Source organism: Pseudomonas sp. GGS8 (assembly GCF_024168645.1).
Classification (GTDB): domain Bacteria; phylum Pseudomonadota; class Gammaproteobacteria; order Pseudomonadales; family Pseudomonadaceae; genus Aquipseudomonas.
Genome location: NZ_JALJWF010000001.1, coordinates 2681825 through 2911374 on the forward strand (window position 1 = coordinate 2681825; position 229550 = coordinate 2911374).

210 protein-coding genes, 4 tRNA genes and 2 pseudogenes (2 of these 216 running past the window's edge) are annotated in these 229550 nt (G+C 59.3%); 111 read left to right on the plus strand and 105 right to left on the minus strand.

The window, feature by feature from the left end; genetic code table 11:
- The 6 genes from J3D54_RS11975 to J3D54_RS12000 all read left to right on the plus strand — a co-directional run.
- On the plus strand, window positions 1–1935 hold the 3' portion of the coding sequence (locus J3D54_RS11975) for a hemagglutinin repeat-containing protein (protein ID WP_253418254.1). The gene continues 6438 nt to the left of window position 1, outside the view; only the last 1935 of its 8373 coding nucleotides appear in the window; the start codon falls outside the window, past its left edge; its stop codon occupies window positions 1933–1935.
- Window positions 1936–2337, plus strand: a complete 402-nt coding sequence (locus tag J3D54_RS11980) for a hypothetical protein (RefSeq protein ID WP_253418257.1) — start codon at window positions 1936–1938, stop codon at window positions 2335–2337.
- A 381-nt stretch (window positions 2338–2718) separates the two neighbouring features.
- Entirely contained in the window at window positions 2719–3072 is a 354-nt protein-coding gene (gene imm2, locus J3D54_RS11985; protein ID WP_253418260.1) for an Imm2 family immunity protein, read from the plus strand.
- Window positions 3073–3295: 223 nt separating this feature from the next.
- The gene (locus J3D54_RS11990; RefSeq protein WP_253418263.1) at window positions 3296–3856 is read left to right on the plus strand and encodes a hypothetical protein; all 561 of its coding nucleotides are present in this window, start codon (window positions 3296–3298) and stop codon (window positions 3854–3856) included.
- Between the two features lie 174 nt (window positions 3857–4030).
- Complete coding sequence (locus J3D54_RS11995; RefSeq protein ID WP_253418266.1) at window positions 4031–4570, plus strand: hypothetical protein; 540 nt, start codon at window positions 4031–4033, stop codon at window positions 4568–4570.
- A gap of 90 nt (window positions 4571–4660) precedes the next feature.
- Entirely contained in the window at window positions 4661–5062 is a 402-nt protein-coding gene (locus tag J3D54_RS12000; protein ID WP_253418269.1) for a M48 family metallopeptidase, read from the plus strand.
- A 224-nt stretch (window positions 5063–5286) separates the two neighbouring features.
- On the opposite strand, the pseudogene J3D54_RS12005 reads toward J3D54_RS12000, so the two are convergent.
- The 10 genes and pseudogenes from J3D54_RS12005 to J3D54_RS12050 all read right to left on the minus strand — a co-directional run.
- A pseudogene (locus J3D54_RS12005) lies at window positions 5287–5532 on the minus strand (Arm DNA-binding domain-containing protein); the annotation flags it as partial.
- Between the two features lie 576 nt (window positions 5533–6108).
- Window positions 6109–6855: a S24 family peptidase gene (locus J3D54_RS12010; RefSeq protein WP_253418272.1), complete on the minus strand. Its 747-nt coding sequence runs from the start codon at window positions 6853–6855 to the stop codon at window positions 6109–6111.
- Between the two features lie 228 nt (window positions 6856–7083).
- Window positions 7084–7611 carry an inorganic diphosphatase gene (gene ppa / locus J3D54_RS12015; protein WP_008052339.1) on the minus strand — a complete coding sequence of 176 codons (528 nt, stop codon included), beginning with the start codon at window positions 7609–7611 and terminating at the stop codon, window positions 7084–7086.
- A 113-nt stretch (window positions 7612–7724) separates the two neighbouring features.
- Window positions 7725–8537, minus strand: a complete 813-nt coding sequence (locus J3D54_RS12020) for a zinc-dependent peptidase (protein ID WP_253418275.1) — start codon at window positions 8535–8537, stop codon at window positions 7725–7727.
- Between the two features lie 6 nt (window positions 8538–8543).
- Window positions 8544–9200, minus strand: a complete 657-nt coding sequence (locus J3D54_RS12025; protein ID WP_253418278.1) for a DedA family protein — start codon at window positions 9198–9200, stop codon at window positions 8544–8546.
- Between the two features lie 268 nt (window positions 9201–9468).
- The gene (locus tag J3D54_RS12030) at window positions 9469–9930 is read right to left on the minus strand and encodes an N-acetyltransferase (RefSeq protein ID WP_253418281.1); all 462 of its coding nucleotides are present in this window, start codon (window positions 9928–9930) and stop codon (window positions 9469–9471) included.
- A 113-nt stretch (window positions 9931–10043) separates the two neighbouring features.
- Window positions 10044–10868 (minus strand): ethanolamine ammonia-lyase subunit EutC, encoded by an 825-nt coding sequence (gene eutC / locus J3D54_RS12035; protein ID WP_253418284.1) that lies wholly within the window; start codon window positions 10866–10868, stop codon window positions 10044–10046.
- An 8-nt stretch (window positions 10869–10876) separates the two neighbouring features.
- Window positions 10877–12271, minus strand: a complete 1395-nt coding sequence (locus J3D54_RS12040; protein WP_253418285.1) for an ethanolamine ammonia-lyase subunit EutB — start codon at window positions 12269–12271, stop codon at window positions 10877–10879.
- 206 nt (window positions 12272–12477) lie between these two features.
- A complete protein-coding gene (gene eat, locus J3D54_RS12045; protein ID WP_253418287.1) occupies window positions 12478–13848 on the minus strand; it encodes an ethanolamine permease in 1371 nt (456 codons plus the stop codon).
- A 266-nt stretch (window positions 13849–14114) separates the two neighbouring features.
- Entirely contained in the window at window positions 14115–15635 is a 1521-nt protein-coding gene (locus J3D54_RS12050; protein WP_253418289.1) for an aldehyde dehydrogenase family protein, read from the minus strand.
- 479 nt (window positions 15636–16114) lie between these two features.
- Here J3D54_RS12050 and J3D54_RS12055 point away from each other — a divergent pair, with 479 nt between their 5' ends.
- The 4 genes from J3D54_RS12055 to J3D54_RS12070 all read left to right on the plus strand — a co-directional run bounded on the left by J3D54_RS12055 (window position 16115) and on the right by J3D54_RS12070 (window position 20452).
- The gene (locus J3D54_RS12055; RefSeq protein ID WP_253418291.1) at window positions 16115–18028 is read left to right on the plus strand and encodes a sigma-54-dependent Fis family transcriptional regulator; all 1914 of its coding nucleotides are present in this window, start codon (window positions 16115–16117) and stop codon (window positions 18026–18028) included.
- 168 nt (window positions 18029–18196) lie between these two features.
- A complete protein-coding gene (mpl, locus tag J3D54_RS12060; RefSeq protein ID WP_086945943.1) occupies window positions 18197–19546 on the plus strand; it encodes a UDP-N-acetylmuramate:L-alanyl-gamma-D-glutamyl-meso-diaminopimelate ligase in 1350 nt (449 codons plus the stop codon).
- Complete coding sequence (gene ubiX / locus J3D54_RS12065; RefSeq protein WP_253418293.1) at window positions 19543–20175, plus strand: flavin prenyltransferase UbiX; 633 nt, start codon at window positions 19543–19545, stop codon at window positions 20173–20175. Before mpl ends, ubiX begins: the two co-directional genes overlap by 4 nt.
- Window positions 20168–20452: a YceK/YidQ family lipoprotein gene (locus J3D54_RS12070; RefSeq protein WP_253418295.1), complete on the plus strand. Its 285-nt coding sequence runs from the start codon at window positions 20168–20170 to the stop codon at window positions 20450–20452. Before ubiX ends, J3D54_RS12070 begins: the two co-directional genes overlap by 8 nt.
- A 171-nt stretch (window positions 20453–20623) precedes the next feature.
- Here the strand turns inward: J3D54_RS12070 and J3D54_RS12075 are convergent, their stop codons facing one another.
- The 3 genes from J3D54_RS12075 to J3D54_RS12085 all read right to left on the minus strand — a co-directional run bounded on the left by J3D54_RS12075 (window position 20624) and on the right by J3D54_RS12085 (window position 23578).
- Window positions 20624–21265: an oxidoreductase gene (locus tag J3D54_RS12075; RefSeq protein WP_253418297.1), complete on the minus strand. Its 642-nt coding sequence runs from the start codon at window positions 21263–21265 to the stop codon at window positions 20624–20626.
- A gap of 27 nt (window positions 21266–21292) precedes the next feature.
- Window positions 21293–23008, minus strand: coding sequence for a C13 family peptidase (locus J3D54_RS12080; RefSeq protein ID WP_253418300.1), 1716 nt, complete (start codon window positions 23006–23008; stop codon window positions 21293–21295).
- A gap of 114 nt (window positions 23009–23122) precedes the next feature.
- Window positions 23123–23578: a MaoC family dehydratase gene (locus tag J3D54_RS12085; RefSeq protein ID WP_007937463.1), complete on the minus strand. Its 456-nt coding sequence runs from the start codon at window positions 23576–23578 to the stop codon at window positions 23123–23125.
- Window positions 23579–23767: 189 nt separating this feature from the next.
- Here J3D54_RS12085 and J3D54_RS12090 point away from each other — a divergent pair, with 189 nt between their 5' ends.
- The 3 genes from J3D54_RS12090 to J3D54_RS12100 are packed head-to-tail and all read left to right on the plus strand — an operon-like array spanning window position 23768 to window position 25444.
- Window positions 23768–24130 (plus strand): CidA/LrgA family protein, encoded by a 363-nt coding sequence (locus J3D54_RS12090; RefSeq protein ID WP_253418301.1) that lies wholly within the window; start codon window positions 23768–23770, stop codon window positions 24128–24130.
- On the plus strand, window positions 24127–24843 hold the full coding sequence (locus J3D54_RS12095; RefSeq protein WP_253418303.1) for an LrgB family protein: 717 nt from the start codon (window positions 24127–24129) through the stop codon (window positions 24841–24843). The genes J3D54_RS12090 and J3D54_RS12095 overlap by 4 nt, the downstream gene beginning before the upstream one ends.
- Before the next feature lie 10 nt (window positions 24844–24853).
- On the plus strand, window positions 24854–25444 hold the full coding sequence (locus J3D54_RS12100; protein ID WP_253418305.1) for an LON peptidase substrate-binding domain-containing protein: 591 nt from the start codon (window positions 24854–24856) through the stop codon (window positions 25442–25444).
- A gap of 39 nt (window positions 25445–25483) precedes the next feature.
- Here J3D54_RS12100 and J3D54_RS12105 read toward each other — a convergent pair whose 3' ends face one another.
- The 5 genes from J3D54_RS12105 to J3D54_RS12125 form a co-directional block, all read right to left on the minus strand.
- On the minus strand, window positions 25484–26995 hold the full coding sequence (locus tag J3D54_RS12105) for a hypothetical protein (protein ID WP_253418307.1): 1512 nt from the start codon (window positions 26993–26995) through the stop codon (window positions 25484–25486).
- A 382-nt stretch (window positions 26996–27377) separates the two neighbouring features.
- Window positions 27378–29201: a hypothetical protein gene (locus J3D54_RS12110; protein ID WP_253418309.1), complete on the minus strand. Its 1824-nt coding sequence runs from the start codon at window positions 29199–29201 to the stop codon at window positions 27378–27380.
- 73 nt (window positions 29202–29274) lie between these two features.
- Complete coding sequence (locus J3D54_RS12115; RefSeq protein WP_253418312.1) at window positions 29275–32745, minus strand: calcium-binding protein; 3471 nt, start codon at window positions 32743–32745, stop codon at window positions 29275–29277.
- A gap of 279 nt (window positions 32746–33024) precedes the next feature.
- On the minus strand, window positions 33025–34341 hold the full coding sequence (locus tag J3D54_RS12120; protein ID WP_253418315.1) for a bifunctional DedA family/phosphatase PAP2 family protein: 1317 nt from the start codon (window positions 34339–34341) through the stop codon (window positions 33025–33027).
- Window positions 34342–34533: 192 nt separating this feature from the next.
- On the minus strand, window positions 34534–35232 hold the full coding sequence (locus tag J3D54_RS12125; RefSeq protein WP_253418318.1) for a DNA-3-methyladenine glycosylase: 699 nt from the start codon (window positions 35230–35232) through the stop codon (window positions 34534–34536).
- A gap of 177 nt (window positions 35233–35409) precedes the next feature.
- Between J3D54_RS12125 and J3D54_RS12130 the strand changes: the two genes are divergently transcribed.
- From J3D54_RS12130 to J3D54_RS12190, 13 genes are all read left to right on the plus strand, one after another.
- Window positions 35410–36681, plus strand: coding sequence for a glutamate-5-semialdehyde dehydrogenase (locus J3D54_RS12130; protein WP_253418321.1), 1272 nt, complete (start codon window positions 35410–35412; stop codon window positions 36679–36681).
- A 1-nt stretch (window position 36682) separates the two neighbouring features.
- The gene (nadD, locus tag J3D54_RS12135) at window positions 36683–37372 is read left to right on the plus strand and encodes a nicotinate-nucleotide adenylyltransferase (RefSeq protein ID WP_253418324.1); all 690 of its coding nucleotides are present in this window, start codon (window positions 36683–36685) and stop codon (window positions 37370–37372) included.
- A 72-nt stretch (window positions 37373–37444) separates the two neighbouring features.
- On the plus strand, window positions 37445–37939 hold the full coding sequence (gene rsfS, locus J3D54_RS12140) for a ribosome silencing factor (protein WP_019581345.1): 495 nt from the start codon (window positions 37445–37447) through the stop codon (window positions 37937–37939).
- A gap of 9 nt (window positions 37940–37948) precedes the next feature.
- On the plus strand, window positions 37949–38416 hold the full coding sequence (gene rlmH, locus J3D54_RS12145; RefSeq protein ID WP_007937439.1) for a 23S rRNA (pseudouridine(1915)-N(3))-methyltransferase RlmH: 468 nt from the start codon (window positions 37949–37951) through the stop codon (window positions 38414–38416).
- A 10-nt stretch (window positions 38417–38426) separates the two neighbouring features.
- A complete protein-coding gene (mrdA, locus tag J3D54_RS12150; RefSeq protein WP_253418326.1) occupies window positions 38427–40322 on the plus strand; it encodes a penicillin-binding protein 2 in 1896 nt (631 codons plus the stop codon).
- Between the two features lie 31 nt (window positions 40323–40353).
- On the plus strand, window positions 40354–41457 hold the full coding sequence (gene rodA / locus J3D54_RS12155) for a rod shape-determining protein RodA (RefSeq protein ID WP_253426592.1): 1104 nt from the start codon (window positions 40354–40356) through the stop codon (window positions 41455–41457).
- A 17-nt stretch (window positions 41458–41474) separates the two neighbouring features.
- Window positions 41475–42485, plus strand: coding sequence for a lytic murein transglycosylase B (mltB, locus tag J3D54_RS12160; protein ID WP_253418329.1), 1011 nt, complete (start codon window positions 41475–41477; stop codon window positions 42483–42485).
- The gene (locus tag J3D54_RS12165; RefSeq protein WP_253418332.1) at window positions 42485–43495 is read left to right on the plus strand and encodes a septal ring lytic transglycosylase RlpA family protein; all 1011 of its coding nucleotides are present in this window, start codon (window positions 42485–42487) and stop codon (window positions 43493–43495) included. Before mltB ends, J3D54_RS12165 begins: the two co-directional genes overlap by 1 nt.
- A gap of 182 nt (window positions 43496–43677) precedes the next feature.
- Window positions 43678–44835, plus strand: a complete 1158-nt coding sequence (locus J3D54_RS12170; RefSeq protein ID WP_253418336.1) for a D-alanyl-D-alanine carboxypeptidase family protein — start codon at window positions 43678–43680, stop codon at window positions 44833–44835.
- Window positions 44836–44918: 83 nt separating this feature from the next.
- Complete coding sequence (locus J3D54_RS12175; protein ID WP_247254612.1) at window positions 44919–45194, plus strand: DUF493 domain-containing protein; 276 nt, start codon at window positions 44919–44921, stop codon at window positions 45192–45194.
- Window positions 45194–45841 carry a lipoyl(octanoyl) transferase LipB gene (gene lipB / locus J3D54_RS12180; RefSeq protein ID WP_253418338.1) on the plus strand — a complete coding sequence of 216 codons (648 nt, stop codon included), beginning with the start codon at window positions 45194–45196 and terminating at the stop codon, window positions 45839–45841. Before J3D54_RS12175 ends, lipB begins: the two co-directional genes overlap by 1 nt.
- A gap of 25 nt (window positions 45842–45866) precedes the next feature.
- Window positions 45867–46865: a lipoyl synthase gene (lipA, locus tag J3D54_RS12185; RefSeq protein WP_162130334.1), complete on the plus strand. Its 999-nt coding sequence runs from the start codon at window positions 45867–45869 to the stop codon at window positions 46863–46865.
- A gap of 174 nt (window positions 46866–47039) precedes the next feature.
- Window positions 47040–47990: an LD-carboxypeptidase gene (locus J3D54_RS12190; protein WP_253418341.1), complete on the plus strand. Its 951-nt coding sequence runs from the start codon at window positions 47040–47042 to the stop codon at window positions 47988–47990.
- 48 nt (window positions 47991–48038) lie between these two features.
- On the opposite strand, the gene J3D54_RS12195 is transcribed toward J3D54_RS12190, so the two are convergent.
- The 5 genes from J3D54_RS12195 to leuS all read right to left on the minus strand — a co-directional run bounded on the left by J3D54_RS12195 (window position 48039) and on the right by leuS (window position 54222).
- Entirely contained in the window at window positions 48039–49361 is a 1323-nt protein-coding gene (locus J3D54_RS12195; protein ID WP_253418344.1) for a lytic murein transglycosylase, read from the minus strand.
- Window positions 49362–49423: 62 nt separating this feature from the next.
- Window positions 49424–49588, minus strand: a complete 165-nt coding sequence (arfA, locus tag J3D54_RS12200) for an alternative ribosome rescue factor ArfA (RefSeq protein WP_003176285.1) — start codon at window positions 49586–49588, stop codon at window positions 49424–49426.
- 254 nt (window positions 49589–49842) lie between these two features.
- Window positions 49843–50880, minus strand: coding sequence for a DNA polymerase III subunit delta (gene holA / locus J3D54_RS12205; protein ID WP_253418348.1), 1038 nt, complete (start codon window positions 50878–50880; stop codon window positions 49843–49845).
- Between the two features lie 39 nt (window positions 50881–50919).
- Entirely contained in the window at window positions 50920–51525 is a 606-nt protein-coding gene (gene lptE / locus J3D54_RS12210) for an LPS assembly lipoprotein LptE (protein WP_253418351.1), read from the minus strand.
- 90 nt (window positions 51526–51615) lie between these two features.
- A complete protein-coding gene (gene leuS / locus J3D54_RS12215; RefSeq protein WP_253418354.1) occupies window positions 51616–54222 on the minus strand; it encodes a leucine--tRNA ligase in 2607 nt (868 codons plus the stop codon).
- Between the two features lie 280 nt (window positions 54223–54502).
- Between leuS and J3D54_RS12220 the strand changes: the two genes are divergently transcribed.
- Together J3D54_RS12220 and J3D54_RS12225 are read left to right on the plus strand one after the other, a co-directional pair.
- Window positions 54503–54823, plus strand: coding sequence for a hypothetical protein (locus tag J3D54_RS12220; RefSeq protein WP_253418357.1), 321 nt, complete (start codon window positions 54503–54505; stop codon window positions 54821–54823).
- Window positions 54824–54929: 106 nt separating this feature from the next.
- Window positions 54930–55709: a YdcF family protein gene (locus tag J3D54_RS12225; protein ID WP_253418360.1), complete on the plus strand. Its 780-nt coding sequence runs from the start codon at window positions 54930–54932 to the stop codon at window positions 55707–55709.
- Between the two features lie 34 nt (window positions 55710–55743).
- Here J3D54_RS12225 and lnt read toward each other — a convergent pair whose 3' ends face one another.
- From lnt to miaB, 5 genes are all read right to left on the minus strand, one after another.
- On the minus strand, window positions 55744–57267 hold the full coding sequence (gene lnt, locus J3D54_RS12230; RefSeq protein ID WP_253418362.1) for an apolipoprotein N-acyltransferase: 1524 nt from the start codon (window positions 57265–57267) through the stop codon (window positions 55744–55746).
- A gap of 15 nt (window positions 57268–57282) precedes the next feature.
- Entirely contained in the window at window positions 57283–58122 is an 840-nt protein-coding gene (locus tag J3D54_RS12235; protein WP_007909641.1) for an HlyC/CorC family transporter, read from the minus strand.
- A gap of 5 nt (window positions 58123–58127) precedes the next feature.
- Entirely contained in the window at window positions 58128–58622 is a 495-nt protein-coding gene (ybeY, locus tag J3D54_RS12240; RefSeq protein WP_253418364.1) for an rRNA maturation RNase YbeY, read from the minus strand.
- On the minus strand, window positions 58615–59619 hold the full coding sequence (locus J3D54_RS12245; protein ID WP_253418366.1) for a PhoH family protein: 1005 nt from the start codon (window positions 59617–59619) through the stop codon (window positions 58615–58617). Before J3D54_RS12245 ends, ybeY begins: the two co-directional genes overlap by 8 nt.
- Window positions 59620–59860: 241 nt before the next feature.
- The gene (miaB, locus tag J3D54_RS12250; protein ID WP_253418368.1) at window positions 59861–61189 is read right to left on the minus strand and encodes a tRNA (N6-isopentenyl adenosine(37)-C2)-methylthiotransferase MiaB; all 1329 of its coding nucleotides are present in this window, start codon (window positions 61187–61189) and stop codon (window positions 59861–59863) included.
- Window positions 61190–61323: 134 nt separating this feature from the next.
- Here miaB and J3D54_RS12255 point away from each other — a divergent pair, with 134 nt between their 5' ends.
- A complete protein-coding gene (locus J3D54_RS12255) occupies window positions 61324–61653 on the plus strand; it encodes a DUF1820 family protein (protein WP_003185742.1) in 330 nt (109 codons plus the stop codon).
- 179 nt (window positions 61654–61832) lie between these two features.
- Here the strand turns inward: J3D54_RS12255 and J3D54_RS12260 are convergent, their stop codons facing one another.
- From J3D54_RS12260 to J3D54_RS12275, 4 genes are all read right to left on the minus strand, one after another.
- Window positions 61833–62387, minus strand: coding sequence for a tetratricopeptide repeat protein (locus J3D54_RS12260; protein ID WP_007937389.1), 555 nt, complete (start codon window positions 62385–62387; stop codon window positions 61833–61835).
- 224 nt (window positions 62388–62611) lie between these two features.
- Complete coding sequence (gene hemL / locus J3D54_RS12265; RefSeq protein WP_253418370.1) at window positions 62612–63895, minus strand: glutamate-1-semialdehyde 2,1-aminomutase; 1284 nt, start codon at window positions 63893–63895, stop codon at window positions 62612–62614.
- Between the two features lie 16 nt (window positions 63896–63911).
- Window positions 63912–64535, minus strand: coding sequence for a thiamine phosphate synthase (gene thiE, locus J3D54_RS12270; RefSeq protein WP_253418372.1), 624 nt, complete (start codon window positions 64533–64535; stop codon window positions 63912–63914).
- 32 nt (window positions 64536–64567) lie between these two features.
- Window positions 64568–65365: a hydroxymethylpyrimidine/phosphomethylpyrimidine kinase gene (locus J3D54_RS12275; RefSeq protein WP_253418374.1), complete on the minus strand. Its 798-nt coding sequence runs from the start codon at window positions 65363–65365 to the stop codon at window positions 64568–64570.
- Window positions 65366–65645: 280 nt separating this feature from the next.
- On the opposite strand from J3D54_RS12275, the gene J3D54_RS12280 reads away from it, so the two are divergent.
- The 4 genes from J3D54_RS12280 (at window position 65646) to J3D54_RS12295 (ending at window position 72102) form a co-directional block, all read left to right on the plus strand.
- The gene (locus tag J3D54_RS12280; RefSeq protein ID WP_253418377.1) at window positions 65646–68003 is read left to right on the plus strand and encodes a hybrid sensor histidine kinase/response regulator; all 2358 of its coding nucleotides are present in this window, start codon (window positions 65646–65648) and stop codon (window positions 68001–68003) included.
- A 96-nt stretch (window positions 68004–68099) separates the two neighbouring features.
- The gene (locus tag J3D54_RS12285) at window positions 68100–69755 is read left to right on the plus strand and encodes an acyl-CoA dehydrogenase family protein (protein WP_253418380.1); all 1656 of its coding nucleotides are present in this window, start codon (window positions 68100–68102) and stop codon (window positions 69753–69755) included.
- Window positions 69756–69892: 137 nt separating this feature from the next.
- Window positions 69893–71392 carry an AMP nucleosidase gene (amn, locus tag J3D54_RS12290; RefSeq protein WP_253418383.1) on the plus strand — a complete coding sequence of 500 codons (1500 nt, stop codon included), beginning with the start codon at window positions 69893–69895 and terminating at the stop codon, window positions 71390–71392.
- A 68-nt stretch (window positions 71393–71460) separates the two neighbouring features.
- On the plus strand, window positions 71461–72102 hold the full coding sequence (locus J3D54_RS12295; RefSeq protein WP_253418386.1) for a pseudouridine synthase: 642 nt from the start codon (window positions 71461–71463) through the stop codon (window positions 72100–72102).
- Here J3D54_RS12295 and J3D54_RS12300 read toward each other — a convergent pair.
- The gene (locus J3D54_RS12300; RefSeq protein ID WP_007937369.1) at window positions 72097–72306 is read right to left on the minus strand and encodes a DUF2788 domain-containing protein; all 210 of its coding nucleotides are present in this window, start codon (window positions 72304–72306) and stop codon (window positions 72097–72099) included. The genes J3D54_RS12295 and J3D54_RS12300 overlap by 6 nt on opposite strands.
- Before the next feature lie 214 nt (window positions 72307–72520).
- Entirely contained in the window at window positions 72521–73000 is a 480-nt protein-coding gene (locus J3D54_RS12305) for an Lrp/AsnC family transcriptional regulator (RefSeq protein WP_007937367.1), read from the minus strand.
- A gap of 435 nt (window positions 73001–73435) precedes the next feature.
- On the opposite strand from J3D54_RS12305, the gene J3D54_RS12310 reads away from it, so the two are divergent.
- Window positions 73436–74527, plus strand: coding sequence for a DUF6515 family protein (locus tag J3D54_RS12310; protein WP_253418389.1), 1092 nt, complete (start codon window positions 73436–73438; stop codon window positions 74525–74527).
- On the opposite strand, the gene J3D54_RS12315 is transcribed toward J3D54_RS12310, so the two are convergent.
- On the minus strand, window positions 74521–75417 hold the full coding sequence (locus tag J3D54_RS12315; RefSeq protein ID WP_253418391.1) for a cation diffusion facilitator family transporter: 897 nt from the start codon (window positions 75415–75417) through the stop codon (window positions 74521–74523). The two genes, J3D54_RS12310 and J3D54_RS12315, sit on opposite strands and share 7 nt — an antisense overlap.
- Before the next feature lie 29 nt (window positions 75418–75446).
- Complete coding sequence (locus tag J3D54_RS12320; RefSeq protein WP_253418394.1) at window positions 75447–75866, minus strand: polyribonucleotide nucleotidyltransferase; 420 nt, start codon at window positions 75864–75866, stop codon at window positions 75447–75449.
- A 109-nt stretch (window positions 75867–75975) separates the two neighbouring features.
- On the opposite strand from J3D54_RS12320, the gene hrpB reads away from it, so the two are divergent.
- A complete protein-coding gene (gene hrpB, locus J3D54_RS12325) occupies window positions 75976–78492 on the plus strand; it encodes an ATP-dependent helicase HrpB (RefSeq protein WP_253418395.1) in 2517 nt (838 codons plus the stop codon).
- 188 nt (window positions 78493–78680) lie between these two features.
- Here the strand turns inward: hrpB and J3D54_RS12330 are convergent, their stop codons facing one another.
- Window positions 78681–79760: an endonuclease/exonuclease/phosphatase family protein gene (locus J3D54_RS12330; protein WP_253418397.1), complete on the minus strand. Its 1080-nt coding sequence runs from the start codon at window positions 79758–79760 to the stop codon at window positions 78681–78683.
- Between the two features lie 74 nt (window positions 79761–79834).
- Window positions 79835–80509, minus strand: a complete 675-nt coding sequence (locus J3D54_RS12335) for a YciC family protein (protein ID WP_253418399.1) — start codon at window positions 80507–80509, stop codon at window positions 79835–79837.
- A 177-nt stretch (window positions 80510–80686) separates the two neighbouring features.
- On the opposite strand from J3D54_RS12335, the gene J3D54_RS12340 reads away from it, so the two are divergent.
- The 3 genes from J3D54_RS12340 (at window position 80687) to J3D54_RS12350 (ending at window position 82736) form a co-directional block, all read left to right on the plus strand.
- Window positions 80687–81463 (plus strand): DUF2076 domain-containing protein, encoded by a 777-nt coding sequence (locus tag J3D54_RS12340; RefSeq protein WP_253418400.1) that lies wholly within the window; start codon window positions 80687–80689, stop codon window positions 81461–81463.
- Between the two features lie 159 nt (window positions 81464–81622).
- On the plus strand, window positions 81623–82102 hold the full coding sequence (locus J3D54_RS12345) for an NYN domain-containing protein (protein ID WP_253418402.1): 480 nt from the start codon (window positions 81623–81625) through the stop codon (window positions 82100–82102).
- A gap of 22 nt (window positions 82103–82124) precedes the next feature.
- Window positions 82125–82736, plus strand: a complete 612-nt coding sequence (locus tag J3D54_RS12350; protein ID WP_253418404.1) for a PolC-type DNA polymerase III — start codon at window positions 82125–82127, stop codon at window positions 82734–82736.
- Between the two features lie 32 nt (window positions 82737–82768).
- Here the strand turns inward: J3D54_RS12350 and J3D54_RS12355 are convergent, their stop codons facing one another.
- Window positions 82769–83224 (minus strand): Lrp/AsnC family transcriptional regulator, encoded by a 456-nt coding sequence (locus tag J3D54_RS12355; RefSeq protein WP_253418407.1) that lies wholly within the window; start codon window positions 83222–83224, stop codon window positions 82769–82771.
- Window positions 83225–83387: 163 nt separating this feature from the next.
- On the opposite strand from J3D54_RS12355, the gene yedA reads away from it, so the two are divergent.
- Both yedA and J3D54_RS12365 read left to right on the plus strand, forming a co-directional pair.
- Entirely contained in the window at window positions 83388–84314 is a 927-nt protein-coding gene (gene yedA / locus J3D54_RS12360; protein ID WP_253418409.1) for a drug/metabolite exporter YedA, read from the plus strand.
- Window positions 84315–84379: 65 nt separating this feature from the next.
- Window positions 84380–85714, plus strand: a complete 1335-nt coding sequence (locus tag J3D54_RS12365) for a DEAD/DEAH box helicase (RefSeq protein ID WP_253418411.1) — start codon at window positions 84380–84382, stop codon at window positions 85712–85714.
- 123 nt (window positions 85715–85837) lie between these two features.
- On the opposite strand, the gene J3D54_RS12370 is transcribed toward J3D54_RS12365, so the two are convergent.
- Window positions 85838–87079: a TIGR03862 family flavoprotein gene (locus J3D54_RS12370; RefSeq protein WP_253418413.1), complete on the minus strand. Its 1242-nt coding sequence runs from the start codon at window positions 87077–87079 to the stop codon at window positions 85838–85840.
- A gap of 295 nt (window positions 87080–87374) precedes the next feature.
- Window positions 87375–88295, minus strand: coding sequence for a histone deacetylase (locus J3D54_RS12375; RefSeq protein WP_253418415.1), 921 nt, complete (start codon window positions 88293–88295; stop codon window positions 87375–87377).
- A 91-nt stretch (window positions 88296–88386) separates the two neighbouring features.
- Here J3D54_RS12375 and J3D54_RS12380 point away from each other — a divergent pair, with 91 nt between their 5' ends.
- From J3D54_RS12380 to J3D54_RS12390, 3 genes are all read left to right on the plus strand, one after another.
- Window positions 88387–88956, plus strand: a complete 570-nt coding sequence (locus J3D54_RS12380) for a GNAT family N-acetyltransferase (RefSeq protein WP_253418417.1) — start codon at window positions 88387–88389, stop codon at window positions 88954–88956.
- 106 nt (window positions 88957–89062) lie between these two features.
- Window positions 89063–89932 (plus strand): acyl-CoA thioesterase II, encoded by an 870-nt coding sequence (gene tesB, locus J3D54_RS12385; RefSeq protein WP_253418419.1) that lies wholly within the window; start codon window positions 89063–89065, stop codon window positions 89930–89932.
- Complete coding sequence (locus J3D54_RS12390) at window positions 89929–90522, plus strand: HAD family hydrolase (protein WP_253418421.1); 594 nt, start codon at window positions 89929–89931, stop codon at window positions 90520–90522. Before tesB ends, J3D54_RS12390 begins: the two co-directional genes overlap by 4 nt.
- Window positions 90523–90638: 116 nt before the next feature.
- Here J3D54_RS12390 and J3D54_RS12395 read toward each other — a convergent pair whose 3' ends face one another.
- From J3D54_RS12395 to J3D54_RS12405, 3 genes are all read right to left on the minus strand, one after another.
- Window positions 90639–91601, minus strand: coding sequence for an alpha/beta fold hydrolase (locus J3D54_RS12395; protein ID WP_253418424.1), 963 nt, complete (start codon window positions 91599–91601; stop codon window positions 90639–90641).
- The gene (locus J3D54_RS12400) at window positions 91601–92494 is read right to left on the minus strand and encodes a neutral zinc metallopeptidase (RefSeq protein ID WP_253418427.1); all 894 of its coding nucleotides are present in this window, start codon (window positions 92492–92494) and stop codon (window positions 91601–91603) included. Before J3D54_RS12400 ends, J3D54_RS12395 begins: the two co-directional genes overlap by 1 nt.
- Before the next feature lie 194 nt (window positions 92495–92688).
- Window positions 92689–94401, minus strand: a complete 1713-nt coding sequence (locus J3D54_RS12405; protein WP_253418429.1) for an FAD-dependent oxidoreductase — start codon at window positions 94399–94401, stop codon at window positions 92689–92691.
- Window positions 94402–94575: 174 nt separating this feature from the next.
- On the opposite strand from J3D54_RS12405, the gene J3D54_RS12410 reads away from it, so the two are divergent.
- From J3D54_RS12410 to J3D54_RS12425, 4 genes are all read left to right on the plus strand, one after another.
- Window positions 94576–95352 carry an IclR family transcriptional regulator gene (locus J3D54_RS12410; protein WP_019650918.1) on the plus strand — a complete coding sequence of 259 codons (777 nt, stop codon included), beginning with the start codon at window positions 94576–94578 and terminating at the stop codon, window positions 95350–95352.
- Between the two features lie 122 nt (window positions 95353–95474).
- A complete protein-coding gene (locus J3D54_RS12415) occupies window positions 95475–96530 on the plus strand; it encodes a Gfo/Idh/MocA family protein (RefSeq protein WP_253418432.1) in 1056 nt (351 codons plus the stop codon).
- Between the two features lie 2 nt (window positions 96531–96532).
- Window positions 96533–97348 carry a sugar phosphate isomerase/epimerase gene (locus tag J3D54_RS12420; RefSeq protein WP_253418435.1) on the plus strand — a complete coding sequence of 272 codons (816 nt, stop codon included), beginning with the start codon at window positions 96533–96535 and terminating at the stop codon, window positions 97346–97348.
- A gap of 105 nt (window positions 97349–97453) precedes the next feature.
- Window positions 97454–98332 carry a DMT family transporter gene (locus J3D54_RS12425; protein WP_253418439.1) on the plus strand — a complete coding sequence of 293 codons (879 nt, stop codon included), beginning with the start codon at window positions 97454–97456 and terminating at the stop codon, window positions 98330–98332.
- Window positions 98333–98338: 6 nt separating this feature from the next.
- Here the strand turns inward: J3D54_RS12425 and J3D54_RS12430 are convergent, their stop codons facing one another.
- Both J3D54_RS12430 and J3D54_RS12435 read right to left on the minus strand, forming a co-directional pair.
- Window positions 98339–99961: a methyl-accepting chemotaxis protein gene (locus J3D54_RS12430; protein ID WP_253418441.1), complete on the minus strand. Its 1623-nt coding sequence runs from the start codon at window positions 99959–99961 to the stop codon at window positions 98339–98341.
- A gap of 96 nt (window positions 99962–100057) precedes the next feature.
- Window positions 100058–101410: an MFS transporter gene (locus J3D54_RS12435; protein WP_253418444.1), complete on the minus strand. Its 1353-nt coding sequence runs from the start codon at window positions 101408–101410 to the stop codon at window positions 100058–100060.
- A gap of 490 nt (window positions 101411–101900) precedes the next feature.
- Here J3D54_RS12435 and quiC point away from each other — a divergent pair, with 490 nt between their 5' ends.
- Window positions 101901–103802, plus strand: a complete 1902-nt coding sequence (gene quiC, locus J3D54_RS12440) for a 3-dehydroshikimate dehydratase QuiC (RefSeq protein ID WP_253418448.1) — start codon at window positions 101901–101903, stop codon at window positions 103800–103802.
- 103 nt (window positions 103803–103905) lie between these two features.
- The gene (locus J3D54_RS12445; protein WP_253418450.1) at window positions 103906–104583 is read left to right on the plus strand and encodes a TetR/AcrR family transcriptional regulator; all 678 of its coding nucleotides are present in this window, start codon (window positions 103906–103908) and stop codon (window positions 104581–104583) included.
- A gap of 45 nt (window positions 104584–104628) precedes the next feature.
- Here the strand turns inward: J3D54_RS12445 and J3D54_RS12450 are convergent, their stop codons facing one another.
- The 5 genes from J3D54_RS12450 to J3D54_RS12470 form a co-directional block, all read right to left on the minus strand.
- Entirely contained in the window at window positions 104629–105483 is an 855-nt protein-coding gene (locus tag J3D54_RS12450; protein ID WP_253418453.1) for a shikimate dehydrogenase, read from the minus strand.
- Window positions 105484–105488: 5 nt separating this feature from the next.
- Window positions 105489–105929: a type II 3-dehydroquinate dehydratase gene (gene aroQ / locus J3D54_RS12455; protein WP_007937291.1), complete on the minus strand. Its 441-nt coding sequence runs from the start codon at window positions 105927–105929 to the stop codon at window positions 105489–105491.
- Between the two features lie 130 nt (window positions 105930–106059).
- A complete protein-coding gene (locus J3D54_RS12460) occupies window positions 106060–106971 on the minus strand; it encodes a LysR family transcriptional regulator (RefSeq protein WP_253418455.1) in 912 nt (303 codons plus the stop codon).
- A gap of 132 nt (window positions 106972–107103) precedes the next feature.
- Entirely contained in the window at window positions 107104–108183 is a 1080-nt protein-coding gene (trmA, locus tag J3D54_RS12465) for a tRNA (uridine(54)-C5)-methyltransferase TrmA (protein ID WP_253418457.1), read from the minus strand.
- Window positions 108180–109475, minus strand: coding sequence for an NCS2 family permease (locus J3D54_RS12470; RefSeq protein ID WP_105343705.1), 1296 nt, complete (start codon window positions 109473–109475; stop codon window positions 108180–108182). The genes trmA and J3D54_RS12470 overlap by 4 nt, the downstream gene beginning before the upstream one ends.
- A 229-nt stretch (window positions 109476–109704) precedes the next feature.
- Here J3D54_RS12470 and J3D54_RS12475 point away from each other — a divergent pair, with 229 nt between their 5' ends.
- Window positions 109705–110160 (plus strand): DUF4879 domain-containing protein, encoded by a 456-nt coding sequence (locus tag J3D54_RS12475; protein WP_253418459.1) that lies wholly within the window; start codon window positions 109705–109707, stop codon window positions 110158–110160.
- A gap of 67 nt (window positions 110161–110227) precedes the next feature.
- Window positions 110228–110779, plus strand: coding sequence for a DJ-1 family glyoxalase III (locus J3D54_RS12480; RefSeq protein WP_253418461.1), 552 nt, complete (start codon window positions 110228–110230; stop codon window positions 110777–110779).
- A 9-nt stretch (window positions 110780–110788) separates the two neighbouring features.
- On the opposite strand, the gene J3D54_RS12485 is transcribed toward J3D54_RS12480, so the two are convergent.
- Window positions 110789–112027: an MFS transporter gene (locus J3D54_RS12485; RefSeq protein ID WP_253418464.1), complete on the minus strand. Its 1239-nt coding sequence runs from the start codon at window positions 112025–112027 to the stop codon at window positions 110789–110791.
- A 561-nt stretch (window positions 112028–112588) separates the two neighbouring features.
- On the opposite strand from J3D54_RS12485, the gene J3D54_RS12490 reads away from it, so the two are divergent.
- The 3 genes from J3D54_RS12490 to J3D54_RS12500 are packed head-to-tail and all read left to right on the plus strand — an operon-like array spanning window position 112589 to window position 115228.
- Window positions 112589–114028, plus strand: a complete 1440-nt coding sequence (locus tag J3D54_RS12490) for a cytochrome ubiquinol oxidase subunit I (RefSeq protein ID WP_253418467.1) — start codon at window positions 112589–112591, stop codon at window positions 114026–114028.
- Window positions 114029–114031: 3 nt separating this feature from the next.
- On the plus strand, window positions 114032–115039 hold the full coding sequence (gene cydB, locus J3D54_RS12495; protein ID WP_253418470.1) for a cytochrome d ubiquinol oxidase subunit II: 1008 nt from the start codon (window positions 114032–114034) through the stop codon (window positions 115037–115039).
- A gap of 21 nt (window positions 115040–115060) precedes the next feature.
- Entirely contained in the window at window positions 115061–115228 is a 168-nt protein-coding gene (locus J3D54_RS12500) for a DUF2474 domain-containing protein (RefSeq protein ID WP_177318282.1), read from the plus strand.
- Between the two features lie 72 nt (window positions 115229–115300).
- On the opposite strand, the gene J3D54_RS12505 is transcribed toward J3D54_RS12500, so the two are convergent.
- Window positions 115301–116425, minus strand: a complete 1125-nt coding sequence (locus J3D54_RS12505) for a class I SAM-dependent methyltransferase (RefSeq protein WP_253418473.1) — start codon at window positions 116423–116425, stop codon at window positions 115301–115303.
- Between the two features lie 189 nt (window positions 116426–116614).
- Window positions 116615–117322 (minus strand): autoinducer binding domain-containing protein, encoded by a 708-nt coding sequence (locus tag J3D54_RS12510; protein ID WP_253418476.1) that lies wholly within the window; start codon window positions 117320–117322, stop codon window positions 116615–116617.
- A gap of 290 nt (window positions 117323–117612) precedes the next feature.
- Here J3D54_RS12510 and J3D54_RS12515 point away from each other — a divergent pair, with 290 nt between their 5' ends.
- A complete protein-coding gene (locus J3D54_RS12515; protein ID WP_253418478.1) occupies window positions 117613–118389 on the plus strand; it encodes a ferredoxin--NADP reductase in 777 nt (258 codons plus the stop codon).
- A 43-nt stretch (window positions 118390–118432) separates the two neighbouring features.
- Here the strand turns inward: J3D54_RS12515 and mscL are convergent, their stop codons facing one another.
- Window positions 118433–118846, minus strand: a complete 414-nt coding sequence (gene mscL, locus J3D54_RS12520) for a large-conductance mechanosensitive channel protein MscL (protein ID WP_253418481.1) — start codon at window positions 118844–118846, stop codon at window positions 118433–118435.
- A gap of 285 nt (window positions 118847–119131) precedes the next feature.
- Between mscL and katB the strand changes: the two genes are divergently transcribed.
- From katB to radA, 3 genes are read left to right on the plus strand one after another with little or no spacing between them, the layout of a single operon-like run.
- Window positions 119132–120673, plus strand: a complete 1542-nt coding sequence (katB, locus tag J3D54_RS12525; RefSeq protein ID WP_253418485.1) for a catalase KatB — start codon at window positions 119132–119134, stop codon at window positions 120671–120673.
- Between the two features lie 57 nt (window positions 120674–120730).
- A complete protein-coding gene (locus tag J3D54_RS12530) occupies window positions 120731–121285 on the plus strand; it encodes an ankyrin repeat domain-containing protein (protein ID WP_253418489.1) in 555 nt (184 codons plus the stop codon).
- 45 nt (window positions 121286–121330) lie between these two features.
- Entirely contained in the window at window positions 121331–122698 is a 1368-nt protein-coding gene (gene radA, locus J3D54_RS12535; RefSeq protein ID WP_007937264.1) for a DNA repair protein RadA, read from the plus strand.
- A gap of 130 nt (window positions 122699–122828) precedes the next feature.
- Here radA and J3D54_RS12540 read toward each other — a convergent pair whose 3' ends face one another.
- Window positions 122829–123197, minus strand: a complete 369-nt coding sequence (locus J3D54_RS12540; protein ID WP_253418492.1) for a PilZ domain-containing protein — start codon at window positions 123195–123197, stop codon at window positions 122829–122831.
- Window positions 123198–123360: 163 nt separating this feature from the next.
- On the opposite strand from J3D54_RS12540, the gene J3D54_RS12545 reads away from it, so the two are divergent.
- The 3 genes from J3D54_RS12545 (at window position 123361) to yjiA (ending at window position 126748) form a co-directional block, all read left to right on the plus strand.
- A complete protein-coding gene (locus J3D54_RS12545; protein ID WP_253418496.1) occupies window positions 123361–125427 on the plus strand; it encodes a carbon starvation CstA family protein in 2067 nt (688 codons plus the stop codon).
- Window positions 125428–125442: 15 nt separating this feature from the next.
- Window positions 125443–125640: a YbdD/YjiX family protein gene (locus tag J3D54_RS12550; protein WP_047273565.1), complete on the plus strand. Its 198-nt coding sequence runs from the start codon at window positions 125443–125445 to the stop codon at window positions 125638–125640.
- 136 nt (window positions 125641–125776) lie between these two features.
- Window positions 125777–126748, plus strand: a complete 972-nt coding sequence (gene yjiA, locus J3D54_RS12555; RefSeq protein ID WP_253418499.1) for a GTPase — start codon at window positions 125777–125779, stop codon at window positions 126746–126748.
- Window positions 126749–126845: 97 nt separating this feature from the next.
- On the opposite strand, the gene J3D54_RS12560 is transcribed toward yjiA, so the two are convergent.
- From J3D54_RS12560 to J3D54_RS12580, 5 genes are all read right to left on the minus strand, one after another.
- A complete protein-coding gene (locus J3D54_RS12560; protein ID WP_253418502.1) occupies window positions 126846–127535 on the minus strand; it encodes a GntR family transcriptional regulator in 690 nt (229 codons plus the stop codon).
- A 27-nt stretch (window positions 127536–127562) separates the two neighbouring features.
- Window positions 127563–128267: a FadR/GntR family transcriptional regulator gene (locus J3D54_RS12565; protein WP_105343738.1), complete on the minus strand. Its 705-nt coding sequence runs from the start codon at window positions 128265–128267 to the stop codon at window positions 127563–127565.
- Window positions 128268–128320: 53 nt separating this feature from the next.
- Window positions 128321–129634, minus strand: coding sequence for a C4-dicarboxylate transporter DctA (locus J3D54_RS12570; protein ID WP_253418505.1), 1314 nt, complete (start codon window positions 129632–129634; stop codon window positions 128321–128323).
- A gap of 254 nt (window positions 129635–129888) precedes the next feature.
- Window positions 129889–131142 (minus strand): serine hydroxymethyltransferase, encoded by a 1254-nt coding sequence (gene glyA / locus J3D54_RS12575; RefSeq protein ID WP_253418508.1) that lies wholly within the window; start codon window positions 131140–131142, stop codon window positions 129889–129891.
- Window positions 131143–131389: 247 nt separating this feature from the next.
- Window positions 131390–135238 (minus strand): bifunctional diguanylate cyclase/phosphodiesterase, encoded by a 3849-nt coding sequence (locus J3D54_RS12580; protein WP_253418511.1) that lies wholly within the window; start codon window positions 135236–135238, stop codon window positions 131390–131392.
- A gap of 278 nt (window positions 135239–135516) precedes the next feature.
- Here J3D54_RS12580 and ettA point away from each other — a divergent pair, with 278 nt between their 5' ends.
- Window positions 135517–137181 carry an energy-dependent translational throttle protein EttA gene (gene ettA / locus J3D54_RS12585; RefSeq protein WP_253418514.1) on the plus strand — a complete coding sequence of 555 codons (1665 nt, stop codon included), beginning with the start codon at window positions 135517–135519 and terminating at the stop codon, window positions 137179–137181.
- Between the two features lie 184 nt (window positions 137182–137365).
- On the opposite strand, the gene J3D54_RS12590 is transcribed toward ettA, so the two are convergent.
- The 4 genes from J3D54_RS12590 to J3D54_RS12605 form a co-directional block, all read right to left on the minus strand.
- Window positions 137366–137860: a GreA/GreB family elongation factor gene (locus J3D54_RS12590; RefSeq protein ID WP_253418517.1), complete on the minus strand. Its 495-nt coding sequence runs from the start codon at window positions 137858–137860 to the stop codon at window positions 137366–137368.
- 70 nt (window positions 137861–137930) lie between these two features.
- Window positions 137931–138287 (minus strand): hypothetical protein, encoded by a 357-nt coding sequence (locus tag J3D54_RS12595; RefSeq protein ID WP_253418520.1) that lies wholly within the window; start codon window positions 138285–138287, stop codon window positions 137931–137933.
- 198 nt (window positions 138288–138485) lie between these two features.
- Window positions 138486–140339: a DUF4105 domain-containing protein gene (locus J3D54_RS12600; RefSeq protein WP_253418522.1), complete on the minus strand. Its 1854-nt coding sequence runs from the start codon at window positions 140337–140339 to the stop codon at window positions 138486–138488.
- A 108-nt stretch (window positions 140340–140447) separates the two neighbouring features.
- Complete coding sequence (locus tag J3D54_RS12605) at window positions 140448–140936, minus strand: DUF3015 domain-containing protein (protein ID WP_018925873.1); 489 nt, start codon at window positions 140934–140936, stop codon at window positions 140448–140450.
- Window positions 140937–141221: 285 nt separating this feature from the next.
- On the opposite strand from J3D54_RS12605, the gene J3D54_RS12610 reads away from it, so the two are divergent.
- Entirely contained in the window at window positions 141222–143660 is a 2439-nt protein-coding gene (locus J3D54_RS12610; RefSeq protein ID WP_253418525.1) for a Lon protease family protein, read from the plus strand.
- A 353-nt stretch (window positions 143661–144013) separates the two neighbouring features.
- Window positions 144014–144355 carry a hypothetical protein gene (locus tag J3D54_RS12615; RefSeq protein ID WP_007938439.1) on the plus strand — a complete coding sequence of 114 codons (342 nt, stop codon included), beginning with the start codon at window positions 144014–144016 and terminating at the stop codon, window positions 144353–144355.
- 6 nt (window positions 144356–144361) lie between these two features.
- Here the strand turns inward: J3D54_RS12615 and J3D54_RS12620 are convergent, their stop codons facing one another.
- On the minus strand, window positions 144362–146191 hold the full coding sequence (locus J3D54_RS12620; protein WP_253418527.1) for a hypothetical protein: 1830 nt from the start codon (window positions 146189–146191) through the stop codon (window positions 144362–144364).
- 160 nt (window positions 146192–146351) lie between these two features.
- On the opposite strand from J3D54_RS12620, the gene J3D54_RS12625 reads away from it, so the two are divergent.
- The 3 genes from J3D54_RS12625 (at window position 146352) to J3D54_RS12635 (ending at window position 148002) form a co-directional block, all read left to right on the plus strand.
- Complete coding sequence (locus J3D54_RS12625) at window positions 146352–146840, plus strand: TIGR00645 family protein (RefSeq protein ID WP_128605940.1); 489 nt, start codon at window positions 146352–146354, stop codon at window positions 146838–146840.
- Window positions 146841–146962: 122 nt separating this feature from the next.
- Window positions 146963–147256 carry a DUF6482 family protein gene (locus J3D54_RS12630; protein ID WP_253418529.1) on the plus strand — a complete coding sequence of 98 codons (294 nt, stop codon included), beginning with the start codon at window positions 146963–146965 and terminating at the stop codon, window positions 147254–147256.
- 128 nt (window positions 147257–147384) lie between these two features.
- On the plus strand, window positions 147385–148002 hold the full coding sequence (locus tag J3D54_RS12635) for an FKBP-type peptidyl-prolyl cis-trans isomerase (protein WP_007938433.1): 618 nt from the start codon (window positions 147385–147387) through the stop codon (window positions 148000–148002).
- Between the two features lie 109 nt (window positions 148003–148111).
- On the opposite strand, the gene J3D54_RS12640 is transcribed toward J3D54_RS12635, so the two are convergent.
- From J3D54_RS12640 to J3D54_RS12650, 3 genes are all read right to left on the minus strand, one after another.
- Window positions 148112–148369, minus strand: a complete 258-nt coding sequence (locus J3D54_RS12640; RefSeq protein ID WP_253418531.1) for a hypothetical protein — start codon at window positions 148367–148369, stop codon at window positions 148112–148114.
- 205 nt (window positions 148370–148574) lie between these two features.
- Window positions 148575–148916 (minus strand): zinc ribbon domain-containing protein YjdM, encoded by a 342-nt coding sequence (locus tag J3D54_RS12645; protein WP_007938431.1) that lies wholly within the window; start codon window positions 148914–148916, stop codon window positions 148575–148577.
- Window positions 148917–149054: 138 nt separating this feature from the next.
- On the minus strand, window positions 149055–150023 hold the full coding sequence (locus J3D54_RS12650) for a polyprenyl synthetase family protein (protein ID WP_253418533.1): 969 nt from the start codon (window positions 150021–150023) through the stop codon (window positions 149055–149057).
- A gap of 240 nt (window positions 150024–150263) precedes the next feature.
- Between J3D54_RS12650 and rplU the strand changes: the two genes are divergently transcribed.
- The 5 genes from rplU to J3D54_RS12675 all read left to right on the plus strand — a co-directional run bounded on the left by rplU (window position 150264) and on the right by J3D54_RS12675 (window position 154007).
- Window positions 150264–150578 carry a 50S ribosomal protein L21 gene (gene rplU, locus J3D54_RS12655; protein ID WP_007901869.1) on the plus strand — a complete coding sequence of 105 codons (315 nt, stop codon included), beginning with the start codon at window positions 150264–150266 and terminating at the stop codon, window positions 150576–150578.
- A gap of 33 nt (window positions 150579–150611) precedes the next feature.
- Window positions 150612–150869: a 50S ribosomal protein L27 gene (gene rpmA / locus J3D54_RS12660; RefSeq protein WP_003228360.1), complete on the plus strand. Its 258-nt coding sequence runs from the start codon at window positions 150612–150614 to the stop codon at window positions 150867–150869.
- A gap of 195 nt (window positions 150870–151064) precedes the next feature.
- On the plus strand, window positions 151065–152288 hold the full coding sequence (gene cgtA, locus J3D54_RS12665) for an Obg family GTPase CgtA (RefSeq protein ID WP_253418535.1): 1224 nt from the start codon (window positions 151065–151067) through the stop codon (window positions 152286–152288).
- A 123-nt stretch (window positions 152289–152411) separates the two neighbouring features.
- Window positions 152412–153530, plus strand: coding sequence for a glutamate 5-kinase (gene proB / locus J3D54_RS12670; RefSeq protein WP_253426595.1), 1119 nt, complete (start codon window positions 152412–152414; stop codon window positions 153528–153530).
- Window positions 153531–153542: 12 nt separating this feature from the next.
- Window positions 153543–154007: a CreA family protein gene (locus J3D54_RS12675; RefSeq protein ID WP_253418537.1), complete on the plus strand. Its 465-nt coding sequence runs from the start codon at window positions 153543–153545 to the stop codon at window positions 154005–154007.
- Window positions 154008–154190: 183 nt separating this feature from the next.
- On the opposite strand, the gene rpsT is transcribed toward J3D54_RS12675, so the two are convergent.
- Complete coding sequence (gene rpsT, locus J3D54_RS12680; protein WP_007901883.1) at window positions 154191–154469, minus strand: 30S ribosomal protein S20; 279 nt, start codon at window positions 154467–154469, stop codon at window positions 154191–154193.
- A gap of 252 nt (window positions 154470–154721) precedes the next feature.
- On the opposite strand from rpsT, the gene murJ reads away from it, so the two are divergent.
- The 6 genes from murJ (at window position 154722) to ispH (ending at window position 162305) form a co-directional block, all read left to right on the plus strand.
- Window positions 154722–156260 (plus strand): murein biosynthesis integral membrane protein MurJ, encoded by a 1539-nt coding sequence (gene murJ, locus J3D54_RS12685; protein ID WP_253418539.1) that lies wholly within the window; start codon window positions 154722–154724, stop codon window positions 156258–156260.
- 129 nt (window positions 156261–156389) lie between these two features.
- Window positions 156390–157340, plus strand: coding sequence for a bifunctional riboflavin kinase/FAD synthetase (gene ribF / locus J3D54_RS12690; protein WP_018925885.1), 951 nt, complete (start codon window positions 156390–156392; stop codon window positions 157338–157340).
- Complete coding sequence (ileS, locus tag J3D54_RS12695; protein ID WP_253418541.1) at window positions 157341–160172, plus strand: isoleucine--tRNA ligase; 2832 nt, start codon at window positions 157341–157343, stop codon at window positions 160170–160172.
- Entirely contained in the window at window positions 160165–160677 is a 513-nt protein-coding gene (gene lspA, locus J3D54_RS12700; protein ID WP_253418544.1) for a signal peptidase II, read from the plus strand. Before ileS ends, lspA begins: the two co-directional genes overlap by 8 nt.
- Window positions 160678–160684: 7 nt before the next feature.
- Window positions 160685–161122: an FKBP-type peptidyl-prolyl cis-trans isomerase gene (gene fkpB / locus J3D54_RS12705; RefSeq protein WP_253426597.1), complete on the plus strand. Its 438-nt coding sequence runs from the start codon at window positions 160685–160687 to the stop codon at window positions 161120–161122.
- Window positions 161123–161357: 235 nt separating this feature from the next.
- Window positions 161358–162305 carry a 4-hydroxy-3-methylbut-2-enyl diphosphate reductase gene (gene ispH / locus J3D54_RS12710; RefSeq protein ID WP_253418546.1) on the plus strand — a complete coding sequence of 316 codons (948 nt, stop codon included), beginning with the start codon at window positions 161358–161360 and terminating at the stop codon, window positions 162303–162305.
- Here ispH and J3D54_RS12715 read toward each other — a convergent pair.
- A complete protein-coding gene (locus tag J3D54_RS12715) occupies window positions 162274–162831 on the minus strand; it encodes a GspH/FimT family protein (protein ID WP_253418549.1) in 558 nt (185 codons plus the stop codon). The genes ispH and J3D54_RS12715 overlap by 32 nt on opposite strands.
- Before the next feature lie 131 nt (window positions 162832–162962).
- On the opposite strand from J3D54_RS12715, the gene J3D54_RS12720 reads away from it, so the two are divergent.
- The 7 genes from J3D54_RS12720 to thiO are packed head-to-tail and all read left to right on the plus strand — an operon-like array spanning window position 162963 to window position 169764.
- Complete coding sequence (locus J3D54_RS12720; protein WP_253418552.1) at window positions 162963–163436, plus strand: GspH/FimT family pseudopilin; 474 nt, start codon at window positions 162963–162965, stop codon at window positions 163434–163436.
- Window positions 163433–163882 (plus strand): type IV pilus modification protein PilV, encoded by a 450-nt coding sequence (pilV, locus tag J3D54_RS12725; protein WP_253418555.1) that lies wholly within the window; start codon window positions 163433–163435, stop codon window positions 163880–163882. Before J3D54_RS12720 ends, pilV begins: the two co-directional genes overlap by 4 nt.
- A complete protein-coding gene (locus J3D54_RS12730; protein ID WP_253418559.1) occupies window positions 163879–164592 on the plus strand; it encodes a PilW family protein in 714 nt (237 codons plus the stop codon). The genes pilV and J3D54_RS12730 overlap by 4 nt, the downstream gene beginning before the upstream one ends.
- 11 nt (window positions 164593–164603) lie before the next feature.
- The gene (locus J3D54_RS12735) at window positions 164604–165083 is read left to right on the plus strand and encodes a PilX N-terminal domain-containing pilus assembly protein (RefSeq protein WP_253418561.1); all 480 of its coding nucleotides are present in this window, start codon (window positions 164604–164606) and stop codon (window positions 165081–165083) included.
- On the plus strand, window positions 165070–168192 hold the full coding sequence (locus J3D54_RS12740) for a pilus assembly protein (RefSeq protein WP_253418564.1): 3123 nt from the start codon (window positions 165070–165072) through the stop codon (window positions 168190–168192). Before J3D54_RS12735 ends, J3D54_RS12740 begins: the two co-directional genes overlap by 14 nt.
- A 13-nt stretch (window positions 168193–168205) precedes the next feature.
- Window positions 168206–168607 carry a type IV pilin protein gene (locus tag J3D54_RS12745; RefSeq protein ID WP_253418565.1) on the plus strand — a complete coding sequence of 134 codons (402 nt, stop codon included), beginning with the start codon at window positions 168206–168208 and terminating at the stop codon, window positions 168605–168607.
- 56 nt (window positions 168608–168663) lie between these two features.
- Entirely contained in the window at window positions 168664–169764 is a 1101-nt protein-coding gene (gene thiO / locus J3D54_RS12750) for a glycine oxidase ThiO (RefSeq protein WP_253418567.1), read from the plus strand.
- A 46-nt stretch (window positions 169765–169810) separates the two neighbouring features.
- On the opposite strand, the gene J3D54_RS12755 is transcribed toward thiO, so the two are convergent.
- The 4 genes from J3D54_RS12755 to J3D54_RS12770 all read right to left on the minus strand — a co-directional run bounded on the left by J3D54_RS12755 (window position 169811) and on the right by J3D54_RS12770 (window position 174119).
- Complete coding sequence (locus J3D54_RS12755; protein ID WP_253418569.1) at window positions 169811–171157, minus strand: sigma-54 dependent transcriptional regulator; 1347 nt, start codon at window positions 171155–171157, stop codon at window positions 169811–169813.
- Window positions 171154–172743, minus strand: a complete 1590-nt coding sequence (locus tag J3D54_RS12760; protein ID WP_253418571.1) for an ATP-binding protein — start codon at window positions 172741–172743, stop codon at window positions 171154–171156. The genes J3D54_RS12755 and J3D54_RS12760 overlap by 4 nt, the downstream gene beginning before the upstream one ends.
- Window positions 172733–172966 (minus strand): PP0621 family protein, encoded by a 234-nt coding sequence (locus J3D54_RS12765; protein WP_007938406.1) that lies wholly within the window; start codon window positions 172964–172966, stop codon window positions 172733–172735. Before J3D54_RS12765 ends, J3D54_RS12760 begins: the two co-directional genes overlap by 11 nt.
- 136 nt (window positions 172967–173102) lie before the next feature.
- Window positions 173103–174119 (minus strand): outer membrane protein assembly factor BamD, encoded by a 1017-nt coding sequence (locus J3D54_RS12770; protein WP_253418574.1) that lies wholly within the window; start codon window positions 174117–174119, stop codon window positions 173103–173105.
- A gap of 151 nt (window positions 174120–174270) precedes the next feature.
- Here J3D54_RS12770 and rluD point away from each other — a divergent pair, with 151 nt between their 5' ends.
- From rluD to J3D54_RS12810, 8 genes are all read left to right on the plus strand, one after another.
- Window positions 174271–175233: a 23S rRNA pseudouridine(1911/1915/1917) synthase RluD gene (rluD, locus tag J3D54_RS12775; protein ID WP_007901932.1), complete on the plus strand. Its 963-nt coding sequence runs from the start codon at window positions 174271–174273 to the stop codon at window positions 175231–175233.
- Window positions 175230–175952 (plus strand): peptidoglycan editing factor PgeF, encoded by a 723-nt coding sequence (pgeF, locus tag J3D54_RS12780; RefSeq protein WP_253418577.1) that lies wholly within the window; start codon window positions 175230–175232, stop codon window positions 175950–175952. The genes rluD and pgeF overlap by 4 nt, the downstream gene beginning before the upstream one ends.
- Before the next feature lie 142 nt (window positions 175953–176094).
- Complete coding sequence (clpB, locus tag J3D54_RS12785; RefSeq protein ID WP_253418580.1) at window positions 176095–178659, plus strand: ATP-dependent chaperone ClpB; 2565 nt, start codon at window positions 176095–176097, stop codon at window positions 178657–178659.
- Between the two features lie 317 nt (window positions 178660–178976).
- Window positions 178977–179052 (plus strand) — tRNA-Asn (locus J3D54_RS12790).
- A 9-nt stretch (window positions 179053–179061) separates the two neighbouring features.
- Window positions 179062–179138: transfer RNA gene (locus J3D54_RS12795), tRNA-Pro, on the plus strand.
- A gap of 5 nt (window positions 179139–179143) precedes the next feature.
- A tRNA-Lys gene (locus J3D54_RS12800) sits at window positions 179144–179219 on the plus strand.
- A 95-nt stretch (window positions 179220–179314) separates the two neighbouring features.
- Window positions 179315–179391, plus strand: a tRNA-Pro gene (locus J3D54_RS12805).
- Between the two features lie 153 nt (window positions 179392–179544).
- Window positions 179545–181170 carry a methyl-accepting chemotaxis protein gene (locus tag J3D54_RS12810; RefSeq protein WP_253418583.1) on the plus strand — a complete coding sequence of 542 codons (1626 nt, stop codon included), beginning with the start codon at window positions 179545–179547 and terminating at the stop codon, window positions 181168–181170.
- A gap of 62 nt (window positions 181171–181232) precedes the next feature.
- Here J3D54_RS12810 and J3D54_RS12815 read toward each other — a convergent pair whose 3' ends face one another.
- The 4 genes from J3D54_RS12815 to J3D54_RS12830 form a co-directional block, all read right to left on the minus strand.
- A complete protein-coding gene (locus J3D54_RS12815; protein WP_253418588.1) occupies window positions 181233–181634 on the minus strand; it encodes an EF-hand domain-containing protein in 402 nt (133 codons plus the stop codon).
- A 339-nt stretch (window positions 181635–181973) separates the two neighbouring features.
- A complete protein-coding gene (locus J3D54_RS12820; RefSeq protein ID WP_253418591.1) occupies window positions 181974–183272 on the minus strand; it encodes an NAD(P)/FAD-dependent oxidoreductase in 1299 nt (432 codons plus the stop codon).
- A gap of 60 nt (window positions 183273–183332) precedes the next feature.
- Window positions 183333–183506, minus strand: a complete 174-nt coding sequence (locus J3D54_RS12825; protein WP_003185543.1) for a DUF3094 domain-containing protein — start codon at window positions 183504–183506, stop codon at window positions 183333–183335.
- 161 nt (window positions 183507–183667) lie between these two features.
- A complete protein-coding gene (locus tag J3D54_RS12830; protein ID WP_007938395.1) occupies window positions 183668–184294 on the minus strand; it encodes a DUF1780 domain-containing protein in 627 nt (208 codons plus the stop codon).
- Window positions 184295–184422: 128 nt separating this feature from the next.
- Here J3D54_RS12830 and J3D54_RS12835 point away from each other — a divergent pair, with 128 nt between their 5' ends.
- The 3 genes from J3D54_RS12835 to J3D54_RS12845 all read left to right on the plus strand — a co-directional run bounded on the left by J3D54_RS12835 (window position 184423) and on the right by J3D54_RS12845 (window position 185855).
- Entirely contained in the window at window positions 184423–184890 is a 468-nt protein-coding gene (locus tag J3D54_RS12835; RefSeq protein WP_253418599.1) for an FAD/FMN-containing dehydrogenase, read from the plus strand.
- Window positions 184887–185576, plus strand: coding sequence for an energy-coupling factor ABC transporter permease (locus J3D54_RS12840; protein ID WP_253418602.1), 690 nt, complete (start codon window positions 184887–184889; stop codon window positions 185574–185576). The genes J3D54_RS12835 and J3D54_RS12840 overlap by 4 nt, the downstream gene beginning before the upstream one ends.
- A 63-nt stretch (window positions 185577–185639) precedes the next feature.
- Window positions 185640–185855: a hypothetical protein gene (locus J3D54_RS12845; protein ID WP_253418605.1), complete on the plus strand. Its 216-nt coding sequence runs from the start codon at window positions 185640–185642 to the stop codon at window positions 185853–185855.
- 9 nt (window positions 185856–185864) lie between these two features.
- Here the strand turns inward: J3D54_RS12845 and yacG are convergent, their stop codons facing one another.
- The 5 genes from yacG to pilB are packed head-to-tail and all read right to left on the minus strand — an operon-like array spanning window position 185865 to window position 190476.
- Window positions 185865–186065, minus strand: coding sequence for a DNA gyrase inhibitor YacG (gene yacG / locus J3D54_RS12850; RefSeq protein ID WP_253418608.1), 201 nt, complete (start codon window positions 186063–186065; stop codon window positions 185865–185867).
- Window positions 186062–186685, minus strand: coding sequence for a dephospho-CoA kinase (gene coaE / locus J3D54_RS12855; protein WP_253418611.1), 624 nt, complete (start codon window positions 186683–186685; stop codon window positions 186062–186064). The genes yacG and coaE overlap by 4 nt, the downstream gene beginning before the upstream one ends.
- Window positions 186682–187554, minus strand: coding sequence for an A24 family peptidase (locus J3D54_RS12860; protein ID WP_253418614.1), 873 nt, complete (start codon window positions 187552–187554; stop codon window positions 186682–186684). Before J3D54_RS12860 ends, coaE begins: the two co-directional genes overlap by 4 nt.
- Window position 187555: 1 nt before the next feature.
- Window positions 187556–188773 (minus strand): type II secretion system F family protein, encoded by a 1218-nt coding sequence (locus J3D54_RS12865; RefSeq protein WP_253418617.1) that lies wholly within the window; start codon window positions 188771–188773, stop codon window positions 187556–187558.
- Window positions 188774–188775: 2 nt separating this feature from the next.
- On the minus strand, window positions 188776–190476 hold the full coding sequence (gene pilB, locus J3D54_RS12870) for a type IV-A pilus assembly ATPase PilB (protein ID WP_253418620.1): 1701 nt from the start codon (window positions 190474–190476) through the stop codon (window positions 188776–188778).
- 226 nt (window positions 190477–190702) lie between these two features.
- Here pilB and J3D54_RS12875 point away from each other — a divergent pair, with 226 nt between their 5' ends.
- Window positions 190703–191113: a pilin gene (locus J3D54_RS12875; protein WP_253418623.1), complete on the plus strand. Its 411-nt coding sequence runs from the start codon at window positions 190703–190705 to the stop codon at window positions 191111–191113.
- Between the two features lie 323 nt (window positions 191114–191436).
- A complete protein-coding gene (locus tag J3D54_RS12880; RefSeq protein WP_253418625.1) occupies window positions 191437–191793 on the plus strand; it encodes a BON domain-containing protein in 357 nt (118 codons plus the stop codon).
- 172 nt (window positions 191794–191965) lie between these two features.
- Here J3D54_RS12880 and J3D54_RS12885 read toward each other — a convergent pair whose 3' ends face one another.
- The 16 genes and pseudogenes from J3D54_RS12885 to dksA all read right to left on the minus strand — a co-directional run bounded on the left by J3D54_RS12885 (window position 191966) and on the right by dksA (window position 212199).
- Window positions 191966–192262 carry a DUF2845 domain-containing protein gene (locus J3D54_RS12885; protein WP_253426600.1) on the minus strand — a complete coding sequence of 99 codons (297 nt, stop codon included), beginning with the start codon at window positions 192260–192262 and terminating at the stop codon, window positions 191966–191968.
- Window positions 192262–195255 carry a DUF748 domain-containing protein gene (locus J3D54_RS12890; protein WP_253418628.1) on the minus strand — a complete coding sequence of 998 codons (2994 nt, stop codon included), beginning with the start codon at window positions 195253–195255 and terminating at the stop codon, window positions 192262–192264. Before J3D54_RS12890 ends, J3D54_RS12885 begins: the two co-directional genes overlap by 1 nt.
- A gap of 61 nt (window positions 195256–195316) precedes the next feature.
- Window positions 195317–196333 (minus strand): class I SAM-dependent rRNA methyltransferase, encoded by a 1017-nt coding sequence (locus J3D54_RS12895; protein ID WP_253418631.1) that lies wholly within the window; start codon window positions 196331–196333, stop codon window positions 195317–195319.
- 207 nt (window positions 196334–196540) lie between these two features.
- Window positions 196541–196768, minus strand: a pseudogene (locus J3D54_RS12900) (acetyl-CoA C-acetyltransferase); the annotation flags it as partial.
- Window positions 196767–198704, minus strand: coding sequence for an acetate--CoA ligase (acs, locus tag J3D54_RS12905; protein WP_253418633.1), 1938 nt, complete (start codon window positions 198702–198704; stop codon window positions 196767–196769). The pseudogene J3D54_RS12900 and the gene acs, both read right to left, overlap by 2 nt.
- Before the next feature lie 234 nt (window positions 198705–198938).
- Window positions 198939–200603 carry a glucose-6-phosphate isomerase gene (pgi, locus tag J3D54_RS12910; RefSeq protein ID WP_253418636.1) on the minus strand — a complete coding sequence of 555 codons (1665 nt, stop codon included), beginning with the start codon at window positions 200601–200603 and terminating at the stop codon, window positions 198939–198941.
- A gap of 228 nt (window positions 200604–200831) precedes the next feature.
- A complete protein-coding gene (gene panD / locus J3D54_RS12915) occupies window positions 200832–201212 on the minus strand; it encodes an aspartate 1-decarboxylase (protein ID WP_008153310.1) in 381 nt (126 codons plus the stop codon).
- A gap of 134 nt (window positions 201213–201346) precedes the next feature.
- Window positions 201347–202207, minus strand: a complete 861-nt coding sequence (panC, locus tag J3D54_RS12920) for a pantoate--beta-alanine ligase (RefSeq protein WP_253418638.1) — start codon at window positions 202205–202207, stop codon at window positions 201347–201349.
- The gene (gene panB / locus J3D54_RS12925; protein ID WP_253418640.1) at window positions 202204–203004 is read right to left on the minus strand and encodes a 3-methyl-2-oxobutanoate hydroxymethyltransferase; all 801 of its coding nucleotides are present in this window, start codon (window positions 203002–203004) and stop codon (window positions 202204–202206) included. The genes panC and panB overlap by 4 nt, the downstream gene beginning before the upstream one ends.
- A gap of 376 nt (window positions 203005–203380) precedes the next feature.
- On the minus strand, window positions 203381–203866 hold the full coding sequence (gene folK, locus J3D54_RS12930; RefSeq protein ID WP_253418642.1) for a 2-amino-4-hydroxy-6-hydroxymethyldihydropteridine diphosphokinase: 486 nt from the start codon (window positions 203864–203866) through the stop codon (window positions 203381–203383).
- 3 nt (window positions 203867–203869) lie between these two features.
- Entirely contained in the window at window positions 203870–205270 is a 1401-nt protein-coding gene (locus J3D54_RS12935; protein ID WP_018930200.1) for a polynucleotide adenylyltransferase PcnB, read from the minus strand.
- A gap of 731 nt (window positions 205271–206001) precedes the next feature.
- On the minus strand, window positions 206002–207441 hold the full coding sequence (locus J3D54_RS12940; RefSeq protein ID WP_253418644.1) for a sigma-54 dependent transcriptional regulator: 1440 nt from the start codon (window positions 207439–207441) through the stop codon (window positions 206002–206004).
- 22 nt (window positions 207442–207463) lie between these two features.
- Window positions 207464–210418: a sensor histidine kinase gene (locus tag J3D54_RS12945; protein ID WP_253418646.1), complete on the minus strand. Its 2955-nt coding sequence runs from the start codon at window positions 210416–210418 to the stop codon at window positions 207464–207466.
- Window positions 210402–210578: a hypothetical protein gene (locus J3D54_RS12950; protein ID WP_003176118.1), complete on the minus strand. Its 177-nt coding sequence runs from the start codon at window positions 210576–210578 to the stop codon at window positions 210402–210404. Before J3D54_RS12950 ends, J3D54_RS12945 begins: the two co-directional genes overlap by 17 nt.
- A 77-nt stretch (window positions 210579–210655) precedes the next feature.
- Window positions 210656–211552, minus strand: coding sequence for a tRNA glutamyl-Q(34) synthetase GluQRS (gene gluQRS, locus J3D54_RS12955; protein WP_253418648.1), 897 nt, complete (start codon window positions 211550–211552; stop codon window positions 210656–210658).
- A gap of 206 nt (window positions 211553–211758) precedes the next feature.
- Window positions 211759–212199 (minus strand): RNA polymerase-binding protein DksA, encoded by a 441-nt coding sequence (gene dksA / locus J3D54_RS12960; protein ID WP_007902025.1) that lies wholly within the window; start codon window positions 212197–212199, stop codon window positions 211759–211761.
- A 334-nt stretch (window positions 212200–212533) separates the two neighbouring features.
- Between dksA and J3D54_RS12965 the strand changes: the two genes are divergently transcribed.
- Together J3D54_RS12965 and sfsA are read left to right on the plus strand one after the other, a co-directional pair.
- On the plus strand, window positions 212534–213706 hold the full coding sequence (locus J3D54_RS12965) for a pyridoxal phosphate-dependent aminotransferase (RefSeq protein WP_253418650.1): 1173 nt from the start codon (window positions 212534–212536) through the stop codon (window positions 213704–213706).
- Window positions 213706–214419 carry a DNA/RNA nuclease SfsA gene (sfsA, locus tag J3D54_RS12970; RefSeq protein ID WP_253418653.1) on the plus strand — a complete coding sequence of 238 codons (714 nt, stop codon included), beginning with the start codon at window positions 213706–213708 and terminating at the stop codon, window positions 214417–214419. Before J3D54_RS12965 ends, sfsA begins: the two co-directional genes overlap by 1 nt.
- On the opposite strand, the gene J3D54_RS12975 is transcribed toward sfsA, so the two are convergent.
- Window positions 214416–214733 (minus strand): Rieske (2Fe-2S) protein, encoded by a 318-nt coding sequence (locus J3D54_RS12975; RefSeq protein WP_253418656.1) that lies wholly within the window; start codon window positions 214731–214733, stop codon window positions 214416–214418. The genes sfsA and J3D54_RS12975 overlap by 4 nt on opposite strands.
- A 248-nt stretch (window positions 214734–214981) precedes the next feature.
- Between J3D54_RS12975 and J3D54_RS12980 the strand changes: the two genes are divergently transcribed.
- From J3D54_RS12980 to J3D54_RS12990, 3 genes are read left to right on the plus strand one after another with little or no spacing between them, the layout of a single operon-like run.
- Window positions 214982–215965 carry an iron ABC transporter permease gene (locus J3D54_RS12980; RefSeq protein WP_253426603.1) on the plus strand — a complete coding sequence of 328 codons (984 nt, stop codon included), beginning with the start codon at window positions 214982–214984 and terminating at the stop codon, window positions 215963–215965.
- Window positions 215965–216732 carry a heme ABC transporter ATP-binding protein gene (locus J3D54_RS12985; protein ID WP_253418659.1) on the plus strand — a complete coding sequence of 256 codons (768 nt, stop codon included), beginning with the start codon at window positions 215965–215967 and terminating at the stop codon, window positions 216730–216732. Before J3D54_RS12980 ends, J3D54_RS12985 begins: the two co-directional genes overlap by 1 nt.
- Window positions 216733–216744: 12 nt before the next feature.
- Window positions 216745–217608, plus strand: a complete 864-nt coding sequence (locus tag J3D54_RS12990) for a ChaN family lipoprotein (protein ID WP_253418662.1) — start codon at window positions 216745–216747, stop codon at window positions 217606–217608.
- 271 nt (window positions 217609–217879) lie between these two features.
- On the opposite strand, the gene J3D54_RS12995 is transcribed toward J3D54_RS12990, so the two are convergent.
- The 3 genes from J3D54_RS12995 to J3D54_RS13005 form a co-directional block, all read right to left on the minus strand.
- A complete protein-coding gene (locus tag J3D54_RS12995) occupies window positions 217880–218152 on the minus strand; it encodes a TfoX/Sxy family protein (RefSeq protein WP_009050884.1) in 273 nt (90 codons plus the stop codon).
- A gap of 243 nt (window positions 218153–218395) precedes the next feature.
- Window positions 218396–218740: a pentapeptide repeat-containing protein gene (locus J3D54_RS13000; protein ID WP_253418665.1), complete on the minus strand. Its 345-nt coding sequence runs from the start codon at window positions 218738–218740 to the stop codon at window positions 218396–218398.
- A 91-nt stretch (window positions 218741–218831) separates the two neighbouring features.
- A complete protein-coding gene (locus J3D54_RS13005; protein WP_253418667.1) occupies window positions 218832–220388 on the minus strand; it encodes a bifunctional aminoglycoside phosphotransferase/ATP-binding protein in 1557 nt (518 codons plus the stop codon).
- Window positions 220389–220506: 118 nt separating this feature from the next.
- Between J3D54_RS13005 and mrcB the strand changes: the two genes are divergently transcribed.
- From mrcB to J3D54_RS13020, 3 genes are read left to right on the plus strand one after another with little or no spacing between them, the layout of a single operon-like run.
- Window positions 220507–222825, plus strand: a complete 2319-nt coding sequence (mrcB, locus tag J3D54_RS13010; RefSeq protein WP_253418669.1) for a penicillin-binding protein 1B — start codon at window positions 220507–220509, stop codon at window positions 222823–222825.
- A gap of 16 nt (window positions 222826–222841) precedes the next feature.
- Window positions 222842–223576: a tetratricopeptide repeat protein gene (locus J3D54_RS13015; RefSeq protein ID WP_018930214.1), complete on the plus strand. Its 735-nt coding sequence runs from the start codon at window positions 222842–222844 to the stop codon at window positions 223574–223576.
- Window positions 223576–223911: a YqcC family protein gene (locus tag J3D54_RS13020; RefSeq protein WP_253418670.1), complete on the plus strand. Its 336-nt coding sequence runs from the start codon at window positions 223576–223578 to the stop codon at window positions 223909–223911. The genes J3D54_RS13015 and J3D54_RS13020 overlap by 1 nt, the downstream gene beginning before the upstream one ends.
- An 18-nt stretch (window positions 223912–223929) precedes the next feature.
- Here J3D54_RS13020 and J3D54_RS13025 read toward each other — a convergent pair whose 3' ends face one another.
- On the minus strand, window positions 223930–224352 hold the full coding sequence (locus tag J3D54_RS13025; protein WP_253418673.1) for a DUF4124 domain-containing protein: 423 nt from the start codon (window positions 224350–224352) through the stop codon (window positions 223930–223932).
- Window positions 224353–224753: 401 nt separating this feature from the next.
- Here J3D54_RS13025 and J3D54_RS13030 point away from each other — a divergent pair, with 401 nt between their 5' ends.
- The 5 genes from J3D54_RS13030 to msrP all read left to right on the plus strand — a co-directional run.
- Entirely contained in the window at window positions 224754–226478 is a 1725-nt protein-coding gene (locus tag J3D54_RS13030) for an acetolactate synthase 3 large subunit (RefSeq protein WP_253418676.1), read from the plus strand.
- Window positions 226479–226480: 2 nt separating this feature from the next.
- On the plus strand, window positions 226481–226972 hold the full coding sequence (gene ilvN, locus J3D54_RS13035; RefSeq protein ID WP_003205610.1) for an acetolactate synthase small subunit: 492 nt from the start codon (window positions 226481–226483) through the stop codon (window positions 226970–226972).
- Window positions 226973–227019: 47 nt separating this feature from the next.
- Window positions 227020–228036, plus strand: coding sequence for a ketol-acid reductoisomerase (gene ilvC, locus J3D54_RS13040; protein ID WP_003228216.1), 1017 nt, complete (start codon window positions 227020–227022; stop codon window positions 228034–228036).
- A gap of 145 nt (window positions 228037–228181) precedes the next feature.
- Window positions 228182–229039 (plus strand): CDP-diacylglycerol--serine O-phosphatidyltransferase, encoded by an 858-nt coding sequence (gene pssA / locus J3D54_RS13045; RefSeq protein ID WP_253418679.1) that lies wholly within the window; start codon window positions 228182–228184, stop codon window positions 229037–229039.
- A 63-nt stretch (window positions 229040–229102) separates the two neighbouring features.
- Window positions 229103–229550: the 5' end (the start) of a protein-methionine-sulfoxide reductase catalytic subunit MsrP gene (gene msrP / locus J3D54_RS13050; RefSeq protein ID WP_253418682.1), read on the plus strand. 566 nt of this gene lie beyond the right edge of the window; 448 of the gene's 1014 nt are visible here — the first part of the coding sequence; its start codon is at window positions 229103–229105; its stop codon lies beyond the right edge, outside the window.

The following is a 229550-nucleotide window of genomic DNA, read 5'->3' on the forward strand; positions in this document are numbered from 1 at the left end:
GCGGACAAGAACCTGCTGGACACGAATCGGTTGATTGTCAGTGACATCAAAAATACCAGTGACATCAAGAGTCAGTCGGCTGGTTTGAGCGTGTCCGGAAGCTCAAGTGGTGGTGGAAGACCAACGGCCTCTCTGGGTGGTTTGTTTGGTATAGCGCTGACTGACTCGGATCACAGCAAAACTCGCAGCGCGGTCAGCGAGGGCACGATAGTCGTGCGTAGCGCCGAGGGCGCGAATGATTTGGTTGGGCTCAACCGCGATACCGCAAATGCCAATCAGAAGCTGGACAAGCCTGATGAAAAGGCCATGCAAGAGCGCATGGAGCTTGTAAGGAGTTCGGTAGAACTGGCCAATGGTCTTGCGGATGCCATCGCTACGGCAAAAATGAAGGCGGCTCAAGAGTCCAATAGCGAAGAATCGAAGGCTGCTCGACAGGCGCTGTTGGACAAGGGCAATCCTGACCCGACCAATGAGCAAATCGCCGATCAGATCAGTCGGGAATACGGAGTGGGCAGCAGCTTCAGAAAAGCAGCCCAAGCCGTCACCGCGATTGTTGGAGGGGTGGCTGGTGGAAATATTGGTGGTGCTGTAGCCGGAGCAGCGGCACCTTATCTTGCTCAGACTGTAAAGCAAATGACGGAGGGCGACGATACCGCGAATCTGATGGCTCACGCTGTTCTAGGGGCGGTGTTAGCTAGATCGGGAGGAAATTCAGCGTTGGCGGGTGCGGCTGGCGCAGTGGCGGCCGAAGAAACTGCACGTCTGATCAGGAAAGAGCTCTACGGTGACATCAGCGATGACAATCTGACCCAAGAGCAGAAACAGACGATTTCCAGCTTGTCCACATTGACAGCAGGGATCGCGGGGGCGGCAGCTGGCAATAACTCGTTGAATGCGGTAGCGGCGGCGCAGGTTGGGAAAAATGCGGTAGAGAATAATTATCTGAGCGTATCAGAAGCAAAAACAAAAAAAGGGCTTGAGTACAAACAGTTACACGAGCCGCTTACGCCTGAAGAGACTCAGAAGTTAGCCGACATCAATAAGGTTGATAAAGATAGAAATGCTGCTATTCAGGCTGTCTGCACTGCTGGGAACAAGTCGGGGGGCGCTTGTGGCACCCTGGTGGCGACTGCGCAAGATGCGCTTAATGAATATGGTAAGAACGTAACTTATAACCTGCTGTATAAAGATTTATACCCGAATGATGCAAAAAATGTTGAGACTGTTTTGCTGGGGTTGGATCATGAAAGTGTGACGCGAGATGCAGCCATTACTGCAATGGCAAAAGAGTCAAAGCTAAGCTGGGATGAGCAGGCAAGTCGTTATGATACGGCCATGACCCTGCAAGCGTTGACAGCTACGATCGCGGGATATTCTGGTTTCAAGGCTACGTCACCTGAGGCTCCGGTCACAAAAGGGGCTGCGTCTAAGAATGCGAATGCAACAGGCATGCTTACGGATTCGGAGACTGCGGTATTAACCGAAAGAAATGTTATCGAAGGAACGGCTAAGGGCGCTGCACCAAAAGTGGCGGCAGAGGGAAAGGTAGGAGGTCAGACCTTCCAAGACGTCAATCAAACCGCTCGTCCACTCAACGAGGCGGACCCGAAAATACCTTCGTTGATCACGGATAGGATTGCAGATAAAGCCGCTACGAATCCTGGCAAACGTTATCCAAACGGAAATATGAAAGATGCCCACGCTGAAATCGGTGTGATCCAGCAAGCATATAGCTCTGGTAAAACTGCCGGAGCGGACATGTCTATGACAGTCGCAGGGAAAGATGTATGCGGATTCTGCAAAGGTGACATAGCCGCTGCCGCAGAAAAGGCTGAGTTGAAATCTTTGACCGTAAGAGCTATAGATGATAAAACAGGACTTCCGAAAAACTATTACTGGGAGTCAGGTATGAAGTCTATTAAGGAGAAAAAATAGATGATCATCGGAGGGTATACCCTTAGTCCTGAGCATGGCAGATCGCAAATCCCTCTCATTGATCAGCCGACCATGGAAGATGTAAGGTCCATTATATGTGAATATAGTAAAGTCGACGGCGTCGCTTCGTTGTCTATTTCCCCGGCACCTGAAGCCGGACCTTACGAAATCAATCTTTATGCTGATTCTGGAAATTATATTCTGATGCTGAACCAATACCTTGATGATGGTGAGCATGTTGTGCGTACTCTTAATAATACGTCGACTGGAGCAAAATTGGTTGATGTTCTGGGCGATTACTATCCGGCGAGTTTTGTCACAAGAGATATAGATATCGTTATTTCTTGTTTTCAAGAATTTTTGAGGTCCGGTGATGTAAGCTTTACAGTGTTGAATGCTTAAAGTAAAAAAGTATGTAGGGTGCAAAAGCAACTGGTGGCGCTGCCGGAAAGGTAGACGAGTTTATTCCTCCAGGAATGGATCCCCCATTCCGTCCTGTTAACCCAGAGTTTCCGCCGAGCAAGTCTGTTGTTGATGCAATGGAGAGCCCGCAAATTAAAAAAAACATGGTGGGTTGTTCAAGAACAGACTGTTCAGATATTGCAAGCAAGTTATTTGATGCTTCTGGTGGTAAAGGGAAGGTTATTAGAGAAAAGGGGACGGATTTATTTGTTAGGGGCGAGTCTCGTCATTGGAAGCTAATAAATAAATCTGTCACCTTTTTGCAGTTAATATTCTTGATAATCAGGGTGTCATGCTACGCCCACCGAGGAAGACGCCGTAATGGAAGAGAGAGTTACCTATGGTGAAATCCGGGCTTGGTTTCTGGGGAGTTATTATAGCTATTGCAGAGTTAAGCTCAGCCACCAAAGCCCATGGGCTGAAGGTGAAAGTGAAGCAGGATATGCCTATAGTGAACTTGAGAACTCCTTTGATTTGCCTATTGAAAAATTAATGCTGGAGGTCTTAGCACTTATTCTTTCGGCAGGCCGGTCTTCGGAGAAAATCCAGAAGTATCATCTGGATGTTATTTCTGGATTGCTAAAGCAGATTGAACTTCCTTCTGTTTTGGAGGAGCTGCCTTCTGATGAGGCGGCAGAACTAATAGAAGATCTTAGATTGTTAGATTTGTATTAATAAAATAGCCCTAGTCGGGGCTATTTTATGGTGCAAAAGGGCTTGGAAGTAAGGTCGATGACTTACTGCCAAACCTCAATACTCGGGTACTTGTCGGACCTAAAGGGGACGGATTTATTTTTTATACTTGAGTAAGGTGATAGTCCTGTCAGGCACATCGAAAATAAATCCGTCCACTTTTAAATTGACGGCAAGTAATTTTAATAATGTACATGGAGTGTTCATGAAAAAAACGTCACTGCTAATGTTGAGCCTGATTCTGACGTTGCCAGGGTGTAAATCCAACGTCAGAGACTCTTCCCCCAGTTTGCTCAATAACGGCATCCAACTGCACCAGGACAAAGTGACCGTCGATACGCAACACGCCAAGGTCATCATGAAAGCGTCGGGTGCCACCTACCCAGTAGAGTTTTCGATCAGGCGCGCAACGGATCCTGACCAGCGAATGGATGTGCAGGGAACTGTTGCGGATACCGGCCGGGGCAAGGTGTTCGGCTGGATTGCCACGCTCAACGAAACGGTTAACAGCGCAACGTTGAAGCACTTCCCACAGTTGGAAGTACAGGCCGACGCCGATCAACCGTTCGAGGTATCGGGTTACGCCAGTGGCGAGAGCATTGGCAGTCGCTACCGATGTGGCCCGGTCAGAAGCACTTTCACACCGGAACGAAGCAAGGTTTATCTGGTGGAGTTTCAGTTTGTGGATGACCGCTGTGAACAGCATGTCTACGATGTCACTCAGTCAGAAGCGCGTATTCCTGTCGCGAGTGTAGCGGGTCGTTGAGTCCAAAGGTACGGGTAAAATCTAAAAGGGAAGACGGATTTATTTTCATGCGCGGCTGACCAGCAGCGCATGCATAAAATAAACTCGTCCCCCTTTAGCCATAGATCGGCTTAATGTTATTAAGCCTCTTTTGCCGGGTGTACGACGCGGCGTTTTAATCACTGGAAAATAGTGATGAGAAAAATTATGTTCACTGCGTGTCTGCTGTCGATAGCTGGTTGCGCCACCCCACATACCTCCGATTTCACTCACGCTGTCCCAGGCTGTCAGTCGGCTACTGCCAGTGTTAATAATCGAGCGGTTACGACTCTATTTTGCATCAAATCCATTGCCAACCAGCCATCGCAGTATCAGGTCAGAGTCAACGATCAAGCTGTTTTCACTGGCACCGATTACGAGCGCGTCAAGTTCGAAAAGGCAGTGAAGGAGGGCATAGTTAACGGTGGCTGCAATGAGCTGATTGAGGCTAAGGAAGGCAGCACCCAAAAACCTATGATGCTAAAAGACCTGCCACTCGAACTGGTTGTCAGTTGCCACATTGCCGCCGACGCTGCGGGCAACTCTCAACCCTTCAGCAAGGATGCGGCCTGCGACAAGGTATTCTACAAGGCCATAATGCCGCTGCTAGGCAAGGTGATACCGGTCGAAGTTGCACGTCAATGCACCGTCAAGATGGGGCCGCAAACCATTTTTGATGAGCGATTCAACTTCTGACTTATAGTGTCATTAAAATTCGTCCCCTTTTCGATTCGGCCAATGGACGTTCCTTTTGGTCCTCATTAGAAATATCAAATCAACGGGTCAATGATTTTGGATGTTTCTAAGGTGGGTGCGATAAGAGATGCCCTGACGGTGTATCTCTCAAATGGAAAAATTGAAGAATGCGCGACATTTTTTAGACAAAAGTCCGATGACGTTCCTGAGCTATTTCGTCTGGAGCTTTTAGGAAATATTAGTTTCTATCAGGGGGATATTGTCGAGGCAATCAAGTTTTATGAGGCGGCTACGTTGCTGTCACCTAAACATCTGATTCCTCGATATTTTTACCTGGCTGGCGTGAAGAATGAGCGGAAAGGAAATTTTGTTGACGCGTTCAAATATTACCAAACTGCAATTGAAGCAGAACCTTCATTTGTTGATTCCTATGTGGAGCTTGGAGCGTTGTTAGTGAAGGTTGGTGATTTCGCTTCTGTCCGGCGTCTTTAAATCCCCATCCAGCGCGATACATCATCCACAGAAAAGAAGGTTTAATCCAGGTCATGCGTTCCATCTTGAAAGGCGGGGAAACGAATGTTTCCTGTGCCAATGCGCGTCTGTGATGGCGTCCGAATAGGCTTGATAGACGCGAATGGTTGTCGCATCGTAGACCGCCCTGATTTGAGGATGAGGTATTTCAGAAAATTGCTTGTTCATATTCCAGGGCGTCCTCCTGATGCCTGGGGTCGGGCACCATCGCTCAACTGGCTGCGTTTGGCGCTGGCTTCAAGCCTGGCTTTTTTGAGAATCACCTCAGGGAATGAGCCCAGGCCCATCTCCCTACGACGGCCTGCCAGTTGAAAGCGAAGTAGCCAGGATTTACGCCCGGTAGGTTTGACGACCAAGCGAAGCCCATCACCATCTTCGTAGGTGCCGGGCTCGGTCAGGTTTTCGACTTGTTTCGGATTCAGCTTATCCATTGGATTTCCCCTCTCGTCCCTTTTGTCCCCCCACCTGTCCCGACACTTCATCGTCGGATGAGGTCAAATGGCGTCAAACACCATTGGACAAGGAAGAGCCAAGAGCGCCCGTGATAGCTAGGCTATCAGCAGGATTCTCAGATGGAATAGGATTATTTCGGACAATTAAAAAGCCGGCTTGTGGCCGGCTTCTCGGGGACGGGCTTGGTTTATTTTTGGTAAACCGCGCCAGCCTTCAAAACGTACACCCGGATCTTGCGTCCGGCTGTGGGACTTGGCGAGAAAGTGATCTGCCTTGTCGGTGCGATCTGAGCCTTGGAAAGGTCGATGCGCAAATGTGGGGCGCAGCATACTGATTTTTTTGAGGAATTCCCAGCTTGGCGTGCGGAAGTAGAGCTTTGCGGGGATGATTTGGTGTGGCCGCGTGGACGCTGTGGCGAGAGGATTGCCCCTGTTGCGGCGCGGAGAGTGTTCTGAAGCGGGTTATCCAGAAGCACCGCAGCGACTGCTGCGCAGTCGAACGGGGCGGTGTGGCGTTACGACAAGCCCCCTCGCCACATTGGATCACTGGGGGATTTACAGAAACGGCACTACTGGCCTGCGTTTGTTGAGCGTGGACCACCAGAACACCCACCCCAGTACCCTGATGTTCTGCTTGTCGATCTGTTCGGCACTGAAGATCTCATCCGGATACTCAGTACGGTTGTGGCTGCGCAGCCGAAGCGCATTCCCCGGCATCCGGTGCAGGTACTTGATTCGCAACATCCCGTCATGTTCGATCGCATAGATCTCGCCGTCGATAATCTGCGTAAGCCCGCGATCAATGGCGAGGGTAGAGCCGTCTTCAATCTTTTCGGCCATGCTGTTACCGATCATGTGGGTGCAGATGGCATTGGCATGTTTGATTTCCAGGGAGTCGAGGTGGCTGTGGGGCAGGCGGATGGATTGGCCTGGGTCTTCGACAACGTGGGTTTTGTTGGAGCCTGGGGCGGTGGTGGTTTCTTTAAAGAAGGGCAGCTCGACATCGATGGGCTCTATCACCGTGTAGATGCCCCGGATGGCCTGGGCGTCGAAGGTGTTGCCAGACTCGTCGAGCACACGCAGGCGCGAGGACTCTTTCGGGCCTTCGCCGGTTTTCAGCCAGTCACTGTTTACAGGCAGAAGTCGGGAGACTTCTTCCATGCGATAAGCAGGCACACCACGGGTGTACCAGTTATGGATGTTTTGCGCTTCCGTGTCGAAGAAAGCGGCAAATCCTGTCGTTGTGATGTTGGCTGCTTCGAGGAGCGCTCTAAACCGTGGGCCGCTAGTGTTCTTTTTCATAAACACGAGTTTACGGGCGCAGGGTGGGGGTTTGAATAAACGACCCGTTCAAATTTCTAGGGAAATTTAAGACCGGATGTAAGACGCTTTTCGTAAAAAATAAACAGGCAAACACCTAGGCTGAAATGCTGAAAACTCATTGTTAAAGGCGTTCCAGGCGCCCACAAAAAACCCCGGATCAACCGGGGTTTTTCTTGAAGCGTGAGGCTAGAAGCCAGCCGTTGCTTCTCAGCCTTTGTAGGCAGCAACCGACTTGGTGATCGCGTCGCGGGCGGCGTCTGCACCGGCCCAGCCTTCGATCTTCACCCATTTGCCTTTTTCGAGGTCTTTGTAGTTCGCGAAGAAGTGCTCGATCTGCTGGATCAGCAGAGGTGGCAGATCGGTGTATTCCTTCACGTCCACGTACAGCTGGGACAGCTTGTCGTGTGGGACTGCGATGACTTTGGCATCGCCGCCGCCGTCGTCGGTCATGTTCAGGATGCCGACTGGACGCGCGCGGATCACCGAACCTGGAGCAACCGGGTAAGGGGTCACGACCAGCACGTCGAGGGGATCACCGTCGTCGGCCAGGGTGTTCGGGATGTAACCGTAGTTGGCCGGGTAGAACATCGGGGTGGCCATGAAACGGTCAACGAACAGGCAATCGCTGTCTTTGTCGATTTCGTATTTGATCGGCGCGTGGTTGGCCGGGATCTCGATCGCGACGTAGATGTCGTTCGGCAGGTCTTTGCCAGCCGGAATCTTGCTATAGCTCATTGGGCGGTGCCCCCGTTAGTTGACCAAAAACACTTGGCCGGATTGACCAAAAAGTGGCGGCGATTATAGGCATATTCCGCCACCGTTGCTATGTGCCAGAGGTCGTGTAGACCTTAGTCGTGAGCCTGATAGACCGGATCATTGGCCTGAAGTTGCCTAAGTCTTGCCAAGGGATCCTGCCGGTAAAACAGCCTCAACTGTTCGTAGACCTGTGGATAAGCCTCGTGCAGCAGATCCGGGGCGCTGAAGAAGTATTCGCTGGTGACCGCGAAAAACTCGGCGGGGTTTTCCGCCGCGTACGGGTCGATGGCCGTTTCAGCGTCCGGGTTGCGCTCCAGTTGCCGGTCGAGGTCGTTATAAGCTTCCTGCATGACCTTGGCCCAATCGCTGACGCGCATGTCGGCGTGCAGCGGTGGCAGGCCATTGGCGCTGCCGTTGAGCATGTCGAGTTTGTGCGCGAGTTCGTGGATCACCAGGTTGTAGCCTTCCCAGCTACCGCTGGCCATTACGCCGGGCCAGGCGAGGATGATCGGGCCTTGCTGCCAGGCTTCGCCACTGTGCTCGCCGTCCCATTCGTGTTCGACGCCGCTGGCATCGCGATGACGCTGAGGGCTGAGGAAGTCGTCGGGGTAAAGGATGATTTCGTGAAAACCCTGATACCAGTTCAGATCGCCCAAATGCATAAGCGGTAATTGGGCCTGGGCGGCGAGCAGCAGGCATTGCTCCTGGTGGAGTTCGACGCCGGGCAGGGTGGTCAGGTGTTTGTCTTGCAGGAACAGCACGCTGGCTTCGCGCAGCCAGCGGTCTTCGGCCGCGCTGATGCCATCGAGGAAACTCAGGTGTTGGCGCACCCGTTGCCACATGTCGTCGGCAATCGGATGCCTGGCCAGGGTGCGCCGGCGTCGCCAGGCGCTAAGGGACCACATTGTCAGTCAGCGGGGTTCAGCTTTGGAGGCAGCATTAGCGAGGCGGCTGCGGATCACGCCGATGATCATCGGTAGCAGTGACACCAGGATGATACCCACCACCAGCAGTGACAGGTTTTTCTTGATGAACGGTACGTTGCCGAAGAAGTAACCGAGGGTTACCAGGCCACCCACCCAGAGGACGGTGCCGAAAACGCTGAAGGCAAAGAAACGCGGGTAAGGCATTTTGCCGACACCGGCGACGAACGGGGCAAAGGTACGGATGATTGGCATGAAGCGTGCCAGGGTCACGGTTTTGCCGCCGTGCTTGTCGTAGAAATCGTGGGTTTGTTGCAAGTAGTCGCGGCGGAAGATTTTCGAATTCGGGTTGCTGAACAACCGTTCGCCGACGGTGCGGCCAACCAGATAGTTGGTGCTGTCACCGAGGATCGCCGCCAGCATCAGCAGGCCGCCCAACAATACCGGGTCCATGCCGCCACCGGCCGCCACGGCGCCGGCGATGAACAGCAGGGAGTCGCCCGGCAGGAACGGCATCACCACCAGACCGGTTTCGCAGAAGATCACCATAAACAGGATGGCGTAGATCCATGACCCGTAGTTAGTCACCAGCAAGTCGAGGTAAACGTCGAGATGCAAGATAAGGTCGATCGGGTTGAAATCCATGGAAAGCACCTGTGGTGATGGCCCGACTCAGCGGGCCTGTGCGGATGGCTTCGCGTAAGACTACAGCTGGGTGTAATTTTTCTTACGAGCCGGGAGGTGTGGGCATTATACGGGGTGAAAAGTGAAAAGCGCGTCGAGTTTGTAGCGAGGAATGTCAATGTGTTGCGGGGGTTGTCGGAAAAGATCGCAGCCTTCGGCAGCGCCTGCATTGACCGGGGCTACCTCGACCCTGTAGCTGCCGAAGGCTGCGATCTTTTTGGGGCCGACCTTAAAGCCCGTCACTGATAGGCAACACGTAGTTCTTGAACTCGGTGTCTTCCCTGAACCCGATGGATTCGTAGGTTTTCTGCGCGACTTCGTTGTTGCTGCTGGTGGAAACGCGCATGCGCACGGCATTGGTTTCCTTGGCCATTTTTTTCGCGGTGCGGATCAGGTTGTCAGCCACCAGCTGGCGGCGGGCGTCTTCGGCGACGTAGATGTCATTGAGGATCCACACGCGTTTGAGCGAAAGAGACGAAAAGCTCGGGTACAACTGACAGAAACCCATCAATTTGTTGTTGTCGTCATCGGCCAGGGCCAGGTAGATCACCGACTCTTTGCGCCGCAGGCGCTTTTCGAGGAACGCTCGGGACGAGTCCGGATACGGCAGAGAGCCGTAAAACTCGCGATATTTAACGAACAATGGGGTCAGCAGGTCCAGGTGTTCGAGGGTCGCTTGAATAATCCGCATGGTAGGTCTCGTCTTCAAGTGGCTGTCTTACATGGTGACGGCGATAGGAAACCCTTGGCGGCCGTGCATCGATCCTGCCTTAAACCGGATTAGAAACGCAATGCGGAAACGGTTCAGGCATCCGACGGGCTGAGTAGGAAATTACCTTTCAAGTCTGCTCCTGCGTCCGACTCCAGCGTCTGAACCTGGGCTTCGTCCTTCAGACTGACCCCTGATAACTGCCGCCGACAGGCTTCGCGCATCAAATACAGCAAGCGGTGTGCCGCCATGCCGTAACTCAAGCCTTCGAGCCGGACATTCGAGATGCAGTTGCGGTAAGCATCCGTCAGTCCGACCTTGGGATTATAGGTGAAATACAGGCCCAGGCTGTCTGGCGAGCTTAATCCAGGGCGTTCGCCGATCAGTATGACCACCATTTTCGCACCGAGCAGCTCGCCGATCTCGTCGGCCACCGCAACCCGGCCTTGCTCCACCAGAATCACTGGCGACAGGGACCAGCCTTCGATAGCTGTCTGTTCTTCCATCCGTGCCAGAAACGGCAAGGTGTGGCGATGAACGGCCAGTGCCGAGAGACCATCGGCCACTACTACAGCCAGATCCACCCCGCCAGGATGGGCTCGCGCGTAATCACGCAGTGTCTGCGCCGATTCGTCACTCAACTTGCGCCCCAAATCGGGGCGCTGCAAATAGCTGTTCCGGTCCGTGGCGGCGCTGTGCAGCAGCAAGCTCTCACGTCCACGCGCGGTCAGTTGCGAACTGAGCCCCGGGTGGTCGAAGGGCAGGTGTACCGCATCCCGGGCCTGGGCATGGGCGTACTGGAAATCCAGCTGCGCGCGGGTCGGCATACTGGTGCCGGTGCGACCCAGTGCAATTCGCGCAGGGGTCAGACGGCGAAGTTCCTGCCATGGGTTCTGCGGATCGACGGGTGGTTTATCCATATCAACACTCATCCCAGTTGCGCCAATGCCTGGCGGAAGGCCGGTGGCAGGCTGTTGCCGAAGTGAATTTTGCCGTCCGCCTGGGTGAAGATGCCCATGTTCGCCAGCCACTGTTCAAACTCCGGCGCCGGTTTCAGGCCCAGGGTTTGTCGGGCGTAGAGGGCGTCGTGGAACGAGGTGGTCTGGTAGTTGAGCATGATGTCGTCGGAGCCGGGGATGCCCATGATGAAATTAATCCCGGCCACGCTCAGCAAGGTCAGCAGAGTATCCATGTCGTCCTGGTCGGCTTCGGCATGGTTGGTGTAACAGATATCGCAGCCCATGGGCACACCCAGAAGCTTGCCGCAGAAGTGGTCTTCGAGGCCGGCGCGGATGATTTGCTTGCCGTTATAGAGGTATTCCGGGCCGATGAAGCCTACGACGGTGTTCACCAGAAACGGTTTGAAATGGCGCGCCACGGCGTAGGCGCGGGTTTCACAGGTCTGTTGATCGATGCCATGGTGGGCGTTGGCCGACAAGGCACTGCCTTGGCCGGTCTCGAAATACATCAGATTTTGGCCCAGTGTGCCGCGATTCAGGCTCAAACCCGCGTCATAGCCTTCCTGTAAAACGTTGAGGTTGATACCGAAACTGGCGTTGGCCGCTTCGGTGCCGGCGATCGACTGGAACACCAGGTCCAGCGGAACCCCGCGATTCACCGCTTCGATGGACGTGGTGACGTGGGTCAGTACGCAGGCCTGTGTCGGAATGTCGTAGCGCTGGATGATCGCGTCGAGCATTTCCAGCATGGCGCAGATCGAAGCAATGCTGTCGGTGGCCGGGTTGATGCCGATCATCGCGTCGCCGTTGCCGTACAGCAGGCCGTCGAGAATGCTGGCGGCGATGCCGGCCGGTTCGTCGGTGGGATGATTGGGCTGCAAGCGCGTCGAGAGCCGGCCGCGCAGGCCCAGGGTGCCGCGGAACTGGGTGACCACGCGGATTTTCTGCGCCACCAGCACCAGGTCTTGCACGCGCATGATCTTCGACACGGCGGCGACCATTTCCGGGGTCAGGCCGGGGGCGAGGGCGCGCAGGCTTTGTTCGTCGGCGGCTTCGCTGAGCAGCCAGTCGCGAAAACCGCCGACGGTGAGGTGGGCGACCACCTTGAAGGCTTGCTTGTCGTGGGTGTCGATGATCAGTCGGGTGACTTCATCCGCTTCGTAAGGAATCAGCACTTCCTCCAGGAAGTGGGTCAGCGGGGTGTCGGCCAGGGCCATCTGCGCGGCCACCCGTTCGCCATCGTTGAGGGCGGCAACGCCGGCCAGAAAGTCCCCGGAGCGCGCCGGGCTGGCTTTGGCCATGACGTCCTTGAGGCTGTTGAAGCGGTAGGTCTGGGCGCCGACGGTATGGGCAAATACGGCCATGGGACGGTGTCCTCCTGGTGAGTACAAGTCTTGAAAACACTGAGCATCCTGTGGGAGCGGGCTTGCCCGCGATGCGAGCAACTCGGTTCAACAGTTGCACCGCAGTGATGCAATCGCGGGCAAGTCGGATCGCCGCACCGCCGCTCCCACAGGGTTTGCGCTGTATCAGGGCAAACGCCGGGGGTTGAGCCCGGCGCCGGTGCAATTCAAATGCCTTCGAGCATCGCATCCGCCGGTGCATCGGCACGTTGTTTGGCGGTCAGTTGGAAATACAGGTAACCGGCCACCATGAAGCCGAGGAATACACAGCCGATCAGCGTGTTGAACCAGGCCATCGCCACCAGACACACCACCGCCAGAAACAGCGCGATCCCTGGCACGATCGGATAGCCCGGCGCACGGAAGGTGCGTTCCAGGTTGGGTTCGGTTTTACGCAGTTTGAACAGGCTCAGCATACTGATGATGTACATCACGATGGCGCCGAATACCGACATGGTGATCATTGCAGCCGTCAGCGTCATGCCTTGCAGGTTGACCAGGCCGTCGCTGTAGATCGCCGCAATGCCGATCACGCCGCCCGCCAGGATTGCCCGGTGCGGGGTCTGGAAACGCGAGAGTTTGGCCAGCCCTTTGGGCAGGTAGCCGGCGCGAGCCAAGGCGAAGAACTGTCGCGAATAGCCCAGAATGATCCCGTGGAAGCTCGCCACCAGACCGAACAGGCCGATCCACACCAGCATGTGCATCCAGCTCGAATTGTTGCCGACCACCGCTTTCATCGCCTGAGGCAGCGGGTCGTTGATGTTCGACAGTTGGCGCCAGTCGCCAACACCGCCCGCCATGACCATCACGCCGATAGCGAGGAACACCAGGGTCAGAATGCCACTGACGTAGGCTTTGGGAATCGTGCGTTTCGGGTCCTTGGCTTCCTCGGCGGCCATGGCTGCGCCTTCAATGGCGAGGAAAAACCAGATCGCGAAGGGAATTGCCGCGAAGATGCCGGGAATCGAGGCCATGGTGAACTCGTTGGAACCCGACCAGCCGTTGAGTACGAAGTTACTGAAGCTGAAGCCCGGCGCGACCACGCCCATGAACACCAGCAATTCAGCGACGGCAAGCACGGTGACCACCAATTCGAAGGTAGCCGCGATACTGACGCCGAGGATATTCAAGCCCATGAACACGAAATAAGCGCCGACGGCGGCGACCTTCGGGTCCAGCTCCGGGTATTGCACGTTGAGGTAGGCGCCGATGGCCATGGCGATCGCTGGTGGCGCAAAAACGAATTCGATCAGGGTGGCGATGCCGGCGATCAGTCCGCCTCGTTCGCCGAAGGCCCGGCGGCTGTAGGCAAACGGCCCGCCAGCGTGGGGAATGGCGGTGGTCAATTCGGTGAAACTGAAGATGAAGCAGGTGTACATCGTCGCCACCATTAATGCGGTGACGAGAAAACCCAGAGTGCCTGCGGTGCCCCAGCCGTAACTCCAGCCGAAATACTCGCCGGAAATCACCAGGCCGACGGCAATGCCCCATAGATGCAGGGTGCCGAGTGTGGGTTTGAGCTGTGTAGTAGAAGTCATAAGTCCTCTCTGTCTTTTTTATTGTTTGATCTGTTGGACTTTCGGGTATGGCGTTTTCGTGTAATGCGGGCACGCAAAGCCCGTGCCAGACAAGCAGGGCGATGATTTACGGTGCGTTCAAGGACGCCATCGCGGGCAAGCCCGCTCCCACCGGGTTATGGAGGAATTCACCTATTGGGGGTGACCCAAAATCACTGTGGGAGCGGGCTTGCCCGCGATGACCATCTGAAGGGCGATACAGAACTACCTGTATCGCCCCCCGGTTTTTAGAAGAAGCCCAACGGATTGATGTCGTAGCTCACCAGCAGGTTTTTGGTCTGCTGATAGTGATCGAGCATCATTTTGTGGGTTTCACGGCCGACGCCGGACTTTTTGTAACCGCCGAATGCGGCGTGCGCCGGGTACAGGTGGTAGCAGTTGGTCCATACGCGACCGGCCTTGATGGCGCGGCCCACGCGGTAGGCGCGGTTGATGTCGCGGGTCCAGAGGCCGGCACCCAGGCCGAACTCGGTGTCGTTGGCGATGGCCAGGGCCTCGGCTTCGTCCTTGAAGGTGGTGATGCTCACCACCGGGCCGAAGATTTCTTCCTGGAACACGCGCATTTTGTTGGTGCCCTTGAGCAGGGTCGGCTGGATGTAATACCCGGTCGCCAGGCTGCCCTCGAGTTTTTCTACTTTGCCGCCGGTCAGCAGTTCGGCGCCTTCACCCTTGGCGATATCCAGGTACGAAAGGATTTTGTCGAATTGCTGCTCGGATGCCTGGGCGCCGACCATGGTGTCGGTGTCCAGCGGGTCGCCGCGCTTGATCTGCAGGACTTTATTCATGACGACTTTCATGAACTCGTCATAGATCGACTCTTGCACCAGCGCGCGGGACGGGCAGGTGCAGACTTCGCCCTGGTTGAAGAACGCCAGCACCAGACCTTCAGCGGCTTTCTCGATGAAGGACGGTTCGGCCTGCATGACGTCTTCGAAGAAGATATTCGGCGACTTGCCTCCCAGCTCCACGGTGGATGGAATGATGTTTTCGGCGGCGCATTTCATGATGTGCGAGCCGACAGGAGTCGAACCGGTGAAGGCGATCTTGGCGATGCGTTTGCTGGTGGCCAGGGCTTCACCGGCTTCCTTGCCGAAGCCTTGCACCACGTTGAGCACGCCAGGTGGCAGCAGGTCGCCGATCAGCTCCATCAGCACGGTAATGCCCAGCGGGGTTTGCTCGGCTGGTTTGAGGACGATGCAGTTACCGGCGGCCAGGGCCGGGGCGAGTTTCCAGGCGGCCATCAGAATCGGGAAGTTCCAGGGGATGATCTGACCGACCACGCCCAGCGGTTCATGGATGTGATAGGCCACGGTATTACCGTCGATCTCGGCGGCACTGCCTTCCTGGGCGCGGATGCAACCGGCGAAGTAGCGGAAGTGGTCGGCGGCCAGCGGGATGTCGGCGTTGAGGGTTTCGCGCACGGCTTTGCCGTTGTCCCAGGATTCGGTGATCGCCAGCAGTTCCAGGTTCTGCTCGATGCGATCGGCGATTTTCAGCAGCACCAGCGAGCGTGCCTGGGCGGACGTGGCGCCCCAGGCATCGGCGGCGGCATGGGCAGCGTCCAGGGCTTTTTCGATGTCTTCGGCCGTGGAACGCGGGAATTCGGCAATCGGTTGGCCGTTGACCGGCGAGGTGTTGGTGAAGTACTGACCTTTGACAGGCGCGACGAACTCGCCGCCGATGTAGTTACCGTACTTGCTCTTGAACGAAACGATAGCGCCTTCAGTACCGGGGTGAGCGTAACGCATGATGGGTTTCTCCTTGGCTTTTGTGCTTATAAGGGAGGACGCGCCAGAGCGCTGCATAAGCGTAGAGCAAAGGTCGGGCCAGCGCCTTGCAAGTCAGGTAAATCAAGGGCTTGTGTATTTTTTGTCGGACGGATGGGCGGCGTTTGTGACGCTTGCGGTACAGCCCCTGTGACACTTTGTACCGTTTGTGGCACAGGCTGTGACTGATCGGTCTTGCCAGCATTGCAATGCATTGGTGGCTGGAGGATGCTGGGCTTCAAATGGCCACACAGGCAATTCATTGTGGCGAGGGAGCTTGTGTGGCGAGGGGGCTTGCCCCCGTTGGGCTGCGAAGCAGCCCCCAAACCAGTCACCTCTATTTCCCGGATACACCGCATACACAGGATTTACGACTGCTGCGCAGCCGAACGGGGGCAAGCCCCCTCGCCACAGGAAGTGGTTATAGGTAAGCACTCACCTTTCGGGGAGAACAATAAGAAATGCACGACAACCATTTGAGTCGCCATGCCCAGCAAGTGTTGACCGTGACCCAGGGTAAGTCCCACCTGCACGGCCCCGGCAGCGATCCGTCCATTGCCCGCTCCTGGTTGCGGTGCCTTGAGGACTATCACCTCGACCCGGCCCTGACCATGGCGCCGACGGTGCTGGAACATGGTCGCATCCTGGAAAGCCGCGAACGCTTGCAGCAAGTGCTGCAGATCGCCGGCAACGAAATGACCAGCCTCCACCAGCAACTCTCCGGCGCCGGCCACGCCGTGTTGCTGACTGACGCCCGCGGGGTGATCCTCAACTGCGTCACCGCGCCCGCCGAACGGAAGATTTTCGAACGCGCTGGCCTTTGGCTGGGCGCCGACTGGAGCGAAGCCTGCGAAGGCACCAATGGCATCGGCACCTGCCTGGTGGAGCGCCAGTCCCTGACCATCCACCAGGACGAACACTTTCGTGGCCGCCACACCGGCCTGACCTGCTCGGCAAGCCCGGTGTTCGACCCTCACGGTGAATTGTTGGCAGTGCTCGACGTATCTTCGGCGCGTCACGAGGTTTCACGGCAGAGCCAGTTTCACACCATGGCCCTGGTCAATCTGTCGGCGAAGATGATCGAGAGCTGCTATTTCCTGCGTTACTTCGACAATCAATGGTTGCTGCGTTTTCACTTGCAGGCCGAATCTGTCGGGCTGTTCAGCGAAGGGCTGTTGGCGTTCGACGGGGAAGGGCGGATCAGTGCGGTCAATCAGAGCGCGCTGAATTTGCTGGGGCATATTCGTGGTGGACTGTTGGGCCAACCGGTGGCGGCGTTTTTCGATTGCTCGCTGGATGAGTTGCTCGGCCGCGCGAGCGCCAATGCCAGCGCCAGTTGGCCATTGCGCACCCGTGACGGGCGGCGGCTGTTTGCGGTGTTGCGCGGGCAGCCGCGCAGCATTCCTGTTCCCGTGGTGCAAAGCCCGGCAGTGGCCGAGCGTCCAAGGCTGTTGGGTATTTGCCTGGGCGATGCCGCGTTACAAGAAGACTTCCGCAAGGCCTTGCGGGTGTTCGAGCGGGATGTGCCGTTGCTGATCAACGGCGAAACCGGTTCAGGCAAGGAGGCTTTCGCCAAAGCGGTGCATCAGGCCAGTCAACGGGCGGAAAAATCGTTCGTCGCCCTCAATTGCGCGGCGATCCCCGAAAGCCTGATCGAAAGCGAGCTGTTCGGCTATCGCGGCGGCAGTTTCACCGGTGCCCGCAAGGAAGGCATGCGCGGCAAGTTGCAGCAGGCCGATGGCGGGACTTTATTCCTGGATGAAATCGGCGACATGCCGCTGACCATGCAAACCCGGCTATTAAGGGTGCTGGAAGACCGCCAGGTGGTGCCGATTGGCGGCGAGCCGGAATCGGTCAATGTACGGATCATCAGCGCTACTCACCGCAACCTGCTCGAAAGGGTGCAGGACGGCAGTTTTCGTGAGGATTTGTATTACCGGCTCAATGGGCTGGAGGTTGCCTTGCCGGCGTTGCGTGAGCGCACGGACAAATCACAGTTGCTCGACTTTCTGCTGGCCGAAGAGGCGGGCGGGGAGAGCGTGTTGATTGATGCCCCGGCGCGGCAGGCGTTGCTGGATTTCGCCTGGCCGGGGAACGTGCGGCAGTTGCGCAATGTGCTGCGGACCCTGACGGCGTTGTGTGACGGCGGTCGGATCGGGCTGGAAGATTTGCCGGCGATGATTCGTCAGGCCCGGCCGGTGACGGTGGCGACAATTGAAGAACCGTCCGAGTATCCGCTGGACGATGCCGAGCGGTTGGCGTTGCTCAGCGCACTGGAGCAGCAGCGCTGGCACATGACCCACACCGCCGAACAGCTGGGGGTCAGCCGCAATACCCTCTACAGAAAGCTGCGAAAACACGGCATCGCCCGGTAAACCGCGTCGCGGCGCGGGCAAGTCGGATCGCCGCACCGCCGCTCCCACAAAGGCAACGCGAACCCTGTGGGAGCGGGCTTGCCCGCGATGGCGTCAGAGAGACCGAAACACAAGGTGCGATTTTCCCCTCCCTACGCTAACCTGCGGCCATGTTTTACGAGGTCGACTATGCACATTCATATTCTTGGTATTTGCGGCACTTTCATGGGTTCGATGGCGGTTCTGGCCAAAGAGCTGGGCCATCATGTGACCGGCTCCGATGCCAACGTCTATCCGCCGATGAGCACTCAGCTGCAAGCCCAGGGCATTGAGTTGACCCAAGGTTACGACCCGGCGCAACTCGATCCGGCCCCGGACCTGGTGGTGATCGGCAATGCCATGTCCCGCGGCAACCCGGCCGTCGAGTACGTGTTGAACAAAGGCCTGCCGTACGTCTCCGGCCCGCAATGGCTGGCCGATCACGTGCTGCAAGGCCGCTGGGTGCTGGCGGTTGCCGGCACTCACGGCAAGACCACCACCAGCAGCATGCTCGCCTGGGTTCTGGAACACGCCGGTATGAGTCCGGGTTTCCTGATCGGCGGCGTGCCGCAGAATTTCTCGGTGTCGGCGCGTCTGGGCGATACGCCGTTTTTCGTGATCGAAGCCGACGAATACGACAGCGCGTTTTTCGATAAGCGCTCCAAGTTTGTTCACTACCGCCCGCGCACGGCGATCCTGAACAATCTGGAGTTCGATCATGCCGACATATTTCCTGATCTGGCGGCCATCGAGCGACAGTTCCACCATTTGGTGCGGACCATTCCGAGCGAAGGTCTGGTGATCCATCCGACCACCGAACCGGCCTTGCAGCGCGTCATCGAAATGGGCTGCTGGACCCCGGTGCAAACCACCGGCGCCGGCGGTCAATGGCAGGTCAAACTACTCAGCGAAGATGGCTCGAAGTTCGAAGTGATGTTCGAAGGCGTCGCTCAAGGCGTGGTCGAGTGGGACATGACCGGTCAGCATAACGTCGCCAACGCCTTGGCCACCCTGGCCGCCGCGCGTCACGTCGGCGTCGTGCCGTCGATGGGGATCGCGGCACTGAGCGCGTTCAAAAGCGTGAAGCGGCGGATGGAGAAAGTCGCTGAAGTCCGTGGCATCACCATTTACGACGACTTCGCTCACCACCCGACCGCCATCGCCACCACCCTCGACGGTTTGCGCAAGCGCATCGGCGATGCACCGCTGATTGCGATCATCGAGCCGCGCTCCAACTCCATGAAGCTCGGCGCTCACCGCGATGGCTTGCCGGAAAGTGTGGTCGATGCCGATCAGGTGATCTGGTATTCGCCGGCCAACCTCGGTTGGGACCTGGGCGCCACGGCGGCATTGTGTACCGTGCCGTCGATCGTCAGCGATTCGCTGGAAGGCATCATCGAGCGGGTGAAGAGCCAGGCCCAGCCTGGCACCCACGTGGTGATCATGAGCAACGGCGGCTTCGGCGGCCTGCACGGCAAACTGGCCGAGGCACTGCAATGAACAACGGCCCGGAACGCATCACGCTGGCGATGACCGGCGCTTCGGGCGCCCAGTACGGCTTGCGTCTGCTCGACTGCCTGGTGCGTGAAGACCGCGAGGTGCACTTCCTGATTTCCAAGGCCGCGCAACTGGTGATGGCCACCGAGACCGATGTCTCGCTGCCGTCCAAACCGCAGATGATGCAAGCCTTCCTCACTGAATACACCGGCGCCGCCGCTGGGCAGATTCGGGTGTACGGCAAGGAAGACTGGATGTCGCCGGTGGCTTCGGGCTCCGGCTCGCCAGCGGCGATGGTGGTGGTGCCGTGTTCCACCGGGACCTTGTCCGCTATCGCGACCGGTGCTTGCAACAACTTGATCGAGCGGGCAGCCGACGTGACGTTGAAGGAGCGCCGCCAGTTGATTCTGGTACCGCGCGAGGCGCCGTATTCGAGCATTCATCTGGAGCATATGCTCAAGTTGTCGAACATGGGCGTGACGATTCTGCCGGCGTCGCCAGGCTTCTATCATCAGCCGCAAACCATTGATGACTTGATCGACTTCGTCGTGGCGCGAATTCTCAATCTGCTGAGTATTCCGCAAGACATGCTGCCGCGTTGGGGCGAGCACCATTTGAGCAGTGATGAATAAGCTGCTGATTATTTTTCTGGCGATGCAACTGGCGGGCTGCGCCACGGCGCGCACCCTCGATGCTGCCAAACCCGGGGCGCCGGTGGTGTATTCGGGGACGCGTCTGGATTTGTATGCGATGAACGGCGGGTGCTGCGCCATGGATAGATATGGCGCAGAGGCGCCGGGTTATCCCGGTGTTGATCTGCCAGCCAGTGCGTTGCTCGATACGCTGCTGTTGCCGCTGTCGTTGTTGACGGTGATTGGCGTAAGTTTTCAAGCGACCGGTGGGTTGTAAAGGTAGCTGCGTTCCCTGTGGCGAGGGGGCTTGCCCCCGTTGGGTCGCGCAGCGACCCTCCGTTTCTTCAGTTGCACCGAATCGCCTGCATTTACGACTGCTTCGCAGCCGAACGGGGCGGTGCGGCGTTCCGACAAGCCCCCTCGCCACGGGTCCGATGTCGGCCTGAGATCATTTGCCCAACTTGCGCAACTCATCCGACTCGACAATCCGCACGCCATCCTGTTCTTCCAGCGCCAGGCGCCACATCGCTCGAGCCAGTTGGCAGGCTTCGATGCCGTGGTATTTGCCCGGAATCAATTTCGACAACGGGCCGGCTACCCGCTCCGCCAGTCGCGGCTCGGCGCGATCGCCCAACAACAGCGAAGGCCGGCAGATGGTCAGCTGCGGCCAGTCCTGCGCGCGCAATGCGTGTTCCATCTCGCCTTTAACCCGGTTGTAGAAAATCGAGGATCTGCGATCGGCCCCCAAGGCACTGATCACTATCAGGTGCCGTGCACCCATTTCCCGGGCGCGCTTGGCGAAGGCCACGACCATGTCCAGGTCAACCGCGCGAAACGCTTCCTCGGAGCCAGCCTGCTTGATCGTGGTGCCGAGGCAGCAGTAGGCGACGTCGACGCGACCGTTCAATTGCGGCAGAAACACCGTCGGGTCACCGACCGGGTTTTCCAAGTGAGGATGTTCGGCCAGTGGCCGGCGTGAGGGGGCTAATACTCGTGCAATCGTGGGCTCATTGAGCAGACGGTCAAGCAAATGCTCACCAGTTAACCCGGTAGCTCCTGCAAGTAATACATGCTGAGGCGTCAAGTACATAATAATTCCCCCTTGATACTGTTCAGCTTAGTTGTTCTTTTCATCCTTGCTGATAGAGACACTTTGCAGGGCCTTTCGTGCCTGCTGCTTGCGTAACAATTGCCAGTGGGCGAGCACGGCTTTCGGTGCCCAGATCTGTGGCTCGGAGGCTTCGAAGTTGTCGGCCAGCTCACGCTCGGCCACGGTGGCACTGGCCCGTTTGAAGGCTTGCTCCAGATCGTCGGTCTGGTTCAACGCCTGGGCGAACAGTGCGTCGCCGAAATAGGTGAAATTGGCTTCTTCCGAACACCCGAAGGATACCCGGTCGGCGCGCGAAGCGGTCATGATCAGGGTGTGTTCATCCTTGAGGGCAGGGATGAAACCGCCGGAATAACAGGACGAAATCACGATAATCTTGTCACGCTTCTTCAGCGGCGCGAGGACGGCGGCGAGTTCGTCGGCCGGCAGGTCGGCCAGTTCCATGCGTGGCTGGTCGAGTACCAGTTCGTGTTCACTGGAGCCATGGCTTGTCAGGTAAATGAACAGCAAGTCTTCCGGGCCACTGCGCTCGGCCAGCGTCTGGGCGGCGCGGCGCAGGTTTTCCCGGGTGGCCATCGGCCGGTCGCCGAGGTGGTCGCGATGGTTGACCAGGCGAATCTGGCCGAAAGCGCCGAAACGGCTGGCGAGCATGTTGGCGACGTAGTCGGATTCGCGCAGGAACACGCTCTGCTTGCCGTCACCGCCCAGGGTCAAGGTGTACAGTTCGACCGCCGGAGTCGAGGCTGGCACGTTGGCCAGTGCTTCGTCGAGCAAGCGGCCCTGGGCCAGCAAGCCGAGTTCCAGGGTATCGGGCAGCAGCTTGCCATCGGCGTCGCGCACGCGCTGACTATTGACCCAGGTGCCGCTCAACACCGTGCCATCGGTCAGCACCAACGTGCCTTTGCCCTGATAGTTGTCGCCGTCGAACTGGCCGATATAGAAACTGCCATCGGCCAGGTTCAAGCGGCCCTGGCCGGTGAAGCGCCAGTCGCTGAACTGACCGATGTAGTGGCTGCCGTCGGCGCCGATCAACTCGCCCTTGCCGTTCAGTACGCCTTCTTTGAACTGACCGATCCAGACATCGCCATCGGCGTTTTCGTAGCGGCCTTTGCCATGCAGTTGATTGTTCTTGAACCCGCCGACGTAGATATCGCCATCGGCGCTGTTGAACGTGCCGTTGCCTTCCAGCTGGCCATCGACGAAATGCCCGGTGAACTGATTGCCGCTGGCATCACTACGCTGGCCTTCGCCGTTGGGTTTGCCGTGAGCGAACTGCCCCTGGTACTGGCTGCCGTCTTCAAGTTCCAGACGACCGAGCCCTGAATATTGGTCGGCCTTGAATTCGCCACGGTAGATCATGGCGTTTTCTTTGAGGGTGCCTTCACCGTCCCGTCGACCGGCCTTGAATCCGCCGGTATAGCTGCTGCCGGTGGTGGTGAGCGTGCCTTGGCCGTCGAACAGCCCCTGCTGGAATTGCCCGCGATAGACCTCTCCGTTGCTGCCGTGCCATTCGCCCTGGCCATGCCATTGGCCTTTGTCGAAGTGGCCGGCGTACCAACTGCCGTTCGGGTAATCGATGCGGCCCTCGCCTTGCAGCAAGCCGTTGACCAGATCACCGCGATAGCGTCCGCCGTCCGGCAGGCGGGCGTCGGGGGGCAACAACGATTTGCCATCGCCGCAAGCGGTAAGCAACAGGGTCAGAGCAAGGAGTACAAGTGAGCGCATAGCGGGATCCGGGCAATTAGGCGACCGAGTATGCCGCAGCTATGTGTCCTTATACAGCGGGTAGAAAAGCAGACGGCGCGAAACAGCGTGAGCTGTTTCGCAATCAGGCATGTGTCAGACGAAGCAGAGGGACAGTGGCTCGGCGATATACGCCGGTTTGTCCGACCCTTCGATTTCCAGCGTGGCGGTGGCCTTGAGCAGCCATTGGCCGGGTTTCTTCTCGGTGACGTCGTTCATGTCGACCTTGAGTCGAACCCTGGAATTGACCTTCACAGGCTGGATGAAACGCACGCTGTCCAGGCCATAGTTGACCACCATCTTCGCGCCTTCGGGCAGGATGAGGATGTCTTCCATCAGTTTGGGGATCAGTGACAACGACAGGAAACCATGGGCGATGGTGCTGCCAAAAGGTGTTTGCGCGGCTTTGACCGGGTCGACATGGATGAACTGATAATCGCCTGTGGCTTCTGCGAACAGGTTGATGCGTTCCTGATCGATGGTGAGCCATTGGGAACGTCCGAGTTCCTTGCCGACATAATCTTTGAGCTCTGCAACTGGAACATAGGGCATTGAGACTCTCCTTGGGTTCATCGGATTTATAGTTTTTTGAGTGGGGGGCTTGACCTCCCTGCGAACCACTTTAGATCAACATGACAAATTGCTCCGGTCAACTGACCATGCTTTTGGCGAATGCCGACTCATAGCGTGCTTATAATGTCGGGCCCCTTCTTTGTGGGGAGAGCGTGCAGGAGATGATGGATGTTGTTACGTGGCCTGACCTGGCTGGTGCTGTTTCAATTGCTCGGCACTGCCCTCAATCATCTGTTTTTGCCAGTGCTGCCGGGGCCGATTATTGGCCTGCTGTTGCTGCTGGGGTATCTGATCAGCCGCGGTCAAGTCGGCGAACCGTTGAACCTCGCCGCCAGTAGTCTGCTGCGATACCTACCGTTGCTGCTGGTGCCGCCGGCCGTGGGTGTGATGGTCTACGCCGCTGACATAGCCGCGGATTTCTGGGCGATCACCGGTGCACTGGTGCTGTCGCTGGTGCTGTCGATGGCCTTCGCCGGGGTGTTGATGCAGCGCATGATCAAGCCTCATGCCCACCCCGAGGACAGCCAATGATGTTCGATTGGCATGGCGCCTGGGCGTCGGTGATTCATCATCCATTGTTCGGTATCGGCATTACGCTGGGCGCGTATCAGTTGGTGCTGGCGGCGTTCGAGAAAACCCGCTGGATTTTTCTGCAGCCGGTGCTGGTCTCCATGCTGCTGGTCATCGGTGTGCTGGTCAGTTGTGGCCTGAGCTACGTCGAGTACCGTAAAAGCACTGAGATCCTCAGTATCTTGCTCGGGCCGGCCACCGTTGCGCTGGCGGTGCCGCTGTACCTCAACCTGCGGCGGATTCGACAGTTGTTCTGGCCGATATTTACTACGCTGGTGATAGGTGGGGTGGTCGCCACGGGCCTGGGTGTGCTGCTGGGCTGGTGGTTTGGCGCCGAACACATGATCCTGATGACCATGGCCCCCAAGTCGGTCACCTCGCCGATTGCCATGCTGGTGGCGGAGCAGATCGGTGGCGTCGCGGCACTGGCCGCGGTGTTCGTGTTGATTACCGGGGTGATCGGAGCGATCTTCGGGCCGAGTCTTTTGACCCGTCTCGGTGTCCACAGCCCTGAGGCCCGCGGTATGGCCCTGGGCATGACTGCCCATGCGGTCGGCACCTCCGTGGCCTTGCAGGAAAGTGAAGAGTGCGGCGCCTTCGCGGCGCTGGCGATGAGTCTGATGGGCGTGGCCACGGCGGTGTTCCTGCCGTTGGCGGTGTCGATGGTGGTGTAAGGAAATGTCTATGAGTCTGCCGCTTTTTCCGCTGAACACGGTGCTGTTTCCGGATTGCATCCTCGACTTGCAGATATTCGAGGCGCGCTACCTGGACATGATCAGTCGCTGCATGAAACAGGGCAGCGGCTTCGGCGTGGTGTGCATTCTCGAGGGCGAAGAAGTCGGCGTCGCTCCTGAAGGCTACGCACGGGTGGGGTGTGAGGCGCTCATCACCGATTTCCATCAGCAGGACAATGGCCTGTTGGGCATTCGGGTAAAGGGTGGGCGGCGTTTCCACGTGGTGCGCACCGAGGTGCAACGCGACCAGTTGATCGTCGCCGAAGTCGAGTGGCTCAAAGATGAGCCTGAACAACCGCTACAGGATGAAGACGCCGACCTGGTCGCGCTGCTCAAGGCCTTGGCGGAACACCCGATGGTCGAAGCACTGAGCATGGGCACCGACGCGACAGGGCAACAGTCGTTGGCCAATCAATTGGCATATCTGCTGCCGTTCGCCGAAGTGGACAAGATCGACCTGCTGCAACTCGATGATCCGCAGCAGCGACTGGATGCGATCCAGGCGCTGCTCGATGAGTTGCAGGGTGAGTTATTTGCCTGATTTCAGGTAATTGATTGCGCGGGTAAGTTGAACGCCGCGTTAACTCTGATTTTCCGACAGTGAAGGCCAGACGATATCGTTGGCAAACCACTCCTTGTCGCCACTGAGCAAAAGAACCGGTTTGCCAGCCGCTGCAACCTCAGTGATCAGACGGTCATATTCATCTGTGTTGTTGGCGCCAGAGTGTGTTCGTTCTTCCACTCCACTGGCGTAGCTGTCATCGGCGGCATCGGCGTGATCCTGGAGATCTTTGACGCGTACCGCTTTTTGGTAGCCGGAATCAAATACCCAGATCCGATCGGCGCTGATGCCTCGTCTCGAGACTGAAAGCAGTGCTTCCAGATCATCCTCGGGGAACCAGTTCGGGCCGTTTGCTGCGCGGTTGAACGCATGGTTTTCTTCGCCCAGTACGATTTCCATGTTTCGGCTGTCGATTGCATAAACGAACTGAATTTGTTGTTTGTGCCTGGTGGTTTCGTAGTTGCGCTCCAGGTCGAGTTGCAGCGAACTGTCAGAGTCTGAGCCGCTGCTGGCGATTTGCGAGGTAGTGGAAACATCGGAGGCGTTGGAGGCATCGGAGTCGTCGCTGGCGTCATCGGGTTGCTTGCCCGGGTATTTATTGGTTTGACTGTTGTAAAGCAGATACTCCGGGTCCGGCTCGTCCGCACCATACATTTTTGCCGCCTTCAAACTCACTGTGACGCTCATGGCTTTTTGGGTGGTTGCATAGGGTTTGTGGTTGTAGCGGGGCAGCATCCAGCCATCATTTGCCAGTTCAAACGGTGTGCGTTCATCCCCCCTGAATACACCAGGGATATCGGTCCGGTACAGGCAGTTGTTTCTGTTTCGCAAGTAGCCAGCCTTTACCAGAAAGCTATCGAGAAACTCGTTGGTCAAACTGAGATGAAGCTCATACAGGCCGGTAGCTGCTGTTCCGTTCCTCAGGTGACGCAGATTTGGCTCTATCTCGCTGTACAGCAGGTCGTGTCGACGAGGATTGCCAGTATCCCTGCTCATCTGCTTATGCTGTTCAGCCCATTCGGGAATCTTGAGATTTTCCAGCATGTCCTTGTACAGACGCGTTTGCTGTCCCGGGGATAAATTGTACGACCTTAGAAGTGTTTCCAGCTCGTTGGCTGTTTTGTCTGGATACAGCGACTGGAGTGGACCATCGATCAATTGAGCCCGTGGGTTCTGACTCAGTTGCGTATTGCCCGGGCGTGGGCTTGCAGGGGCGTCCTCAACGCTCCGTTGCGGACCTGGAGACTGGACTCTTGGATGTTTATCAGGAAGGGTTGTTTCAAGCGCTGACTCATCGGGCAGGGAGCGTTTCAGTGTGACGGATTCTTTCGCCTGAGGCCGTTGACTCCAAGTGGCTTCCCCATCGCTTTTGTAAAGCGCGGGTCCTTGCGGCTGCTTTTTGTAAAGGTCTGTCGCTCGATAAGCCCCGGTGGCGTCATCGAACTCCACATAGACGGTTCCTTCGTTTTTAACGTCCACAAATTTGCGTGCGACGATTGTCCGAAACCCGTGTTCGTCGGGCAGCGGCATAGTTCGCAGCATGGCGGGGCGCAATAGATAGGGGGCCAGACTCGAGTCTGCCGAGGGCTGTAAATGTTGTCTTGCGGGGATTTGCGTAATGTCCAGATTTGTAGGCACGGGAACCCCTCTGTCTAGGGTCATAGCGACAGTAGCGCCGCTCCCGTATTCAGGCCTCGTTGGATGGGGCGTTTGCCCATGACGAAAAACGGAGCTGCCTGGCATTGCCGGTGGTGGAACCAGGGCGTCTCTGTCGGGCCGTAATGGCGGCGGATTGACGTTGATTGTTGAGATGTCTAATGCAGGAAGTTTCGTAGCGGGTTTTACAGGCATGGTAAAGGTGCTCAAATCCGTTTAAGCAAAGAAAGTTTATGGGGCTTATGTAGCAAATGACTTACGACCTGGGTTCTACGGTTGGCCAAACAATATCGTCGGAAGAGATCGCCTGGTTTTCCGGAAATGTGATCCCCCAGCCTTTGTCGACGACTTGATCAACCAACTGATCATAACGATCCCGGTTAAAGGTACCGATCCAGGTTTCATGTTCTATAGCGTCAGCGTTGTTACCTGCCTGCTCGTAAACCTCATTGACGGGGGCGGCTCGTGTCAGATCGGAATTGACCAGCCATACCCGGTCGGAATTCAAACCCCTTTTCGATATTGAGATAACGCCTTCCAGCGCGTCGGGATGGAAGCTGCTCGAGCCATCATCATTGAGATAGAGGTTTTCTCGTCCCGGGACTACCTCAATACCTCGGGTGTCGATCATGTAGATAAAACCAACATGCTGCCTGTATCTGATGGGTTCATAGTCTCGCGACTTATCAAGCGTAAATGAGCTGTCGGAATCCGAATTCGACGACTCGTTACGGTAGTCCTCGTCAGAATCATCTTCAAACTTGCCTTTTGGAGATTTTCGCACTCCAGGAAATAGATTGGCCTGTGCGTTGTATCGCAACTTGTCGTTTTTCGCGTGTCCACCCAGATTGCTGGCATATTCCTTCGCATCTGACAGGAGAAAAGTAGCGCTTTGCGCTCGTTGTGTGACCGTTTCGGGAAGCCCTTCGCGCGCGATCATTCGCCGATCCCTTGCCAGCTCGAACGGCGTTCGATCATCGCCCCTGAACATGGCGGGAATATCGGTACGGTATAAAAGACCGTGTTTGTTGCGCTGATAACCGATCGACGCGGAAAAATGGTCGAGAAACTCGCTGGAGCAATATAAGTCGTGTGGAGAATAATCGTCTTGTGACTGACGTCTTAGTTGGGGGATGACCAGAGCAACCTCGGCAGCAATGAGGTCGAATCTTTGAGAGCTGTCCGCTTGTAAAGATAAGCGCTTATGACTTTCCGCCCACGCAGGAAAAGTGTGAGTTTCGTTCATGTCTCGATGTAAACGTGTCAGTTGGCCGCTGCTTAAGTTGTACGATTCAAGTAACTCGTAGCGTTCGCTGCCCGTCTTGCTCGGGTATAGCCATTTCAATGGCCCATCGATTAGCAGCCTTCCCGCATCAATAGAGTCGACGGTATCAGGTGTGTTCGAATGAGCGGTCAAGCCAGTCTCTGTTTTTTTTGCACTGGGTTGGGAGGCGAGTAATTCTTGCTCCAGGGAGTCTGAGCGACTCCTGCTGTGTCCGGGTTGCGCCTCGACAACCGGACGTTGATGCACTGCAGATTGATCAGGACTGCCTTCGGTGATCGTTTCTTTTTGACGCCAGGTCAGTGCTCCCTCATTTTTGTACAGGGCGGGACCGGAAGGGAGTTTCCGGTAGAGATCAGTCGCACGGTAGGTTCCGGTGCCGATGTCGAATTCCACATACGCGGTTCCCTCATTTTCGATATCTACAAACTTGCGCCCTTTCATCCACCGCAACCCCTGGCCATCGGGTGGTTGCATGCCGCTTAGCAGGGCGGGTGGCAGCAAGTAAGTCTCCAGGCCGTACTGGGCTGCCAGTTTACCGGAGCCCAACCCTGGAGTATCCGAGATCTCGACCCCCGACTCGGACGCCGATACGTCTTCGACACTGGTTGCTCCGCTGATATGTCTTACATCTGGCAGCAATGGCTGCCGACCTTGAGGATGAAAATCATGTGGGTTGACGATGTTTGAATGTTGCCTCGTGAGCGTTTCGTCTCCGGGCAATCTGGGTGGTTCCAGCGAGTCAGGTGATAAGTTGACTCCGTCCGGTTTTAATCGATGTGGCGGTTTTGGACGCATGTTGGCGCTCCTCAATGTTAATACTTTGGGGGAATTGAATAAACGTGGAATGAAGGTTTAAGACGGGACCAGGTTATTTCACAATCTCCAGGTTTTCGGTTCTGAAGCTGCGCGACCAGTCCGTGTCGATAGTCCAGTTGTCAATTTCTGTGTCGTAATAAATGTTTCCTTGCGTGGCGTCATTCGTTCGAAGGTTTTCGACGCTTATCAGTTCGGCGACAAGGCCGTCATTTTGTTTGTGTTTAATGATGTCCGCTACAATAGCGGCAATGCTTGGGTAGCGATTCGCGTTGATGGCGTGTAGGACAGCAACTTCGAACAAGGGGTCGATGCGATAGCGATTTCCTGAAGAAACAATAACGTTGATCATTTCCAGCGGTATGTCAGACGCTTCGGTATTTGGCAGTTGAATATGGACACTTCCAATTTTCAGGAAGTTGTTGTTAATGTTTATCCCTTCCCGAGTGATGTTCTCTGCAAGGCGAAGTGTGTAAATGTTCCAGGTCGAGCCGCTGGAGGTTTTGGCCGCGGCACCGGGAGTCGACAGCCGCAGGGATGTGTTGTCGGTTGGGTAAATGTCATAGGATGAGGCTTGCCCTTCCAGCGAATAAACGGCGCTGTGTGACACTGAATCGAAATCGACACGCTGCGGAACGGCTTTTAAAAGACGTCTATCGTAGGCGGGTTTAGCGAACACATATTTTCCTGGTTTTTCACGCAATGAGCCGGTGCTGTCGATGACTCGGTACCCGGGATGTTTGTTGTCATCAAGGTAGGCGTTTTTTGGGAAGTCCAGCCAGTAGGATTTACCGTTACGCATGACCAGGGTGAACGGGTGGACGGTCTTCCAGCCCGAGGACATGATGCCGGCGCCCCTGTCGGTTTTTTTTCCGGGGGCCTCTTCGACACTGCCGTGAATCAGAAGAGAGCTTGCATTCTTGAACGAAATCTGGAAGTGCGTGTTGGAATAATTCAGGTAGCTAAAGCTGTTTCGAGGAGTAGAGGTCACTGTGTAAATGGCGTCGATAGCTGTGATTTCGTCACTGTCAAAGTCTACGTATAAAATGCTGGATGTATGGCTGTCAGGCGTGTCGACGAAGAAGACGGTTCTGTAAGTTTCACGGGCCACAAAGTAGGATGAATGCTTGGCGCTGGGGACTCGTTGAACACGGCTGTTGACAATGATGGGCGGTGTTTTTGGCGTTCCCATGACTACCACAATGACCTTGACCCTCTGTTCGGTCAGATCGTTTATTACGGCAGGCAGATCGGCCTTTAGTTGGTAGCCATCCTCGGTGATAAATAAAAGCCTGGGGTTGCGTAACGAGCGTTTGTTCATCAGCGTTTCATACACGTCATTAATGACCAGTTGCCGTTCCGATTGGAAAGACTCCGTGTCTTGCAGGGATGAAATGACCAAAGCGTTTTCGCGGATGTGCCAGTCCTGAACAAACTCTAGCGTTACGCCAAGGTGAATGACGCTGAGATCTTCGCCATCTTCTGCAATGGACACCGAATGCATCCTGCCGTTGAGGTAGTAGGTGTCCGCACCGCGACCACCATTGACTCTGCAGTCGTTGCCTCGAATAACGATCTGATCGTCGCCCGCGCCGGCATTGATGCGGTCGTGGCCGTTCGCAATGATGTTGTCAGCCTCGTCGGAACCCGTAACAAGGTTCTGCGCACCGGCCAGGGTTTCGACCTTTTCGATAGAGTGGATGTTTGAGTGCAGGACTGGAGCGGTGGCGTTATCCGGTGAGCGTAACCCGAGCTTTCCACTCTTCAGATTGATGTCGTACCCAACATATATCGTGTCATCCGGCCCATGGCGAACCGGAACATGCTTACCCTGAAGCGATAACGTGTCTGTGCCGGCTCCGCCTCGTAATGTATTGACCTGTCCGGTTGGCGGCGCTTTCTTGAGGCTTTGAGCGGCGGACTGGAAAAGGAACGAATCGTTCTTGTCGCCTCCCTTTAGCGTTTTAATGCCGGAGGAATAGTTGAAGTAGTTCGGTTTGCTTCTAACGCCAATGATGCTGTCGTTGCCGCCGCCTAGCTGCCAGAGGACGCCTTTCGAAGGGCCCGTTTCACCGACAAGGGCATTGGGAATGCCTGTCGGAAGTCCGTCTGTGGCATCGTAGACGTCATCGGTCTCTTTGATCACGGGGACGTTGACCGTTATAAAGGAGGGTTCACCGCTGGCTTCATCCCATTCAAACTTATGGTGCCGGGTAGGTTGCAACTGCACTTCAAATCGCCCGTTCACCACCGCTTCCACACTGTCCTTTAGTTCATTTTTGAGCCATTCGGTGCCGGTGCTATCGAGCGCCTTGGCATAATCGCTGTAGGTTTTGGCGACGGCAAACCGGTCCAGGACCTCTCGGTCCTGACCCTGACCGGTAAAGGCAAACCAACCTGCGCGCCAGCGTTCATGCATGCTCAATTCGATGTAGTCGTCGATGTCGTCAACCGTCCGTGCGGCGCCATAAATTCTGGCGCCGACAATCAGTATCGCGGCGGCGGCGATTCCCACGGGGCCGGCGGCTTTGAATCCGAGTAGCGCGGCGCACCCCAGTATGGTGGAAAGACCTGCGCTGGTCAGGCTGAGCGCGGCATTGAAGTAATGGTCCTGCGCTTCTTTTCCCTTGGCATCGGCGGCATCGTTGAACGATTTGATCGCAGTGTAGAGATCGAAGGGCAGCGTCAGGACGCTGGCCATCAGGCCGGCCCCTTTGCTCAGTACGTGTCCAACGGTTGTTCTGCCGAAATGTTCAAATGTTTTTGCTCCGCTGCGAATCATGGCCTCGCCGGTCTTCGCCAGGCCGCGTTCGATAATCAGCGAGCCGATTTCCGCTGTGCCTCCCCCGACATTGATCGCCGCTTCGTCCCAATGGCCTTTTTTGATCGCTTCAGCTGTGCCGATAATCGCGCTGTAGAGGCCGTATGCCTGAAGACCGACGCCCATGGAGCTCATGCCATAACTTTTGCTCCTGTCAATCCAGGCAGGCAAGTGATCGGGCAAGGGGTTTTTGTGGATGTCCAGGCGCTGAGTTGATTTCAACAAGCTACCGATTTTCTGAACGGGCCCTGTCGAGGCGTCTGACTCTTTTAACAAGGGAGGAGCGGTGGTTGAGCGTTGTGTGGCGATTTCAAAAAGCAGAGTGGCGGGGATGTGGCTCTGGTGTACTTCCACTGCTTTGATACGTTGTTCGACTTTGCCAGGATCAAATTCCAGTGAATCGATGAATGCCTGATCAGGTATTGCAAAGTAAGTGTTGGTGCTGGTAACGAGTTCGCCGTTAATCATGGCGCCCATCGCATGAAGTTCTACACGACTGACCGAAAACTCTCCGATGTGCAGAAAACCAAATAGTGCGTCGAGATCTTGAAGGTCGGGTTGTCTGGGTTTTAGTTTGGGTAGGTTGGTTTCTGAAGTTTGCGTAATATGATGGGATTCAACCAGTGGTGTGGCAGAGGGGGGTGGCAAAATATCCGTGATATTTATAGCGTCATTTCTGTTTGTTAGCGTGGCGGATAGGGGCATGAATTTTATCTTTTATGGGTTGTTTTTAACTGATGAGTGCTCCGTGAATGGTGGTGAATATTGCATGGCGTTTTGTCTGTTTCGATGATATTTGTTTTTCTGGATGTTTGTTGTTTTTGATGGTTGTGGGGGCACTGTTTAAGTAAAAGCTAATAACTAGATCGATGATCTAGTAGATAGCAGCGAGTGCGACAAGGTATCGGGAGGGGCAAGTCTGGTCACGTCCAATGAAACCCGAGCATTGCTCCCTTTTTTTCGTAGCCGTAGCCGTAGCCGTAGTCAGTAGGCATATCGCAGCATTGCATGTGGCAAATGCCGCAACGCAAAGAACCCGAACAGCACTATCAGCGCCGGCAATATCAGCCACCAGACCTTGGGTGGCATCGCGTTGAGCGGCGTCTGACGCTGGCTCAGCCACAGGCTCGCCGCGCACACGCACGCCGCCAGCATCGCGCCGGCCAGCACATCCGTTGGCCAATGCGCGCCCAGATACACCCGAGACAGAGCAATCGCCAGCGCCGGCAAGCAGCCGAGCAGCAACCACGTCAGACGCATCCGCGGCGGTTGGTCGCGGCCGGCCAGCACGGCCAGTGTCAGGAACAAGGCGAATGAACCCGAGGCGTGACCGCTGGGCATGCTGTAGCTGGTGAGTGGGTCGCTAAGCACTTCCGGGCGCACGCGGGCAAAAAACTGCTTGGTAAACGTGTTGCCGAGGGCGGTAAAGAGCAGGGTGCCACCGGCGAAGATGGCCTGACGCCATTGTCGGGTAAGCAGCAGCAAGCCGGTCAGCAGGGCGCTGAACACCAGCATGTTGCGGAACTCGCCAATCAACGTAAATGTGACGGCCACTTCATCGAGCACCTGGCTGCGGTGCTCCTGCACCAGGGTCATCACACCTTGATCGAGGGCGGTCAGGTGCGGGTAGCCGATAAACAGCCCCACCAGAATCAGAAAGCTCATGCCGGTAATCAGCGCCGTCGCTTTGCGATGGCGGCGCATGCTGCTGGTAATGCTCAAGCCCACCATGACAGCGATGCTGCCCGCGACGATCCCCGTTTCAAGCCAGAATCCTTCCGGCAACGGCAAGCGAATCGCCGCGCCGGTGGCCCAGCCGGGCAGCAGGTAAGCAACGCTCCAGCCCGCGGCGGCCAACAGGCTGACGGCGGCGAAGCGGGGGAACGGCATGTCGAACATTCCGGCGACCATCGGCAGCATTGGTCGCAACGGGCCGATAAAGCGCCCGACCAACAGGCTGGCAATGCCATAACGCTGGAAATACGCCTCGGCCCCGGCGATCCATTCCGGATGATGACGCAACCCCGGCAGCCGCCGGATGTTCTGGTGGAAATGTCTCCCGAGGAAATACGAAACGACGTCACCCAGCACACCACCGAGGAAACCCAACAGCAATGTTTCGCCCAGCGACAACGCGCCACTGCCGGCCAGCACCGCGACGGCAAACAGCAGCACCGTGCCGGGCACAATCAATCCGGCAATCGCCAGACATTCCACGCACGCCACAACGAACACTGCCACGGCCAGCCACTGCGGATTGACCGTCAGCCAACCGGTCACGCTATCGAGCCATGGGCCCATAAAAACAACTCCATCTGATTCAATTGGCCCTTGGTGGGCGAACACAATTTAAACAACGCCCTAAAAACCCGTGGGAGCGGACTTGCCCGCGATGGCGCCGGGACAATCTGCATTGATGTCGACCGGTTTGGCCCTATCGCGGGCAAGCCCGCTCCCACAAGAGATCTCTTTTGCATCAAAATTCAGCAGATATCAGGACAGCAAAAAATAATCGCGCCCTTCGACCTGACCCCGGCGCAACGGGTTGCGTGTGCAGTACGGCGCGTAAGCCGCATCGACGAAGCGGTACATTAAATGTTCGTCGCGCCCCTGGGGTATGCCCAGGCGTGTGGTCTGGATGATGTGGCCGGGCGCAGGCCCGATGTCTTCCACCAGCAGCACTTCATGGTCAAAGCGCTTGGCGTCCCAGACCGGTACCTTCAGCCCCAGCGCCTTGCACAGCAACGTCTGCCCGGCGCACAGTTTTTGCGAGGGGCGAGGGCGGCCTTGGGCGTCGGGATTGTTCAGCAGCATCTGCGCCAGGCTCGCCGGCCCGCTCAGTTCATCGACCCATGGATAGGCGGATTTGATCAGCACCGCATTGCCTGGACCTTGGGCGCTGAAGTTCAGGGAATCGCCGCCGCGGGCGTAATACATATAGATGTGGCCGCCATCCAGAAACAAAGCTTTACGCTTTTCTGTGTAACCCAGGGAGGCGTGGCTGCCCTTTTCTTCGCAGTAATAGGCTTCGGTCTCGATAATCCGGACGCTGAGCCACAGGTCGTCGACCCGGTGGCGGATGATTTTGCCCAGTAAATCCCGGGCCAGTGTTTGGGCGTCGCGGTCGAAAAATGCATCCGGCAGAGCCTTGGGCGGGCGCGTTTCGGACGCACGAACAGTCAGGTCGGTCATGATGAACAGCGTTTATCAGGGCTTATTGAGTCGTGATGATAACAATATGCGGCTTAATCACGGCTGAACGTCGGCAAATTGCCTTCCATTTCGACCATCCGCCCGTCACCGCTGTTAGTCCCGAGACGCGACAGCTATAATCTGCCGCTTTCCTCTTTACCAAGACCACAGCAGACCATGACTGAGTCCGTTCTTGACTACATGACCCGTTTGGGTCGCGCCGCCCGCGAAGCCTCCCGCGTGATCGGCCGTGCCAGCACCGCGCAGAAGAACCGCGCCTTGCAGGCGGCTGCCAATGCGCTGGACGCTGCGCGCGCCGAGCTGACCGCAGCCAATGAACTGGATTTGGCCGCCGGCCGTGCCAATGGTCTTGAGCCGGCACTGCTGGAACGCCTGGCGCTGACCCCGGCGCGCATCGACGGCATGATCGTCGGTTTGCGTCAGGTGGCGGCACTGCCGGACCCGGTCGGCGCAATCCGTGACATGAGTTATCGGCCGTCGGGTATCCAGGTCGGCAAGATGCGCGTGCCATTGGGCGTGATCGGGATCATCTACGAGTCGCGGCCGAACGTGACCATCGATGCTGCCAGCCTGTGCCTGAAGTCCGGTAACGCGACCATCCTGCGTGGTGGCTCCGAGGCGATCCATTCCAACCGCGCCATCGCCGGCTGCATCCAGCGTGGCCTGGCCGAGGCTGATCTGCCGGCCGCCGTGGTGCAAGTGGTCGAAACCACCGACCGTGCCGCCGTCGGCGCGCTGATCACCATGCCCGAATACGTCGACGTCATCGTGCCCCGAGGCGGCCGTGGCTTGATCGAACGGGTCAGCCGCGATGCCCGCGTGCCCGTCATCAAGCACCTGGACGGCATCTGCCACGTCTACGTCAGTGCCCACGCCGATCTGCCGAAAGCCCAGCGCATCGCATTCAACGCCAAGACTTACCGTTACGGCATCTGCGGCGCCATGGAAACCCTGTTGGTCGATCAAGCCGTTGCCAAAGAGTTTCTGCCGGCGATGGCTGCCCAATTCCGCGAGAAAGGCGTCGAACTGCGCGGTTGTGAGCGCACCCGAGCGATCATTGAGGCCGTCGCGGCCACCGAAGAAGACTGGGCCACCGAATACCTGGCGCCGATCCTCTCGATCCGCGTGGTCAACGGGCTGGATCAGGCCATCGAGCACATCAATCAATACGGCTCCCATCACACCGATTCGATCGTCAGCGAAAACCTGGCCGACACCCGGCGTTTCGTGGCTGAAGTCGACTCGTCCTCGGTGATGATCAACACCCCGACCTGCTTCGCCGATGGCTTCGAATACGGATTGGGTGCCGAGATTGGCATTTCTACTGATAAGCTGCACGCCCGCGGCCCGGTGGGCCTCGAAGGTCTGACCTGCGAGAAGTACATTGTGGTCGGCGACGGTCAGTTGCGCGGCCAGGAGTCGCTCTGACTTGGGCGACCTCGACCCGTCAGCCGCAGTGACCGCCAGCGAGCCCCGGCCTCGACGCATTGGCGTACTGGGCGGGACCTTCGACCCGGTGCACATCGGCCATTTGCGCGGTGCGCTGGAAGTCGCCGAATCGCTGGCACTCGATGAGTTGCGTCTGACACCCAGTGCCAGGCCGCCCCACCGGGACAAGCCGCAGGTATCGGCGAAGGACCGTCTGGCGATGGTCAAGTGCGCGGTGGCCGGTGTGGCACCGTTGGTGGTGGATGCCCGCGAATTGCAGCGGGACAAACCGTCCTACACCATCGACACCCTGGAACTGATGCGCGCCGAACTTGCCGCTTCAGACCAGGTTTTTCTACTTTTGGGCTGGGACGCATTTTGCGGCCTGCCCACTTGGCACCGCTGGGAAGAGTTGCTCCAGCATTGCCACATCCTGGTGTTGCAACGCCCGGATGCCGACAGCGAACCGCCGGATGCCTTGCGCAACCTGCTGGCAGCACGTTCGGTGAGCGACCCGCTGGCCCTCAAAGGGCCGAGCGGACAGATTGCATTCGTCTGGCAGACACCGCTCGCGGTATCCGCCACCCAGATCCGTCAACTGCTGGCCAGCGGTAAGTCGGTACGTTTCCTGGTGCCCGACGCGGTCCTGGCCTACATCGATGCGCACGGACTTTACCGTGCGTCGAACTGAAAAAGGGCGCGCTTCAAGGCACGTGAATGCGTGTATCGAAGCGCCCGAACATACGAGCAAAACGAGTTTTATATGACTGACAAAGACGTAAACAAAGTAAAGCGCAAGGGCACATTCAAGAGCGCACCGCTGCCAGTAGAAGCACCAACTGGTGCGCCACTGGCCGGCGAAGAGCTGGTCAAGGTTGCCGTAGCAGCCCTGGAAGACGTCAAGGCCCAAGACATCCAGGTGATCGACGTTCGTGAAAAGCAGAGCATCACTGACTACATGATCATCGCCACCGGTACGTCCAACCGCCAGATCGGCGCGATGCTGGACAAGGTCCGCGAAGCCGTCAAAGCCCAAGGCGTCAAGCCGCTGGGTGAAGAAGGCAAGGGCGACAGCGACTGGGTGTTGCTGGATATGGATGACGTCATTGTGCACATGATGACTGCCTCGGCTCGCCAGTTCTATGATCTGGAACGCCTGTGGGCCGGCGCCGAGCAAAGCCGTTCTGCCAGTGCTGCACACCACAGCCCTGAGAACACCCATGAGCATTTCACCAAGCTCAACAAAGACCAGCAATAAGGGATCGCTGTGCGACTGCGACTGATCGCCGTCGGTTCACGCATGCCCAAGTGGGTGGAAGAAGGCTGGCATGAATATGCCAAGCGTCTTCCTTCCGAGCTGGCGCTGGAACTGGTGGAAATTCCGCTCAACACCCGCGGCAAGAACGCCGACGTGGCGCGCTTTATCCGTCAGGAAGGCGAAGCCATGCTGGCCAAGGTCGGGCCGAACGAGCGCGTTGTCACCCTCGAAGTCCACGGCAAGCCCTGGAGCACCGAGCAACTGGCGGTCGAACTCGATCGTTGGCGGCTGGACTCGCGCACGGTGAATTTCATGGTCGGCGGCCCCGAGGGGCTGGCGCCGGAAGTCTGTGCCCGGGCGGATCAACGTTGGTCGTTGTCGCCGTTGACGTTGCCGCACCCGCTGGTGCGGATCCTGATCGGCGAACAGCTATATCGTGCCTGGACAGTGCTGTCCGGCCACCCTTACCACAAGTAGTTCTGCCCTCATGTCCCAGCCGATCCGCATCAAGGACCACGAAAAAGACGCCCGTCTGGTGCGTGGCCGCGTCGTGTTCGGGGCAATTACGGTGGTGACGCTGATCGGCGTGCTGATCGCGCGGCTGTATTTCCTTCAGGTGATCCAGTACGAGTACCACTCGACCCTGTCGGAAAACAACCGCGTCCATGTGCAGCCGATTCCGCCGACTCGCGGGCTGATCTACGACCGCAATGGCGTGGTGGTGGCCGACAATCGGCCCAGCTTCAGCCTGAGCATGACCCGCGAACGCTCCGGCGACTGGCAGCAAGTGCTCGACGTGATCGTCGAAGTGCTGGAGCTGACGCCCGAGGATCGGGTGATCTTCGAGAAACGCATGCGTCAGGGGCGTCGGCCGTTCGAGCCGGTGCCGATCCTGTTCGAGTTGACCGAAGAGCAGATCGCCCGCATCGCGGTGAACCAGTTCCGTCTGCCCGGTGTGGAAGTGGTCGCGCAGCTGGTGCGGCATTACCCGCAGGGCGCGCATTTTGCGCACTCGGTGGGTTACATGGGGCGGATCAACGAGAAAGAACTCAAGTCTCTTGATCCGGTGAGTTACAGCGGCACCCATCAAATCGGCAAAACCGGCATCGAGCGCTTCTACGAGCCGGAGTTGCACGGTCAGGTCGGTTACGAAGAAGTCGAGACCAACGCCCGTGGCCGCGTGCTGCGAGTGCTCAAACGTACCGAGCCGATTTCCGGCAAGGACATCGTCCTGAGCCTGGACATCAAATTGCAGGAAGCCGCCGAAGCCGCGCTTGGCGGTCGTCGTGGCGCGGTTGTGGCGCTGGATCCGGCGACCGGTGAAGTGCTGGCGATGGTCAGCCAGCCGAGCTTCGACCCGAACCTGTTCGTCACGGGCATCAGTTTCAAGGCCTACTCCGAGCTGCGTGACTCCATCGACCGGCCACTGTTCAACCGCGTGCTGCGCGGTCTGTATCCGCCGGGTTCGACCATCAAGCCGGCGGTGGCGATTGCCGGCCTGGATGCGGGCGTGGTCACGGCATCGACCCGGGTGTTCGACCCGGGTTACTACATGCTGCCCAACTACGATCACAAGTACCGCAACTGGAACCGTACCGGTGACGGCTTTGTCGATCTCGACACGGCGATCATGCGTTCCAACGACACCTACTTCTATGACCTGGCCCACAAGCTGGGGATTGATCGGTTGTCGTCCTACCTGAGCAAATTCGGCATTGGCCAGAAGGTCTCCCTCGACATGTTCGAAGAGTCACCGGGGCTGATGCCGACACGGGAATGGAAGCGCGCGACCCGTCGTCAGGCATGGTTCCCGGGCGAGACGCTGATTCTGGGAATCGGGCAGGGCTACATGCAGTCCACACCGTTGCAACTGGCCCAGGCCACGGCGCTGGTGGCCAACAAGGGTGTCTGGAATCGTCCACACCTGGCCAAGACCATCGAGGGCGAGAAGCCGAAGGATGAAAATCCGATGCCGGACATTATCCTGCGCGACCCGTCGGACTGGACCAAGGTCAATCATGGCATGCAGCAGGTGATGCACGGTGCCCGTGGTACGGCGCGCAAGGCATCGATCGGCGCGCAATACCGAATCGCCGGCAAAAGTGGTACGGCCCAGGTGGTTGCGATCAAGCAGGGCGAGAAGTACGACCGCTCCAAGGTGCAGGAGCGCCATCGCGACCACGCCTTGTTCGTCGGCTTCGCACCGGCCGATAACCCGAAAATCGTGGTGTCGGTGATGGTCGAGAACGGCGAGTCCGGCTCCGGCGTCGCTGCGCCGGTGGTGCGTCAAGTGATGGACGCCTGGCTCCTGGACCAGGACGGCCGACTGAAAGCCGAATACGCCAGCCCTATCAGTGCGGAGGCTACGGCCCGTGAAGAATAATTTCGATCGCATGCTCTCCAGCGAGGATGTGATGCGTCGCCGTGCGACGCTGTTGCAACGCCTGCACATCGACGGCCCGTTGCTGATCCTGCTGCTGACCCTCGCCGCTGGCAGCCTGTTCGTGCTGTATTCGGCCAGCGGCAAGAGCTGGGATCTGCTGGCCAAGCAAGCCACTTCCTTCGGCATCGGCCTGGTATCGATGATCGTCATCGCCCAGTTCGAACCGCGCTTCATGGCCCGCTGGGTGCCGGTCGGTTATGTGTTTGGCGTGCTGTTGCTGGTCGTCGTGGATGTCATGGGCCACAACGCCATGGGCGCCACGCGCTGGATCAACATTCCCGGGGTGATCCGCTTCCAGCCCTCGGAATTCATGAAGATCCTGATGCCGGCGACCATCGCCTGGTACCTGTCCAAACGCACCTTGCCGCCGCAGCTCAAGCATGTAGGTGTCAGTCTGTTTCTGATCGGGTTGCCGTTCATCTTGATCGTGCGCCAGCCCGACCTCGGGACTTCTTTGCTTATTCTCGCCGGTGGCGCGTTCGTTCTGTTCATGGGCGGCCTGCGCTGGCGCTGGATTCTCAGCGTGATTGCCGCGGCGGTGCCGGTGGCGGTCGGCATGTGGTTCTTCATCATGCACGACTATCAAAAGCAGCGAATCCTGACCTTCCTCGACCCCGAGAGTGATCCGCTGGGCACGGGCTGGAACATTATTCAGTCGAAAGCGGCCATCGGGTCCGGCGGCGTCTTCGGCAAAGGCTGGTTGCTCGGCACCCAGTCGCACCTGGACTTCCTGCCGGAAAGCCACACCGACTTCATTATTGCGGTGCTGGGTGAAGAGTTCGGCCTGGTGGGGATCTGCGCATTGTTGCTGATTTACCTGTTGTTGATCGGTCGCGGACTGGTGATTACCGCCCAGGCTCAGACATTGTTCGGCAAATTGCTCGCGGGCAGCCTGACCATGACGTTTTTTGTTTACGTTTTCGTCAACATCGGTATGGTCAGTGGCCTGTTGCCGGTGGTGGGGGTGCCGTTGCCGTTCATTAGCTACGGAGGAACTTCGCTGGTGACGCTGCTGTCAGCGTTTGGGGTTTTGATGTCGATCCATACCCATCGTAAGTGGATCGCACAGGTTTGAATAAGGTGAAGATTTCAATGCAAGTAATGCGTGGCTGGGCGACTCGATACGCACCGTGGGTCGGCCTGGTGGGCATCCTTGGTTCCGTGCAGGAAGCATTGGCCGGTGATTACGAAGGTTCACCTCAGGTGGCCGAGTTCGTCGGTGAAATGACCCGCGACTACGGCTTTGCCGGTGAACAGCTGATGGGCGTGTTCCGCGAAGCCGAGCGCAAACAGTCGATTCTGGACGCGATCTCCAAACCCGCCGAACGCGTCAAGCAGTGGAAAGAATATCGCCCGATGTTCATCACCGACGCGCGTATCGCCCGTGGCGTGGACTTCTGGCGTCAGCACGAGGCGGTACTGGCCCGCGCCGAGCAGGAATACGGCGTGCCGGCGCAGGTGATCGTTTCGATCATCGGCGTCGAGACCTTTTTTGGTCGCAATACTGGTAATTATCGGGTGATCGACGCCTTGTCGACCCTGGGTTTCGACTATCCTCCCCGTGCCGATTTCTTCCGCAAGGAATTGCGCGAATTCCTGCTGCTGGCCCGTGAAGAGCAGGTCGACCCGCTGACCCTCAAAGGCTCCTACGCCGGGGCCATGGGGTTGCCGCAGTTCATGCCGAGCAGTTTTCGCGCCTATGCCGTGGATTTCGACGGTGACGGCCACATAAATATCTGGACCAACGCCGATGATGCCATCGGCAGCGTCGCCAGTTATTTCAAGCAACACGGCTGGGTCGCCGGCGAACCTGTGGTCAGCCGTGCCGATGTGCGCGGCGATCAGGTGGACGACGGGCTGACCGACGGCATCGAGCCGACGAAAACCGTCGGGGAGTTGCGGGCGCTGGGCTGGTCGAGTCATGATGCGCTGCGCGATGATATGCCGGTCACGGCTTTCCGCCTGGAAGGTGACAATGGCCCCGAATACTGGATGGGCCTGACGAATTTTTACGCGATCACGCGTTATAACCGCAGCGTGATGTACGCCATGGCTGTACATCAACTGTCTGAACAGCTGGTCCAAGCACGGGGCGTCAAGTAATGCGGGCATTGCCTATGAATAAACCCCTGAAGCTCATGGCATTCGCCGCGTTGACGGTGTTGGTCGCCAGTTGTTCGACCAGCCGCTCGCCGATTCAGAAGTCCTCTACCGCCGTTCGTTCGGCCCCAGGCCTGGACATCAACCGGGCTCACAAGGATGGCGCACCCTGGTGGGACGTCGACGTATCGCGCATCCCGGATGCCACGCCGACCCTGCACAGCGGTCCTTATAAAGCCAACCCGTACACCGTGCTGGGCAAGACCTACTTCCCACTGCAAGAGTCCAAGCGTTACGTCGCTTCGGGCACGGCGTCCTGGTATGGCACCAAGTTCCATGGCCAGAACACCGCCAACGGCGAGGTGTATGACCTGTATGGCATGAGTGCCGCCCACAAGACCTTGCCATTGCCAAGTTACGTTCGGGTGACCAACCTGGACAACAACAAGACGGTGATTCTGCGGGTCAATGACCGTGGGCCGTTCTATTCGGACCGGATCATCGACTTGTCCTACGCGGCCGCCAAGAAGCTCGGCTACGCTGAAATCGGCACGGCGCGGGTCAAGGTCGAAGGCATCGACCCGCAAGAATGGTGGGCGCAGAAAGGTCGTCCGGCACCGTTGATGCTCAACGAGCCGCAAGTGGCGCAAAATGCCGCGCCGACCGTGACTGCCTCCACTGGCACCGTCGAGCAATGGACCCCACCGCCGCAGCAACACGCCGCGGCCGTTGTACCTGTGCAGATCGATGCAAAAAAAAACGCTTCTGTACCAGCCTCTGGCCAGTATCTGCAGGTGGGCGCGTTCGCCAACCCGGACGCTGCAGAACTCCTGAGATCGAAGCTCAGCGGGATGGTGAGCGCTCCGGTGTTCATCAGCTCGATCGTGCGTAACCAACAGACACTGCATCGGGTGCGCATGGGGCCGATCGGCTCTCCAGGTGAAATCCAGCAAGTGCAGAACAGCGTGCGGCTGGCCAATCTCGGTTCGCCGAGCCTGGTCACCGCCGAGTAACACGTAGTACCTGATTGACGGTTCGCTTGCGGTTTGGGGGGCGAACCGGGTTGTTGGCTCGTTGAAGAACAAAAGCCCGGCAAGGGTTACAGAGTGAGCAACTGAACACGTGACAGCTTTTAAAAAAGTTGTCTGATTAGTTTTGCCCTAGGGCAGTTTCCATTAGCGATTTCGAGAGACGGATGAACATCACCACCTTTGCCAAACGCCTGTGCCTGCTAGTCCCGCTGCTTCTCTCACCCGCGGCTTTCGCGGTCGAGATGATGCCGTCGCCACCGCAACTGGCCGCCAAAGCCTACGTACTCATGGACGCCAGCAGCGGCAACGTGCTGGTAGAGAACAACGGTGACCAGCGTCTGCCGCCGGCCAGCCTGACCAAGCTGATGACCGCGTACATCGCGACCCTGGAAATCCGTCGTGGCCAGATCGGCGAAAACGATCCGGTGACCGTCAGCGAGAACGCCTGGCGTACCGGCGGTTCGCGGATGTTCATCAAGGTCGGCTCGCAAGTCACCGTCAGCGACTTGCTGCACGGCATCATCATTCAGTCGGGCAACGACGCCAGTGTTGCGCTCTCCGAGCACATCGCCGGCAGCGAAGACGCATTCGCCGACCTGATGAACAAAACCGTTGCTGATCTGGGCATGACCAATAGCCACTTCATGAACCCGACCGGCCTGCCGAACCCGGAGCACTACTCGTCGGCTCACGACATGGCCGTGCTGGCTCGCGCGATCATCCACGAAGACCCGGCTCACTACGCGATCTACTCGCAGAAAGAGTTCTTCTGGAACGGCATCAAGCAGCCTAACCGCAACCTGCTGCTGTGGCGCGACAAGACTGTCGACGGCCTGAAAACCGGTCACACCGACGAAGCCGGCTACTGCATGGTGTCTTCGGCCGTACGTGATGGCATGCGCCTGATCGCCGTGGTGTTCGGTACCAACAGCGAAGTGGCCCGCGCCGCTGAAACCCAGAAGCTGCTGACCTACGGTTTCCGTTTCTTCGAAACCCAGACCTTCTATCAGAAAGGCGCCGAGCTGGCTCAGGCACCTGTCTGGAAAGGCACCACCAATCAAGTCAAGGCCGGCCTGGCTGAAGACCTGACCATGACCTTGCCCAAAGGCCAGCTGAAAAAGCTTGCTGCCAGCATGACCATGAACCCGCAACTGGTTGCGCCTATCGCCAAGGGCGACGTGATCGGTAAAGTTGAAGTGAAACTGGACGACAAAGTGGTGCACAGTGCCGACCTGATCGCTCTGGACGCGGTCGACGAGGGTGGTATCTTCCGCCGCATGTGGGATAGCATCCGTCTATTCTTCTACGGCTTGTTCAACTGATAGTGTGCACCTGCATGGCCCCGCGCTGATCCGGCGCGGGGCCATGCTGTCGCCACGGCTTACGCTTACGAGGCCGTTACGCCATGACCGATACCGAAGTAAAGGCACCTAAGATCGAATTTCCCAACGTTGATTACCCGGTTAAGGTGATCAGCGATACGGGTGTAGGCAACAAAGACAAGATCATCGAGATCGTCAAGAAACACGCGACGATCAACGATGAGCGCGTTGATGAGCGCCAAAGCACCAACGGCAAGTACACCACGATTCAGTTGCACATCGTTGCCACCGACCAGGACCAGCTGTACAACATCAACAGCGAACTGCGGGCTACCGGCTTCGTGCACATGGTGCTGTGATGCCTGGCACGCTGGGCTTTCGCGAACTCGGCCAGATGGCTTACGAGCCAGTCTGGCATGCCATGCAACGCTTCACCAACGAACGCGGCATCGATGCCGCCGACGAGATCTGGCTGGTGGAACACCCACCGGTGTTCACCCAGGGCCAGGCCGGCAAGGCTGAGCACCTGTTGCTGCCCGGGGATATTCCGGTGGTGCAGGTCGATCGCGGTGGTCAGGTGACTTACCACGGTCCGGGCCAATTGGTGGCCTACCTGTTGCTGGATGTCCGCAAGCTGGGGTTCGGCGTGCGTGACCTGGTCAGCCGCATGGAGCAGTGCCTGATCGAGTTGCTGGCCAGTTACGGCGTGACCGCATCCGCCAAACCGGATGCACCGGGTGTCTATGTCGATGGCGCGAAAATCGCGTCCTTGGGTCTGCGGATCCGCCACGGTTGTTCCTTTCATGGCCTGGCCCTGAACGTGGATATGAACCTGGAACCGTTTCGACGGATTAATCCCTGCGGCTATGCCGGGCTGGCGATGACCCAGCTGCGCGATCACGCAGGACCGATTGAATTTGCCGAGGTAAGTGCCCGGCTGCGCGCGCAGCTCGTCAAACACCTCGACTATGCTGAGCAGACGACCCTAACGGGCGGAATCGATTGATATGACTACTGATGCAGTGCAAACCATGATCCCGACGCTCGATGTCACCGAACGTCCGGCCCCGCGTGCCAAGGTTGAAGCCGGCGTCAAGCTGCGCGGCGCCGAGAAGGTTGCACGCATCCCGGTGAAGATCATCCCGACCACCGAACTGCCGAAGAAACCCGACTGGATTCGCGTGCGCATCCCGGTTTCCCCGGAGGTCGACCGCATCAAGGCCCTGCTGCGCAAACACAAGCTGCACAGCGTTTGCGAAGAAGCATCCTGCCCGAACCTGGGTGAGTGCTTCTCTGGTGGCACCGCGACTTTCATGATCATGGGCGACATCTGCACCCGTCGTTGCCCGTTTTGCGACGTTGGTCACGGCCGTCCGAAGCCGCTGGACGTGAACGAGCCGGAAAGCCTGGCCATTGCCATCGCCGACCTGAAACTGAAATACGTGGTCATCACCTCGGTAGACCGCGACGACCTGCGTGACGGCGGTGCCCAGCACTTTGCCGACTGCATCCGCGAAATCCGCAAACTGTCGCCGAACGTACAGCTCGAGACCCTGGTCCCGGACTACCGTGGTCGCATGGACATCGCGCTGGAAATCACCGCCGCCGAGCCGCCGGATGTGTTCAACCACAACCTGGAAACCGTGCCGCGCCTGTACAAGGCTGCGCGTCCGGGGTCGGATTACCAGTGGTCGCTGACCCTGCTGCAACGCTTCAAGCAGATGATGCCGCACATTCCAACCAAGTCCGGCCTGATGCTGGGCCTGGGCGAAACCGACGAAGAAGTCATCGAAGTCATGAAGCGCATGCGCGAACACGACATCGACATGCTGACCCTGGGTCAGTACCTGCAACCGTCCCGCAGCCACTTGCCGGTCCAGCGCTTCGTGCACCCGGACACCTTCGCCTGGTTCGCCGAGGAAGGCTACAAGATGGGCTTCAAGAACGTCGCTTCCGGTCCGCTGGTACGCTCCTCGTACCACGCCGACGAGCAGGCGAAGCTGGTCAAGGCCGAATTGATGTCGTCCTGATTCCGCGCTGAGAAAAGAACACGCCCGCAAGGTTAAGCCTTGCGGGCGTTTTCATTGGCGGTGCCCACATCCTCTTCAGTCTTTTCCTGCAAGCCGTGGTGCGACCGACCCTCTTTTGTTTATTCCCGTTCCTGACTACTGTGTGCTGAAGCGTTCATACAGGGAGAATCATGGATGACTGCTCGACCGACCCACACCCTTTGTCCTCACGTCCCTGTTCCGGCCTTGCCGCCTGCTGGGCTGATCGGCGTCATTGCGCCTGCCGGCCCTGCTGCCCTGGACACTGATAAAGCGATTGCCTGGATGCGTGCTCGCGGCTATTCGCTGCGAGTATTCCCCGGCGTTTACGAGAAAGACGGCTACCTGGCCGGCAGCGACGATGTGCGGCTCAATGACTTGCACGCGGCATTTGCCGACAGCGAAGTCGACGCCATCATCTGTTTGCGTGGCGGTTACGGTTCGCCGCGTTTGCTCGATCGTATCGATTTCGAATTACTGCGCAACAACGCCAAGCCGTTCATCGGCTATAGCGACATCACTGCACTGCATCTGGCAATCAGCCGTTATGCGGGTTTCGTGACGTTTCACGGCCCGATGCTCAATGCCGATCTGCTGGGTGACAAGCAGAAACCCACCGAGTCCTCGTTTTTCAACCTGTTGCGCGGGCAGGTGACGGCGGACAGCGTGCTGGCGCACCCGGTGGCTTATCCATTGACGACCCTCTCGCCAGGCATCGCTCATGGACGTTTGCTGGGGGGCAATCTGTCGATGATCGCCGCGACCATGGGCACGCCTTACGAGATCGATGCCGAGGGCGCCATCCTGTTCATCGAAGACATCAACGAGCCGCTGTATCGCATCGATCGGCTGCTGACCCATTTGCGTCTGGCCGGCACGCTGCACAAGTTGCGCGGGGTTCTGGTGGGGGATGTGGCGGGAGTGGACACAATCGCGCTGGAGGGCTTGCTCAAGCAGACCTTCGCATCGTTGCGCATACCCGTGCTGGCGGGGTGGCGCAGCGGGCATTGCGACCCGAACCTGACTTTGCCCATGGGCGCGTTAGTCAGGCTGGATGCGGGGAACAAGACGTTGGTGCTGGAGCAGGATGTGGTGATCAAGCGTTAGATCGTTATTGCCTGCCAGCCAGTCTTCGCGGGCAAGCCCGCGATGCTTTTAGCGGTTACGCAAACCTTCGAGCAACTTGTGCGTCGGATACCCATCCGCCGGCCAGCCAAACGACTGCTGCGCGCTGCGGATTGCTTTACGGGTATTGGCGCCGATGATGCCGTCAGCGGTGCCGGCGTCGTAGTTCCGGGCGCTCAGCAGGTTTTGCAGCTCGATTCGCTCGGTACGGCTCAGCGGCAAGTCATCTTTTGGCCATAGACCATTGATCAGGCCACCGCCATTGATACGCTCAGACAACAGGCTCACGCCCAAGGCGTAGGACGAAGAGTTGTTGTACTTGAGGATTGCGCGGAAGTTATCGAAGATCAGGAATGCCGGGCCGCGATAGCCTGCCGGCAGGAGCAGGGCGGCCGACAGGTGTTCGGAACCCACCGGAACCTGGCCACCATTGGGCAGGGTGACCCCCAGTTGCTGCCACTCGGCGACGCTTTTGCGAATCGCGCCATCGGCCAGGACGTAGTTGAAGCCACTCGGCAGTTGTACTTCGAAGCCCCACGGCTGGCCTTTCTGCCAGCCAGAGCTTTGCAGGTAGTGCGCGGTCGAGGCCAGTGCATCCGCGGCGCTGTTCCAGATGTCACGGCGGCCATCGCCGTCGAAGTCTACGGCGTGGGTGTTGTAGGTGGTCGGGATGAACTGGGTCTGGCCCATGGCGCCAGCCCAGGAACCGAGCATTTTCTCGGGTTCAATATCGCCCTGTTGCAGGATTTGCAGGGCCGCGATCAACTGCGCATGGGCAAAGCCTGGGCGTCGACCTTCATAAGCCAGGGTTGCCAGGGAGTTGATGACTGACTTGTTGCCCTGGAACTGACCGAAGTTACTCTCCATGCCCCACACCGCGACCAGTGCCTGGCGGTCGACGCCGTAGCGCTGTTCGATGCTTTGCAGGATATCGGCGTACTGGTTGACCAGTGCCTGACCTTTGCGCACCCGCAGCGGTGACAACGCGCCATCGAGGTATTCCCACACCGGGCGAGTAAATTCGGGTTGGCTGCGGTCAGCACTGATCACGCTGGCGTCCACGCTGACATTGGCAAAGACGCGGTCGAACAGGTCGGCGCGAATGCCGGCGTCGAGGGCGTCTTTGCGAAAACCCGCCTGCCATTCGGCAAAGGTCTGGGTGGGTTGGATGTCGAGATTCTCACCGGTCGGAACCACCGGCGGAATGACCGCAGGGGCCGTGGCAACGGTGCGGGTCTGAAGCGGCTGGGCGTCGGCGGCGGTGGGTTTTTCCGCGCAGGCGACAAGCAGAACGAGGCTGGAGGCAGCTATCAATTGGCGAAGGTGCCAACGACGGGAAAGACAAAGGGGCATGCACAGGTCCAGAGGATACGAATCAGGTGCAGACCTTAACATGTTGAGCGATGGCTTGCCTTTCAGGCCGCCAGAAAGTAAGAAGCCTCCCAGCTATTAGACTGGAAGGCTTCGCGGCGGTAGCTGCCTTTGCCCTTGCCGGCTCGCTCCTGACGGCTGCGGAACAGTGGCTGGGCGATGATGGACTTGGCCTTGTTGGGGCCATGCTTGGATGGCTTTTTGCTCATGATGATCTCTCGCAAGTGAGTGGATTTTGCGGAGCAAATCATCGGCCGAAGTTGGGGTTCTGTCTAGTCCCTAGGATGTGTAGGAAATGATGACCTGTGGCGAGGGAGCTTGCTCCCGTTCGGCTGTGCAGCAGTCGTAAAACCGGTGAACACGGATTACCTGAAGCGTCGCGGTGTCTGGTTTCGGGGTCGCTTCGCAACCCAGCGGGAGCAAGCTCCCTCGCCACAGAGGTTGGTGCAGGCTGGAAAACAGGTTATTCGGCAGGCAACGACAATCTTTGCCCAGCCATCAACAACGTCAACCGGCTCAAGCTCATCCACGGTGAGCCCGCCGCCTGGCCTTTGATCTGCGCGTCGATACGCTGTGCTTCAAGCAGCAATTGCGCCCAGCGTTGCGCCGAGTAGCGTTGCAGTGCCTTGCTCATCAGCGGTTTGCGTTTGTCCCAGACCGGTGGTCGGGCCTGGCTGAAGGCTTTGTCCAGCGGCACGCCCTGGCTGTATTGCAGCGACAGGTTGGCCAGCAGGCGCAGTTCACGGGCCAGCGCCCAAAGAATCACCGGCGGTTCGACGCCTTCGCCGCGCAGCCCTTCGAGCATACGCAGGGCATGAGCGGCTTCGCCGTTGAGGATCGCATCGGTCAAGCCGAAAACATCGAAGCGCGCGCTATCGGCCACCGCCGCTTGCACGGTTTCGACGGTGATCTGACCACCTTCGGCCATCAGCTTGAGCTTTTCGATTTCCTGGGCGGCAGCCAGCAAGTTGCCTTCGACCCGGGCGGCGATCAGTTCGACAGCGTCCTGGCTGGCGGAAAGCCCGGCCTGGGACAGTCGTTGACGAATCCAGCTCGGCAACTGGTTGGTGTCCACGGGCCAGATCTGCACGAACTGGGTTTGCGGACCTTCGACCAGCGCCTTGCCCCACTTGGTTTTCTGCGCACTGCCATCAAGCTTGGGCAAGCTGATCAGCAGCAGCGTGTCTTCTGCCGGGCGCGAGCAGTACTCGATCAGTGCGGCGGCGCCTTTGTCACCAGGTTTGCCGGAGGGCAGGCGCAGTTCCAGAAGGCGTTTTTCGGCGAACAGCGACATGCTTGCGCCAGCCTGCAGCAGCGTACCCCAGTCGAAACTGGCGTCGGCGGTGAATACCTGACGTTCATCGAAACCTTGTTGGCGAGCAGCGGCGCGAATGGCGTCGGCGGCTTCCTGGCACAGCAATGGGTCATCGCCACTGATGATGTAGACCGGCGCAAGAGCGCCTTGCAGGTGTTTGCCGAGTTGGGCGGGGGCGAGTTTCATAAGAAGAGGCGAACGGGGCGCCTGAGCGCCCCGTAAGTCTTACTGATGCGGCAGTTCGACAGGCGACTGACGCGGAGTCTCCGCTTCAGCCTTCTGCGCTGCTTCCAGCGCGGCGGCTTCAGCCTTGGCCCGGGCGTCGGCGGTCTGTTGCAGCTGTTCCAACTGAGTCGGGGTGAGCTGTTGCAGACGCAGCATCATGCGTTGAACCAGCTCACGACGAATCTCGCGGCGGGCATCGTTGGCTTCCTGGTCGGAACCTACCAGGTTGTTGCCATCGTGGATGAACACCTTCTGCACTTCAAGCTTGTCGCTCAGCAGTGGCAGGTCACCCTGACCACGGATGTCGTAATTGAGCACGGTGTTCACCTGGTACTCGCCAGTACGACCGGCACCGGCATAGCTGAGGATACGCTGGCTTTCCTGCTCATCGGTCAGCACCAGTTTGTAAGGTGCGCCGGTGTAGACCCTGACGCCGCTGCTTTCCAGAATCTGACGCAATTGTGTCACGGTTTCGCCGTAAGCATTGCGGGCGCTCAGGTCGAGTTCCTTGATCGCCAGTTCGGTGGTACCGGTGCCACGCAGGTGGAAACCGCAGGCGCTCAGCAGGACTGCAAGGCCCATCACCAGCAAATTGCGTTTGATCATCTTGTTGCTCCCCTTGAAACCATGTGGGCCGGTCAACCGGCCCGAAAGGTTTTACTCGGCGCCAGGCTCACCTGACGCCCGATCCAATTGTTAGCTGGCGACGATATTGACCAGTTTCCCGGGCACTACGATCACTTTGCGAATAGTCAGGCCATCGACGAAGCGCAGGACGTTTTCGTTAGCCCGTGCAGCGGCTTCGACTTCTTCGCGGCTGGCGCTGGCCGGCATTTCGATGTGGCCGCGCAGCTTGCCATTCACTTGAATGACCAGTTGCAGGCTGTCCTGTACCAAGGCGCTTTCGTCCAGCACCGGCCAACCGGCATCGATGACCGGATCGGCGTGGCCCAGGCGATGCCACAGCTCGTGGCTGATGTGCGGGGTGATCGGGGCCAGCAGCAGAGTCACGGTTTCCAGACCTTCGTGAGTCAGCGCGCGATCCTGTTCGGTGCCTTGCGGGGCTTTTTCCAGTACGTTCATCAGCGTCATCACCTGGGCGATGGCGGTGTTGAATTTGTGGTTCTGGCCGACGTCGTGGCTCGCCTGCTTGATGGCCTGGTGAATCGAACGCCGAATGGCTTTCTGCTCGTCGTTCAGGCTGGCGACGTCCAGTTTGCCCGGCAGGCCCTGAGTGACGTGCGCTTGCGCCAGGCGCCAGACGCGCTTGAGGAAACGGTGTGAACCTTCTACGCCGGAATCGGACCATTCCGCGCTCATGTCGGGCGGCGAGGCGAACATCATGAACAGACGGCAGGTGTCTGCGCCGAACTGGTCAATCATCGACTGTGGATCGACGCCGTTGTTCTTCGACTTGGCCATCTTCTCGGTGCCGCCGATTTCCACCGGCAGGCCGTCTGCGATCAGCTTGGCGCTGATGACCTTGGCCTTGCTGTCGCGTTCGAGTTCGACGTCCGCCGGATTGAACCAGGTGTAGGCACCATTGGCTTCGCGACGGTAGTAAGTCTCGGCGATTACCATGCCTTGGGTCAGCAGGTTCTTGAACGGCTCGTTGGAGCTCACCAGGCCTTCGTCGCGCATCAGCTTGTGGAAGAAGCGCGCGTAGAGCAGGTGAAGAATCGCGTGTTCGATGCCGCCGATGTACTGATCCACCGGCAACCAGTGGTCGGCCGCCGATTTTTCCACCAGGCCACCTTCAAAGTGCGGCGAGGCGTAACGGGCGTAGTACCACGAGGACTCGACGAAGGTGTCCATGGTGTCGGTTTCACGCTTGGCCGGTGCGCCGCATTTCGGGCAAGTGCACTCGTAGAACTCGGGCATGCGTGCCAATGGCGAACCAGCGCCATCGGGTACGACGTCTTCCGGCAGCACCACGGGCAGTTGATCTTCCGGGACTGGCACATCACCGCAAGTATCGCAGTGGATGATCGGGATCGGGCAGCCCCAGTAGCGTTGACGGCTGATGCCCCAGTCGCGCAGGCGGAACTGGGTGCGTGAGGCGCCGAGGTTTTTCTTGATCAGCGCAACTTCAATGGCGTCGAACGCGCCAGCGAAGTCGAGGCCGTCGAACTCGCCGGAGTTGATCAGCGTGCCGTGTTCGCCGTAGGCGTCCTGCCACGGGGCAGGGTTGGTGTCACCTGAGCTTGTGCGCACCACGGACTTGATCGGCAGGTTGTACTTGGTGGCGAATTCAAAATCACGCTCGTCATGCGCGGGAACCGCCATGACCGCGCCATCACCGTAGTGCATCAGCACATAGTTGGCGACCCACACCGGGAGTTTCTCACCGGTCAGCGGGTGCTCGACGAACAGCGAGGTCGGCAGGCCTTTTTTCTCTTGGGTGGCGACGTCGGCTTCAGCGACGCTGCCGCCCTTGCATTCAGCGATGAATGCTTGCAGCTCAGGGTTGTTCTGCGCGGCCAGGGCGGCCAGGTGGTGTTCGGCGGCCACGGCAACGTAGGTCGCGCCCATCAGGGTGTCCGGACGGGTAGTGAAGACTTTCAGCGCGCCGGGTTCGCCGATGGAGGCGACGTCGTACGGGAACTGCACTTCCATGCCGCGGGATTTGCCGATCCAGTTGCGCTGCATGGTCTTGACCTGTTCAGGCCAGCCAGTCAGTTCGTCGAGGCTCTCCAGCAGCTCATCCGCGTAAGCGGTGATCTTGAAGTAGTACATCGGGATTTCGCGCTTTTCGATCAGCGCGCCGGAACGCCAGCCGCGACCGTCGATCACTTGCTCGTTGGCCAGAACGGTCTGGTCGACCGGGTCCCAGTTCACGGTGCCGCTTTTTTTGTAAATCACGCCTTTTTCGAACAGGCGAGTGAACAGCCATTGTTCCCAGCGGTAGTAATCGGGCTTGCAGGTGGTCACTTCGCGCGACCAGTCCACCGCCAGGCCCAGACTGCGCAGCTGGCTTTTCATGTAGGCGATGTTTTCGTAGGTCCACTTGGCGGGCGCTACGTTGTTTTTCATCGCGGCGTTTTCTGCCGGCATGCCGAAGGCGTCCCAACCCATGGGTTGCAGGACGTTCTTGCCTTGCATGCGCTGATAGCGGGAGATCACGTCGCCGATGGTGTAGTTGCGCACGTGCCCCATGTGTAGCTTGCCGCTGGGGTAAGGGAACATCGACAGGCAGTAGAAAGTCTCCTTGCCTGGCTGTTCACTGACTTCAAAGGACTTTTGCTCGTCCCAGAACGACTGGGCGGCGGCTTCGATTTCACGGGGCTGATATTGTTCGTGCATGGCTACTTTTGAACTGAATAGGGGTGGCCTAATCCTCTTCAATGCAACGCTGGACGGTGATGACGCCAAATCGGCGTTTCGGTGCCCAGGCGAGCTGGAAGTGGAGTTACAGGAAGCGCCGTAGCATACATGACGGCACTCTACCGAGGGAAACCCTGATTACACGCACGGGCGCGGCCAATTTCCGCCCCGAGGGCCGTTGGTCGCGGCGCTCAGCCGGTTTTTTCAGCGAAGCTAAGCTCTAAAAGGGGAGTGAGTCTTATCTTCAATGAGGTGATGGATGGTTGATTCACAGCAAAAAGCTGCAAAACCGGAGCTGTACGAAAGACTGATCGACCGTCTCGCAATGGCCCTGGACGCGGCCAAAACCGCTGGACGGCTTCGCGACGAGCGTCCCCAGGAGCTGGAGCTGCGTGGTTTGACCCCCGCAGAGTTTGAACTGGTCAAGGCCTATCTGGAGCGCAGTGAACGTGAAACGCACGGATGCTTGTCAGCAGCAGTGACGCAACTCGAGGCACCACGTACGGCCGAGATCATCTGGCTCAAGGATAAGGCACCCGGCGGAGGCGCGGTAAAGGCCCGGTCTCTGCAGTTCAAGTAAGGGCACTTGAAACCATGCCAAATGGTTTTTTGAAACAAAGTCCTTCCGCATTTGTTGTCGCATTGCGTCAACCCACTTAGGCTTCGGGCATCTATGGAGATGCCCGATGCCTTTTCGTTATTTCATTAAACAACTTCTATTGCCTCCTGGCGTTCTTTTGCTGTTACTGGTGCTCGCCTGGTGGTGGCGCCGCTCAAGGCCCAGGCTGGCGGGAGCGTGCTTCGCTATGGGCGTGGGCGGCTTCTGGTTGATGAGCCTGCCAGTCATGGTGGAGTGGAGTGCCAGGGTTCTGGAGCGCGAGCCGCCGCTCGTGCGTGAGGAATGGGCCACCTTGGGCCAGCGTGCCGACGCGATCGTGGTGCTGGGTTCCGGGCGTGAGCGTGGCGACCTGGCCTGGGGCGTCGACCAGCCCACCGGCGTAGGTCTTGGGCGCGAGCGTTATGCCGCGCGTCTGGCCAAGGCTTCCAGCTTGCCGATTCTGACCAGCGGTGGCCTGCATTACGGTACACCGCCGACTGAAGCGCAGCTGATGGCGGATTCGTTGCTCGATGATTTCGGCGTGACGGTGCGCTGGCAGGAAGGGCGCAGCCGCACAACCTGGGAAAACGCGCAGTTCAGCGCCCAGGTGTTGTTACCGCAAGGGATCAAACGGGTGGTGGTCGTGACTCAGGCGTGGCATATGCCGCGGGCGGTCTGGAGCTTTGAGCAGGCCGGATTTGAGGTGGTGCCGGCGCCGGTGGGGTTTTTAGGCGTGGACAATGCCCGACCACTGGGTGGCTGGATGCCGGAATTCAAATCGATCTGGCAATCGGGGCAGTTGATGAATGAGGCCGTGGGGCAGGTCGGGTATTGGATGTTCTATCGAGGCGAGCCCGTTGAGGAGTGATCATTCCCACGGGGGAATGATCACCAGGCCTGAGTTAAACGGTCTTCGCCATCCGGTTGGCCATCAACGCCCAGCCAAACAACAGCACGCAAATGATGATCAACGGCCACGAACGCCATTGCAGATACGGCGTCAGGTTATGCATTGGCACCACTTCGCCGTACAGAATGCCGCGTTCGAACTGCGGGATCCGGGTGGTGATCTGGCCGAACGGGTTGATCAGACCGGTCACGCCATTGTTGGTGGCGCGGATCATCCAGCGGCCGGCTTCTAGTGCGCGCATCTGCGCCATCTGCAAGTGTTGCAGCGGGCCGATCGAGGTGCCGAACCAGGTGTCGTTACTGATGGTCAGCAGCAAATCGCTGCGGGCGGCGAGGCCGGCGGCGAATTCCGGGTAGACCACTTCATAACAGATGTACGGCGCAATCTGATAACCCTTGGCCTGCAGCAGTGGTTGATCGGCCGGTCCACGGGCAAAGTCGGACATCGGCAGGTCGAAGAACGCGATCAGGCCGCGCAAGACTTCCTGCAACGGAACGTATTCGCCGAATGGCACCAGTTTCTGCTTCAGGTAAGTGCCATCGCCTTCACCGACCACGGTAATGCCGTTGAAGTAACGCTTCTCGTGACGGACTTCCTGGCGAATCGGCACACCGGTAATCAGTGCGGATTTACGCTCTGCAGCGAAACTGCCCATCATGTTCAGGTAACCCTCGGCGGACTCCTTGAGCACCGGGATCGCCGTTTCTGGCCAGATCAGCAGGTCGACGGTTTTGGAGCTGAAACTCATGTCGCGGTACAGCGCCAACTGCGCGTTGATCTGCGACGGGTCCCATTTCATGCCTTGTTCGATGTTGCCCTGAATCGCCGCGACGCTTAGCGGCGCACCCGAAGGGCTGGTCCAGGCATGCTCCTTGAGCGCCATGCCGATCACCCACGGGCCGGCCAGCAGCAACACGCCTGCGGCAATAAAGCCTTTGCGAGCGCTGCGAATCAGGCGCGGTGCGTTGTAGATCAACGCGGCGGTCAGGGCCAGCGCGAAGGAAATCAGCCATATCCCGCCGACCGGCGCGAGCCCGGCCAATGGGCCGTCGAGCTGGCTGTAACCGGAATAGAGCCACGGGAAACCGGTGAGGAACCAGCCGCGAAAAGCTTCCTGACCTACCCATAACGCCGCAAACGCCAGAGCATCGGCCAGCGGCGCTTCGTTACGGCGCAGCCAGCGCGCCCAAATCCAGGCGGGCAGGGCGAAGAACCAGGCAATCGCTGCGGTGAAGAGCAGCATCAAGAACCCGGCCAGCAGTACAGATGCGCCGCCGAAGTTGTGAATGCTGTAGTAGATCCAGCTGGTTCCGCCGGCAAACAGGCCGAAACCGAAACACCAGCCACGGCCCAGGGCCTGACGGGGGCTCAGTTCGCGCAAACCGGCGTAAAAGAAACCGACCGCCAGCAATGCCAACGGCCAGATATCGAATGGCGCCAGGGCCAGGGTGGTGAGTGCACCGGCCGCCACGGCCAGCAGGTTACCGGGCCAGCCGGGGCGGGTCATCCAGCGCATTTCTTTCCTTAATTTTTACCGGGCGATTGGTGTCAAACGCAGCAAATGAATCCGACGGCTGTCGGCGTTCAGGATGCGGAAGCGATAGGCGCCGATTTCAGTGATTTCGTTGCGTTTTGGCAAGTGCCCGAACGCGCTCATCACAAGACCGCCGACGGTGTCGAATTCGTCGTCGGAGAATTCGCTGTCGAAGAACTCGTTGAAGTTCTCGATCGGCGTCAGGGCCTTGATCAGGAAGTCACCGCTGGGCAGCGGCTTGATGTAGCTGTCTTCTTCGACGTCATGCTCATCTTCGATGTCACCGACGATCTGTTCGAGCACGTCTTCGATGGTCACCAGGCCAGCCACGCCGCCGTATTCGTCAATGACGATGGCCATGTGGTTATGATTGGCGCGGAACTCGCGCAGCAGCACATTCAGGCGCTTGGACTCGGGCACGAAGGTGGCCGGGCGCAGCAGGTCCTTGATGTTGAAGCTGTCGCCGTTCTCCTTGAGGATCAACGGCAGCAAGTCCTTGGCCAGCAACACGCCCATCACGTCATCGTGGCTTTCGCCGATCACCGGATAGCGGGAATGGGCCGAGTCGACCACGGCGGGCAGGAACTCGCGAGGTGTCTGGGTCGCCTTGATGCTGATCATCTGCGAGCGCGGGACCATGATGTCCCGTACTTGCAGGTCTGCAACCTGGATGGCGCCTTCGACGATGGCCAGCGCTTCGCTGTCCAGCAACTTGTTTTGGTGTGCATCACGCAGCAGCTCCAGCAGCTCCTGGCGGTTCTTCGGCTCGTGGGCAAAAGCCTGGGTGAGCTTACCCAACCATGACTTCTGCCCGTTGCTCGATCGATCTTCGCTCATAGCGATTACTCTGAATCCTTTGTTGTAACGATAGGGGATGTGTCTGTTTCGTCGTCCGCATAAGGGTCCGGATGACCCAGTTCTGCAAGCAACGTTCGTTCCAGTGCTTCCATTTCTTCGGCTTCGTCATCATCTATATGGTCGTAACCAAGCAGATGCAAGCAGCCGTGAATGACCAGATGCGCCCAATGGGCGTTGAGTGCCTTGCCTTGTTCGGCGGCTTCGCGTTCGACCACGGCCACGCAGATCACCAGATCTCCCAGTAACGGGATATCCAGCAACTCGTCCGGCACGTCGGCCGGGAATGACAGCACATTGGTGGCGTAATCCTTCTGCCGCCAGGTGCGATTCAGTTCGCGGCCTTCTTCTTCATCGACCAGGCGAATGGTCAGCTCGGAGTCGGCGGTGCGTTGGCGCAGGGCCAGTTCGCACCATTGACGGAACTCGGCTTCACTCGGGGCAGGTGCGTCGCTGGCCAGTTGCAGATCAAGCTCAAGCATCGCGTGGGGTGTCCTTTGGCGCGACATCGGCAGCGCGATTTTCGAAGCGCTCGTACGCCTCGACAATGCGTTGCACCAGCGGATGGCGCACTACGTCCTTGGGTTGGAAGTGGGTGAAGCTGATGCCCGGAACGTCCTTGAGCACTTCGATCACATGATGCAGCCCGGACTTGGTGCCGCGTGGCAGGTCGACCTGGGTGATGTCACCGGTGATGACCGCCGTGGAGCCAAAGCCGATCCGGGTCAGGAACATCTTCATCTGTTCGACGGTGGTGTTCTGGCTTTCGTCGAGGATGATGAAGCTGTTGTTCAGCGTGCGACCGCGCATGTAGGCCAGCGGTGCGACTTCGATCACCTGACGCTCGATCAGCTTGGCGACGTATTCGAAACCGAGCATTTCGTAGAGCGCGTCATAGAGCGGGCGCAGGTACGGGTCGATTTTTTGCGACAGGTCGCCGGGCAGGAAGCCGAGTTTTTCACCGGCTTCAACCGCCGGACGCACCAACAGAATGCGACGAATCTGTTCGCGCTCCAGTGCGTCTACCGCACAGGCAACAGCCAGATAGGTCTTGCCGGTACCGGCGGGGCCGATGCCGAAGTTGATATCATTACCGAGGATTTCCTTCACGTAGCGCAGTTGATTCAAGCCGCGAGGGCGAATCATGCCTTTTTTGGTGCGCAAGGCGACGGACGGTTCGGCGGGGGAGTGGTTGTCCAGTTCCTCGACGGCCGATTCCTGAAGGAACAGGTGAACCATGTCCGGCGACAGCTCGGTACCCTTGGTTTCCCGGTACAGGCGGCGCAGGAGGTTTTCCGCGGAGGTGGTGTGCTTGGGCTCGCCGATCAATTCGAACTGGTTTCCGCGGTTGCGGATCTCGATGGTCAGGCGCTGTTCGATCAAGCGCAGATGCTCATCGAATTGCCCGCACAGATTGGCGAAGCGGCGAGCTTCAAAAGGCTCGAGGATGAAGCGATGTGGTTCTATGGGTGCGTTCAAGGTCGTATTTAGCCGCCCTGGGGCAATATTGATGAAATAAAGGATAACGCCAGTCGCCTGGGTGCGAAAGCTCTTAAATAAGATGCAGGTTGACGCTTAATCTGTGGCGAGGGGGCTTGCCCCCGTTCGACTGCGAAGCAGTCGCAAAATATTCGGGATCGCTTCGCGATCCAACGGGGCGGTGCGGCGTTCCGACAAGCCCCCTCGCCACAAAAGCCCGGCTCCCACAGGTGACGAGGTATTACTGGATCAGCGAGCCCCGCAGCGAGTGCGGTTGCGCGGCGTCGATGTGCACGTCGGCGAACTGGCCGATCAGGGTCGGATTGTCGCAGCGGAAGTTGACGATACGGTTATTCTCGGTGCGACCCTGCAGTTCGCCGGGGTCTTTTTTCGAGTAATCGGTGACCAGAATCCGCTGAACGGAGCCCACCATTTGTCGGCTGATCTCGAACCCTTGCTGGTTCAGGCGATGTTGCAGGGCATTGAGGCGTTCTTTTTTCAGCTCTTCCGGCGTTTCGTCGACCAGATCGGCGGCCGGGGTGCCCGGGCGCTGGCTGTAGACGAACGAGTAGGAGAAGTCGAAACCGACGTCTTCGATCAGTTTCATGGTCTGTTCAAAGTCTTTCTCGGTCTCGCCCGGGAAACCGACGATGAAGTCCGAGCTGATGCAGATCCCCGGCACGGCGGCCCGCAGTTTGCGCAGTTTGGACTTGTACTCCAGCGCGGTGTGGTTGCGCTTCATCGCCGCGAGGATTCGGTCGGAGCCTGATTGCACCGGCAAGTGCAGGTGTTTCACCAGTTCCGGCACGTCGGCGTGGGCCTGGATCAGGCTGTCGGAGAACTCCAGCGGGTGCGAAGTGGTGTAGCGAATCCGGTCGATGCCATCGACAGCGGCGACCACGCGGATCAATTCCGCCAGGTCGGCCAGGCGACCATCGTGAGTGGTCCCGCGATAGCCGTTGACGTTCTGCCCCAGCAAGGTCACTTCGCGCACGCCGTTTTCGGCCAGGTGGATGATCTCGGCAATTACGTCGTCGAACGGTCGGCTGACTTCTTCACCGCGGGTATAAGGCACCACGCAGAAGGTGCAGTACTTGCTGCAGCCTTCCATGACCGACACGTAAGCGCTCGGCCCATCGATGCGTGGTTCGGGCAAGTGGTCGAATTTTTCGATTTCCGGGAACGAGACATCGACTTGCGGCAGTTTGGTAGCGCGCGCGGCGTCGATCATTTCCGGCAGACGGTGCAGCGTCTGCGGGCCGAACACCACGTCGACATAGGGAGCGCGATCACGGATGGCCGCGCCTTCCTGACTGGCCACGCAACCGCCGACGGCGATGACCATTTCCGGATTGGCCAGTTTCAGTTCGCGCCAGCGGCCGAGCTGGGAATACACCCGGTCCTGGGCACGTTCGCGGATCGAGCAGGTGTTGAGCAGGATCACGTCGGCGTCTTCAGCGCGAGCGGTGACTTCCAGGGCCTGGTGTTCACCCAACAGATCGACCATGCGCGAGCTGTCGTACTCGTTCATCTGGCAACCGTGGGTTTCGATGTAAAGCTTCTTGGCCATGGACAGAGTCATCACGTGATTCAAAGAACCGCACATTATAGGGAACATGTCCCAAGGTTCCTACCGCTGCGCGTCCGGTGGCTATGCTATAGTTCGCGCCCTCATTTTTATCCCCGATGTGTTACCCGCCCACCATGACCAAACGTGAAGCTCCAATCTACAAGGTGATTTTCCTCAATCAGGGCCAGGTGTTCGAAATGTACGCCAAGCAGATCTATCAAAGTGATCTGTGGGGCTTCCTGGAAGTGGAAGAGTTCGTCTTTGGCGAGCGTACGCAAGTGGTCGTCGATCCGAGCGAAGAAAAGCTCAAGGCTCAGTTCGAAGGCGTTGTGCGCAGTTTTGTGCCGATGCATTCGATTGTGCGCATTGATGAGGTCGAACGCCTCGGCACGCCGAAAATCAGTGAAGCCCGCGGCGCGGTCGGCAATGTCATGCCGTTTCCGATGCCGATGCCTGAGAAGTAAGCAGCAGGTTTAGTGGTTGGAGGAGGTTGTTGTGGCGAGGGGGCTTGCCCCCGTTGGGCTGCGAAGCGGCCCTGAATTCAGTCACTGATCCCTTCCAGACAGACCGCGGCTGCTGACTTTACGACTGCTGCGCAGCCGAGCGGGAGCAAGCTCCCTCGCCACAGGGGGGCATGTTCAATTCAGGGAAGTGGCGAAAACGGCGTACGCCCATCGGCGCTTTGCAATTCCATCAGGTATTTACGGAAAATTTGCCCCAGCACCTGGGTAGCAACTTCCAGGTCTTCGCGGGGCATTTTCTCGGCGACTTCGTCGGCGGTATCCAGTGCCTCTTCGGCGCCGTTGACTGCGGCCATTTTCAGCACGATATACGCCTGAACGTTATTGGCCGGTACGCCTTCGCCATGGAAGAACATGGTGCCGAGTTTGAATTGCGCCTGGGCATGGCCTTGCAGCGAGGCCTTTTCGAAGTAGCTCAGGGCTTTATTGAGGTCGCGCGGCGCGTTTTTGCCTTCGTAGTAGAACTCACCCAACTCGTATTGCGCTTGCGCATCCCCTTCATCCGACGCTTTCTGGCAGGCGGCGAGCGCTTGCGTCAGGTCTTGCGGCTGAGTATTGAGGGTGCAGCGACCCATCGCCGGGATCAACAACGAGTTGCCGCCTGCTTGTGCGAGCGCGAGCAGGGGCTGAAGGAGCAACAGGCAGCCCAATGCAAGGGTGCGGCCGGTGCGGTTCATGGGAATCGACTTACCTCTGAGGGGCGCGCGGACCCGTCGAGGGATCCAATAAGCGCGCATTATGAAATAAGCAGGGCCAACCTTACAAAGTCTTTACTCGTTTTTCTGCTGCGCGGGGACTATATCACCCACTTTGCGGGCGATTATTGGCAGGTGAGTAGGAAAAAGGGCACGCATGTAGGTGAAAGCTGACGCTGGCAAACGCCAACGTCAGCGTCGTAGCTTTACTTCAGCGCGGCGAAGGCACGCTCGGCGGCGTCCAGCGTCAGTTTCAACTCGGTTTCGCCATGGGCGATCGAGGTGAAGCCGGCTTCGAAGGCGCTCGGCGCCAGGTACACGCCGCCTTCGAGCATCAGGTGGAAGAAGCGTCCAAACAACTTCGCATCGCTGGCCATGACGTCATCGAAGGTGACGATGTCGTCGGCGCCACTGAAGTACAGACCGAACATGCCACCGGCCTGAGTGGTCACGAACGGAATGCCGGCGGCGTCGGCACGCTGTTGCAGGCCATCGAGCAGGCGACCGGTGTAGTCGCTCAGCTCGGCGTGGAAGCCGGGACGACTGATCAGGCGCAGCGTGGTCAGGCCCGCCGCCATCGCCAGCGGGTTACCCGACAACGTACCGGCCTGGTAGACCGGGCCCAGTGGCGCGATGTGTTCCATGATTTTGCGTTTACCGCCGAAGCAGCCCACCGGCATGCCGCCACCGATGATCTTGCCGAAGGTGCTCAGGTCGGGTGTTACGCCGTAATAGGCTTGGGCACCGCCGAGGGCGACACGGAAACCGGTCATCACTTCGTCGAAAATCAGCACCACGCCGTGCTTGTCGCACAGGGTCCGCAGGCCTTCGAGGAAACCCGGGGCCGGTGGTACGCAGTTCATGTTGCCGGCCACGGGCTCGACGATGATGCAGGCCACGTCCTGGCCGACTTCGGCGAGCAGGGCTTCAACTGCGTCGATGTCGTTGAATGGCAGGGTCAGGGTGTGCTTGGCGAACGCCGCCGGTACACCGGCCGAGCTCGGTACGCCTTGGGTAAGGGCGCCGGAACCGGCCTTGACCAGCAGGCTGTCGGAGTGGCCGTGGTAGCAGCCTTCGAATTTGATGATGCTGTCGCGACCGGTGAAACCACGAGCCAGACGGATCGCGCTCATGGTCGCTTCGGTGCCGGAGCTGACCATGCGCACCATTTCCATGGACGGCACGATCGAGCAGACCAGGTCGGCCATCTCGGTTTCCATCGCGGTCGGGGCGCCGTAGGACAGACCGTGCTCCAGCTGCTTGCGCACCGCGTTCAGTACGTCCGGGTGGCTGTGGCCGAGAATCATCGGGCCCCAGGAACCGACGTAATCCACATAACGCTTGTCGTCTTCGTCGGTGACGTAGGCGCCTTCGGCGTGTTTGAAGAACAACGGCGTGCCGCCAACGCTCTTGAACGCACGAACAGGCGAGTTCACGCCTCCGGGGATGTGTTTCTGGGCATTGGCAAACAGGGTTTCGGAACGAGACATTATTTGGCTCTCAAAATCAGGATTTGAACAATTCGTTAAAGGCGCGGGCGCGACGCGTCACTTCAGCCGTGCTCTCGGCGCCAAACAGGCCATGCACCACCGCCAGCAGATCAACGCCGTGGGCCACCAGCGGGGCGGCGTTGTCCAGGGTGATGCCGCCGATCGCGCAGACCGGCAGGTGCAGCTTGCTGCGGGCCTGGTCGAGCAGGTCGAGGCTGCACGCCGGTGCGCCGGGTTTGGTGTTGGAATTGAAGAAGCGGCCGAAGGCGACATAACTGGCGCCTTCCTTGGCGGCTTGTTCGGCGAGCTCGAGTTGCGCGTGGCAGGTCGAACCGATGATCGCCTGACGCCCGAGCAGTGCTCGCACTGGCATCAACGGGCCGTCAGTCTGACCCAGGTGCACACCGACATTCAGGCGCGCGGCCAGTTCGGCGTCGTCATTGATGATCAGTTGGGTCTTGTAGCGTTCGCACAGATCACGCAGGGCTTCGGCCTCGCGCAGGCGGCGGGCCTCGTCGCTGCTTTTGTCGCGGTATTGCAGCAGGGTGACGCCGCCTTCGAGCGCCGCCTCCACGTACGAAAGAAATTTACCGGCCAGTAACTGGCTGTCGGTAATGGCGTACAGGCCACGTAGTTTCATCGGACAAGCCTCTGCGCTTTACGCATCGAAAGTTACGAACAGAAATCCAGCGGCAGGCGGCGGGGCACGAACTGGCCTTTGCCCAGCTGTTCCGCATCTCGCAGCGTGCGCCAAGTGTAGTCAAGCGCGCTCTGTACGGCACTGACGAGGTGTTCACCCTGGGCCAGACGACCGGCTAGGGCGCTGGCCAGCGTGCAACCGGAACCGTGATAACTGCCGGGCAGGCGCTGGCAGGTAAAGGTTTCGCGGCGACCGTCGCGGCTGTACAGGCGGTTGTGGATTTCGTGTTCGTCGCCATGGCCACCGGTGATCAGCAGGTGTTTGACGAATGGCAGGAGTTTTTCCGCGCATTCGTCGGCGGTGCCTTCGGGCAGTTCGGCGAGGATGCGGGCTTCGGGAAGGTTAGGGGTGGCGATGATCGACAACGGCAGCAAGCGTTCGCGCATGGCGTAGCCGACTTCGTCCTTGCCCAGTCGTCCGCCACCGCCGGCGCGCAGCACCGGGTCGCAGACCACCGGCAAATGCGAGTGCACTGAAAGCAGTTCGACCACGGTGTCGACCATTTCCAGGGAACCGAGCATGCCCAGTTTGACGGCGGCGACTTCAGAGTCGTTGAGCACGGCATTGGCCTGGGCCAGTACCCACTCGCGATCGAGCACGCGGAAGTCAGTGACGTTGACCGTGTCTTGCACGGTCAGGGCGGTGACGGCCGGAGCCGCATGGCAACCCTGAGCGAGCAGGGCTTCGATATCTGCCTGCAAGCCGGCGCCACCACTTGGGTCGTGGCCGGAGAGACAGAGGACAACGGGGCGAGAGCTGTAGATATTCATGGTGCGCGAGCTTACCACCAAACATGTTTTTCGGGTGTTGTGGCAGCCATCGCGGCCGCTACAGATGTTCACCACCCGTAGCCAACAGCTCTAACTCAATACATAGCGCTGGAACGCTTGTTCTAGAGCCTTTGTAGGAGAAATTTCAATGGTGTTCAATGGCCACTAGCGGCTATGCTAGAGTGGATCCAAACCAATAACAGGTAATACCGGTTTTACGTCTACTCAAAAGGAATGGGGGGCTTCCTGACAGAACCGGACAGGCCACGCTGGGGCTTAAATGCGCTATTTGCTGATGTTGCTGCTGTGCTTGCCCCTCCTGGCGAGCGCCGTCGAATTCGACGAGTTCACCCAGAGCCTTCCCCTGGGCCGAACGATGCAGGTTTATGAAGACGCGGGCGGTCAAGCGACCATTGCCGATGTTCGTGCGCAAGCCGCGGCCGGGTACTTCAAACCCCACGATAAAGCCACCCTCAATGCCGGCTATTCGCGTTCGGCGTTCTGGCTGAAAATCGACCTGCAATACCGTCCGACCAACCCGTCGGCGCAACGGGCCTGGCTACTGGAGCTGGCCTATCCGCCCCTCGATCACCTTGATTTGTACTTGCCCGATGCTGGCGGCGACTATCAATTGGTCCGACAGACGGGCGATGCGTTGCCGTTCGCCACTCGCGAAATTCGTCAGAACAACTATCTGTTCGGTCTGAGCTTTGCGCCCGGACAGGCGCAAACCGTGTACCTGCGGCTGCAAAGCGAAGGCTCGATTCAGGCGCCCGTCACTTTGTGGTCGAGCACTGCTTACCTCGAAGAGCAGCCCGTGCGGCTTTATGTGCTGGGGCTGATTTATGGCGTGTTGCTGGGGATGCTGGTCTACAACCTGTTCATCTTCCTCAGCGTGCGCGACACCAGTTACCTCTATTACATTGTCTACATCGCTTCGTTCGGCTTGTATCAGCTGTCAGTGAACGGCGCGGCCGTGGAGTATTTCTGGCCGAACAATCCGTGGTGGGCCAACGCCGCGACGCCGTTCTTCATTGGCTGTTCGGGGTTGTTCGGCAGCCAGTTTGCCCGCAGCTTCCTGCGCACGGCCACCCACAGCCGCTGGCTGGACCGTGTGCTATTGGCGCTGATCGCGTTCAGCGGGCTGGTGGTCGGCTTATCTTTGATGACCAGTTACGCCCTGGCCCTGCGTCTGGCGACGGCGTTGGCACTGGTCTTTACCGTGGTGATTTTCGTTGCCGGGATTTTCGCCTGGTGGCGTGGCTTGAGGGTGGCGCGCTACTTCATCATTGCCTGGTCGGCATTCTTGCTCGGTGGTGTCGTCAACACGATGATGGTGTTGGGGTATTTGCCCAACGTGTTCCTGACCATGTACGCGAGCCAGATTGGCTCGGCGATCGAAGTGGCGTTGTTGTCCCTGGCCTTGGCCGATCGCATCAACGCGATGCGCGAGCAACAGGCACAGACGTTGTTCGACGCCGGCCAGAAGCTCGAAGTGCTGAACCAGCAACTGGCTCACAGTAACCGGCTCAAGGACGAATTCCTCGCCACCCTGACCCACGAACTGCGCACGCCCATGAACGGTGTGATCGGTTCGCTGGAGCTGATGCAGACCGTCGAGATGAACCCAGAGCTGGAGCAATATCAGCAAACGGCCGCAGGTTCGGCGCGGGACATGATGCGCATGGTCAACGGCATCCTCACCCTGACCGAGTTGCAGGCTGGCAAACTCAAGGTCTATCCGGACGCGTTCAGCTTGCGCGGTGTGGTCGAGACTTTGCGCGAGCAGTTTGATGGTAACGCGTCAAGCAAGTCGCTGGACTTCAAGGTTGAGGTAGCGCCCGGGTTGCCGGATCGTTTGTTCGGCGACAGCGGCAAGCTGGCGCAATGCCTGGAATGCTTGTTGGACAACGCAATCAAATTCACCCGGGTCGGGGGGCTGGCACTGCGAGTGACGGGTAAGCCGGCTGAGCCTGGTCGGCTGGCGCTGTCTTTTGCGGTGATCGACACCGGCATCGGTTTTACCGATTTGGGGGAGTCGACGCTGTACCAGCGCTTCTTCCAGCTCGACGGTTCGATGACCCGTGAGTACGGCGGTCTGGGCGTTGGCCTGGCGATTTGTCGACAGTTGGTTGAATTGCTCGGGGGCCGCCTGAGTCACCGTTCGGAACCGGGCCGTGGAAGCCGCTTTCAGCTGGACGTCGAATTCGAGCTGTCGGTGGTGGTGCCTGCTTCCTCGATCACCCGGCAAACCACCGGCCTGCGCTTGCCCCAGGAGTGCACGGTATTGCTGGTCGATGACAACAGCATCAGTCAATTGGTGATGCGCGGCATGTTGCTCAAGCTTGGGTTCCGGGTATGCACCGCAGACAGTGGCCTTGCTGCGCTTGATCAATTGCAGTGTGAAGCCGTTGACGCGGTCGTGTTCGATTGCCAGTTGCCGCCCGTGGACGGCGCCTCCATCTTCCGCCAGATCCGCGCGTTGCCAGGTTGCGCCGAGTTGCCCGTGTTCATGATTGCCCTGAGTGCGGACCGAGTGCACGGCCCGAGCGACACCTTGGTCGACTGCCTGAACAAACCGGTGAAATTCGAGGATTTGCAGGCGGCGCTCTATCGACGGGTGCTCTGTCCGGTGTAGGGCGAAAGCGCCGACAGTTCGGCAGATATGCCACTTTGTTCGGCCTCGGGGCGGTGCTTAACTGAACATCCCTTGGCTGACCAAAGGAGCCCCGTCATGAACCTGCATCAGTTCGCCGAAACCCACGAAGTCACCAACCAGCCGCCATCGCTGGACGGCACCAATCTCTATCGCATCGACCTGCCGTTGCAGGAGTGGTCGCGGCGGTTCGATGCCGGTTGGGCCGAGTCGCGGATCGACGCTTACGGCGCATTGGCCGGCGGGCCGCTGATGGAAGCCGGGTTTGCGGCCAATCAGAACAAACCGGTGTTCGTCAGCCATGACCGTTACGGCCATCGCATCGACCTGGTGGAATTTCATCCGGCTTATCACCAGTTAATGCGCACGGCGGTAGAGCATGGTCTGACAGGGTTGCCCTGGACCGATCCGCAACCGGGCGCCCATGTGGCTCGCGCGTCCATGACGTATTTGCACAGTCAGGCTGAAGCTGGCAGCGGTTGCCCGTTGACCATGACCTTCGCCAGCGTCCCGGCGATGCGCCTGCAACCGGATCTGGGCAAACTCTGGCTGCCGAAAATCCTCGCCACCGAGTACGACCCGCGCAATGTCGGCATGGCCCACAAGGCCGGGGTCACCATCGGCATGGCCATGACCGAGAAACAGGGCGGCACCGACGTGCGGGCCAACACCACCAAGGCGTATCCAGTGGGGGCCGGTGGGCCGGGCCAGGCATATGAACTGGTGGGCCACAAGTGGTTCTGCTCGGCGCCAATGTGTGACGCCTTCCTGACTCTGGCCCAGACCGACAAAGGCTTGACCTGTTTCCTGCTGCCGCGTCATCGTCCGGATGACACGCGCAATCAGTTCTACATACAGCGGCTGAAAAACAAACTCGGCAACTGGTCCAATGCCTCCAGCGAGGTGGAGTTCCGCGGCGCCCTGGCCTGGATGGTCGGCGAAGAGGGCCGGGGCGTTCCGACCATCATCGAAATGGTCGCCATGACCCGCTTCGATTGCATGGTCGGTTCCAGCGCGCTGATGCGCCAGGCCTTGACCCAGGCCAGCCATCACTGCGCCCACCGCAAGGTCGGTGGCAAGTTGCTCAGCGAACAATCCTTGATGCAAAACGTGCTGGCCGACCTGGCCCTGGAAAGCGAAGCCGCCCTGGCGTTGAGCCTGCGCATGGGCCGGGCGCTGGATCATCTGGATGACGACCACGAAGCGAAATTCGCTCGATTGGTGACGGCAGTGGGCAAGTACTGGATCTGCAAACGCGCGCCCGCGATGATCAATGAGGCTGCCGAATGCATGGGCGGCGCCGGTTATGTCGAGGAAAGCATCCTGCCGCGACTGTACCGTGAGGCGCCGGTCAACTCGACGTGGGAAGGTTCCGGCAACGTGCAATGCCTCGACGTGTTGCGCGCACTGTCGAAAGAGCCGGGTGTGCTCGATGTGCTGTTCAGCGAATTGGGCAATGGTCATGGCGATAAACGTCTGGCCACGCACATCAGCCAGTTGCAGAAGGCGTTCAAGGACACCGACGACATTCAATACCGCGCCCGCCAGCTCACCGAAGACATCGCCTTGGGGCTTCAGGCCAAACTATTGCTGGAGGCCGGGAATGCATCGGTCAGCGATGCCTTCATCGCCAGCCGCCTCGGGTCGGCCGGCCGGGTGTATGGAACGTTGCCGCTCGGGCTGGATGTGGAGGCGATTGTGGCTCGCTCGACCCCGCAAGGTTTCACGACTTGATGAACACCACTGAAACCTGTGGGAGCGGGTTTGCCCGCGATTGCGGTTATACATTTAACAGAGAGGTTGGCTGATAGACCGCTATCGCGGGCAAGCCCGCTCCCACAGGGTTCCCGTGAAGCGATGATGCAGGCAAGATGAAGGTCTGCAAGTCAGAACACAGGAAGCTGATCGTGACCGAAGCGTTTATTGTCGTTCAAACCGCCGAGCAAGCCGTGGACCGGCTTGCTGTCTTGCACGAGCGTGCAACCACAGCGCTGAATCAGGCGCTCAAGCGTTATCTCAAGGATCGCGTCGAGCCGGATGCTGAACAGCGGGCGCTGTTTCGTTATCCCGAGTTGCGTCTGACCTACCTCTGCCAGGGCGAAGTTCCACAGACCACTCGCGCCTATGCCAAGGTTCAATTGCCGGGGACCTACAGTGTCACCGTCACTCATCCGGCAGCCTTCCGCAAATACCTGCTGGAACAACTCGTCCCGTTGATGCACGACTTCACCGTGACCGTGGAGGTCGGCGTCAGCCAGCAGAACATTCCTTATCCGTACGTGGTCGAGCAGGGCGATGAACTGGCCGGCTCCGGCGTCACGGCGGCGGTGCTGGCGCGGGTGTTCCCGAGTACGGATCTGTCGGCCGCCACCGATGGCATCGCCGATGGCTTGTACGATTGGGAAAACACCGACCCGCTGCCATTGGCCCTGTTCGATGCCGCGCGGGTGGACTTCTCCCTGCGCCGGCTGGTGCACTACACCGGCAGCGACTGGCGGCATGTACAGCCGTGGATTCTACTGACCAACTACCACCGCTACGTCGACCAGTTCATCGTTCATGGCCTGGAACAACTGCGCAAAGACCCGCGTTTTGTGCGCATGGTGTTGCCGGGCAACGTGATCATCGAAAAGAGCATGGACCACGGCGAAGCGTCGGCGATTGCCGCCGGCGTGGTCTGGCATCGTTACCAGATGCCGGCCTATCACCTGATCGCCAGCGACGGCCATGGCGTAACCTTGGTGAACATCGGCGTCGGCCCGTCCAACGCCAAGAACATCACCGACCATTTGGCTGTGCTGCGTCCGCATTGCTGGCTGATGATCGGCCACTGCGGCGGCTTGCGTCAGTCGCAGACCATTGGCGATTACGTGCTGGCCCACGCTTACATGCGTCGCGACGGGATTCTCGATCGGGTGGTGCCGCCGAACATCCCGATTCCGGCCCTGGCCGAGGTGCAGATGGCGTTGCAGCAAGCGGCGGCCAACATCACCGGTGAGAAGGGCGACGAGCTGAAGAAGCGCCTGCGCACCGGCACCGTGCTGACCTATGACGACCGTAACTGGGAACTGCGCTGGGCGCAGGAGCGTCCGCTGATCAACCTGTCCCGCGCCGTGGCGGTGGACATGGAAAGCGGCACCATTGCCGCTCAAGGCTATCGCTTGCGGGTGCCATACGGCACGTTGCTCTGTGTGTCGGATAAACCGCTGCACAGCGAAATCAAACTGCCGGGGTCGGCCAACGCGTTCTATGAGCGTGCGGTCAGCCAGCACTTGAAGATCGGCATCGAGGCAGTGGATCTGTTGCGCACTGAGCTCAACTCGCTGCACTCGCGCAAACTGCGCAGCTTCGACGAGCCGCCGTTCCGCTAACAGTCATGGTCATTTAGCGGTCAGGGCACTAGCATTAGCAGCCCTGACCGTTAGATGTTCTTTTCGCCATGCCTCGTCCACCTCGTCCTGCTTCCCGCCGCCCTGGCGTGAAGCCTGCGCCATCCTCTTCAGCCCCGCGCCGTGTCGCCAAAGCGCCACCGGCCGAGCCGAAGCTGATTCTGTTCAACAAGCCTTTCGATGTGCTGACGCAATTCAGCGACGGCGAAGGGCGGGCGACGCTCAAGGATTTTATCGAGATTCCGGGGATTTACCCGGCAGGACGGCTGGACCGTGACAGCGAAGGCTTGTTGCTGCTGACCAACGACGGCCAGCTTCAGGCGCGGATTGCCGACCCGAAACACAAACTGGCCAAGACCTACTGGGTGCAAGTGGAAGGCGTGCCAACCGCCGAGCAGTTGCAGCGTTTGCGCGATGGCGTTGAATTGAACGACGGTATGACCTTGCCCGCCGAGGCGCGGCAGCTTGATGAGCCTGAGCTGTGGCCACGCAACCCGCCTGTGCGTTTTCGCAAAAGCGTGCCCACCAGTTGGCTGGAGTTAGTGATTCGCGAGGGGCGCAACCGTCAGGTGCGGCGCATGACCGCGGCGGTCGGCTTGCCGACGTTGCGTCTGGTGCGGGTCAGAATTGGCGACTGGTCGATCGAAGGGCTCGATCAGGGCCAGTGGAAGGAAGTGCCGGCGCGTTTATAGCGTGCCGGATTCGATCAGGCCGATGACCACGCTTTTGATCACGAACGCGGCCACACCCAGCCCCAGCACAAAGAACAGAATGAACGAACCGAAGCGCCCGGCTTTGGATTTCTTTGCCAGATCCCAGACGATGAAACCCATGAAAATGATCAGAATGCTGACCAGGCCAGTCATCATCCACTCTTCGAAAACTGCAGGATCCATCGAACATCTCCAGCGCGGGTGGGGCTAAAAAGGGCGGGGGGAGTATACGCGATGGCAGATTGATGGAGCATGGACCTGCGTCGGTGTGTCGCAGCTATTCGTCGCCTGTGCCGGCCCTATCGCAAGCAAGCTCGCTCCCACAGATGTTGTGTCGGCCTCAGGATTCAGGCACGACGAATGACCTGTGGGAGCGGGCTTGCCCGCGATGGCGTCCTCAGCTGCGCAGATGGGTTAGAGGAAGTTCAGTGCTGTTGAGCACCTGATTCAGCACAAAACTCGACCGCACACTCGTGACCCCTTCAATTCGGGTGAGATGCCCCAGCAGCAGCTTCTGATAGTGATCCATGTCCGGCACCACCACCTTGAGCTGATAATCCGCATCCATCCCCGTGACCAGGCTACATTCCAGCACTTGCGGCAAAGTGCGAATGGCGGCTTCGAAGTTCTCGAAACGTTCGGGAGTATGGCGGTCCATCCCGATCAGCACGTAGGCGGTCAGGCTCAGGCCGAGCATCTTGCGGTCCAGCAAGGCGACCTGGCGGGAGATGTAGCCGTCGTCTTCCAGTTGCTTGACCCGCCGCGAGCAAGGCGAAGGCGACAGGCCGATGCGTTCGGCCAGCTCTTGATTGGAGATGCGCGCGTCGCGCTGCAATTCCGCCAAAATGCTCAAGTCGTATCGGTCGAGTTTGCTCATCAATCAGGCCTTTGTCATAACTATTGCGACAGATTATCTATCCTGAGTTAAAAATTGCGCAAGTGATGTTTATTTGAGCAATCTTCGCAATCCTCTGTCGACGCTCCGGGCCTATTCTTATTACCAGAATCACTGCTCGGACAAACAGTCCAGTGCGGCTCGCCCAATCAGGCCAGCTGCGGTCGCCACCCCCACCGGGGATGCGTCGGCCCCCGAGCTACACACTGTCCAGAAGACGGCGTGAGGTGAGCCGACGTCATAAGCGTCGAGCACGGACGAAGTTCTCAAGGGGAGGCCGACGGGTCTCCCTTTTTTATTGCCTGGAATTTCTCTCCGGCCCTCAATAAAAAAGTTACGTGACTGATAACCTGTTGCAGAACCGGCCTGCGCTTTACCAGTCTTACGTACAGGCCCTAACCCGCAGTGAGGAAAAGCATGAAATCGCGCATCTGGCGTTTGGCCGGTGTTGGTTTGCTGTGTGTGAGTGTCACTGCGCAATCGCTTGCCGATGAGCCGCAGAACCGCGGCCCCGATGGCGGGCAACATGGGCCTGAACATCGGGGCAATGACCAGGGCCATGGCGGCAGTAATCAGCCACCCCCGCAGAACACCGAAATCATTCGTGGCGGCAACAGTCGCCAGTTGGAGCGCCACGACCAGAATCAGGGCGGTCAGTGGCAGAACCGTACGCCGCACGAGTCCAATAATCAGGGCGGCCAGTGGCAGAGCCGTCAGCTGCACGATCCAAACGCTCAGGGTGGCCAGTGGCAGAACCGTACACTGCACGACCCCAACGTACAGGAGCGAGCGCCGCAACAACCGAGTAACAATCTGCCAATCCAGGGCCGGCCCGATACCGTGCGCCAGACCCAAGAGCCTCGGCGTGGCTACTATCAGGACGAACCGCGACGCAACAATGGCAATCAGCAATGGCAGACCGGAGGACGGGACTCGCATCCCGATGACCGTCGCTGGCCCGGTCGCCCGGAGGGGCACGGCACTGGCTGGGGCCCCGGCCCGCAGTATCGTCCGGGGTACGTGATCGACCGCTTCCCGGAGGAGCGTCACTTCCGTGTGCCGTATCGTGGCCAGGATTTTTTTTATTCCGGTGGCTACTGGTATCGTCCGCAAGGCGCGCGTTATGTGGTGGTTCAGCCGCCTCGCGGAATTCGTGTCAGCTACTTGCCCGATTACGCCCGTGAAGTATGGATTGGCGGCGCGCTACTGTTCCTGGCGGCCGGCGCGTATTACGCCTATCAGGAAAGCACTCAGGATTACGTCGTGGTCGAACCGCCCGTGCAGCCGCAACCGGTGAGCAATGGTTATGACGTGGTGGCGTACCCGGCCAACGGCCAGTCGCCGGAGGAAGTCAGCCGAGATGGTTATGAATGTTATCGCTGGGCCGTGGAACAGAGCGGTTTCGATCCGCGTGCCATCACCTACCAACCCGATCCGTCGGTGGTGCAAGCTTATCGACAGGCCCAAGGCAACTGCCTGAGCAGTCGCGGCTATCAGGTGAGTTACTGAGCCGCGGCGGCCTTTACCACTTCCTGCGGGTCGGCGTGCACCAGCACTTCGGCTCGCGGGTAGACGGCATGAATCGCATCGGCGGCTTGATCGCTGATGCCGTGGGCGACTGACAGGGTCAAGTCCCCCGGCAATTCCAGATGCAATTGCACGAACCACTGGTTACCGGAAATCCGCGTGCGCAAGTCGTGGGCGCCCAACACCCCCGGTACGCTGCAGGCCAGTTCGAGCATGTGCTGGCTGACATCAGTCGGCAATTCTTCATCCATCAGCACTGCAAAACTTTCCCGGGCGATCTGAATTGCGCTCCAGAGGATGTAAGCGGCGATCCCCAGACCGAACCAAGGGTCGACTTGCTGCCAGCCAAACCCGGCCAGCACCAGCGCCACGAGAATGCCGCCGTTGAGCAGCAGGTCCGAGCGGTAATGCAAGGAGTCGGCGCTCACCGCGCTGGAACCGGTTGCCTTGATTACCCGGTGCTGCAACATCAGCAGGGCCACGGTCAGGATGAGGGAGAACACAATCACCCCGATGCTGAGCCACGCAGCGCCTATCGGTTCCGGATGTTTCAACCGTTCGATCGCCTGCAAGGCAATCAGCACCGCACTGCCGCCAATGAATAGCGCCTGAGCCATGCCCGCCAATGATTCGGCTTTGCCGTGCCCATATCGATGATCGTCGTCGGCCGGGCGCAAGGCGTAATGCACGGCCATCAGATTGAGCAGCGAGCTAATGCCGTCGAGGGCCGAGTCAGTCAACCCGGCGAGCATGCTCACCGAGCCGCTCAGCCACCAGGCGATGGCTTTGGCGATAATCAATATGCACGCGACCGCCACCGAGGCGCGCGTCGCCAACCGCAGCAGGCGGGCGTGGTCGGTAGGGGTCGTCATCAGAGCTGTGATTCCTTCAAATGCACGAATTATGCTGCCGGTTGCAGGCCAAACATAGCCAGTTGCTGGGCGTTGCCCTTGTGCTGGATCAGGCGCGGATCGTCCAGCGGGAAGCTGCGGCCCAGTTCACTTTCGAGAATAGTCTGCAACTTGTGGTTATCGACCTTGCCGTCGGCGCCGATGGCTTCCTTGAGTTTTTCCGGGGCCACCTGGGCGGTCCGACCGGGCTCGAAGTAAATGGCACCCGTGGCGAAGTCCACCGCAAAGGCAATCAGGCCGGGGATGATATAGAAAAGCAAGCCCACGGCATCCAGCGCAGCGATGGCCGGGTCGATCTTGCCGTCGATCTGGCCGCGACGATCCGGGTAGAAAATCGAACCGCAGGCGGTCATTTGGGTCAGCAAGGTTGCGACCAATACACCGCCGATCAAGCGAAAGGAAGCACGCATATTAAATCTCCTGAGTCATCTGGAAACGAAGGGGCGTCTGTATGAGTTAGGACCGCGACGAACGCTACGCAGTTCGCCGTTATACTCGTCGCTCTGTTTTGGAGCCAGCATGATTTCTTTGCCAATTGATGAAGTTTTACCCGCCCTGCGTGAAGCCCTCGCTACACGCCATGAAGCCGTGCTCGAAGCACCGCCCGGCGCCGGTAAAACCACCCGGGTGCCGTTGGCCTTGCTCGACGAGCCGTGGCTGGCCGGGCAGACCATTCTGATGCTCGAACCGCGCCGGTTGGCGGCGCGGGCGGCGGCGGAGCGCTTGGCCAGTGAATTGGGGGAGAAGGTCGGCGAAACCGTGGGCTATCGCATTCGTCTCGACAGCAAGGTCGGCCCCAATACCCGCATCGAAGTGGTCACCGAAGGCATCCTCACCCGGCGCCTGCAGGATGACCCGGCGCTGGACGGCGTGGGCTTGCTGATTTTTGACGAGTTCCACGAACGCAGTCTCGATGCCGATCTGGCGCTGGCCCTGAGCCTGAATGGCCGGGAGCTGTTCCGCGACGATCAACCGCTGAAAATCCTCTTGATGTCGGCAACCCTGGAAGGCGAACGCCTGGCCGGGTTGCTGGATGATGCGCCGATCCTGCGCAGTGAAGGTCGCATGTACCCGGTGGCGATGCGCTGGGGCCGGCCGTTTCAGCCCGGTGAGTTCATCGAGCCAAAGGTGGTGCAGACCATCCTCGACGCGCTGAACGATGAAACCGGCAGCCTGCTGGTGTTCCTGCCGGGGCAGGCGGAGATTCGGCGGGTGCATCAACAATTGGCCTATGCCTTGGGCGAGGGCACGCCGGTGTTGCTGTGCCCGTTGCACGGCGAACTGGACTTGGCGGCGCAGCGCGCGGCGATTGATCCGGCGCCTGCGGGCAAGCGCAAAGTGGTGCTGGCCACCAACATCGCCGAAACCAGCCTGACCATCAATGGCGTGCGCGTGGTGATCGATGCCGGGTTGGCGCGCGTGCCGCGTTTCGACCCCGGCAGCGGCATGACTCGCCTGGATACCCAACGGATCTCCAAAGCCAGTGCCACGCAGCGTGCAGGCCGGGCAGGGCGTTTGGAGCCCGGTGTGTGTTATCGCTTGTGGTCGCAGGATCAGCACGAGCAACTGGCGGCTTACGCCAGTGCGGAAATACTCTCGGCGGACCTTGCCGGGCTGGCCTTGCAACTCGGTCGTTGGGGCGTGACGCCGGGGCAGTTGGTTTGGCTCGATGTGCCTCCGGCAGCGGCTTATGCACAGGCCCAGGATCTGCTTGAGCGCTTGGGCGCGCTGGAGGGTGAAGCGCTGACCCGTCACGGTCAGGCCATGGCCGAACTGCCGGCCCATCCACGGATCGCCCATTTGCTGTTGCGTGGCCAGGCGCTCGGCCTGGCTGACATGGCCTGTAATGTCGCGGCACTGCTCGGTGAGCGCGATATCTTGCGTGGCGCTGGCGCGGATCTGCACAGCCGACTGGTGCTGTTATCCGGTGAAGAGCGGGCCGCTCGCGGTGCGCAGGGCGGTGTTCAACGGGCTCGGCAACTGGCGCGACAGTATCGCGGTTATTTGCGGGGCAAAGCGTCGGAGCCAGTCGGCGATCCGGATCATTCTCGCTGGCTCGGCGCGTTGCTGGCGTTGGCTTATCCCGATCGGGTCGCTCAACAGCGGCGGGCCGGTGGTGCTGAATATCGCCTGGCCAACGGTCGTGCGGCGTTGTTCGCCGAGGCAGACAGCCTGATGAAGCAACCGTGGCTGGTAATCGCCGATCTGGGCAGTCGTCAGGGCCAGCGTGAAGAACGGATTTATCTGGCGACGGATTTTGATCCGGCGCTGTTCGACTCCGTGCTGGCCGAACAGGTGCGCTGCGTTGATCAATTGGATTGGGATGAGCGCGAAGGCGTGCTGCGGGCCGAGCGTCAGCGCAAGGTCGGCGAGTTGATCCTCAGTCGCGAACCGCTGACCGGGCTCGACGAAAGCGCTCGCAGTCAGGCACTGGTGAATCTGGTGCGGCGCAAAGGCCTGGAGCTGTTGCCATGGACCCCGGAGCTGCGTCAGTGGCAGGCGCGGGTGGCGTTGTTGCGTCAGTTGGATGTCGCGGGCAAAGGCGAGAGCGAATGGCCGGACGTCAGCGACGCCGCACTGCTAAAAAGCCTTGAACACTGGCTGATGCCCTATCTGGGGAAAGTCTCGCGCCTCAGTCACTTCGCCAATCTGGACTTGTCGAGCATCGTCCATAACCTGTTGCCGTGGCCACTGCCGCAACGGCTGGATGAACTGGCGCCGCATCATTTAAGCGTGCCGTCGGGTTCATCGATTCGTCTGGATTACAGCGAGCAGCCACCGATTCTGGCGGTGCGGTTGCAGGAGTTGTTCGGCCTGGCCGAGACCCCGCGGATTGCCGGTGGGCGGCAAGTGGTGAAACTGCATCTGTTGTCCCCGGCGCGGCGACCGGTGCAGGTGACGCAGGATTTGGCGAACTTCTGGCGCAGTACGTATGCCGAAGTGAAGAAGGATTTGAAGGGGCGGTATCCGAAGCACTACTGGCCGGATGATCCGCTGGTGGCCGAGGCAACCGCGCGGATCAAGCCCCGTAAATAATACCGACGGCCTAGAGTTGCGAAGGGGCCTGTGGCGAGGGGGCTTGCCCCCGTTGGGCAGCGTAGCAGCCCCAAACCCTGCCACCTCATTTCGTCAGGCACACCGCATTAACCAGTTTTACGACTGCTTCGCAGTCGAACGGGGGCAAGCCCCCTCGCCACAAAGGCTTGGCATTGTGTCAGATGAGTTTAAGGCGCGGCCGGCAACAGAAACCGCGCAATCACCGGCAAGTGATCGGAAATGCGCAATGTATCGTCCTGCCGCACCCGCGCTTCGACCCGTTTGATGCGCGGGCTGTAAAACAGGTAGTCGACGGTCCGGTCCGGCCCGCTCAAGCCGGGATCGTTCGGGTAATGGGTCAACCATTGCGCCCGGTCGATACCGCTGGCTTCGTTATTGGTGGGGATCATCGGGTATTTGTCCCACAGCACATGCAGCGCGCTGTCGGCAGAGTAGGGCGTGCGTTGCTCGGCGGGCAGGCGTTGATACTGGCCCAGCGGCAGCAGGTTGAAATCACCACCGATCAACCACGGCGTGCCGCGGCTTTCGAAACTGTCGAGCACCTTGGCCACGGCGGTCACTTGGGTTTGCAAGGTGTCGTCGAGCTGGCTGGCGCGGTCCAGATGGGTGTTGAGCACGGCCATCTGGCCGCCGTCGTTCAATGGCAGGTACGTGACCAGCAAGGCGTTTTTCGGTTTGAACTGACGGCTGATGAGGTTGGCCGGCGCGACCGGTAATTGCAGGCGTTCGGCGTGTTCGATCCGGTAGCGGCTCAGGGTTGCCAATTGCCGGCCAACGCTACCGAAAATGTGCGGTTCAGGCACGAAGTCGGCTTTCCAGTCGAAGGCTTGAGCGGTGCATGGATACAGGTCGGTGACCCGATCCTGAAGCAATTTGAACTGGTTCTGGTAGTCGCTGGCCTTGGCGCCGTCATCGAGTTCCTGCAACAGCACGATGTCCGGTTGCTCGTCGCGAATCACCCGCGCCACTTCGTCGAGGCTGAAAGCCATGTCTTCAGGTGTAGGGGTTTCGTCGTCTCCTGCGGCCAGGTCGTTCCAGAACACGTAGCGCTTGCCGGCCAGATACTGGACGTTCCAGGTCATCACCTTCAACGCCTGACCGGGCACCAGCGTCGGCGCCTGGGCGTTGCAACTGACCGGCAGCGCTTCCTTGGCGTCGGGGCGCCAGGTCAGGCTGTAGATCAGCAATGCAATCAGGCCGATGGCGATCAGCAGGCCCAGCAGGGTGTAGCGCAGTAGACGGGGCATGGCTCGGCTTATCGCGTTACAAGATTGACCCCGAGCATAACCGACAGCAGCGCCAAAGCCCAAGGGTAGAGCGGTCAGAGCCGCTCATCAGATTTCTCGGGTGCATCGGCGATCAGCATGAACAAACGGAACAGCACCACGCTGGTGAACAGCTGCAGGAAGCTGTGGGCGCTGTCGATCAGCAGCGAGATCACCGGGTTTTGCGGGTCAGGGTAAACCGCCAGCGTCGCCCCCTTGAGCACCCACAGCGGGCCCATCACACAGAGAATGCACACCAGAATGCGCATGAAGTGCCCGCGGGTCAGGCGCAGGCTTTCCTTCATCGCCGCCAGCGGTGCCAGGCCGCGTAGCACCAGCAGGTACTCGCCGAACGCCAGTGTCACCATCAGCCAGATGCCCGGCAGGAAATACAGTGACAGGCCGATCAGGATCAGCAGGGTATTAAGGGCGGTCAGCACGGCGAAGCGCGGCCACAGGGTCGCGGCGCTCGCCAGCAGGTCGCGGGTACGCGGCGATTCACCGCGGCTGCGGGCATCGAGGAACAGGATCAGCGCGGCGGTGTACAGCGGATACACCAGCAAGCCGACAATCACACTGATGCCGGCGAAACTGTCCGGCCCGGTGGAGTGGTCGACCACTTGTTGCAGCAGCGCCTCGACAATCACCAGCGGCAGGCACAGCTGCACGATCTGGCCCAGATTGCGTTTGAAGAAATACAGAGAGTCACGCAGTACATCGAACGAATTCATCAGTCGGTATCGCAGGTTGAAAGCAGTGCCTCACTTTAACCGATCAAACCCTTCGGGGCACAAACGTAAACGTTCGGTAAAGGTCATTGAAACATCCTGTATCAGCCCCATTACTGGTGAGCACCTTATCCACTGTGGGTAAGGGCAACGATATTCCCGGCAATCTACGAGGTCGCCATGAACAGCGAAGAACAAACCCTGATCGATGGACTGTTTTCCCGGCTGCAACAGGCCGAAACGGACTCAGCCCCGCGCGACGCCCAGGCCGAAGCGCGGATCAAGGAGCACCTGACTCGCCAGCCAGCGGCGGGCTATTTCATGACCCAGGCGATTCTGGTGCAAGAGGCAGCCATCAAGAGCCTCGACGAACAGAACAAGCAACTCACCCAACAAGTCCAGCAATTGCAGGCCGAACTGCAACAGGCCAAGGCGCAGGCAGCCGCGCCGGCACCGAGCAGCGGCGGCTTTTTGTCGAGCATCTTCGGGGGTAGCTCCCGTGACCCGCAACCTGCACCGACTCAAAGCGCAGCCCCCTCAAATGGCGGCTGGCGTGAACCGGGGCAGCCATCGTTCAGCTCGCAGCCGCCGCAAAACTTCGGCGCTCCACCTGCTCAGCAGAATTTCGGAGCGCCGCCTCAGCAGAATTACGCACCGCAACAGCCTGTCGGCAGTGGTTTCCTCGGTGGTGCGTTGAAAACGGCAGCGGGCGTGGCCGGTGGCGTGATGCTGGCGCAAGGCATCAGCAGCCTGTTCCATCACAATCAGCAGCCGGAAGTGGTTGAAGTCATCAAGGAAGAACCGGCCAAGGTCAACGATCAGAGCGACAGCAGCGGTTGGGGCAATGATCAACGCGTGGCTGACAACTCCAGCGATCAGGGCGGTTTCACCGACGCGAATTACGAGGATGACAGTTCATCGTTCTTCGGCGGTGACGACGACGATTCTTTCATCTGACACACCATTCGTCCGGGGCGCGATGGCGCTCCGGGCCGATTATTCGCGGAACTATCGTTCTGGCTGGCATACTGGGCGACTTTTCGGGCCTGGTGCCTGATCCAGCCCGCGCGCCTGTGCGCCAAGACCCCGCGCGCCAGCGCGCTGAGAGGATGTGCGGTGAAAAGAATCGCAGTGTTCGTCGATGTCCAGAACCTCTATTACACCGTGCGTCAGGCCTATGGTTGCCACTTCAACTATGCCGCTTTGTGGGCTGACGTCAGCAAACAAGGGCAGATCGTCGAGGCCTATGCCTATGCGATCGATCGTGGCGACAGTAAGCAGCAGCAGTTCCAGCAGATCCTGCGCAATCTCGGCTTCATCGTGAAGCTCAAGCCCTACATCCAGCGCAGCGATGGCTCGGCCAAAGGCGACTGGGACGTGGGTATCACCCTCGACATCATGGACGCCGCCGATCATGTCGACGAAGTGGTGCTGGCCTCTGGCGACGGTGATTTCGACATGCTGCTGGAGCGCATCATTGCCAAGCACGGCGTGCAAGCGGTGGCCTACGGCGTGCCGGGGCTGACGGCCAATTCGCTGATCCGCGCCGCCAGTCGTTATGTGCCGATCGAAGGCGCGTTGCTGCTCAAGAATTGATTTTTACGGAGTTGAAACAGGTTTGGAACGCATAGCAGTCATCGACTTTGAGACCACCGGGATCTCCCCGAGCAGCAGCTGCCGGGCCACGGAAATTGCCGTGGTGATTCTTGAACAGGGGCGCATCGTCGAGCGTTACCAAAGCCTGATGAACGCGGGCGTGCGGGTACCTGCCTTCATCGAACAACTGACCGGCATCAGCAACGCCATGCTGCGCACCGCGCCTTCGGCCGAGCAAGTGATGAACGAGGTCAACGAATTCGTCGGCATCACACCGCTGCTGGCGCACAACGCTGCGTTCGACCAGAAGTTCTGGGACTACGAGCTCGGGCGGATCAAGCGCACACGCTTGCAGAACTTTGCCTGCTCGCTGTTACTCGCCCGCCGCCTGATGCCCGCCGCGCCGAACCACAAACTCGGCACCCTCACCACCTTCGCCAGCCTGCCCGATACCGGCAAGGCTCACCGGGCCATGGCCGACGCGGAAATGGCGGCCAACCTGACGGCGCATCTGGCCCAGGAGTTGTGGCAAAAGCACGGGTTGCGTGAGTTGTCCCATGATTTGTTGTGCAGCTTGCAGAAAGTGCCGGCGGCGAAGATCAATGAGCATCTGAAGCGGCATCGTGGGTTCTGAGTCGAACCTAAACCCTGTGGGAGCTTGGCACATCACGCTTTGCCATTCCCCTCCAGTTGCCCTAACGGCACCCGCTTCTCGATGGCGCTGGACAACACAATCGAGGTCTTGCTGAACCCGAACGTGGCAATCCGGTTGATCAACTCTTCCAGCTCCGGCATCGAGCCCACCGCCGCTTGCATGATCACGCACGGATCACCGGTGACGCGATGGCACTCGGTCAGCTGTGGGATTTTGATCAGTTCGTCGTAGGTTTTCTGGTTACCGTGCTGGTTCAGGCGCAGTTCGATGACGCACTGGATCGGCAGGCCGATCTTGGACATGTCGACTTTCGCCTGGTAACCGGTGATCACCCCACAGGCCTCAAGTTTGGCGACGCGTTCGGCCACTGCCGGAGCGGACAGGTTCACCTTGCGCGCCAGATCGGCGTAGGACGCACGACCGTTTTCCAACAGGGCGCTGAGGAGCATGCGGTCGTATTTGTCCATCGTGGCATTCCTGAAAAATGACTGACTTTCGAAAGCACGGTTTATAGCGTCGAACTCCGTGTTTTGAAAAGTGTGCCGGCGCTATAAACAGGTTTTGTAGCTTATTTTCCGTGGTTGGCCTTTCTAGAATAGCTGCTCTCTTTGTCTTGTTCTCGAGCTGCCCATGCCTGGCCTACGCCGTTTTTCCTTACCGCTGATCGCTGCTTTTTTCGCGCTGTACGTGATTTGGGGATCGACCTACCTGGTGATTCGAATCGGCGTGCAGTACTGGCCGCCGTTGTTGCTCGCCGGTATCCGCTTCGTGATCGCCGGAACGTTGATGTACGCGTACCTGCGCTGGCGTGGGGCACCGGCACCGACCTGGGCGCAGTGGAAAGCGGCGGGGATCATCGGGATCTTGCTGCTGACGTGCGGTAACGGTGCGGTGAGCGTCGCCGAGCATACGGGCGTGGCCTCTGGCGTGGCCGCGCTGGCGGTGGCGACGGTGCCGCTGTTTACCTTGCTGTGCGGATATTTCTGGGGCGCGCGTAATACCCGTCTCGAATGGGCCGGGATTGTGCTCGGGCTGATCGGCATTGCCATGCTCAACCTCGGTTCAAACCTGCAGTCGAGCCCGTTGGGCGCGGCATTGTTGGTGTTCGCGGCGGCGTCCTGGGCCTTCGGCTCGGTGTGGAGCAAACACTTGCCGTTGCCTCAAGGCGCGATGGCCAGTGCCGTGGAAATGCTGGTGGGCGGCGTGGTGTTGCTGATCGGCAGCGCGGCGAGCGGCGAGCGTCTCGAAAGTCTGCCGCCGATCGAAGGCTGGGCGGCGCTGGCGTACCTGACGATTTTCGGTTCGATCATTGCCTTCAATGCCTACATGTACCTGCTGAAACATGTGCGTCCGGCGGCGGCCACCAGTTATGCCTACGTCAACCCGGCGGTGGCGGTGTTGCTGGGGATCGTATTTGTTGGCGAGACCATCGGTATCGAGGAGGCGCTGGCCATGGCGGTGATCATCAGTGCCGTGGTGTTGATCGGGATGCCGCAGTGGCGCCGTGCTGCAGATCGGCCTGCCGCAGTGGTGCCGACAGAATCCCGCGCGAATTAGGGTAAACTGCGCGCCATTGCACACTTGTTTCGCACAATCGCGCTGATTTTTCCTACGGTACTCCCATGACTTTCGCCACCCTTGGCCTGATCGAACCCTTGCTGCGCGCCCTCGAGACGCTTGGCTACCAGACTCCGACGCCGGTTCAGACGCAAGCGATTCCGGCGGTGCTGGCCGGTCGCGACCTGATGGCCGCGGCCCAGACCGGCACCGGCAAAACCGCTGGTTTCGCCTTGCCGCTGTTGCAATTGCTGGCCATGGAAGGGCCGAAAGTCAGCGCCAACTCGGTGCGCGCACTGATTCTGGTGCCGACCCGCGAGCTGGCCGAGCAGGTTCACGAAGCGGTGCGCCAGTACGCCGAGAACCTGCCGTTGAGCACCTACGCGGTATACGGCGGCGTCAGCATCAACCCGCAAATGATGAAGCTGCGCAAAGGCGTCGACCTGTTGGTGGCGACCCCGGGCCGTTTGCTCGACCTGTTCCGCCAGAACGCGCTCAAGTTCAACCAGTTGCAAACCCTGGTGCTGGACGAAGCCGATCGCATGCTCGATCTGGGCTTTTCTGAGGAACTGGGGAATATCTATAAAGCCCTGCCGAAGAAACGTCAGACGCTGCTGTTCTCTGCAACGTTCTCCGATGCCATCCGCACGCTGGCCGGGCAAATGCTCAACGACCCGCTGAGCGTCGAAGTCAGCCCGCGCAACGTAGCCGCCAACACCGTCAAGCAATGGGTAGTGACGGTGGACAAGAAGCGCAAGCCGGAGTTGTTCGTGCACTTGATGCGCAAGGGCAAGTGGAAGCAGGTGCTGGTGTTCGCCAAGACCCGCAACGGTGTAGACGCGTTGGTGGAAAAACTCCAGGGCCTGGGCGTCAATGCCGACGGTATTCACGGCGATAAACCTCAGGCGACCCGTCAGCGGGCGCTGGATCGGTTCAAGGCCAGCGAAGTGCAGATCCTTGTGGCCACCGACGTGGCAGCACGTGGTCTGGATATCGAAGATTTGCCATTGGTGGTCAACTTCGACCTGCCGATCGTGGCAGAGGACTACATCCACCGCATCGGTCGTACCGGCCGTGCGGGTGCAACCGGGCAGGCGATTTCGCTGGTCTGCGCCGATGAAGTGAATCAGCTGTCAGCCATCGAGATGCTGACCCGTCAGACGTTGACTCGTCAGATGGAGCCGGACTTCGAACCCGAGCACCGCGTGCCGGATACCGATGCCAGCGGTCAGGTGATCAAAAAGCCGAAAAAACCGAAGAAGCCCAAGGCCTCCGGTGGTGGCAAGCGCAACCTGGGTAAATGGGTCGAGAGCGGTGAGGCATCGGCGCCGGAGCCTTCGATCAAGCCTGTGCGTAAAGTACCGGTGTTCAATACCGGGCCGCGCAAGCGTAAGCCTTGATTAGCTGCGGCGCCTGTTAGGCCGCCATCGCGAGCAGGCTCGCTCCCACATTGACCGTATTCCTATGAAAGAACTCGGTCACCTGTGGGAGCGAGCCTGCTCGCGATGGGCGCGACACGGTGTTCAATCCTTGCGCCGCAACCACTCCACCATCCCCAACCCCGCCGCTCGCCCGCTGGCGAAACACGCGGTCAGTAGATAGCCGCCGGTCGGCGCTTCCCAATCGAGCATTTCCCCGGCGCAGAACACGCCGGGCAGTTGCTTGAGCATCAAACGTTCATCCATCGCCTCGAACATCACGCCGCCAGCGCTGCTGATGGCTTCGTCCAATGGCCGGGTTTTCACCAGTGTCAGCGGCAATGCCTTGATCGCTTTGGCCAGCAATGCCGGGTCGGCAAAACAGTCAGCCGGTGTCAGTTCCCGCAACAACGCTGCTTTTACGCCATCAAGCCCAAGCTGACTGTGCAGGTGTTTGGCCATGGAACGTGAGCCGCGCGGTTTGCTCAGCGCCGCCTGGATTTTATCCACAGGCTTGCCTGGCAACAGGTCGAGGTGAACGGTCGCTGAGCCATGCTGATTGATCGCTTCGCGGATCGGTGCGGAGAGGGCGTAGATCAAACTGCCTTCAATCCCCGTGGCGGTGATCACACACTCGCCGAGCCGTGGCACGTCGTTATTGAGGCCGATGGCGATGTTTTTCAGCGGGGCGCCTGCGAATTTGCTGACCATCAATTCGCTCCAGGCTTGGACCTCGAAGCCGCAATTACTCGGTTGCAACGGCACCAGTCCTACACCTCGCTGTTCCAGTGGCAACATCCAGGCACCGTCCGAGCCAAGACGCGACCAGCTGCCGCCGCCGAGTGCCAGCAGGGTCGCATCCGCGTGAACGTTTTTTTCGCCTTCGGGGCTGTCGATACGCAAGTCACCGTTGTTATCCCAACCGAGCCAGCGATGGCGGGTGTGGATAACTACGCCGGCATCGCGCAGGCGTTTGAGCCAGGCACGCAACAGGGGCGCGGCTTTCATGTCGGTAGGAAACACCCGGCCGGAGCTGCCGACAAAGGTTTCGATACCCAGGTCGTGAATCCATTGGCACAGGGCTTCGGCGCCGAAGGCCCGCAACAGCGGCGCAATCTGCGGCGCCCGTTCGGCATAGCGTGAGAGAAATGCCGGGTAGGCTTCGGAGTGGGTGATGTTCATGCCGCCGACTCCGGCGAGAAGGAATTTTCGCCCCACTGAAGGCATGCCGTCGTACAGATCGACCTTGACCCCGGCCTGGCTCAACACTTCAGCCGCCATCAAGCCGGCGGGGCCGCCGCCGATGATGGCGACGTGATGGGGAAGGGACGTGGAGGGCTGGGTCATGGCGAGAGCTGCGGCGTGGCGGAATAAGCCGCGCATTCTAGCAGTGCACGATAACTGTGGGAGTGGCGGTGCGGCGATCCGACTTGCCCGCGATAGCGAACTGTCAGGCAACAAAGTTGTTGAATGTGCCGGCCTCATCGCGGGCAAGCCCGCTCCCACAGGGGGTGATGGTGTTTTCAACGGTGGTTAAAAAACAACCACCGCTCTGTAGCCTATACCCCGCATGGGCTGCAGACCCTTTCACTCAGGTTATCCACAGGCGGTTCCACAGGCATTGTGGGTAAAGACCCACACATCAATGACAACCTGATGACTGCCAGACCCGCTGGGCACTGTGATGGAGGATGCCATGACGGCGCGCCAGGGCCTTGCGGTCCTTGCTGTAGCCGCCGCCGATCACACCGACCACCGGGATATCCCGGCCCAGGCAATGGCGCATCACGCTTTCATCGCGCGCGGCGACGCCTTCGTCTGTCAGCTTCAGATAACCCAGAGCGTCGTCCTTGTGCACATCGACGCCGGCGTCATACAGCACCAGGTCTGGTTGGTAGAGCGGCAGCAAATAGTTGAGCGCATCGTCCACCACCTTCAGGTAATCGGCATCGCCCATGCCCATCGGCAACGGGATGTCCCAATCACTTTCGGCTTTGCGTGCAGGAAAATTCTTTTCGCAGTGGAGGGAAACGGTCACTGCCTCCGGAGTGTTGTGCAGGATTCGTGCAGTCCCATCGCCTTGATGCACATCGCAGTCGAAGATCAGCACCCGATTCACTCGGCCACTTTCCAGCAGGTAATGGCTGATCACCGCCAGGTCATTGAAGATGCAGAACCCGGCAGGGTGATCGTAATGCGCGTGGTGCGTGCCGCCGGCCAAGTGACAAGCCAAACCATGTTCCAGCGCCTGTTCGGCCGCCAGCAGCGAACCGCCGACTGCCCGCACCGTGCGCCGGGCCAGTGCTTCGCTCCAGGGCAGGCCGAGACGTCGCTGGTCTTCGCGGGACAACTCGCCGTCCATGTAGCGCGCGATATACGCAGGGTCATGGGCGAGGGCGAGAATATCCGCCGGGCACAGGTCCGGGCGCAGCAGGTCGATGTCACGGGTCAGGCCACTGTCCACCAGGTGATCGCGCAGCAGGCGAAACTTGTCCATGGGGAAGCGGTGATCCGCCGGGAACTCGGGGCTGTAGTCTTCGTGGTAGATCAGGGGCAGGGGCATGGCTGATTTATCGGGGAAGGCATGTAGGAATGAGTGAACGATCCTACCAGCGATGTAGACTTGCGGCATGGAAACAGAGGGGAGGGGCACGATGGAGCCGATACTGGAACTCGAAAGCGCGCGACTGTCGTTACGGCAGTGGCACGATGAGGATTTGCCGGCGTTTGCGGCGATGTGCGCCGATCCACAGGTGATGCGTTATTTTCCGGAGCCCTTGAGTCGGCTGGAAAGTGCCGCGCTGATCGGTCGGGTTCGCGGGCACTTTGCCGAGCATGGTTTCGGCCTCTGGGCACTGGAGCGCAAGGACACGGGAGCGTTCATCGGGTTTACCGGGCTGAGTGTGGTCGGTTTCGACGCGCCGTTCACGCCGGCCATCGAGATCGGCTGGCGCCTGGCGCGCGAGCACTGGGGCCTGGGTTATGCCAGCGAGGCGGCGTGGACCGCTCTGCGCTGCGGGTTTGACCGGTTGGCGCTGCAGGAGGTCGTGGCGTTCACCACTGAAACCAATCTGCCTTCGCAAAAAGTCATGCAGGCAATCGGTATGCAACATGCCCCCGCCGATGACTTCGAGCACCCCAGGCTTGCAGCGGATCATCCGCTGCGCCCGTATGTTTTGTACCGCATCACCCGTGAGCAATGGCTGCAAACCTTGCATGGATAAGCAGGCGCGGATGTTTACAATGGTCCTCATATTGAAGCGGGCCATAAACTGAATCGACCGCTGCAGCCAAGACTGCGCGGCATTGCTTTGTGTGAGGAGAGTCTGAATGAGCCAAGTGTTGGAAGATCTGGTAGACCTGCTGACCCTGGAGCCGATTGAAGAAAACCTGTTCCGTGGCCGCAGCCAGGACCTGGGTTTCCGTCAGTTGTTCGGCGGCCAGGTGCTCGGCCAGTCCCTGTCGGCGGCCAGTCAGACCGTCGAAGAAACCCGCCATGTGCACTCGATGCACGGCTATTTTCTGCGTCCGGGTGATGCGAAGTTGCCGGTGGTGTATCAGGTCGATCGGGTGCGCGATGGCGGCAGTTTCAGCACGCGTCGGGTGACGGCGATCCAGAAGGGCAACCCGATTTTCACCTGCAGTGCTTCGTTCCAGTACGACGAAGAAGGCTTCCAGCACCAGAGCGAAATGCCGCAAGTGGTCGGCCCGGAAAATCTGCCGTCGGAGCTGGAGCTCACTCAGCAGCGCGCGCACCTGATCCCCGAGCACATGCGCGAAAAACTGCTGTGCCCGAAACCGATCGAATTCCGGCCGGTGACCGAGAAAGATCCCTACAACCCGCAGCCTGCCGATCCGGTCAAATACGTCTGGTTCCGCGCTGACGGTGCGTTGGCCGACATTCCGGCGCTGCACAAATACCTGCTGGCCTACGCTTCGGACTTCGGTTTGCTGACCACCTCGATGCTGCCCCACGGCAAATCGGTCTGGCAGAAAGACATGCAGGTCGCCAGCCTTGATCACGCGTTGTGGTTCCATGCCGACCTGCGTGCCGATGACTGGTTGCTGTACGCCATGGACAGCCCGTGGGCCGGCAACTCGCGCGGGTTCTCCCGTGGCAGCGTGTTCAACCGTGCCGGACAACTGGTGGCCTCGGTCACTCAGGAAGGCCTGATTCGTCATCGCAAGGATTGGGCATGAGCCTGGCCGACGTCCGGTACTGGGTGTTCGACATGGACGGCACCCTGACCGTGGCCGTGCATGACTTCGCGGCGATCCGCGTGGCATTGGCGATTCCTGCAGAACACGACATTCTGACCCACCTCGCTGCGCTGCCGGCCGAAGAAGCGGCGGCCAAGCATGCGTGGCTGCTGGAGCATGAACGGGATCTGGCACGGGGTTCGAAACCGGCGCCGGGCGCGGTGGAACTGGTGCGTGAGTTGGCCGGGCGCGGTTATCGTCTGGGCATTCTCACGCGCAATGCTCGCGAGCTGGCGCATGTCACGCTGGAGGCGATTGGCCTGGCCGATTGCTTTGCGGTGGAGGATGTACTGGGCCGCGATGAGGCACCGCCCAAACCGCACCCCGGTGGTTTACTGAAACTGGCCGAGGCCTGGAAGGTGCCGGCGAGCGAAATGGTGATGGTCGGTGATTACCGCTTCGATCTGGATTGCGGCCGGGCGGCGGGAACGCGGACGGTGTTGGTGAACCTGCCGGATAATCCGTGGCCGGAATTGACCGATTGGCATGCGCGCGATTGCGTGGAGTTGCGGCAGCTGCTGTCGGCTTGAGGAATTGGTCGTCTGGTTAACCGCTATCGCGGGCAAGCCCGCTCCCACAGGGTTATGCACCATCCTTGTGGGAACGGGCTTGCCCGCGATGGCGTCAGATCAGACACCGCAAAAACTCACTGCCCGAACAACGCCTTCTGCCCCTCAGGCGAGGTAAACATTCCGTCCCCACTGTGCCCGACCCCGGGCACTTCGATCAGCTGCTGACTCAACCCTTGAGGATGGCGGCGTTTCAGATAATTGAAAAAGTTACGCCCGCGAATCAAACGAGAAGCGCCCTGGGCTTTGGCTTCACAACTTTTATCCAGCGCCGGGTGATTCGGGTCGATGTCCTGCTGCCCGAGCAAATAAACGATGTCACGTTTGACGTAGTTTTCTTCCAGCTGCGCGGGCGTTTGCCCGTCGGCATAGGCGGGCAAGTCCGCGAGCCCGTACTTCCAGCGGTTGAAGTTCGGACAGCTCGCGTGGCTGAAAGCCGCCGGCCGTTGTTCATTGAAGTAGGCGTACGACGAAGGATTGGCGATTACATAGCGTAATTTCACCCCCGCTGTGTCGAGGGCTGGCTGAGGGTGGCTCAACAAGGCGTAACGCTGAACCACCTGAGCGCCGCCGGAGTGACCGGCGATGACGATTTGCTTCACGTCCGGAAACTGTCGCCGATCCCCCAGGCGAGCGATGATTTCATCGAGCGCCGCATAGGAACTCAAGGTAAATGGCGCTGTGGATAAGCCGCCGGCCATCCAGTCATTGCCCCGCCAGCGTAAAACGCTGTCAGGCACCGGGTGGCTCGCGATGTCGGTTTCATTGAGAAACTGCGGGGCGAGCACCAAGGTGTTCTCGCTTTGCCCGGCTTGCTCGGCGGCGTGCTCGGCGCTCTGGCGGTAGGTTTCAGCGTTGCGCAAACGACCATGGATGATGATCAGTACCCGTTCGATCTTCTTCGCCGGTGTCGGGCCGATGCCCACCGCGATTTCGCCGGCGCTCAATAGCAGGCGCCCGGAACTGATCGCCTTGACCCCCTGCTCGGCAGCCTGGGTACTTGCGCAAGTGATCAACAGAGCCAGCAGCCACCTGCGCATTACAGATTCTTCGCGGCAAAGGTATCGCACTGGCCGATTTCGCCCTGTGCGAATCCGGCTTTGAACCAGCGCACCCTTTGCGCTGACGTGCCATGAGTAAACGAGTCCGGTACCACGCGGCCCTGACCTTGCTGTTGCAAGCGGTCATCGCCGATGGCGTTGGCGGCGTTCAGGGCTTCTTCGATGTCACCGGGTTCCAGCCAGTTCAGGCGCTTCTGCGCATTGTTGGCCCAGACCCCGGCCAGGCAGTCGGCTTGTAGCTCTTGCCGTACCAGCAAACCACCGTCGCCCTCCATTTGCCGGCCCTGCTGCCGAGCGGTCTGAATCTTCGCCGAAACGCCAAGCAAGGTCTGCACGTGGTGTCCGACTTCGTGAGCGATCACGTAGGCTTGGGCGAAATCACCTGCGGCGGAAAAGCGTTGCGACATTTCCTGGAAGAAACTCATGTCCAGGTAGACCTTCTGGTCCGCCGGGCAATAGAACGGACCGGTCGCCGACGTCGCCAATCCGCACGCCGAGTTCACCTGATTGCTGAACAGCACCAGGGTCGGGTCTTTATATTGCCGACCGGCTTGCTGGAAAATCTGGCCCCAAGTGTCTTCGGTGTCGCCGAGGATCGAGCGCACGAATTCGGCACCTTCATCATTGGCCGGTGGTGCCTTGCGGGTTTGGGGAGTGGCCGGGGCCGATTGCTCGCTCATTTGCCCGGTCAATTGACCGAGGATCTGCATCGGGTCCTGGCCGGTGATCCAGCCGATCCCGACGATCAACAGGATCGCCGTCAGGCTCAGGCCCTTGCCCCCGCCGAAGCGCATCCCGCCGCCCCCACCGCCGACATCATCGCCACGGGCATCAACCACGTTGTCGCTGCGTCGGCCTTTTTTCCAAAGCATGGGGGGAATCCTCGGTTGAATATGGTGATGAGTGTTGCTGGTCAGTGAAAGCGGCGCCAGTCCGGTCGTCTGTCTTTTACTGCACACGGAATATTTCAGACTTGTATTGAACGAGGTTAGCCCAGCGAATTCCTTCAGCGCGACAGGTTTTTACCGAGCGGGCGAATGCTTGCCTCGAGAGTCGCTGATCAAACTCACTCGATACCGGCGATATGGCGTGCAGCGATGTAGCCGAAGGTCAGCGCCGGGCCAAGATTGATGCCCCCGGCGGGATAGTGCCCGCCCATGATGCTGGCCATGTCGCCGCCCGCCGCGTACAACCCGGCGATGACCTGTGCCGATTCATCGAGAACTTGCGCGTGTTTGTTGACCTTGAGCCCGGCGAAGGTGCCAAAGCAGCCGGGCTGCACCTTCACCGCGTAGAACGGGCCTTGTTCAATCGGCGCGACGCACGGGTTGGGCTGCTGCGATGCATCGCCCTGTTTGCGGTTGTAGGGCGTCGAGCCACGACCAAACAACGGATCTTCACCGTTGCGTGCATGCCGGTTGTATTCATCCACCGTGCTGCGCAATCCGTTTGGGTCGATGCCGCAGGCCAGGGCCAATTCCTCGACAGTGTTGCCGGTTTTCAGATAACCACTGCGGATAAAGGATGACAGCGGCACTGGAAAAGGCCGAGAAATCCCCAAGCCATAACGCCGCTGAAAACCATGGGTGCAGATCAGCCAGGAGGCGACTTCTTCGCCCTGCGGTGCGGCGGCGACCATGGCCGTCACGTAGTCGTAATAGCCGTCGGCTTCGTTGACGAAGCGCCGGCCGTTGCTCAGTACGCCGATGACCCCCGGTTTGCCGCGCTCGATGATGTGTGGGAAGTGGCCGATGCTGCCGTCACTGTGCGGCACTTGCGAAACCGGCGCCCAGGCCACGGGCGATGCCATGTCGATGTTGACTCGCGCACCAGCGCTTTCGCCCAATCGCAAACCATCACCTGTGACGCCGAGAGGCGGTAGGGCCAGGTGTTCGTTGCCGGTCGGTGTGCGAGGGAACAGCGCCTTGCGCCGCTCGATGTCATTGGCAAACCCGCCTGCGGCGAGCACCACGGCCTTGCGTGCATGGATGCGGGTTTTACCTTTGGCGGTACTGACTACCGCGCCTCGGACCTGATCGCCTTCGCGAAGCAACTCGGTCACCGGTGCCGATTCCCAGAGCAATACACCCAAGTCTTCGGCAGACTTCGCCAGCCGTGCGATCAGCGCAACACCGTTGACCAGTTGCATCGCCCGGCCATGAACGGCGAGGTCGAGCAGGTGTCGGGCAAAGCGGCGGGTCACGTGCCACGCAGCGGGCAAAGAGCGAGTCAGGTTGAGAAATGCGCTCAGGTCCGCCCCCGCCATGATCGGCATGCCCATGAACGAAGTTTCCCGCATGGTTTTACGAAGACGCTTCAGTAGCTTGCCGACTTTTCGCCCGTCATAAGGCGCAGCGATCACCGACCGTCCGCCGGTGCCGGCACCCGGTGTGTCGCCATGAATGTCGGCGATGGTGTTGCCGTCGGCGAATTGCAGGGAGGTGTGCCGCTCGAAGAACGCGACCATTTGCGGGCCAGCCTCAAGGAACGCGTCGATCATCGCCGGATCGTAACGCTCACCCAACTCGTGTTTCAGGTAGGTGCGCGGTTGCTCGACGTCTTCGACGATGCCGGCACGACGCGCCAGGGGATTGCACGGCACCCAGGCCCATCCACCGGACCATGCCGTGGCGCCGCCGAATACCGGGTCTTTCTCGACCACGATCACTTTCAAGCCATGCCAGGCCGCGGTAACGGCCGCGGACAAGCCGGCCGCGCCGGAGCCGACGATCAGCACATCGCATTCGATGTCCGCAAGGAGGTGAGATTCGGCAGGCATCGTTTAAAAGCTCCAGATTATTTTTTGGAATTAGATTCCAAAAAATATAAAGACTTGATTGACCTCGGCAACCATTCTCGGTGTAAAGAGGGCGGTTATCGGACAGCGGGTTCCAGATTTCGCATTACATGGTTTGTCTTCTAGAATCGGCAAAATTTCGAGTGGAATCCCCCCATGGCCGGTAGTCAGATCGAACGTGTTTTCAGCGTGCTGGAAAGCCTCACCAGTGATCCTCGCGGCCTGCCGATGCAGACGCTGGCGGAGCAACTGGACATCCCTAAAAGCGCGACTCACCGGCTGCTCGCCGAGCTGATTCGGCTGGGTTACGTGCGACAGAATCCAGAGAACCTGCGCTATCACCTGTCGACCAAACTGGTGGCGATGGGTTTCCGTTACCTGTCGAGCAGCGGCGCGGATATCGTGCAGCCGGTGCTCGATCGCCTGGCCGAGGAAACCGGTGAACTGGTGCGCCTTGGCGTTATTGAAGGCGAGCGCCAGGTCTGGATCGCCAAGTCTCAAGGCGCTCGCTCGGGGCTGCGTTACGACCCGGACATGGGTCGTGATGCGCCATTGTTCTACACCGCCTCGGGTCACGCATGGCTGGCGTGCATGAGCGATGCTGAAGCGTTGTCGCTGGTGGAGCGTCAGGGGAGCGAACGGCCGAAAGACCTGGGGCCGAATGCGCCGCGATCCAACATTGAATTACTGGAACGTTTGCGTCTGGCGCGAGAGCAGGGCTACGCCTGGGTCGAAGAAAGTTCGGCCGTGGGCACCTCGGCGATTGCGGCGGTGGTGCGCCACCCAGGCGACGGTCGAGTGATCGGTGTGCTGAGCATTGCCGGGCCAAGCGCGCGGATGCCGGGGGCGCGGCTGCATGAGTTGGCGCCGTTGTTGTTGAAATTTACTGAAGAGCTGTCGGCGGCAAGCCTGGCATCTGAGTTGTTCAGCTGACGTTTCAAAAGATCGTGTGCGCTGTTCGCACACTTTTGTGGTTCGCCCGTGTAAGAATCTGGAACCAGGTTCTAAATTGTCGGAATTCATCCTTCCGACAATAATCACAAGAGGACCGCACCGTGACTTCGCCCCTTCGCATCGCCCTGATCGGTGCCGGCAACATGGGTCAGCAGCATTACCGGCATCTGCAAACCCTGACGCAAGCGACGTTGTGTGCGGTGGCCGATCCTGGCCCACAAGCGGCAGGCTTCGCGGCCGAATGGGGCGTGGGGTATTTCGCTGATCACCGTCAGATGCTGGAGCAGGTGAAGCCAGATGCGGTCATCGTCGCCAACCCGAACACACTCCACGTCAGCACTGCACTCGATTGCCTCGCCGCCGGCGTGCCGGTGCTGCTGGAAAAACCGGTCGGTGTGCACCTGGATGAAGCGCGCGAACTGGTGGCTGCATCGAAAACCACCGGCATCCCCGTGCTGGTCGGCCATCATCGCCGGCACAATCCGTTGATCGTTCGCGCCCATGAGCTGGTGCAGGGCGGCGCTTTGGGGCAGCTGACGACGGTGACGGCGCTCTGGCAGCTGCGCAAACCCGACAGCTATTTCGAAACGCAGTGGCGCCGCGAGCCCGGTGCAGGGATGTTGCTGACCAACCTGATTCACGACCTCGACCTGCTGCGCCATCTGTGTGGCGAAGTGCGGCAGGTGCAGGCGATCACCAGCAATGCGGTGCGCGGGTTTGCCAACGAAGATTGTGCGGCGGTGTTGCTGCAATTCGACAATGGCGCACTGGGCAGCCTGACCGGTTCCGACGCGGTGGCGGCGCCCTGGAGTTGGGAGCTGGATTCCGGGGAGAACCCGGTCTATCCGTGCCAGGCCGATCAGCCCTGTTACTTGCTGGCCGGGACGGGCGGTGCATTGAGCATTCCGCAGCTCAAGCGCTGGCACTACGCCGACGTCGATGGCGGATGGCACCAACCGTTGCTGGCAGAACAAGAAAGCTTCAGCGCCGATGAAGCGTTGCGTTTGCAGTTGCAGCATTTCGTGCGCGTGGCGCGCCGGGAAGTCGAACCCTTGGTGAGCGCTGCCGATGCTGCGCGCACCCTGGCGCTGGTTGAGGCGATTCGCGAGGCCGCCGAAACCGGTCGCGCCTGCACCCCGATGTTGATCGAGGAATGAACATGAGTGAGCGGATTTTTTCCTTGGCCAGCCTGACGGTGCTGGAGTTGTCTCCGCCAGAGATGGTCGAGGTTGCAGCACGGGCCGGATACAGCCATGTCGGACTGCGCCTTGAACCTGCGACAGCCGAAGAACATCACTTTGCGCTGGTAGCCGATGTCGGTTTACGGCGTGAGACGCTGGCGCGGCTGCGCGACACGGGCATTCGTGTGCTGGATGTTGAAATCCTGCGCCTTAAACCGCAAACCATCGTCACCGACTTCGAGAAGATTCTGGCGGTCGGAGCAGAGTTTGGTGCCAGTGAACTACTGGTGGCCGGTAACGATTCTGACGAACAGCGACTCACCGAGAACTTCGCCCGGTTGTGCGATCTGGCGGCATCTTATGGGCTGCATCCGCACCTGGAGTTCATGCCGTGGACCGATGCGCGCGATCTCGAACAAGCGGTGCGCGTCGTCGAAAACGCTGACCGTGAAAACGGCGCGGTGTTGGTGGACGCGTTCCATTTCGACCGATCGGGTTCGCGGCTGGAAGATCTGGCCAAAGTTGCCCCGTCACGGTTACGGTACACACAGTTATGCGATGTCGCGGGGCCACGGCCAACGGACATGGCGGAGATCTTGCGTCAGGCACGCAACGAGCGACGTTTTCCGGGCGATGGCGATTGTGATCTGGCGGAGTTGTTGCAGTGTTTGCCGGCCGATATCCCGTTAAGCCTGGAGATTCCCACCGTGAAGTTGCTGGAGCAGGGCGTGAGCGGGTTGCAGCGGGCGCAGATGGCGTTGGATAAAACCCGGGAATTGTTGGCGCGGCGGTAAGCGGTGCTGCGCACCTATCGCGGGCAAGCTCCCACAGATTATCCAGTGTTCCTGTGGGAGCTTGCCCGCGATGCTTTTGAACTCAGATGTAAAAAAGGATTGCCAATGACCATCAGCACCCCGCTCTCCGGTGTAAACCAACCCTTCAAAGGGATTCTGCTGATCGTCGTCGCGACCTTTCTGTTTTCCAGTCACGACGCTTTGTCGAAGTATCTATCGGGCTTCTATCCGATCGTCATGGTGGTCTGGGCCCGCTATGTGGTTCACACCTTGCTGATGGCCGGGATTTTTCTGCCGCAATCCGGGCTGCGAGTCCTGCGCACCAAACGGCCGTTGCTGCAGTTGCTGAGGGCGTTGTGCCTGTTGGGCACCAGTTTGTTTTTCACCACCGGTTTGCAGTACATCCCGTTGGCCGAAGCCACGGCGGTCAACTTTCTCGCACCGGTTCTGGTCACCGCGCTGTCGGTGCCACTGCTGCGTGAGCGGGTCACCCGTGGCCAATGGATCGCGGTGATTTGCGGATTTGTCGGTGTATTGATCATCGTCCACCCCGGCGGTGATCTGTTCACGCCAGCAGTCTTGCTGCCGCTTTGTTCGGCGCTGTTTTTCTGCTTCTATCAATTGCTCACCCGCAAGCTCAGTGAAATCGACAGCCCGACCACCAGTAACTTTTTCGCCGGCCTGTGCAACACCCTGGTGATGAGCGCACTGGTGCCGTTCTTCTGGCAAGTGCCAAGCCTTGGGCATGGATTGATGATGGTTGCGCTGGGCGCCTGCGGGATGACGGCGCACCTGTTTCTGACCCAGGCGTTCCGTCACGCCGCCCCCGCGCTGCTGGCGCCGTTCGGCTATTGCCAGATTGTCTTTGCCGGTTTGCTCGGCTGGCTGTTGTTTGCTCACACGCCGACCCTGACCACGGTGGTCGGCATCGCCGTGATTTGCTGCAGCGGGTTGGCGGCGGCGTGGCAACAAAGCCGCCGCTGAAGCCGGTCAAAACCTGAAGCGCACCACCAGGTTTTGCAAGCCGGCCGCCAATCGGGACAACTCCTGGCTGGTGGCGCTGGTCCGGGTGGCGGCATCGGCGCTTTCCAGCGACAGGTCGCGGATGTTCAGCAGATTGCGATCCACCTCACGGGCCACTTGCGCCTGTTCCTCGGAAGCACTGGCGATCACCAGATTACGCTCATGGATCTGCTCCATCGCCCGGGTGATTTCTGCCAGCGCCAGCCCGGCCTGTTCAGCAATCGACAAGGTTTCGGCGACACGCTGACTGTTGTCGTGCATCGACATCACCACACTGTCGGTGTCGCCCTGAACCCGACCAATCATCTGTTCGATCTCCCGGGTTGATTGCTGAGTGCGATGCGCCAGCGCCCGAACTTCATCGGCCACCACCGCAAAACCGCGCCCGGCTTCCCCGGCTCGCGCGGCCTCGATGGCGGCATTGAGCGCGAGCAGGTTGGTTTGTTCGGCGATGGCGCGGATCACATCCAGCACCTTGCCGATTTCCCGGGACTGCTCGGCCAGGGTCTGAACCTGTTGCAGCGCGATGCCTGCGTTGCTGCTCATCGCCTGAATCGAATCCAGGGTTTCAATCACCCGCGCCTGGCCCTGGCTGGCTTGCTGTGTGGACTGTCTGGTGCTGTCGGAAGTCGACACCGCGTTGCGCGCCACTTCTTCCACCGCGACGGTCATTTCGTTGACAGCCGTGGCGGCCTGCTCGATTTCATTGTGTTGCTGTTGCAGTCGGCTGGAATCCTGCTGAGTGCTCTGATTCATCTGCAGGGCGGCGGCGGCCAGTTGAGTCGACGTGCCGCTGATCAGTTGCAGGGTTTCCCGCAGGCTGGTTTGCATGGCCGACAGGGCCTTGAGCAAGCGTGCGGTTTCATCGGCACCGAGGCTGCGGATTGGTTGACTCAGGTCGCCGGCGGCCACTTGTTCGGCCACCTCGACCGCCTGACGGATCGGCATGACGATGCTGCGAATCAACAGCCAGGCCAGGCACAGGGTCAGGAGCGCAACCGCTATCAGCGCACCGATCACGGTGATTTTTACCTGGTTGTAGAGCGCGTCAGCCTGGTTGGCCGAGAGGCTGACTTCATTGGCGGAAAGGGCCATCAATTCGGCGAACTGATCACCGGTCTGAGTCGAGTAATCCTGGATTTTTCCATTGAGCAACGCGGTCATTTCTTCGCTGCGGTTCTCCCGCGACAGCGCTTCGTATTGCGCCAGCGCCTGGCGGTAGCTGGTGACGGTGGCGACGAACTTTTCGTACGGCCCCCGGTTGTAATCACCGACCAGCGGGGTGAATTTTTCCAGCGTCTCTGCAAGCCAACCCTGCACTTGGTGCAGGCGTGTGACGGTGGCATCGAGCACCTTTGGATCGCGGTTGAGCGCCATGCGCAGGCTGAGCACGCGAATACTCAGGATGTAGTCGCGGACTTCACCCAGGTAGCGAATGCTGGGTAGGGAGATGTTCTCAGTGTGCTGACCGGTGGCGCGGACCTGCGCGACCTGTTTGAGGGCGAACAGTCCCTGCAGCAGGACCAGCAAGGCGATGACGCCGAAGCTGATTACGGCACGCTTGGCGATGCTCAAGTTACCTGGCGACATGGTGTGCCTCTGTGGCTTTGGGAAAAAGGGACGAAATGGATAAATCGCGCACATAAAAAAACGCAGGCCCGGGATCAGGCCTGCGTTTGAGGTGCATCAATCTTTTATGGTCGGAATCTTGCGCGGTGCCATGAAGTACATCCAGGTCAATGCAATGAAGTACATCGCCGGAATCATGGTGAACAGCACGGTGTAGTTGTTGTTGGTGATGGTCAGAATGTGGCCGACCAACTGGGTCATGAACATCCCGCCGATCGCCGCGCACATGCCGCCGAAGCCGAACACCGTACTCATCATGTGTTTAGGCGTGTAGTCCATCACCAGGCTCCAGATGTTCGCGGTCCAGGCCTGGTGCGCGCCGATGGCCAGGGAGATGGCGAATACCGCGAGCCACAGGCTGCTCGAACCGGCGGCCATGACCACGCCGATGATGCAGCAGGCGAACAGGAACATGGACATCAGTCGGGCCTTGATCGGGTTGATCCCGCGACCGATCAGGAACGAAGACAGGATCCCGCCGCCGACGCTGCCGAAGTCAGCCGTGAGGTAGATGATGATCAGCGGAATACCCATCTGGGTCACGTTGATCCCCAGGTTGTATTGCTGATTGAGGAACGGCGGCAACCAGTACAGGTAGAACCAGAACACCGGCGCGGTGATCGAGTAGGCGAGGGCGAAGGCCCAGGTGCCACGCATGCGCAGGATTTTCGAGAACGGTACGCGGGACTGTTCTGGCTCGACTTCCTTCTGGATGTAGTCCAGTTCCGATTGTTTAACGCTCGGGTGGTCTTCCGGGTTGAAGTACTTCAGACCCCAGAACAGCAACCAGACGCCGCCCAGTGCCGACATGCACAGGAACGCGGCCTGCCAGCCCCAGGCGTGAAGGATCAGTGGCAGCAACATTGGCGTGAACATCGCACCGACGTTGGTCCCGGCGTTGAAGATACCGGTGGCCACGGCGCGCTCGCCAGCAGGGAACCACAACCGGGTGGTTTTCACGCAGGCCGGGTAGTTGGCGGCTTCAGTCAGACCGAGAATGAACCGGCAGACCATGAAGCCGGCCGCCGAAGTGGCCAGGCCATGAGCGCCGGTGGCCAGGCTCCAGAGCAGTACCGCGAAGAAGAACACGCGCTTCACGCCGACCCGGTCGATCAATCGGCCTTGCAGCACGAAACCGACGGCGTAGCCGAACTGAAACCAGAAGTTGATGTTGGCGTAGTCCATCGCCGTCCAGCTCATTTCCTTGGCGAGGATCGGTTGCATGACGCCCAGAGCAGCGCGGTCGATGTAGTTCAGGGTGGTGGCGAAAAACACCAGCGCCAGCATCCCCCAACGGGTTTTTCCGACGGCCATGGCGCCGCGGATTTTGTCGCCGATACCGCCAGTGGCGACGCTTTGGGCCGAAGCCACGCGAGAGCTTTCCGTTTGCGAGCTTTGAGAAGGAAACATGTGTGTGCCATCCGTTCAATGACTGACAAGCGAGGCTTGTCGGGACTTCAAGGGCGCGTGATCAATCGATGGCGACGGGCGCGGGTGAGATTGATCGGCTGAGGTGTTCTCGTCAGGTGACGACAACGTTTTATTCAGCGAGCGGCACGGTTCGGTCGAGGGGGCGCAAGGTTCGGATGGACACCAGGTCTGGCGTGAGGTCGGTGGAGCAAGCAAACAAGGCGTTGAATGAGCGCATGAGCGTGTACCCGTTTTTTGAAATTTTTATGTGGTGTTCAGGGTCTTTGGTAACCGAGTCCATGGGGTTGTGACCGGACTCAATGTGGTGTCGATGGTGCGCAGTGGACGAAAAATCGTCAATTCGCCAACCGCCATTGTGTTCGATAATCGCCCGCAAAACTAACCGGGTAGTACACTTTGAATTGCTGTGTGGATTCGTCAAGCCAATAATTTACCCAACAAGAATGTCCCATCCACCGGGAGTCGACACATGCAGCGTTCCATTGCCACCGTTTCCTTGAGCGGTACCCTGCCGGAAAAACTCGAAGCCATTGCCGCCGCCGGTTTTGACGGGGTAGAAATTTTCGAAAACGACCTTCTTTACTACGACGGCAGTCCGCGGGAAATCAGGCAGATGTGCGCCGATCTCGGTATCGCCATCACACTGTTCCAACCCTTCCGGGACTTCGAAGGTTGCCGCCGCGATCGCCTGCCGCGCAATCTGGAGCGGGCCGAGCGCAAGTTCGATTTGATGCAGGAGCTGGGCACCGACCTGGTGCTGGTGTGCAGCAACGCTTCGGCCGACTCCATCGGTGATGAGCAGATCCTGGTCGACGATTTGCGCCTGCTCGCCGAACGGGCTGGCGCTCGTGGTTTGCGGATCGGCTACGAGGCACTGGCCTGGGGCCGACACGTGAACACGTATCAACAGGTGTGGAACATCGTTCGCCAGGCCGACCATCCGAACCTTGGCGTGTTGCTGGACAGTTTTCATACGCTGTCGCTCAAGGGCGACCCAAGCGCCATCGCCGAAATTCCCGGTGACAAGTTCTTCTTCGTGCAAATGGCCGACGCGCCGATCCTGGCCATGGATGTGCTGGAGTGGAGCCGGCATTTCCGTTGTTTCCCGGGCCAGGGCGAATTCGATCTGCCGGGGTTCCTCGCACCGATCATCAAGAGTGGCTACACCGGCCCGCTGTCGCTGGAGATCTTCAACGACGGCTTCCGCGCCGCGCCACCCCGGGCCAATGCCGCCGACGGCTTGCGTTCGTTGCTGTACCTGGAGGAGAAAACCCGCGAGCGTCTGGAGCAGGAAGCTGCGCCTGTGGCCAATCGCGACATTCTGTTCGATACCCCAGGCGCCAGCGAATACAACGGCATCGAGTTTCTTGAGTTCGCCGTGGACGAAAGCCTCGGCGCCAAGCTGTACCATTGGCTGGAGCGGCTGGGTTTCGTCAAGGCCGGGCAACACCGTTCCAAGAACGTCAGCCTGTTGCGTCAGGGCGATATCAACCTGATCCTCAACTCCGAACCTTATTCCTTCGCCCACAGTTTTTTCGAGGCCCATGGGCCATCGCTGTGCGCCACCGCCGTGCGGGTCAAGGACAGCGCCAGTGCGCTGGCCCGAGCCGTGGCTTATAAAGGCCAGCCGTATCGCGGGCTGGTAGGCCCCAATGAGCTTGAACTGGCAGCGGTGCGTGCGCCGGACGGCAGCCTGATTTACCTGGTGGACCAGAATGCCGATGTCTATGGCACCGACTTCAATCTGAAACCCGCAGCCGTGACCAGCGGTGGCCTCAAACGCATCGACCACATGGCGATGGCGCTGCCAGCCGATAGCCTCGACAGTTGGGTGCTGTTCTATAAAAGCCTGCTGGATTTCGAAGCCGACGATGAAGTGGTGCTGCCCGACCCGTATGGTCTGGTGAAGAGCCGTGCCTTGCGCAGCCGCTGCAGTTCGATCCGCCTGCCGCTGAACATTTCCGAGAACCGCAACACCGCGATCTCACACGCGCTGTCGAGTTATCGCGGTTCCGGCGTGCATCACATCGCTTTCGATTGTGACGACATCTTTGCCGAAGTCAGCCGCGCCAAGGAGGCGGGCGTGCCGTTGCTGGATATTCCGCTCAACTACTACGATGACCTCGCCGCGCGGTTCGATTTCGACGACGAATTCCTCAGCGAGCTGGCGTATTTCAACGTGCTCTACGACCGCGATGCTCAGGGTGGCGAGCTGTTTCACGTGTACACCGAGCCGTTCGAAGGGCGGTTTTTCTTTGAAATCATCCAGCGTAAAAACGGCTATGCGGGTTACGGCGCGGCCAACGTAGCCGTGCGACTGGCGGCCATGGCCAAATCCAGAAGTGGTGGCGTACGTCAGACAAAGTTGTAGGAAAATCGTAAACACGGGTACAAAACCGCTGCCACGTGGCTTCCTTCACTGTGCGCAGCGGCCCATAATCGCCCACTTGTGCAGTGATGGCCGTGAGCCCGCAATGACAATAATTTCAGAACTCTCCGCAGCGCCCGAAAAGCCAATTGCCGAGCCTCGCAAGAGTCGCAAGAACAACCCGGAAAAAACCCGCGAGAACATCCTTCAAGAGGCTATTGTCGAGTTCGTCCAGCAGGGGCTTTCCGGTGCGCGCGTCGATGCGATCGCCGAGCGCATCCACACCTCAAAACGCATGATCTATTACTACTTCGGCAGTAAGGAGCAGCTCTACGTCGAGGTGCTGGAAAAACTCTACGGGGATATCCGCAGCACCGAAAGTCGCTTGCACCTGGCCGAACTGGCGCCGGTGGAGGCGATTCGGCGGTTGGTGGAATTCACCTTCGATCACCATGATCGCAACGTCGATTTCGTGCGTATCGTCTGCATCGAGAACATTCACAACGCCGAGTATGTGAAACGCTCCGATGCCATCAAGGCGATGAACAACACCATCCTCGATTCATTGGGCGAGATTTTGCGTCGCGGGGCCGCGGAGGGAGTATTTCGCGCCGGCCTCGATCCGCTGGATGTGCACCTGCTGATCAGTTCATTTTGCTTCTATCGCGTGTCGAACCGTCATACCTTCGGTGAGATCTTTCAGATCGACTTGCCGGACGAAAGCATCAAGCAGCGTCATCGGGAGATGATCTGCGAGTCGGTGTTGCGCTACCTGCAGGCCTGACACCTTCGCGGGCAAGTCGGCGATCCGACTTGCCCGCGAAGCTTTTCAACCATTCATGCTCTGAAAATGCGCCAGCATCCGCTGGGCATCCGGCACCACGCCGCTGAACAATTCAAACGCCTTCACCGCCTGAAATACTGCCATGTTGCCGCCATCCAGGGTTCGGCAACCCAGTGCGCGAGCATTGCGCAGCAGTTCGGTTTCCAGCGGGAAGTAAACGATCTCCGCCACCCATAAATCAGCTCGAAGCAGCTCTACCGGCACCGGCATGCCCGGCAGTTTTTTCATGCCCATGGGTGTGGTATTCACCAACCCGTCAGCCTGGCCCAGGGTGCCCGGCAAGTCATGACCGGCTACGGCGCGGCCAAAACCGAAATGCTGATTAAGGTTGTTCGCCAGCGACTGAGCCCGGCTGTGATCCACATCGAAAATGCTCAGCAGCTTTACGCCTTCGCTCAATAGCGCGTGGGCCACCGCTGCGCCTGCGCCACCTGCGCCCATTTGCACCACACGCTCACGGGCAACGTCTTGCAGGCCGCGACGAAACCCTTCGGCGAAGCCCAGGCAATCGGTGTTGTGGCCGATGCGTTTACCGTCCTTCAACACCACCGTGTTCACCGCGCCAATACCGCGGGCTTCCGGCGACAACTCATCGAGCAACGGGATGATCGTCTGCTTGCACGGGAAGGTGATGTTCAGCCCGGTGAAATTCATCCGCTCGGCGGCCATCAGCAGGTCGGGCAGGGCGCCGCTGTCGAGTTTCAGCTGATCCAGGTCGATCAACCGATACAGGTAACGCAAACCCTGCGCATCGCCTTCATGCTCGTGCAGCGCCGGAGTGCTGGAAGCCTGAATGCCGGCGCCGATCAGCCCGGCCAATACCACGGTGTTCTGTGTCATGGGGCTTAACCTTTCAAACGTTGGCTGAAATGCTCCAGCGCCAAACGATAGCCGTGGCTGCCGAAACCGCACATGACTGCCGTGGCGATGGACGAGACAAAGGAGTGATGCCGGAAGGGTTCGCGAGCATGGACATTGGACAGGTGCACTTCGATCACCGGCAGTTCGCTGGCGACCAGGGCATCGCGAATGGCGACCGAGGTGTGAGTCCAGGCGGCCGGGTTGATGACGATCCCGGCGCAACGGCCACGGGCGGCATGAATCCAGTCGAGCAGTTCGCCTTCATGGTTGGTCTGGCGAAACTCCACCTTCAGACCGAACTCTTCGGCGGCGCGACCGCACAGCGCTGAAATATCCGCCAGGGTTTCGTGGCCATACGTTGCCGGTTCACGGGTGCCAAGCAGGTTCAGGTTCGGGCCGTTGAGCACCAGAACGATAGGGGACATCGGGTCTCTCCACTTATTATTTTTGGCATTGGCCGAGGGTCTCAGCCTGTGGAGATAAATTGTACTAACTGGTTAATAAGGTCAATTGAAGAGGCGTCAGGCCTGGATTATTTGTGCGGTGATCGGACATTCAGCGCGGAAGACGCTCAACCAGAAAATCGATAAACGCCCTTAGCCGCAACGGCACATGGCGGCTTTGCGGATACAGCAAAGTGAAGGGGCGCGAACGCCCGCCATAGGGCTTGAGCACTTCAACCAGCGAGCCATCCGCCAGTTCGTTTTCGACGATGAAGCGATAGGTTTGAAACAACCCGGCGCCGTGTTTCGCCAGCGTCACGCCGCCCAATACATCATCGGAACAGCAGTAATTACCCTCGGCCAAAATCTCCAGCGGCACACCGTTATCGTTGAACAGCCAGGCAATCCGCCGCCCGCTGCTGGGTAGCTCGAACTGGATGCATTCGTGGTGCGCCAAGTCATCCAGGCTCTGTGGAATGCCGGCACGCTTCAGATAGTCAGGGCTGGCAATCATCACCAGCGCGGCGTCCTCCAGCGGCCGGGCAATCAGCCCGGAGTCGGGAATGGCCCGTACACGGATTGCCATGTCATAGCCTTCGTCAACGAAATCGATGTTGCGATTGCTGACGTGCACTTCGACTTTCACAGCAGGAAAACGCGCCCGAAACGCCGGCAGCAGCGGCAGGATGCGATGGTGGGCATAGGTAGTGGGAATGCTGATGCGCAAGGTGCCGGAGGGTTCCTGCTGTTGGCCCATGACTTCGCGCTGAGCCTCGACCAGTTGCGCAAGGGCCAGGCGACACTCCTCGAAATAGCGTCGGCCACTGTCGGTCAGCTTGACGCTGCGGGTGGTGCGCGCGAACAGCCGCACACCTAGACGTTCTTCCATCCGCGACACCGAGCGGCTGACCGCAGCCGGGGTCACACCCGCCACCAGGGCCGCGGCGGTAAAGCTGCCGGCTTCGGCGGCCAGGCAAAACAGTTCGATGCTGCCCAGCTGAAGATCGTCGAAATGTCGCTGCATGATTGATTACACCAAGAATCAAATGGGATGCCTGAGGTGGTATTTATCAAATGCAGACGTACAAATACAGGGCGTTTCAATCGCCCACAAAAAAGCCGTCCCAAGGACGGCTGATTTGTGTAGCAGCTGCAATCAACGACGGGTCAACAACACTCCGGACTCCATATGATGGGTCCATGGGAACTGGTCGAACATCGCGCATTGAGTGATGCGGTGGGTGTCGTTTAGTTGGGCAATGTTGGCCGCGAGGGTTTCCGGGTTGCAGGAAATGTAGAGGATATTGTCGAAGCGCCGGGTCAGCTCACAAGTGTCCGGGTCCATGCCGGCACGTGGCGGGTCGACGAACACGCTACCGAACTCGTAGCTCTTGAGGTCGATGCCGTGCAGGCGACGGAACGGGCGAACTTCGTTCAGGGCTTCGGTCAGCTCTTCGGCAGACAAACGCACCAGCGTGACGTTATCCACCGCGTTTTCGCTCAGGTTGCTGAGCGCCGCGTTGACCGAGGTCTTGCTGATTTCGGTGGCCAGCACTTTGCGCACGCGGGTAGCAAGCGGCAACGTGAAGTTGCCATTGCCGCAATACAGCTCCAGCAGATCATCCGGGCGATCACCGAGAGCGTCATACGCCCAGTTGAGCATCTTCTGGTTCACCGTGCCGTTGGGCTGGGTGAACGCACCTTCCGGTTGGCGATAGCTAAAAGTGCGGCCGCCGACTTCAAGTTTCTCGACCACGTAATCGTGACCAATCACTTCGCGTTTGCCCTTCGAGCGACCGATGATGCTGACGTTCAGGTCGGCTGCCAGCTTCGACGCCGCGGCGTGCCAGTGCTCGTCCAGCGGGCGGTGGTAGCACAGGGTGATCATCGCATCGCCGGCCAGTGTGGTCAGGAACTCCACCTGAAACAGCTTGTGGCTCAGGGCGGCACTCGCTTGCCACGCCGCCTTGAGTTGCGGCATCAACTGGTTGATGCGCAGGCTTGCGATCGGGAACTCTTCGATCAGGATCGGTGTGCGTTTGTCTTCCTGGGAAAACATCGCGTAGTGGCGCTCGCCGGCTTCACGCCACAGGCGGAATTCGGCACGCAGGCGGAAGTTTTTCAGCGGCGAATCGAACACCGCAGGCTCGGGCGCACCGAACGGGGCCAGCAGGTCACGCAGGCGCGTGACCTTTTCTTCGAGCTGAACGGCGTAAGCCTGGGAATCAAAAGTCATGCGTTGAACCAACCTAACTTGATCACGAACAGAATCGACAGAACCACCAACGCTGAGTTCAGCTCACGGCCACGGCCGGACAGCAACTTGATGGCGGTCCAGGAGATGAAACCGAAGGCGATGCCGTTGGCGATGGAGTACGTGAATGGCATGGCCAGGGCGGTGACCACGACCGGTGCGGCGACGGTGATGTCGTCCCAGTCTATTTCCGCCAGGCCGGATGTCATCAATACGGCGACGAACAGTAATGCAGGTGCCGTGGCGAAGGCTGGAACGCTGGCCGCCAATGGCGAGAAGAACAGCGCCAGCAGGAACAGAATCGCCACCACGACGGCGGTCAGGCCGGTGCGGCCGCCGGCACTCACGCCGGCTGCGGATTCGATGTAGCTGGTGGTGGTCGAGGTGCCCAGCAAGGAACCGGCCATGGCCGCGGTGCTGTCGGCGATCAGGGCGCGGCCCATTTTTGGCATGTGGCCGTCCTTGCCCATCAGGCCGGCGCGCTTGGCGACGCCGATCAGGGTGCCGGAGTTGTCGAACAGATCAACGAACAGGAACGCGAAGATCACGCTGACCAGACCGATGTCCAGCGCGCCTTTGATGTCCAGTTGCAGGAAGGTCGGGGCCAGGGACGGTGGCATCGACATCACGCCGCCGAACGGGCTGAAGCCCAACAGGATGGAGACGATGGTTACCGACAGAATGCCGATCAGCACTGCTCCACGGACTTTCAGGGCCTCCAGGGCGACGATCAGTGCGAAGCCCAGGGTCGCGAGGATCGGTGCCGGTTGCTTCAGGTCGCCGAGGCCGACCATGGTCGCCGGGTTGCTGACGACGATGCCGGCGTTGTGCAGGGCGATCAGTGCCAGGAACAGGCCGATACCGGCGGCAATCGCCGAACGTAGTGCCAGCGGGATGCTGTTGATGATCCATTCACGGATGCGGAAGATCGACAGCAGGAAAAACATCACCGCCGAGAGGAACACCGCGCCCAGTGCCACCTGCCAGGTGTGGCCCATGTGCAGGACCACGGTGTAGGTGAAGAAGGCGTTCAGGCCCATGCCCGGCGCGAGGGCGATCGGGTAGTTGGCGATCAGGCCCATGGTCGTCGAGCCGATGGCAGCTGCCAGACAGGTGGCGACAAACACCGCGCCCTTGTCCATGCCGGTCTCGCCGAGGATGCTTGGGTTGACGAACAGAATGTAGGCCATGGCCAAAAAGGTCGTGACGCCCGCCAGAATCTCGGTTCGCACGTTGGTGTTGTGTGCCTTGAGTTGAAACAGCCTTTCCAGCATGTCTGCTCCCCGTGGCGCGCCCGGCGCCGTGAATGTATCGACCTCAACAGCAAAGCACAGACCGCTGCAGGCGCCTGGGGAATTTTCTGTGGGTCGGAAAAAGCCGCGCATCATACCAGCAGCGTAGGGTTATGGCTGCTTATGGCTACGATCGTCGTCGATGTTTTGCCCAAAAGGGAACTGAGCCATACTGCGCGCTTGTTTTTTGGGGGGAGAGAGGAGGGTGAATATGAAGTGCATGAAGACGCGTGTGGTTGCCGCATTCGCAATATTGATCGCGTTGTTCCTGGGCGCCCAAACCGCCTCGGCAGCGATGGCGCCACCGTTGAGCCAGGTCAAGGTGCTCAAGGTCGAGTCACCCAGCTGTGGCTTTGAAGATATTGCGGACAAGCAGGAGCAGACCCGTTGCGACCACAAGGGGCCGAACATCAAGGTTTATGTGCTGGAAGTCGGCTACGGTCGCGAAGCCCATGTTGCCCTGGACGGTTTCGAGGTGGACGGCACTCGGACCCCTGTCTGTGCTTTTGATACCGGCAACCTGACCGAGTGCTCCGCCGGGAAAAAAACTGTCGGCTATCTGTACATCTTTAACCTGGCAGGCAAGCAGGACGGCATTTTCACGTTCAGCAACACCTCGATCAACGCGCCGGGCAATACGATGTCGACACAGCTTTACATCAAGTAACGGCCAGGCTCGAACAAGGGTCAGGAAAGCTGACTACGCTTTAAAGATCATTCTCTGGACCGCGCCCATGACCTTTAGAGCCCTGATTACCCTCGCCGAGGGCATCGACGATCTGCAAACCGTGACCCTGATCGATGTGCTGCGCCGCGCCAAGGTTGAAGTGGTGGTGGCCAGCATCGAGTCGCGGCGCATGCTCACCTGCGCCCGCGGCACCCGCTTGACCGCCGATGCGATGTTGGTGGATTTGCTGGCCCAGCCCTTCGACTTGATCGTTTTGCCCGGCGGCGCCGTGGGGACACAGCATTTGGCGGCCCACCAACCCCTGCAACAATTGATCAAGGACCAGGTCGCCGCCGGGCGCTTGTTTGCCGGCATTGCCGAAGCGCCGGCGCTGGCGCTGCAGACTTTTGGCGTACTGCGTCAGCGGCGCATGACCTGCCTGCCCTCCGCCAGCCATCAATTGTCGGGCTGCAACTTCGTCGATCAACCGGTGGTGGTCGATGGCAACTGCATCACCGCCCAGGGTTCTGGCGCCGCACTGGAGTTTGCGCTGACGCTGGTGGAGCAACTCTGCGGTAAAGCCACGCGGTCGGCGGTGGCGGGGGAATTGCTGGTGTAGAAGACTGCTTCAGGCCCTGACCTCTTCTACCGGCACATGCATGCGGTCGCGGTTGGCCAGGGTCGGGAACAGTTTGATCCAGGCCCCGGTCACCATCAGTGTGCCAATGCCGCCCATCACCACGGCCGGCACTGTGCCGAACCAGTGGGCCGTCAAGCCGGACTCGAACTCGCCGAGCTGATTCGAAGCGCCGATGAACAAGCCATTCACAGCGCTGACCCGACCGCGCATTTCGTCGGGGGTTTCCAGTTGCACAAACGAGGCGCGGATCACCATGCTGATCATGTCCGCCGCGCCTAAAACCACCAACACGGCGAGAGAGAACCAGAACGAAGTCGACAGGCCGAAAGCGATGGTCGCCACACCGAATACGCCCACGGCGGTGAACATCACCCGTCCGACGTTGCGCTCCACGGCAAATCGCGCCAGAAACAGCGACATCAACAGTGCGCCCACCGCCGGGGCAGAACGCAGCAGGCCCAAACCCCAAGGGCCGGTCAGCAGAATATCTTTGACGAACACCGGCAGCAGCGCAGTCGCGCCACCCAGCAGGACGGCAAACAGATCCAAAGAAATTGCGCCGAGAATGTCCGGGCGGCTGCGAATGAAGCGAATGCCTGCCAGCAGCGAATCCAGGGTTGCCTTGCCCTTGTTCAACGGTGTCTGCCGGGCCGGCAGGTTAAGCATCAGCGCACAGGCGATGAGGTAGAGGATCACCGTCGGGCCATACACCCAGACGCTGCCGAAGGCGTAAAGCAAACCGCCCAGCGCCGGCGCAACGATGGTGGCCGATTGTTGCGCAGATTGCGCGGCAGCCACCGCGCGTGGGAATAAAGCGCTGGGCACGATGCTCGGCAGCAAGGCCTGAGTGGTCGGCATCTCGAAGGAGCGGGCGGCGCCGAGCAGGAACGCGAGAATGAAGATCATCTCCCGGGTGACATGGTCGGTCGCGCTGCCGATGGCCAATGACAGGGCGATCAGCGCTTGCACGGACTGACAGATCGCCGCGACCTGGCGCCGGTCATAGCGATCCGCGACATGCCCGGTGTGCAGCATGAACAACACCCGCGGGGCAAACTCCACCAACCCCACCAGACCCAGATCGAGCACGTTGCCGGTCAGTTGATACAGATTCCAGCCGATGGCCACGGTCAACATCTGAAAACCGCTGGCGGTAAATACCCGAGCCAGCCAGAACGCGATAAAAGGGCGGTGATGACGTAACAGCAGGGGCGCTTGGCTGGGCATCTGAAGGCAAGTCTGGGCGAGGGGAAGGGCGAGATTATCACCAACCTGTAACCGAGAGTTGCAGGCTGGGGAAATTTAGTTAGCTAGACACCGATCCCAGGTTTATTGCTGTCTCCTTGTGGCGAGGGGGCTTGCCCCCGTTGGGCAGCGAAGCGGCCCCAGACCCAGGTACTCATTTCTGTCAGGCACCCCGCAGTCACCGGATTTACGACTGCTTCGCAGCCGAACGGGGCGATGCGGCGTTCCGACAAGCCCCCTCGCCACAATGAGTGATCCTCTCCCAATAAATGTATTTCATGTCGTTGCCAAACCCGTGAGGCAACCTGTCACGCGGCAATAGACCACACCGTCCATCGGCAAAAATGCGACTACTCTTTCAACGTTGCTTGATCCAGATCAAGACCCTTCGTGGAAATGATCCGGCGGCCAGATGGCCAGATTCCCTACGTTGTGATGATGGTAGAAAAAGAACGAATTCAAGTTCTCCACACTCCATATCCGTGGGGGCAGTGGGTGCAGGCCGCAAGCCTTCAGCCGGTATTACCTGACAGAGGAAGACTTATGTTCGGTTTGGAGGCACTTGATCTCGCCCGGATTCAGTTTGCGTTCACCATTTCGTTCCACATCCTGTTCCCGGCCATCACCATTGGTCTGGCGAGTTACCTGGCGGTGCTCGAAGGCCTGTGGCTGAAGACGCACAACGACACTTACCGCGATCTGTACCATTTCTGGTCGAAGATCTTTGCCGTCAACTTCGGCATGGGTGTGGTGTCCGGCTTGGTCATGGCCTATCAGTTCGGCACCAACTGGAGCCGCTTCTCGGATTTCGCCGGCTCCGTGACCGGGCCGTTGCTGACCTACGAAGTGCTCACCGCATTCTTCCTCGAAGCCGGTTTCCTCGGCGTCATGCTGTTCGGCTGGAACAGGGTCGGGCGCAAGCTGCACTTCTTCGCCACGGTCATGGTCGCCATCGGTACCCTGATCTCGACCTTCTGGATTCTCGCCTCCAACAGCTGGATGCAGACCCCGCAGGGCTATGAGATCGTCAACGGGCAAGTCATTCCGGTGGATTGGCTGGCGGTGATTTTCAACCCGTCGTTCCCCTACCGCCTGATGCACATGGCGACGGCGGCGTTCGTTGCGACCGCCTTCTTCGTCGGTTCGTCGGCAGCCTGGCACTTGCTGCGCGGCAAGGACAACCCGGCCATCCGCACCATGCTCTCGATGGCCATGTGGATGGCACTGATCGTGGCGCCGATTCAGGCCGTCATCGGTGACTTCCACGGCCTCAACACCCTCAAGCACCAGCCGGCGAAAATCGCTGCGATTGAAGGTCACTGGGAAAATGTTGGCGATGAACCGACCCCGTTGATCCTGTTCGGCTGGCCGGACATGAAAGCCGAAAAGACCAAGTTCGCGGTCGAGATTCCGTACCTGGGCAGCCTGATCCTGACCCACACCCTGGACAAACAAGTGCCGGCGCTCAAGGAGTTCCCGCCTGAAGACCGGCCGAATTCGACCATTGTCTTCTGGTCGTTCCGGGTCATGGTCGGCCTGGGCTTGCTGATGGTCTTTACCGGTTTGTGCAGCCTGTGGCTGCGTAAGCGCGACACGCTGTATACCTCGCGTCCGTTCCTGTACCTGGCGCTGTGGATGGGCCCGTCCGGCCTGATCGCAATCCTCGCCGGTTGGTTCACCACTGAAATCGGCCGTCAGCCGTGGGTGGTGTATGGCTTGATGCGCACGGCGGACGCGTCATCCGGGCACAGCTTCATTCAGATGAGCATCACCTTGATCATGTTCGTTGTGGTGTATTTCGCGCTGTTCGGTGCCGGTCTTGGCTACATGATGCGCCTGGTGCGCAAAGGGCCGAAGATTGACGAAGGCAAGGAAACCAATGAAGGCGGTCCTGGCCAGAAACGCACGCCGGCCCGTCCGCTGTCTGCAGCCGACGACAACGGTGACGGCGATCACAACCACAGCCTGACCAAGGAGATTTGAATCATGGGTATTGATCTTCCGCTGATCTGGGCCGTGATCATCATCTTCGGCATCATGATGTACGTGGTCATGGACGGCTTCGACCTGGGGATCGGGATTCTTTTCCCGTTCATCAAGGGCAAGACCGACCGTGACGTGATGATGAACACCGTCGCCCCGGTCTGGGACGGCAACGAAACCTGGCTGGTATTGGGCGGTGCGGCATTATTCGGCGCCTTCCCGCTGGCCTATTCGGTGGTGCTCTCGGCGTTGTACTTGCCGCTGATTTTCATGCTGATCGGGCTGATTTTCCGTGGCGTGGCCTTTGAGTTCCGCTTCAAGGCCAAGGACGCCAAGCGTCACTTGTGGGACAAGGCATTCATCGGAGGTTCGATCGCCGCCACCTTCTTCCAGGGCGTGGCATTGGGTGCGTTCATCGATGGGTTGCCGGTGGTCAATCGTCAGTTTGCCGGTGGCTCACTCGACTGGCTGACGCCGTTCACGATGTTCTGTGGCGCGGCGCTGGTAGTGGCTTATGCGCTGCTCGGTTGCACCTGGCTGATCATGAAGACCGAAGGCAAGCTGCAGGAACAGATGCATGACCTGGCGCGACCATTGGCCTTCGTGTTGCTGGCGGTGATTGGCATCGTCAGCGTCTGGACGCCGTTGGCCCACGCCGAGATCGCTGCACGCTGGTTCGCCCTGCCGAACCTGTTCTGGTTCCTGCCGGTGCCGATTCTGGTGCTGGTGACCCTGTACGGTCTGATTCGCGCAGTGGCTCGCAATGCGAATTACACGCCATTCCTGCTGACCCTGGTGCTGATCTTCCTAGGCTACAGTGGTCTGGGTATCAGCCTGTGGCCTAACATCGTGCCGCCGTCGATCTCAATCTGGGACGCTGCCGCACCGCCGCAGAGCCAGGGCTTCATGCTGGTGGGCACGCTGTTCATCATCCCGTTCATCCTGGGCTACACCTTCTGGAGCTACTACGTGTTCCGCGGCAAGGTCACCCACGAAGATGGTTACCACTAGCCCATAAAGGAGAAAGCGATGATGGCTGGCAAACCTGATTTGCAGGAAATTGAAGCCGCCGAGAAAAAGCCGCTCTGGCAGCGACTCGGCTGGCTGGCGTTGATCTGGGCTGGCAGTGTAATGGCACTGTTCATCGTGGCCACGCTGATGCGCATGTTCATGAATGCCGCGGGCCTGAGTACCCACTGAAATTCCCATCCCGTTGCCTTGCGGCACGGATTTTTAACCCTCCTGCGACGGAGGGTTTTTTTTAGTCTGCTTTTATTTGCGTGCTTTGAGAATCACGAACTTGGGGGTAGCGGCCACTTGTTCGACGCCGCGGAACAACCGTGCAAGCTTGCTGTGATAACCCAGATGACGGTTGCCGACGATGTACAGTGCACCGCCCACCACCAGCGCTTCGCGCGCCTGTTGAAACATCCGCCAGGCGAGAAAATCGCCGACCACTTGCTGTTGGTGAAACGGCGGATTGCACAGCACCACGTCGAGGGATTGGGGTTCTTGCCCTGCCAGCCCATCGCCAGCGCGCACGATCACGTCACGATCGCCCAGCGCCGCGCGCCAGTTTTCAGTAGCCGATTGCACGGCCATGAACGACTCGTCCACCAATGTGTAATGGGCCTCAGGGTTTTGCAGGGCGCTGGCGATTGCCAGCACGCCGTTGCCACACCCCAGATCGGCGACTCGTGCTGTGCCGAGGTTGTTCGGCAAGTGCGGCAGAAAGGCCCGCGTGCCGATATCCAGCCCTTCGCGACAGAACACGTTGGCGTGATTGAGCAGTTCGATTGCAGGCGTGTCGAGTCGATAGCGCGTCGGGTATGGAGAGACAGCGGGGGCTTTGGCTTCGGGCGTGGCGATCAGCAGCCGAGCCTTCTTCACGGCCAGCGAGGCTTGCACCGGGCCGATGTAGCGTTCCAGCAGATCGCCCGCGGCGCGTGGTAGATGCTTCACCATCGCGCCAGCAATCACCTGAGCGCCGGGAGCCAATTGACCCTGTAGCCGGATCAGCTGCTCCTCCAGCAAGGCCAGGGTTTTCGGTACCCGGATCAATACCCGGTCAAACGGCCCGACGAAGGCTTCGCTGGCAGGCACGCTCGGCACTGCATCAAACGCCTGGCCATTGCGTATCAGGTTTTTTTCCAACCCCTGGAAGGCCAGAAACGAATCGCCGCTGCTGGTCACCCGGACCTTGCCCACCAGGCTGGCGGCCAGTGCGCCGAAGCTGTCGTTGAGCACCAGCACGCGGGTATCCGCTGCCGGTTGTTGTCCGGCCAGATGATTGAGCAGGTACTCGTCCGCGGCATCAAATGCTTGCAGCGGTTCGTTCTGCTGTTCTGGCTGGCGGATCAGATCGAGTTGAGCGAAGGGGGTTTCGAGCAGAGGCATGAGGCGGAGGGCTCTGGGTAGTCAGCGGAGATAATCAACGAGTGGCCGCCGCTCAGGGACGTTGTAGCGGGCGGAACCATCCGAGCGGACTGCGTCGTGGATCGTCACACGGCATCACTCAGGATGGAGCGCAGATGGTACGTTTTTTTGGTCTGGATTACTTGCAGGGATTACCTGATTTGAACAGTTTCAGATAACGCCCTCTCTCGCTGCTCGGATCACGGCGGCAATTTTGTTGTTGACGCCGAGTTTGCGGATGGCACCCCGGATATGGAACTGTACCGTGCTTTCACTCAGGCTGAGGATGATCGCGATCTCGCAGGCTGTTTTGCCATCGGCTGAATATTTCAGCACCTCGATTTCTCTGGATGACAGATGCGTGTTCGGTTTCCGCGCACACGCAGGCAGATCTTTTGCGACAAGCCCGTGCAGGTGACGGCTGATGAACATTGCGTAACCCAGATTTTTATACAGATCCTCTGTAGTAATCGGGCAGTGGCTTCTGGCCAGGCTCAGCATGCTGCAAAGCCCGTTCTGATCATGAACGGATTGGGACCAGCCATACTGTAAACCCAGCTTTTTTTGTGCTTGCCACAGCGTCTGTGCCTTTGAGTAGACTTCTTCCCGCCAAAGAATTGGCCATTCAGATTGCTTGCAATGGGCTATTATCGGGTCGACTTCATTGAAATGCTCTTGTTCATATTTCATGTTCCATTCGGTGGGGTAGTTATTCAGACTGATCGGACGGCAGTGTATTCCTCTCGCTTGGGAAGTTATTGAAAGTGCACAGAAATTAAAGCCCAGGTTTTTAACGAAATTGAGAGATAACTCGTAGGCAGTCTCGATTTTCTGAGCATAAGAAAGTTGCGTTAACTGTGACTCCTTCCACACTTTCATGGGATAACTCCGTGGGGGGCTTTCTTAAGGGTGCAAGTTGGATCCAAGATCCGGCACGTCCCAGAGTGTAGGAGGATTCTTACAAGCTTGCTGAACTTTTTTGCTCTTGAAAAATCCTGTAGCTGCATAACTGGTTCTTAGCGTTGTTTCAGGGTTAGACAAAATCAACACTCAGGTATTAGTTTTCTATTGCACTGCCCAAGTCTCTGTACGAATAACACTACAAATCATCGGTGTTTACGTCGTCGGCTTTGGGGGACACTGGCGTTATCTGTTGATCGGAGCGGCCCATGACTGCCAGTGTTGAAAAAATCACTCGTCAGACCTTGCTTGAGGTCCAGTCTTTGACTCCGAACCTGTTCACCCTGCGCACCACCAGGGATGCGGGCTTTCGTTTCCGAGCGGGGCAGTTCGCCCGGCTGGGTGTCACCAAGGCAGACGGCAGCACGGTATGGCGGGCCTATTCCATGGTCTCGTCGCCCTATGACGAGTTCCTTGAATTCTTCTCTATTGTTGTGCCTGGAGGGGAGTTCACCAGTGAGCTGAGTCGGCTGGAAGTGGGCGATACGCTGCTGGTCGACCGGCAGGCCTTCGGCTATCTGACGCTGGATCGCTTCGTCGATGGCCGTGACCTCTGGTTGTTATCCACAGGCACGGGCGTGGCGCCGTTTCTGTCGATCCTTCAGGACTTCGAAGTTTGGGAAAAATTCGAACGAATCATTCTGGTCTATAGCGTGCGCGAAGCGCGGGAGCTGGCATACCAGGCGTTGATTGCGGGGCTGGCGCAACGTGACTATCTGGCCGAGTACGCGCACAAACTGCAATTCATCGCCACCGTCACCCGCGAACAGCATCCGGGTGCCTTGGATGGGCGGATTACCGGACTCCTGGAAAGTGGTGAACTGGAACAGACGGCCGGTGTAGCGCTGACGGCCGAGCATTCGCGAGTGATGCTCTGCGGTAACCCACAGATGATCGATGACACGCGCAAGTTACTGAAACAACGGGGCATGCACCTAAGCCTGAGTCGAAGAGCTGGCCAAGTGGCGGTGGAAAACTACTGGTAAACAAACGGCGCCCGAAGGCGCCGTTTCTCTGGGCAATCAACTATCAGGGCCGATTGTTCTGAGCCTTGAGCAGATCGCGGATCTCGCTCAGCAGTTCTTCTTCTTTGGTCGGAACCGGCGGCAGGGTTGGCGCAACGGCCTCTTCGCGTTTCAGACGGTTGATGGCCTTGACGCCGATAAAAATCGCGAAGGCGACAATGATGAAGTCGATCAGACTTTGGATGAACTTACCGTAGGCCAGCATCACCGCCGGGACATCACCGTTGGCAGCCTTGAGCGTAACGGCCAGGTCACTGAAGTCCACCCCACCGATCAGCAGTCCGATGGGGGGCATCACCACGTCGCCGACAAATGACGTAACGATTTTGCCGAAGGCTGCGCCGATGATAATACCCACCGCCATGTCGACCACATTACCTTTGACCGCGAAGGCCTTGAACTCACTTATCACGCCCATAGGTTATTTCCTTGTTACAGATGAGGTTGGTGAACGCAGTGTAAATCAGCAAAACGGCTCCCGCTCGTAACACCGTCTTACAATGCTCGGACTTATCGACACATTTTCCGGCAATTAGTTTGCAATGTGCCACCAGTCGCGCGCGGTTACCCGCTCTAGACCGGGCTTTCCAGACCTTTTTCTCTATTGGCCCGGTGTGGGATTTCTATTTATGTTTTGGCCTTTGGGTCACTAGCCTCTGTAAAGCGCACCTGGATGCGCCTTATAAAATCAGAGGAAACTTCCATGACAACTCCCCTTGACCTCGGGGCTTTTCCCCTCCGTCGTACGTTTGGCGTTCTGACCGCCAGCCTGCTGTCGTTCTCCATCAACGCGGCGACCTTGACTCGTGATAATGGTGCCGCCGTCGGCGACAACCAGAACTCGCAAACCGCCGGCGCGACCGGGCCGGTGCTGTTGCAAGACGTACAGCTGATTCAGAAACTCCAGCGTTTCGACCGTGAACGAATTCCTGAACGTGTGGTGCACGCCCGGGGGACTGGCGCCCATGGCACGTTCACCGTGACCGATGATCTCAGTGATCTGACCAAGGCCAAGGTGTTCGCTGGCGGCCAGAGCACGCCTGTATTTGTGCGCTTCTCCGCGGTGGTCCATGGCAACCATTCGCCGGAAACCCTGCGTGACCCACGAGGGTTCGCCACCAAGTTCTACACTGTGGACGGAAACTGGGACCTGGTTGGCAACAATTTCCCGACCTTCTTCATCCGGGACGCCATCAAGTTTCCGGACATGGTCCATGCCTTCAAGCCGGACCCGCGCACCAACCTTGACGATGACTCCCGTCGTTTCGATTTCTTCTCCCATGTTCCGGAAGCCACTCGCACCTTGACCGAGTTGTATTCCAACTCCGGTACCCCGGCCAGTTATCGGGAGATGGACGGCAACGGTGTACATGCCTACAAATTGGTTAACGCCAAAGGCGATGTTCACTATGTAAAGTTTCACTGGAAAAGTGTGCAGGGGATAAAAAATCTCGACCCCAAAGAAGTCACCACTGTTCAAGGTCAAGATTACAGTCATATGACTAATGACTTGGTCGCTCATATTAACAAGGGGGACTTTCCGAAGTGGGACTTGTACGTCCAGGTTCTGAATCCTCAAGAGTTGTCCAAGTTTGATTTCGATCCATTGGACGCGACCAAGATCTGGCCCGGCATACCTGAACGAAAAGTTGGACAAATGGTGTTGAACCGTAACCCGGCGAATGTATTCCAGGAAACCGAACAAGTGGCGATGGCACCGGCTAACTTAGTGCCGGGTATCGAGCCTTCGGAAGATCGCTTGTTGCAAGGGCGGGTGTTCTCGTATGCCGATACCCAACTGTATCGTCTGGGGGCCAACGCTCTGCAGTTGCCGATCAATGCACCGAAAGTCGCCGTGAACAACGGTAATCAGGATGGTGCAATGAACATCGGTGCCAGCAGCACAGGTGTGAATTACCAGCCAAGTCGTTTGCTGCCCCGTGAAGAGCCGCCAACCGCGCGTTACAGCCAGTCGACTCTGACGGGCAGCACGCAGCAGGCGAAGATTCAGCGTGAGCAGAACTTCAAGCAGGCTGGCGATTTGTATCGCTCGTTCAGCCAGAAGGAGCGTCAGGATCTGATCGACAGCTTCGGCGGCTCTCTGGCCACCACCGATGACGAGAGCAAGCACATCATCCTGTCCTTCCTCTATAAGGCTGACCCGGAATATGGGACAGGAGTAACCAAAGTGGCCAAGGGTGATCTGGCCCGGGTCAAGACGCTGGCGGCCAAACTGGTCGATTGATCTATCTGTCTGAAGCGGGGCCTCACGCGAGGTCCCGTCTGGTCAAGGAGCGCTGCCATGCGTCTTTATTTGTCTGTGTTTCTGGCGTGCTGGTCGCTCAGTGTGTTCGCCGGTGCTGAGCCGCCACTCTCGAAGGACCCCGAGGCGCTGAAAGCGCAATTACAGGATTACTATTTCGATGCCGCCCGACGGGGGGATGTGCCGATGCTCGAGACCTTCATCGAAGCTGGCTATTCCCTCGACACCCGTGACAGCAAGGGTTACACCGCGCTGATTCTGGCCGCCTATCACGGCCAGAATGCCGCCGTGGAGCGTTTGCTCGCGGCCGGTGCGGATGCCTGCGCCCAGGATCAACGCGGCAATACCGCGCTGATGGGTGCGATTTTCAAAGGCGAAGTGCAGATCGCTCGAACCCTGCTGGCCGCCAATTGCAGCCCCGACCAACGCAACGGCGCCGGGCAGACTGCCGCGATGTATGCCGGGTTGTTCAAGCGCGTCGAGTTGCTGGATGCACTCAAGGCCAAAGGGGCGGACATGAACGCCGAAGATCCGTTGGGCAACAGTGCCGCGCGTCTGGCCAGCGGTGAAATCCGCACGGCGGCGCCGCGCTGATCCGCGCCAGCTGAGCTATCATCGCGGTTTTTGCCGGGAGTTCAGATGGCCAAGGCCAAGCGCATGTACGGCTGCACCGAGTGTGGCTCAACCTTCCCCAAGTGGGCCGGCCAGTGCGGCGAATGCGGGGCCTGGAACACCCTGACCGAAACCATGGTGGAGAGTGGCGGCGCCGCAGCCCCCAGCGGTCGTACCGGTTGGACTGGCCAGCAGGCGCAGATCAAAACCCTGGCCGAAGTCAGTGTCGAAGAGATTCCGCGTTTCTCCACGGCGTCCAGCGAGCTGGATCGTGTTCTGGGCGGCGGCCTGGTGGATGGCTCGGTGGTGTTGATCGGTGGTGATCCCGGCATCGGTAAGTCGACCATTCTGTTGCAAACCTTGTGCAACCTCGCCAAGAGCATGCCGGCGCTGTATGTCACCGGCGAAGAGTCCCAGCAACAAGTGGCCATGCGTGCCCGACGGCTAGGCTTGCCTCAGGATCAGCTGCGGGTGATGACCGAAACCTGCATCGAAACCATCATCGCCACCGCCCGGCAGGAAAAGCCCAAGGTAATGGTGATCGACTCGATTCAGACGATCTTCACCGAGCAACTGCAATCGGCGCCGGGCGGTGTCTCCCAGGTGCGCGAAAGTGCGGCATTGCTGGTGCGTTACGCCAAGCAAAGCGGCACCGCGATTTTCCTTGTGGGCCATGTCACCAAGGAGGGCGCGCTGGCCGGCCCCCGAGTGCTGGAACACATGGTCGACACCGTTCTGTATTTCGAAGGCGAATCCGATGGGCGCCTGCGTTTGCTACGGGCGGTGAAAAACCGCTTTGGCGCGGTGAATGAATTGGGCGTGTTCGGTATGACCGACAAAGGCCTGAAGGAAGTCTCCAACCCTTCGGCGATTTTCCTCACACGCGCCCAGGAAGAAGTCCCGGGCAGTGTGGTCATGGCCACGTGGGAAGGCACCCGGCCGATGCTGGTGGAAGTCCAGGCGCTGGTGGACGACAGTCATCTGGCCAACCCGCGCCGGGTGACGCTCGGTCTGGATCAGAATCGCCTGGCCATGTTGTTGGCGGTTTTGCACCGCCACGGCGGCATCCCGACCCACGATCAGGATGTGTTCCTCAACGTGGTCGGCGGCGTGAAGGTCCTGGAAACCGCTTCCGACCTGGCCTTGATGGCGGCGGTCATGTCCAGTTTGCGCAACCGGCCGCTGCCGCACGATCTGCTGGTGTTTGGCGAAGTCGGGTTGTCGGGTGAAGTGCGCCCGGTACCGAGTGGCCAGGAACGCTTGAAAGAGGCGGCCAAGCACGGCTTCAAGCGCGCCATCGTGCCCAAGGGCAATGCGCCGAAAGAAGCACCGCCGGGGTTGCAGATTATCGCTGTGACGCGCCTGGAACAGGCCCTCGACGCACTGTTCGAATAGCTGCAAGCAATACGCAATCCTGTGGGAGCCGGGCTTGCCCGCGATAGCGGTTTGTCAGACGACATTCGTGGTGGGATTAAAATCGCCATCGCGGGCAAGCCCGGCTCCCACAGGGGATTGCGTCTTGTCTTCAGATTTCGATGAGTGCCCCCAACTCCCGATCCAGCTCGTCAGGATCACCGAGATTCAGTTCGATCAGCCGTCTCAGATGTTCGATCGAGTCCAGCCCGATATGCAGGCAGACAAAACCCAGCTGGTCATAATCATTGTGGGCCAACCGCACATCCATTCTGATCTCGGTCTCGGGGTTCAAATGAATATCGGCTGCGAAGGGTTTGCTGGGATCGCCCTGCCAAGGCTCGGGACGCTGGATCAGCATGCCCTTGAGCGACAAGTCGAGTAATTGCACCGGCCAACGCTGCCCGTCCTGGCTCAGTTCGGTCTGTGCGCTGAAGGCGATGCGCTTGAAACGGCGGCGATCGGAATGCTGTTCGCTCATGGCCTGACCTCTGTGCGTGGTGCAATGACTATAGACCGGGCTTTGCACCAACCGCCACGGTCGCCATCCCTTATCTAGACCAACGTTGGGGGTGGCCTTTGAGGCCAGTAGCGCTAAACTCGGGATGGCTGTCTTTCTTGTCCTCTCTGGCTGGAATCATAAAATGAAAAATAATAATAGCCCGCTACGCCACTTACCCTGGCTACTGCTGGCAGTCGTAGGAGCGTGCGCCCTGGGCGTAGTGGCATTGCGCCGAGGCGAGGCGATCAACGCCTTGTGGATCGTGGTTGCCGCCGTGGCCATTTACCTGGTTGCGTATCGTTACTACAGCCTGTTCATCGCTAACAATGTGATGCAACTCGACTCACGTCGGGCTACACCTGCCGTGCTCAACAATGACGGTCTGGACTATGTGCCGACCAACAAACACATCCTCTTCGGCCACCACTTCGCGGCCATCGCTGGCGCGGGGCCACTGGTCGGTCCGGTGCTGGCAGCGCAGATGGGCTATTTGCCCGGTACGCTGTGGCTGATTGCCGGCGTGGTGTTGGCCGGTGCGGTTCAGGACTTCATGGTCCTGTTCATGTCCACCCGCCGCAACGGTCGTTCCCTGGGCGATATGGTCCGTGAAGAAATGGGCCGCATCCCCGGGACCATCGCGCTGTTCGGCTGCTTCCTGATCATGATCATCATCCTCGCGGTGCTGGCGCTGATCGTGGTCAAGGCCCTGGCCGAAAGCCCGTGGGGCATCTTTACCGTGATGGCGACCATCCCGATCGCGATGTTCATGGGCGTCTACATGCGCTACATCCGCCCGGGCCGCATCGGTGAAATCTCGGTGATCGGCGTGGCGTTGCTGCTGGGTTCGATCTGGCTGGGCGGGCAGATTGCCGCTGACCCGGTGTGGGCCAAGGCGTTCAGTTTTACCGGGGTTCAGATCACCTGGATGCTGATCGGCTATGGTTTCGTGGCGGCGGTGTTGCCGGTGTGGCTGATTCTGGCGCCTCGCGATTACCTGTCCACCTTCCTCAAGATCGGCACCATCGTTGCGCTGGCGATCGGCATTCTGATCACCATGCCCGAGCTGAAAATGCCGGCATTGACCCAGTTCATCGACGGCACCGGACCGGTGTGGAAGGGCGGGCTGTTCCCGTTCCTGTTCATCACCATCGCCTGTGGTGCAGTCTCGGGTTTCCACGCACTGATTGCCTCCGGCACCACGCCGAAGTTGCTGGATAACGAAGTCAACGCCCGATACATCGGTTACGGCGGCATGCTGATGGAGTCCTTCGTGGCGATCATGGCGATGGTTGCCGCTTCGGTGATCGAGCCGGGCGTCTATTTCGCCATGAACAGCCCGGCGGCGGTCGTTGGCGGTGACGTGGTGGCGGTGGCACAAGCCGTCAGCGGCTGGGGTTTCGCGATTACCCCGGAAGCCCTGCAAGCGGTGGCCAAGGACATCGGTGAAACCACCGTTCTGGCCCGTGCCGGTGGTGCGCCGACCCTGGCGGTGGGTATCGCGCAGATCCTGCACAGTGTGCTGCCGGGCGAAAACACCATGGCATTCTGGTACCACTTCGCGATCCTGTTCGAAGCGCTGTTCATCCTCACCGCGGTCGACGCCGGCACCCGTGCCGGGCGTTTCATGCTGCAGGACTTGCTCGGCTCCTTCGTACCGGCGCTGAGACGCACCGAGTCCTGGACCGCCAACCTGATCGCGACCGCCGGTTGCGTGGCGATGTGGGGCTATTTGCTGTACCAGGGCGTGATCGACCCGTTGGGCGGGATCAACACCTTGTGGCCGCTGTTCGGTATCTCCAACCAGATGCTGGCCGGTATCGCGCTGATGCTGGCGACCGTCGTGCTGATCAAAATGAAACGCCAGCGCTACATCTGGGTCACCATGCTGCCCGCCGTGTGGTTGCTGATCTGCACCACCACCGCCGGCTTCATCAAGCTGTTCGACGCCAACCCGGCGATCGGTTTCCTGTCGTTGGCGAAGAAGTACAGCGATGCGCTGGCCGGTGGTCAGATCCTCGCGCCGGCCAAGAGCATCGAGCAGATGCAGCATGTAATCTACAACGCTTACACCAACGCAACGCTGACCGCGCTGTTCCTGTTTGTGGTGTTCAGCATCCTGTTCTATGCGCTCAAGGTCGGTATTGCTGCCTGGGGCACCAAAGAACGCACGGATAAAGAGTCGCCGTTCCAGGCTCAACCGGATGCGTAACCTGAGGATTGCACCATGTTCAATGACCTGAGTCGCCTCGGTAAATACCTCGGTCAGGCTGCGCGCCTGATGGTCGGCATGCCCGACTACGACAACTACGTCGAGCATATGCGAACCAAACATCCGGACAAGCCGGTGATGAGTTACGAGGCGTTCTTTCGCGAACGCCAGGAGGCTCGTTACGGTGGCAAGGGTGGACCGAAGTGCTGTTGAAATACGCGGTTTAGGCAACACACCACTGTAGGAGCACGGCTTGTCGGCGAAGGCGATCTTCAGGACGCTTTCGCCGGCAAGTCGGATCGCCGCACCGCTGTCTCCTACAGTTTTTTTGCGTCCGGGAGACCTTATTTTGTTAGCGCCAATCCCTGTCACGATCCTCAGCGGCTTCCTCGGCGCTGGTAAAACCACCTTGTTGCGCCACCTGCTCAAAGCCGAGCACGGTCTGAAAATCGCCGTGATCGAAAATGAATTCAGTGACGCCGGCATCGACACCCAACTGTTGGGCGATGAGCCGGTGCAAGTGATGACGCTGTCCAACGGCTGCGTCTGCTGCACCATTCATACTGATTTGACCAAGGCCCTGTACCTGTTGCTGGAACGCCTGGAGAGCGGCGAAATCGCCTTCGACCGTCTGGTGATCGAATGCACCGGTCTGGCCGACCCGGCACCGGTAGCGCAAACCTTCTTCATCGACGAAGAGCTGCGCGAGCGCTATATCCTTGACGGCATCATCACCCTGGTCGACGCCAAACATGCCGAACACCACCTGACTCAGACCATCGCCCAGGCGCAGATCGGTTTTGCCGACCGCTTGCTGGTGAGCAAACGCGATCTGGTGGATGAGTCGACCTTCGCTGCCCTCAGCGAACGTCTGACCCGCATCAACCGTCGCGCCCCGATTCGCGTGGTCGACCACGGCAAGATTGATCTGGCCGAACTGCTCGATGTGCGTGGTTTCAACCTCAATGCCGACCTCGGTGGTGGCGTGAGTTTGCGCCCGGTGAGCAAGGCGCCCTCCAACGATCGTATTTCCAGCCTGGTATTGCGCACCGACAAGCCGCTGGATATCGACAAGCTCAGCGAGTTCATGAACGAACTGCTGGAAGACCATGGCAAGCAATTGCTGCGCTACAAAGGCGTTTTGAACATCCTCGGCGAACCGCGACGCATGGTGTTTCAGGGAGTATTGAAACTTTACGGTTTCGATTGGGATACGGAGTGGGCGGATGACGAGGCGCGGGAAAGCGTGATCGTGTTCATTGCCGATGAGTTGCCAGAAGAGAAAATTCGCAAGGGGTTTACGCGGGTTGCGGTGGGTTGAAAATGTGCTCGTCGGTGATGACGCCTTCGCGGGCAAGCCTCGCTCCTACAGAGGATATGCAATACCTGTGGGAGCGAGACTTGCCCGCGAAGGCGATCTAACCGGCGACACGATTGTGGCTCAGAGCCGATCCCGCATTCAGCAATGTCTCTTCCATGTAATCAAGGTGCCGGGTCAACAATGTCTCTGCCCTCCGAGCGTCCCCGCACTCTACCGCAGCCAAAATCCCTTCGTGCACCTGCCAGACGCAATAGCCCTCTACCCACGCATTGAAATGCGCCGTCGCCAATGAAGTCAACGGCACCAGGCTGCCAAGAAAATGCACCAGCGGTGCATTTCCCGCCATTTCGGCCAGTTGCAAGTGAAACTCCCCCGATAACCGAATCGCTGGACCACGCTCCTTACATAGGCGCTCGCTTTCGATCAAGGCACGCAGGCGTTTCAGTTTTTTCGGGCGAGGCTGCTGGCAGGCAAGTTTCACCAGCGTGATTTCGGTCAGACGCCGGGCATGAAGCGTCTGACGGGTCTGTTCGACATCGGGCTCGGCGACCCGGGGGCGATGATTGGTCCGCAGGATGATGATCTGCTGATGGGACAGTTGCGTCAGCACATTACGAATATCACTGCGCCTGGCACCGAACATCTGCGCCAGGCTATCTTCGGTAAAGCGACTGTCCGCATTGATGCGCTGTTCGAGAATCGCGTCGAAGATCCGCGAATAGAGATCATCCACCAGCGGGTGAAAGGGCAGGGCAACAAGAGTTTGTGGTGAGGCGAAGCTGTTCATGGCCTGTCTCCAGTTCGAAGAGGGGGGTCAACTGCCAAGGTGGTCGTCCGGGATGTTCAATTCGATGCCCATCCGTTGGCCTTCCCGAAGAATATGCCGACGCATCTCGGCGCTGGCCTGGGCGCTGTTCTTGCTGCGGATCGCTCGCACCATGGCTTCGCTTTCTTCAAGGCGTTCAGCCAGATGCTCCGGAGAATTGCGCAGCACGTCAGCGCTTTGCTTGAGGGCATTGCTGGTTTGTTGCACCACACTCTGGAAAATCGGGTTCGAGGTCAGGGTGAACAACTCTTCGTGGAACGCGATGTAGGCGTTCACACCGGCCTCGCTGTCATTGGCTTCCAGGGCTTCGCGCATGTCCATCAGGGTCAGGCGCAGTTGCCCGACTTCCTTGCTGCTGATGGACTGTGCCACCAGGCCGACGATGAACGGCTCAAGGGTGTAGCGCAGTTGCAGCACGTCTTCCAGGCTGGCCCCGGCGACCGCGCTGTCGTGGCTTTGGCTGTCGCTGAGATTGGCTTCCAGCACCACTACGCCTTTACCCGGCATCGAGCGCACCAGCCCGAGGGTTTCCAGCACGATCACCGCTTCGCGCAGGCTTGGGCGGCTGATGCCCAGTTGTTCGGCCAGTTCACGCTGGCCCGGCAGCATTTCGCCGGAACGCCACTGACCGCGGGCCAGCGCGGCCCGTAGTTTTTCTACCACTGAATTTACGACGGTTGACGAGGTAATCACTGTTCGCTCCAAATCGCGATAAATGTGCCTGCCCGTGGGCAGGCACACGTTGTTTAAAATTCCTGCTGATGTGCCGGGACAACCGGTTTTCTCGGCTGGAAGGTATAACCCACCTGGCCGGACAGCACTTTGTTTGCCCGTTGGATATCGATGTCCTTTTCCCAGCGGGCAATGGCCACTGTGGCGACGCAGTTACCGATCAAATTGGTCAGCGCCCGGCCGATGCCCATGAACCAGTCCACCGCCAGCACCAGCACCAGGCCCACCACCGGAATCGCCGGGATCGCCGTCAGGGTGGCGGCGAGAATCACCAGCGCCGAGCCGGGAATCCCGTGGGCACCTTTGGAGGTGATCAGCGACACCAGCAGAATCGTCAACAGGTCAGTCATGGCCAGCGGCGTGCCGGTGGCATTGGCGATGAACACAATGGCCAGGGTCAGGTAGATCGAAAAACCATCAAGGTTGAACGAATACCCGGTCGGAATCACCAGCCCGACCGTGGAGCTGCCGATGCCCAGATGCTCAAGCTTGCGCATGATTTGTGGTAGCACGGCATCGGAAGAAGCGGTGCCCATGACGATCAGCAGTTCTTCGCGCAGGTACTTGAGCAGTGGCCACATCCGCAGACCGGAGAGGCGCATCACCAGGCCGAGAATCAGCGCCACGAACGCCGTGCAGGTCAGGTAAAACAGGCCGACCAGGCTGCCCAGGTGTTGCAGCGAGTCCAGGCCATATTTGCTGGTGGTGAAGGCGATGGCGCCGAAGACGCCGATCGGCGCCAGGCGCACGATCATGCCCATGATGCGGAAGATCACATGGCTCAGCTCATTGATCAGCCGGGAAATACCCGACGCCGCTTCACCCACCAGGTTCAGCGCGCTGCCGAACAGCACCGAAAACAGCAGGACTTGCAGGATGTTGTTGTCGGCGAAGGCGCCGATCACCGACGTCGGAATCAGGTCCATCAGGAACTGCGTGGTGGTGTGCATGTGCTGACCGCGCTGGGCGATGTCGCCCATGTCGGCAGCGGAGAGCTGCTCCAGATGAATGTTCGCGCCGCTGCCGATACCGGTCGTGAAGGCGAATACCAAGCCAATCACCAAGGCGATGGTGGTCAGCACTTCGAAGTAAATCACCGACTTGAGGCCAATGCGGCCGACCTTCTTCAGGTCACCGGCACCGCTGATGCCGCTGACCACCACGCAAAACACGATCAGGCCGATGAGCATCTTGATCAGTTTGATGAAGCCGTCGCCGAGGGGTTTGAGTTGGGCGGAGTATTCGGGAAGGGTCAGTCCGCAGATGATGCCGAGCACCAGTCCGAGAACCACTTGAAGGAAGATTGAACGCGAGCACCATCTGAGCATGGGAGGAATCCTGGTCGGTGTCCTGGCTGCCGTGCGCTAAGCGCATCAGATTCAGGACTTAATTATTGTGGTCTTACCGGTATGTCCAGTGCAGGCGCAGTCTACGCTGGATTTTTTCAGGATGACAAGAGGGCGCAGCAAAATTGGCATGACCGGTCTGACCAGTGGTGCAGACCCCATTGATCTTTATGACGGACGAAAAAAAACCGGCCATCACTGGCCGGTTTTTTCATGGCTGCGGTTTAGCGCTGCAATTAAGCGCCGTATACCGGCAGTTTCTTGCAGATGGCTTTGACCTTCTCGCGAACGGCGTCGATCACCGCTTCGTTGTTCAGGTCAGCCAGGATGTCGCAGATCCAGCCAGCCAGCTCTTTGCACTCGGCTTCCTTGAAACCGCGAGTGGTCACTGCCGGGGTACCGAAACGCAGGCCGGAGGTGACGAACGGGGAGCGTGGATCGTTCGGTACCGAGTTCTTGTTCACGGTGATGAACGCTTTGCCCAGCGCGGCGTCGGCGTCTTTACCGGAGATTTCCTGCTTGATCAGCGACAGCAGGAACAGGTGGTTCTGAGTACCGCCCGACACCACGTCGAAACCGCGCTCGATGAACACGCCGGCCATGGCCTGAGCGTTTTTCACCACTTGTTGCTGGTAGGCCTTGAACTCAGGTTGCAGCGCTTCCTTGAAGCAGATCGCCTTGGCAGCGATCACGTGCTCCAGCGGGCCACCCTGGGCGCCCGGGAATACTGCGGAGTTCAGCTTCTTCTCGATGTCAGCGTTGGCGCGAGCCAGGATCAGGCCGCCACGTGGACCGCGCAGGGTCTTGTGGGTAGTGGTCGTCACGACGTCAGCGAAAGGCACCGGGTTCGGGTAGACGCCAGCGGCGACCAGACCGGCCACGTGGGCCATGTCGACGAACAGGTAGGCGCCAACCTTGTCGGCGATTTCACGGAAGCGCGGGAAGTCCAGAATCTGCGAGTAGGCAGAGAAACCGGCCACGATCATTTTCGGCTTGTGCTCAACGGCCAGACGCTCGACTTCGTCGTAGTCGATCAGGCCATTGGCGTCGATGCCGTACTGAACGGCGTTGTACAGCTTGCCGGAGGAGGAAACGCTGGCACCGTGGGTCAGGTGACCACCGTGGGCCAGGCTCATGCCCAGAATGGTGTCGCCTGCTTGCAGCAGGGCCAGGTAAACGGCGCTGTTGGCTTGCGAGCCAGCGTGTGGCTGAACGTTGGCGTAATCGGCGCCGAACAGTTCTTTGGCACGGTCGATGGCCAGTTGCTCAACCACGTCGACGAACTCGCAACCACCGTAGTAGCGCTTGCCCGGGTAGCCTTCGGCGTACTTGTTGGTCAATACCGAGCCTTGAGCTTCCATCACCGCAGGGCTGGTGTAGTTTTCCGAAGCGATCAGCTCAATGTGTTCTTCCTGGCGCTGAGCTTCTTGCTCCATGGCGGCAAAAAGGTCGGCGTCGAACTTGGCAATAGTCAAATCACGGCTGAACATGGCGGTCCTCAAGGATCGGGGCAGAAAAGGGGGGCATTCTAACCCAACCGCTTTTAGATGGCATATGAAAGGACATCATGTCGCAGACAAGTGGGCTTCATGACGGGATCAGCGGTGATCGTGCTGGCCTCATCGCGGGCAAGCCCGCTCCCACAGGGATCTTCAGTGGTCACAAATCTTGGGTACGCCCAAAAAACTGTGGGAGCGGGCTTGCCCGCGATGGGGCCGGCAGCCTCTGCGCAAGGCCTCAGTCAAACATGAACAGCGCATCGTTACTGAACTGCGCTTCGAACCGGCCGGCTGGCATCGGACGGCCGAACAGGTAGCCCTGAACCTCATCGCAACCATGTTCACGCAGGAAGTCGAGCTGCTCGTGGGTTTCCACGCCCTCGGCGATCACCGCCAGATTGAGGCTGTGGGCCATGGCGATGATCGCCCGGGCAATCTGCGCATCCTGCTCACCGGATGGCAGGCCATCAACGAAAGTACGGTCGATTTTCAGCACGTCGATCGGGAATTGCTTGAGGTAGTTGAGCGATGAATACCCGGTGCCGAAATCGTCGACCGCAATGCTCAAGCCGAGGTTTTTCAACCCGGCGAGGATCTGCATCGCCTCGCTGACTTCACGCATCAGGATACTTTCGGTCAGCTCCAGCTCCAGGCACGCCGGCGGCAGCCCGGTTTCCTTGAGAATGGTGGCGATCCGCGTGCCGAGCTGCCCGTCGGAGAACTGCCGGGCCGAAATGTTTACCGAGACCTTCGGCACTCGCACCTTAGCCTGATGCCAGGTCTTGAGCTGACGGCAGGCTTCGCTGATCACCCAGTCGCCGACATCCACCACCAGCCCGAGCTCTTCGAGCACTGGAATGAAATCCCCCGGTGGCACCAGACCACGGCGCGGGTGGCGCCAGCGCAGCAGGGCTTCGGCGCCGGTCAGGCGTTTGCCGTCGCCGCTGAATTGCGGCTGGTAGTACAGCACGAATTCATTTTGCTCCAGGGCATGGCGCAAGTCGCTTTCCAGCTCCAGACGCTCCAGGGCGCTGGCGTTCATGTCGGCCTGATAGAACTGGAAGTTGTTCTTGCCACGCTCCTTGGCGTGGTACATCGCGGTGTCGGCGTTCTTCATCAACTGACTGAGTTCGCTACCGTCCTGAGGGCTCAGTGCGATACCGATACTGGCGGTGACGAAGAACTCGCGGCCTTCCAGCACGAACGGTTTCACCAAGCTGGCGAGAATCTGCTCGGCCACGTGAATCGCCCGGTTCAGCGCGATCTCGCGGTTGACCCGCGGTTGCAGCAGCAACGTGAACTCATCACCGCCCATGCGCGCTACGGTGTCGTCATCGTCGACGCAACCGAGCAAGCGCGTGGCCATTTCCTTGAGCATGCGGTCGCCGGCGGCATGGCCCAGGGAGTCGTTGATCGGCTTGAAGCGGTCCAGATCGAGGAACATCAGCACCACCCAGGACTTCTGCCGTTCGGCCGATTGCAGCGCGGTGTGCAGGCGATCCTGGAACAGCGTGCGGTTGGGCAGGTGGGTCAGGGCGTCGTAATAGGCGAGGCGGTGAATCCGTTGCTCACTGGCCTTGCGTTCGCTGATGTCGCTGAAGAAACACACGTAACTGGCCAGGTCGCCTTCGTCGTCGAGCACCGCCGTAATCCCGACCCAGGCCGGGTAATGCTCGCCGTTGCGGCGCTTGAGCCAGACTTCGCCTTCCCAGGTGCTGTGTTGGTGCAATTGCTTGAGCACGTAGCGCAGATGGGCTTCCTGCTGCTCGTCGACGGTGAGCATGTTCGGCAATTGGTCGAGAACCTGGGACACCGCATAGCCGCTGACGCGACTGAAGGCCTCGTTGGCCTGGACGATGTAGCCGGCCGGGTCAGTGATCAGGATCGCCGAGGTCGAGTGCTCGAATACCGTGGCCGCCATGCGCAGGTCTTTCTCGGCCCGGCGTTGCTGGCTGATGTCGCGACCGACCCCGAGCACGCCTTCAAAGGCGCCATGTTCGTCCCACACCAGCACCAGACGCAGCTCGATGGGGATCTTGCGCCCGTCGGCCCGCAGGCAGTCGAACAAAAACAGTTGGGTCTGCACCTGACTGCGCAGCAACGCCAGTTGGTCAGGTTTATCCAGCGCTTTGCTGACGCGGTCCATCAGGCTGTAGATGCCGCTCAGTTGTTGCGGGTTGGCGATGGTCGATTGCCAGCCGTTCTGGAATATCCAGTCGGCGTCGAAGCCCAGTACAGCTTGCACCGACGGGCTGACGTAATTGAGCGCCATCTTGCTGTCGGTGGAGAAAATCACGTCGCTGATGCTTTCGGCGAGCATTCGGTAGCGCTGCTCGCTGTCGCGCAGGGATTCACTGGCTTCGATCTGCTCGGTGATGTCCTTGGCCACGCCGATGATGCGCGTGACCTGATCGTGCCTATCCCGCGCCAGGGCCTGTTCACGAATATCGAAACGTCGCCATTTGCCGTCGCGATGACGGAAGCGCAGTTGGCATTGCAGCAATTGGGTGTACCCGGCGTGACGCTGGGACTGGCGCGAACGGTGATAGTAGTCGGCATCTTCGGGGTGCAAGAGGATTTCCCAGAAATACTCGCCCATCTGATGCAATTCGGTACGGTTGTAACCCAGCGTCTGCCCCAGGTGATGGTTGCTGAAGATCATCCGCTGGCTGATCACGTCCTGCACATACAGGTGATCCGGTACGGTACGCACCACATCGGACCAGAACCCTTCGCGTTCCAGCAGTGAAAGCTCAATGAGTTTGCGGCTGGTGATGTCGCTGATGCTCAGGATCACCGCTCTATAGTCGGCCTGGTCTTCCGGCAGGCGCAACACCAGCCACAAGTGCTGGTCGCGGCCATTGGCATCCTGGAGTTTGATTTCCAGCTCAAGCTGTTTTTGCTGGTGGAGCACCGCTTCGAGCACTTGATTGCCGATGGCCGTGCAGTCCAGTGGGCAGCCGTTGATCAGCAGTTTCCAGGCCTGCTCACAGGAATTGACATTGAGCAGTTGCAGGGCGACCTGGTTGACCTCGGTGATGCGCAGTTCCTGCAGCAGTTGTTGGCGTTGCTCCGGTGTATCGAGCCAGGTCCTCAACTGCTCGCTGCTGGTGAGTTGCGCCTTGTCGAAAAAACCTTTGAGCCCGGACAGATCGAGCACGCACAGGGCAACGCCGGTACCCTCGAAAATGTCCTGATAGCGTCGGCGGCCTTCATGCAGTTGCCGTTGACGGCGGCGAATGTTCAGCAAAGCGATGAACGGTAACAGCGAGAAGGCCAGGCCCAGCAAGCATTTGCCGATGAACGCCGGCAGCAGTTGTTCGATGACCCGTTGCCGGTCGAATAGACCGCGCAATTGCCAGTCGCTGCCGCTCAGGGGAACGGTCAGCACGCTGTTGGTCAGTTCGTCGGGTGTCAGCGCGGTGGGTTTGGCTGAGGGCAGGGTGTCATCGCGGCTGATGATCTGATGATTGGTGCGGTTTTCCACAAGCCACAGGGGGCGGATGCCGGCGTCGCCCTGTTTGGTCAGTGCTGAGAAAAACGTTGGCATCAGGCGCAAGGCCCAATAACCGCGGGTGCTGCCGCTGGCCTGATGCAGGAGCAGGTGCACCACCGAGCCGTCGTCGGCATTGCTGAAATAATGGGCCTGGGCGCGACTGCGCTGGACCAGTTCGCTCAGGTAGTTGGCGTCCTGGCTGTCGGTGGCGCTGTCGCTGAGGATTTTTCCGGAGGGACTGAGCAGCGCCAGGCTGCGCAGGTCGGGCAGCGACTGTTGCAGTTTGCGCAGCAACGCCTGCTGTTCGTCGGCGCTTTGCGGTTGTTCGATGATCGGTAGCAGATTAAGGGCGATCTGGGCGTTGAGCGCCATGTTGAGGCTGACTTGCGAAGCCAGATCGGCGGTGTAGTCGATGGTGTACTGGCGCTGGTTTTTCTGGGTTTCGCGCAGTTGATCCAGCAGTTGCCAGAACAGCAGTGCGATCAGCAACAGCACGAGAGTCGCCAGCGCGCCCTTCAAGCTTCCGCGCAGGGGCGAGCCGAGCCCAGGGTTGAGCACGCTCGCGGACGATGGCGGAGTGACATTGGACAAACTGTAATCCTGCGGTTTGGCTGGACTGGCGCGGCGTGCACTATAAGCCGGACGCCCGAAGGGCGGCTAGCATGCCTTGAGTTGTGGCGAAGTGCCAGTCCCACTCGGCTGGACTGCCTTCTGTCAATGAGGTAGCTTTGCCGGTTACGCGGGAGCGTTCCAGCTCCTAGGTTTTTTCAGCGCGCCGCCTTGATACCCATCAAACGAACGACGCGCATGGCCTGGCCGGGCATCGCCTGCGCTCCAATCATTCATCAGTCACTGACCCTAGGTTCTCCATGGCTCAATACGTCTTCACCATGCATCGGCTGGGCAAAGTTGTTCCGCCGAAGCGGGAAATCCTGAAAAACATTTCGCTGTCGTTCTTCCCCGGCGCCAAGATCGGCGTCCTCGGCCTCAACGGTTCGGGTAAGTCCACGCTGCTGAAAATCATGGCGGGCGTCGACACCGAGTTCGACGGCGAGGCCCGTCCGATGCCGGACCTGAACATCGGCTATCTGCCGCAAGAACCGATCCTGGATCCGACCAAGACCGTGCGTGAAGTGGTCGAGGAAGCAGTCAGCGTGATCAAGGACGCCCAGGCGCGTCTGGACGAGGTCTACGCGGCCTACGCCGATCCGGATGCCGACTTCGACAAGCTGGCTGCAGAGCAAGCCAAGCTTGAAGCCATCCTGCAGGCCAGCGATGGCCACAACCTGGATCGCCAACTGGAAGTCGCTGCCGATGCACTGCGTCTGCCGGCCTGGGATGCCAAGGTTGAACATCTTTCCGGTGGTGAAAAGCGTCGTGTGGCCCTGTGCCGCCTGCTGCTGTCCGCCCCGGACATGCTGCTGCTCGACGAACCAACCAACCACCTGGACGCCGATTCCGTCGCCTGGCTGGAGCATTTCCTGCACGATTTCCCGGGCACCGTGGTTGCGATCACGCACGACCGTTACTTCCTGGACAACGTTGCCGGCTGGATCCTCGAACTCGACCGCGGCGCCGGTATCCCGTACGAGGGCAACTATTCGGGTTGGCTCGAAGCCAAGTCCGATCGTCTGGCAGCCGAATCCAAGCAGCAATCGGCTCACGAAAAGGCCATGAAGGAAGAACTGGAGTGGGTGCGCAAAGGCGCCAAGGCCCGCCAGTCCAAATCCAAGGCTCGTCTGCAACGCTTCGAAGAAATGCAATCGCAGGAATTCCAGAAGCGCAGCGAAACCAACGAGATCTATATCCCGGCCGGTCCACGCCTGGGCGACAAGGTCATCGAGTTCAAGAACGTCACCAAGGGCTACGGCGATCGCGTGCTGATCGACAACCTGTCGTTCTCCATGCCTAAAGGCGCCATCGTTGGCGTGATCGGCGGTAACGGTGCCGGTAAATCGACCCTGTTCCGTATGCTGATGGGCAAGGAAACGCCGGATTCGGGCAGCATCGAAGTTGGTGAAACCGTGCAACTGGCGTGCGTCGATCAGAGCCGTGAAGACCTGGATGGCAGCAAGACTGTGTTCCAGCAGATCTCCGACGGTTCCGACCAGATTCGTATCGGCAACTACGAGATCCCGTCGCGTACCTATGTCGGTCGTTTCAACTTCAAGGGTGGCGATCAGCAGAAGTTCGTCAAGGACCTGTCCGGTGGTGAGCGTGGTCGCTTGCACCTGGCCCTGACCCTGAAAGAGGGCGGCAACGTCCTGCTGCTCGACGAACCGTCCAACGACCTCGACGTTGAAACCCTGCGTTCCCTGGAAGAAGCCTTGCTGGACTTCCCGGGCGCTGCCATTGTGATCTCTCACGATCGGTGGTTCCTTGACCGCGTCGCGACTCACATCCTGGCGTACGAAGATGACTCGCAAGCGGTGTTCTTCGAAGGCAACTACACCGAGTACGAAGCCGATCGCAAGAAACGCCTCGGCGAAGCGGCCTCCCAACCGCACCGCGTACGGCACAAGAAACTGGCCTGATTTCAGGCTGGCGGCATAAAAAACGGAGCCTTCGGGGCTCCGTTTTTTTATGGGCGTTCAGTAAGACCGAGGCGCGGCTATGGTGGGCAAGCCCGCTCCCACAGGGATCTGTTTCAGGCCCGGATTCTGAGAACGCGCGAAATCCCTTGTGGGAGCGGGCTTGCCCGCGAAGGCGTCATCAAACTCACCCAATCTCTATGGTCATAACCTCAATCAGCAAATCCCCCGCCGGCCGCTTCCACAGCACTTCATCGCCCACGTGCGCGCCCAGCAACGCCCGTCCCAGCGGCGAACTCCAATTGATCAGCCCATGAGCGGCATCCGCCTGGTCTTCTCCGACCAATTGCACGCGCTGTTCATGATCATATTCGTCGGCAAAGGTCACCCAGTTGCCGATCTGCACTTTGTCGGTCGAGGAGGCCTGTGCGACCAGCTGCGCACTTTGCAGGCGCTGCTTGAAGTAGCGCCAGTCGCGGTCGAGGTCGGCCTGGCGCTGCTTGTCGGCCAGGTCACCTTTGGCGCTTTCCTCGTCGAGCAGGTTTTGCAGCTCGGTGACTTTCGCCTGAAGCTGTGCGAGTCCGGCGGGCGTGACGTAATTGGGCTGCGCACTGACCTGCCGTTCGACTGGCAGGTCGGCTTGCGCGGCGGCGTTATCTTCATTAACGAAGGCGCGACTCATGCTTTTCTCCCGTTATAGGGGTTGGGCCATGGTCGCAGGCTTTAAGTTTCGACAAATGTCTGTAAACGACTTATTGCGAGCGATAGGCTCGTGCGGCGTCCCGGTCTTTCTGCTGTTGCCAGGCCCGTTCGCGCTCGTCCCAATGGCGTTCCCTGTACTCGTTTCGATCCTCGTTTTCGCGCATGGCCTGGCACTGACGGAAGCCATCGGTCCAGCCTTCGGCGTATTGCTTGTCCTTGAGGTAGCGTGGGACGTTTTTTCGAAATTCACCGGTAATCGCCCCGGCGGCTTGTCGACCACTGCTGCAACCGTCATCGAAGCCATCGGCGAACGCCGGCGGATAACCCTTGGCGATCAGATCTTCGTGAGTCGACTGGCACCCTGTGATCAATGCCAATAATCCCAACATACTCACGCAACGCCACATCTTGGACTCCTGGGCCGTTAACGGCCTATAGGGGAAGTCTAGAAGCGGTTTTGTCGGGTGTCTGTGAAAGGGCTGTGATTAATCTGTCGGATGGCGCAGATCCCTTGTGGGAGCGAGCCTGCTCGCGATGGCAGTGGAACAGGCAGCATGGATGTTGAATGTGATGGCCTCATCGCGAGCAGGCTCGCTCCCACAGGATCAATAGTGATACCACTTCACTTCAAGCATCACTTCGTTTTCAGGTGACGCCAGGTGGCTGAATTCGCGTTGGGCGCTCAGGCGCAAACCGAGGTTGCGCGACAATTCCCATTGCTGATTCAGGCTCATGCTCCGGCGCACTTCGCCATTGGTGAAGTAATCGCCCTTGGCTTCCAGGCTGAAATTGCCCAACGGGTTTTTCCACAGCAGGCCACTGTTGAAGCCTGCCGCCGGGGCAATGAAACCGGCGAAGTCGTTGTTGTGTTCCACACGCACGGTGCCCAAGGCGAATCCGAGCATGTCGTCGCCCAGTTGCCAGGTCCCGCCGCCGCCACCGTTGACATGACTGACCAGGGTTTGGTCATCATGCTTGCCGGGTACGCGCTCCAGGCCGCCGGTGACTTGCCACGACAGCGGCTGCAACAGCGCGTTGCGCGGGGTCAGGGAGCGGATGGTCGCCAGGTCCAGTTGCTGCAGCTGCCAGTGATTGCCTTCGTATTGGCGCAGCTTCATCTGCAAGATTTCGATCTGCGCGCCCAGGGGGAAGCTTTCGGCGTTGTCGTTGAGGTCGTGGTAGGCCATGCGCAGGCCATATTCGCCGAAGGCTTTATCACCCCGGGTGCCGATGCCGACCTGCCAGGTGCGGGACTCGTGGCCATCCTCGGGCAAGCCAGGTCGCGCAATGTCCAGTTCCGGAGGCGGGTTTTGATTGATCGCGCGCAGTAATTCGAAACTGCGCTGAGCCCGTTGCGGGTCACGTTCCTGACCGTTGGCGCGATAACGCTCCAGACGATAAGCCGCATCGATGATCAGCGCCTGGCGCTCGCGCGGTTGCGCCTTGAACGCCGGTTCCTGCAATTGTTTCTGATCGGCGCTGACTTTCAGCACCCATTGCTGCTCTTTGTCGGTCAACGGTTCTGCGCGGCTCAGCAGTTCACGCTCGCGGGATGGGCGATATTCGATCGATTCCACCAGCCCGGCCTGTTTCACCGCTTTAACGGTGTCGGTGGGGATAGCGGTCAATGGGAATTGCTCGGTTAACCTCAGGCTCGGTCGCGCCACTTGCAGCAGCTCAAGCAGGCGATAGGAGCAGTTTTCGTCGAAGAAGAAGTAATCGAACTGGATCTGCTTGAGCTCCCAGACATGTTCGACCATGCGCTCGGTTTCCTGCTGGGTCAGGTTCAGGCGGTATTCCCACAGGTCGCGGTTCTCGAGGCTGCGGTATTCCGAGAGTTTTTCCTGATAGGGCACCAGCGCAAACAGCCCCGGATAACCGCCCATCAAGCCTTTCCAGGCATACAGAATGCTGTTGTCCGAACCCTCGATGTAGGCGCCGAAGTTGATCGCGTAACTGAGCAGCGAGGTCTTGTCGCTCTGCACATCGGCCTGATCGATGCGCAGCAGAGTGTGGCCGAACATCGACGATGGGCTGTTCAGGTAGGCCGCCGGGAAAATCATCACCGCACTATGGGGCGAAACGTCCTTGAACCACTGCTTGAACTCAGTGCAGTCCGGCGTCGGCAGACCGGTTAGTTCAAGTTGCGCCTTCAACCAGCGGGTGCGGGCCGGATAGACGCATTGCGCATGCTGCTCGCCGGCACTGGCCGGGGCATATAGCGCCTGTACGGTCGCTGCCAGTTCACGGTCGGGGTGTTCGTTGCCATCGGGGGCCAGAAAGAATTTTTTGTCGCTGACATAGCTGCGCCAGCCACCGAGCTTGGCGGTTTCGTAATGACCCAGGGAAATCCAGAAGGGGTCGTTGGCCAGTTGCTGCAAACGTTGATTGTCGATGTGGGGCGCGGCGGACAGCGGGGCGCAGACACAGAGCGCCAGCCAGGCAGGGCGTTTGAGCATAGTGAGCAACTTAAGTCGAAAGAAACAAAGACCCAAAGAGGCAGGCCAAAACGGGCCGGGGTCAAAAAATAAAACCCGCTCCCCCAAAGAGAGCGGGGCGGGTCGAGCTTAAGCTTGAGTGGCGTACTTGGCCAGACGAGGATCGTTCTTCAATACGGCCAGGGTGTTGGTATGCACATCCTCAGCGGTCACGTCGGCTTTGCTGAAGATCTGCTGGAAGTGCTGATGAGTCACGGCGGCGAAGTGCGCACGGTCTTCCGGCGCCACGCCCAGCACCACGGCGTAAGTAGTCAGCGCTTCGCCCTGACCTTTGGCCATGTCTTCGGACAGCTCGTTCATCATGCCATTCATGGCAATCCAGGATTTGCCGCCATAGGTCAGCGCTGCATTGGTCGAGCAACCGTTGGTACCGGACGTCATCCCGAAGGTGGCGTTACCGGAAGTGCCGTTGGTGGTGGATGCCAGGAAGTGTGCCGGGGTGCCACGCTGACCTTCGAACAGCATGTTGCCCCAACCGCAGTCCGGACCGCCTGGCGCCTGAGCCATGGCGTTGATGGATACAACGGTGAAGAGAGTACCAAGAAGAATCCGTTTCATAGCTATGTTCTCTTTGTGTGCATACCAATGGACAGAGTGCTGGCCCCTAATGGTGCCAGTGGGCCGGTTATTCGTTTATTTCGTTCCAGCCGCGCAGTTTGGAGTTTAGGCACGTTCCAGGGGTTCCGTGATTTTTTGCGAAACATTCCCTGAAAACATTGATTTTGAGCCGCGCGGCCCGGGGCTGAGGGTTTGTCTATGCTTTGGCTTCAGGCGCGCCTTGCCAGTGAGGTACGGGCAGCGCCAGAATGCCGCTATCTGCCCCGCCTGATGTAAGGAAGCCCGATGCCTGATCCTGTTGCTGCCAGCTTGCGTTTAGCGCCTGAAGCGCTGACCCGTCCGTTTTCCGCTGAACAGTTCAGCTTCTCTACCACCAATGATCTGGAGCCCTTCCGCGGTGTGCTTGGCCAGGAACGTGCGGTCGAAGCCTTGCAGTTCGGTGTGGCCATGCCACGCCCCGGTTACAACGTATTTGTCATGGGTGAGCCCGGCACTGGCCGGTTTTCGTTCGTCAAGCGCTACCTCAAGGCCGAAGGCAAACGCCTGCAGACTCCGGCGGACTGGGTCTACGTTAATAATTTCGATGAGCCGCGCGAGCCTCGCGCCCTGGAGTTGCCGTCGGGCACCGCTGGCGCCTTTATCGGTGACATCAATGGCTTGATCGACAACCTGCTGGCGACCTTTCCGGCGGTATTCGAGCACCCGTCCTACCAGCAGAAGAAAAGCGCCATCGATCGCGCCTTCAACCAGCGTTATGACCGTGCGCTGGATGTGATCGAGCGTCTTGCGCTGGAGAAAGACGTCGCGCTCTACCGTGACAGCAGCAACATCGCGTTCACCCCGATGAGCGAAGGCAAGGCGCTGGATGAGGCGGAGTTCGCCCAGTTGCCGGAAGCCGAGCGCGAACGTTTTCACGACGACATTTCCGGGCTCGAAGAGCGGTTGAACGAAGAGCTCGCCAGCCTGCCGCAATGGAAGCGCGAGTCGAGTAATCAGCTGCGCCAGCTCAACGAAGAAACCATCACTCTGGCCTTGCAGCCATTGCTGGCGCCACTGTCGGAAAAGTATGCGGAAAACGCAGGCGTTTGCGGTTACCTGCAAGCGATGCAGGTGTACCTGCTCAAAACGGTGGTCGAGCAATTGGTGGACGATAGCAAGACCGACGCCGTCGCCCGCAAATTGCTTGAAGAGCAATACGCCCCGAGCCTGGTGGTCGGGCATCCGCACAGCGGCGGTGCGCCGGTGGTGTTCGAGCCGCACCCGACCTACGACAACCTGTTTGGCCGCATCGAATACAGCACCGATCAGGGCGCGCTCTACACCACCTATCGGCAGCTGCGACCGGGTGCACTGCACCGGGCCAACGGCGGTTTCCTGATCCTCGAAGCGGAAAAAATGCTCAGCGAGCCATTCGTGTGGGATGCGCTCAAGCGTGCCTTGCAATCGCGCAAGCTGAAAATGGAATCGCCACTGGGTGAGCTGGGCCGTCTGGCCACCGTGACGCTGACGCCGCAACACATTCCGTTGCAGGTCAAAGTCGTGATCATCGGCGCCCGACAGCTCTATTACACGCTGCAAGACCTCGATCCGGACTTCCAGGAGATGTTCCGCGTCCTGGTGGATTTCGACGAAGACATTCCGATGGTCGACGAAAGCCTGGAACAGTTCGCCCAGTTGCTCAAAACCCGTACCTCGGAAGAAGGCATGGCGCCGCTGACCGTCGATGCGGTGGCGCGTCTGGCGACTTACAGTGCACGTCTGGCCGAGCACCAGGGACGTTTGTCGGCACGGATCGGTGATCTGTTCCAACTGGTCAGCGAGGCGGATTTCATTCGTGACCTGGCGGGTGACGACATGACTGACGCCGGGCACATCGAGCGTGCGCTCAAGGCCAAGGCCACCCGTACCGGGCGCGTTTCGGCGCGGATTCTCGATGACATGCTGGCCGGGATCATTCTGATCGACACCGATGGCGCGGCGGTCGGCAAGTGCAACGGGCTGACGGTGCTGGAAGTCGGCGATTCGGCCTTCGGGATACCGGCGCGGATTTCCGCCACGGTGTATCCGGGCGGCAGCGGCATCGTCGACATCGAGCGCGAGGTCAACCTCGGCCAGCCGATTCACTCCAAAGGCGTGATGATCCTCACCGGGTATCTGGGCAGCCGTTATGCCCAGGAATTCCCGTTGGCGATTTCCGCGAGCATCGCCCTGGAGCAGTCCTACGGTTACGTCGACGGCGACAGCGCATCGTTGGGCGAGGCCTGCACGCTGATCTCGGCCTTGTCGAAAACGCCGCTCAAGCAGTGCTTTGCGATTACCGGGTCGATCAACCAGTTCGGTGAAGTGCAGGCGGTAGGCGGGGTCAACGAAAAGATCGAAGGCTTCTTCCGGCTCTGCGAGGCTCGCGGCCTGACGGGCGAGCAGGGAGCGATCATTCCTCAGGCCAACGTCGCCACGCTGATGCTCGACGAGAAGGTGCTGGCGGCGGTGCGCGCGGGGCAGTTCCATGTCTACGCGGTGCGCCAGGCCGACGAGGCCCTGAGCCTGCTGGTCGGCGAGCCGGCCGGTACGCCGGATGAAAATGGCGAATTTCCCGAGGGCAGCGTCAACGCGCGGGTGGTGGAACGCTTGCGGGTGATCGCGGAAATGGTCAGCGACGAAGACCTCAAGGAGGCCGAAAAGGAGTTGGCGCAGGAAGCATTGCTGGAAGTCAAACCGGCCTGAGTCAATCTCGAAACTGAGGAGGCTCCCTGTGGCGAGGGGGCTTGTCGGACCGCCGCACCGCCCCGTTGGGCTGCGTAGCAGTCGTCAAATCGGCGATGAGGTCTGTCTGATAAATTTCGGGGCCGCTTCGCAGCCCAACGGGGCGGTGCGGCGGTGCGGCGCTCCGACAAGCCCCCTCGCCACATCTCTGGCGTCAATATTTGCACGGCGACCACTCGGCGCCTTGTGTTTGCCGGTCCGCGTGCGAGCCGGACTTTTCTTCTATTCTCTGCTCAAGGATATCGACAGTTATCACTGGATCGAGACAGTCTTCCCGTGGAGGCTGAATACCGGATCTACCGAGGGTCGCCGCCATGTCGCGCAACCTCTGCCTCACCCGTCAATGCCTGGGCCTTGTGACCCGTATCGAATGTGCTATCCGCCCGCTGGCGGGAGATACGGGCATGTGGACCTTGCTCTTTGCCGCCGGAATGGCCGGCGAGCAACCTTCAGCCATCAAGGCTCAAGGCCCGTTCCGTGGGCCGGTCGTGGCTGAATCGATCCTCGACACCATCGTCGAAAGCCTGACCCTGCATGGCTACGAACTGGCCGATGACCCGCAAATCTGGTGCCTGCACCTGCAAGCCCAGTTGCGAGAGATCAACGGTGGCCGTTACCACAACCTTGCCGGTCCCGGATTTCGGCCAGAGGGCTGACCCAGGCTATTGATCCAGGTTGCCGGGTTCGGTCTTGTCGAGTTTGACCTCGAAACCGTATTGCACGGTGGTGAGGTTGGTTCGCTGATAAGTTTCCAGACGTGTGGGCTGGCCGTAGAAGTAATGCACTGCGAATAACCCCGGACCTTGCGCGCTCGCGTCGTGACTGACCGAAAGAATCTCTTTCAGATAGTTGCCACTGTCATCCTTGGCGAAAAAGCGCCAGTCCTGGTCGGGGAACAACTTCAGATCAACCAGCAACGTATTCCCTTTGAGCTCCAGGCCCTTGGGCAGTGGGTGGGCGTTGTAGGTTTGCTTGTCGACAGTCGCCAGGAACAGCGGCATGGAGCCCACCGCGTAGGCCGGTGTTTCTGCAAACAGATTCAGGTCGTAGGTGATGCTGCTGCGTAGTGGGTCGACCTGATACGCCTCCGGTGGCAGCTCGATCGGCCCGTCGCGCCGGCCATTGCTGTCTTGGGTAAAGAACGTCACGGGACTTTCGCCGGGATTGAACGAGGTGCCGAGCAGTTCGTCATTGAAGCTTCTGGGGTGATCGAATTCGATGCGTGCGGCGCTCGGCTCATCGACCGACTGGCTGATGCTGATGCTTTTTTTCAGTTGCTCCTCGCTCAGCGTCGCACCCTTGAGCCAGGTCGTAGCCTGGTCGTCGTACACTACCACTGGCAAGGCCAGTGGCTGGATGGCTTTTTCCGTAGTGTGCTGGTCGAAGCGGCGCACCGGCAGGTTCAGGTTCTTGCGGGTCACCGTGACCGCCGAGAAGTCCAGCAGACTGACTTCGAGCGTGTCGATCGACCCGTTGAAGTACACCTTGGCGTAATGCCGGGTTTGTTGCTTTTCAAACGCACGCTGATCGTCGTCGAGTTGCTTTTCGAATGCTTCGCTCCAAGCCTTCTGTTGTTGCATTTGCGCCAGTTGTTTTTGATAGAACGCAATTTGTGCGGCGGTTTCGTTGATCGCGCCGGAGCGCGAGAGGAATTGCCCGGTGGTGTCCCTGGCCTGAACGATCAGCGGGTCGAGCGGTGTATCGCGAACCTCGGGGGCCGGTGGTGCGTTGTTACTGAATTCCATTTCGGCATGGTTTTTTTCAAGCTTCAGCAGAGTGACACTGAGGTTGTCGTTGGTGCGCGTCTGGCCGACGTCCTTTTTCGTCAGGTCGAAGCTGTAGAGTCGACGCGGGGCGATGACCTCCACCTTACCTTGCAGGCTCACCGGTTGCGGCAGGCTCTTCTTGTCCACATCCAGGCCTTCGATGAAGGGGTAGGTCACCGTCAAATCATCGGGGTTGGTCAGGTTGGAGCTCGACGGGCTCAGCTGAATGCCAGGATCGGTTTCCGACCATTCCGGCTGAAATGCAATGACGCGTTTGTTGCTGAGGGTTACCGACTGCCATTCCAGGTCATGAGGGAAAAGGAATTCGCCGGGGGTGTTGAAGTGGAGGGGGAATACCGGTTGCAGATCGGTCAGGTAATCCGAGCTGGAGTCCTTGTGCAGCACGAACAGTCCGTTGATGTAGGTGTCGACCAGCGCTTGGGGCGTGGGGTAGTGCTTGAACACGGCGAGGGCATCTTCGCCGTATTCGGTGACCACCGGTTTACTGTCGAGCTTGAGTTGCGCGCGCTCGAGCAGCAGCAGTGAACCGCCGAGTTCGGTCACGACGTCCTTGAGTTTCGGATCCTTGATCGCCTCCAGAGACTTTTCGAACTGCGCGGTCTTTTCTTCGAGGCTGACCTGGCGTTTCTCATCGCTGGGTGAACAACCACCGAGCAGCAATGCGAGGCAAAGTCCGGCACTCGTTAAAGGCAATCGCGCATCCATTTCCAGTCTTCCTGTCCGATGTCGCTGACCTGTCATTGATCTGGACACTAGCAGAAAAACTTTGTCACACACACGCAGGTTGCGGATTTTACGGCGGTTTCTGGGTGTAACAGGCGGCTGTTATACTCGCCGCCATTTCCAGCCCCTTGTGTGAGATTCAATGGAACGCTTTATCGAAAATACAATGTATGCCTCCCGCTGGTTACTGGCGCCGATCTATTTCGGTTTGTCGCTGGGCTTGCTGGCGTTGGCACTGAAATTCTTCCAGGAAGTCTTCCACGTCATCCCTAACGTGTTCTCGATGGCCGAGTCGGATCTGATTCTGGTGCTGCTGTCGCTGATCGACATGGCGCTGGTGGGCGGCTTGCTGGTGATGGTGATGATTTCCGGTTACGAGAACTTCGTTTCCCAACTGGACATCGACGACAGCAAGGAGAAGCTCAACTGGTTGGGCACCATGGATTCGTCTTCGTTGAAGATGAAGGTCGCGGCTTCCATCGTGGCGATTTCGTCGATCCACCTGCTGCGGATCTTCATGGACGCCAAGAACGTCGATCCCGAGCATTTGCAGTGGTATGTGATTATCCACATGACTTTCGTGGTGTCGGCGTTTGCCATGGGCTATCTGGACAAGCTGACCAAGCACTGACTTACACAGTCCTTGTGGGAGCGGTACGAAACAGACGGGCGGTGTCGTTTGTGGCTTGTACTTTGGCGCGTCGAGGCATATCCCTGTAAGAACCCTGGCTCTCCACTGCGTGAGGTGCGCTCATGAACCTGCAAGAGTTGAATGCGTATGCCATCGCCGGAAAGATCGATGAGTTGAACCTGATCTCGATGGAAGGCGTGTTCTACGTGCTGGAGGCTCGGATGCATGGCGCGGCGCATCCAGTGCTCGATGCTCATGGCGAGACATTGCAGCTGCGCTCGGTCGAGCATGCGCGTGAAGTGCTTCACGCTTGTCCCAAGCCATTCAACGTTATACATACCTCGGCTCATGATGAAATGTGCGGTGCCAGCGCCGAGGAAAGTCCGAAATTACCGAGCACCTTTCGTTCTGCGTGACAGCCGACACCGTTCATCAACGTGGCGGCATCTGTGCTAGTCTGCTCGCCCTTTTGATTCCGGGCGCTCCGGGATGCGCTGTGCACGCACGGCAAGTTCCAGGGCCGTCCGCATAGCGGAGCAGTGTCATGTCCGAAGTAAATCTGTCCACCGACGAAACCCGCGTCAGCTACGGCATTGGCCGTCAGTTGGGCGACCAGCTGCGTGACAACCCGCCACCGGGCGTGAGCCTGGACGCGATCCTGGCGGGTCTGACCGACGCGTTCGCCGGCAAGCCAAGCCGTGTGGGTCAGGAAGAAATGTCCGCCAGCTTCAAGGTGATCCGCGAGATCATGCAAGCCGAAGCTGCAGCCAAGGCTGAAGCCGCCGCAGGCGAAGGCCTGGCTTTCCTGGCTGAAAACGCCAAGCGTGAAGGCATCACCACCCTGGCTTCGGGCCTGCAATTCGAAGTGCTGACCCAAGGTGAAGGCGCCAAGCCAACCCGTGAAGATCAAGTACGCACTCACTACCACGGCACTCTGATCGACGGCACTGTGTTCGACAGCTCCTACGAGCGCGGCCAGCCTGCAGAATTCCCGGTAGGCGGCGTTATCGCTGGCTGGACCGAAGCCCTGCAACTGATGAATGCCGGCAGCAAATGGCGTCTGTACGTGCCGAGCGAACTGGCTTACGGCGCTCAAGGCGTTGGCAGCATTCCGCCGCACAGCGTACTGGTATTCGACGTCGAACTGCTCGACGTTCTGTAAGACCTCTGTGGGAGCGGGCTTGCCCGCGATGCAGGCGACTCGGTTTAATTCTGGAACCGAGTCGATACCATCGCGAGCAAGCTCGCTCCCACAGGTTTTGTGTTGTTACTCACATCTCGATCTTGTTGTGCAGCTCATTCGTCGGGCGCAACGCCCGGGCATAGCAAAACAGAAACAGATTGCGCACCAGTTCCTTGAGCACCACCGGCTCGCTGGAACTCAGGCCGTTGACGTCCAGATCACCCTGATCCTGCAGTTCGTTCAAGGCTTCTTCTTCAAGCACCGCACAAACTTCCCCGGTTTCCCGATGCAGGATTCTGAGGTAGGGGTGTGGGCGGTCCAGCCAGGCATCGATCAAATAAGTCATGGGCTCATCTCCATTGATGGGTTTCAATGAGAATAATTCTTATTCGTCAAATAGCAAGGGCCTATTGGCGGTTTGCGTTTTTCTCCGGGTAAAGATTGCGTAAGGTCAAAACGGCTGGCGTTTGGCTATTGCGAGGACATGCCGGGTGAGGCGGGGAAGGGTAAAACACCATCCCACGCAGGGCGCGGGATGGAATACAGCGGGCTCAGACTTTTCTGACGAACTCGGATTTGAGTTTCATTGGGCCGATGCCGTCGATCTTGCAGTCGATGTCGTGGTCGCCATCGCACAGGCGGATGTTCTTGACCTTGGTGCCAACCTTGACCACCAGGGAAGTGCCTTTAACCTTGAGGTCCTTGATCACGGTGATGGTATCGCCGTCCTGCAGGACGTTGCCGACCGAGTCCTTTTTCACGGTATCGTCGGACGCTACTTCGGCTTCGCCGTTGGCGGACCACTCATGGGCGCACTCCGGGCAGATCAGCTGTGCGCCGTCTTCGTAGGTGTATTCGGAATTGCATTTCGGGCAGGGTGGCAACGTGCTCACTAAAGCTCCTTGGATTCAGGATGGCTAAAAAGCGCACATTATATAGGGTTTTAGCCGGGAGCGGGCGGGACGCTGATAGACCTGTGAGAGTGCCCGTGGCGAGGGGTCTCGCCACAGGTCGCTCCTACAGAGCGCGTGTTAGTGCGTGCGAGCTACCGCAAATTCACTCAGTTCCACCAGCGCATCGCGGTATTCGCTGGCAGGCAGGGCGTCGAGGCACCTGATCGCACGGGCCACATAGTCGCGGGCCAGTTGCGCGGTGTAATCCAGCGAGCCGGAAGCTTCGACCGCTTCGCGAATGCTCTCCAGATCTTCGATGCCACCTTTCTGAATCGCCCGACGAACCAGCGCGGCCTGCTCCGGAGTGCCTTCGCGCATGGTGTAGATCAGTGGCAGCGTCGGCTTACCCTCGGCCAGGTCGTCACCGACGTTCTTGCCCAAGGTCTCGGCGTCGCCACGGTAGTCCAGCAGGTCGTCGACCAGCTGGAAGGCCACGCCCAGGTGATCGCCGAAAGTGCGCAGCGCTTCGCTCTGTTCCAGCGAGGCGCCGGCCAGGGCTGCGGCACTGTGGGTCGAAGCTTCGAAGAGCATCGCGGTTTTGCCGCGGATGACTTCCATGTAGGTTTCTTCGGTGGTGCTGGCGTCGCGGACCTTCGACAGCTGCAGCACTTCGCCTTCAGCGATGATGCGCGTGGCTTGCGAAAGGATCTTCATCACCGGCATGGAGCCCAGTTCGACCATCATTTCGAAAGAACGCGAGTACAGGAAGTCGCCCACCAGCACGCTCGGCGCGTTGCCCCACATGGCGTTGGCGGTCGAACGGCCACGGCGCATGCCGGACATGTCGACGACGTCGTCGTGCAGCAAGGTGGCGGTGTGCAGAAACTCGATGGTCGCGGCCAGCAGGCGCAGGTCATCGCCTTCGCGACCCAGTGCCTTGCCGCATAGCAGCACGAGCAAGGGACGCAGGCGTTTACCGCCAGCCGAGGTAATGTAGTCGCCGATTTTCGATACCAGCGGCACGCGGGAAGTCAGCTGCTTCTTGATGATGCCGTCGACGGCGCTAAAATCGTCCGCCACCGCGCGGTAGAAAGCTTGGGGTTGCATCAGCGACAGTTGCTCCAGAAGGGTTGCGCGGCATGCTAGGACCCACGTCCGGGCCTGTCAAGGCGCGATGGGCGGCCACTTGCAACGCCAGAGCAGCTTGCGTACAATCGCGCACCCTGAACTTCCTGGGCAGCACCTGCCTTACGCAATTGCAAACAGGCCTTCCAGCCTTATGCAGCCATGCCAGCCAATACCTCTTCTTATAAAGAGCTGGGTGAGCAGGATTATCGGAGAAATACCATGTCTTATGCAGTAATCGTTACTGGTGGCAAGCAGTACAAAGTTGCTCCAGGTGAATACCTGAAGATCGAAAAACTGGAAATCGCTACCGGCGAATCCGTAACTTTTGATCGCGTTCTGTTGGTTGCCAATGGCGACGACGTGAATATCGGCGCTCCAGTTGTTCCTGGCGCTACCGTTGTGGCTGAAGTGATCTCCCAAGGTCGTCACGATAAAGTCCGCATCATCAAGTTCCGTCGCCGTAAGCACCACATGAAGCGTATGGGCCACCGCCAGTGGTACACCGAGATCAAAATCACCGGTATTCAGGCTTAATCAGCCTAATTCCTCACTAGGAGAATTGAACTCATGGCACACAAAAAAGCTGGTGGTAGTACCCGTAACGGTCGCGACTCAGAAGCCAAACGCCTTGGCGTGAAGATGTATGGCGGCCAGGTCATCAAGGCCGGTAACATCATCGTGCGTCAGCGCGGCACCCAATTCCACGCTGGCTACGGCGTTGGCATGGGTAAAGATCACACCCTCTTCGCGAAAATCGAAGGCGTGATCAAGTTTGAAGTAAAAGGCGCCTTCGGTCGTCGTTACGTGAGCGTCGTCGCAGCTTAATTGCGCGATCGCTGGAAAAGCCCTGTCTTGCGACGGGGCTTTTTCGTTTGTGGGGTGAGTCTCTTGCAAAGCTGTTTGTGATGGGCTCCAGCGCTGTATTGGCGGTCGTTGATTGAGGTCGCTGCGCTCATTTTTGCAAGAGTCTTATGTCTTGGTTGTTTTTCGGCTCGTCCGTATGGCGAGAGGCGTTTTGTTATGAAGTTTGTTGATGAAGTATCGATTCGAGTAAAGGCCGGCGACGGTGGCAACGGTTGCATGAGTTTCCGTCGAGAAAAATTCATTGAAAACGGCGGCCCGAACGGCGGCGACGGTGGTGATGGCGGTTCCATCTACATGATGGCCGACGAAAACCTGAACACCCTGGTCGACTACCGTTACACCCGGCACTTCGATGCCGAGCGTGGTTCCAATGGCGGCAGCACCGACTGCACCGGCAAGAAAGGTGAAGATCTGGTCCTGCGCGTGCCGGTCGGTACCACGGTGATCGACTCTGCCACTCAGGAGGTCATCGGCGACCTGACCAAGGCTGGTCAGCGTCTGCTTGTGGTTCAGGGCGGCTGGCACGGTCTGGGTAACACTCGTTTCAAATCCAGTACCAACCGCGCGCCGCGCCAGACCACGCCGGGTAAACCGGGTGAGCAGCGTGACCTGAAACTGGAAATGAAAGTGTTGGCGGATGTCGGTCTGCTCGGTTTGCCGAACGCCGGCAAAAGCACCTTCATTCGTTCGGTATCGGCCGCCAAGCCGAAGGTCGCTGACTACCCGTTCACCACGTTGGTGCCGAACCTGGGTGTGGTCAGTGTTGACCGCTGGAAAAGCTTCGTGGTGGCGGACATTCCAGGCTTGATCGAAGGCGCTTCCGATGGCGCGGGCCTGGGGATTCGCTTCCTCAAGCACTTGTCGCGTACGCGTCTGCTGCTGCACCTCGTCGACATGGCGCCGCTGGATGACACCAGTGCGCCGGATGCTGCTGAAGTGATCGTCAGCGAGCTGACCAAGTTCAGCCCGTCCCTGGCTGAGCGTGATCGCTGGCTGGTGCTGAACAAGTGCGACCAGATCCTTGAAGAAGAGCACGATGCTCGCGTCAAGGAAATCGTTGATCGTCTGGAATGGACTGGTCCGGTCTACGTGATCTCGGCGATCGCCAAGCAAGGCACCGAGCGTCTGTGCCATGACATTATGCGTTACCTGGAAGATCGCGCCGATCGCCTGGCTAACGACCCTGCCTACAAGGAGGAGCTGGCCGAACTCGATCAGCGCATCGAAGACGAAGCTCGCGCCCAGTTGCAGGCGCTGGACGATCAGCGTGCCCTGCGTCGCAGTGGTGTGAAGTCGGTCCATGACATCGGTGACGACGATTGGGACGAAGAAGATGTGGATGACGAAGACGGTCCGGAAATCATTTACGTGCGTGACTGATTCGTTGCGATAAACTTAGGCGCCGCTCACTGGAGCGGCGTTTTAGTATCTGGAAATCGGTAGTCACGAATAACGTTACGGGCAGCGCTGGGTCGTGCTGTCCTCAAGCTAAGGTTGAAGATGATGCGGAGCAAGGTGACAGGTGCGCAGCGTTGGGTCGTGAAGATCGGCAGCGCTTTGCTGACGGCGGATGGCAAAGGCCTGGATCGCGCGGCAATGGGTGTCTGGGTCGAGCAGATGGTTGCCCTGCATGAGGCGGGCGTTGAGCTGGTGCTGGTGTCCTCCGGAGCAGTGGCGGCGGGCATGAGCCGTCTGGGCTGGACCTCGCGACCCAGTGCTATGCACGAGCTGCAGGCGGCAGCTGCCATTGGTCAGATGGGGTTGGTGCAGGCCTGGGAGTCGAGCTTCGCCGAACATGGTCGGCATACCGCGCAGATTCTCCTGACTCACGACGATTTGTCCGACCGCAAGCGCTACCTGAATGCTCGCAGTACCCTGCGCGCGCTGGTCGAGCTCAAGGTGATCCCGGTGATCAACGAGAACGACACGGTGGTCACTGACGAAATCCGTTTCGGCGACAACGACACCTTGGCCGCGCTGGTGGCGAATCTGGTCGAAGCCGATTTGCTGGTGATCCTCACCGATCGCGACGGTATGTTCGATGCCGATCCGCGCAACAATCCTGACGCCAAGCTGATTTACGAAGCGCGGGCCGATGATCCGGCGCTCGATGCGGTAGCTGGCGGCACTGGCGGTGCGCTGGGACGTGGCGGCATGCAGACCAAATTGCGCGCGGCGCGTCTGGCGGCGCGTTCCGGTGCGCACACCATTATCGTTGGCGGGCGCATCGAGCGGGTGCTGGATCGTCTCAAGGTGGGCGAGCGCATCGGCACCTTGCTGTCACCTGAGCGCGGTATGCTGGCGGCGCGCAAGCAGTGGCTGGCCGGGCATCTGCAAACCCGAGGCACGCTGGTGCTGGATGCGGGGGCGGTGACTGCGCTATCCCAGGGCAACAAAAGTTTGCTGCCGGTAGGTGTCAAGCTGGTCCAGGGTAGCTTCCGTCGCGGCGAAATGGTGGTCTGTGTGGCGCCGGACGGTCGTGAAATCGCCCGTGGCCTGGCTAACTACAGTGCTCTGGAAGCACAAAAAATCATCGGTCAGTCGTCTGAGGCGATTATCGGTCTGCTGGGTTACATGGCTGAGCCGGAACTGGTTCACCGCGATAACCTGATTCTGGTCTGAAGGAATACCTGAATGCGTGTGGCAAAAGGATTATTGGGCTTGTTGTTGATGATGCCGCTGCTGGCCTCGGCCGAGGAGATTGGCCAGGTGTCGACGGTGTTCAAGTTCGTCGGCCCGAACGACCGTATCGTTGTCGAGGCGTTTGATGATCCGAAAGTGGAGGGTGTGACCTGCTACCTGTCGCGCGCCAAGACGGGTGGCGTGAAAGGTGGCCTGGGGTTGGCCGAGGATCGCGCTGAGGCGTCTATTGCGTGTCGTCAGGTCGGGCCGATCAACTTCAAGGGTGAGCTCAAGGATGGCGAGGAGGTGTTCAAGGAGCGCACCTCGCTGGTGTTCAAGACCATGCAGGTGGTGCGATTCCTCGACAAGAAGCGCAATACGTTGGTGTATCTGGTCTATAGCGATCGCTTGATCGAGGGTAGTCCGCAGAATGCGGTGACAGCGATTCCGATTCTGCCGTGGACGCACGCTCAGTAATCTGGCGCAGATCCAATGTGGGAGCGGGCTTGCCCGCGATGAGGCCATAACATTCGGCATCTATGTTGATTGTTAGATTGCTATCGCGGGCAAGCTCGCTCCCACATTTTTTTGCGTATCACCTGCTAAATCGCAGGCAATAAAAAACCGACCCTGAGGTCGGTTTTTTAACGAGCGCGTCGCTTAGGCAGCAGCGGCAACGTTCAGGGCCTTGACGTGGCCATTCAGGCGGCTCTTATGACGAGCAGCTTTGTTCTTGTGGATGATGCCTTTATCGGCCATGCGGTCGATAACTGGCACGGCCAGAACGTAAGCAGCTTGAGCTTTAGCAGCGTCTTTTGCGTCGATGGCTTTAACTACATTCTTGATGTAGGTACGAACCATGGAACGCAGGCTGGCGTTGTGGCTGCGACGCTTCTCAGCCTGTTTTGCACGTTTTTTGGCGGAAGGTGTGTTGGCCACCGTCGAGCTCCTCGAAAGACTTTTTAGGAAATAGCAAACAAAATAGGCCGCGAATCATGCCGATGAGTTGATGTCTTGTCAAGGGCGGTTGAGACGATCCGCTAAGTGGCAGGTATAGAGCGCCGGGATATTTCTTTCCGGCGCGCGACCTGTAAACTCGCGAGCTTTGGCTCTGTGCTGTTGCGGCGCGGAGTATCGCATAAGTGGGCGCGTTGTTCGCCTGCTGTTTATCGACAGGCACAAACTCTTTCAATGAATCTGCTCAAATCGTTGGCCGCTGTCAGCTCTATCACGATGCTTTCCCGGGTGTTGGGGTTTGTTCGTGACACTCTAATCGCTCGTGCATTTGGCGCGGGAATGGCGACCGACGCCTTCTTTATCGCCTTCAAACTGCCCAATCTGCTGCGGCGAATCTTCGCCGAGGGGGCGTTTTCCCAGGCCTTTGTGCCGATTCTTGCCGAATACAAAAGCCAGAAGGGCGAGGAGGCGACGCGAACCTTCATTGCCTACGTCTCAGGCCTGTTGACGCTGGTGCTGGCGCTGGTCACTGCGTTGGGTATGCTCGCCGCCCCTTGGGTCATCTGGGCCACGGCACCGGGATTCGTCGATTCTCCGGAAAAATTCCGGCTGACCACCGATCTGTTGCGGGTCACTTTTCCTTATATATTGCTGATCTCCCTGTCTTCATTGGCCGGGGCGATCCTCAACACCTGGAACCGCTTCTCGGTGCCCGCCTTCGTGCCGACCCTGCTCAATGTCAGCATGATCATCTTTGCGGTGTTCCTGACGCCGTACTTCGATCCGCCAGTGATGGCGCTGGGCTGGGCCGTGCTGGTGGGCGGGCTGGCACAGTTGCTGTTTCAACTGCCGCACTTGAAAAAAATCGGCATGCTGGTATTGCCGCGCCTGAGTCTGCGCGATAGCGGTGTCTGGCGGGTGATGAAGCAGATGCTGCCCGCGATCATCGGGGTTTCGGTGAGTCAGATTTCGCTGATCATCAACACTATTTTTGCTTCGTTTCTGGTGGCCGGTTCCGTGTCCTGGATGTATTACGCTGACCGCCTGATGGAATTGCCATCCGGCGTGCTGGGTGTGGCGCTGGGCACGATTCTGTTGCCGACCCTGGCCAAGACCTACGCCAGTCAGGATCGCCACGAATACTCGCGGATCCTCGATTGGGGGCTGCGCCTGTGTTTCATGCTGGTGTTGCCGTGCTCCCTGGCGCTGGGGATTCTGGCGGAGCCGCTGACGGCTTCGCTGTTTCAGTATGGCCAGTTCAGCGCTTTCGATGCGGCCATGACTCAACGCGCGTTGATCGCTTATTCCGTCGGTTTGCTGGGGATTATCGTGATTAAAGTGCTGGCACCAGGCTTCTATGCGCAACAGAACATCCGCACCCCGGTAAAAATCGCGATTTTCACCCTGATCGTCACTCAGCTGTTCAACCTGGTGCTGATCGGTCCGCTGGCTCACGCTGGCCTGGCCCTGGCCATCAGTGCGGGTGCCTGCATTAACGCCGGGCTGCTGTTCTATCAACTGCGCAAGCAGCAGATGTATCAGCCGCAACCGGGTTGGGCGAAATTCGGGTTCAAGTTGCTGGTGGCGGTAGCGGTGATGTCTGCAGTATTGCTGGGTGCTATGCACTTTATGCCGGCCTGGGGGCAGGGGCCTATGCTTGAGCGGCTGCTGCGTCTGGGTGCATTGGTAATCGCAGGCGTCGTGGCGTATTTCGGCATGTTGCTGTTGATGGGCTTCCGTTTGCGCGACTTCAATCGCAAGGCCTTGAGCTGAAGACGTTATCTCGATAATCATGGGCGAACCGGCAGTTTTGTCGGTTCGATCACTTTGGGTTACGGTGTTGCCTGTCGTCGGCCGCCGGGTGTGGTTATAATCGACCACTTTATGAGCAAGAAGCGCGTTATGCAGCTGGTTCGAGGCCTCCACAACCTGCGCCCCCAGCATCGGGGCTGTGTCGCCACTATTGGCAACTTTGACGGTGTTCACCGTGGTCACCAGGCTATCCTGGTCCGGCTGCGGGAGCGTGCGCTCGAGTTGGGCGTGCCCAGCTGCGTGGTGATTTTTGAGCCGCAGCCGCGGGAGTTCTTCGCTCCGGACACCGCCCCGGCCCGTCTGGCCCGCCTGCGGGACAAACTGCAGCTGCTGGCCGAAGAGGGTGTCGACCGGGTGTTGTGCCTGGCTTTCAACCATCGCCTGAGCAAACTCAGCGCCAGAGAATTCGTCGATACTATTCTGGTGGACGGCCTCGGTGTGCAGCATCTGGAAGTCGGTGACGATTTCCGTTTCGGTTGTGACCGGCTGGGGGATTTCGATTACCTGCAACAAGCCGGCGTCCTTCAGGGCTTTACCGTCGAAGCGGCGCAGACCGTCGAGCTGGACGGCATTCGTGTCAGCAGTACTCAGGTCCGCAATGCTCTGGCCGCTGCCGATTTCGCCTTGGCCGAGCAACTGCTCGGTCGCCCGTACCGGATTGCCGGTCGGGTCCTGCATGGCCAGAAGCTGGCGCGCCAGTTGGGTACGCCCACGGCCAACGTGCAACTCAAGCGTCGTCGTGTGCCGTTGAGCGGGGTTTACCTGGTCAGCGTCGACATCGATGGCAAGACCTGGCCAGGCGTCGCCAATATCGGTGTGCGGCCAACGGTCGAAGGGGATGGCAAAGCCCACCTCGAAGTGCATCTTTTAGATTTTGCCGGCGATCTGTATGACCGGCGTTTGACGGTGGTTTTCCACCACAAGCTGCGTGAAGAGCAGCGTTTCGCCTCTCTGGAGGCGCTTAAGACGGCGATCAATGCGGATATCGCCGCCGCCCGTGCCCTGTCGCACCTAGCGCCAATCGCTAATGAAGAGCCTTAAATGACCGACTATAAAGCCACGCTAAACCTTCCGGACACCGCCTTCCCAATGAAGGCCGGCCTGCCTCAGCGCGAACCGCAGATTCTGCAGCGCTGGGACAGCATTGGCCTGTACGGTAAGTTGCGCGAGATTGGCAAGGATCGTCCGAAGTTCGTACTGCACGACGGTCCTCCGTACGCCAACGGCACGATTCATATCGGTCATGCACTGAACAAGATTCTCAAGGACATGATCATTCGCTCGAAAACCCTGTCGGGTTTCGACGCACCTTATGTTCCGGGCTGGGACTGCCACGGTCTGCCGATCGAGCACAAAGTCGAAGTGACCCACGGCAAGAACCTGGGCGCCGACAAGACCCGCGAACTGTGCCGTGCCTACGCCACCGAGCAGATCGAAGGCCAGAAGTCCGAATTCATCCGTCTGGGCGTGTTGGGCGATTTCGCCAACCCGTACAAGACCATGGACTTCAAAAACGAGGCCGGTGAAATCCGCGCCTTGGCGGAAATCGTCAAGGGAGGCTTCGTGTTCAAGGGCCTGAAACCGGTGAACTGGTGTTTTGACTGCGGTTCGGCCCTGGCTGAAGCGGAAGTCGAGTACGAGAATAAAAAATCTGCGACCATCGATGTGGCGTTCCCGATTGCCGAAGAAGCCAAGCTGGCGGCTGCATTCGGTCTGCCGTCGCTGGCCAAGCCTGCTTCGATCGTGATCTGGACCACCACCCCGTGGACCATCCCGGCCAACCAGGCGCTGAACGTTCACCCGGAATTCAACTATGCCCTGGTCGATGTCGGCGACAAGCTGCTGGTGCTGGCTGAAGAGCTGGTCGAGTCGTGCCTGACCCGTTACAGCCTGGAAGGCTCGGTCATCGCGACCACCACCGGTAAAGCGCTGGAGCTGATCAACTTCCGTCACCCGTTCTATGATCGCCTGTCGCCGGTTTACCTGGCCGAGTACGTTGAACTGGGCGCCGGTACGGGTGTGGTTCACTCCTCGCCAGCCTACGGCGTGGACGACTTCGTGACCTGCAAGAAGTACGGCATGGTCAACGACGACATCATCAATCCGGTACAAAGCAACGGCGTTTACGTACCGTCGCTGGAGTTCTTCGGCGGCCAGTTCATCTGGAAAGCCAACCCGGCCATCGTCGACAAACTGACCGAAGTCGGCGCGCTGCTGCACACCACCACCATCGAACACAGCTACATGCACTGCTGGCGTCACAAGACCCCGCTGATCTACCGCGCCACCGCGCAGTGGTTCATCGGCATGGACAAAGAGCCTGCGACCGGCGACACCCTGCGCAAGCGGGCGATCAAAGCCATCGAAGACACCAAGTTCGTCCCGGCCTGGGGCCAGGCACGCCTGCACTCGATGATCGCCAACCGTCCGGACTGGTGCATCTCCCGTCAGCGTAACTGGGGTGTGCCGATCCCGTTCTTCCTGAACAAGGAAAGCGGCGAACTGCACCCACGCACCGTCGAACTGATGGAAATCGTCGCCCAGCGCGTCGAAGTCGAAGGCATCGAAGCCTGGTTCAAGATGGACGCCGCCGAGTTGCTCGGTGACGAAGCGCCGTTGTACGACAAGATCAGTGACACCCTGGACGTCTGGTTCGACTCGGGCACCACGCACTGGCACGTCCTGCGCGGTTCACACCCGATGGGTCACGAAACCGGCCCACGTGCCGACCTGTATCTGGAAGGCTCGGACCAGCACCGCGGCTGGTTCCACTCCTCGTTGCTGACCGGTTGCGCCATCGACGACCACGCGCCGTACCGCGAACTGCTGACCCACGGTTTCACCGTCGACGAATCCGGTCGCAAGATGTCCAAGTCCCTGGGCAACGTGATCGCGCCGCAGAAGGTCAACGACACCCTGGGCGCCGACATCATGCGTCTGTGGGTAGCTTCTACCGACTATTCGGGTGAAATGGCGGTTTCCGAGCAGATCCTGCAACGCAGTGCGGACGCTTACCGGCGCATCCGTAACACCGCGCGTTTCCTGCTTTCCAACCTGACCGGTTTCAACCCGGCCACCGACATCCTGCCGGCCGAAGAAATGCTCGCCCTGGACCGTTGGGCCGTGGACCGCACCCTGTTGCTGCAACGCGAGCTGCAGGAGCACTACGGCGAATACCGCTTCTGGAACGTCTACTCCAAGATCCACAACTTCTGCGTGCAGGAGTTGGGCGGTTTCTACCTGGACATCATCAAGGACCGTCAGTACACCACTGGCGCCGACAGCAAGGCCCGTCGTTCGTGCCAGACCGCGCTGTTCCACATCAGCGAAGCGCTGGTGCGCTGGATCGCGCCGATCCTGGCGTTCACCGCCGACGAGCTGTGGCAGTACCTGCCGGGCGAGCGTAACGAGTCTGTGATGCTCAACACCTGGTACGAAGGCCTGACCGAATTGCCGGAAGGCTTCGAGCTGGATCGCGCTTACTGGGAGCGGATCATGGCGGTCAAGGTTGCGGTCAACAAGGAAATGGAAATCCAGCGTGCGGCGAAGGCCGTCGGTGGCAACCTGCAAGCCGAAGTGACGCTGTTCGCCGAAGACGCGCTGAGCGCCGACCTGGCCAAGCTGAGCAACGAACTGCGCTTCGTACTGATTACCTCGACCGCCACCGTTGCGCCTTTTGTTCAGGCGCCAGCGGACGCGGTAGTCACCGAAGTCAGCGGCCTGAAGCTCAAAGTGGTCAAGTCCGGTTTCGCCAAGTGCGCCCGTTGCTGGCACTGCCGTGAAGACGTCGGCGTGAACCCGGAGCATCCGGAAATCTGCGGTCGTTGCGTCGACAACATCAGCGGCGCGGGCGAGGTTCGTCACTATGCCTAATGCCGTTGGCCGTTTCGGACGGCTGAGCTGGCTCTGGTTGAGTTTGCTGGTCCTGGTCATCGACCAGGCCAGCAAGTTCTACTTCGAAAGCTCGCTGAGCATGTACCAGCAAATCGTGGTGATCCCCGATCTGTTCAGCTGGACCCTGGCCTACAACACGGGCGCGGCATTCAGCTTCCTGGCCGACAGCTCGGGCTGGCAGCGCTGGCTGTTCGCCCTGATCGCGGTGGTGGTCAGCGCGGTGCTGGTGATCTGGCTCAAGCGCCTGGGGCGCAACGAAACCTGGCTGGCGATCGCTTTGGCGCTGGTGCTGGGTGGCGCGCTGGGCAATCTGTACGACCGCATTGCCCTAGGCCATGTGATCGATTTCATTCTGGTGCACTGGCAGAACCGCTGGTACTTCCCGGCGTTCAACTTTGCTGACAGTGCCATTTCTGTCGGTGCCGTGATGCTTGCGCTGGATATGTTCAAAAGTAAGAAGACCGGAGAAACCGTTCATGACTGAACAGGTATTGGCTGAACAACGTATCGGCCAGAACACGGAAGTCACCTTGCACTTTGCATTGCGCCTGGAGAATGGCGACACCGTCGACAGCACCTTCGACAAAGCCCCGGCGACCTTCAAGGTCGGCGACGGCAACCTGTTGCCAGGCTTCGAAGCCGCGCTGTTCGGCTTCAAGGCCGGCGATAAACGCAGCCTGTCCATCGAGCCGGAAAACGCCTTTGGCCAGCCTAACCCGCAAAACGTGCAGATCATCCCGCGTTCGCAGTTCCAGGACATGGATCTGTCGCCAGGATTGTTGGTGATCTTCAACGATGCCGCCAATACCGAGCTGCCAGGCGTAGTGAAGGAATTCGATGACGCGCAAGTGACCATCGACTTCAACCACCCGCTCGCCGGTAAAACCTTGACCTTTGACGTCGAGATCATCAACGTCAAAGCGCTGTAACGTTGTGGAAGCGAGCCTTTGTGGCGAGGGGGCTTGCCCCCGTTGGGGTGCGAAGCGCCCCTGAAACCAGCCACCGCTATCTTGAATGAGAAAGCGGTGACCGGTTTACGATTGCTGCGCAATCGAACGGGGCGATGCGGCGTTCCGACAAGCCCCCTCGCCACAGCAGGCTCGCTCCCACAGTTGGTTTTTCACTGTTTTCGCTATTTCTTGCGCGCAAGACACGAGGCACAGCATGCAAATCAAACTCGCCAACCCCCGTGGCTTCTGCGCCGGTGTGGACCGGGCAATCGAAATCGTCAACCGCGCCCTGGAAGTCTTCGGGCCGCCGATCTATGTGCGCCACGAAGTGGTCCACAATAAATTCGTCGTCGAAGACCTGCGCGCCCGCGGGGCGATCTTCGTCGAGGAACTGGATCAGGTGCCTGACGACGTGATCGTGATCTTCAGCGCCCACGGCGTTTCCCAGGCCGTGCGTACCGAAGCCACAGGCCGTGGTCTGAAGGTGTTCGACGCGACCTGCCCGCTGGTGACCAAGGTGCACATCGAAGTCGCCCGTTACAGCCGTGACGGTCGTGAATGCATCCTCATCGGTCATGCCGGCCACCCGGAAGTCGAAGGCACCATGGGCCAATACGATGGCAGCAATGGTGGCGCGATCTATCTGGTAGAAGACGAAAAAGATGTCGCCGCGTTGCAGGTGAACAACCCTGAAAAGCTGGCTTTCGTTACCCAGACCACGCTGTCCATGGACGATACCAGCCGCGTGATCGACGCCCTGCGTACACGTTTCCCGGCGATCGGTGGTCCGCGCAAGGACGACATCTGCTACGCCACGCAAAACCGTCAGGACGCCGTCAAGCAACTGGCGGACGAGTGTGATGTGGTGCTGGTAGTCGGCAGCCCGAACAGCTCCAACTCCAATCGTCTGCGTGAACTGGCCGAACGCATGGCCACCCCGGCCTATCTGATCGATGGCGCGGAAGACCTGCAAAAGAGCTGGTTCGACGGTGTCGAGCGTATTGGTATCACTGCCGGTGCCTCCGCTCCGGAAGTGCTGGTACGTGGCGTGATCCAGCAATTGCAGGCCTGGGGTGCCACGGGTGCCGATGAACTGGCCGGTCGCGAGGAGAACATCACCTTCTCCATGCCTAAAGAGCTGCGCGTGCGTTCGCTGCTGTAATACTTTTTGCTTTACGACACAGCGCCTGCTCAATCTTATGGTTGTCCAGGCGCACTCGACCACTTCGTGCCAGCACAATCTGGAGCCGGCTGACCGGCTCGCGAGCCGAACAAATATGTAGTGTCCCTGCCTGAAATGCCCGATCGGGCATCAGCGGTTGGCCCAGACTGCTGAAACGTACGAAGCGCCTGACCCACCAATTGCCGACAATCGGCGTCCGCGCATCACTCGCGCGCTCGACCAGTAGCGGATTGCTGCTGTCCTCTGGCCCTTTGCCGCTGATGTCCAGAATGATCCGCCAGCCCTGGCTCCAATCGCCGTTGATGCCATGAATGACCACGCTCTGGTTGCGGGTGATTGCCAGGGTTCTGGCGTGCCGGATCCCGCTGATCAGCGACTCGGCCGCCTGCTCCCGCTGATTTGATTCTGTCAGCGCTGCGAGTGCCGGGCTGACCAGTTGCAGAACAATCCCGACAATTGTCAGTCCCATGAGCAGTCCGATCAGGCTGAAACCTTGCTGACGCATGTCATCTCCCTCCCTGGAGTACTGCGGCCCGCGCGATCCTTGCGCGAGTAATGGCAAAACAACCGTACATTCGCCGGTCGAATGTTCTAGCGTGTAGAAGCAGGTATAGCCGACGGCAACGGAGGGCATCGATGGATCATCGTACAAAAGGTTTCACGCTGATCGAGCTGCTGGTCACGCTCGCGGTGTTTCTGATCCTGATCACCCTGGCCGTGCCAGCGTTTACCCGCTCGGTGCAAAGCAACAAGGCCGACACCGAGGTCGGCGACTTGCAACGGGCACTCACTTACGCGCGGCTCGAGGCGATTGATCGGGGCTTCACCACCCGGGTTCGTCCGACGGCCGGCGGCAGTGTCTGGACCGGCGAGCTGAGCGTTTATGACGGCACTGGCAATCCGGCCAATGTATTGCGGGTTGTTCCAGCGATGAGCAGCGGAGCAACTCTGACGCTAACCTCAGGAGTGACCGCGATTGATTTCAACAATCTCGGCGGTTTGGCGGCACCGTCCACGGCGGTGGTGATCAGTTATGTACTGGGGGCGCAAAGCAGGACGCTGAATGTGTGTTTGAACGGACGAATTCTATTGGGTGGAAGTTGCGGATGAGGGGTTGGAGCAAGCGTGCACAGGAGGGCATGACGCTGATCGAGGTATTGGTCGCGTTGTTGGTGCTGGCTGTGGGTCTGTTGGGCGCGGCGGCGATTCAGCTCAATGCGCTGAAGTACACCGACAGCTCGCGAATGACCAGCCAGGCGAGTTTTATCGCCTACGACATGATGGACCGCATTCGCGCCAACTCCGGCGCCGATTACACCGTCACGCCACCGACCTCGGGCAACCTGAGCGTGGCCCGGGATCAGGACCTCTACGACTTCACCACCAATATCGTCAATTTCGGCGGCGCCACGGCCACCGGCAGCATCGTCCGCAACCAGCGGGTGTACACCATCACCATTACCTGGGACGACTCGCGGGCCGCCAACACCGTCGATTCACGCCGCAGTTTCGTCCTCAGCAGTCGTGCCACCGTTGATCCGGTGACGACACCATGACCAGAGCCAGCAAAGGTTTTGGCCTGATCGAATTGCTGATCGCCCTGGCCTTGAGCCTGATCGTGGTTCTGGGCGTGGCGCAGATTTTCATCGCTGCCAAGAACACCTATGTCAGTCAGAGCACTGCCGCTGGCATGCAGGAAGATGCACGGTTCGTCCTGAGCAAGATGATTCAGGAAATCCGCATGGTCGGCATGTTCGGTTGCCTGGGTACGATTACCGATGCCAGCTCGGCTGGGGATTTCAATGCCAGCCGGCTCACACCGATCAGTTGGGACAATGCCACCCTCAAATTGACCCTGGTCACGGCAGATGTCGGCGGCAGTGGCGGGGTGCCGACCTGGACCGTGCTTTCCGATTGCCGCAACGCGGCGACGGCCTACACCGGTTTACGCACGCCGACGTCGGGGCAGTTGGCGTTTCCGGTCCGACGGCTGATCTACAGCTTCAGCAACAACCAACTGCTGATGGGCACTGGCAGCGGCACACCGACTCAGGCGGTGCTTATCAATAATGTCAGTGCCTTCGGCGTGAGCTTCGGCCTCGCCAGTTCGGCCACGGATACGTCCGCCTCCACCTACAGCAGCAATCCGTCCGATCCGGCGCGAATCCGCAGTGTGCGGCTGACGCTGACCCTCACCGATCCGAACAACCGGGTACGCAATCAAACCTTCAACGTGGTTGCCGCCTTGCGCAACCGGTTGCCATGAGGGACGGGCCGATGAATCGTGCGCCCATGATCTCTCACGCCCAGCGCGGCATGGCGCTGTTGGTCAGCCTGGTGTTTCTCCTGGTGCTGACGTTGATCGGTCTCTCGTCGATGCAGAGCGCCACGTTGCAGGAGAAAATGACCAGCAGCGTAATCCTGCGCAACCAATCGTTCCAGGGCGCGGAAGCGGCGTTGCGCGTCGGCGAAAGCGCGGTGCAACTGAACGCCTACTCATTGCCGGTCTGCAGTGGCACCAGCCAGTGCGCGCCGCCGGCCGAGGCGTCGGTCATCACCGCCGCCGGGTTCAACTCCACCTCGGGGGTGACCTGGATCGCCTCCGGTAGCGGCTTTTACGGAGTGCAGAACATCGGCACTACCCTGACAGCCGTGAACGTGCCTAGCAGCATGTCGGCAACACTTTACCGGGTGACCGCCGTGGGCATCGTGGGCAACTCGCGCAGTGTGGTGGAGAGTATCTATGCGAAGTACTGAGGCCCGCACAGGTTGGCGCCGTTGGTTGTTGCAGCTGTTCTGCGGCGCGGCCTTGAGCCTTTATCTGGCCGCGCCGACCTACGCCTTCACGCCCTCGGATTCGCCGCTGTTGAGCGCCGCCGCCGTGTCTCCCAATGTGATGCTGTTGCTCGATGACTCGGGGAGTATGAACAACATTATCTGGGCGGCCGGCTTCGACCCGACGGTCGCACGCACCCCGGTGACGATTTGCCTCTCCAATGGTTCGTGCAACAAAGGCCGGGACTTGGACATGACAGATGGCAATATTCCCTTGTCGAGTTTGACTCATGGAACATGCTCAAAGGCCGGATGGTACGGTTTTTATAAAAACAGCTCTTCCGGTCTGGAGTCGCTTTGCCTCAAGCTTCCCGATCCGGTGGGGAGCGAAGACACTCTTTATACGGCGAATTACCTGTCGTATCTGATAAGCCTGGCCAACAACTCCGATCGGGACTTCACCGACGGCTCGATCCCCAACGATTACCGGATGAACGTGGCGCGCAACGTTTCCAAGACGTTGGTGGCCAGTAACCGTTCGCTGCGCATCGGCCTGTCCACGTTCAACCTGGCAGTTGGCAACCATAAGAATGACGGCGGTTACATCGCCCGCTCGATCAGCGATTTGTTGTCGGTCAGCGGCACTGTGACCCAGGCTCAGGCCGATACCAATTACAACGCATTGCTCGCCGGGATCGATGACCTGAGTGCGGAGGCCAATGCGCCGCTGGCTGAAGCCTATTACGAGATCACCCGCTATTTCCGTGGCATGGCGCCATACAACAACTCGACGCCCGACACCTATACCAGTCCGATTCAGTATCGCTGCCAGAGAAATTACGGCGTGGTAATCACCAGTGGTCTGCCGACCTTCGACCATACTTTTCCGACCGACGATCCGTTGGGTGGCAACCGGTTACCGAACTGGGACGGGATCAGCAGTAACGATGGTACCGACCCCTTAGGCGATGATGAGGGCGACACCCTGTACCTGGATGACATTGCAAAGTTCGCCTTCGACATCGACATGCGCTCCACGGGAACCGATGCCACTGGCAAAAGCTGGAACGCCCTGGATTTTCCCAGGCAGTACATGAACACCTATACCGTGGGTTTTACCGCTGCAAATCAGATGTTGGTGGATGCCGCGAGCTATGGGCAGGGCAAGTATTACCAGGCGACCGACAGTGCGGGGCTTAACAATGCACTGTCTGCCGCCCTGAGCGACATCACTTCCAAGGCCGGCTCAGGTGGCAGTGGCGTGGCCAGCGGCACGACCCTGACCAGCGACTCGAGCTATTTCCAGACCAGTTACGATCCCAAGGACTGGCGGGGTACGATCAAGTCCTTCGGCTTCACATCGGCGGGCGCGGTTAACACCGCCGCCGTGCTGTGGACGACCGACACCACCATCGTGCCCGGTGCCACCGCGCCGACCTACCAGTCCTGGAACACCCAGACCAACGCCGCGGTTACCCTGGCCTACAGCAATTTCTCTGCGGCGCAGCAGACCGCGCTCAACCAGGGGCTGCCCACTGGCATCAACGGCAACGATTTGGTGGAGTGGAGTAAGGGCATCAACAAAACCGGGTTGAAAGTGCGTAGCGTATTACTCGGCGACATCATCAATTCGCCACTCGTGCTAGCCGCACCCACGGACAAAACCGCGTCCGATCTGGTGGCAGACACCAGCTATAGCACCTACCTGACCACCAAAGCCGCCAACATGAATGCCAGCCTGGTGGTGAATGCCAACGACGGGTTTGTAAACGTCATCAACTCGGCCAACGGTGTCAGACGTTATGCCTACATGCCCTCCAGCGTGCTGCCATCGCTGAACGACATCGCTGACCCCACTTACATCAACGGTGTGAGCCACAAGTTTCTGGTCGACGGCCAGGTCGGCGTGTTCGATACCCAGCTCAACGGCGCGTGGAAAACCTTGGCGATTGGCGGAACGGGGGCGGGTGGCAAAACCTTCTATGCGCTGCAATTGTTCGACGCATCGGCCGGTAATGAGACTAAGGCGCTGTGGGAAATCAGTGCACCGGCCACGGCCAACACGGCGAACGTTTTCAATGATCTGGGTTATGCCTACGCGCGTCCCGAGGTGGCACGCTTGGCCGATGGTCGCTGGGCCGCGTTTATCTCCAATGGTTATGGCAGCAACTCCGGGGTGGCAGCGTTGTATGTGGTGGATATTCGCGACGGCTCGCTGATCAAGAAAATCGTGGTCGACAGTACCGAAACCACCAACGGCCTGTCCTCGGTGAAGCTCAGGGTCAACTCCCAGAATGTGGTGCAGGCTGCCTATGGGGGCGATCTGAAAGGGCGGTTGTGGAAGTTCGATTTGAGTGGCACCACCGCTGACACCTGGGGCGTGGCGTTTTCCGGCAAACCGTTGTTCACCACCGCAGGCGGCGCGACCCAGCCGATTACTGCGCAACCATTGCTGGCCGATCATGCGTCGGGTGGCAAGGAAGTGTTTTTCGGCACCGGCAAATTCAATGAGGTCGCCGACAAGACCAACAAGGATCTACAGGCGTTCTACGCGGTATGGGATGCCGAGGGGGGCGCGGGGCAAATAACCGTTTCCAGTTTGCAGGCGCAGGCAGTGACCGGCGTGTTTTCTGGCAGCACCGGGCAATTCATTACCACCAGCCAGAACGAGGTGACCTACCCGGCCGAGAAAGGCTGGTACTTACCCCTGGTGTACAACAGTGTGCTGACGGGGGAGCGGGTGATCAATCAGGCCAGGCTGGTGTCGGAGCGAATCGTTTTTACCACGCTCAGTGTGGATACCGCGGACCCCTGTGCCAGCTTCGGTGCCGGCAAACTGGTCGAACTCGATGCGTTCAGCGGTAAGATGCTCAATTACGCAGTAATCGACACCAATGCCGACGGGGTGGTCGACGGCAACGACACGATTTCCAGCGGGGTGATCTTCACCGGTGGTATCCCGACCCTGAACGCAGTGGTCAATGACGCAACCCGCAAGATTGTGAACGACTCCGGTGGTGGCGTGACCACGCTGGTGGAAAAATCCGGTGGCGGCAGCGGCCGTCGCATCATGTGGCGACAAATACAGTAAGTGAGAGTGAGGCATGCGCAGATCCAACCGAGGTTTTACCCTGATCGAAATCATGATCGTGATCGCGATCATCGGGATCGTCATCACCATTGGTTACCCGAGCCTTACCGAGTACGTAAAAAAGGGCCGTCGCACTGAAGTGGCCGGGTTGCTTTCCGAGCAGGCGCAGATCCTCGAGCGTTTCTATTCGAAGAATAATGTCTACACCAATGCCACCGGTCTGAGCACCGGCAATGACTTCTACACCATCACCCCGACCCTGACCGACCAGACCTTCCTGCTGACGGCAACACGCAAGGCCGGTTCGACCATGGCGAGCGACAAGTGCGGTGATTTCACCCTCACCAATACCGGTGTCAGAAGCATGGTCAATGCCGCGTCCGGCCTGGCCACAAAGGATTGCTGGGGGCGCTGAGTTCCTTTTTCGGGCGCCTTTTGCGCCCTCTGTCTATTGAACGGTTGGATCAGAACATGAGCAGTCAACAGCAAGTTGTGATTGTCGGTGGCGGGGTGATTGGCCTGCTGACGGCATTCAATCTCGCGTCCGAAGTGCAGAGCGTGGTGCTGCTGGACCGCTCGAACGTCGGTCAGGAATCCTCCTGGGCCGGTGGCGGGATCGTTTCGCCGCTCTACCCGTGGCGCTACAGCCCGGCGGTCACTGCACTGGCTCATTGGTCCCAAGATTTTTATCCACAGCTGGCTCAGCGTTTGTTCGCTGCCACCGGTGTCGATCCTGAAGTGCACACCACGGGATTGTACTGGCTGGACCTGGATGACGAGGCCGAAGCACTCGCCTGGGCCGAACGGGAGAATCGTCCGTTACGGGCTGTGGATATCTCGGCGGCGCACGATGCGGTGCCGGTATTGGGCGCCGGTTTTTCGCGGGCGATCTACATGGCTGATGTGGCCAATGTGCGTAATCCACGGCTGGTGAAATCCCTCAAGGCCGCCTTGCTGGCGCTGCCGAACGTGACCATTCATGAGCAATGTGAGGTCAGCGAATTTATCCGGGAAGGTTCTGTGGTGGTCGGGGTACAGACCTCGCTGGGGGCCATTCGGGGTGATGAGGTGGTTTTGACGGCGGGGGCCTGGAGCGGTGACTTGTTGAAAAAACTGGACTTGGAGCTGCCGGTCGAGCCGGTCAAGGGCCAGATGATTCTCTACAAGTGCGCAGCGGACTTCCTTCCGAGCATGGTCCTGGCCAAGGGGCGTTATGCCATCCCCCGGCGCGACGGGCACATTCTGATCGGCAGTACGCTGGAGCATGAGGGCTTCGACAAGACGCCAACCGACACGGCGCTGGAAAGCCTGAAGGCATCGGCGGTGGAGTTGATTCCGGCGTTGGCGGATGCCGAGGTGGTGGGGCATTGGGCGGGGTTGCGGCCTGGGTCGCCCGAAGGGATCCCTTATATCGGTCGGGTGCCGGGATATGACGGGCTCTGGCTCAACTGCGGGCATTACCGTAACGGGCTGGTACTGGCGCCGGCGTCGTGTCAGTTATTTGCCGATGTGATGTTGGGTAGGGCGCCGATTATCGACCCTGCGCCGTATGCGCCAGTCGGACGTATATGAGCGCACATTCTTTGTCGTTGATCAGATCGCCCTCGCGGGCAAGCCTTCAATCCAAACCCAATTTCTTCAGCCTGTAACGCATCGACCGAAACGACAGATTCAAGCGCTGAGCCGCTGCCGTGCGGTTCCAGCGGGTTTCTTCCAGGGCCTGGAGGATGAGTTTGCGTTCGACGTTTTCCAGATAGGCTTCCAGGTTGTCGATTTGCGTCAAGTCCGGCACGCCGCTGTCCGGGTTGCAGTTGCCTTCGGCCAGACGCAGATCGCTGGTTTCAATCTGTTTGTTTTCACACAAGGTGTGGGCTCGCTCAAGCATGTTCTCCAATTCCCGCACATTTCCTGGAAAACGATAGTTTTTCAGCGCTTCCAGGGCTTGCGGGTGGAGTTTTGCGGCGGGTTGGCCAGTGGCGGCCGCCAGTCGCTTGAGCATATTGTTGGCCAGAAGCTCAATGTCGTCGCGGCGTTCGCGCAAGGGCGGCACTCGCAGCTCGATCACGTTCAGGCGGTAGTACAAGTCCTGACGAAAGCGTTCGGCGGCGACTTCGGCATTGAGGTCTTTGTGGGTGGCGCAGAGGATGCGTACATCAACCACGGTTTCTTGCTGGCCACCGATGCTGCGAACGGCTTTCTCCTGTATCGCTCGCAGCAGTTTGACTTGCATCGCCAGCGGCAGGTCAGCCACTTCGTCGAGAAACAAAGTGCCGCCATGGGCGGCCTGGAACAACCCGGGTTTGTCTTCGATGGCGCCGCTGAAACTGCCTTTGCGATGGCCGAAAAACTCGCTTTCCATCAATTCCGACGGGATTGCCCCACAGTTCACCGGGACGAACGGTCGGTTGGAGCGCGGGCCTTGGTCATGGATCAGTCGAGCGACCAGTTCCTTGCCGCTGCCGGACTCGCCGCTGATGTATACCGGGGCCTGGCTGCGGGCCAGTTTGTCGATTTGTTTGCGCAGGCTGCGCATTGGCAGTGAGTCGCCCAGCAGCCGACGGTCGATGGCGCAGTTCGTGCCGCCTGGCGCTGGCAAACTCAGGGCGCTGATGACCAGTTCGCGCAGGCGGGTGAGGTCGACCGGTTTGGTCAGGAAGTCGAAAGCGCCGGCCTTGAGGGCATTAATAGCGGTCTCCAGGCTGCCGTAGGCGGTGATCATCGCCACTGGCACTTGCGCATAGCGTTGCTGGATGTGTTGTACCAGCGCCAGACCGGTGCCGTCAGGCAGGCGCATGTCGGTCAGGCACAGGTCGAACGTATCCCGTGCCAGTAGCGCCTGCGCTTCTGCGAGGTTGCGTGCGCTGAAGGTGTCGAGTTTCATCCGTCCCAGGGTGATTTCCAGGAGTTCGCGGATATCCGGCTCGTCGTCGACGATCAGGATTTTTTGCCGTGGGCTCGTGTTCAACTTTGTTTCCGTCCGTGAGCAAAGGTGATGCGAAAGCAGCCGCCGCCTTGGCGTGGTTTGAAGTCTAGGCGGGCTTGATTGCTTTCGCACAGCTCACGGGACAGATAAAGCCCCAGGCCAGTACCCTGGCTGCTGGTGGTGAAGAACGGTTCGAACAAGTGCGTGCGCTGGTCCGACTCGACGCCGGGGCCATCATCGAGGACTTCCAGGGTCGGCAACTGGCTGTCCGGGTCGACAAACAACTCAAGCCAGGCCTGCGTCTGATCATGTTTCAGGGCGCTATGGCGCCAGGCGTTGCGCAACAGGTTATCGAGAATCTGGGTCAGCTGATTCGGATCCATCAGGGTTTTGAAGTCTCCCAAGCCGATGCGCAGGTGAATCTGCTGACGTTCGTTCGACCCCTCGCGGGTTTCGGCGACGAAATGCTCCAGCCACGGCTTCAAATCCAGCCGTTGCGGCACGGTTTGCTGACGACGGGACAATTGCAGGACGTTTTCGATTACCCGATTCATGCGCTGAGAGTGGTCTTGAATAATCTGCGTCAGACGCCGGTCCGCACCGTTCAGTTCCTCGGATTCCTGCAGTAACTGCGCGGCATGACTAATGGCGCCCAGTGGATTGCGGATCTCATGGGCAATCCCGGCGGTCAGGCGACCGAGGGCGGCAAGTTTCAGTTGTTGGGCCTGTTGGGCGATTTGGGCAAGGTCTTCGAGAAAAACCAGCGTCTGGTGGTGCGGGCTTTGGTCCAGGGCAATGAAGCTTGGTTGCAGCTCGAGGCCGTTGTTGGTGATCTTCAGGCTTTGCGGGCGCAGTGTTGGATTGTTGAGCCATAGTTGGAGTCGATCGACCAACGGTATCGAGTAATCGTCGATCAACTGGCCGTCCAGTTTTTCCTGCCCCAGCAAGGTCAAGGCGCTGTGATTGGCCAGCTGCACCCGCCGCTGGTCGTCGAGCACCAGAATGCCCGTGCGCATGCGTTGCAGGATCAAGGCGTTGAGCGCTTCCAGACTGAGTACTTCACTGGCTCGCTGTTCGGCCAGGGTTTCGCTGACCTCCAGTCGTCGGGTCAAGCCCTGCACCAGCAGTGCCGCGGCAAAACACAGGGCGCCAAGGGTGCCGATTTGCAGGTAATCACTGGGGCTGACGGGGTGGTTGAAGCTCAGGATGAAGCTCAAACCCACGATGCCAAGGGCTCCGACCGCTGCGATCAGCAGACCGATACGCCCGCGCAGCAAAGTATTGCTGATGGCCACTGAGACGATCAGCAAATTGCCGATGGCGCTGGCCATGCCGCCTGCGGCGTAGAACAGGCCGCACAGCAGCAGGACATCGACCAGCGCCAGGCTGAACAGCTGTGCGGGGCGCCGGGTGTTCCCCAGAAAGACCACTAGCAGGATATTCAGCACCAGGTACAACCAACTGCCGTTGCGCAGCAGGTCGTCATTGGCGAACTTCAGCAACTGGTTGTCCATGTTGCTGGAGATCAACAGCACCAGGGTGATGCCGACGCTTAAGCGGTAGAGATGATAGAGGCGCAGCAGTCGCTGGGCCTGTTTGTTGCCGGGACTGGGCGTCTCAGCGATCACTGGAGCCCGGGCCTTGCTCAAGGTGAGCCTGGCTGCAATACCACTGTTGTTCGAGTTTCAGCGCGCGGTCGCGGGGCAGGTGTACGCCGCAATGGGCACAGCGAACCATGGGCGGAGCATCTTGCTCGCGCGGCATATTGGCGACCGACGTCGGCCCCTTGAACTTGCGCCAGAACCATACGGCAGCGGCAATCAGGGCGATCCAGAACAATAGACGAAGCATGGTGAGCTGCTTTTTGATTAATGAATTGGCAGTTTAGCCAAGGACGGGTCAAGCGCACAGCGCAATACGCTCACCCTAAAGTCCGGCAATAAAAAAGGCGCCTCGAAAGGCGCCTTCCCGGTACAACATCCCAGCGTCAGTCGAACAGGCCGAAGGTCATGTGACTGAACCAGGAACGGTCGGTGTTGCTGGACTCGGATTCCGGTGCTTCGATCACATCGCCGTTTTCATCTTTAGGCTTGAGCTCGTTCGGAATCGCGTCCTTGGCATCCTGGAATTGCTTCTGCACGTCCTGGTTGGCGCGGGTTTCGCCCGGTGGCAGCGGCGGACGGGATTCGATCAGGCCCAGGGTGGCCTTGCTCAACCACGAACGGTTGTCGGCTTCGGCTACCGACGGCACGAACTGACCGTCCACCAGGCTCGGGTGGTTCGGGTAGTTGAGTTTCAGGGTTTCGAGGCTGGTCGCGGCCAGTTCGTCCAGATGCAGACGCTGGTAGGCTTCGGTCATCACCGCCAGGCCGTCACCGACCGATGGGGTTTCCTGGAAGTTTTCCACTACATAACGGCCACGGTTGGCGGCGGCAACGTAGGCCTGACGGGTCAGGTAATAGTCGGCAACGTGGATTTCGTAGGCCGCCAGCAGGTTGCGCAGGTAAATCATGCGCTGCTTGGCGTCCGGCGCGTAGCGGCTGTTCGGGTAGCGGCTGGTCAGTTGGGCGAACTCGTTATAGGAGTCGCGGGCGGCACCCGGGTCACGCTTGGTCATGTCCAGCGGCAGGAAGCGCGCCAGCAGGCCGACGTCCTGGTCAAAAGAGGTCAGACCCTTGAGGTAGTAGGCGTAATCGACGTTCGGGTGCTGAGGGTGCAGACGAATGAATCGCTCGGCGGCGGATTTCGCAGCCTCAGGCTCGGAGTTCTTGTAGTTGGCGTAGATGAGCTCGAGTTGAGCCTGATCGGCATAGCGACCGAACGGATAACGCGACTCCAGGGCCTTCAGCTTGGCTGTGGCGCTGGTGTAGCTATTGTTGTCCAGATCGTGCTGAGCCTGCTGGTACAGCTCGACTTCGCTCAGGTTTTCGTCTACGACTTCCTTCGATGAGCAAGCAGCGGTCAATGCGAGGATGGCGATCAGCAGCAGGTGTTTCACTTGCATGGCGGCTTGCGTCCCTATGACGGCCGCTGTCTTGGGCGGGGCCGTCCTGTTATGATGAGTGCCCCGTTGAAAAGCCTCGGGGCAAAAGACGCCGTATTTAACCACAAGCGCGCAGCCGAAACCAAAGGCTGTGCCGACGCCTAGTCTGAGCATGTCCGATAAAATTGAACTTCGCGCAGAGGTGCCGTCCGAATTGGGCGGCCAACGCCTCGATCAAGTCGCCGCACAATTATTCGCTGAGCACTCGCGCTCGCGCCTTTCCGCCTGGATCAAAGACGGCCGCCTGACTGTGGATGGGGCGGTTATCCGCCCGCGAGACATCGTCCACGGTGGCGCCATTCTTGAGCTGACTGCCGAGCAGGAAGCTCAGGGCGAATGGATCGCTCAAGACATCGAGCTGGACATCGTCTATGAAGACGACGACATCCTGGTGATCAACAAGCCTGCGGGCCTGGTGGTGCATCCGGCCGCCGGTCACGCCGACGGCACCTTGCTCAATGCCTTGCTGCACCATGTGCCGGACATCATCAATGTGCCCCGCGCCGGTATCGTGCATCGCCTGGACAAGGACACCACCGGTCTGATGGTGGTGGCCAAGACCATTCAGGCGCAGACACAGCTGGTCACGCAATTGCAGAGCCGCAGTGTCAGCCGGATCTACGAGTGCATCGTGATTGGTGTGGTGACAGCCGGTGGCAAGATCAACGCACCGATCGGTCGTCACGGCCAGCAACGCCAGCGCATGGCGGTGATGGAAGGTGGCAAGCAAGCCGTCAGCCACTACCGCGTGCTCGAGCGTTTCCGCTCCCACACTCACGTGCGGGTGAAGCTGGAAACCGGTCGTACGCACCAGATTCGTGTGCACATGGCGCACATCAACTACCCGTTGGTCGGAGATCCTGCCTACGGTGGTCGTTTCCGTATTCCGCCGGCCGCCAGCGTGACCATGGTCGAATCCCTGAAGAATTTCCCGCGTCAGGCGTTGCATGCGCGGTTCCTGGAGCTGGATCATCCGACCACCGGTAAACGCATGAGCTGGGAATCGCCACTGCCGGATGACTTCGTCTGGTTGTTGTCGCTGCTCAAGCAAGACCGCGAGGCGTTCATCGGATGACCTGGCTGACGCCTGACTGGCCTGCACCGGCCAGCGTCAAAGCCTGCGTCACCACCCGTGCGGGCGGCGTCAGTCTGGCGCCGTTCGACAGCTTCAACCTGGGCGATCATGTCGACGACAGCCCTGAAGCCGTCGCCGAAAACCGCCGTCGCCTCACCGATCACTTCTTGATTCAACCGGCCTGGTTGCAACAGGTTCACGGCATTGCCGTGGCCGATGCCGACCCAAGCCAGGTTGCCACCGCTGACGCCAGTTGGACGGCAACGCCCGGTATCGCCTGCACGGTGATGACCGCCGATTGCCTGCCGGCGCTGTTCTGCGATCGTGCCGGCACCCGCGTTGCCGCTGCCCATGCCGGTTGGCGTGGATTGGCGGCGGGCGTGCTGGAAGCGACCCACGACAGTCTGGCCGTGCCGCCTGAAGACGTATTGGTCTGGCTTGGTCCGGCTATTGGTCCGCAAGCCTTCGAAGTCGGCCCCGAAGTGCGCGAAGCCTTCATCCAGCAACTGCCTGAAACCGCTAACGCCTTTGTGCTGAGCCACAACGCTGGCAAATTCATGGCTGACATCTATGAACTGGCGCGTTTGCGTCTGGCCGCTCGCGGTGTCACGGCTGTTTATGGTGGTGGCTACTGCACAGTGACCGATCCACGTTTCTTTTCTTACCGCCGCAGCCCTCGCACCGGCCGGTTTGCCTCCCTGGTCTGGCTCGACCGTTAGACTCGAACGCTAGACTTCTCTGATCTGCATCAACTCCACGACGCTTGAATCTCCCAGAATCGACCACATCTATAGCGGTATCTGGCAGGTTTCTTTATTCAGGATGTTTATAGGTCCGGCCTGCTCAAAAGGAAGGTGACCCATGCGTATAGACCGTTTAACCAGCAAGTTGCAGTTAGCCTTGTCCGACGCCCAATCCCTGGCCGTCGGTCTCGATCATCCGGCCATCGAACCGGCGCATCTGATGCAGGCCATGCTTGAACAACAGGGTGGTTCGATCAAACCCCTGTTGATGCAGGTGGGGTTCGACGTTACCAGCTTGCGTAAAGAGCTGACCAAAGCCCTTGATCAGCTGCCGAAAATCCAGAACCCGACCGGCGACGTCAACATGTCGCAGGATCTGGCGCGCCTGCTCAACCAGGCCGATCGCCTGGCCCAGCAGAAGGGCGACCAATTCATCTCCAGCGAATTGGTGCTGCTCGCCGCGATGGATGAGAACAGCAAGTTGGGAAAACTGCTGCTCGGCCAGGGCGTGAGCAAGAAAGCCCTGGAAAACGCGATCAATAACCTGCGCGGCGGTGAGGCGGTCAATGACGCCAACCAGGAAGAGTCACGCCAGGCGCTGGATAAATACACCATCGACCTGACCAAGCGCGCCGAAGAAGGCAAGCTCGATCCGGTGATCGGCCGTGACGACGAAATTCGCCGCACGATTCAGGTCCTGCAGCGCCGCACCAAGAATAACCCGGTGTTGATCGGCGAGCCGGGCGTGGGTAAAACCGCCATCGCCGAAGGCTTGGCCCAGCGCATCATCAACGGTGAAGTGCCGGATGGCCTGAGAGGCAAGCGCCTGTTGTCCCTGGACATGGGGGCGCTGATAGCCGGTGCCAAGTACCGCGGCGAATTCGAAGAGCGCCTCAAGTCCCTACTCAACGAACTGTCGAAGCAGGAAGGGCAGATCATTCTGTTCATCGACGAATTGCACACCATGGTCGGCGCGGGCAAGGGCGAAGGCTCGATGGACGCCGGCAACATGCTCAAACCGGCATTGGCTCGCGGTGAACTGCATTGCGTCGGCGCGACCACGCTCAACGAGTACCGCCAATATATAGAGAAGGACGCGGCCCTCGAACGGCGCTTCCAGAAAGTTTTGGTGGACGAGCCGAGCGAAGAAGACACCATCGCCATCCTGCGTGGCCTTAAAGAGCGTTACGAGGTTCACCACAAGGTGGCGATCACCGATGGTGCAATCATTGCCGCGGCCAAGCTCAGTCATCGCTACATCACTGACCGCCAGCTGCCGGACAAGGCCATCGACCTGATCGACGAAGCCGCCAGCCGCATCCGCATGGAAATCGACTCCAAACCGGAAGTGCTGGACCGTCTGGAGCGTCGTCTGATTCAGCTGAAGGTGGAATCCCAGGCGCTGAAGAAAGAAAGCGACGACGCGGCGAAGAAACGTCTGGAAAAACTGCAGGAAGAAATCGCCCGTCACGAGCGCGAGTATTCGGACCTCGAAGAAATCTGGAATTCGGAAAAAGCCGAAGTCCAGGGTTCGGCGCAGATCCAGCAGAAAATCGAACAGTCCCGTCAGGAACTGGAAGCCGCGCGCCGTAAAGGTGATTTGAACCGCATGGCCGAGCTGCAATATGGGGTGATCCCGGACCTGGAGCGCAGCCTGCAAATGGTCGATCAGCATGGCAAAAGCGAAAACCAGTTGCTGCGCAGCAAGGTGACTGAGGAAGAGATCGCTGAAGTGGTGTCGAAGTGGACCGGCATCCCCGTGGCGAAAATGCTCGAGGGCGAGCGCGAAAAACTGATGAAGATGGAAAGCCTGTTGCACCAACGTGTGATTGGTCAGGACGAAGCAGTGATCGCCGTCTCCAACGCGGTGCGGCGCTCCCGTGCCGGGTTGTCCGATCCGAATCGTCCGAGCGGCTCGTTCATGTTCCTCGGCCCGACCGGTGTCGGGAAAACCGAGTTGTGCAAGGCACTGGCCGAGTTCCTCTTTGATACTGAAGAGGCGATGGTGCGGATCGACATGTCCGAGTTCATGGAGAAGCATTCCGTGGCTCGCCTGATCGGCGCGCCACCAGGCTATGTAGGGTATGAAGAGGGCGGTTACCTGACCGAGGCAGTGCGTCGCAAGCCTTATTCGGTGATCCTCTTGGACGAGGTCGAGAAGGCCCATCCGGACGTGTTCAACATCTTGCTGCAAGTGCTCGAAGATGGCCGTTTGACCGACAGCCATGGTCGCACGGTGGATTTCAAAAATACCGTGATCGTCATGACTTCCAACCTGGGGTCGGTGCAGATCCAGGAATTGGTCGGTGATCGTGAGGCGCAACGTGCAGCGGTGATGGATGCGATTTCCACGCACTTCCGGCCGGAGTTCATCAACCGGGTCGACGAAGTGGTGATCTTCGAGCCGCTGGCTCGGGATCAGATCGCGGGCATTACCGAGATTCAGTTGGGTCGCCTGCGTAGCCGCCTGACCGAGCGCGAGCTGAAGCTTGAGCTGAGCCCGGAAGCGATGGATAAACTGATCGCCGTCGGATACGACCCGGTCTATGGCGCACGGCCGCTCAAACGAGCGATCCAGCGTTGGATCGAGAACCCGCTGGCACAGCTGATTCTATCGGGTCGTTTCATGCCCGGAGAGACCGCCAAAGGTGTGGTGGAGAATGACGAAATCGTCTTCGTCTGATCCACGGCGGCAGCAAATTGAAAGAGGCCTCGCATTGCGAGGCCTTTTTTTCGATAGGCTGTTGAACTGAAAGGAAAATGCTTGTAAAGTGCGCCCCGCAGTAAGTCACCTCGAAAGGGTTTCTGCTCCCCAAGCAGGAATCTGAAATAAGTTGCAAATCATTAACTTGAAAGCAATTTAGGGGGTTGACAGAGGTGCTTAAGATTGTAGAATAGCGCGCCTCAGACACACGAACGCAGCGATGCGAACGGGTCGAAGAGGTGAAGCAAGCTTCACAGTTGTAAATTGAAATACCAGTTGTAATTGAAATGTGTAGTTCCGTGATAGCTCAGTCGGTAGAGCAAATGACTGTTAATCATTGGGTCCCAGGTTCGAGTCCTGGTCACGGAGCCAATTTCAAACCGGGGTATAGCGCAGTCCGGTAGCGCGCCTGCTTTGGGAGCAGGATGTCAGGAGTTCGAATCCCCTTACCCCGACCATTTTTGGGTCGTTAGCTCAGTTGGTAGAGCAGTTGGCTTTTAACCAATTGGTCGTAGGTTCGAATCCCACACGACCCACCATTTTTGAAACCAGTTAACGCTGGAATCGAATCTTAAGATCAGACGCCAAAAGCTCTGTTCGCAGAAGGCGCCTTTCAAAGGTGCCTTTTTTTTACCGGGGTATAGCGCAGTCCGGTAGCGCGCCTGCTTTGGGAGCAGGATGTCAGGAGTTCGAATCCCCTTACCCCGACCATATTAAAAATCCTCGTATCGAAAGATACGGGGATTTTTTTTTTTGCCTGCGAAAAAACAGATCGCTTCAAGTCATCGTACAACTTGCCGATAACGAGCTAACGGGGCACGGACAGGGCCTCCACTCCAGCCAATAAAAACACAGGCGCTCGTTATGTTTCTTCGTCAGTTGAATATTGCCCCTCGCGCCGCGCTGGGTTTTGCCTTGATCGCGGTACTGGTGGCGTTGCTCGGGGTGTTTGCATTGGGGCAGATGTCGAGCATTCGCGACAGCGAGGTGGCGGTGGAGACCCAATGGCTGCCGAGCATTCGCGGCGGTGACGAGATTCGCGAGCTCATGTTGCGCATCCGTACTATTTCCCTGCGCATGGCCCTAGATCAGGATCCGAAGAACATCGCCACTTATCGCAGCCAGATGGACACGCGCGACAAGGAGTTGAGCGAGAAAATCGCCGCCTATGACAAACTGGTCACCACCGCTGAGGGCCAGCAGTTGTATGACCAGTTCAAAAAAACCTTCGCCGCCTACCGCAGCGGCATCGCTCAATCCTTCACCCTCGCTGAGCAAGGGAAGCGTGAAGAGCTGACCAAACTGCTGCTGATCGACATGAAGACCGTTGTCGACGGTTCGGGCAAACAGCTCAACGATCTGGCGGAACTGTTCACCCGGCAAGTGGCCGCCGAGAGCCAGAGATCCCAAGAGCACTATGCCAACTCCCGGATGATCGTCAGTCTGTTCATTGCCCTCGCGGCGCTGGCCACGGTCGGCCTTGCGATGCTGTTGACCCGCAGCATCGTCAAACCCTTGGCTGAGGCGTTGAGCGCTGCGGAAAACGTGGCACGAGGCGATCTGACCCGCCCTATCGAAACCCATGGCAGCGACGAAGTGAGCCGCTTGCTCAAGGCCCTGGCGACCATGCAACACAACCTGCGTGAAACCTTGCAGGGCATCAGCGGTTCGGCGGCACAATTGGCGACGGCAGCTGATGAATTGAACGCGGTCACCCTAGACAGCACCCAGAATCTGCAACAGCAGAACAACGAGATTGAACAAGCGGCGACGGCCGTCACCGAAATGACCACGGCGGTGGAGGAGGTCGCACGCAATGCGGTTTCTACCTCCGATGCCACGCGCCAATCCAGTGAGTCGGCACACGTTGGTCAGCAGCGAGTGAGCGAAACGGTGAGTGCCATCAGCGCCCTTGCCAGCGATGTGCAGACAACTGGCGGCTTGGTGCAATCATTGGCCAACCAGTCCAAGGACATCGGCAAGGTGCTGGATGTGATCCGTGCCATTGCCGAACAGACCAACCTGCTGGCTCTCAACGCGGCCATCGAAGCGGCGCGCGCGGGCGAAAGCGGTCGAGGTTTCGCGGTGGTTGCCGACGAAGTGCGCGCCTTGGCGTACCGCACGCAACAGTCGACTCAGGAAATCGAACAAATGGTTCAGGGCATGCGCACTGGCTCAACCCAAGCGTTGGACTCCATGCAAGCCAGCTCCTCGCGGGCAGCCAGCACCCTGGCGTTGGCGGAGCATGCGGGCGAAGCGCTGCAGACCATCACCGCTTCGGTTCACCAGATCCACGAACGCAATTTGGTGATTGCCAGCGCCGCCGAAGAGCAGGCGCAAGTGGCGCGTGAAGTTGATCGCAACCTGGTGAACATTCGCGATTTGTCGGTACGCTCCGCCGCCGGTGCCGATCAGACCAGCGCCTCCAGCCATGAGTTGTCGCAGTTGGCCAACTCGTTGCGGACCATGGTGCAGCGGTTTCAGGTGTAAATCCGCCGGGCGAAAAAAAGCCCCGCTTCTCGATAGAGAAGCAGGGCCTGGTCTTTATTGGCTTAGCTATTGTCTTTCAGGTGTTCGAACAAGCCTTTTGGCATTTGTTTGCCATTGGCTTCGTAGTTGGCTTTCACGTTATTGAAAGCCTCTTGTTCCGAGATTTGACCATCGTGGTTGGTATCGATCTTGTCGAAGTCGGCCTTGGGCGCCACTTTCAGGAACTCCGCACGGGACACCTGACCATCGCCATCGGTGTCGGTCTTGGCCATCGAGGCATCGCCGCACTTGCCTTCGCCACATTTGCCTTCTGGGTTTTTTACCGAAGTTTCGGCCGAGGCGACCATGTAGCCCTGGGTCAGTGGCTGCGCGGCGAATACGGAGCCGGACAACATCAGGCCACCAGCCAGGACAGCGCCGAGCAGGCCAACGGTGTTTTTGCTGAGAGTAGTGGTACGGGACATTACAAATCTCCTGGGTTGCACGACACAACCGTTCGATAAAGGACGCCACGTAAGTGCGGCGATGACCGAAGCAGGCGGTGCCTTGCTCGGGTGTGGCCATTTAGCGGGAGTGGTGTATCGCTACTGTGTCGCGCAAGGAGGGAGTTTGTAAGCGAAGGGGTGAAATCGTGGGGAAGATACAGTGGGACACAGAAGTGTTCACGGGGTAGACCGAGGCGCCTGCATCGCGGGCAAGCCACGCTCCCACAGTTGATCTTTGTTGGCCGCATATTTGCGTACGACGCAGATCCTGTGGGAGCGTGGCTTGCCCGCGATGAGGCCCTGACAGACGCCGAAAATTTAGTGCAACTTGAGCCGCGGCTCGGTCCCGCGTCCAATCTTGCTGCCCAGCATCAGCATCGCCGTGCGGAACGCGCCATACAGCGCCATCTGGTGCATGCGGTACAGCGACACATAAAACATCCGCGCCAGCCAGCCCTCGAGCATTACGCTGCCGGTCAGGTTACCCATCAAGTTACCCACAGCCGAAAAACGCGACAGCGAGATCAGCGAGCCGTAATCGGTGTACTTATACCCCGGCAGGGGCTTGCCTTCGATCCGCAGTTTCAGCGATTTGGCCAGTAACGAAGCCTGTTGGTGCGCCGCCTGGGCGCGGGGCGGTACATTGCGGTCGCTGCCCGGTTGCGGGCACGCCGCGCAGTCACCGAAGGCGAAGATGTTTTCGTCGCGGGTGGTTTGCAGGGTCGGCAGCACTTGCAACTGGTTGATACGGTTGGTTTCCAGGCCATCGATGTCCTTGAGGAAACCCGGTGCGCGAATCCCGGCAGCCCAGACTTTCAGGCTGGCGTTGATCACTTGGCCGTCGGCGGTAATCAGGCTGTCGGCGGTCACTTCACTGACCGCGGCATTGGTCATGACGTTGACCCCGAGTTTCTCCAGGGTTTTATGCACAGGCCCGCCGATCCGCTCTGGCAGGGCCGGGAGTACCCGTGGCCCGGCTTCGATCAGGGTGATGTGCATGTTTTCCGGCTTGATCCGGTCCAGACCATAAGCCGCCAGCTCATGGGCGGCGTTGTGCAGTTCCGCCGCCAGTTCGACCCCGGTGGCACCGGCACCGACGATGGCCACGCTGATCTGTTGCACCGTGTCGGTCTGCCCGGCGTGGGCGCGGAGGTAGTGATTGAGCAATTGCTGATGGAAGCGTTCAGCCTGTTTACGGGTGTCGAGGAACAAGCAGTGTTGCGCCGCGCCTTGAGTACCGAAGTCGTTGGTGGTGCTGCCGACGGCGATCACCAGCGAGTCGTAAGGCACTTCCCGCGCGGGTACCAGCTCCAGGCCGGCCTCGTCGTAAGTGGCGGCCAGCTGGATTTTCTTCTGCTTGCGATCGAGCCCGCTCATGCGCCCCAGCTGGAACTCGAAGTGGTTCCATTTTGCCTGGGCGACATAGTTGAGTTCGTCTTCGGAAGAGTTCAGGGAACCTGCCGCGACTTCGTGCAACAGCGGTTTCCAGATGTGGGTCAGGTTCGCGTCGACCAGCATCACACTGGCCGTGCCGCGCTTGCCCAGAGTCTTACCCAGACGGGTAGCCAACTCCAGACCGCCGGCGCCGCCGCCAACGATGACAATACGATGAGTCATGGGGATATCTCGCAAGGCTAAAAGAAATCGGTGCAGTCAACCGAGCGAGCGCAAGGCAGCTCATAGCGTCAGGTAACTGATCAAGCGGCTCAACAGGCCTAAACCAATGGTCACTGCCAACACCACCACCAGGAGCATCCACGGCCGGAAAGGCCGGCGCTCGACTCGGTGCTGGGACAACTGCAGGTACTCTTCGACATGCTTCTGGTCGTCGGGGTTCAGGCGGCTGGTCATAAAGGCCTCGTCGGGTAGACGTTGCTGAATGTGCAGACGTTACAGCAGATTGTCTGCAAGCGTTGAACGGCGCATGTGGTTCGGGTGAACGATTGCGCTTTGTAACATTCGGCCAGTGATTGCGCCATCCTGTGCAGTGTTGCCGGTATCTGTGGTGCGGTTCACAGGCTGATCCCCACATCGAAGACGATACTGCGCCCCAGGTTGCTGCGCAGGAAATCCGGAGCATCCGGGTGGGCGAAGAGCACGCGTGCGAAGGTCGGGCCGACCAGCGACAACGAGCGCCAGCCCTGACGCAGGTATTCGGTGGGCGGCGGGAAGTGGCTATTGAGGTCCAGCACTTCGCGCTTGAGGCTGGCGAAGGCGATGATATCCAGATCCCCCAAATCCATACCGCGTTCTTTGTAGTTGTGGGCTTTTTTGCGCAAGGTGGGCGCCAGTCTCAGCAGGAATTCATTGGCCGGGATGCGTCGGGGCTTGGCCTCGCGGCGCACCAGTTGGCTCAGGGAAAACGCGCTGCGCCGGCGTTGCAGTTCATCGCGCCATTCGTCGTTGAGGCGTCGGCCCTCGTCGAGCACGAAGAACACCTCGAAGTTCGCGTCGCGAAACAGCACGTCCGGCGGCTCCCCGGCGGGGGCGAACTCATCGGCGCGATAGGGAATGTTCAGGCCTTGCAGCAGGCGCTGGCAAACCCAACGCTCACGCTCCCATTTGCGGGCATTGGAAAGGAACGTATTGGCTTGCTCGGCCGCAATGGTCAGCAGGCGTAAATAATCTGAGTCGTCCATAGGCCCAAGCTTAGCGTTCATTTGCGACAAGCAGAAAGCGTGAATGGTAAACAGGGGCACTGGGCACCCGGAACGGGCGGTGTAGACTGATGGCCATTACGCATATGTGCTTGAATGAGGAATAGAACGTGAAATATTGGCCGGTGTTATTGCTCAGTCTCCTGCCTCTTTGGGCCCAGGCGCTGGAGGTTGGCGAGCGCCTGGCACCGTGGACCTTGCTTGATCAGTTCGATCAGGCCTTCACGCTCGATAACCAGACTCAGACGCTGCTGGTGGCGCGCAGCATGGACGCCGCCAAACTGGTCGACGCCGCTCTGCAGGGCCAGCCCAAGGGCTACCTGGAGGCTCGGCACGCGGTATTTGTCGCGGACATCCAGCGCATGCCTCGACTGATTGCGAAAATGTTCGCAGTACCGGCCATGCGCGATTATTCCTATCGAGTGATGCTTGACCGTGATGGTCGCGTGGCGCCGCGTTACCCCGGGGCCGTGGATAAAGTGCTGTGGCTGCAACTCAAGGACGGTCAATTGGTGGGTGAGCACGAATACGCCACGGCTGCGCAATTGCGCGAGGCGCTGGAGAAGGCCCGGCCATGATCGGTGCCGAGTTACTGTCATCCGAAACCCTGACGGTGGGGTGGCTGATCTATGTCCCGGTGTTGCTCTGGGCCGTTGTACGAGCCCCGTGGGTCGAGTTGTTCAGCGACAGCCGCCGCCAGCATCTGTTGTTCGGTACGGTGTTCGCGCTGTTCATGCTGTGGCTGGTGCGACGGGACTTCGATACCGGCGTGTCCTATCACTTCATCGGCATGACCGCCGTGACCTTGCTGCTGGATTGGCCGTTGGCGATTGTCGGCGGGTTGGTCGCACAAACTGGATTGGTGTTGCTCGGGCGTCAGGACCTGGCCGCTGTCGGGGTCAATGGCGCTCTACTGGTTCTGCTGCCGGTGCTGGTCACCGAGTGCTGCGCCATCCTGGTGGAGCGCGCGCAGCCGCGTAATCCCTTTGTGTATATCTTCTGTTCCGGTTTTTTTGCCGCTGCGCTGTCGGCCTTGTTGTGCCTGATCCTGACACTTGCGCTGCTGTGGTACGACGAAAGATTCGTCATGCCGTACTGGCTGGAAGACTTTGTCGGTTACCTGTGGCTGCTGATTTTTCCGGAGGCATTCATCAACGGCATGGTGATCAGCGCGTTGGTGGTGTTCTGCCCCGAATGGCTGGAGACGTTCAATCGCACGCGCTATCTATCGGCGCCCTGGAAAGATGACGATCCCAAGTCTTGATCCACATCAAATCCAAAAACCGTTGACGAATCCATGCTTCGGAAAACTTTCAGGAGCATCGAGATGAGTGTCTATGAGTGGGCCAGGCAGGAGTTGCGTCAGAGTCTGAATGTGGCGCAAGAGGTGGGCTTCGATCCGGGATTGAGCCTGCGCGCCTTGCTCAGTGCGGTGGTGCAGCAGAGCAAGGCGGTACGCAACGTTGAAGACCTGGCCGATGAGTTGCGGTTTCTCGCCGAGAACCTCGACGAGGGCCAGGACTATGGCTTTATGCGGCCCTGATGGCCGGGATCAGTGACGCGGGTCGAAGTCTTCGCTGAACAGTTCGTCTTCGGCATCCGGGCTCACCGGGATCTTGTGTTCTTCCGACGCCCAGGCGCCCAGGTCGATCAGTTTGCAACGGTCCGAACAGAACGGCCGGAACTTGCTTTCGGGGCTCCATTCGACAGGGGCACCACAGGTTGGGCAATCGACGGTCGGGGTTTGGCTCATGACTGGCCTCCACGCAAAGTAAGGTAAAAGTGATGCAGGCGTTCGACCTCGCTGCGCAGCCAGGCGAGGTCGCGGTCGTTGACCACCACATCGTCGGCGTGGCTCACGCGCTCCTGTCGGCTGGACTGAGCCTTGAGGATCGCCTGGACTTGCTGTTCGCTGGTCTGGTCACGCTGCAAGGTGCGTTCGATCTGTAACTGTTCCGGGGCATCGATTACCAGGACCCGTTGGGTCATGGCGTACTGCCCGGACTCGATCAGCAGCGGCGAAACCAGAATCGCGTAAGGCGATTGTGCCTTGGCCAGATGATGGGCGATTTCCTCGGCGATCAACGGATGCAGCAGGGCTTCGAGCCAGCGGCGTTCATCCGGCACCTCGAAGATCAGTTTGCGCAGGGCCGCACGATCCAGCTGGCCATCGGCCTGCAACACGCCGGGACCAAAGTGCTCGGCGATCTTCGCCAGTGCCGGGCGACCGGGTTCGACCACCCAGCGAGCCGCATGATCGGCGTCCACCACGTGCACGCCGAGGTCGATGAAGTGCTGCGCGGCCGCACTTTTGCCGCTGCCGATGCCGCCGGTCAGGCCGAGAATCCAGGGTTTTTCCACAGGGGTATTCATTTCAAACCGACAAACTGCCAATAGAAGCCGGTTATTTGACCACCCCAGAGCAAGGCAATCCAGCCGGCAATGGCCAGATAGGGGCCAAAGGGTAGCGGCGTCGAAGTTTTTGCATCCCGCAGGCGCAGCAAAATCAACCCGAGAATGGCCCCTACCAGCGATGACAACAGAATGGTCATGGGCAGGATCTGCCAGCCGCCCCAGGCGCCGAGCATCGCCAGGAGCTTGAAATCGCCGTAACCGATGCCGTCCTTGCCGGTGATCAGCTTGAACAGCCAGAACACCGTCCACAGCGCCATGTAGCCGGCCACCGCACCCCAGAACGCATCATGCAGTGATACGAAGAGCCCGAAGCTGTTGAGGATCAACCCCAGCCACATCAACGGCATCACCAGTACGTCCGGCAACAGTTGATGCTCGGCATCGATCAGGCTCATCGCCAATAGTCCCCAACTCAGGACCAGGACCATGCAGGCCTGCCAGCCGAAACCGAAATGCCAGGCGACGAACGCCGACAGCAGGCCGCAAGCCAGTTCGGTCAGCGGGTAACGTTTACTGATCGGCGCCGCGCAGTGTGAGCATCGCCCGCGTAAAAACAGATAACTGAGTATTGGAATGTTTTCCCACGCTCGAATCCGATGGCCGCAGTGGGGACACTCGGAGTGGGGCAGTATCAGGTTGTAAGTCGGGCCAGGGGCTTCGGCTGGTATATCCAGTACGTCGTGGGCCTGTAGTCGCCATTCACGCTCAAGCATTTTCGGCAGGCGCCAGACCACCACGTTAAGAAAGCTGCCGATCAGCAGGCCGACCACCAATGCTGTGATCACGAAGGCCAGCGGGTCGAGGCTCAGAAATTCGTTCAAGGACATATCAGATCGCTGAGCCGAGTTGGAAGATGGGCAGGTACATTGCAACCACCAGCCCGCCGACGATAACCCCCAGCACCACCATGATGAATGGCTCCATCAGGCTGGTCAGGTTATCGACCATGTTGTCCACCTCGGCCTCGTAGAAACTCGCGACCTTGTCGAGCATGTCGTCCAGCGCGCCGGACTCTTCGCCAATGGCCGTCATCTGGATCGCCATTGTCGGAAAGATGCCGGAGGTGCGCATGGAGAAATTCAGCTGCATGCCGGTCGAAACGTCCTGCTTGATGCGCAACACCGCTCGCTTGAACACGATATTGCCGGTCGCGCCCGCCACTGACTCCAGGGCTTCGACCAGCGGCACGCCGGCAGCAAACGTCGTCGACAGGGTGCGGGCGTAACGGGCCACGGCGGACTTATACATGAGCGCGCCAACCAACGGCAGTTTCAGTAGCCAGGTGTCCATCCGATCGCGAAAGCCTGGGGAATTCTTGAAGGCATAGCGCAGGCCGAAGATCCCCCCAGCCAGCACGCCGAGTATCATCCACCACCAGTCCTGCATGAACTCCGACAAACCGATGACCATCACGGTGAACGCCGGCAGCTCGGCACCGAACCCCGAGAATACCGACTGGAACTGCGGTACAACCTTGACCAGCAGAATCCCGGTCACAATGATCGCGACGAACACCACGGCCAGCGGGTAGGTCATGGCTTTCTTGATCTTGGCTTTGAGGCTTTCGCTCTTTTCCTTGTAGGTCGCCACCCGTTCCAGCAGGGTGTCCAGAGCCCCGGCCTGTTCCCCGGCATCCACCAGGTTGCAGTACAGCTCATCGAAATACTGGGGCTTTTTGCGCAGCGCCGCGGCGAAGCTGTTACCGGCCGCGACTTCCTGTTTCACCTCGTCCACCAGCTTGCGCATGTTCGGGTTATCGAAGCCTTCGCCGATGATATCGAACGATTGCAGCAGCGGTACGCCGGCTTTCATCATGGTCGCCATCTGCCGGGTAAACAGGGCAATGTCCAAGGGCTTGATGCGCTTGCCGGCACTGAAAATGGACGCGGACTTTTTCCGCACCTTACCCGGATTGATACCCTGCTTGCGCAACTGGGCCTTGATCAGCGCGGGATTTTGTCCGGTCAACTCGCCAGTCATTTTCGCGCCTTTGCGATCTGTACCCTCCCAGGCATACACGCTGATTTTCGCTGCTTTGACCGCCATATTCAGTCCTTCGTGACCCGGTTGATTTCTTCAAGGCTGGTGATGCCTTGCATGGCCTTGAGCAGGCCCGACGTGCGCAGGTCGTTGAAGCCGTCCTTGCGCATCTGGAGGTCAATCTCCAGTGAATTGCCTTCGGCCATGATCAGCCGTTGCAGGTCAGGGGTGTTCTTTACCACTTCATAAATCCCCACTCGCCCTTTGTAGCCAGCGTTGCATTGATCGCAACCAACCGGTTCATAGATCGTGAACGAGCCGATGCGTTCCTCGGGGAAGCCTTCCTTGAGTAGTGTCTCGCGGGGAATCTCGATGGGCTTCTTGCAATGGCTGCACAATTTGCGCGCCAGGCGCTGGGCAATGATCAGGCTGACCGAGGTCGCAATGTTGAAGCCCTGAATCCCCATGTTGTGCAGGCGGGTCAGGGTTTGCGCGGCGCTGTTGGTGTGCAGGGTGGAAAGCACCATGTGCCCGGTCTGGGCGGCCTTGATGGCAATTTCCGCAGTTTCGAGGTCACGGATTTCGCCGACCATGATCACGTCCGGGTCCTGGCGCAGAAACGAGCGCAACGCCTGGGCGAAATCCATTCCCTGCCTGGGATTGACGTTGACCTGGTTGACGCCCTCCATGTTGATTTCCACCGGGTCTTCGGCAGTGGAGATGTTGATGTTGACGGTATTGAGGATGTTCAGCCCGGTATAGAGCGACACGGTCTTGCCTGAACCGGTGGGCCCGGTCACCAGGATCATCCCCTGGGGTTGCTTGAGGGCAGCCATGTACAGGTCTTTCTGCTCGGGCTCATAGCCGAGGGCGTCGATGCCCATTTGCGCGCTGGACGGATCGAGGATCCGGATCACCACTTTTTCGCCCCACAGGGTCGGCAGGGTATTGACCCGGAAGTCGATGGACTTGCTCTTGGACAGACGCATCTTGATCCGCCCGTCCTGAGGTTTGCGCCGCTCGGAGATGTCGAGACTAGCCATGACTTTGAGCCGGGAAGCAATGCGGTTAGCCAGTTGCGTCGGTGGCTTGGCGACTTCATGCAGGATGCCATCGGTGCGCATCCGCACGCGGTAGGATTTCTCGTAGGGTTCAAAATGCAGGTCGGAAGAACCGCTCTTGATTGCATCGAGCAACATCTTGTGGACGAAGCGCACCACGGGCGCGTCATCGGTATCCTGTCCGGCGATGGCGTCCTGTTTCTGGTCATCGACCGACTCGATGTCCAGACCGTCGAGGTCGACATCGGCCATCTCTTCCAGGCCGGTGGCGTGGCTGTCGAAGAATTTTTCGATGGCGTCGCTGAGCTTGTCTTCTTCAACCAGGATGGCTTCGGTGTTCAGCCCGGTGCTGAACTGGATGTCGTTGATGACTTGTTGATTGCTCGGATCGGAAACCCCCACGAACAGTTTGTTGCCGCGTCGCCAGAGGGGCAGGGCGTGGTGCTGGCGGATCAGTTTTTCGCTGACCAGTCCCTTGGGTTGGGTGTCTTTGTCCAGGCAGTTGAGGTCCAGCAGGGCCATGCCGAAATGCTCCGAAGCCACCTCGGCGACCTGCCAGCTTTTCAGCAGTTTGTTCTGCACCAGATAGCTGACCAGTGAGACTCGATTGCGTTGGGCTTGCTGATACGCCTGTTGCGCACTTTGGTCAGTGATCAGCTCGGCCAGTACCAATTGCTTGGCCAGACCGCTAAGGGCAATGTCATTCATTGGGATTCCGGACGCAGGCGGTTAATGACTTATAGCCTAGTCAAGCAGTGGAACCAAACCAGCCGAGATGAGGTGACAAAAAGTGTCAGAAAGTGCGGATCCTGGGGGTAGGAAAGGTCTTTGTCGTGATCCCGAGCCCCGTCTGCAAGGGCGCGTACGACTTGGCATGAGCTGTGCTGTACCCTGTTCAGATCATGAGATTTCGACTCATGCATGGAGCCTGTCTATGAAAAATCAAAATGGTTTTACCCTGATCGAACTGCTGATCGTGGTGGCGATCATCGGGATTCTGGCGACGTTTGCGTTGCCGCAGTACTCGAAGTACCAGGCGCGAGCGAAGGTTACCGCAGCGCTGGCAGAAATCTCGGCACTGAAAGTCCCTTTTGAAGACATTATCAATCAAGGTACCGATCCTACCCTCGCCCTGATCGGCGGTACGGCGACTACAGGTAATTGCACGATTACGGCATCGGGTACCTCCTCTAGCGGCGTGGGCACTATTGCCTGCACGATCCTCAATGCTCCAGGGCCTGTGCTCAGCAAAACCATTACGCTTTCGCGTACCCTCGCCGGTGGCTGGACTTGCGCTACGACGGCTCTACAAGAGTACGCACCTAAAGGCTGCACCGGTACCTGATCCATATCACCCGGCATAAACAATGCCCCGCTTCTCACGACGCGGGGCATTTTTTTGTTGGTCATTTGGGGGCGATTTGAATGATCACGAAAACCCCCGACAATTCATGGCCTTAGGCCTGCGTTAAAACCCGCAAGTTGCATGTCGATAATTTCGCACTCATGCATTTTGCACGATTTTGAAAATTGTGATTTTTGTTATGTTATTGATTTATAAGTATTTATTTTAAAGCCGCTAGTTGGCACAGCGTTCGCACTCTCTCTGGTAACCCTGCTGACAAGACGACACGCAGCAGACTTTCCAGAAGAACAGGAGTTACTCGTATGAAGAAGTTCGCTATCGCTGCCGCTACTGCTACCGCGCTGACCCTGACCATGGCCAACGCTGCATTTGCACAGACCACCCAGACCACCCAGGCTCCTATGGTGCTGGCTGCCGGTGAAGTGACCAAAGCCGAGGAAGCTACTTCCGATACCTGGATCACGACCAAAGTCAAAGCAGACCTGGTGACCGAAAAAGGCATTCCAGGCACTGATATCAAAGTCGAAACCAACAAAGGTGTTGTTTCCCTGTCTTCCATGACCGTTCTGACAGAAGCTCAGAAAACAACCGCCGTGGCTATCGCCAAGAAAATCAAAGGCGTCAAAGCGGTGTCCGCTGACGGCCTGAAAGCCAATTAAGGCAAAGCTTCTCGCCTGGACCGGGAGAGGATGCGGCAGGCGGGCCAAGTCATACGTCTGTCGCTTTTTGAGAGTTCATGCGAAAGGCCACAAGGATGTGGCCGTTACAGGCCCCGGCATTCGTGTCGGGGCCTGTTCTATTGGGGAGCAATACAAGACAATTGTGGTGGGTTCAATTACCGCGTTTGCTAGTGATTTGAACCAACCGGTTTCCTTCAAAGCGCAGGTACTGGTACATCCCGCTGTTGGGCCCGTAGGTCCATTCCTCGACTTGAAACTCTTCCCGGCGATTGGCGCTGCGCTTGTAGCCAAGCCCGTCGCGGGCGATGGGCTGTCCGCATTTTTTCAGCACTTCGCTGGACCTGTCCCCGACGCTGATCAATTGACTGCCGCAACGCAGGGTATCGGCCGCCGCGGCTTGGCCGGCAGCCAACGCCAGGGCCAGGCTCATAAGCCATTGCGCGCCCATCATTCGGCATCCAGATGCATGGCCGTCACCACGCGGCCATCGCTTTCGGCCTCGCCGAGGTTGGCGTCGATGAAGTACACGCGGTCATCGGCCAACTGCCCTTTGTCCACCAGGTAGTCCTTGATGCTGCTGGCCCGTTCTTGCCCCAGTTGGCGCAATAGCACCTCGCTGGAACTCCAGAAGTCGATCACGCTTTCACGCATTTTCTTGTTGCGTTCCTCCTTGCCCAGATCCTTCCATTCGGCGGGGGGCTGGATCTTTAGGCGCGTGCGGTAGATCCCTTCAAGCAGCGGGCCTTTCTCATTGTCAGGCACTTGCAGTAATGAAGCCTGGGCCGGCACTTTGTCACCGCGGCGCTGGAGCATTTTGTAGTAGTTGTACTGGTATTCCCGTTCCAGGCGTTGCTCGGCGAGCAGCGGGCCGTCGCTGCTCTTGGCGGCAGTGCCTTCGATTTCCAGGCGCAGGGCCGGACGCTCCTTGAGCGCCTGGGACAGTTTGATCAGTGTCGCTTCGGCGTCCTGGCTCAAGTCACTTGAACCTGGTGCAAACGCCACGGTACCCAGGTCCTCTGAACCACCGCCGCTGACCAGCCCGCCAATCATTTTGAACGGAGCCGCGGCCGCCTTCACGATCAGATTGCGCAGGGTCTGCCAGATGATCGGCATGATGCTGAATTGCGGGTTGTTCAGGTCGCCGCTCACCGGCAGCTCAATGGAAATCTTTCCATCGACATCCTTGAGCAAGGCAATCGCCAGTTTCAGCGGCAGGCTTACGGCATCCGGACTGTCAACTTTCTCACCCAATTGCAGCTGCTCGACCACCACTTTGTTTTCGGCCAGGAGCTGGCCGTTGGTGATCTTGTAATGCAGATCCAGATTGAGCCGGCCCTTGCGGATGCGGTAGCCGGCAAACTTGCCGGAGTAGGGCGTCAGGGTCGTTAGTTCCACCCGTTTGAAACTGGTGGCGATGTCCAGGCTGGCCATTGGGTTGAACGGGTTGACCGAGCCCTTGATGGTCACCGGTGCATAGCGGTCGACCTTGCCTTTGACGTCGACGCTGGCCGGTTTTACGTGGCGGCTGTCGATGGTGCCGATGTTCCCGTTCAGTTGTTGGACGGCCGTGGCGAAGTTCGGCGTCAGGCTGAAGTCGGCGAAGTTTGCCGAACCGTCATTGATGGCAATGCTGCCAATGTGGATGCCCAGCGGTTTTTCTTTTCCGGCTGCCGGTTTGGCTGCGGCGGTTGTGGTCGTTGCGGCGCCGGAGTCGGCCGGTTGCGGGATCAGCAGGTCATCGATGTTGGTGGTGCGGTCATCGTTGATCATGAAGCGCGCATAGGGCTGGAACAGGTTGACCTTATCGATCGACAGGCTGTCGCCGTGTTGATAGTTCAGGCCTTCGAGCGCCAACTGCTGCCACTTGAGGAAGTCACGGGTTTTCAGGGTGTCGAGGGTATGCAACTGATCAATCTGGGCTTTACCTGTGACGCTGAACGCCAGCGGCTCGGTGCTTTTCAAGTCGACCGCCAGATCACTGCCCAGCATGCCGCTGCGCAGTTCGAGGCGAATGAACGGATTGATGTAGGACTGGGCGACGCGCAGGTCGATGTCCCTGGTCTGCACGTTCAGTTTGGCGCTGATCGGGGCCAGATTGACCGTGCCGTCCGCCATGATCTTGCCTTGCTTGCCCACGCCCGTGTCGAGCTTGAGGTTGAAAGGGGAGCCATTGAGGCTGTCGAAATTTTGCAGATCCAGGTTCAGCGGGCCCAGCTCCAGCGCCACGGCGGGTTGCGCCTTACGGTCGGCCAAATGCACCCGATAATTGCGCAATTGCACGTCTTTGAGCAGCACCTGCCAAGGCTTGCTCGGTGCCGGTGGTTGCTTTGGTGAGTCGGCTGCGGCCGGTGTGCTGGCGGGCTCGGCGTTGGCTTTGGCCGCCTGTTTGGTCGGTTGGCTGGCGAACAGTTTTTGCCAGTCGAGTTGCCCATCGGCTTCGAGGGCGGCCCAGGTTTCCAGTTTCTGGCTGCGGATCTTGCCGACCACCACTTGCTGCTTGGCCAGATCCACGGTGGTGTCGCTGATGTCCAGCCGTTCGAGCTTCGCCAGCGGTCGGCCGTCCGGAGCCTTGATGGCGAAAGGCGCGATGCTGACGGCGACGTTGCTCAGCAGCAGTTCGGTGCCCTTGTTCAGATTAAGTTTGTAGTCGGTGCTCAGGTTCAGGACGCCGTTTTCCAGGACCAGCGGCAACGCATCGCGCACGTAGGGCCACCAGGCTTTCATCTGGCCGTCGGTGACTTTCAACTTACCTTCGGAGGCGATCGGGGTCAGGCTGAAATTGCCGGTCCAGTCGATCTGCCCGCCGGACGGGCCGACCGCGACCAGGGTCATGTCGGCGTTGTCGTCGGGCAGGGTGCTGAGGTTCTTCAGCTCGAAATCGAGTTTGTCGTAGAGGAATTCGATCGGCTCGCTGGGCCGGGCATCTTCGAAGTGCACGTAGCCGCCGGCCAGTTTGATTCGCTCCACGCGCAGCGGAAAAGGTTTGGCATTCGGGTCGACCGGGGTCGGTTCGCTGGCGGGGATTTTGAACAGCCCGATCAGGTTGAGCGTGCCGTCCTTGCTAAAGCGGATTTCCGTCTTGGATTTGTCCAGTTCGATATCGGACAGGTGCAGCGCCTTGGTCCACAGACTGTCAATCTGCAGGTTGGCGTACAGGCGTTCGAAGCCCACTTGTTCCTTGCCCGGCTCGCCGATGACCAAACCCCAAAGGGTCACTTCAAGGCTGAACGGGTTGAGTTCGATTCGCTGAATCGTCGCGGGCGTCGTGGCGTAGTTGGCCAATTGTTGGTTGGCAACCCGCAACGCGATGCCCGGCAAAATCAGAAACCCCAGCAGGCTGTATAGCGCCAGGGCTGTTAACAAGGCGCCGATAGCGCGAATCAATCCTTTGGGCATGTGTGGCTTCATCTGTCGGAATCGGAGTGCCTTGGAGTATGGCATGCGTTTGCGGTTCCGAAGCAATCACGCTTTATAGGATTTGTCTGATAATGGGTGTGGATTTTCAGAGCTGCAGGATCAGCGTTTTCAGCGGTGGTTGTTGATCCATCGACGGAAAGTCGCTGCCCGGTGTCAGCGCTGTCCACTCACGCACCGGGCGTCCGGCCTTCTCTGCGCAGCGTAAAACCTGTTCGCGCCAATCGTCCATGCTGACCTTCGCCAGGTTGTTGCAGCAGATCAGCACGCCATCGTCGGCAGTGGTCAGCAGCGCCGGTTTGAGCAGACTCTGGTAGTCGCGCAACAGGTCGACCGTGCCGAAAGCACTCTTGGCCCAGGCCGGTGGATCGAGCAGCACCAGATCGTATTGACGTGGGTCCAGGCGTTGATAGCTCGGCAGCTTCTGGCCGCGACGCTGGCTGATCGGTAGACCGGCCAATTGACGAATCGCCGGAAAGTAATCGGACTGGATAAATTCCATGGTCGGCAATTGCGGGTTAAGCAGACCGTTCTCGCGGCCGACCGCTAGGTTGCCTTCGGCAAAGTCCAGGTTGCACACCTCGCTGGCACCCCCGGCCGCGGCACTCAGGCCGACGCCACAGGTGTAGGCAAACAGGTTCAGCACACTTTTGTTTTTGCTGTGCGCCTTGACCCAGCCGCGGGCGTTGCGCAGGTCGAGAAACAGCAACGGATCCTGACCGGCATGGCGTCCGCGAACCCGGTAGTTCAGCCCCCATTCGTGGCCGATCAAATCTTGCAGGGCCGCTTCGTCGGCGCGGTAGACGGTGTCTTCGCGGTCGATGCGCGAATTGCCGCGAGAGCGGTCGTTGTACACCAGCAGGGTATCGAGCCCCAGTTGTTGATTGACGGTCTCGTGCAGTTGCAGCAGGGCGTCACGCTCCAACGCCTGATGAAAACTTTGCACCAACAGTTGTGGGCCGTAACGGTCGACGGTCAAACCGCCGGCACCTTCCTGGCTGCCATGGAACAGGCGATAGCAATCGGTGCCTTGCTGATGCAGCTCGGCGAGCAAGTCCTGGCGACGATCGAGGGCGGCGCGCAGCGCCTGATTCAAGGAAGACATGCTGGGCGCCTTGCTGGAGGGAATTGGGGGCGCGGGAGTTTAACAGCTATGGGCTTTGAGTTTGGGTGGCAAATGTGAGGGATGTGGTGGCTGTGAGGCCGTCTTCGCGGGCAAGCCACGCTCCCACAGGTAACCGAGTGCTCTCGGGATAATGCGGTCACCTGTGGGGGCGGGCTTGCCCGCGATGAACGATAACGCGGTCTCGGGCTAGCGCTCGATGGCCAATGCAACGCCCTGACCACCACCGATGCGCAGGGTGGCCAGACCTTTCTTGGCGTCACGCTTGATCATTTCGTACAACAAAGTCACCAGCCCCCGGCAACCCGAGGCGCCGATCGGGTGGCCCAGGGCGATGGCGCCGCCGTTGACGTTGACCTTGCTCAGGTCCCATTCCAGCTCCTTGGCCACCGCCAGGGATTGTGCCGCGAAGGCTTTACGAGTTCAGGCGTTTGTCGATCAAGCCCTGCACCACGCTCGGGTCGGCGAGTGTCGAGGTGTCGCCCAGGCTGTCCAGTTCGTTGCAGGCGATCTTGCGCAGGATCCGTCGCATGATCTTGCCTGAACGGGTTTTCGGCAGGGCGGGGGCCCACTGGATCAAGTCCGGTTTGGCGAAGCTACCGATTTCCTTGCTGACGTGGGCCAGCAGTTCTTTCTTCAAGTCATCGTTGGGGGCGACGCCATTCATGGGGGTGACGAAGGCGTAGATACCCTGGCCTTTGATGTCGTGGGGGTAACCGACCACGGCGGCCTCGGCAATGCTGTCGTGCAGTACCAGCGCGCTCTCCACTTCGGCCGTGCCGATGCGGTGCCCGGAGACATTGATGACGTCGTCGATGCGCCCGGTGATCCAGTAGTCGCCGTCCTCGTCGCGGCGCGCGCCATCGCCGGTGAAGTAGTAGCCGGGATAGGGCTTGAAGTAGGTTTCGACCATCCGTTTCGGATCGCCGTAGACGCTGCGGATCTGCGCTGGCCAGCTGGACTTGATGGCCAGCACGCCGCTGCCGGCGCCTTTGATTTCCTTGCCGTGTTCATCGAGCAACACCGGTTGTACGCCGAACATCGGTTGGGTGGCGCAACCGGGTTTGACCCGTTGGGTGCTGACCAGTGGGCTGAGCATGATGCCGCCGGTTTCGGTCTGCCACCAGGTATCGACAATCGGGCAACGCTGTTCGCCGACGGTATTGAAGTACCACTCCCAGGCTTCCGGGTTGATGGGCTCACCGACGGTGCCGAGCAATCGCAGGCTCTCGCGGGACGTTTGCTTCAATGGCTCGGGGCCCTCACGCATTAACGCACGCAGGGCGGTCGGGGCGGTGTAGAAGATATTCACGTGGTGCTTGTCGATCACCTGCCAGAAGCGCGAGGTGCTGGGATAGCTCGGCACGCCTTCGAAGATCAGTGTGGTCGCACCGTTGGCCAACGGCCCGTAGACGATGTAGCTGTGGCCGGTAACCCAGCCGACATCGGCGGTGCACCAGAAGACTTCACCGTCGCGATAGTCGAGCACGTATTTGAAGGTCATCGCCGCTTGCAGCAAGTAGCCGCCCGTGGTGTGCAGCACGCCTTTGGGTTTGCCGGTGCTGCCGGAGGTGTAGAGGATGAACAGCGGGTCTTCAGCGTCCATCGGCTCTGGCGGGCAATCGTCAGCGACATCACGCAGGGCGTGGTGATACCAGAGGTCGCGGCCTTCGACCCAATTCACCGGGTTTTGGGTGCGTTCGACCACGATCACGCTGCTGACGTCCGGGCAACTTTGCAGAGCCTTGTCGACGTTCTGTTTGAGCGGCACGAATTTACCGCCGCGCACGCCTTCATCGGCGGTGATCACGGTGCGGCAGTCGGCATCGAGGATCCGGTCACGCAGCGAGTCCGGGGAGAAACCGCCGAACACCACTGAATGAATCGCGCCGATCCGCGCGCAGGCGAGCATGGCGTAGGCGGCTTCGGGGATCATCGGCATGTAGATGCACACGCGGTCGCCTTTTTTCACGCCACGGCTTTTGAGCACATTGGCCAGTCGGCAGACGTTGTGATGGAGTTTTTTATAGGAGATCTGGGTGGAGTCGGCGGGGTCATCGCCCTCCCAGATGATCGCGATTTGATCGCCGCGCTTTTCCAGGTGACGGTCGATGCAGTTGTAACTGACGTTTAACTTCCCGCCGGCGAACCAGTTCGCCTCACCGGTTTTCAGGTCGTAACGCTGGACGGTTTGCCACGGCGCGCTCCAGTCGAGGAACCGCGCGGCCTGTTCGGCCCAGAAGGTGCTGGGGTGTTCAATGGATTCACGGTACAGGCGCTTATAGTCGTCCTGACTCAACTGTGCAGACCGGCGGACGGCATCGGCTTTGGGGAACGTGCTGATATCGAACATGACGGTTCCTTATGCTTGTTTTGCGACAAGAATAAAGATGCGCCGAGTGGGGAAAGGGTTCAAGTCGAACGCCCACCGGTTTGGAAGGTGCCCGCCGCAAGGCTTTTGATCGACGCAAACCAATGTGGGAGCGAGCCTGCTCGCGATGGGGGTATGACATTCAACATCAATCTGAATGTCAGACCGCTATCGCGAGCAGGCTCGCTCCCACAAGGGCAGCCGGGTGGCGTCAGATCAACCGCGGTGACGACCGCGGAAGTAGTTGATCAGGCCTTGGGTGGAAGCATCGTCGGCCGGGGATTCTTCGCTGCCGACCAGGCGGTTGTAGACGCCTTTGCCCAGCTCTTTACCCAGCTCCACGCCCCACTGGTCGAAGGCATTGATGCCCCAGACCACGCTTTGCACGAAGACTTTGTGTTCGTACAACGCCACCAGAGCGCCAAGACGACGCGGGCTGATGCGTTCGACTACCAGGGTGTTGCTCGGACGGTTGCCCGGGATCACCTTGTGCGCTGCCAGCTTTTGCACTTCAGCTTCGGCCATGCCCTTGTCACGCAGCTCGGCTTCGGCTTCGGCGCGAGTCTTGCCAAGCATCAATGCCTGGCTTTGCGACAGGCAGTTGGCGTACAGCCACTGGTGGTGGTCGGACACCGGGTTGAAACTGACGATCGGCACAATGAAGTCGGCCGGGATCAGCTGGGTGCCCTGGTGCAGCAACTGGTGGTAAGCGTGTTGACCGTTGCAACCCACGCCGCCCCAGATGACCGGGCCGGTGTCGGTGGACACTGGCGTGCCGTCCTGACGCACGCTCTTGCCGTTGGATTCCATGTCCAGCTGTTGCAAGTGCTTGGTGATGTTACGCAGGTAGTGGTCGTACGGCAGGATCGCGTGGCTTTGCGCGCCCCAGAAGTTGCCGTACCAGACGCCGAGTAGAGCCAGCAGTACCGGCATGTTCTGTTCGAATGGCGCGCTCTGGAAATGCTGGTCCATGGTGTAGGCACCGGACAGCAGTTCCTTGAAGTTCGACATGCCGATGGCCAGGGCAATCGGCAAACCGATGGCCGACCACAGCGAGTAACGACCGCCGACCCAGTCCCACATCGGGAAGATGTTCTCTTCGCGAATACCGAACGCCACGGCCGCCGCGTTGTTGCTGGAAACGGCGATGAAGTGACGGTACAGCTCGGCTTCCGAACCACCCTGGGCCAGGTACCAGGCGCGTGCGGCCTGGGCATTCTTCAGGGTTTCGAGGGTGTTGAAGGATTTCGACGAGACGATGAACAGCGTGGTCTCGGCGCGCAGCTTCATGGTCAGTTCGTGGAACTCACTGCCGTCGATGTTCGCCAGGTAATGGCAACGCACGCCTTTCTGGGCGTAGGACAGCAGCGCTTCGGACACGAGCTCAGGGCCGAGGAACGAGCCACCGATACCGATGTTCACCACGTCAGTGATCGGCTTCTCGGTGTAACCGCGCCACAGACCGTCATGGATTCGGCCCACGAGGTCGGTGATTTGGTTGAGCACCTTGTGCACGTCGGGCATCACGTTGACACCGTTGACCGACAGCTTGTCGCCCACCGGACGGCGCAGTGCTGTGTGCAGGGCCGGGCGTCCTTCGGAAGCGTTGACGATCTCGCCCGAGAACAGCGCTTTGATCGCGCCCTTGAGGTCGACTTCGTTGGCCAGGCCCACCAGCAGATTGCGGGTTTCGGCGTTGATCAGGTTTTTCGAGTAGTCGAGAAACAGGCCGCAGCTGCTAAGGGTGAATTGAGTAAAACGCTGCGGATCGGCATTAAAGGCTTCGCGCATGCTGAAATCCTGCATGGCTTGGCGGTGGTCATTCAGCGCTTGCCAAGCGGGCAGAGCGGTAACGTCGTGAGGAGTGCGGTAATACGCCATCGCTGCGGTTTTCCTTTTACTTGAACGGCCTTTTGAACACTAAAGATCCCGGAGCGCTGCGGATGGGCGTCCGGTCAACTGCGTCGACACGATTTCTGGCGCAGGGCGAATACAGTAAACCTCGCGCTGCAATCTGTCTTGACTTTGTCTGACCTGCTCCCGGTACTTTTTTAACATTTAACCAGGCGCGGTCCGACAAACGGAAGGCTAGCAGGGGGCGCGGTTCGGTCAGGCGACCTGAACCGGAATGGCATTGCTGGTGTGGCTCAGCTCGTTACCCGGTGCCATGTAGAGCATGCGCGGCTTGAAGTTGAGCAGTTCGGCTTCGCTGTAGTGAGCGTAAGCGCAGATGATCACGCGGTCGCCGACCTTGGCCTTGTGGGCCGCGGCACCGTTGACCGAGATCATGCGCGAACCTTCTTCGCCACGAATTGCGTAGGTGGTGAAGCGTTCGCCGTTGTCGATGTTGTAGATCTGGATCTGTTCGTACTCACGGATGCCGGACAAATCCAGCCATTCGCCGTCGATGGCGCAAGAACCTTCGTAATCGAGTACAGCGTGGGTGACTTCGGCGCGATGCAGCTTGGCCTTGAGCATGATGGCGTGCATGAGTGTTTCCCCGGGTCGGAATCGAACGGGGGGCAGTTTGCCCGAAGGCTTGAAGGGCGGCAATACGATGCGGAAATTGACGCAGGACCAATGTGGGATCGCCGCACCGCCGCTCCCACAGGGTTTTGTAGTGTTTATGCAGGCGCGTCGAGGTTCAGATGCAGGTTGTCGATCAACCGCGTCGTGCCCAGGAACGCCGCCACCAGAATCACCAGATCCCGATCTTCGGTCGTCGCCGGACGCAAGGTCAGTGCATGGCGAATTTCCAGGTAATCCGGACGCAGGCCGGCGGCTTCCAGTTGCTTGATCTGCTCGTTGAGCAGCGTCGGGTAATCGCGCTCGCCCTGTTTGATCGCGTCGCTGATCCGGGTCAGGGTGCGATAGACCTCTGGCGCGATGGCCCGTTGTTCTTCGCTGAGGAAACCATTGCGCGACGACAGCGCGAGGCCGTCAGCCGCCCGTACGGTGGGCTCGCCGATGATCTGGATCGGCATGTTCAGGTCATGCACCAGGGCGCGAATCACTGCCAGTTGCTGAAAGTCTTTCTGGCCGAAGATCGCCAGGTCCGGTTGGACCATGTTGAACAGTTTGCTGACGACTGTTGCCACCCCTTCGAAATGCCCCGGACGGCTGGCGCCGCACAGGCCCTCAGACAGTTGTGGAACGCTGACGCGGGTCTGGCCGGCCATGCCGTCGGGGTACATTTCTTCGACGGTTGGGGCAAACAGCAGATGGCAACCGGCCTGGAGCAGTTTCTCCTGATCGGCGGCCAGGGTCCGCGGGTATTTGTCGAGGTCTTCGCCGGCGCCGAATTGCAGCGGGTTGACGAAGATGCTCGCAACCACGAAATCCACCCGTTGGGTGGCTTTGGTAATCAGCGCGATATGCCCGCTGTGCAGGTTGCCCATGGTTGGTACGAAGCCGATGCGCTTGCCTTCGCTACGGGCACGGGCCACGGCGGCCCGCAATTCACGTACGGTTTTTACGGTGTTCATGCAGAGAATCCGTGTTCGATGCCAGGGAAAGTCGCCGCTTTGACTTCAGTGACGTAAGCGCTCAAGGCGGCTTGAATGCTGGTTTGGCCGGTCATGAAGTTCTTCACGAATTTTGGTACGCGGCCGGTAATGGACAGGCCCAGCATGTCGTGCAGGACCAGGACCTGACCGTCGGTGCCACTGCCGGCGCCGATGCCGATCACCGGGATGTTCACCGCCTGGCTGATTTCTTCGGCCAGCTCGCTGGGCACGCATTCGAGCAGCAGCATGGCCGCGCCGGCCTGCTCCAGAGAGATCGCGTCGGCACGCATCTGCCGCGCCTGGTTCTCGTTGCGGCCCTGGACCTTATAGCCACCAAGGATGTTGACTGACTGCGGCGTCAGCCCCATGTGCGCGCACACCGGGATGCCGCGTTCGGCCAGCAGACGGATAGAGTCGGCGAGCCACAATGCCCCTTCAACCTTGATCATGTGCGCACCCGCCTGCATCAACAGCGCGCTGTTGGTCATGGTTTGTTCGAGGGTGGCGTAGGCCATGAAGGGCAGGTCGGCGAGGATCAGGGCATCGGTGTTGCCGCGTTTGACGGCCGCCACGTGGTAGGCCATTTCAGCAGTGGTCACCGGCAGCGTGCTGTCGTGACCTTGCAAGACCATGCCGAGGGAGTCGCCCACCAGCAGCACTTCAACCCCGGCTTCATTGCAGGCGTGGGCGAAGGTCGCGTCATAGCAGGTCAGCATGGTGATCTTTTCACCTTTCTGCTTGAGGCTCTGGAGCGTGGTCAGGGTGATGGCTGGCATGAAAAAATCCTCATTACAGGCGCTATGAAAACTACTGCGAGTAACGCGCGTGATTCGTCATTTATACAGGCGCACCTTCTTTCGTGGTGCTTGTAAGGCCTGGATTGCGCCCTTTGGCGCCGCGTTGGCGGCAGCGGGACGCCTATAGTCGTGAGGAGAACCCCGGAAGTCAATTGCATGTGTTACCGCATTGTTACGCCTGGGGTGTTACCGGCGTTACTGATGCGATTCAGCAGGTATCTGTGAGGCGTGATCTGGCGTCGGACACCAAACCAATGTGGGAGCGAGCCTGCTCGCGATAGCGGTCATTCAGTCAACATCACTGTCGAATGTCAGTCCGTCATCGCGAGCAGGCTCGCTCCCACAGAGATATCTGTCAGGCGTGAGCGAGGCGTTCCAGGCCGACGAACGGGCAGGCGGCGAGTAATTCTGCGAGGGTGCGGCCATCGGCCAGGCGCAGATCCGCCGGAGCCAGTTCGGCCAGCGGATAGAGCACAAAGGCTCGCGCCTGCATGTGATAGTGGGGGACTTTGAGGCGAGGCTCGTCGATCAGTCGATCGCCGAACAGCACGATGTCCAGATCCAGCGTGCGCGGCCCCCAGCGTTCAACGCGCTGGCGGCCTTGTCCGTTCTCGATGGCTTGCAGGGCATCGAGCAGTTCCAGCGGCGCGAGGCGGCTGTCGAGGGCGGCGACCGCGTTGGTGTAACGCGGTTGGCCGGGCAGCAGCGAATCGCTTTGATAAAACCCGGAAACCCCGACCAGTTCAGTCTGCGGCAAGCGCGCCAAAGCCTCGACAGCGCTGCGCAACTGTTCGGCGGGGTCAGCCAGATTGCTGCCCATGCCAATGTAGATGCGTTCCATGGCTTACTCGCCTGTCGTGCTCGAGGCGCCGGCAGCGCGTTTGCGCTTGGCACCGCCACTGCGGCGACGTTTGCGCGGAGCGCCGCTGCCGTCGTCCTTGCCGCTGAGTTCGCGGATCATGTCCCGACGTTCGCTGTCGTTGGCGTCTTGATAGTCGGTCCACCATTCGCCCAGGCCATCGGTCTGTTCGCCGGCGCTTTCGCGCAGCAGCAGGAAGTCGTAACCGGCGCGGAACCGCGGGTTGTCCAGCAACAGGTCGGCACGCTTGCCGCTGCGGCGTGGCAGACGCTCCTGCATGTCCCAGATCTCGCGGATCGGCATGGTGAAGCGTTTCGGAATCGCAATGCGCTGGCACTGTTCGGCAATCAACTCGTGCGCCGCTTCTTGCATGGCCGGAATCGGCGGCATGCCACGTTCTTGCAGGCGCAACACACGGGCCGGCAGCGCAGGCCACAGTAATGCTGCAAACAGGAACGCCGGGGTGACCGGTTTGTTCTGCTTGATCCGCAAGTCCGTGTTGATCAGCGCTTCACTGATCAGCGTGTGGGTGTACGTCGGGTTGTATTCCAGCGCCTCGGCACTGGCCGGGAACAGCGGATCGAACAGCTGTAGGTCGACCAGCATTTCAAAGGTGTCCGCGGCGTGCCCGGAGAGGAACAGCTTGAGCACTTCTTCGAACAGGCGGGCTGATGGAATCTCGCGCAGCATTGGTGCCAGATCGCGGATCGGCAGGGCGCTGTGCTTCTCGATACCGAAATTCAGCTTGGCGGCAAAACGCACGGCCCGCAGCATCCGCACCGGGTCTTCCTGGTAGCGCTGTTTCGGATCGCCGATCAGGCGGATCAGGTGATTACGGATGTCGTGTACGCCATTGGCGTAGTCGAGAATGCGCTCGCTGACCGGATCGTAATACAAGGCGTTGATGGTGAAGTCGCGGCGTTGCGCGTCTTCTTCCAGGGTGCCGTAGACGTTATCGCGCAGAATGCGCCCGCTCTCGTTACGGGAAGACTGGTTGCTGTCTTCGTCCTCGTCGTTTTGCGGGTGATTGGCGCGGAAGGTCGCGACTTCGATGATTTCGCGGCCAAAGTGGATATGCACCAGTTTAAAGCGACGACCGATGATCCGCGCGTTGCGGAATTCGGCCCGTACCTGTTCAGGGGTGGCACTGGTGGCGACGTCGAAGTCTTTCGGCGTGATGCCGAGCAGCATGTCACGCACACAGCCGCCGACCAGGTAAGCCTGGTAACCGGCGTTCTGCAAGCGTTCGACGATGTTGACCGCGTAACGGCTGAATTGCGCCTTTTGCAGCGAATGTTGGCCGCTATTGAGCACTTCAGGTGTGCTGCGGATGTGTTGCGTACGACGCAGGGGAGAACGGAATGACTGGAACAGCTTCTTCAGCATGGGATGCACTGTTTGAAGGAATGTTCGGCCATAACGAAGAATGACCGCATGATGGGCCGGGATTCTAGCATTTAGTCAGGGGATGGTGTAGGAAGCTGCGCAAGCGTGTGAAAGGGATGTCTGGTAGGTACAGGTTCTGTAGCAGCTAGAATGCCAAACGCCAGAAACCACAAGGGGAGCCGAAGCTCCCCCAGAAGTAGTTGCGTGCTCTATTTTTATTATTGGTTTCGGGCTTCTTGTTTTTGTTGAGCGCCCTCGCCATGAAGTTTTCCTTCATGACCCTCCCAATCGGGAGCCAAGAGCAAACGGATTGCTTTGGTCGCTGTGTTGCTATGATCGTGTGATCCAACCAGTTCAGGCACTGTCTTGGGACAGTTTTTTATTGTTCTCGGCCTGGTTGCGGGGCAAGCCCCAAATGCAACGCCTCTCCAAAAGAATCAGTTAGCTACGCCTCTCGCCGTCTTGTTTTTATTGTGCGTGAGTCGATTCGTCTTATTTTTATTGTCTTGTGCATTACTTGTTATTGTTCTTGTACTGAACATATAGCAGAGTGCGTGCCAACTTTTGCGAGACCCAGTAAAACAAGGGGTTAGGCGGCCTGATGGTGTTTTTCGAGGCCAAAAAAAACCGGGGCTTCGTTACCGTAAGCCCCGGCTTCTGTTACGTGAAAAAGCTGAGGTAACAGTTTTTCCACAATGTCACGTGTTACCCGCGCATCTGACAGGCGCGGTTCAGCTCTCGCTGGCCACCCCGGTCTTGCGCCGCGGGATGCCCAGGCGCTGACGGCGTTCCCACAGGCATTTGCGACTGACCCCGAGTTTGCGGGCCAGTTCGGTTTCGGTCATGTGATCCTGATGTTCAAGCACGAAGTGCTGGAAGTAGTCTTCCAGGGACAAATCTTCGGTCGGTTCGTGGCTGGTGTTACCGGCGTTGTTGCCCTGCTGGGGCGAGAGGCCGATGAAATCGTCGTCTTCCAGGTCGCTGAGTTCGATGTCGATGCCCAGCAGCTCGGCGGAAATCTCCGGGCTCTCGCACAGAATCACCGCACGCTCGACCGCGTTCTCCAGTTCGCGAACGTTACCCGGCCAGGAGTAATGCCGGATCGCCTGCTCGGCATCGGCGGCGAATTTCAGATCGGTGCGGTTGACCCGTGCGCTCTGCCGCGCCAGGAAAGCATTGGCGATTTCATTGACGTCCGCACCGCGCTCGCGCAGGGCCGGCAGCTTCAGGGCGATCACGTGGAGGCGGTAATACAAGTCTTCACGGAACTGGCCGATCTTCGCCAGGCTCTTGAGGTCCCGGTGGGTCGCGGCGATCAGGCGCACATCGACCTTCTGCGACTGGACCGAGCCAACCCGGCGGATTTCACCTTCCTGCAATACGCGCAACAGGCGGGCCTGGGCTTCCAGTGGCAGTTCACCGATTTCATCGAGGAACAAGGTGCCGCCGTCCGCCGCTTCCACCAACCCGGCACGTCCGGCGCTGGCGCCGGTGAACGCGCCTTTTTCGTGGCCGAAAAGTTCGGACTCGATCAGGCTTTCCGGAATGGCCGCGCAGTTCACCGAAATCATCGGCGCCTTGGCGCGTTTGGACAGGTTGTGCAGGGCACGTGCTACCAGTTCTTTACCGGTACCGGATTCGCCCTGGATCAGGACATTGGAATCGGTCGGCGCGACTTTACGGATTTTGCTGTACAGGTCCTGCATCGGCGGGCAAGAGCCGATGATGCCGATTTCGCCGTTGCTGTTGTCGACACCGCTTTTTGCTGCGGCGCCATTTGACGCTTTGCCGACGACCGGCTCACCGCTGGCTTGCGCCGATTGCCGGTCACGATGGATTCGCGCGACGGCCTGGAGCATCTCGTCGTGATCGAAAGGCTTGGCGATGTAGTCCACCGCGCCCATTTTCATGGAGTCGACGGCCGAGCGCAGGCTGGCGTAACTGGTCATGATCAGCACCGGAGTGCCCTGGGCAAGTTTGATCAACTCGGTACCCGGCGCGCCCGGCAGGCGCAGGTCACTGACGATCAGGTCAAACGTGGGAATGCTGAAGCGCTCTTGTGCTTCCTGCACGGATCCGGCTTCGCTGACCTGGTACTGGTTACGTTCCAGCAGGCGGCGCAAGGCGGAGCGGATAATTGTTTCGTCTTCGACGATCAAAATGTGCGGCATTGATTCGATACTCTCGACGGTCTCAGTTCACAGCGGACGTCGCTTCGACATGACGCGGTAAGGTCACCCGGATACGGGTGCCGCGTTGGCTTTGAACATCAGCCGGGCTGTCGATGGTGATTTGTCCATAATGCTCTTCAACGATGGAATAGACCAGTGCAAGGCCCAGACCGGTGCCTTCGCCAGGATCCTTGGTGGTGAAGAAGGGTTCGAACAGTCGGTCCATGATGCTCGAGGGAATACCGCTGCCTTCGTCTTCGACGATCAGATCGACCGTGTGTTCGCCGGCTTCGCTCTTGACGCGCACCGCACTGCCCGGAGGCGAAGCGTCGCGGGCGTTTGAGAGCAGATTGATCAATACCTGGGCGAGCCGCTGCGGGTCGCCTTCGACCCAATGATCGGGGGCGCACAGGTTGTAGAACTGTACTTCGAAATTGCGCCGGTTCAAGGCCAGCAGGCCGATGGCATCCTGGGCCACTTCCGCCAGACAAACGGGCTCGTCGCTGTGCTGATGACCGCCCGCATGGGCGAAGCTCATCAGCGACTGAACGATGCGCGACACGCGTTTGGTCTGCTCGAGGATCTGCCCGCTGATTTCCGTGAGCTCGGCGTCTTCTTCACGTTCTTCGCGCAGGTTTTGCGCGAGGCAGGCAATGCCGGTGATCGGGTTGCCGATTTCATGGGCCACGCCGGCCGCCAGTCGGCCGATGCTGGCCAGACGCTCGGAGTGCACCAGTTTGTCTTCGAGCATCTGGGTTTCGGTCAGGTCTTCCACCAGCAGCACCAGGCCGCTGTTACCCGGCGCCAGCGGTTCGTCGATCGCCGCTTTGTGCAGGTTCAGCCAGCGGGTCTGGCCATCGAGGGCCAGGTGCTGCTTGTGCAGGTGTTCATCCGGCAGATTGATGAAGCCTTGCAGCAGCTCTTTCCACGGATCGGCAATGGTGCTCAGGCGCGAACCGACCACACGCTGCGCGGCAATCCCGGTCAGCTCCTCCATGGCTTTGTTCCACATGAGGATTTCCTGATCCTTGGCCAGCGAGCACACACCCATCGGCAATTCCTGCAGGGTTTGGCGGTGGTAGCGGCGCAGGGCATCGAGTTCGGCGGCAAGGCCGGTGAGGCGCGAGTGGTAATCCTCGAGGCGACTTTCGATGAAGTGGATGTCTTCGGTGACGTAGTTTTCGCCACCGGCCTTGTAGGGCAGGAAGGTTTCGACCATGTCTTGCGCCACACTCGGGCCCATCAGGCCGGAGAGGTTGGCTTCAATACGGTCACGCAAACGACGCAAGGCGTAAGGCCGGCGTTCGTCGAACGGCAGATAAAGGTCACGCAGCGCCTGTTCGACCTCTTTCTGCGCCGCCTTGGCACCCAGCGGTTTGGCCAGTTGCGTGGCGAATTCCTGAGGCGAGGCAGCATGCAGTTCGCGGCGTTGCGGGCGGCGAACGTTGTCCACCGCACAGGCTTCGGCGGCGCTGGCCTCTTCGGGGCTGGCGTTGGTGAACAGTGAAATCAGGGTGAACATCAGCACGTTGGCGGCCAGCGAGGCAATCGCCGCCATGTGCCAGCTGGTGTCGTCCAGCACGTAAATCATGTTCAGCAACGGAATGTAGAAGCCTTGCAGATTGCCGACCAGCGGCAGCAGCATGGTCACCAGCCACACCAGAATCCCCGCCAGCAAGCCTGCGATGAAGCCGCGACGGTTGGCGGTCGGCCAGTACAGTACCGACAACACGCCCGGCAGGAACTGCAACGTGGCGACGAAGGCGACGATGCCGAGGTTGGCCAGATCCTGTTCCGCGCCCAGCATCAGGTAGAAACCGTAACCGGCCATGATGATCGCGACGATCAGCGCCCGGCGGGTCCATTTCAGCCAGCGGTAGATATTGCCTTCAGCGGGCGGCTGATAAAGCGGCAACACCAGATGGTTCAGTGCCATCCCGGACAGCGCCAATGTGGTGACAATGATCAGCCCGCTGGCCGCCGACAATCCACCGACATACGCCAACAGCGCCAGGGCTTTGCTATTGGCGGCGATGCCGATACCCAGGGTGAAATATTCCGGATTGGTGGTGGCACCGAGTTTCAGTCCGGCCCAGAGAATCAACGGCACTGCCAGGCTCATCAGCAGCAGGAACAGCGGCAAGCCCCAGCTTGCACTGACCAGCGAGCGCGGGTTGAGGTTTTCAGTAAAGGTCATGTGGTACATGTGCGGCATGACGATCGCCGAAGCGAAGAACACCAGCAGCAGTGTGCGCCATGGACCTTCCTGCAATGGCGTGTGCAGGGCGGCGAGGGCGGTCTGGTTCTGCAGCAACCACAGTTCCAGCTGTTGCGGGCCGTCGAACACGCCATAAAGTGCATACAGGCCGACGCCGCCAATCGCGATCAGCTTGATCACCGACTCGAAGGCAATCGCAAACACCAGGCCTTCATGTTTCTCGCGGGTGGCGATGTGGCGCGAGCCGAAGAAAATCGTGAACAGCGTAATCAGCGCGCAGAAGCTCAGGGCCACGCGATGCTGCACCGGTTCGTGGGTGAGGATGCCGATGGAATCGGCCACTGCCTGAATCTGCAACGCCAGCAATGGCAGCACGCCGATCAGCATGAAAATCGTCGTCAGCGCACCGGCCCAGGTACTGCGGAAACGGAACGCAAATAAGTCGGCCAGGGACGAGAGTTGATAGGTGCGGGTGATTTTCAGGATCGGGTACAAAAGCACCGGTGCCAGCAGAAACGCCCCGGAAACCCCGAGGTAGCTGGACAGAAAACCGTAGCCGTACTGATAGGCCAGGCCCACCGTGCCGTAAAACGCCCAGGCACTGGCGTAAACCCCCAGCGACAGGGTGTACGTCAGTGGGTGGCGGATGATCGCCCGGGGGATCATGCCCCGTTCACTGATCCAGGCCACACCGAACAGCACCGCCAGGTACGCGGCGCTGATCAGGATCATCTGGGTCAGGCTAAAGCTCATCGGCATCTTTTTGGCTCTGCAGGATGAAGGTCACGACGATCAGAATCAGCCAGAGCAAATAAGGGCGATACCAGGCGCCAGTGGCGTCGATCCACCAATCCATGATGGCCGGGGAAAACAGATAAATCCCCACTACCAGGAGCAGGACCAAGCGATAGATGTACATCCCGGCCTCTCTCTTTTATGCGCGTGCCCGAAAACGTGCGGCGATGGTAACGGATGGGCGCGCCACTGCAAGTGGCATCACCGCAGTTGCGCTTCGGGCAACGTCAGTGTGCGCGGGATCAGCGATGCATCCCAGTGGGCGATGCCCCAATTGAGCACTTCCCATGGTGTGGCGTCATTCAGTTCGATAACGGGATTGTGCCCCAGCGCCCGCAATGCGCGCAGTAACAGCGGTGTGGCCTGATCTTCGGTCAATGGCGGCGAACGATAGGATTTGCCGAGTTTGTGGCCGTCCGGCTGGGTAATCAGCGGGATGTGCAGGTAACGCGGTTGCGGCTGGCCAAGCAGTTCTTGCAGATAGAGTTGGCGCGGCGTGGAATCCAGCAGGTCGGCGCCGCGCACAATATCGGTGATGCCTTGCCAGGCATCGTCCAGTACCACCGCCAATTGGTAGGCATAGAGCCCGTCGCGGCGACGAATCACGAAGTCGCCGACCTCGCGGCCCAGGTGTTGACGGAATTCGCCTTGCACCCGGTCGATGAAGTGGTATTCCAGCTCCGGTACGCGCACGCGGATCGCCGCGTTCTCGGTGCCGTGCCCCGCGTTGCGGCAGAACCCGGGATAGATGCCGTGATACGGCTCCAGTTGCTTGCGCGAGCAGGTGCACGCATAGGCCAGGCCTTGGCTGAACAGGCGATTGAGGACCTCGGCGTAGGTCGCGTGCCGGTCACTCTGTCGGACCATCTCGCCATCCCACTCGAAGCCGTAGCTTTCCAGCGCCTTGAGAATTGCCGTCTGGGCGCCGGGTTCCTCCCGAGGAGGATCGAGATCTTCCATGCGCACCAGCCAGCGACCACCGACCGAACGGGCGTCGAGGTACGAGGCCAGCGCGGCCACCAGCGAACCGAAATGCAAATGCCCGCTGGGCGTGGGGGCGAAGCGCCCGATGTAGGTGGGGGAGGCGATGATGGTCATAAGGAGGGCGTCGGGCTGTTCAGTCGTTTTGAGCACGGCTTGAAGCCGCCTTCGCGAGCAAGCTTCGCGCCTACAGGACGTTGCGCTAGCCTTTGTAGGAGCGAAGCTTGCTCGCGAAGGCGATTTTAAATAGGCAACAAATGCCAGCAAATACCAGAAACAAAAAACGGAGCGTTCGCACGCTCCGTTTTTCGTTCAAGCTGCAATTACTTGCCGACTTGTTTTTCTTTGATTTCCGCCAGGGTCTTGCAGTCAACACACATGTCGGCGGTAGGGCGGGCTTCCAGTCGCTTGACGCCGATTTCGACGCCGCAGGACTCGCACCAGCCGTATTCTTCGTCTTCGATCAATTGCAGGGTTTTGTCGATTTTCTTGATCAACTTGCGCTCGCGGTCGCGGGCGCGCAATTCGAGGCTGAATTCCTCTTCCTGGCTGGCACGGTCTGCCGGGTCAGGAAAGTTGGCCGCTTCGTCTTTCATATGATCAACAGTACGGTCGACTTCCTGCATCAAGTCCTGTTTCCACTTGTTCAGGATCTTGGTGAAGTGAGCACGCATGGGTTTGCCCATGTACTCTTCGCCCTTCACTTCTTTGTAGGGTTCGAAGCCGCTGATCGACTGATTTTGCTGCTTTGCTTGGGTGGGCATGAAATGGACCGCCTCTACTCTTGTAATCCATTGCGCAGGATTGCTCCAACACCGACACCTGCCGGCCCTGCGGCTGCAAGCGGGCGAACTTACCAGATCAAATCGGACCGCGCTACTCCCGGATGTCGAGCCTGCGGCCCGTGGTGCTTGCAAAAGATTGCAAAGCCTCGTCTGGTGGCTAAGGAGACCTGATCAATTATTGATTTTAGTCAAACCTGAGACATACGCTTGAATCGATTGAGATCAGCGTTATATGGGCTCTGACCGCTTTAGACTCTCGCTCGTTCCTGCGCTTGGGTAGAATCAATTCTTTTCCCCGTTGTAAGGAAGGCTAATGGCTCCGTCCTACAGTGCGCGCAGTCGCGCTATCGAACCGTTCCATGTCATGGCCCTGCTGGCGCGGGCCAACGAGCTGCAAGCGGCTGGCCACGACGTGATTCATCTGGAAATCGGCGAGCCGGACTTCACCACCGCCGAGCCGATCATCCAGGCCGGCCAGGCCGCGCTGACGGCGGGGAAGACCCGTTACACCGCCGCCCGTGGCATTCCCGAGCTGCGTGAGGCCATTTCGGGTTTTTATCAGCAGCGTTACCGGCTGAGCATCGATCCGCAGCGCATCATGATCACGCCCGGCGGTTCAGGCGCGTTGCTGTTGGCCAGCGCCTTGCTGGTGGACCCGGGCAAGCATTGGCTGCTGGCCGACCCGGGTTACCCGTGCAACCGGCACTTCCTGCGCCTGGTGGAAGGCGCGGCGCAACTGGTGCCGGTCGGGCCGGACGTGCGTTATCAACTGACTCCCGACCTGGTCGCGCGTCACTGGGATCACGACAGTGTCGGCGCCTTGGTAGCGTCGCCGGCCAACCCCACCGGGACCATCCTGACCCGTGATGAGTTGGCCGGGTTGTCCGCGGCGATCAAGGCTCGTCACGGTCATTTGGTGGTCGACGAGATCTACCACGGCCTGACTTACGGCACGGATGCGGCCAGCGTGCTGGAAGTCGATGACAGCGCCTTCGTCCTCAATAGTTTTTCCAAGTATTTCGGCATGACCGGCTGGCGCCTCGGTTGGCTGGTCGCGCCCGAAGCGGCAGTCGGTGAACTGGAGAAGCTCGCCCAGAACCTCTACATCAGTGCACCGAGCATGGCGCAGTACGCCGCATTGGCCTGCTTCGAGCCCGCCACCATCAGCATTCTCGAGGAGCGCCGCGCCGAGTTCGGTCGACGTCGCGACTTTCTGCTGCCAGCCCTGCGGGAATTGGGTTTCGGTATCGTCGTAGAACCGGAAGGCGCGTTCTATTTGTACGCCGATATCAGCAAGTTCGGCGGCGATGCCTTCTCGTTTTGCCAACACTTCCTCGAAACCGAACACGTTGCGATTACCCCGGGGCTGGACTTCGGGCGTCATCAAGCCGGGCATCATGTGCGGTTTGCCTATACCCAAAGCCTTCCGCGCTTGCAAGAAGCAGTCGAACGGATCGCTCGCGGGTTGAAGAGCTGGCAAGGCTGATGCGCTTCCATCCTCCCCTCGAAGAAGGTCGCTTGATTCGTCGTTACAAACGTTTTCTCGCCGACATCGAAGCCGTTGGCGGCGAGTTGCTGACCATTCACTGCCCGAACACCGGTTCAATGCTTAATTGCCAGGTCGAGGGCGGGCAAGTCTGGTTTAGCCGCTCCACCGACCCCAAGCGCAAGTTGCCCGGTACCTGGGAAATTGGCGAAACCCCGCAGGGACGGCTGTTCTGTGTGAACACCGGGCGCGCCAACGGCTTGATCGAGGAGGCGCTGCGGGCTGGCGTCATCGCCGAGCTGAACGGCTTTACCGAACTGAAGCGCGAAGTGGCCTACGGTCAGGAAAGCAGCCGCATCGACTTTCGCCTCGATTACCCGGGCGGACCGGCTTATGTGGAAGTCAAAAGCGTCACCCTGGGCTTCGATGGTTCGGCGGTAGCGGCATTTCCTGATGCGGTGACCCAGCGCGGGGCCAAGCATTTGCGCGAGCTGGCACATTTGGCCCGGGACGGGATTCGCGCAGTGCAGTTGTATTGCGTGAACCTGACAGGGGTCGACGCGGTACGTCCTGCCGAAGAAATCGATTCGACCTACGCGGCGGCGTTACGCGAAGCAGTGGCGTGCGGGGTCGAAGTGCTGGCGTATGGCGTGCGCTTGACCCACGAAGAGTTGGTGGTCGATCGGCGCTTGGATGTGTTGCTGAACGGTTAGAGCGTGACCCAGATCCCTTGCTCGTCTTCGCGGCAGGGGATGGTGGTCAGGGATTGTCCGGCGCACGGTCCGGCGACGCATTCGCCGTCTTCGATCAGAAACAGTGCGCCGTGGGTGGCGCACTGGATCAGGCTGTTGCTGGGGTCGAGAAACTGGTCGGGCTGCCATTCCAGTGCGACACCACGGTGCGGGCAGCGATTTTCATACACGTACACTCGACCGTCTCGGCGCACAGCCAGAAGCTTCTGACCGTCGACGTCGAAACCGCGACTGCTGGCGTCAGCCAATTCGGCGCCTGTGCAAAGAAGTTTCATGTCTATCCTCAAATCCAGCGGCTCGTGACCCGGTATGTCCGAGCTTGACGTGCAAATGCAAGCAATTATCAAATGGCGGCTCGCCCTCAGGGCGATTACCGGATGCCGAGCATACTTGGCCTGTCATCTCTATGCCCGGGAAACCTTTAAAGGACGCTGTTTATGCACCTGTTCGATCCCGGTACGACTGGCCAATGACCCTTCTGGTTAAACCCCGTGCGTTGTTCATTGGCTTGAGCCTGCTGTGTTTGCTGGCGATCTGGCTGTCGCTGGCGCTGGGTCCGGTGAGTTTGCCGTTGTTCGATACGCTACGGGCGGCGCTGCGGCTGATCGGTTTGCCCACTGCGCCCGACGGGTTGGAGCAGGCTGAGCTGATCCTCAGTCAGATTCGCCTGCCGCGAACCTTGCTCGGTTTGGCGGTGGGCGGGGTTCTGGCGCTGTCCGGCGTGGCGATGCAGGGCTTGTTTCGCAATCCTCTGGCCGATCCGGGCCTGGTGGGGGTTTCCAGCGGCGCAGCACTGGGCGCGGCCATCGCGATTGTCGGCGGCTCGGTATTCGGTGGACTGCCTGAATCCTTCGGGCCTTATCTGTTGTCGGTGTGCGCGTTTCTCGGCGGGTTGGGGGTGACGGCGCTGGTCTATCGACTGGGGCGACGCAATGGCCAGACCAGCGCCGCCACCATGCTGCTCGCCGGTATTGCATTGACTGCCCTGGCCGGTTCGGCGGTCGGGCTCTTCACCTATCTGGCGGATGACGCGACTCTACGCACCCTGGCGTTCTGGAACCTGGGCAGCCTTAACGGCGCCAGTTACTCGCGGCTCTGGCCGTTGCTGCTGGTGAGCGCCGGTGTGGCGCTGTGGTTGCCGCGTCGGGCCAAGGCCTTGAATGCATTGTTGCTGGGGGAGTCGGAGGCCGGTCACTTGGGTATCGACGTCGAAGGCCTCAAACGCGAATTGGTGTTCTGCACGGCGCTGGGTGTCGGCGCGGCGGTAGCGGCGGCGGGGATGATCGGGTTTGTCGGCCTGGTGGTACCGCATCTGGTGCGGCTGCTGGCCGGTCCCGATCATCGGGTGCTGTTGCCGGCGTCGGTGTTGGCGGGGGCCAGTCTCCTGTTGTTTGCCGATCTGGTGGCGCGGCTGGCGCTGGCGCCGGCTGAGTTGCCGATCGGGATTGTCACGGCTTTCATTGGCGCGCCGTTCTTTCTGTATTTATTGCTCAGAGGGCGTGCCTGATGTTGCGAGCGCAGAACCTGCAAATCCGCCGCGGTCGAAAGATTGTCCTGACGGACATCACCCTTGAGCTTAAATCGGGCGAAGTCCTCGGCGTGTTGGGTCCTAATGGCGCCGGCAAAAGCACGTTGCTCGGCGCCCTCTGCGGTGAATTGCCTGCGGACCATGGCAGTGTCTGGCTCGATGAGCATGAATTGAGTCATTGGGCCGGGGGGCAGCGAGCCCAGCGTTTGGCGGTGTTGCCGCAAGTGTCGACCCTGGACTTTGCCTTTCGCGTCGAAGAAGTGGTCGGCATGGGCCGCCTGCCTTATCAAAGCGGCCGGGTCCGGGATGACGAGATTGTCGCCACCGCGCTACAGGCGGCCGATGCGGGGCACTTGAGCGGTCGCAGTTATCTGGCGTTATCCGGCGGTGAACGTCAGCGGGTGCATCTGGCGCGGGTGTTGGCGCAACTCTGGCCAGGCGAGGCGGGGCAGACGTTGTTGCTCGATGAGCCGACGTCGATGCTCGATCCGCTGCATCAACACACTACTCTGCAAGCGGTGTGTGAGTTCGCCGATCGCGGTGCGGCGGTGCTGGTGATCTTGCATGATCTGAACCTGGCGGCACGTTATTGTGATCGCCTGTTACTGCTCGAAGGTGGGCGTCTGGTGGCGCTGGACACGCCCGAACAGGTACTGCGTCCGGAACTGCTCAAGGCTGTGTTCGGGCTGGAAGTATTGGTGCAACCGCACCCGGAGCGTGGGCATCCGCTGGTTATCGCCCGCTGAGGTGTTTTAGGGATGAGAACGCGCGTGATGGTTTTTCTGGCTGCGCTGTTACTGAGTGCTTGCCAGCATGTAGCGGTGCCGCCGGTCAGCGGCGAAATCCGGGATCTGCGCAGCGGTCAGCTCATGACGGCGCAGGAACTGCTTGCACGGTTGGCTGAACCTTCGCGGCTGATCGTCGGCGAGCAGCATGACAATCGTGATCACCATCAACTGCAATTGTGGTTATTGCAGGCGCTGGGTGAGCGACGGCCGCAAGGCAGTCTGCTCCTGGAAATGCTGACGCCGGATCAGCAGCAACGCGTCGATGACGTTCGGCATGCCTCACCATTGCCGACCGATTTGTCCGGGGCATTGGCCTGGCAGTCGGGATGGGACTGGGATCTTTACGGGCCGATCGTTCGATTTGCCCTGATTCAGCCGTACCCGTTACTGGCGGCTAATCTGGGCACGCCTGAAGTCCGTAACGTCTATGCCAAGCCGCCGACATTGAGCGGTGCGCGCTCCAACGCTGCGACGGTCAAAAATAAGTTGCTGGCTCAGATCAGTGATTCCCACTGTGGTTTGCTGCCTGAATCACAGATGCCCGCGATGCTGGCCGTCCAGCAGCAGCGTGACCGACGGATAGCCGAGCGATTACGGGTGGCACCGATGCCTTCACTGTTGTTTGCCGGTGCGTTCCACGCACGCAAGGATGTCGGGGTGCCGATCCATGTGCTGGATCTGGGGGAGCCCGAGGCACCAACGGTATTGATGCTGGCAGAGCAGGGTGCGGAGGTCACGCCGGCCATGGCTGATTACGTCTGGTATACGCCCGCCACGCCGCCGCAGGATTACTGCGCGCAAATGCGTAAACAGTTCGGCAAACCGTCAGGCTAATAAGATCAGGCGAGTTTTCCACAGGCAAAAAAAGACCCGGCAAGTGCCGGGTCAAATAACCGTGATTAGCCTGATGAGGAGATAATCTGAGAGTCCGAACCAAGGGCTTTTCAGAATATCGACCAGTCTCGCGACCAGTTGTGATAATCATAGCGATTCTCATTACCAAGTCAACCGCTGATTTTCCATTCCCGTGAATTGCGTCATCCCTTCGCTGGAAAGCCTCGTAATCATTGGGTTTCAGGCTGTGCGCTTGAGTAAAACTACTCGTTCAATTCTTGTGGCGAGACGAAATAGCATCCAGCTGTTTGTTCAAGGCCTCCTTGCGCTCTGCGGGAATGTCGTTCCAGTGAACATCCATCAACGCGCCTTCAATCGCATACAACAACACCTTGGACGCCCGAAAACCGCGCGTGCGCACGGCCCGATAAGCATCCACAGCTCCCAGCCGACGCAAGTCCGAGGCACTGTGGATGCCCACGGCATGCAGCCATTGCGCCGACGTCTTGCCAAGATTCTTCAGGTGTTGCAGTTCATCATTCATCAAGCCTCCTTGCGACAGCCGAACGGTGCGTGGGCGAGCCTCTCAGCAGTGTAGCCATCAGTAGGAAAAGCGTGATTGTTTGGTCGGTTTCGACGCAAAAGCTTCTAAGAGGCAAACTCAAGAAGCGGCGTGAAAAGGCGGAGTATGTAGTCCGAAGGCGTGTGGAAAATTGAGTTTTCGAGCAAAAAAAGTACAAAGTCCAGCGCAAAGCGGGGGCGCCGGACTGTGTGAAGCGTCGCTTTTTTAGCGGGTGCGATAACGCAGGCGTGTACCGAAATTCATCGACATCAAAATTTCATCGGCACTTAACTCTGGCGGGAAGTAGGCACCGGAGATCTGCGCGTGGGCCAGGCTCGCGCCTTCCATGGACGAGTTGCGAAAATCGATGCCGCGCAAGTCGGCAGAACGGAAATAGGCATCGGTGAAGTCGATGCCGTCGGCGTTCAGTTCACGTAGATCAAGGCCGCGGAAGTCACCACCGACCATGTCGATGGGGCCATCTTTCGGGCGTTCGTTGTTAAAGCCTGTGATGTCGTCTTTGTGCAGCAAGGCATAAAGCGGGGTGTCGAGAAGTTTCGGCTGGCTCATGTCGCATCACCTGATGGTTTTATGGCGCCAGTATAGTGCCACTATTTGGCAGCCGTGAAGCCGGCGAGGGCTTCACGGCTGAAATTGTTTCTTACAGGCCTGGCAAGCGTTGGCGAATTTGCGCAACGACGGTGTCGAGAGTGCCACTTTCATTGGTCTGGACGCGTTTGCTGCAGAGGATTTCAGCTGGCGTCAGGGCCTCGCGGCTGGCTTGCTGGGCGGCGATAACGGCCAGATTGGCATCGGACGGATCGTTGTTGTCCGCCTGACGTTGCTTCAGCCAGCTTTCGATCACCGCTTGTGGTGCGTCGCAATCGAGGATCAGGAACGGTGCACCGGTGGCCTCGGCGATTTTTGCCGCACCGTCACGTTGGTCGCGCTTGAGATAAGTGGCATCGATCACCACCGGGAAGCCGGCACGCAGAATCACATCGGCAACTTCATGCAGACGGGCATAGGTGGCGACGCTGGCGTCGGCGCTATAGATGCCGGCCTGCGGGGCGTTCGGTACGGTCTGTTCGCCAAACATACGCTTGCGCTCGACATCCGAACGCAGGCGAATGGCACCCAATGCTTCCACCAGACGCATGGCCACATGGCTTTTGCCGACGGCGGAAACACCATGGGTGATCGCCAGGAAACGCGAAGGAATGGTGCTGTAGCTTTCCGCCAGGTTGGCGTAGTTGCGGTACTGACGCAGCGTAGTAGCGCGCTGCACCGGATCGGCTTCGGCCGGCATGCTGAACAGGCTGACCTTGGCGCGAACCAGTGCGCGGTAGGCTTTATAGAAGTTCAGCAGCTCAAGGCCCTGGTAGTCGCCGGTCAGTTCCAGGTATTGGCTGATGAAACGGCGCGCCAGGCTCTTCAGGCCACGGTCTTCCAGGTCCATTGCCAGGAAACCGGTGTCGGCGTAAACGTCGGTGAAGCGGAACGGTTCGTTGAACTCGATGCAGTCGAAGATCACCACTTTGCCGTCGATTACAGTGGCGTTGCCCAAGTGAATGTCGCCATGGCATTCGCGAATGAAACCGTCGGCCTTGCGCTGGGTGAACAGCGGCTTGAGGCGCTCGAAGCTGCTTTCGGCCCAGGCTTGCAGTGCGTCGAGTTGCAGCAGATCGGCCTTGTCGCTGAGGAACGGGCGGATCTGTTCGAAGTTCTGCCGTACCGGCGCCATGACGCTGTCCGGCGTGCCGGCTTCGTGTTCGGCAGGCACTTTCGGTGCGCCGAGATGGAATTGAGCAATCTGTGCGGCCATCTCGTCAATGTGCGCGGTGGTCAATTCGCCGTTGGCTTGCAGGGTGCTGAGCAGTTGGCTTTGTGGGAACTGGCGCATTTTCAGGGCGTAATCGACAACCGGGCCATCGCCGCCCAGTTGTGGTGCCTCGGCGCTGCCGGTGATCGGCAGCACTTCAAGATACAAATCACGGGTCAGACGCTGGTTCAGGCGCAGCTCCTCGCCGCAGAAATGCTTGCGAGCTTGGAGACTGGTGAAGTCGAGGAAGCCGAAATTCACCGGCTTCTTCACTTTATAAGCGTAGGGACCGGTGAGTATCACCCAGGAAATATGGGTCTCGATGACCTGGAACCCTTCTACGGGATGCGGGTAGAGGGCCGGGTTTTGCAGGGCAACGATCAGGGACTGGCTCACAGGCGATCCTTCAGAGTCTGGGGAAAATTCAAGGCCGTCATTATGGCTGCAAGTCCGTCCGACGCAAACCTCAGAGGGCTCCTGTTGAGGATGAATAAAGTGCGTATAATCCGCCGCCATGACTCGAACTCGATCCCCCCGCACTCCTAAAAAACCACCTTCCAAGGGCATGCGTCCTTGGCTGGGCTGGGCCCTTAAACTCAGCCTGGTCGGCCTTGTGGTGCTCGCCGGGTTCGCGGTTTACCTCGACGCTGTGGTCCAGGAGAAATTCTCTGGCAAGCGCTGGACCATCCCGGCCAAGGTGTACGCGCGCCCGCTTGAGCTGTTCGTCGGACAAAAGCTCAGCAAGGACGACTTCCTCACCGAACTCGATGCTTTGGGCTACCGGCGCGAAGCTGTCAGCAACGGCCCCGGCGCGGCAGCGGTCAATGGCAATACCGTCGACTTGAATACCCGAGGCTTCCAGTTCTATGAAGGTATGGAGAGCGCCCAGCCCGTGCGCGTGCGGTTCTCCGGCGATTATGTGGCCGAGCTCTCGGCGACCAATGGTTCGAAACTTTCTGTGGTGCGACTGGAGCCGCTGCTGATCGGCGGGATTTACCCGAAAAACCTTGAAGACCGCATCCTGATCAAGATCGATCAGGTTCCACCGTATCTGCTCGATACCCTGGTTGCCGTAGAAGACCGGGATTTCTACAGCCACTGGGGCGTGTCGCCGAAGTCGATTGCCCGAGCTATCTACGTCAACACCTCGGGCGGCAAGATGACCCAGGGCGGTAGCACGCTGACGCAACAGTTGGTCAAGAACTTCTACCTCACCAATGAACGCAGCCTGACCCGTAAGCTCACCGAAGCCATGATGGCGATGTTGCTTGAGCTGCATTACGACAAGCGCGACATTCTTGAGGCTTACCTCAATGAAGTGTTCGTCGGCCAGGATGGTCAGCGCGCGGTGCACGGCTTCGGCCTGGCCAGCCAGTTCTTCTTCGGGCAGCCATTGTCCGAGCTGAAGCTGCACCAAGTCGCTTTGTTGGTGGGCATGGTCAAGGGTCCGTCCTATTACAACCCGCGTCGCAACCCCGAGCGGGCGCTGGAACGGCGCAATCTGGTCCTCGATGTTCTGAAGGAGCAAGGCGTTGCCAGCGCCGAGCAGGTTGAGGCGGCGAAGAAAATGCCATTGGGTGTGACCACTCGCGGCAAGTTGGCCGACAGCTCGTTCCCGGGCTTCCTCGATCTGGTTAAACGTCAGTTGCGCGAAGACTACCGCGATGAAGACTTGACCGAAGAAGGGCTGCGAATCTTCACCAGTTTCGACCCGATCCTGCAGATGAAAGCCGAAGCCTCGGTCAATGACACGTTCAAACGTCTTTCGGGTCGCAAAGGGGCCGATGACGTGGAAGCGGCGATGGTCGTGACCAACCCGGAAACCGGTGAAGTTCAGGCCATGATCGGCAGCCGTCAGGCGAGTTTCGCCGGTTTCAACCGGGCGCTGGACGCAGTACGACCGATCGGTTCTTTGATCAAACCGGCGGTTTATCTGACAGCCCTTGAGAAACCGAGCCAGTACACGCTGACCAGTTGGCTGTCGGACGACTACTTCTCGGTCAAGGGCGCGGACGGTCAGATCTGGAAACCACAGAACTATGACCGCCGTTCCCACGGCACGGTGTTCCTGTATCAAGGGTTGGCGCATTCCTACAACCTGTCGACCGCGCGTCTCGGGTTGGCGGTGGGCGTGCCGAATGTCTTGAAGACCCTGGCACGTCTGGGGGTGAGCCGCGAATTCCCGGCGTTCCCGTCGATGTTGCTCGGTGCTGGCGGTATGACCCCGATCGAAGTGGCGACCATGTACCAGACGCTGGCCAATGGCGGGTTCAATACGCCGATGCGCGGGATTCGCAGCGTACTGACTGCCGAGGGTGAGCCGCTCAAGCGTTATCCGTTCCAGATTCAGCAGCAATTTGATCCGGCGTCCATTTACCTGATCCAGAACGCCATGCAGCGCGTCATGCGTGAAGGCACCGGCAGTTCGGTTTACAACGTGTTGCCGAAAACTCTGACCCTGGCCGGCAAGACCGGTACCAGTAACGATTCGCGGGACAGCTGGTTCGCCGGTTTCAGTCAAGATCTGCTGGCCGTGGTCTGGCTCGGGCGCGATGATAATGGCAAGACACCGTTCACCGGTGCCACCGGTGCGCTGCAGGTCTGGACCAGTTTCATGCGTAAAGCTGATCCGCTGCCGCTGGACATGCCGCAGCCGGACAATATTGTTCAGGCCTGGGTCGATTCGCGCACCGGGCAAGGTTCCGAAGCCAACTGCCCAGGTGCGGTGCAGATGCCGTATATTCGCGGCAGTGAACCGCCTCCCGGTGCTGCTTGCGGTGGCGAAAGCCCTGCAGAATCGGTGATGGATTGGGTCAAGGGCTGGATGAATTAAGCAAAGAGGATTTGAAGTGAACAAGTGGTTGATTCCAGCGGTGACTGCCGTGGCTTTGCTCAGCGGCTGCTCCACTGTGCAGCGTGGTTCGATCCCGGTTGAGGATGCCGGCACTGCCGTCTCCAACAGCGAGCGGATTTCGGCGAATGGCGGGTTCCGGCAGTCGACGGTGAAGCGTCCTGTCCAAGCTCAGACTCAGGCGATCCCGCAAGGTGACACGGGGGTCGTGGTGATGGTCCCGGGGGGTGGCGCTGTCTCCTCGGCGCCGATCAGCACTTCGCCGATTACCCCGGGTCCGATTACTCCGGGGCCGATTGATACCTCGCCGGTTCAGTCGGCACCGATCAATCAGGGCAGTTACAGCATGCCGTCGACGCCCAGCGGGATTCCTTCGGCGAACTCCGGCGGTCTGTCCGCCGATGAACAACTGGACGGTCCGGTCCTGGCATTGTTGACCACCGCCCAGCAGCAACAGGCCAGTGGCGACCTTAATGGTGCATCTTCCAGCCTCGAACGTGCCCAGCGTGTTGCACCGCGCGAGCCGCAAGTGCTTTATCGTCTGGCGCAGGTACGTATGGCTCAAGGTGATGCGGCGCAGGCCGAGCAGTTTGCCCGTCGTGGTCTGACGTTCGCCAATGGGCGTCCGGATCTTCAGGCCAGCCTGTGGGAATTGATCGCCCAGGCCCGTGAGAAGCAAGGTGACCCGGCCGGTGCAGCATTGGCTCGTCAGAAGGCCAAGGTTTCGCTGTGATGGATATGCGCTTTCCGAAGATTGCCGAGCAGTTGCTGTTGATCGAGCGCGAACTGCGCGTTCAGGGTTGGTGGGATGAAGTGCCGCCGTCCGCTGAGGCGCTCTCCAGCGTTGAACCGTTTTCGGTGGATACGCTGGATTTCGAGCAATGGCTGCAATGGATCTTCCTGCCAAGGATGAAGTCGATCCTGGAGCAGAACCAGCCATTGCCCAACGCATCGGGGATTCAGGAGATGGCCGAAATGGTCTTCGCCTCCCGCAACGTCCAGGGCAAGGATCGGCAGCTTCAGGTCTTGCTCAAAGAGTTCGACGTGTTGATCAGCGTCTCCCGCTGAATCGGAAACTGCCAGTGCTTACTGGCAGTTTTTCGTAATCTGTTTCTGTGCTTCGGTGATGCGCTCCTGACGTTGTTGGTCGGTCAGGCGGCGCGTCTCGCCGTCGACTTCTTCTCGTAATCGTGGATTGTTCTGCAGTTGAGCCAGGTTCGTCCGGGCCTGTTCGCAGAACACTTTTAGCTGGGCCTGCTGCTCGGCGACCTGTTTTTTCACTTTGTGATCGATGGCTTTTTGATCGCCTATGACGTTGCCGCGTGGCAGCGTGCCTGGTTTGCCGACGGGCGGGGAGGGCGTGACCATCAAGGTGGCCTCCCGGCCTTGGGGCGGTTGCGCATCGAAATGGGTGACGCCCTGGGCATCGACCCATTTATAGATCTGACCCGCCATGCACAAAGGGCTCAGGCTGATCAGCAAGCCGGTGGTGAGGAAGAACGTTCGCATGCCATTTCCTTGTCATGAGTGCGCAATTGAAGCTAACACAGTTGCGGTTTAAAGGTTTTTTCTTGCGTTCTCATGCGCTTAGTTCGAATAAAGCACATTGACGGCTTGACTTGCGATGGGCGAAACAGAAGAATCCAAAGTCCGCTGTAGAGGGACTGCCAGAAGCAGACCCACTCGGTAGATCATGAGGCGCACATCCGCGCCGACCTGTTACACCCGCAACGCGTTACCTCGCGCTGGGTGGGAAAGGCCCGCAACACTTGGGACGATCCCAATACTTGCTCAGTCAGTGCTGACGTAGTCGGCGACCACCGTCGCTCATGCTCTGCCGAGAAGTAAACCTATTAAGACCCGTCCTCTTTGAATGTGGGCGGTATTCTGGCGTTTTAGAGGTGAACAACGTGGAGCTTTTATCTGGCGGTGAGATGCTCGTCCGCTTTTTGCGTGACGAAGGCGTCAAATATATCTACGGGTACCCGGGCGGTGCCGCATTGCATATTTACGATGCACTGTTCAAAGAGCCGAGTGTTCAACACATTCTTGTTCGTCATGAGCAGGCTGCCACCCACATGGCTGACGGCTATGCGCGCGCCACTGGCAAGGCTGGCGTGGTACTGGTGACCTCCGGTCCTGGTGCGACCAATGTCATTACCGGTATTGCCACGGCGTACATGGACTCGATCCCGATGGTAATCCTGACCGCTCAGGTGCCGAGTTCTCTGGTTGGTACCGACGCGTTCCAGGAGACCGACATGATCGGTATCTCCCGGCCGATCGTGAAACACAGTTTTATCATCAAGCACGCTTCGGAAATCCCGGAAGTTCTAAAGAAAGCCTTCTACCTGGCAGAGTCCGGTCGTCCTGGTCCTGTGGTTGTCGACATTCCGAAAGACATGACCAATCCGGCCGAGAAGTTCGAATACGTCTTCCCGAAAAAAACCAAGTTGCGCTCCTACAGCCCGGCGGTTCGTGGTCATTCGGGGCAAATCCGCAAGGCCGTAGAAATGCTGTTGGCGGCCAAGAGGCCGATCATTTATGCCGGCGGTGGTGTCATTCTGGGTAACGGCTCCGCGCCGTTGACCGAGTTGGCACAACTGTTGAACGTGCCGGTTACCAATACCTTGATGGGCCTTGGCGCCTATCCGGGCAGCGACCGTCAGTTCCTCGGCATGCTCGGTATGCATGGTAGCTACACCGCCAACCTGGCCATGCACCATGCGGATGTAATTCTGGCTGTCGGCGCGCGTTTCGATGACCGTGTTATCAACGGTGCGTCGAAGTTCTGCCCAAGTGCCAAGATCATCCACATCGACATCGACCCGGCTTCGATTTCCAAGACCATCAAGGCCGACGTTCCCATCGTAGGCCCGGTGGAAAGTGTACTGACTGAAATGGTCGCCACCCTCAAGGAAATCGATGATTCTCCTGGCAAGGAGTCGGTCGCTAGCTGGTGGAAGCAAATCGAAGAGTGGCGTGGTGATCGCGACATGTTCCCTTACAACAAGGGTGACGGCAGCATCATCAAGCCGCAGACCGTGATTGAAACCCTTCACGAAGTGACCAAGGGCGATGCCTATGTCACTTCGGACGTGGGTCAACATCAGATGTTCGCGGCGCAGTACTACCGTTTCAACAAGCCCAATCGCTGGATCAACTCCGGTGGCCTGGGCACGATGGGTTTCGGTTTTCCGGCCGCGATGGGCGTGAAACTGAACTTCCCGGACGCTGATGTGGCGTGTGTGACCGGTGAAGGCAGCATCCAGATGAACATCCAGGAGCTGTCGACCTGTCTGCAGCACGACCTGCCGGTGAAGATCATCCTGCTTAACAACGGCGTGCTCGGCATGGTTCGTCAGTGGCAGGACATGAGCTACGGCGCGCGCCATTCGCACTCCTACATGGAATCGTTACCGGACTTCGTCAAGCTGGCCGAGGCCTACGGTCACGTCGGCATGCGCATCACGGAGTTGAAAGATCTGAAGCCGATGATGGAGCAAGCGTTCGCCATGAAGGATCGCCTTGTGTTCATCGACATCAAGGTCGACGCTGGCGAGCACGTCTACCCGATGCAGATCAAAGACGGCTCCATGCGCGATATGTGGTTGAGCAAGACGGAGCGTACTTAATCATGCGGCACATTATTTCCCTGCTTCTGGAAAACGAACCGGGCGCTCTGTCTCGTGTAGTCGGCCTGTTCTCGCAGCGCAACTACAACATCGAAAGCCTGACCGTGGCGCCAACCGAAGACCCGACTTTGTCGCGTCTGACGCTGACCACTGTCGGCCATGATGAAATCATCGAGCAGATCACCAAGAACCTGAACAAGCTGATCGAAGTGGTCAAACTGGTCGACTTGTCAGAGAGTGCTCACATCGAGCGCGAACTGATGCTGGTCAAGGTCAAGGCTACCGGCGCCCAGCGCGCCGAGATCAAGCGCACCACCGATATTTATCGTGGGCAGATCGTTGATGTCAGCGCCAGCGTGTATACCGTTCAATTGACCGGTACCAGCGACAAGCTCGACAGCTTCATTCAATCGATCGGCACTGCCTCGATTCTGGAAACCGTACGCAGTGGCGTCACCGGGATTGCCCGCGGCGACAAAGTACTGAGCATCTAAACCAAATTAGCGAATGGCCTGAAGGGCCAGATATAAAGGGGAAATTCATGAAAGTTTTCTACGATAAAGACTGCGACCTGTCGATCATCCAGGGCAAGAAAGTTGCCATCATCGGTTACGGTTCCCAGGGTCACGCCCAAGCGTGCAACCTGAAAGACTCCGGCGTTGACGTTACCGTTGGCCTGCGTAAAGGTTCGGCCACCGTTGCCAAAGCCGAAGCCCACGGCCTGAAAGTGACCGACGTTGCTTCCGCTGTAGCGGCTGCCGACCTGGTCATGATCCTGACCCCGGACGAGTTCCAGTCCTCCCTGTACAAGAACGAAATCGAGCCGAACATCAAGAAAGGCGCCACCCTGGCCTTCTCCCACGGCTTCGCGATCCACTACAACCAGGTTGTGCCGCGCGCTGACCTCGACGTGATCATGATCGCGCCGAAAGCTCCGGGCCACACCGTGCGTTCCGAGTTCGTCAAAGGCGGCGGTATCCCTGACCTGATCGCTATCTACCAGGACGCTTCGGGCAACGCCAAAAACGTTGCACTGTCCTACGCTGCCGGCGTTGGTGGCGGTCGTACCGGCATCATCGAAACCACCTTCAAGGACGAGACCGAAACCGACCTGTTCGGCGAACAAGCCGTTCTGTGCGGCGGCACCGTTGAGCTGGTAAAAGCCGGTTTCGAAACTCTGGTTGAAGCTGGCTACGCGCCGGAAATGGCCTACTTCGAATGCCTGCACGAACTGAAGCTGATCGTTGATCTCATGTACGAAGGCGGTATCGCCAACATGAACTACTCGATCTCCAACAACGCTGAGTACGGCGAGTACGTGACAGGTCCGGAAGTCATCAACGCCGAATCCCGTCAGGCCATGCGCAACGCCCTGAAACGTATTCAGGACGGCGAATACGCCAAGATGTTCATCAGCGAAGGCGCCACTGGCTATCCTTCGATGACCGCCAAGCGTCGTAACAACGCCGCTCACGGTATCGAAATCATCGGTGAGCAACTGCGCTCCATGATGCCGTGGATCGGTGCCAACAAGATCGTCGACAAAGCCAAGAACTAAGTCACGAGCTTGTACGGAAAACGCGGCCTAGGCCGCGTTTTTTCGTTTGGATCCGCCGGTTCTGGTATAAAGCTGCATCGTTTGCGGTCGAACCGTCGTCCCAGACACCTGTCGAAACTTTCCACCCCGTTGCAAGGTAATGTCCATGAGCGAACGTCCCGAAGAGCCAAAGCAGGCTTCTGACGCCGAAAGCCTTCTGCCCATCGATGAACACGTCGAAGAAGGGCATGATGCGGAAGGCCGTAAAGTCCGGCATCGTGGTATCTATCTTCTGCCGAATCTGTTCACCACTGCGAACCTCTTCGCAGGGTTCTATTCCATCATCAACTCGATGAGCGCCCAGAGTGCATTGAGTGCTGGTGATGCGATCGGGGCGAGCAAGTATTTTGCGTTTGCTGCGATCGCGATTTTCGTCGCCATGGTGCTCGACGGTCTCGACGGTCGCGTTGCCCGCATGACCAATACCCAAAGCGCCTTTGGTGCCGAGTACGATTCGCTGTCGGACATGGTTGCCTTCGGTGTCGCGCCGGCATTGCTGGCGTTCGGCTGGGCCCTGGGTGATATGGGCAAGGTCGGTTGGATGGTCGCTTTCATCTATGTGGCGGGTGCGGCGTTGCGTCTGGCGCGCTTCAATACTCAGGTCGGCACCGCAGACAAACGCTACTTTATCGGTCTGGCCAGCCCGGCCGCGGCCGGTGTGGTCGCGGGCATTGTCTGGGCGTTCAGCGATTACGGCATTCAGGGTTCCAAGATGTCGTTCCTGGTTGCACTGATGGTTGCCGCCGCGGGCATGCTGATGGTCAGTAACATCAAGTACGACAGCTTCAAGGAGCTGGACTTGAAGGGGCGCGTTCCTTTTGTCGCGATCCTGGCGGTGGTGCTGGTATTTGCCGTTGTGTTCAGTGATCCGCCGCGTATCCTGCTGCTGGTTTTCCTTGCTTATGCGGCTTCTGGCCCGGTGCAGTATCTGTTGCGCCTTCGTCGGCACAAAAAAAACGAGTGATGTAATTTCCCTCATACTCCGCAGTCTATGGGTGCACCTGTCCTCCAATGCTGCGGAGTTGCCATGCTGATCAAAGTCCCCAAAGCGTCTGACTGTCATGAGTCGGACGTCACGCCTGAATCTCTCTACCTTTCTCGTCGCAATGTATTAGGCGCTGCCGTTGCCGGTTTGGCTGTGAGTACGCTGCCGCGCTGGGCGAGTGCCGACGATACCGCGCGTTATGCCGATGTCGAGCCTGGCAAGGCGCCGTCCTGGTTTGCCGAAAAACTGCCTTCCACTAAATGGGGAGCGGTCAACGTCAAGGATGAAGCAATCACGCCTTTCAAGGATGCGACCCACTACAACAACTTCTATGAGTTCGGTACCGACAAAGGCGATCCCGCGGCCAACGCCGGTGCGCTGAAAACCGAACCGTGGAGCGTGGTGGTAGACGGGGAGGTGGGTAAGCCGGGGCGGTATGCGCTGGAAGACTTCATGAAGCCTTATCAGCTGGAGGAGCGTATTTATCGTC

Coding starts and splice junctions, on each gene's coding strand:
- J3D54_RS11980 (WP_253418257.1), top strand. CDS start 1,936: ATGATCATCGGAGGGTATACCCTTAGTCCTGAGCATGGCAGATCGCAA.
- imm2 (WP_253418260.1), top strand. CDS start 2,719: ATGGAAGAGAGAGTTACCTATGGTGAAATCCGGGCTTGGTTTCTGGGG.
- J3D54_RS11990 (WP_253418263.1), top strand. CDS start 3,296: ATGAAAAAAACGTCACTGCTAATGTTGAGCCTGATTCTGACGTTGCCA.
- J3D54_RS11995 (WP_253418266.1), top strand. CDS start 4,031: ATGAGAAAAATTATGTTCACTGCGTGTCTGCTGTCGATAGCTGGTTGC.
- J3D54_RS12000 (WP_253418269.1), top strand. CDS start 4,661: ATGATTTTGGATGTTTCTAAGGTGGGTGCGATAAGAGATGCCCTGACG.
- J3D54_RS12010 (WP_253418272.1), bottom strand. CDS start 6,855: ATGAAAAAGAACACTAGCGGCCCACGGTTTAGAGCGCTCCTCGAAGCA.
- ppa (WP_008052339.1), bottom strand. CDS start 7,611: ATGAGCTATAGCAAGATTCCGGCTGGCAAAGACCTGCCGAACGACATC.
- J3D54_RS12020 (WP_253418275.1), bottom strand. CDS start 8,537: ATGTGGTCCCTTAGCGCCTGGCGACGCCGGCGCACCCTGGCCAGGCAT.
- J3D54_RS12025 (WP_253418278.1), bottom strand. CDS start 9,200: ATGGATTTCAACCCGATCGACCTTATCTTGCATCTCGACGTTTACCTC.
- J3D54_RS12030 (WP_253418281.1), bottom strand. CDS start 9,930: ATGCGGATTATTCAAGCGACCCTCGAACACCTGGACCTGCTGACCCCA.
- eutC (WP_253418284.1), bottom strand. CDS start 10,868: ATGGATAAACCACCCGTCGATCCGCAGAACCCATGGCAGGAACTTCGC.
- J3D54_RS12040 (WP_253418285.1), bottom strand. CDS start 12,271: ATGGCCGTATTTGCCCATACCGTCGGCGCCCAGACCTACCGCTTCAAC.
- eat (WP_253418287.1), bottom strand. CDS start 13,848: ATGACTTCTACTACACAGCTCAAACCCACACTCGGCACCCTGCATCTA.
- J3D54_RS12050 (WP_253418289.1), bottom strand. CDS start 15,635: ATGCGTTACGCTCACCCCGGTACTGAAGGCGCTATCGTTTCGTTCAAG.
- J3D54_RS12055 (WP_253418291.1), top strand. CDS start 16,115: ATGCACGACAACCATTTGAGTCGCCATGCCCAGCAAGTGTTGACCGTG.
- mpl (WP_086945943.1), top strand. CDS start 18,197: ATGCACATTCATATTCTTGGTATTTGCGGCACTTTCATGGGTTCGATG.
- ubiX (WP_253418293.1), top strand. CDS start 19,543: ATGAACAACGGCCCGGAACGCATCACGCTGGCGATGACCGGCGCTTCG.
- J3D54_RS12070 (WP_253418295.1), top strand. CDS start 20,168: ATGAATAAGCTGCTGATTATTTTTCTGGCGATGCAACTGGCGGGCTGC.
- J3D54_RS12075 (WP_253418297.1), bottom strand. CDS start 21,265: ATGTACTTGACGCCTCAGCATGTATTACTTGCAGGAGCTACCGGGTTA.
- J3D54_RS12080 (WP_253418300.1), bottom strand. CDS start 23,008: ATGCGCTCACTTGTACTCCTTGCTCTGACCCTGTTGCTTACCGCTTGC.
- J3D54_RS12085 (WP_007937463.1), bottom strand. CDS start 23,578: ATGCCCTATGTTCCAGTTGCAGAGCTCAAAGATTATGTCGGCAAGGAA.
- J3D54_RS12090 (WP_253418301.1), top strand. CDS start 23,768: ATGTTGTTACGTGGCCTGACCTGGCTGGTGCTGTTTCAATTGCTCGGC.
- J3D54_RS12095 (WP_253418303.1), top strand. CDS start 24,127: ATGATGTTCGATTGGCATGGCGCCTGGGCGTCGGTGATTCATCATCCA.
- J3D54_RS12100 (WP_253418305.1), top strand. CDS start 24,854: ATGAGTCTGCCGCTTTTTCCGCTGAACACGGTGCTGTTTCCGGATTGC.
- J3D54_RS12105 (WP_253418307.1), bottom strand. CDS start 26,995: ATGCCGCTGCCCGACGAACACGGGTTTCGGACAATCGTCGCACGCAAA.
- J3D54_RS12110 (WP_253418309.1), bottom strand. CDS start 29,201: ATGCGTCCAAAACCGCCACATCGATTAAAACCGGACGGAGTCAACTTA.
- J3D54_RS12115 (WP_253418312.1), bottom strand. CDS start 32,745: ATGCCCCTATCCGCCACGCTAACAAACAGAAATGACGCTATAAATATC.
- J3D54_RS12120 (WP_253418315.1), bottom strand. CDS start 34,341: ATGGGCCCATGGCTCGATAGCGTGACCGGTTGGCTGACGGTCAATCCG.
- J3D54_RS12125 (WP_253418318.1), bottom strand. CDS start 35,232: ATGACCGACCTGACTGTTCGTGCGTCCGAAACGCGCCCGCCCAAGGCT.
- J3D54_RS12130 (WP_253418321.1), top strand. CDS start 35,410: ATGACTGAGTCCGTTCTTGACTACATGACCCGTTTGGGTCGCGCCGCC.
- rsfS (WP_019581345.1), top strand. CDS start 37,445: ATGACTGACAAAGACGTAAACAAAGTAAAGCGCAAGGGCACATTCAAG.
- mrdA (WP_253418326.1), top strand. CDS start 38,427: ATGTCCCAGCCGATCCGCATCAAGGACCACGAAAAAGACGCCCGTCTG.
- rodA (WP_253426592.1), top strand. CDS start 40,354: ATGCGTCGCCGTGCGACGCTGTTGCAACGCCTGCACATCGACGGCCCG.
- mltB (WP_253418329.1), top strand. CDS start 41,475: ATGCAAGTAATGCGTGGCTGGGCGACTCGATACGCACCGTGGGTCGGC.
- J3D54_RS12165 (WP_253418332.1), top strand. CDS start 42,485: ATGCGGGCATTGCCTATGAATAAACCCCTGAAGCTCATGGCATTCGCC.
- J3D54_RS12170 (WP_253418336.1), top strand. CDS start 43,678: ATGAACATCACCACCTTTGCCAAACGCCTGTGCCTGCTAGTCCCGCTG.
- J3D54_RS12175 (WP_247254612.1), top strand. CDS start 44,919: ATGACCGATACCGAAGTAAAGGCACCTAAGATCGAATTTCCCAACGTT.
- lipB (WP_253418338.1), top strand. CDS start 45,194: ATGCCTGGCACGCTGGGCTTTCGCGAACTCGGCCAGATGGCTTACGAG.
- lipA (WP_162130334.1), top strand. CDS start 45,867: ATGATCCCGACGCTCGATGTCACCGAACGTCCGGCCCCGCGTGCCAAG.
- J3D54_RS12190 (WP_253418341.1), top strand. CDS start 47,040: ATGACTGCTCGACCGACCCACACCCTTTGTCCTCACGTCCCTGTTCCG.
- J3D54_RS12195 (WP_253418344.1), bottom strand. CDS start 49,361: ATGCCCCTTTGTCTTTCCCGTCGTTGGCACCTTCGCCAATTGATAGCT.
- arfA (WP_003176285.1), bottom strand. CDS start 49,588: ATGAGCAAAAAGCCATCCAAGCATGGCCCCAACAAGGCCAAGTCCATC.
- holA (WP_253418348.1), bottom strand. CDS start 50,880: ATGAAACTCGCCCCCGCCCAACTCGGCAAACACCTGCAAGGCGCTCTT.
- lptE (WP_253418351.1), bottom strand. CDS start 51,525: ATGATCAAACGCAATTTGCTGGTGATGGGCCTTGCAGTCCTGCTGAGC.
- leuS (WP_253418354.1), bottom strand. CDS start 54,222: ATGCACGAACAATATCAGCCCCGTGAAATCGAAGCCGCCGCCCAGTCG.
- J3D54_RS12220 (WP_253418357.1), top strand. CDS start 54,503: ATGGTTGATTCACAGCAAAAAGCTGCAAAACCGGAGCTGTACGAAAGA.
- J3D54_RS12225 (WP_253418360.1), top strand. CDS start 54,930: ATGCCTTTTCGTTATTTCATTAAACAACTTCTATTGCCTCCTGGCGTT.
- lnt (WP_253418362.1), bottom strand. CDS start 57,267: ATGCGCTGGATGACCCGCCCCGGCTGGCCCGGTAACCTGCTGGCCGTG.
- J3D54_RS12235 (WP_007909641.1), bottom strand. CDS start 58,122: ATGAGCGAAGATCGATCGAGCAACGGGCAGAAGTCATGGTTGGGTAAG.
- ybeY (WP_253418364.1), bottom strand. CDS start 58,622: ATGCTTGAGCTTGATCTGCAACTGGCCAGCGACGCACCTGCCCCGAGT.
- miaB (WP_253418368.1), bottom strand. CDS start 61,189: ATGGCCAAGAAGCTTTACATCGAAACCCACGGTTGCCAGATGAACGAG.
- J3D54_RS12255 (WP_003185742.1), top strand. CDS start 61,324: ATGACCAAACGTGAAGCTCCAATCTACAAGGTGATTTTCCTCAATCAG.
- J3D54_RS12260 (WP_007937389.1), bottom strand. CDS start 62,387: ATGAACCGCACCGGCCGCACCCTTGCATTGGGCTGCCTGTTGCTCCTT.
- hemL (WP_253418370.1), bottom strand. CDS start 63,895: ATGTCTCGTTCCGAAACCCTGTTTGCCAATGCCCAGAAACACATCCCC.
- thiE (WP_253418372.1), bottom strand. CDS start 64,535: ATGAAACTACGTGGCCTGTACGCCATTACCGACAGCCAGTTACTGGCC.
- J3D54_RS12275 (WP_253418374.1), bottom strand. CDS start 65,365: ATGAATATCTACAGCTCTCGCCCCGTTGTCCTCTGTCTCTCCGGCCAC.
- J3D54_RS12280 (WP_253418377.1), top strand. CDS start 65,646: ATGCGCTATTTGCTGATGTTGCTGCTGTGCTTGCCCCTCCTGGCGAGC.
- J3D54_RS12285 (WP_253418380.1), top strand. CDS start 68,100: ATGAACCTGCATCAGTTCGCCGAAACCCACGAAGTCACCAACCAGCCG.
- amn (WP_253418383.1), top strand. CDS start 69,893: ATGAAGGTCTGCAAGTCAGAACACAGGAAGCTGATCGTGACCGAAGCG.
- J3D54_RS12295 (WP_253418386.1), top strand. CDS start 71,461: ATGCCTCGTCCACCTCGTCCTGCTTCCCGCCGCCCTGGCGTGAAGCCT.
- J3D54_RS12300 (WP_007937369.1), bottom strand. CDS start 72,306: ATGGATCCTGCAGTTTTCGAAGAGTGGATGATGACTGGCCTGGTCAGC.
- J3D54_RS12305 (WP_007937367.1), bottom strand. CDS start 73,000: ATGAGCAAACTCGACCGATACGACTTGAGCATTTTGGCGGAATTGCAG.
- J3D54_RS12310 (WP_253418389.1), top strand. CDS start 73,436: ATGAAATCGCGCATCTGGCGTTTGGCCGGTGTTGGTTTGCTGTGTGTG.
- J3D54_RS12315 (WP_253418391.1), bottom strand. CDS start 75,417: ATGACGACCCCTACCGACCACGCCCGCCTGCTGCGGTTGGCGACGCGC.
- J3D54_RS12320 (WP_253418394.1), bottom strand. CDS start 75,866: ATGCGTGCTTCCTTTCGCTTGATCGGCGGTGTATTGGTCGCAACCTTG.
- hrpB (WP_253418395.1), top strand. CDS start 75,976: ATGATTTCTTTGCCAATTGATGAAGTTTTACCCGCCCTGCGTGAAGCC.
- J3D54_RS12330 (WP_253418397.1), bottom strand. CDS start 79,760: ATGCCCCGTCTACTGCGCTACACCCTGCTGGGCCTGCTGATCGCCATC.
- J3D54_RS12335 (WP_253418399.1), bottom strand. CDS start 80,509: ATGAATTCGTTCGATGTACTGCGTGACTCTCTGTATTTCTTCAAACGC.
- J3D54_RS12340 (WP_253418400.1), top strand. CDS start 80,687: ATGAACAGCGAAGAACAAACCCTGATCGATGGACTGTTTTCCCGGCTG.
- J3D54_RS12355 (WP_253418407.1), bottom strand. CDS start 83,224: ATGGACAAATACGACCGCATGCTCCTCAGCGCCCTGTTGGAAAACGGT.
- yedA (WP_253418409.1), top strand. CDS start 83,388: ATGCCTGGCCTACGCCGTTTTTCCTTACCGCTGATCGCTGCTTTTTTC.
- J3D54_RS12365 (WP_253418411.1), top strand. CDS start 84,380: ATGACTTTCGCCACCCTTGGCCTGATCGAACCCTTGCTGCGCGCCCTC.
- J3D54_RS12370 (WP_253418413.1), bottom strand. CDS start 87,079: ATGACCCAGCCCTCCACGTCCCTTCCCCATCACGTCGCCATCATCGGC.
- J3D54_RS12375 (WP_253418415.1), bottom strand. CDS start 88,295: ATGCCCCTGCCCCTGATCTACCACGAAGACTACAGCCCCGAGTTCCCG.
- J3D54_RS12380 (WP_253418417.1), top strand. CDS start 88,387: ATGGAGCCGATACTGGAACTCGAAAGCGCGCGACTGTCGTTACGGCAG.
- tesB (WP_253418419.1), top strand. CDS start 89,063: ATGAGCCAAGTGTTGGAAGATCTGGTAGACCTGCTGACCCTGGAGCCG.
- J3D54_RS12390 (WP_253418421.1), top strand. CDS start 89,929: ATGAGCCTGGCCGACGTCCGGTACTGGGTGTTCGACATGGACGGCACC.
- J3D54_RS12395 (WP_253418424.1), bottom strand. CDS start 91,601: ATGCGCAGGTGGCTGCTGGCTCTGTTGATCACTTGCGCAAGTACCCAG.
- J3D54_RS12400 (WP_253418427.1), bottom strand. CDS start 92,494: ATGCTTTGGAAAAAAGGCCGACGCAGCGACAACGTGGTTGATGCCCGT.
- J3D54_RS12405 (WP_253418429.1), bottom strand. CDS start 94,401: ATGCCTGCCGAATCTCACCTCCTTGCGGACATCGAATGCGATGTGCTG.
- J3D54_RS12410 (WP_019650918.1), top strand. CDS start 94,576: ATGGCCGGTAGTCAGATCGAACGTGTTTTCAGCGTGCTGGAAAGCCTC.
- J3D54_RS12420 (WP_253418435.1), top strand. CDS start 96,533: ATGAGTGAGCGGATTTTTTCCTTGGCCAGCCTGACGGTGCTGGAGTTG.
- J3D54_RS12425 (WP_253418439.1), top strand. CDS start 97,454: ATGACCATCAGCACCCCGCTCTCCGGTGTAAACCAACCCTTCAAAGGG.
- J3D54_RS12430 (WP_253418441.1), bottom strand. CDS start 99,961: ATGTCGCCAGGTAACTTGAGCATCGCCAAGCGTGCCGTAATCAGCTTC.
- J3D54_RS12435 (WP_253418444.1), bottom strand. CDS start 101,410: ATGTTTCCTTCTCAAAGCTCGCAAACGGAAAGCTCTCGCGTGGCTTCG.
- quiC (WP_253418448.1), top strand. CDS start 101,901: ATGCAGCGTTCCATTGCCACCGTTTCCTTGAGCGGTACCCTGCCGGAA.
- J3D54_RS12445 (WP_253418450.1), top strand. CDS start 103,906: ATGACAATAATTTCAGAACTCTCCGCAGCGCCCGAAAAGCCAATTGCC.
- J3D54_RS12450 (WP_253418453.1), bottom strand. CDS start 105,483: ATGACACAGAACACCGTGGTATTGGCCGGGCTGATCGGCGCCGGCATT.
- aroQ (WP_007937291.1), bottom strand. CDS start 105,929: ATGTCCCCTATCGTTCTGGTGCTCAACGGCCCGAACCTGAACCTGCTT.
- J3D54_RS12460 (WP_253418455.1), bottom strand. CDS start 106,971: ATGCAGCGACATTTCGACGATCTTCAGCTGGGCAGCATCGAACTGTTT.
- trmA (WP_253418457.1), bottom strand. CDS start 108,183: ATGACTTTTGATTCCCAGGCTTACGCCGTTCAGCTCGAAGAAAAGGTC.
- J3D54_RS12470 (WP_105343705.1), bottom strand. CDS start 109,475: ATGCTGGAAAGGCTGTTTCAACTCAAGGCACACAACACCAACGTGCGA.
- J3D54_RS12475 (WP_253418459.1), top strand. CDS start 109,705: ATGAAGTGCATGAAGACGCGTGTGGTTGCCGCATTCGCAATATTGATC.
- J3D54_RS12480 (WP_253418461.1), top strand. CDS start 110,228: ATGACCTTTAGAGCCCTGATTACCCTCGCCGAGGGCATCGACGATCTG.
- J3D54_RS12485 (WP_253418464.1), bottom strand. CDS start 112,027: ATGCCCAGCCAAGCGCCCCTGCTGTTACGTCATCACCGCCCTTTTATC.
- J3D54_RS12490 (WP_253418467.1), top strand. CDS start 112,589: ATGTTCGGTTTGGAGGCACTTGATCTCGCCCGGATTCAGTTTGCGTTC.
- cydB (WP_253418470.1), top strand. CDS start 114,032: ATGGGTATTGATCTTCCGCTGATCTGGGCCGTGATCATCATCTTCGGC.
- J3D54_RS12500 (WP_177318282.1), top strand. CDS start 115,061: ATGGCTGGCAAACCTGATTTGCAGGAAATTGAAGCCGCCGAGAAAAAG.
- J3D54_RS12505 (WP_253418473.1), bottom strand. CDS start 116,425: ATGCCTCTGCTCGAAACCCCCTTCGCTCAACTCGATCTGATCCGCCAG.
- J3D54_RS12510 (WP_253418476.1), bottom strand. CDS start 117,322: ATGAAAGTGTGGAAGGAGTCACAGTTAACGCAACTTTCTTATGCTCAG.
- J3D54_RS12515 (WP_253418478.1), top strand. CDS start 117,613: ATGACTGCCAGTGTTGAAAAAATCACTCGTCAGACCTTGCTTGAGGTC.
- mscL (WP_253418481.1), bottom strand. CDS start 118,846: ATGGGCGTGATAAGTGAGTTCAAGGCCTTCGCGGTCAAAGGTAATGTG.
- katB (WP_253418485.1), top strand. CDS start 119,132: ATGACAACTCCCCTTGACCTCGGGGCTTTTCCCCTCCGTCGTACGTTT.
- J3D54_RS12530 (WP_253418489.1), top strand. CDS start 120,731: ATGCGTCTTTATTTGTCTGTGTTTCTGGCGTGCTGGTCGCTCAGTGTG.
- radA (WP_007937264.1), top strand. CDS start 121,331: ATGGCCAAGGCCAAGCGCATGTACGGCTGCACCGAGTGTGGCTCAACC.
- J3D54_RS12540 (WP_253418492.1), bottom strand. CDS start 123,197: ATGAGCGAACAGCATTCCGATCGCCGCCGTTTCAAGCGCATCGCCTTC.
- J3D54_RS12545 (WP_253418496.1), top strand. CDS start 123,361: ATGAAAAATAATAATAGCCCGCTACGCCACTTACCCTGGCTACTGCTG.
- J3D54_RS12550 (WP_047273565.1), top strand. CDS start 125,443: ATGTTCAATGACCTGAGTCGCCTCGGTAAATACCTCGGTCAGGCTGCG.
- J3D54_RS12560 (WP_253418502.1), bottom strand. CDS start 127,535: ATGAACAGCTTCGCCTCACCACAAACTCTTGTTGCCCTGCCCTTTCAC.
- J3D54_RS12570 (WP_253418505.1), bottom strand. CDS start 129,634: ATGCTCAGATGGTGCTCGCGTTCAATCTTCCTTCAAGTGGTTCTCGGA.
- glyA (WP_253418508.1), bottom strand. CDS start 131,142: ATGTTCAGCCGTGATTTGACTATTGCCAAGTTCGACGCCGACCTTTTT.
- ettA (WP_253418514.1), top strand. CDS start 135,517: ATGGCTCAATACGTCTTCACCATGCATCGGCTGGGCAAAGTTGTTCCG.
- J3D54_RS12590 (WP_253418517.1), bottom strand. CDS start 137,860: ATGAGTCGCGCCTTCGTTAATGAAGATAACGCCGCCGCGCAAGCCGAC.
- J3D54_RS12595 (WP_253418520.1), bottom strand. CDS start 138,287: ATGTGGCGTTGCGTGAGTATGTTGGGATTATTGGCATTGATCACAGGG.
- J3D54_RS12600 (WP_253418522.1), bottom strand. CDS start 140,339: ATGCTCAAACGCCCTGCCTGGCTGGCGCTCTGTGTCTGCGCCCCGCTG.
- J3D54_RS12605 (WP_018925873.1), bottom strand. CDS start 140,936: ATGAAACGGATTCTTCTTGGTACTCTCTTCACCGTTGTATCCATCAAC.
- J3D54_RS12610 (WP_253418525.1), top strand. CDS start 141,222: ATGCCTGATCCTGTTGCTGCCAGCTTGCGTTTAGCGCCTGAAGCGCTG.
- J3D54_RS12615 (WP_007938439.1), top strand. CDS start 144,014: ATGTCGCGCAACCTCTGCCTCACCCGTCAATGCCTGGGCCTTGTGACC.
- J3D54_RS12620 (WP_253418527.1), bottom strand. CDS start 146,191: ATGGATGCGCGATTGCCTTTAACGAGTGCCGGACTTTGCCTCGCATTG.
- J3D54_RS12625 (WP_128605940.1), top strand. CDS start 146,352: ATGGAACGCTTTATCGAAAATACAATGTATGCCTCCCGCTGGTTACTG.
- J3D54_RS12630 (WP_253418529.1), top strand. CDS start 146,963: ATGAACCTGCAAGAGTTGAATGCGTATGCCATCGCCGGAAAGATCGAT.
- J3D54_RS12635 (WP_007938433.1), top strand. CDS start 147,385: ATGTCCGAAGTAAATCTGTCCACCGACGAAACCCGCGTCAGCTACGGC.
- J3D54_RS12640 (WP_253418531.1), bottom strand. CDS start 148,369: ATGACTTATTTGATCGATGCCTGGCTGGACCGCCCACACCCCTACCTC.
- J3D54_RS12650 (WP_253418533.1), bottom strand. CDS start 150,023: ATGCAACCCCAAGCTTTCTACCGCGCGGTGGCGGACGATTTTAGCGCC.
- rplU (WP_007901869.1), top strand. CDS start 150,264: ATGTCTTATGCAGTAATCGTTACTGGTGGCAAGCAGTACAAAGTTGCT.
- rpmA (WP_003228360.1), top strand. CDS start 150,612: ATGGCACACAAAAAAGCTGGTGGTAGTACCCGTAACGGTCGCGACTCA.
- cgtA (WP_253418535.1), top strand. CDS start 151,065: ATGAAGTTTGTTGATGAAGTATCGATTCGAGTAAAGGCCGGCGACGGT.
- proB (WP_253426595.1), top strand. CDS start 152,412: ATGCGGAGCAAGGTGACAGGTGCGCAGCGTTGGGTCGTGAAGATCGGC.
- J3D54_RS12675 (WP_253418537.1), top strand. CDS start 153,543: ATGCGTGTGGCAAAAGGATTATTGGGCTTGTTGTTGATGATGCCGCTG.
- murJ (WP_253418539.1), top strand. CDS start 154,722: ATGAATCTGCTCAAATCGTTGGCCGCTGTCAGCTCTATCACGATGCTT.
- ribF (WP_018925885.1), top strand. CDS start 156,390: ATGCAGCTGGTTCGAGGCCTCCACAACCTGCGCCCCCAGCATCGGGGC.
- ileS (WP_253418541.1), top strand. CDS start 157,341: ATGACCGACTATAAAGCCACGCTAAACCTTCCGGACACCGCCTTCCCA.
- lspA (WP_253418544.1), top strand. CDS start 160,165: ATGCCTAATGCCGTTGGCCGTTTCGGACGGCTGAGCTGGCTCTGGTTG.
- ispH (WP_253418546.1), top strand. CDS start 161,358: ATGCAAATCAAACTCGCCAACCCCCGTGGCTTCTGCGCCGGTGTGGAC.
- J3D54_RS12715 (WP_253418549.1), bottom strand. CDS start 162,831: ATGCGTCAGCAAGGTTTCAGCCTGATCGGACTGCTCATGGGACTGACA.
- J3D54_RS12720 (WP_253418552.1), top strand. CDS start 162,963: ATGGATCATCGTACAAAAGGTTTCACGCTGATCGAGCTGCTGGTCACG.
- pilV (WP_253418555.1), top strand. CDS start 163,433: ATGAGGGGTTGGAGCAAGCGTGCACAGGAGGGCATGACGCTGATCGAG.
- J3D54_RS12730 (WP_253418559.1), top strand. CDS start 163,879: ATGACCAGAGCCAGCAAAGGTTTTGGCCTGATCGAATTGCTGATCGCC.
- J3D54_RS12735 (WP_253418561.1), top strand. CDS start 164,604: ATGAATCGTGCGCCCATGATCTCTCACGCCCAGCGCGGCATGGCGCTG.
- J3D54_RS12740 (WP_253418564.1), top strand. CDS start 165,070: ATGCGAAGTACTGAGGCCCGCACAGGTTGGCGCCGTTGGTTGTTGCAG.
- J3D54_RS12745 (WP_253418565.1), top strand. CDS start 168,206: ATGCGCAGATCCAACCGAGGTTTTACCCTGATCGAAATCATGATCGTG.
- thiO (WP_253418567.1), top strand. CDS start 168,664: ATGAGCAGTCAACAGCAAGTTGTGATTGTCGGTGGCGGGGTGATTGGC.
- J3D54_RS12765 (WP_007938406.1), bottom strand. CDS start 172,966: ATGCTTCGTCTATTGTTCTGGATCGCCCTGATTGCCGCTGCCGTATGG.
- J3D54_RS12770 (WP_253418574.1), bottom strand. CDS start 174,119: ATGCAAGTGAAACACCTGCTGCTGATCGCCATCCTCGCATTGACCGCT.
- rluD (WP_007901932.1), top strand. CDS start 174,271: ATGTCCGATAAAATTGAACTTCGCGCAGAGGTGCCGTCCGAATTGGGC.
- pgeF (WP_253418577.1), top strand. CDS start 175,230: ATGACCTGGCTGACGCCTGACTGGCCTGCACCGGCCAGCGTCAAAGCC.
- clpB (WP_253418580.1), top strand. CDS start 176,095: ATGCGTATAGACCGTTTAACCAGCAAGTTGCAGTTAGCCTTGTCCGAC.
- J3D54_RS12810 (WP_253418583.1), top strand. CDS start 179,545: ATGTTTCTTCGTCAGTTGAATATTGCCCCTCGCGCCGCGCTGGGTTTT.
- J3D54_RS12815 (WP_253418588.1), bottom strand. CDS start 181,634: ATGTCCCGTACCACTACTCTCAGCAAAAACACCGTTGGCCTGCTCGGC.
- J3D54_RS12820 (WP_253418591.1), bottom strand. CDS start 183,272: ATGACTCATCGTATTGTCATCGTTGGCGGCGGCGCCGGCGGTCTGGAG.
- J3D54_RS12825 (WP_003185543.1), bottom strand. CDS start 183,506: ATGACCAGCCGCCTGAACCCCGACGACCAGAAGCATGTCGAAGAGTAC.
- J3D54_RS12830 (WP_007938395.1), bottom strand. CDS start 184,294: ATGGACGACTCAGATTATTTACGCCTGCTGACCATTGCGGCCGAGCAA.
- J3D54_RS12840 (WP_253418602.1), top strand. CDS start 184,887: ATGATCGGTGCCGAGTTACTGTCATCCGAAACCCTGACGGTGGGGTGG.
- J3D54_RS12845 (WP_253418605.1), top strand. CDS start 185,640: ATGAGTGTCTATGAGTGGGCCAGGCAGGAGTTGCGTCAGAGTCTGAAT.
- yacG (WP_253418608.1), bottom strand. CDS start 186,065: ATGAGCCAAACCCCGACCGTCGATTGCCCAACCTGTGGTGCCCCTGTC.
- coaE (WP_253418611.1), bottom strand. CDS start 186,685: ATGAATACCCCTGTGGAAAAACCCTGGATTCTCGGCCTGACCGGCGGC.
- J3D54_RS12860 (WP_253418614.1), bottom strand. CDS start 187,554: ATGTCCTTGAACGAATTTCTGAGCCTCGACCCGCTGGCCTTCGTGATC.
- J3D54_RS12865 (WP_253418617.1), bottom strand. CDS start 188,773: ATGGCGGTCAAAGCAGCGAAAATCAGCGTGTATGCCTGGGAGGGTACA.
- pilB (WP_253418620.1), bottom strand. CDS start 190,476: ATGAATGACATTGCCCTTAGCGGTCTGGCCAAGCAATTGGTACTGGCC.
- J3D54_RS12875 (WP_253418623.1), top strand. CDS start 190,703: ATGAAAAATCAAAATGGTTTTACCCTGATCGAACTGCTGATCGTGGTG.
- J3D54_RS12880 (WP_253418625.1), top strand. CDS start 191,437: ATGAAGAAGTTCGCTATCGCTGCCGCTACTGCTACCGCGCTGACCCTG.
- J3D54_RS12885 (WP_253426600.1), bottom strand. CDS start 192,262: ATGGGCGCGCAATGGCTTATGAGCCTGGCCCTGGCGTTGGCTGCCGGC.
- J3D54_RS12890 (WP_253418628.1), bottom strand. CDS start 195,255: ATGCCATACTCCAAGGCACTCCGATTCCGACAGATGAAGCCACACATG.
- J3D54_RS12895 (WP_253418631.1), bottom strand. CDS start 196,333: ATGTCTTCCTTGAATCAGGCGCTGCGCGCCGCCCTCGATCGTCGCCAG.
- acs (WP_253418633.1), bottom strand. CDS start 198,704: ATGTTCGATATCAGCACGTTCCCCAAAGCCGATGCCGTCCGCCGGTCT.
- pgi (WP_253418636.1), bottom strand. CDS start 200,603: ATGGCGTATTACCGCACTCCTCACGACGTTACCGCTCTGCCCGCTTGG.
- panD (WP_008153310.1), bottom strand. CDS start 201,212: ATGCACGCCATCATGCTCAAGGCCAAGCTGCATCGCGCCGAAGTCACC.
- panC (WP_253418638.1), bottom strand. CDS start 202,207: ATGAACACCGTAAAAACCGTACGTGAATTGCGGGCCGCCGTGGCCCGT.
- panB (WP_253418640.1), bottom strand. CDS start 203,004: ATGCCAGCCATCACCCTGACCACGCTCCAGAGCCTCAAGCAGAAAGGT.
- folK (WP_253418642.1), bottom strand. CDS start 203,866: ATGGAACGCATCTACATTGGCATGGGCAGCAATCTGGCTGACCCCGCC.
- J3D54_RS12935 (WP_018930200.1), bottom strand. CDS start 205,270: ATGCTGAAGAAGCTGTTCCAGTCATTCCGTTCTCCCCTGCGTCGTACG.
- J3D54_RS12940 (WP_253418644.1), bottom strand. CDS start 207,441: ATGCCGCACATTTTGATCGTCGAAGACGAAACAATTATCCGCTCCGCC.
- J3D54_RS12945 (WP_253418646.1), bottom strand. CDS start 210,418: ATGCCGATGAGCTTTAGCCTGACCCAGATGATCCTGATCAGCGCCGCG.
- J3D54_RS12950 (WP_003176118.1), bottom strand. CDS start 210,578: ATGTACATCTATCGCTTGGTCCTGCTCCTGGTAGTGGGGATTTATCTG.
- gluQRS (WP_253418648.1), bottom strand. CDS start 211,552: ATGACCATCATCGCCTCCCCCACCTACATCGGGCGCTTCGCCCCCACG.
- dksA (WP_007902025.1), bottom strand. CDS start 212,199: ATGCCCACCCAAGCAAAGCAGCAAAATCAGTCGATCAGCGGCTTCGAA.
- J3D54_RS12965 (WP_253418650.1), top strand. CDS start 212,534: ATGGCTCCGTCCTACAGTGCGCGCAGTCGCGCTATCGAACCGTTCCAT.
- sfsA (WP_253418653.1), top strand. CDS start 213,706: ATGCGCTTCCATCCTCCCCTCGAAGAAGGTCGCTTGATTCGTCGTTAC.
- J3D54_RS12975 (WP_253418656.1), bottom strand. CDS start 214,733: ATGAAACTTCTTTGCACAGGCGCCGAATTGGCTGACGCCAGCAGTCGC.
- J3D54_RS12985 (WP_253418659.1), top strand. CDS start 215,965: ATGTTGCGAGCGCAGAACCTGCAAATCCGCCGCGGTCGAAAGATTGTC.
- J3D54_RS12990 (WP_253418662.1), top strand. CDS start 216,745: ATGAGAACGCGCGTGATGGTTTTTCTGGCTGCGCTGTTACTGAGTGCT.
- J3D54_RS12995 (WP_009050884.1), bottom strand. CDS start 218,152: ATGAATGATGAACTGCAACACCTGAAGAATCTTGGCAAGACGTCGGCG.
- J3D54_RS13000 (WP_253418665.1), bottom strand. CDS start 218,740: ATGAGCCAGCCGAAACTTCTCGACACCCCGCTTTATGCCTTGCTGCAC.
- mrcB (WP_253418669.1), top strand. CDS start 220,507: ATGACTCGAACTCGATCCCCCCGCACTCCTAAAAAACCACCTTCCAAG.
- J3D54_RS13020 (WP_253418670.1), top strand. CDS start 223,576: ATGGATATGCGCTTTCCGAAGATTGCCGAGCAGTTGCTGTTGATCGAG.
- J3D54_RS13025 (WP_253418673.1), bottom strand. CDS start 224,352: ATGCGAACGTTCTTCCTCACCACCGGCTTGCTGATCAGCCTGAGCCCT.
- ilvN (WP_003205610.1), top strand. CDS start 226,481: ATGCGGCACATTATTTCCCTGCTTCTGGAAAACGAACCGGGCGCTCTG.
- ilvC (WP_003228216.1), top strand. CDS start 227,020: ATGAAAGTTTTCTACGATAAAGACTGCGACCTGTCGATCATCCAGGGC.
- pssA (WP_253418679.1), top strand. CDS start 228,182: ATGAGCGAACGTCCCGAAGAGCCAAAGCAGGCTTCTGACGCCGAAAGC.